Source organism: Pseudovibrio sp. W64, from assembly GCF_001623145.1.
Classification (GTDB): domain Bacteria; phylum Pseudomonadota; class Alphaproteobacteria; order Rhizobiales; family Stappiaceae; genus Pseudovibrio.
Genome location: NZ_LMCI01000038.1, coordinates 425779 through 656464 on the forward strand (window position 1 = coordinate 425779; position 230686 = coordinate 656464).

A 230686-nucleotide genomic window follows, 5' to 3' on the forward strand; every position below is an offset into this window, starting at 1 on the left:
CGACTTGATACGGACCTGACTGTGCTTCGCTCTTTGATTGCTGTCATTGAGGAGGGTAGTTTTTCCGCTGCAGCAGAAAAAGTGGGGCGGACGCAATCGGCGATCAGTCTGCAAATTGCCAAGCTGGAAGAGCGGTTGGATGTGAAACTATTTGAGCGTACGAGCCGTTCTCTTTCCCAAACCAGCGAGGGTGAGATTTTTATCGGCTATGCTCGAAAGATTTTGGAGTTGGCCGATGAGGCTGTGTTGAGCGTTTCTGCGCCCAAGGAGCAAAGCATGCTGCGCGTCGGGTTTGCAGAGTATCTGGTACCGCAGCACCTACATATTCATCTGGCCCGCTTCAAACGAGCACACCCCACTTGTGATCTCAACTTGATCCTCGGTGGCGGGGCTGATTTGTTGTGTCTTTTAGATGCTGGGGAGCTGGATGTGGTATTCGCCGGACCAGAGGCCTCTGGCGGCAAGCAGTTATGGCAGGAGCCGCTGGTTTGGTGCGGGCAGCTGCCTGCAGCTGATAAACCACTGGAACTGATCTTGATGCAGGAACCATGCAGCTATCGCGCTATAGCAATCTCTGCCATGGAAGCCATGGCCTCAGACTGGAAGATCTCAATCACTGCGAACTCCATTCAGGCTGTACAGTCCGCCATAAAAGCAGGGCTTGGAGTTTCCATTCTACCGGCCTCTGCATTGCTGGAGGACATTCCCGTGATTGAGAGCGCCCTACCTGGGCTGCCAGTAACTAGCGTCTTAAGTTATTTGTCCGCACAGGAAGAAAATCCACTGGCGCAGCGCTTCATTGATTACTTGCTGTGCTACTTGGAAAAAACAGGAGCCTTACAAGCCACTTAGTTCCATTTATGTGCGGTAATGGAATGGGGAATTTAGTTTTTAAAGCGTAGCAAGATATCACCCCAGTAGGCGCCCTTTTCTGGGAGGATGTGGCTGCGAAGGAGGTTTTTTGCTTCTTGAATGTTGTTGCTTTGCAGGGCCTGGAGGATACTCACGTGCTGTTCATAGGAACGTAACATATGCTGCTCGTTGCTACCCAGATAATTTCTGGCGGTTGCCATCCGCGTAGAAATCAGTGCGTAGGCTTCAACGAAGTAAGCGTTATCGCAAAAATCAATCAGTACCTGGTGAAACTCATTGTCCAGTCCCAGGTATTCAAGCGTGCCGTTGCGTTCCATGCACACACTCATCTTATCCAGTATGTACCGAATGCTCTGGCACAACGCTTTGCAGTTCTTTTCGAAGGAAAGCTGCATAGCCTGAGATTCAATATAGTATCGAAACTCGAGCAGTTCATTGAACTCAGTCTGAGAAAGACTGAAAACGAAGGTGCCACTTTGAGGTTTGATCTGAACGAGACCTTCGCTTTGAAGCCGTTTTACGGCATCACGTATCGGAGCTTTTGTTGCTTCCAGTCGCTTGGCCAGAACAGTTTCAGATAGCTTGCTCCCCATTGGCAACGTGCCATTGATGATCATTTCACGAATGCGTTTGTAAACAACATCTTTGAGCAAATCTTGTGCCATCAGAATCTCAGAAAATGGATCAAAAAAAGAGTGAAGGAAAATACGTATCACCTTCCATCACTCAATTTGCCTTATAATACAATTTGTTATTTTGGCAAAGTTTCCTGTCATCCGTCCTTAATTGAGTAAGGAAGGCAAGAACATCGTCACCTGCGGCAAGTAGGTCACTACCATCAACATCACAAACATCGATAAGAGGAATGGTAAGATTGCCTTAACAAGGCTTTCAAGGGAGACCTCTGCTACGCCAGTTGCAACGAATAGGTTTGCACCCAAAGGCGGCGTACAGAACCCAATTGCAAGATTTACTGTCATGATCACACCAAAATGGACCGGATCTACGCCTAAATTCTGAACAATCGGCAGTAGGATCGGCGTAAAAATGATGATCGACGCAATTGTTTCCATGAACATGCCAACGATCAAAAGCATGATGTTGATGAGTAGCAGAACAATGATCGGATTATCAGAGAGCTGAATAATCATGTCTGCGACTTCCACTGGGATACGTTCCAGCGTGAGCAAACGCCCGAAGGATGCGGCCATAACCACCATGACCAAAACCGTTGCAGATGTCAGACCTGAGTTCAGGAAGACAGAGCCAAGCTCACGGAATTTCAAATCCCGATAAACAATCAGACTAACAAACAGAGCATAGACCACAGCAACGCCGGCTGCTTCAGTCGGCGTAAAGACCCCTCCATATATTCCACCTAGGATGATTACCGGGATAATCAGAGCCCACAGGGAATGCTGGCGCCATCCGGATCGCTTAATGTTCACATCCTTTGTTGCCCGGTCGAGCTGCGAACCTTCATGCGTATTGGGAGTGAAATTTTTGGAGATGATACATCGTGCCACCAGCATGTAACCCAAACCAAAAAGAATTCCCGGAACAATACCTGCAAGGAAGAGTTTCCCGATCGATTGGTTTGCCGTGACACCATAAATGATCAGCGGAATACTTGGGGGGATCATGACGCCGGTGATACCGGCGGCCGCAGTAATTGCTGCGGAGAAGGATCGACGGTACCCGAGGCGCTCCATCTCCGGAATCATGTTAGAGCCGATTGCAGCAACGGTTGCCGGTGAAGAGCCTGAGATAGCAGCAAAAAACATGCTCGCTAAGACATTCACATAGGCCAGACCTGCTTTAAAATGCCCAACCAAAGTATAGGCGGCGCCTACGATGCGCGCGGACAATCCACCGCGTTGCATGACTTCACCTGCCAAAACAAACAGTGGAATGGCAACCAGGGGAAAAGAGTTGCCACCCATGACGGTACTTTTTGCCAGCAGCGTAATGTTCGGCGTATGCGGCAGATATTCGAGGACCACAAGAGATGCGAAGCCGAGGCAAATTGCAACTGGTGCGCCAAGGAAAACCAGCAAAATGAAGGTGCCGAAGAGGGTAAAGGAAACCATTGTCAGTTGCCCCCTGTATTGGAATGAAGTGGAACGGTGGCCTCGGAAGGGCCTTTAAGTGCAATCAGATCCACAATCACGTTCTGAACGAGGCGTAGAGAGCTCAACAAAGCGCCAATTGGCAAGGATGCGTAAAGCCATTGCATACCAACCCGCACATCGGAAAGTGGCCAGTAGAGCACGATGGATGATTGCCTAGTGATGATAGGGCTTGAGACTTGCTTCCAGCCGTATAGAAACAGCTTAACCATGCACCACAGGACTAGCAGATTTGTGATGATGCCAATTATTGCTTTAGCGTTTGGTGGCAGACCATTGATAAGCGCAGTTACACAAATATGACGGCGTGTTTTGAAACCGTAGCTCACCCCCACCCAGATAAACCAAATGAAGCACCACCTGACAAACTCTTCGCTCCACGGCAACGAGCTTGCGAAGATGTAGCGCATAATGACCTGTACAAAGACCCAGAGCACAATATTAAACAACAGGAAGTTTATTAGATAAGCCTCTGCATTCTTCTCGATAAACCTTAGTGATGACATAACCCACCCCTTATCACCCGGCAGGTGGGACCTGCCGGGTCAGCTGTTTATGTTTATTTTTTGAGAGCTTGAATGAGTTTGGCATCGACCAACTCGAAGTATTTGTCGCGAATTGGGGCAGTCACTTTCTGGAACGCGCCAATTTCTGCATCATTCAAACGAGTCACATTTACACCAGCAGCTTCAATCGCTTTTAGTTGGTCCAGCTCTTCGGAGGCGATCACATCCTGTTGGTAGTCGATTGCACGTTTCAAAGCAGAATCGACAAGTTTCCGGTTCTTTTCAGAGAGGTTGTTGTAAAAATCCATGTTGGCCAGAACCATATGTGTTGAGTATACGTGGCCGGACAGTGTCAGGAACTTCTGAACCTCATAAAAGCGTGAAGAATAGATATGCCCAAGAGGGTTTTCCTGCGCATCAACAACACCTTGCTGCAGAGCGGAATAAACCTCATTGAATGACATTGGCGTTGGATTTGCACCCATGGCAGCAAAGGCATCCATATGGGCTTCAACCTGCATAGTACGCAGTTTTACACCTTCAAGGTCTGCAGGTTTTTCTATTGGACCGACATTGCTTGTAATGTTGCGGATGCCATTTTCCATCCAGCCCAGACCCTTGATGCCGAAATCTTCAACGCGGTTAAGCAGCATATCGCCAAACTCGCCGTAAAGAGCATCAAGCGCGTCTGCTCGATTGGCAAAGGTATAAGGGAGACCTGGAATAGAGAAAGCCGGATCCCAACCAGCCATCACTTCAACAACAGGTGCAGTCATATCAATGACACCAGACTGCACTGACTCGGTCAGTTCTCGGTCCCCCCCGATCTGACCATTTGGGAAAATGTCTACCCGTACTTCACCGTCAGATTCAGTTTCGATGATTTCTTTGAATTTAACCCATGCTTTATGCATGTGGTAGGTGTCAGCCGCTCCATGCCCCACTTGAATTGTCGTTTCTGCATTAGCCATCCCAGCGAAAGAGACGGAACACGCTAAAGCAACAAACATTGCTGTCTTCTTCAAAAACATAACAACACTCCCGATTAACATTTCAGTTATGCTATCTATATTTTTCTGAAATCTCAGGTATTCAAGCGTAAATTTACGTATCATGATATTATCCACAGCGAATACGCGGCGTAAATTACAAATTTGCCTGTGTGTTATATTTTTCACTTGCCAATTTTTTAATCTCGATCTTTCTTATATCTCATAACTAACATGTCACTTTTGGGGCAGATAATGAAAAAGATCGTGGTCATTGAGCCAGGTTACCTGAGCTATGAAGAAGAAGAGACGGTACTTCAGCAATACAACGCGAAGATTGTCGCACTACCGATTGGAACTGACCGATCTAAAATCGAGACTGAAATCATAGATGCAGATGCTGTCCTGGTACGCGAAGCACAGGTTGATGCTGAGTTAATTTCACTCATGAAGCGCTGTCAGATCGTTGTTCGTTATGGGGTTGGTGTAGATAACATTGACCTGAAAGCAGCAAAGGACAAAGGGATCTACGTCGCCAACGTGCCCGATTACGGGTCCGAAGACGTTGCCGAGCATGCCGTCTCACTCATGCTTTCCGCTACACGTAGAATTCCGAGCCGCGATCAAGATGTACGCTCCGGAAGATGGGGGGTTGGCCAGGCTGAACCAATGGTCCGCATGGCTGGGAAAACACTCGGCATCGTGGGGTTTGGTCGTATTGCCCGATGTTTTGCGCAAAAGACTGAAGGCCTTGGTTTCTCACGTACTCTAGTAGCCGATCCTGCATTGTCTGTCGAAGCGGCTCTGGAAGCGGGCGTAGATCTCGTCAGCCTCCAGACGCTTTGCGCAGAAGCAGACTTCATCTCACTCCATGCTCCCCTGAACGCCAAAACCAGACACATGATTGATGCTGAGGTTTTGGGCAAAATGAAGCCAAATGCGGTGCTTGTAAACACAGGCCGCGGTGGGTTGGTTGATGAAGATGCTCTTCACGATGCCTTGAAGAACAAGAAGATTTTCGCTGCGGCCATTGACGTTTTCGAGCAAGAGCCCGTGCGCAAGGACCATCCTCTGCTCACCTTGCCAAACACCATCTGCACAGATCACACCGCTTGGTTCACTGAAGAATCCGTCGTCGAGCTCCAACATAAAGCAGCTGTTGAAGTGCTGCGTGTGTTCGACGGAGAGCAACCCAAGAACTGGGTCAACTCGTAAGTTCCTCCAAACTGAAGGCTAGTTCCATGTACAGCAAAGATATTATCGAAGGCTACCGTGCCATTTTCTCCACCGCATCCATCGCGGATGCATGTGATCAACTCATTGGCGAAACGATGTTCCTACCATTCAGCATTAAAAATCGTATCAACGAGAAGAAAATTGTCGGTCCGGCTGTAACCATCCTCGAAGATGTAACACAAGAGAAGCTCCCTCCTCAGCACGCTCTTGATGCAATTGATGAGTCCGAGGAAGGGTCCGTTATTGTAATCACCGGCTGCGAAGCTCTGGAAACAGTTGCAGTCTGGGGTGGTTTGATGACCGCAGGTGCCGTTGCAAACAAACATGAAGGCGCTGTTCTGAATGGTGGGTTGCGCGATATTGCAGAAATTCGCCGTGACTATGACTTCCCTGTCTACTCGAAAACTGTAACTCCAGGTACCACGCTTGGTCGCTTCAAAACTATTGATGCCAACAAACCTGTCGAGATTGGCGGCGTAACCATCAACCCAGGTGATCTGATCATTGGTGATGTTGATGGTGTTGTATGCGTTCCAAAAGACAAAGTTGAAGCTGTCCTAGAACTCTCCAAGTCCATTGATGAACGTGAACTTGAGCAAGCCAAGTTGATCATCGACTCCGGCTCTCTACGCGATGGACTGGCCAAGTACGGCCGCATCTAATTTTCTTAGATCATAGCGGTGGCTTATCAGGAGCCGTCGCATTTTGGAGTACCCTATGTCCATCGATATTGTTTCTTTTGGTGAACCTCTTCTGGAGTTTAGTCAGCTTCCGGGTCAGGACAAACCGGTTTCCTATCTCAGCGGTTATGGTGGCGACACGTCCAACTTTGCCGTTAGCGCAGCGCGCCAGGGTGCCAAAGTCGCGATGTTTGCTCATCTCGGTTCAGATGTGTTCGGTGATCAGTTTGTTGATCTCTGGAATGCGGAAGGGGTCTTTACTGACTGGATCCAACGCCACCCAACCGCGCCAACTGGCATCTACTTCATCTCACACGATGAGCGCGGCCATCACTTCACCTTTTATCGTGAAGGTTCGGCAGCCTCTCTTGTATCACCAACTGATCTGCCCGAGGATCTGATTGCCGACGCTAAACTCTTGCACACATCAGCGATCACACATGCCATCAGCAATGGCTCTTGCGATGCAGTGTTTGCGGCCATTGAACTGGCGAAAAAACACAATACGTTGGTTTCTTTTGACACCAACTTACGCCTCAAGCTCTGGACTTTGGATCGTGCAAGAGCAGTTATTCATGAAACAGCCCGCCATGTCGACTTTTGCATGCCGAGCCTTGATGAAGCGCAGCTGCTGACGGGGCTCAATGATGCAAACGAAATTGCGGACTTCTACCTAAATCTTGGTGCAAAAACCGTTGTGCTCAAGATGGGGCCAGAAGGTGCAATGGTCGCAACCACCGGTGAACGCTTCACAGCAAAAGGCCACAAGGTTGAGACTGTTGACGCGACCGGTGCTGGAGACTGTTTTTCCGGTGCATTTTTCAGTCAGATTGTTGCTGGAAAAACCCCACGTGAGGCGCTGGTTTATGCCAACTGCGCTGCAGCGCTGACCACAACAGGATACGGCGCAGTTGTGCCAATTCCTACTACGGCACAAGTCGCAGCTTTTCAAGAAAACATTTCGTAAAGCGGACTTCTAAGGAAAGGGAGAACCCATGAAGATCGTCTCAAAGCTGCTTGGTGCAGCTGTACTCTCACTTGTTGCATCTACAGCATTGGCTGGTCCAAAACTGGAAATCGTTACTGAATGGAACTCACTTCCTTACGAAGTGCAGGATACACAAGTAAGAACCACCTGGGAGAACAGTAAGCTTTTCGGCAAATCTCTGATGCAGGGCGTAAAAGTCGACAGGCAAAGCAATTTGTATGTGTCAACTGCTCGCTGGGGTGGCCCAGAGATCCCAGCAACGCTTTCTAAATTGAAAGATACCCCGGAAGGAAAAGTGCTTGTTCCATATCCTTCTGGGGAAATGAACAGCATGGATAATGCCAAGGGATTGAAAGCTGTTCTAGGCTTTGAGATTGATCGCAATAACACCATGTGGATCCTGGACCAGGGACATGTTGCAGGTCAGCCCAGTAAAGCTGGTGATGAGAAGCTTGTTCTTTGGGACATTGATAAGGACCAAGAAGTTCAACGTTATGAGTTCAGTGAAAAAGACAGTAATCGTAAATGCTCTTTCCTGAATGATCTTGCCATCGATAACGATAGCGGCTTTGCTTACATCACCGATTCAGGAATCTTCTGTCAGCCCTTGGATGGCGGCTTGATTGTCTATGACAGTAACACAAATACAGCGCGCCGGGTTCTTGCTGGTACCAAGTTCACCAATAACGAGAAGAACTTCTTCTTCAACATCAATGGTGAACCAGTACTCTCCAAAAATCCTATGCTAACAGGTGCTGACGGTATCGCCCTGTCCGGTGATAAGAAGACCCTTTACTGGACTAATCTGACCGGTAACACGCTGTATGCTATCGAGACCGCTTTGCTGCGTGATTTCAGCCGTTCTGAAGATGTGCTGCAAGCAAGTGTTCGTGTTGTGACTACTCTACCTTCCAACACTGATGGCATGACTGCCGACCGGGATGGAAACCTTTACATGACAGGCCTGACACTCAACGGACTCATGCATCGTGATGCTGAAACCGGTGACGTCACTCGTCTCGCCTATGACAAAACCATGGTTTGGCCAGATACATTGGCATGGGGACCGAATGGCGATCTTTATATCACATCCAACAATCTGCACACTTGGGTGGATGGGAATATGAACTTTGAGAACCCTGAAACCTCTAATTTCAAGATCTGGCGTTTGAAGGTCGGCAAGAAATCTTACTTGCAGCCTTAATAGGGACAAATGCCAGCAAGTTCAGGGGGAGTTTTTCTCCTGAACTTGGCCCCCCCAAAAAAAACTCTGGAATCGAAATGAACAGTAAAGTCCGTGTACTGGAAGCCTATAAAGTCGTTCCAGTCATTCAAATCTCATCACTTGAGCAAGTCAAACCTCTGGCTGAGCAACTGATTGTCAATGACCTACCCGTCGCTGAAGTAACTTTGCGAACGAAACCCGCTCTCGCATCCCTCGAAGTCTTTGCAAAAGAATTCCCAGAGCTTCTTTTGATTGCGGGCACAGTCCTGAACAGTCAGCAAGCTCGCTCTGCATCTAATGCGGGCGCTTCGATGATTGTTTCTCCAGGTTTCAATCCTCAAACCATAAGTTACTGCCTTAATAACGATTTGGATGTCATTCCTGGCGCTATGACGCCAGGTGAGATGGAACAGGCACTTGATCTTGGGCTGAAAACGCTGAAGTTTTTTCCCGCAGAAGCAGCAGGCGGTATCAAAATGCTCAAGTCAGTCTCAGCTCCTTACAAAGACCTTCGCTTTATGCCGACTGGTGGCATTCATCCCGCGAACGTCAACGATTACCTCGCACTATCTTCCGTCATCTGTTGCGGTGGTTCATGGATGGTGGATCCTAAGTTAATGGCAACTCATGATTGGCCGGAAGTTGGGCGCCTGATACGTCATGCCCGTGCTCTGACTAGCAACATAGCCGACTAGTTTCCGATAAGTTACTGGGGATCCAAAATTATGGATGTAGGGCTAACTGCCAGTATAACAGGTGCTTTCTGTTAGGCTCTCAACTATGTATTGACACAGAAATGCCAGGATAACGTCAATGCCACAGGTACTCAGATCATCATTGCCGTACATATCGGGATGGGCATATTAGCAGCAATCCCGTTTATTGGTTTTCAGCTCTGGAGCACTGTGTCCTTTGATCATGTGGTTCCTCTGCTGATGGTCAACATCCCCTATATCGGTGCACAAGTTTTACTTCTGGCAGCACTCCAGAAAAGCGGAGCCTCTATAATCTCTCCTCTGCTTACTCTAAAAATACCAATTCTAGCAGCACTCGGCTTCGTGTTGCTGGGTGATACGCTAAACCTTCAGCAATTATTTGCGGTGTTGGGCATTCTTGTTCTTGCTATTTGCCTTTCCAAAAGCGCAGGAATGATCGATTGGGTGCCTCTACTTCTGATCTCACTTGCATGCTTGGGATATGCCATCTCAGATCACTCGATCACCCAATACTCGAAATCTTTGCAGAATTTTTCCGAGTTAGATCAGGTATGGGTTACTGTCTCAATCAACTATCTGTTCTGTGGGTTGATCTGCCTCATCTCGGCACTTCCATGCAAGGTTGATCACCACCTCGTCTTCAAATGCAAATGGATTTCCGTCACTTGGTTGATGGCTGTTACACTGCTGGTTCTTGGCTTCAAAAGCAGCGGTGTGTTACAAGCCAATGTCGCACAATCCCTTCGAGGTGTTTTTGGCGTCGCCCTCGCCTACATATTCCTCCGCACAACGCCTGCTCCCTCAACTCTATCACCACCACGAAAACTATCGATTGCAGCAGGAATGATCGTCGCAGTTGCTTTATTTTTCTCTTGAAGCCAATAGAGAACCCCTAATATTGGTGCTCACAAGCGAAACGAATGGCTTCAACGGTCACGTCGCAACAAATCGATCAAAATCAACTCATGATTGAAACGTGCTCTGGCCGAGTATTCCTACAATTAAGCCGTATGTCAGCTATTGATCAGCTGCTACTTGCCAAGAATGTCTAGAAGTATGGGCCATATGTATGGACCGCCTGCATTTCGCAAGAGAGTTTTTACTTTAAATATTGAAGTCGTTACTATGTATCCAACCTGTTTATCGATACGCGGGCCGTGGCCTTGATGGTAATACGCACGTACCTACAGTCTAATTACTGAACAGGTTACTTAGAGCCATTATGGCTCTCTGACTTTGGGTGCGTTCTTTCTTCCGTTCCATGCTTATGCTCTGTCGCGAACTTTTAAGGAGGTTCTGATTAGATCAGCCTTCATGTCAGTTGTATAGTTGTCAAACTCCGTGCAATTATACATTACACTCCAGGCGATCCTTGCCTGCTTATTGGCCAGGGCGAGGGCCAGTTTTTTCTTATGCATTCGCTTGGATGCCCGTTCTAGCCAGTCTTCATAAAGGCCGATCAGGATGTCGTGCATGCGCGAAGAAATCTCATTGGCGCGATCGTCGAGAATGGCGAACAGAGAGTTTCTCAGGCTGCTGCTGCCTGTGCGCACCGCAATTCCCTGCTCTAACAGGAAGGCCCGGATCTGGTTGATGGTGGCGATGCGACGCGAGACCAATCGGGACCGGACCCGGTGCAGAGCCTGCAGATCGAGCTGATCCTGGCTCTTTTCCTGCACATAATTCAAATTGGGCCGCAGCACAGCTTCAGCAATAGCCTCAGCATCGTTGTAATCGTTCTTCTGGTCTTTGACGAAGGGCTTAGTGTATTTGGCGGCGATGATACGCGGATCGAACCCCAGTTTGCGTAATGTTCGGCTAACAAAATGCGCACTCATGCACGCCTCCATGCCCACAATACAGCGCGGCAGCTTCTCGAACGTAGCCACGAGGGACAGACGCTTGATCTTTTTCCGAAAAGCTTAGCTACCATCATCATTGAACCCACGATGTGCAATGTGTCTTTGCCAATGTCGATGCCGACGGAGAGAAGTTCTGTGGTCATGGGACTGCTCCGGTTTCATGAGAACAGGATCACTATAGAGCCTGCGCCTCGGGGGAACCGGCGGTCCACCCCATTACCGGACACTCAAATGCTTCCATCAAGGATTGTGCACAAGTTAGCTAAGTCATTATGAAATCGAACCATAATTTCGATTTCGTCTTTATCGCGGGGAGAATGAATTTTGTTTGAGTTTGAGGTGAAAAGCGAAGAAAATCTCTCTATTTAGAGTGGTAATTTACTTTCCTCCCACAGCCAGGCCGTCGAGCTGTTTCCAACAAGGCGAACCTTGAGCCAAATGAAGAACTAGACCGCGTCAGTTCGAGCTTAACGCAAAATGGCAAACAGATCAGGCAGTTTTTAAGAGCTGCTCAACACTTCTGAGCGCACTCCTTTTCTTAGTTTAGAACTGCACGAATAGTCTTGCGTTGGCGCCGTGGTCTAGGGTTTGGTCGGCGAGGAGGCCGTAGTAGTTGATGTTGAGTTGGATGTGCTCGGCCAGCCGGGATTCAAGGCCGGTTTCGATCAGGGCCACGTTGCGGGCGATTGGGACGCTGGCGACGGTGAAGGGGTTGCCGCTGTCGATGAAGCTTTGGGTGTAGTCGAGCGTATCAGCGGAAGAGTATTGCCAGGCTGCCAAGCCAACAAAGCTTGTGTCCCCATAAAGGTAGTTGGAAAGGTCAAACTCGCCGCGTGTTCCCAGCGTCAGGAAAGTGAGGGAGTTGGACTGTCCATCTGCTTTGAGTGCTGCTGCACCGCCGGTTTCATTGAAGCCGGGACCAGACAGGTAAGCATAGGCAACTCCTGCAAAAGGTTCCAGATTGCCGTAGGTGCTTTCCAACGTGTATCCAAGCTCACCAAACACCTGCACAGAACCGGCGAACTGGTCAGATGACAGTGTTTCTTCCGGGAAGAGGCTTACATCGCGATCAGTTGCAATGTTGTACCATGTACCGGCAACACCTCCGCGCAGTTTGACGTTGTCGATCGGATTGGCACTGGCGTAGCCGCCGACACTGTAGCTGTCACTGTCAGATGAGGCGTCGATGGAACTGATGTCGATGGATGTTCTGCCGAAGCCTGCAACCACACCCAGCTGCACCATGTCAAAGTAGGTCGCATCAACACCAACCAGAACGCCGCCGACGCTTCTGCCTGTGGTGCGGGCATTGCCATCGGAGAAGAATTGCCCCCAGCTGCCGTAGACCTGTCCCCACATCGCAAAGTTGCTGACCGTGCGGGAAACGGTGTTGTCATCCACGTCCGCAGCAAAAGCACTGTGGGCCTTGTAAAGGCGGTCATTCACCGCTTGTCGCAGGAAGCGGCTGTCGGCAAGAAGGATTGCACGGGTTGAAGCGTTGATCTCACCAGCGAGAGGGTCGAGAAGAGCTTTAATCTGAGCATTGTTCATGGGCGCAAGTTGTGTGAAGAGATCGCCGCTCTCATTGATAGTATCAAGCGCCAGAGTGACTGAATGTTCGTTGCGTGTATCTGCCAGGCCATTGAAGTTGTTGGAACTTCGGATGAACTGGATCGCAACGTCGTTACCGTCTCCGGGAATACCGTAGAGCACGTTTACATCAAGCATAAACATATCGTGGCTGACTGAACTGAATGTGCCTGTCGGTGGCTCTGTCCCTGGAGCGGAGAGATTGTCGATAATGACGAACTCATCGCCGATTTTGACCGGTGTTGGACCCATGACGTTGACGAGATCAAGCGCAACATCATTCAGGTCCACGCTACCACCTGCGAGGATCTGGATCTGATCCGCGTTTGCCATTCCAGATACAGGATCAGAGCCGATCTCCATTTCCAACGTGCCGCCAGTGCCAGTCGCGTCCAGACTGCCGAGCGTAATTGTACCGAAGGACGCTCCGGGTGCGATGATGCCCCCGTTAAGTGTCACACTGCCGCTGGCTGTGCCGTACCCCTCGAGCCGACCATCGGCGTTCACGGTCAGATCACCTGAAAGAGTAGAACTATCCGTTAAGGACGTACCAATCCGCATGGTGCCGCCGTTAATGGTGGAGCTGACCAGAGATTTGGTGCCGTCTGATAGTATAAGCGTACCTGCACCGTTCTTTAGGAAGGTACCTCCACCGGGAGTGGCATCTCCGGTCCAGGTGAGGGTTGCACCTGCGTTTGCCATGTCGATGGTATTATCATTGCTGTTCACTTGCAGCTTGGTCGTATCAACAGTTTCGCTGCCTGTGCCCAGATAGAAAAGAGTTCCACCATTTACGATCACGTTGCCAGACCCAATGGCCGAGGTAGAAAAGCCTTCCAGACCAAGCGTGCCGGTGTCGATTTCAATATCTGCTGTGTAGCCTGAGTTGTCGCCAAGCAGATTGACTTCACCCGGGCCGGTGAAGGTAACCTGATTTGAACCGGTCAGCCCGGACATGATGTTGATCTGGCCAACGATGTCGGTCGCTCCAACCACGTTCCCGGCGCCGGAAAACGCCAGTTCATTGATGTTGACCGTGCTGCCGCCGGTGTAGGTCAGAGTTGAGGAGTTCAGCGTGATGCCGACATTGCCGTTGCCGATGTTGGTGCCGTCATTGAAGATCAACTCGGTATCGGTTACGCCAAGATCACCGGTCCATGAACTGTTGGTGCCGGTTAGGGTGGTTGTTTGGCCACCATCGATGGACAAGTTGCCTGAGCCGGAAAGGTTGGAGGAGATCTCCAGATCGACCGTATTGTCATCAATGTCGATTGTGTTACTTGTGCCACTGGCGATAGCAATCCTTGAGAGATTGACGTCTGTGGAGCCCTGATAGAGCAGGTTACCATTGTTGAGGGTGGTTGTGCCAAGCCCAAGGCGGTCCGGGTCGGTAAACTCGATGGAACTGTTTTCCTGAACAATGAGGCCACCGGAAAAACTGTTGTCGCCCTGCAGGTTGACCGTACCGCCAGACCCAATGGTGAGAGACCCCGGTGTGCCGCCGCCATCTGTGATGTCACCAGTCAGTGTCAGGGTGCGTCCGGATTGCACATCAAGCGTACCGTCATCGTGCATCTTGAAATCGTTGGCGATGATCGCATCTGAACCAGAAATATAACTCAGATCACCACCGTAAAAGAGAACGTCACCTGTGCCGATGTTGGCTGCCGCTCCAAACTCCACAGTACCGGCTGCCAGATCCAAACCGCCGCTGAAGCTGCTGCCCGCTCCACCCAGAACCAGCGTTCCTGCTCCGAGTTTCTTCAGCAGGCCAGTACCACTGATGGTATTGCTGGCAGTGAGGGTATCACCAGAGCCCACCGTCACGGATGATGTTCCATCCAGATCAATCAGATTGGCAATCGTCGTGGTTGTTCCGGTGAAATTGAGGTTACCGTTGTCGAGTTCAATTGCACCTGTGCCCAGATCATCGGAGTCTGCAAAGCCAACTGTGCTGTTTTCCTGAACGATCAGACCGCCTGAGAACGTGTTGGTTCCTCGCAGATTGGCTGTGCCGCCGGAGCCGACGGTGAAGGAGCCCGGTGTGCCGTCACCGTCAACGATGTTGCCTGTGATTGTCAGAGTGCGCCCGGATTGCAGGTCAAGACTACTATCATCATACAGTTCAATCGTATTTGCGATTGTTGCGGAGGTTCCGGTGAAATTGAGGTTACCGTTATCGAGTGCAACTGTGCCAGTGCCCAGATCATTGGAATCTGAGAAACCGACAGTGCTGTTTTCCTGAATGACAAGGCCTGCCGAGAATGTGTTGGTCCCTTGCAGATTGACTGTACCACCAGAGCCGATGGTCAGCATGCCGGGTGAGCCGCCGCCGTCAACGATGTTGCCGGTGATTGTGAGGGTGCGGCCTGATTGCACGTCAAGGGTACCGTCATTGTGCATTTCAAAGGTATTTGAGACGGTCGCATCCGAGCCGGACACATAGCTCAGATCACCACCGTAATAGATGATGTTTCCGCTGCCGATGTTGGCAGCTGCTCCAAACTGTACAGTTCCGTCTGCCAGATCCAGCCCACCGCTGAAGCTGCTGCCCGCACCACCAAGAACCAGCGTTCCATCACCAAACTTTTTCAGCCGGCCCGACCCGCTGATATCATTGCTGACGGTGAGCGTGTCACCGGACCCAACTGTCATGGATGATATCCCGTCCAGATCAATCAGGTTACTAATCGTTGCAGTGGTTCCGTTAAAGGTGAGGTTGCCGTTGTCGAGTTCAACAGTGCCACTGCCAAGATCGTCAGAGTCCGAGAAGCCAACTGTGCTGTTTTCGTGAACGACCAGACCGGCTGAGAATGTGTTGGTGCCTTGCAGGTCAACTGTGCCGCCGGAGCCGATGGTCAGTTTGCCGGGTGAACCGCCGCCATCAACGATGTTACCTGTAATCGTCAGAGTACGACCTGATTGCACGTCAAGATTGCCGTCATTATGCATCTCAAACGTGTTTGATATGGTTGCATCCGAGCCAGAAATATAGCTTAGATCACCACCGTAATAGATGATGTTTCCGCTGCCGATGTTGGCAGCTGCTCCAAACTCTACGGTGCCGTCTGCCAGATCCAGCCCACCACTGAAGTTGCTACCCGCTCCATCAAGAACGAGCTTTCCGTTGCCCAGTTTCTTTAAGCGACCAGACCCGCTGATATCATTGCTGACAGTGAGGGTGTCGTTCGTGCCAACCTCAATTGAGGAGGTTCCATCCAGATCGATGAGGTTGTTGATTGTTGCTGTAGAGCCGGTAAATGTGAGGTGGCCGCTGTTCAGTTCAATCGCGCTGTTGCCCAGATTGGACGCGTTTGAAAACTGAACTTCTGTGCCATTAATGTCCGTTCCGCCGGTCCAGGAATTGTTGCCCGACAGAATGGTTACGCCATTGCCTTCAAACCTGACTTTGCCGTTACCAAACATATCTCCTGCAAGGGTGAGGTTGCCTGACGAGGTTGCAAAGGTTGCATCGTTTGTAGCGCCCACATTGGTGACTTCAATGTCGCCTTCTACGGTTAGGCTGCTATTTGAAACAAAAGTGCCGCCGACAAAGTCGAGCTGTGTATTTCCAACTGCATTGGTGCTTGTGAACGTGACGGTTGCACCTTCATCAAAGAACATTTTTCCTGAAAACTGGCTGTTGTTTCCAATCAGGCGAGTGGAGCCATTTTCAAAAAGGACTTCGCCAGCGCCCGAAGTGACTGAGGTTAGATCTGCGACTAGATGATCGCCTCCCGTGCTCGTGGTGTTGATCACAATTTTTGAGCCGTTCAGCATGTAAAGGTCGTCGACTTCCAGGAAACCGGTGGCAAGAGCACCAGCGCCTTCCTGTCCACCTATATTGATGGTGCCTTTACCTTCTAAAACCATGTCAGATGTGGGAGCAAAAATTTGGCCGTTATTGTAAAGGTTTATGGTGCCCTCGTTGACGCCGTTTGCAACCTCTATGAACGCGAACGAGCCTGATTGGAAAACCACCGCACTATCAAAAACATTCAATGTGCCGTTCGCGTTCACAACGCCAATCTCTACAAGTTGCCCGATGGGGACTGTGGTTCCAGCGAATACATTCAATGTTCCATCAGAACCGTTTTGGCCAATGCGTAAACCATTTGAGCCATTGATTGTGAAGGGAGGGTTGTTAATGGTACCGGTAATAACCGTCTGTGCATCTGCCCGTTCCACCTGAAGGCTGAACAGACAGGCAAACGCGAGGCCTGCAAGTGCAGTTGTTCCCAGAAGACGCTCACTATACCACATTTCAACCCTCACACATTTGCCAGTTACAGCAGTTCTGAGACAGTTGTTCAGTCGAGCACAGCCGTTACCGAAGGCTGCGCAGAGCAAAACGCAGCTTCAGTGTGAGTAATCACATTAGTAATCCGTTAAGATTTCTTCGCGCTACACAATTATGCTGTATTCGACTGAGGAGCTATGAAGTGATACGCAATACTATTCTCATGAGCTATAGATTAACTGAATCGAATATAGTCATTAATAGAGTTTTTATTTGTTAAATTAGATTTAATTGTGAACTCAATATAGGATTGGTCAAAAATACATATGAGAAGATCAATAGAGTTTCAGAAGTATTCTTCCTGCTAGCTTTCTTGTGCTGCCAAAGCCACTGGTACGGGCAAATCGATAACTGCACTCTCAATTGTCATTTCATCGAGCACGCTCAGGAAGGCGCTGGATGCTCTTTGCATCAACGGTTTGAGGCGACAAGAGGGGAGGAAGCAGCATTGGATTTCTCCACACTCGCTCTGTCGCAGGCACTCGACTACGGCAAAATCATTCTCTACCGCGCGGACAACATCTCCAACGCTGATGTCTTGTGCGAGACGGCCCAGTTTAAACCCTCCACCACGACCACGCATGGTCTCAAGAATACCGGCACGGGAGAGTTGGTTGACGAGTTTCATTACATGGCCCCGTGAGAAACCTTGCTGCAAAACGACCTGATCGATGCGCTGAAGAATGTCTGGTTGCATGGCGCATTGCATAACGAGTCGCAAAGCAAAATCGCTTGCCTGATTTAAACGCATAGTGATGCTCCAAAGATATATCGTGCGTATATCATAAAATCAGAGAGTGCTGAACACCGAAAGCGATGTGATGCTGTGCATATTTTAAGTGTATGAAATAAAACATTATTTAGTGTCAATTCAGCTCTTTCTAAGAAAAGATGCAAATAATATATGTCTTTTGTCATGTGCGATGATAAAGATATATATGAAATAGATATTATGAATCGAAAAGTTGTCACGATAGAGGGCAGGGGCTGTCTCACCAGTGTTTGGCATTGAATTAAGCTGTCAATTTCTTCCTCGTAAAGAACACTGATTGCTCTGATGTGCCACCGCCTGCTCTGAACCTTTTAAACTACGGAGACCTGTAATGTTGCCCGCCATCGTCTTGATCGCAGAAGGATTGGTTGCTCTCTGGTTCCTACTGTTTTTGACCATGATCACAAGCATCTACCTGGATGGCAGAGGATATGGCTCCGGCGTGAAACCCAAGGCAGAGCTAGCCTTCTTCAAACACATTCGTGTCTTCGTAACACTCGGCATATCAGTCGCCTGCGTTGTGACCCTGGCAGAAGCATTTGAATTGATCTGACGGAATTCGGAAGAGCCCCATGAAAATCTACGAGTACCTCCCCGCCATCTTCATCTGGGCCATAGTCCCAGCCCCCCTCTGGATCTGGCTCGGCCTGATCTGGTTTGTTTGAAAAGGGTGAGAGGAGCTCCCTCTTCACCTCAAAATCCGATCTATGAATGTCCTTTTCACCCGACTTACAGGCGGGAGTCTTGGGTAGGCTGGGAGGCAGGCGCTGGTGATGTAGAGGGTGTCCAGCTTCTTGATATCGAAGGTGGCACGGTTGAGCGTGAAGCTGGCAAGTCAATGTCGCCGATTAACGCGCCGTCCGGCAGATGGTGGTTGATGCGCTAGCCGCCTCAGATTGTAACCCAGACACCTCCGAGATGATAAAGCTCCTGAACAGCTGTAAGGAGACGATTGAGGGGAGTATTAGCGGTTAAGGAATTGATATCTATGGATCAACCTCATCCGCACATTGCACAGGCGGTCGGTGTTGCCGCACATCCACCGCGAGCTGTACAGCGCAAGTCAGAGTGCATTTGTTTGCCTACTTTTTGTGTGCTGATGACCATCTCATCAAATGGCAAAACAGCGTCAAAACCAGAAAGGCTAGCAACCGCAGACGATTGCGCATGCGCGATCCCAGCGATATTGCGCGCATGACAGGGAATTTCCACTTCCCCACCAACTGGGTCGCAAACCAAACCAAGCGTATTCATCAGACAAAGTGATGCCGCATTAAAGGCTTGTTGTGCTGTTCCTCCAAACAGATGGACCAATCCAGCTGAGATCATTGCGGCTGAAGCACCAGTCTCCACTGAGCATCCTCCCGTTTCAGCGGCAAAACTTCCGTGTTCAGCAAAAACAGCTCCCACAAGTGCTGTGACTTGAAGGGCGTCGATAATCCTTTCACGATCAACACCTTGTTGTTTCAAGGAATATAGCGTGCCCGGTATGATGCCAGAACTTCCAGCTGTTGGAGCAGCGACAACCACTCACCGATTTGCGTTTGCATCCATAACTGCGAGAGAAGCGCTAAGCGCATCCTGCAAGAATGGTGAGCCGATAATCTCCACGGGATTTGCTGCACCAACCTGCTTTGCGCTCGGTTTCAGGAACTTCATATTGGATGATTGATTGGTAAGCGCTAGGCCTGCCTGAACTGCGTCCATCATCACATCATAGCGGTCTGCAAAGGCTTTTCGTGTTTGGGGTTCAGTCAAGCCTAACCGTTTGGCTTCCAGGGACAAAGCAAGATCTGCAAGACCGTGTCCTCTGCTGGTTTGTTGGACCAAAGCCTTTGGGCTGGCAAAAAGAGGGGCCTCGTCGTGGACAGAGAATTGGACAGGTGTGCAGGACCTGACCTTCCAGCTCTGTTCTATCATGTCTTTCAACTCTGGTTGTTGAGGTGATAGTGGCGAACTGGATTTGATCTCAATAAGTTGGTAGCTATTCTTTGAACCTGCACAGACACGAGCTTGTACCTTTGCATTTGAGGGAAGCTGCTGAAGAGATGAATTGTCTCCACATTCCAGCAGAAGTATAAAATCGCTCCCAGTCGCATCAATTGCGAAAGAGTTAAAGCTATCGAGCTTGAACATCCCGCCGCCTATTGAAAGGCCTTTGAAGTGATCTTCCCGAAGTGCGCCTTCGCTGTCTTCAACCGTGACTGCAATTTCCACTCGGTTTGGATGATCGTTGGTGTCTAAATTTCTAATGTTGATCTCTAGCGTAAACGGCTTGCCGTTCATCAGATCAGATAGAGCTTGTCGATATTTAGGTGAGGTGACCTCTTCTCCCATCAAGCCTGCAGCAAAGCCTTCGTCACTGCCTCGGTTGGTATAGACTTGGGCAAATGAGCCCTCTGGATCGAACGCAATTTCAACATTCACAATTTTATCACCATCACAAAGGGAAAGTTGGCGGACAGTCTTTCCTATGAAGTATGGCGCTGCAGAGTGAGAGCTCGAGGGTCCTCTCATCACCGGACCAATTATGGAATTAAGAAGACTGATAGTGCTCATGCAAATTTCTCCGCGAAAAACAATGTGATATTTTACATGGATTACTGATGCATTGAAGGGCAGACCTGATGCTTTCCTCACCTCGCGAAAAGCGTTTCCGTGTGTGATGAGGAGAGCTCAGAGGAGCAATCTAAGCACCTTCGTTTACCTTCAAATTTATACAATAAGAAAAACTTATTGATATGTGCAGAAGATGCAATTTCACTTAATGTGTTTGGCGACCTATATTCAGTCTAGAATTTGCTGGATGCATCGTTTCGTCTCACCGCTTAAGGTAAACGCTACGTCAAAACCAGCAAGAGCCAAATTAGATAGTGGAGACAGCAATGCACGGTAACGATGTCAAGACAGCCGGTGTTTGTCCGGTGGTACATGGCGCGAATACATCGATGGATAAGCCGGTTACCCGATGGTGGCCTGATGCTTTGAATCTCGACATCCTCCATCAACATGGTGCGCGTACCAACCCGATGGACCCAGGATTCAATTATCATGATGCTGTCAAATCACTCGACTTTGAAGCGGTGAAGGCAGACGTTCATGCGCTCATGACCGACAGTCAGGACTGGTGGCCAGCGGATTGGGGCCATTATGGTGGCCTTATGATCCGCCTTTCGTGGCACACAGCTGGCTCTTATCGTCTTGCAGATGGTCGCGGTGGCGGCGGTTCCGGCAACATCCGCTTTGCTCCGCTTAACTCCTGGCCTGATAACGCAAGCCTTGATAAAGCCCGCCGTTTGCTTTGGCCTATCAAGAAAAAGTACGGTAACACTCTCTCCTGGGCTGATCTGATTATTCTCGCAGGCACTATCGCCTATGACTCCATGGGTCTGAAAACCTTTGGTTTCGGGTTTGGCCGTGAGGATATCTGGGGTCCAGAGATCGACACCTATTGGGGATCTGAGAAAGAATGGCTTGCACGCAGTGAAGAGCGCTATGACGATCTGGATGACCCTTCAACGCTCGAAAACCCGCTTGCAGCAACCCATATGGGTTTGATCTACGTGAACCCGGAAGGCGTAAATGGCGTTCCCGGTCCGCAAAAAACAGCCGATCAGATCCGCGAAACCTTTGCTCGTATGGCAATGAATGACGAGGAAACTGCTGCGCTGACGTGCGGTGGTCACACCGTTGGTAAGACCCATGGACGCGGTGCCGTCGATAACATCGGTGTCGCACCGGAAGCCGCTGGTCTTGAAGAGCAGGGATTTGGCTGGTCTAACCCCGGACAGGATGGCAAAGCAACGAATGCCTTTACTTCTGGCATTGAAGGTGCGTGGACCACACACCCAACCACATTCGATATGGGCTTTTTCGATATGCTGTTCGGCCATGAATGGGAGCAGGTAAAATCTCCTGCCGGCGCATGGCAATGGGAACCGGTGTCCATCAAGGAAGAAGACAAACCTGTTGATCCAACAGACCCGTCTGTTCGTCACAATCCGATCATGACGGATGCGGACATGGCGATGAAGGTTGACCCGATCTACAATGAGTACTGTCAGAAATTCATCGCAGATCCTGAGTACTTCAGAGATACGTTTGCGCGTGCATGGTTCAAGCTGACCCACCGCGATATGGGACCGAGAGCCAATTATCTTGGCCCGGATGTGCCGAAAGAAGACCTTATCTGGCAGGATCCTGTTCCAGCAGGCAACACCAACTATGATGTTACTGCGCTGAAAGCAAAAATTGCGGCAAGTGGTTTGAGCAATGAAGACCTGATCAAAACCGCCTGGGACAGCGCACGAACTTATCGCGGTTCTGATATGCGCGGTGGTGCCAACGGTGCTCGTATCCGCCTTGCTCCTCAAAAGGATTGGGTTGGCAATGAGCCAGACCGGCTTGCCAAAGTTCTGGCTGTGCTTGAACCAATTGCAGCGCAGGCAGGAGCCTCAGTCGCAGATGTGATCGTGCTGGCAGGCAACGTTGGTGTAGAAAATGCCATCAAGGCAGCTGGTTTCAACGTGGAAGTTCCATTTGCTTCTGGTCGCGGTGATGCAACAGATGCGATGACAGACGCGACATCCTTCTCTGTATTGGAGCCTATTTCTGATGGCTTCCGTAACTGGCAGAAGCAAGAGTACGCTGTTAGCCCGGAAGAGATGATGCTGGATCGTGCTCAGCTCCTCCGTCTCACTGGCTGGGAAATGACTGCACTTGTTGGTGGCCTGCGCGTTCTTGGTGCCAATTATGGCGGTTCAAAGCATGGTGTCTTCACGGACCGCGAAGGTCAGCTGACAACGGACTTCTTCGTCAACCTGACCGATATGGACAACAGCTGGCATCCACTCAAAGATGGCACCTATGAGATCCGCGACCGCAAATCTGGCAAGCCTAAGTGGACTGCAACCAGTGCTGACCTTGTGTTTGGCTCCAATTCAGTCCTGCGCGCTTATGCTGAAGTGTATGCTCAGGATGACAACCACGAAAAGTTCGTTCGCGACTTCGTGGCAACATGGACCAAGGTCATGAACGCCGACCGCTTCGACCTGACAGCCTAATAAATGCGACCAGTCCGGGCAGGGAACTGCCCGGGCTTCTTCTTGCAACTCCCTACAGGTGCCCTCTCCATCCCAGCTATATCCAGTTGCGCTTCTGTGTTTTTCCGGTTAAGAACCGCTTGACCTCGGGGTGCGCGTATTTGTCGTGCTGAGATGCTTTAGTGGCGAACCCGTTGAACCTGAACCGGCTAGAACCGGCGGAGGGAAGGGTACCGGTTTCACCCATCCTTGCCCTCTCGCCGCAATGGAGGATGACTTGAAACATCTGTTAATTGCTGCGGGATTACTCACTGCAACATCAGCGATGGCTGCTGAGAAGCCTCAACTGACAGTTTACACATACGACAGCTTCGTTTCTGACTGGGGCCCAGGCCCAAAAGTGGAAGAAGCGTTTGAGGCTGTATGCGAGTGTGACCTGAAACTTGTTGGCGTCGAAGATGGCGCAGCACTGCTTTCCCGCATTCGTCTTGAAGGTAAAAACTCAGATGCCGATGTGGTGCTGGGTCTGGACACCAATCTGGTAGAGACTGCCAAGAAAACTGGCCTGTTTGCACCACACTCTGTTGAAGCCCAATATACACTGCCAATGGAGTGGGCTGACGAAACCTTTGTGCCGTACGACTGGGGCTACTTTGCCTTCGTACACAAGGCTGGCGAAACCGTACCAACCAACTTCCGCGAGCTTGCGAAGAGTGATGCCAAGATCCTTATTCAGGATCCACGCTCCTCTACACCCGGCCTCGGGTTGTTGCTTTGGGTGAAAGCGGCTTACGGAGACGAAGCTGCTGATGTTTGGGCGGATCTTTCCGATAACATCGTGACGGTTACAAAAGGTTGGTCAGAAGCCTACGGTCTATTCCTTGATGGGGAAGCGGACATGGTGCTCAGTTACACCACGTCTCCGGCTTACCACCTGATTGCCGAGGAAGATAACAGCAAAACCACTGCCGCGTTTGAAGAAGGCCATTACATGCAGGTTGAAGTAGCGGCAAAGCTTGCCGGGACTGATCAGCCAGAGTTGGCAGACAAGTTCCTGAACTTCATGGTTTCAGATGCTTTCCAGACAATCATTCCAACAACCAACTGGATGTATCCAGCTGTGACACCAAAAGGTGGTTTACCTGCTGGGTTCGACACTCTGCAGGTGCCTGAAAAAGCTTTGTTCTTTAAGCCTGAAGAAGCTGCTGCTGCAAGACGTGAGGCTCTGCCGGAATGGCTAGAAGCGCTCAGCCAGTAAGTTCGCTTCCCGGTGTTGCCGCGGCATTTCTTGTCGCGGCACTCATACTTGGCACGTTGGCCGCGGTTGCCTTGCGAGCCGAAGCGGGTCACGGCTTTTCCTCTTCCGATTGGGCCGCTCTCAAGTTTACGCTCACGCAGGCCGTGCTTTCTGCTGTGATCAGTGTTGCGTTGGCAGTGCCGGTTGCGCGCGCCCTGGCGCGACGGCGGTTTCCGGGCCGCAGTTTGCTCATTGCACTGCTCGGTGCCCCCTTCATTCTACCAGTTATCGTTGCCATTCTTGGGTTACTACAGGTGTTTGGCCGTGCGGGCTGGATATCTGATGTGCTTGTTTATTTTGGTGCTTCACCCATTCGCATTTATGGCCTCCACGGTGTTGTGCTGGCTCATGTTTTCTTCAACCTTCCGCTTGCAACCCGATTGATTTTACAAGGGTGGCAAGAAATCCCTTCAGAGCGTTTTCGCCTTGCTGCACAGCTGGGGTGTGATGGAAAAGCTCTGTTTCGACTGATCGAACTCCCCATGCTCGCGCGCATTTTACCCGGTGCACTGGCTGTGATCTTTGCTATCTGCCTGACAAGCTTTGCTGTTGCTCTGACACTTGGTGGTGGGCCACGGGCGACAACCATTGAGCTGGCGATCTATCAGGCATTTACATATGACTTTGATCTTGGACGGGCCGCGCTGCTTTCTGCATTGCAACTCACGCTCACTGCTGCAGCAGCCTTTGCAGCCCTAAAGCTTTCGCGCGGTGAAGGGTTTGGTGCAGGACTGGACCGAGCGATCCGGCGCTGGGATGGTGGTGCACCTGTTGCAGACGCCTTCTGGATTTTGCTTGCAACATTCTTTTTGCTTTTGCCGCTCAGTGCCGTTGTTCTTTCAGGCCTTAGCGGTCTGTTTCTGGTGCCCTTTATTGTGTTGAAGGCGGCGCTTGTTTCCGTTGCTGTCGCTGCGGCCAGCACGGTGATCTTGTTGCTGTTCGCATTGCCTATGGCAGCAGCCGTTGCCGTTCGCCGACATAGCGTGGTTGAGCTTGTCGGAATTTTGGGGTTGGCAGCGTCTCCACTGGTGATCGGAACGGGCTTGTTTATCATCATACGCCCGTGGGCAAACCCGTCTGACCTTGCTCTTCCTGTGACGGCACTGGTCAACGCGGCGATGGCATTGCCGTTTGCACTTCGCATTCTTGTCCCTGCTGCACGAGATACGGTTTCGCGACATGGACGGTTGGCCTTGTCTCTGAATATGGAAGGTTGGGTGTTCTTCTCACGTGTCCTCATTCCACGCATGCGGCCACAGATCGGATTTGCTGCGGGGCTTGCAGCAGCACTTTCCATGGGAGACCTTGGCGTGATTGCCCTGTTTGCAGATCCGGAAATTGCAACGCTGCCTTTACAGATTTACCGCTTGATGGGGGCATACAAAATGCAGGCAGCAGCCGGCGGAGCTCTTTTACTGCTTGTGCTTTCAATGGCACTGTTCTGGATTTTAGACCGGGGAGGTCGCTGGCATGCTGAAGCTTAGCTCTTGTCTCATTGCAAATGGCCGTTTCCAATTGCAGGCCAACTTGCATGTTGAAGCTGGCAGCAGCGTTGCCGTCATTGGCCCATCTGGCGCAGGAAAATCAACCCTGCTTGAGGCTATTGCCGGGTTCCGTGAATTATCGCAAGGACGCATTTTCTGGAAGGAACAAGAGCTTACCAAGCAGGCTCCGGGAAAACGCCCAATCGCCATGCTGTTTCAGGATGGCAATCTGTTTCCGCACTTAACCGCGACTCAAAACGCAGCCCTCGGTTTGCGGCCTAACGGAAAGCTCTCAAAACCTGAGCAAGAACAAGTAGAAGCAGCCCTTGCGCGGGTCGGTCTGGCGGGGATGGGAGCACGCAAACCAGCTGAACTATCTGGTGGCCAACAAAGCCGTGTCGCGCTTGCCCGTGTATTGGTTCAGCACCGTGATCTGCTGTTACTCGATGAACCCTTCGCGGCCCTTGGTCCAGCGCTTAAAGCCGAGATGCTGGACCTGGTCGCAGACCTTGTTGCAGAAACTGGCACGACGCTTCTCATGGTCAGTCATGACCCACAAGATGCCCGCCGCATCACGAACAAAGCAATCCTCGTCGCGGACGGATCAGCGCACCCACCTGCTGAAACCCAACAACTGCTCAACAACCCACCGCAAGCATTGCGAGAGTATTTGGGGTAGGGAAGCTTATTCCAACCCCTCAACGATCATAATGTCTGCCAAAGCAGCGGTTTTGCGGTGGGTTTTGGCTTCTTGGTATTCTGGGGAGTGGTAGCAGGCCAGGGCTTGTTCCATGGTGTCGAATTCGATGACGACGTTACGGGGGTGTGTGGTGCCTTCCAGGTGCTCGGTTTTTCCGCCGCGGGCGAGGAAGCGGGCGCCGTATTTTTGGAAGGCGGCTGGAGCGGCCTGGGTGTAGTTTGTGTAGGCGTCAGCGTCCGTGACTGTGACGTGGGCAATCCAGTAGGCTTTAGGCATTATTTTTCGCTTTTGCTCAGTTCTGCAGTCAGAAGGGTCTTGGCAATATTTGCGGCTTCCGTCAGATGTAACTGAATGGCAGCTGCAGCGGCCTGAGGGTCGTTCGTTTCGATTGCGGAGTAGATTTTCTCGATCCGTTTGTAACCTGCATCATGGCGGTCACGAGTACCCAAAGTCATTGCGCGCAAACGGCTGATGCGACCATTGAGTCGCTGTACCACTTCCCATGCAACGTTCTGGCCGCTGATATCAAAAATGCACTGATAGAATAATGTTGTTGCTTCAAACAGGTCGTTTGTTTCGCCGCTGCTGTAGGCCAATTTGAGCTGAGCGAGCGCTTTACCAAGTTTTTTCTTATCCCCATCTTTGGCTAGTTCAGCGCATTTTTGTGCGGCACTGGTCTCCAAAAGCATGCGGATTTCGTAGATCTGCTGCGCGTTTTCCCAATCCAGTTTGGCAACGATCGGGCCTTTGTTTGGCAGAATTTCAACAAGGCCTTCTGCTTCAAGGTATCGGATTGTTTCCCTTACAACTGAACGGCTTACGCCAAGCTGGTCGCAAAGTGGCCGCTCGACCAAACGGTCTCCTGACTGGAAATGCCCGGCAATGATAGCAGCTCTCATTTTCTCAAGAGCCATATCGCGAAGCGTCATGGTGGGACGCTCAATTTTCAAAGGATTATTTGCAGTAGAGATCATGGCATCAATCTAGCTTGCGTTGACTTCATTCGCAAGAAGGTATTGACATTCGGTATTATGGTATACCATCTTATCACCATTGAATTTGACAGTGGAATGAACGGAAGACCAATGCCAGCAGAGATACGCAAGACACTTCTTCACGTGGAAGACACGCTGATTGAAGGTGGCAAAAAAGCAGAGACCCCATTGCGGATGATTGCGGCCGTTGCTGTGATCAAGAACCCATGGGCTGGGCAGGGCTTTGTTGAAGATCTGCGTCCGGGCATCCATGATGTTGCACCAGATGTTGGTAGCTTGCTGACGGATATGATCATCAACTTTGCAGGTTCTGGTGAAGCTGTTGAGGGTTACGGTAAAGCAGCTGTTGTTGGTGTGAACGGTGAAGTCGAGCATGCCTCTGCGCTCATTCACACCCTGCAATTTGGTAATTTTTACCGTGAAGCTGTCGGCGCCAAAACCTATCTGGCGTTCTGCAACACCCGCGCTGGTGCAAACGCTCCGATCATGATTCCGCTGATGGACAAGAATGATGGTGGTCGCCGTTCACACTATCTCACCATTCAGCTTGCTATTCCCGATGCTCCGGGCCCAGATGAAATCGTCATCGCACTGGGAGCTTCACTCTCAGGACGCCCGCACCACCGGATTGGTGATCGCTATCAGGACCTTAAGGAGCTGGGACATGACGTTGACAACCCTGCAGCTGTCACATCCTAAGGGCACTGTTTGCTACCGTGAGGTTGGTGAAGGTGAGCCGCTTGTGCTGGTCCACGGGGTTGGCATGCAGGATGCTTCCTGGGAACCGCAAATCGAGCATTTTGCGAAAACGCATCGTGTTATTGCGGTAAACATGCCGGGGCATGGAGGAAGCACTGCGCTTCCCCAAGGCTCTCAGCTGGAAGACTATGTGGCGTGGCTGCATGCAGCGATCTCAGCGCTTGGATTTGAGCAGGTCAATCTTGCCGGTCACTCCATGGGCGCACTGATCAGCGGTGGTTACGCAGCAACGTACCCGGAACGCGTAAAACGCGTTGCTTTGTTGAACGGCGTTTACCGCAGATCTCCAGAAGCTCGCAGTGCTGTGGAGGCGCGGGCTAAGGAAATCGCAGAGGGTCACATCAACATCGACGGACCTTTAAGCCGTTGGTTTAGTGAGAGCATTGCGGATCAGCAGGCGAAAGAAAAAGTCGGCAACTGGCTCCGGGAGGTTGATCCGGTTGGCTATGCAGTCACTTACAACGCATTTGCACATGGGGACGCGACCTATGCTGACAAATGGGAGGAAATCAGATGCCCGGCGCTTTTGCTGACGGGTGATGGTGATCCGAACTCCACCAAGGAAATGGCGGTGGATATGGCCAAGGCAGCGCAGGACGGCATGGTCTGCATCATTGAAGGCCATCGTCATATGGTCAATCTGACAGCACCGGAACAAGTCAACGCCGCAATGGCAAGCTGGTTAAAACAGCCAATAAGAACAAACGGATAGAAAGGGAGATCTACCCGATGACAGCGATGGACCCACGTACATTGAGGAATGCATTTGGTACATTCCTTACCGGTGTTACGGTTGTGACAGCCCATGGGCAGGATGGTGAGCCGCTCGGCTTTACGGCAAATTCCTTTTCAAGCGTTTCCCTCGATCCGCCATTGTTGCTGGTATGTCTTGCGAAAAGCTCCAGCAATTATGATGCGTTGACTGAGGCATCCGGTTTCGCCGTCAATATTTTGGCAGAAACCCAAAAGGATGTGTCCAACACCTTTGCAAGCCGTGTCGAAGACCGTTTTGCGACGGTTGACTGGAAAGTCGGTCCGAATGGCGCTCCGGTCCTTTCTGATGTAGCTGCATGGTTTGATTGCTCAATGCACAATGTGGTGGACGCGGGTGACCATGCAATTCTGATCGGTGAAGTAAAGGCTTTTGAGACCGGCGTTGCCAACGGTCTGGGTTACGCGCGCGGTGCATATTTTACTGCCACACAAGAAGTCAGCTCCATTCAGGTAGATAGTGAAACCGTTGTTAGCGCTCTCCTGGAACGAGACAAAAAAGTGCTGTTTTTTGAAGATGATGCAGGCCAACTGCGATTGCCAACGCGCAATGTCAGCAAAGGCACACCAACCAAAGAACTTACAGCATTACTGGAAGAGGTCGGTGTCCCGTCTTCTGTCGGCTTCATTTACTCCGTCTACGAAGATGAAGAGGCGAATGCCCAGCATCTGGCTTTCCATTGCTCAGCCGGTGAAGGGGCCAGCCAGTCTGGAAACTTCCTCGCGCTGACAGATGATGTGCTGGCGCGCGTGCAGGATGCTGCAACACAGAAAATGCTGGGCCGGTTTGCGAAGGAGACGCAGAAGGGCAATTTCGGCATCTATTTTGGAAATCATGAAAACGGCGAAGTGCGCAAAATCGCACTGGGAGAGTAAGCCATGAAATTTTCACTTTTCATCCATCTTGAGCGCATTTCCGCTGATGAAAGCCAGCAAAAACTCTATGACGAGTTTTTGCAGCTCTGTGAGATTGCAGACAAAGGTGGCATGCATGCGATCTGGACTGGTGAACACCATGGCATGAACTTCACCATTGCGCCGAACCCTTTCATCAACCTTGTAGATCTGGCACGGCGGACCGAAAATGTACGTCTTGGAACAGGAACTGTCATCGCGCCTTTCTGGCATCCAATCAAGCTGGCTGGCGAAGCAGCTATGGCGGATATCATTATGGATGGCCGTCTTGAGCTGGGTATTGCTCGTGGTGCCTACAGTTTTGAATATGAGCGTATGATCCCGGGTCTTGACGCTTGGGAAGCTGGCCAGCGTATGCGAGAGCTGGTGCCTGCCGTCAAGAAGCTTTGGGATGGTGATTATGCTCACGAAGGTGAGTATTGGCAGTTCCCGAAAACGACGTCTGCACCACAACCAATGCAGGATCCGCACCCGCCTGTCTGGGTTGCTGCACGTGATCCAAACTCCCATGATTTTGCGGTGGCGAACGGCTGTAATGTTCAGGTAACGCCGCTCTGGAACGGGGATGATGAAGTTGAAAGCCTCATGGAACGCTTCAACGATGCTTGTGAGAAAAGCCCATCCGTTCCACGTCCAAAGATTATGTTGCTGCGTCACACCTATGTTGGTGGTGATGAGGCGGATGTTCAGCAGGGTGCTGAGGAGGTCAACCGTTTCTACAACTACTTTGGTGCATGGTTCAAAAACGAACGCCCAATCACTCAGGGTCTTATTGAGCCGCTCAACGACGAAGATATCGCGAACCATCCATTCTACAGCGCAGAGCAGATGCGCACCAACAATGTGATCGGTACGTCTGACAAAGTCATCGAGCGCCTGAAGCACTACGAAGACCTTGGCTACGATGAATACTCATTCTGGATTGATAGCGGCATGACGTTTGAGCGCAAGAAAGCGTCTCTTGAACGCTTCATCAACGAAGTGATGCCTGCTTTCCAAAAGGATGCATGATGAAACGCTTCCAGCACTATATCGATGGTCGATTTGAAGATGGCTCAGCACAGTTTCAAAGTCTGGACCCGGCAACGGGTCAGCCTTGGGCAGAAATGCCCGAGGCGCGGACTGAGGACGTAAACCGTGCTGTTGCTGCAGCTGAGCGGGCTTTCTTTGATCCTGCCTGGAGCAGCCTGACAGCCACACAGCGCGGCAAGTTGCTTTACAAACTGGCAGATCTGGTTGAGGCGAATGCGCCTAAGCTGGCACAGTTGGAAACGCAGGACACCGGGAAAATCATCCGCGAAACATCTGCCCAGGTGGCGTATGTGGCGGATTACTATCGGTATTATGCTGGCCTGGCAGATAAGATTGAAGGAGCGCACCTTCCAATCGACAAGCAAGACATGGAAGTTTGGTTGCGCCGCGAGCCAGTTGGCGTGGTGGCTGCCATTGTTCCATGGAACAATCAGCTGTTCCTGTCCGCTGTTAAGATCGGCCCAGCACTGGCAGCCGGCTGCACGTTGATTGTGAAGGCATCTGAAGAAGGGCCTTCGCCTCTTTTGGAGTTTGCCAAGCTGATTGAAGAAGCTGGCTTCCCGAAAGGTGTGGTCAACATCATCACTGGATTTGGTGCTGAATGTGGACAGGTGCTGACATCGCATCCATCAGTGGCTCACGTTGCCTTTACTGGTGGACCGGAAACAGCAAAGCACATCGTGCGCAATTCCGCGGAAAACCTTGCCAGTACCTCGCTTGAGCTGGGCGGAAAATCTCCATTTATCGTGTTTGAAGATGCAGATATCGACAGCGCCGTAAATGCGCAGATATCCGGCATTTTTGCAGCAACAGGCCAAAGCTGTGTTGCAGGTTCTCGCCTGATCATCGCAAAGAGCATCAAGGATGAGTTTCTTGCTCGTTTGAAGGCCAAAGCTGAAGCCGTCGTCATCGGGCATCCGCAGGATATGGCGACAGAGGTCGGCCCGTTGTGCAGCCAGCGCCAGCGCGACCACATCAATGCAGTCATCAAAGCTTCTGTTGAGGCTGGTGCCAAGGTCCTGACAGGCGGCGTGGATTGCGACCGTGATGGTTTCTACTTCCCGCCAACCATTCTGGATTGCTCCGATGTGCCGAACGCTCCTTGTGTGACAACCGAGCTGTTTGGCCCAGTCCTTTCTGTTCTTACCTTTGAGACAGAGGCTGAAGCCCTGCAGATGGCGAACGACACAAAATTTGGCCTGGCTTCCGGCATCTTCACACAAAGCCTGACGCGGGCACACCGCATGATAAAGGGCATTCGCTCCGGCATCGTGTGGGTGAACACCTATCGCGCAGTTTCCCCCGTTGCTCCGTTTGGCGGACAGGGACTTTCCGGCCATGGCCGCGAAGGCGGACTGCAGGCAGCTTTGGATTACACAACAGTTAAAACAGTTTGGTTGCGCACCTCTGATGATCCGATTCCGGATCCATTCGTTATGCGCTGAGAACAGGGAGAACCCCATCCGTAGCTCCTGTTCAGCAGGGGCTGGAGATAAGCCGGCGGTGAAACCCGGCACGGACACAATGTCCGATTAATTTAGCCTGGGAGGGAACTATGGCTATCGAAAAAGAGCACATTCAGAAAGATCTGAATGTAGCCGAAACGGGGCTCTTTAAGGGTCTGCACAACGGAATGTCTATCGCAGCCAAGGCTATGGTTGCTGCCTTTGTTGTGTTCACGATTTTGAATGTTGATTATGCCGGTGAGCTGTACGGGGCGGTACGCAGCTGGGTCGAAACAGCGCTGAGCTGGTACTACATCTCCTCAGTCATGATCATCTTCTTCATTTGCATTGGCTTGATGGTCAGTCGGTTTGGCTCCATCCGTCTTGGCGATGATGATGCACGTCCGGAATTCAGCAACTTTGCATGGTTTGCAATGCTGTTTTCCGCAAGTGTATCCATTGGCATCATGTTCTTTGGTGTTGCTGAGCCGTTGTTCTACTTCGATAACTCCGCGGGCTGGGGTTATCCAAACAACCCGTTTGCGGATATGGCTGGCCACAATGAGATGAACATGGACCGTGCAGTTGATGCGGTTCGCGTGACCAACTTCCACTGGGGTCTGCATGGTTGGGCGATTTACACCATCACCGGACTTTGCCTTGCGTACTTCTCATTCCGCAAAAAGCTGCCACTGACGTTCCGTAGTGCTCTTTACCCGATCCTCGGCGAGCGCATCTACGGCCCGGCAGGTCATGCGGTTGATCTGCTTGCCGTATTTGGTACCGTGTTCGGCATCGCGACGTCCATGGGGCTTGGCGTAAACCAGATGGCACAGGGCCTGAACGTGCTGTTCGGCGTTGATCCGGGCACGCTTACTCAGATCGCTTTGGTTATCGGTATTTCCATTGTGGCGACACTGTCTGCGGTCTCTGGCATTGGCAAGGGTATTCGTATTCTTTCCGAGTGGAACATCGCTCTAACACTGCTGCTAATCCTGTTCTTTGTTGTGGCAGGTCCATCTCAGTGGCTCGCAAGCTTCTTCCTCACATCCGTTGGCGATTACATGTCCAACTTCCTGTCCATGGGCTTCTGGACCGCAAGTGAACCGGGCGATGTGAAATGGCAGGGTGGCTGGACCATGTTCTACTGGGGTTGGTGGCTTTCCTGGGCACCATTCGTGGGCATGTTCATCGCACGCATCAGCCGTGGCCGTACCATTCGTGAGTTTATGTTCGGCGCGATGCTTGTGCCAACCGTGATGGCCTTCCTCTGGATCACCATTTTTGGCGGCAATGCACTGTTCATTGAAATGAATGCACCAGGCGGTGTTGGTACTGCAGGTCTGATTGACACCGTTAACAGCTGGAACCTTGGTGGCGCGCTCTATGGCACCATTGAGCAGATGACCTCTAATGGCACAATCAGCTGGTTGATTGCAGCACTCACCACCTTCTTGCTGGCGACATGGTTTATCACGTCATCCGACTCCGGCACTTTGGTTATCACGACCATCCTGTCTATGGGCAATGCACACCCACCTAAACAGCATCGTGTGATCTGGGGTGTTGCTCAAGGTGTTGTTGCTGCGGCGCTCTTGTTGGCTGGTGGACTATCCGCTCTGCAAACTGCTGCTATTGCGGCTGCCTTGCCGATCAGTGCTCTTGTGGTTCTCATGTCATGGGGAATTGTGAAATCGCTCATGCAAGATTCAAGTGCAGTGAGAGACCCTCATGAGGAAGTCGCGCCTGACGGAACGGCTCTGGATCGCGAACTGCGAGCTTAATCCGATTTAACGGAAAATGAACGGAATGGGGGCCACATCTGGTCCCCATTCTTTTCCGGCGTGATGACTATGCCGATGTGACAACAATGAAAGACAAAGGGTGTCGCCATGGACCTGAAGCTGAACAACCCAAGCCTGTTGCAATCCGGTGCATATATCGATGGTAGCTTTGTTTCGCGCCAGAAAACCTTTGCAGTCAACAACCCCTCTACAGGTGAACTGATTGCCAATGTTGCCGATTGCTCGCGCTCTGATGTGGTCGATGCCATCACCGCCGCGAAGACTGCGCAAAAAGCATGGGGCAAACGCACAGGCAAGGACCGCGCGCAGGTTCTAAGGCGCTGGTTCGACTTGCTGGTTGAAAATGCAGATGATCTTGCAACCATACTGACCGCGGAAATGGGGAAGCCGGTTGCAGAAGCAAAAGGTGAGATCCTTTACGGTGCCAGCTTCATTGAATGGTTTTCGGAAGAAGCAAAGCGTGTGTACGGCGACACTATTCCGGGCCATCAGGAAGACAAACGCATCATGGTGATCAAGCAGCCAGTCGGGGTTGTTGGAGCGATCACACCATGGAATTTTCCAAATGCGATGATCACCCGCAAAGCTGCGCCTGCACTGGCTGCTGGCTGTGCGATGATCGTAAAACCTGCTGCTGAGACACCTCTTTCCGCGCTTGCTTTGGCATTGCTGGCAGAACAAGCTGGCATCTCAAAAGGCGTGCTGAGCATCCTTCCATCAACGGATGCCGTTGCCGTCGGTGAAGAGCTGTGCACCAACGACATTGTTCAGAAGATCAGCTTCACTGGCTCCACAAATGTTGGCCGCATTCTCATGCGCCAAAGTGCTGACCAGATTAAGAAGCTCTCCCTGGAACTGGGCGGGAATGCACCGTTTATCGTGTTCAATGATGCAGATCTGGACAAGGCCGTTGAAGGTGCACTGATTTCCAAGTTCCGCAATGCCGGCCAAACCTGCGTTTGCTCCAACCGTATCTATGTACAGGATGGTGTTTACGACGCCTTCGCCAAAAAACTTGCGGATGCTGTTCGTAACCTGAGTGTTGGTGATGGCTTCCAATCCGGTGTGACTATCGGACCGCTCATCACAGAAGCTGCCGTTCAAAAGGTGGAATCCCATATCAAGAATGCACTTGAGAAGGGTGCGAATGTTGTGTGTGGTGGTGAGCGCAGCGACAAAGGCGGCACCTTCTTTGAGCCAACCGTACTTGCCAATGTGACTGGTGAGATGGACGTGGCAAGAGAAGAAACGTTCGGTCCGCTTGCTCCACTGTTCCGCTTCAAGGAAGTTGATGAAGCCATTGCAGCAGCGAACGATACCGAGTTCGGCTTGGCCTCTTACTTCTACAGCAATGATCTCTCCACGGTCTACAAAGTGGCGGAAGAGTTGGAGTACGGCATGGTAGGCGTCAACACCGGTCTGATCTCCACTGAAGTTGCACCATTTGGAGGCGTCAAGCAATCCGGACTTGGCCGTGAAGGCTCCAAGTACGGCATCGAAGATTATGTTGAGATGAAATACATCTGCATCAGCGTTTAAGAGAGAAAACAAGAATGTCTGACCGGTTCGAAAAAGGCCTAAAACAACGCAAAGCAACCCTTGGCGCTGACTATGTAGAGGCCAACCTGGCAAAGGCGGACGACTTCAATCGTCCGTTTCAGGAAGCCATGACCGAATGGTGCTGGGGTTTCGGCTGGGGAGATGACGCTATCGATGCACCAACCCGCAGCCTGATGAATCTGGCCATGATCGGCGCACTCGGCAAAATGCACGAATGGGAACTGCACTGCAAAGGTGCATTGCGCAACGGCGTCACCAAAGAACAAATCCGCGCCGCCTGCCACATCGTCGCCATCTACGCCGGCGTCCCCGCCGGAGTAGAATGCTTCCGCAGCGCAAGAAAAGTGCTGGAAGAGGCGGGGGAGTTGTAGAGCCTCTGTTACTAAAAAGTCTTTTTGGGAGCCCTGCTGATGATATCAGCAGGGCTTTTTTGATTACGGCAAGCACTGGGCTTCAGTATTAGTCTTGACCTTCCAGTCACTGGAAGGATTAGAATGTTGGATGCTAAGTTGGGCAGTGCCAGAAGGAATAAGAAAAAGCGGTGCTGTTTTGTGGGCTTGGAGGGATTTGGTTGGGATGGTGAGTATCTCGGCGGTAGCAAAGCACCCTCAAGTCTGAATGGTGTTTGGTAAATCAGGACAGGACCGATGCGTCGTGGATACGCGGTTGTGGCTGGGCTTGCGATTGTAGCAAGTGTTTCGGCTGGGCTAGGGATCTTTATTGGAAGTTCGATGGACCGGACTTCTGCTGGATCAGGCAGTGCTGAAAGTGAAGTTCTATACTGGGTTGCGCCGATGGACCCGAGTTTCCGGCGCGATGCACCTGGAAAGTCTCCTATGGGGATGGATCTTGTTCCTGTTTATGCAGGACAGGATGCTGAGCAATCTGGGAGTTCTGTTGTGCTGTCTCCAAATGTGATTAACAGCATCGGTGTACGCACGGCCACCGCCAGCGTTGAGCCTATCTCAGAGAAAATCGAAAGTGTTGGTTTTGTTGGCTATGACGAGCATCGTTCCAGCCAGGTTCACTTACGTACTGAAGGTTGGATCAAGAAGCTCAACATCCGTGCAATTGGTGATCCCGTTGAGAAGGGAGATTTGCTTTTCACTGTCTATGCGCCAGAGGTGACAGTTGCGAGTGCTGATCTGATCCGGGCTGTGCGCCGGAATGATAAGCAAACCGAGCAGAACATCCGGATCCAACTTCAGAATTACGGTATTGATGACGCCCAGATTGATGAGATGGCTCGGGCGAATACTCCGGCTAGGGTCTTCAAGGTGTATGCTCCCCAATCCGGCGTGGTGACCACATTGGAAGCGGCGGATGGCATGTATCTACAGCCGGATTCCATAGCACTTACTTTGTCTGATATGTCTTCTGTGTGGTTGATGGTGGATGTATTTGAGCAGGACATTGCCCGCCTGAGCAAAAACAGCGATGTGCTTGCGAGCTTTGAGCATCTGCCCGGGCAAGTGCTTGAGGGTCGTATCGATTATATCTACCCGGAATTGGATGCGGTGACGCGCACTCTGCCGGTCCGTCTGCATTTTGACAACTCAGAGGGTGTTTTACGTCCGAACATGTTTGGCCGCGTAACCATCATCCCATCTGAAACGCGACGTGCATTGACAATTCCAGCCAGCGCACTGATCCGCACAGGTTCATTTGATCGGGTTATCCTGCAAACTGAGGAGGGCACGTTTCAGCCACGCATGGTGACGCCGGGCCTGACGGGGCGTTTTGGAGGAGGAAGCAGGACCGAGATCTTACAAGGGCTTGAAGCAGGGGAAGAAGTCGTAACCTCCGCTCAGTTTCTGATTGATAGTGAGAGTTCACTCTCGGCGGGCATGGCCCGCATGTCTTCTGCGCAAGACGGTCCCATCTGGGTTAATGGCACGGTGACTCATTTCGATGCTGAGACAAACTCTGTCACCATTCGACATGATGCCATTGAGGAGTTGCAGTGGCCAGCGATGGAAACGACGTTTGCGGTCCGTGCAAACCTGAAGAACCACGCATTCCAATATGATAGGCCTATTGAGTTTGCTATCTCAAAGGGGTCTGACAAGCGCTTCAGCCTTGTCGATCTGCGAGATGTCAAAGATCAAGCTTCAAAAACAGCACCTGCTGACACGGTGGGGGCCGATGAAAAATGATTGGCTCCATCATACGTGCATCCATCAGGAACCGCGTGATCGTGCTCATGGCCGCTGTGATGCTGACACTTGGTGGCATCTGGGCGCTGAAAGAAACACCGGTTGATGCAATTCCGGATCTGTCTGATGTGCAGGTCATTATCAAAACCCCTTATGACGGACAGGCCCCTCAGGTCATTGAGGATCAGGTAACCTATCCGATCGCCACAGCCATGCTGTCAGTGCCAGACGTGATCGACGTGCGGGGTTTCTCGTTTTATGGCGATTCCTACGTCTATGTGGTTTTTAAGGACGGTACGGACCTTTATTGGGCCAGAAGCCGGGTGCTGGAATACCTTGCTCAGGTTGGAGCCCAACTGCCTGAAGGCGTGACGCCTGAACTGGGTCCAGATGCGACAGGAGTTGGCTGGATTTTTCAGTACGCCCTGATTGACCGGACCGGTCAACATGATCTGGCACAGCTGCGCTCTTTACAGGACTGGTGGTTGAAGTATGAGCTTCAAACTGTCAGCGGTGTGTCGGAAGTGGCAACCATCGGCGGTATGGTCAAGCAGTATCAGGTGGTCGTTGACCCCAACAAACTACGAGCCTATGGCGTGACATTGCCTGCTCTCATGAGCACGATCCAGAACGCGAACCGTGAGACCAGCGGCAGTGTGATTGAGATGGCAGAAGCGGAGTACATGGTCCGAGCAACCGGGTACATCCAATCTATTGAGGATCTTGAGCAAATCCCGATCAAGGTGAATGAGCGTGGTGCAGCTCTCACCCTGAGTGATGTGGCAGACATCCGCCTTGGTCCGCAAATGCGCCGTGGTGTGGCTGACCTGAACGGCGAAGGCGACTCTGTTGGGGCCGTCGTCATTATGCGCTGGGGCGAAAACCCGCTGAGAACACTAGAAGGTGTGCATGCCAAGCTGGAGGAGCTGAAACCGAACCTGCCTGAAGGCGTGGAGATTGTGACCACCTATGACCGGGCTGGGGTGATTGAGCGAGCAATTGATAACCTGACCACAAAACTCTCTGAGGAGTTTCTGGTTGTGGTTCTGGTGTGTGCAGTGTTTCTTCTACACCTCAGGTCTTCGCTGGTCATCTTGATTTCGCTTCCTCTTGGCATTTTGACGGCACTGCTGGTGATGCGTCTACAAGGGGTGAATGCGAACATCATGTCCCTTGGTGGGATCGCTATCGCTATTGGAGCGATGGTTGATGCGGCCATTGTGATGATTGAGGCCATGCATCGACGGCTTGAGAAGGAACCGAATCCCGATAAGAACCGCTGGAAGATTGTCGCCGAATGCTGTTCAGAGGTTGGACCAGCTCTGTTCTATTCACTGGCGATTATTACCATCAGCTTTCTACCGGTGTTCGTGCTGGAAGCGCAGGAAGGTCGTCTGTTCAAGCCGCTTGCGTTCACTAAAACCTATGCCATGGCGGCTGCGTCTATTCTCAGCATCACGCTTGTGCCAGTGCTGATGGGATATTTCGTGCGAGGACGCATTCATCCTGAGGCCAAGAACCCGGTCAATCGATTGTGCATCGCTTTGTACCGGCCCGCGCTTGCAGGCGTTATTGCCTGGCCTAAAACAACGATCATTTTTGCGCTGGTTCTGGTTGCGTCCATTCTTGTGCCGCTGAACCGGATTGGGTCTGAGTTCATGCCGGAGTTGAAGGAAGGTGACTTTCTTTACATGCCGTCGCTGTACACCGGTGTTTCTATAGGTAAGGCGCGTGAGTTACTTCAGCAGACTGACCGTATGATCATGCAGGTGCCTGAAGTAAAGACCGTTCACGGCAAACTTGGACGCGCTGAAACAGCAACAGATCCAGCTCCACTGACCATGTTTGAAACCACCATTCAGCTGAAGCCGCAAGATCAGTGGCGTGAAGGGATGACGCTTGAGAAAATTCGGCAAGAACTGGATAAGTCAGTGCAAGTTCCCGGCCTGACTAACGTCTGGATCCAACCAATCAAGAACCGTATTGATATGCTTGCGACTGGTATGAAAACACCTGTCGGTGTCAAAGTGTCTGGACCTGACTTACAAGTCATTCAAGATATTGCAGTGAAGATTGAGGGCCTCGTGAAAGGCGTAGAGGGGACACTTTCCTCCTACGCAGAGCGCCCAAGAGGTGCGCGCTTTATCGAGATTGATATCGATCGTAATGCCGCGGCTCGCTATATGCTGAATATCAAGGATGTTCAGGATGTGGTGCAAACCGCGATTGGTGGAATGGATATCACCGAAAGCGTTGAGGGTTTGGAGCGATACCCCATCAATTTGCGCTATCCTCAAGATTGGAGAAGCAGCCCGGATCAACTTGAGAAACTCCCTGTTGTGACACCATCGGGTGCGCATATTCCGCTTGGAGCTGTCTCTGATATCAACATTGTTGACGGCCCCGGTATGATCCGCTCAGAGAATGCGCGACCAACAGGTTTTGTTTTCATTGATATCGAGGGACGAGACCTTGGCGGTTATGTCAGCGAAGCACAAGAACTGGTTGCTTCCGAAGTTAAAATCCCTGCTGGCTACTCGATCACATGGTCAGGACAGTATGAGTATATCGAGCGTGTTCAGGAACGCTTACAGTTGGTTGCGCCCGTGACATTGCTGATCATCACTCTGATGCTTTTCCTCGCATTCAACCGCGTGGGTGAAGTGGCAATCATTCTGACGTCTCTGCCAGTCGCGCTGACAGGCGGTGTTTGGTTTGTTTACGCTCTGGGGTTTGACTTGTCGGTTGCCGTACTGGTCGGCTTCATTGCCCTGGCAGGCGTGGCTGTCGAAACAGCCATCGTGATGTTGTTGTACCTGAACCTTTCCTGGGACAAGCGCGTGGCGTTTGCCAGGAAAGAACACAAGGTCCTCACCGCAAAAGATATCCTTGATGCCGTTGTCGAGGGTGCCCTGTTACGATTGCGGCCAAAAGTGATGACCGTGGCAACCATCTTTGCCGGGTTGATACCGATCATGCTGGGCAGTGCAACAGGCTCAGAGATCATGAAACGGATTGCAGCCCCAATGGTTGGCGGCATGATCACCGCAACACTGCTGACACTCTTCGTTATTCCGGCAATTTATGTGCTTTGGAAGAGAGCCCGACTATCTGCCTTGAATAAAATCACCGCAGAAGAAGCCAGTGAAAGTCTGGAGAAAACAAAGACTAAGTGATGTTTCGCTGTCATTTACCTGATGGCCAAAGTCTTTTCATTTTCCTGATGATTTTAGTCTTGACCTTCCAGTCGCTGGAACCCTTAGGGTGCCTTCAATAGACAATGAAATGGTGAAATTATGTCCCACAGTTCAACACTGAAAATGCAAGTCGAAGGCATGAATTGTGCGTCTTGCGTCGGTCGTGTCGAGAAAGCACTCAAGAGTATTTCGGGTGTGGCGAACGCCTCTGTCAATCTTGCAACAGAAAGCGTACAGGTCAATTACGATGAGACCCTCACGCCGCAAGATGTGGCCGATGCGCTTCAGAAAGCTGGCTATCCAGCGCTCACAGAAAGCATCACCTTTGGTGTTGGGAACCTGAACTGCGCGTCTTGTGTGGGACGAGCTGAAAAGGCTTTGCGAGCCGGAAATGGTGTTCTGGAAGCCAATGTTAATCTGGCAACAGAAAGTGCGACAGTGCATTACGCAGGGGGGGCGATAACACCCTCCGCGATTGCTGAACTGGTCACCTCAGCAGGGTATCCTGCTACATTGGACAAGACCGAGCCTGCGGAAGCGGCTCACCGCAAAACAGATGAAATCCGTCTGCTCAAGAGCAAGGTGTTGCTCGCTGCCGTGCTGGCACTTCCAGTTTTTCTTATCGAAATGGGAAGTCACTTCATTCCCGGCGTCCATATGCTTGTTGAGAATTCTCTTGGTTTGCAAAACAGTTATTACCTGCAGTTCGTCCTGACGACTGTTGTGCTCTTTGGACCTGGCCGACATTTCTACACCAAGGGCTTCCCGTCGCTCTTAAAAGGCGCGCCGGATATGAACTCTTTGGTCGCGCTTGGGACCTCCGCCGCTTATGTATTCTCTCTCGTTTCAACTTTTACGCCGCAGTTGCTCCCGGCGGGAACCGTAAACGTCTATTACGAGGCCGCAGCTGTAATTGTCGTCCTCATCTTGCTAGGCCGCTTTCTGGAGGCACGCGCCAAAGGCAGAACTGGCGAGGCGATCCAGAAACTCGTTGGCATGCAGGCTAAAACCGCGCGTGTTGAGCGCGATGGCGTGGCGACAGAAGTCCCGATTGAAGAGATCATTGTGGGTGATGTCATTCAGGTGCGCCCAGGTGAAAAGATCGCTGTGGATGGTGCCGTTGTCTCAGGTTCTTCCTTCGTGGATGAGAGCATGATTACAGGTGAGCCAATTCCGGTTGAAAAGGCCTCTGGTGACGATGTTGTCGGCGCAACAATCAATGGCACAGGTGCCTTAAGCGTGCGTGCAAGCAAAGTTGGCAATGATACCGTTCTCTCCCAAATCATTCAGATGGTGGAACAGGCTCAGGGTGCCAAGCTGCCAATTCAGGGATTGGTCGACAAAATCACGTCGTGGTTTGTGCCAGCCGTGATTACTATTGCGATCCTCACCGTTGCTGTGTGGTTCCTGTTTGGTCCCGATCCCGCGCTTAGTCTTGCTTTGGTCGCGGGTGTTGCTGTGCTTATCATCGCTTGCCCATGTGCCATGGGGCTTGCAACGCCAACCTCCATTATGGTTGGTACAGGTCGCGCAGCCGAACTTGGCGTCCTGTTCCGCAAAGGCGATGCGTTGCAGATGCTTCAGGAAACCAAGGTGGTTGCCTTGGACAAGACCGGCACGCTCACTGCCGGACATCCGGAACTGACAGATATTATCCTGCATGAAGGTTTTGAGGAGGAAGATGTTCTGCGATTGGTCGCAGCAGTTGAGCAAAGCTCCGAACACCCCATTGCAAAGGCGATTGTGCAGGCCGTCGAAGAGCGTGGCATTGCACTTCCAAAACCAGAGAGCTTTAACTCTCTGACCGGATTTGGCGTCAGCGCAGTTGTGCAGGGGCACGATGTTCTGGTTGGTGCAGATCGGTTGATGGACCGTGAAGGTATTGCACTGGAACAGCTTTCTGTTGATGCAACTGTACTTGCAACTAGAGGAAAAACCCCGCTTTACGTCGCTATTGATGGAAAAATTGCAGCGGTAATTGCAGTTGCTGACCCAATCAAGAAGACAACTCCAGATGCGATCAAGTCCCTTCATGAGCTTGGCTTGAAGGTTGTGATGATCACGGGTGATAACCAGAAGACAGCTAACGCCATTGCAGCCGAACTTGGCATCGACAGCGTGGTTGCCGAAGTTCTGCCTGACGGCAAAGTCCGTGCGCTGGAAGACTTGCGTAAGAACGCTTCTGGTAAACTGGCCTTCGTGGGCGATGGCATCAATGATGCGCCTGCTCTGGCAGCAGCAGATGTTGGTATTGCCATTGGAACTGGCACTGATGTGGCAATTGAAGCCGCGGATGTCGTTCTGATGGCAGGAGATCTGAACGGTGTGGTCAATGCGTTCCATATCAGCCAGCAAACCATGCGCAACATCCGCCAGAACCTGTTCTGGGCATTCAGTTACAATACACTGCTGATCCCGGTTGCTGCTGGCGTGTTATATCCATTCGGTGGCCCGCTTCTGTCTCCTGTTCTGGCAGCAGGTGCGATGGCACTTTCAAGCGTGTTTGTCTTAACCAACGCTTTGCGGTTACGCTGGATCAAAGCAACAACTGCGTATTAAGAGGGATGGAACGACGATGAATATTGGCGAAGTAGCAGAACGCTCCGGCATCCCGACCAAGACCATCCGTTATTATGAGGATATTGGGTTCCTTCATCCCAAACGGAATGAAAACGGCTATCGGATCTTTGAGGAAACGGAGCTGCACAAGCTGACATTCATCGGCCGCGCCCGTTCCCTCGGATTCAACATCGAAGAGTGCCGGGCCTTGCTGGCACTCTATGAAGACAAAGAGCGCGGTAGCTCTGACGTCAAAAAGATCGCGCAACAACACGTCAAAGAAATCGAGGCTAAAATCGTCGACCTCATCGCCATGCGCGACACACTCACCCACCTCATAACCGCCTGCGCCGGCGACCACCGCCCCGACTGCCCAATCCTTGATAATTTGAGTAACGGGAAGAGGGAACAGGGGTGATCAGGAAATCGTGACCACAGGCCTGGACATTTTCATCCAGTTCTTATGGACAGCTCAGCCTTTCTTATGACAACCTTTAGGCAGATCAATTAGTTAAAGGGTGGCATTGTGCTTCTGAATACTCCTGTTTGTGACTTTGGTTGGAAGGCACCGGATTTTACGCTTAAGGACCCTGATGGAAATAATTTCACCATGTCGGAGTGTATTGGTGAAAAGGGGCTCCTGATTGCGTTTATTTGCAACCATTGTCCTTATGTGCAGGCGATTGGAGATCGTTTGGCGGCAGATACCAGCTTGCTCATCTCTGAAGGCTTTGGGGTTTTAGCAGTGATGTCCAATGACTATCACTCGGTTTCCGCAGATGCTCCGCGCAAGATGAAAGACTTTTCGCAACTGTATGGCTTTGAATTTCCTTATCTGGTTGATGAAAACCAAACAGTAGGAAAGAGATATGGTGCAGTTTGCACGCCAGACTTCTTTGGTCTCAACAGTAAAGGTGAGCTACAATACCGTGGCCGCTTAGATGATGCAGGATTTAACGACCCAGCCGCACGCAAAACCGAGCTTTTGGATGCGATGCAGTTAATTTCAGAAACAGGTCGAGGACCTGAAGAACAAATCCCAAGCATGGGATGTTCGATCAAGTGGTCAAATTAGTTCCATAAGGTTGGTTATACGAAATTGAAATTGCAATTACCTCAGTAATATCAACGCGCTCGCGATTAAACATCAACAAATAAGTCACCTATAACTATGTTGATGTCTATCGCACTATCAGAATATTTTGTTCCAATAACTGTAGTATTCAATGCGCGATATTAAACTAACCTCCTTAGAGGAACAGCTCGAAATACATGAGCATGAAGCCAAACAACTACGAAAATGTGTACGTGAGCGACGTAATTTTTTGCGAAAATTGCGCGAATTCAATGAACTTATCAACAGCATTCAACACGATGTTGACCCTGAAGCCTTCGCAGCAGAGCACGGCCTGAGCGTTGAAACCGTGCTTGCATGGCACAAAAAAGCCGTCCAGAAGCGCGATGCGGTAGCGCTTGAACGGCGAAACAGAGAAATCAGACGGTTGGCGAATTCGGGAATGACAAACAAGGAGCTGGGGTTCCGGTTCCGGCTGCACCCTAATTCCGTAGGACGTATATTAAACCGAGCACAGCGAGAGCTAACGCCCCGTAAGATGCCAATCGTGCCCTATTGGAAGTACCGCCTTGGGATTGAGGACTAGGCCAGCCGATTTCCAGCCCAGTCCAACCAGAAGCAAACAGCTCGGACAGATTGACATTGCCCGAACCAGTCCCGACACGATCGCAAGATTTCATGCGCAGAAAACCGGGATTGGTCGGCATTTCTTCCCAGCCGCAAGGCGCGGTCAAAGTACCAGCATGTACAGCCATTATTTTTTGACCTTGGAAAGGATGAAGGCCGCACCAGCAATAACAAGCACAGTCTTAATCTGGCGCTTTCTGCGTTCTTCAGCAGCACCGGGCACCCATTCAACCAGCCAATTCGGGATGTAGTCGTAAAGCGTTCCCATTATTTCTGCCCTTCTTTGAGGTAGATTGCAGCCGCCCCGGTCAGGCCGATCAGCAGAGCATTGAACCAGTTGCCTGCGCTCAGCTCGTTTGCTGCTGCCGTCGCAATCTGCTCAGCCTGTTCAGGTTGTCCATAACCAGAGGCTAGAGACAAGCTATAAGCCACCATTCCAATTCCAGCCATAGAAGACGGCTCTGTTAGTCGTTCCCGCATTTCTCAGCTTCCTTTTCTTCTAGTTTTTCAATCTGCGTAGAGTGGCGCTCTACGATGGTTTCCAGCACCGCCATGCTTTTCGTGTTCTGGACAAGCTGAACAGCCACCCAGCCCAACAACCCAGCAGTCAGCGCATTCAGGATCATGGAAGGATCAAGGCTCAAATCAGTTTCCCCTTCTTTGCCACCAGATACAGCGCACCCGCTGCAATGAGGAGCTTGGAGGATTGGTTGAGCTTTTCAGAGGTGTATCCAACCCCGAAAATCCCGGCGACGGCCAAAGCGCCCCATGCCAGCACAGGCATTACGCAATCCCCGTATAGAACTTGTGTTTACCGATCTGTGCCGTCATGCGAGCATTTGGGCTATTTGTGATCCAGTAAGGCTGTGCAAAGTAAGAGGCGTAGTAGTGATCAGCCCCGCCTGTTACATCTGTGAGAAGCCCCTGTTCAGCAGAGCGCGCAATATCAATGCACTGATCAAAGAGTGTATTTGCCCCAGGCTGAAGGTCTTTAATCTTCGCCCGATTGGGATCACCTTCATTCCAGCACGAAAATTGGTAGCTCTGGAGACACACACGCTCAATGGTATTTGGAAAGCGCCGGGACTTAACGCGGTTCATCACCACATTCGCAACCGCTTGCTTGCCTTCCCAAGGCGAACCGCGTGCTTCACCATAAAGCGTACGCGCTAGAACGAGCACAGCGCGACTGACATTGATAACGCCAGTTGCAGACCCGGAAGGACTTGCGGGCTTATTGTTTTTCATTTCCCGACCTCCAAAAGTATCTGAAAACCAGCCCGTAACACCGCCAAGCCAGTCAAAATTGAGATCCGTGCTAGGTGTTTCACGGTTTGGATTATTGGGAACTGGGGAGCTTGGCGAAGACCCCGGCGAGGTTACAACCGCATACCCTCTGGCTTGCGCCAGATAGAGCGCCATCATGCCCCCGGCCCCAGCAAGCGTCACAAGTGCAGCAGCCTTCCCCATCACATCCCCGGCAGTTTGTCGTAAGACAGAGAAAGCGTTAGAGAGCCGCCACCTGTACCACCACGCACGGCAACGCCAGCAGGTACAAATATCGGGTATTGTGACTTCATCAGTGCTCGCTCACGAATTATGTAAAACGCATCCCCAATGATCAGCGCAAAACTCTCCACGGCATCCGCATTGACAACGATATGCCGAATAATGATCCCGTTCGGGTTTTCAGCAGCGCTAATAATGGTTTGGCCATGAGTGCCAGCTATCCAGTCTTCAATGTCGCCGCCATCAAAGCCCGTGTCCCTTGTTAGGGTTTTCTTGTATTGCCCGATCATCACACCACCTCCCAAACGCTAATCACACCATTCGGATTGCCTTGAACCCGAGCCGTCATTGCATTTGTTGCTTGCGTCTCAAAAACGGCAAGAGGTTCCAACCAAATCCCGTAATCAATGATCACCACCCCAGGACTAATATTCTGAATGCGGATTGATTTGCGATCTGCATTGGCAGGGATTGGCTTGCCTGTTTGATTGACGCTGATTTTTGTCAGCGTTCCAATCTTTGGAGCACTGGCATCAAGAACCTTTAGAGGATCAGCGTCTTCAGTCCTCACCTTGATTGCTTCAACATCCGTTTGAACCGTGACAGGTGCCCCGGCACTGAAATTCAAGCGGCTGTCATTGAGCTTCACGCCATTGGCGACAACAATTCGATAGGACAAATCCGCATTACTCGGATTTTCTAAAATGACCTTTTTGAACGACAATTCGGGATTAAGCTCAATGCCGTTTTCAACGAGCATTCGCCCACCCATAGACGGAAACTGGATGGTGAACTCGCGATCTGAAGCCATGCAGCGAACGGAGGTTCCCTCAATGTCGATTTCACGGCGACCACCAGCGGCAAGCGTTCCTGCATATTCTGAGATGTTTACGTTCATAGCTTCTTAGCCGCGACGTACGCAGCCCCCATAATTGCAACAGCGATCAAAAGGCGATTGTCGCGGCTGAGCTTGCTGGCAGCAGGGTTTTCAACCTCCCCGCTCGTTACACTGGAAACGGCATTGGCAGTTGACAGGCTGGCAACATCAAGCGACTTGGAAACCAGTTCATACGCTCCGGTGACGGCATTGATGCTTGCATCAAGGATTTCCTCCGGCACCTGATCCAGTTCGATGATTGCCCCATCACCTGCAGAAATGGCTACGCCATTGCCCTCAGAGACAACGCGGCGATCTGTGTTGTAGACCTTGGAACTAGCAGAAGTGCTAGATTTTGTTTGACCTCCCAGACACATCAGACCATGAACCTCATCAATGTTGCGACAGGCCCGAAATCCAGAGCGCTCAAAGCTCTTTCCATGGCTGGACGATCAACAGAAACCAAAATCCGATCACAGTCTTCCAACCGCGCTAGTTCGACAAAGGCGTCTTTTAGCAGCGGCAACCACTTCACGAATTTGGCTTTTGAACCGTTGAGCGCAACAACCGTCAACTCCCGGCCATTGTTGCACTCATGAATTTGATAGGCAGCTGCAAGCATGAGTTCGCCGCCATCGCGTACGGTAAAAGCGCGGCAGTCATCAAGTCTGGAGGCTGCATCAGTACACTCAGGATGGTACTTTTCAGCAGCTTCCACGAGATAGGTCACCACATCGCCAGTAACCATTTCATTTGTATTGATTTCAGGCATTACAGCTTTTTCCTCATGAAATAGAAGCCACCAACTGCAACGGCGATAACCAGCAAAACAGGCAAGCCAACAGCAGAACGAGAGCCCAATGGGTTCCATGGTGCAGGGTTCCAATTGGCATAAACTGACTGCCCGCCACCACCAGAGACCGCAGGCCCAGCATGACCGCCAGTCAAATTGAGCGGAGGAAGTGGAGGAACCGGAACCGTCATTTTTTAATCACCATGTAGGCTGCGAAGATGCCCATAGCGCCAATGGCAACCATGGGCTTCCAGTTGGTCGGAGGTGGAATGTGAAGGACACCACCTCGCTGTGGACCTCCCCCGCCAGATTGAGGAGGCTGAGAGGTGACTTGCCCTTCCAGAGAATTCCAACTCCCAACCAGATCGCCCGCACTATCAAGCAAGCCACCAGCTGTATTGCTCAGACCGGAAAAGAAACCACCCAGACTATCAAAGAAGCCGCCACCGGAAGCCGTTGGCGCGTTGGACTGTGGCGGAGGCGCACTCGCAGACCCCGTCGCAGTTGGGGTTGGGTTAAATTGAGCCCAACCCTCTGCAATCCGATCAAACGGGCTCATTAGTTAGGAGCGCCGAGATACTCAAGGATTTGCGTGAAGGAATTGGCCTTCGCCATCTCGTATTCCTGCTTGATAGGAACCGAGAAGCCATCCGCCTTTGTCAGCTTGAGGAAATGCCCGATACGTTCTGTTCGATCAAAGCGTACAGCGAATACATCATCTACCAAGCCCCCACCATGGGTGCGCAGTGTCTCATTCGCGATTGCACGTGGCAGGTCATAAGCGACGTAGCCATTGCGCTCAATCTTCACAGACTTGATGTCTCCAGCTTCTTTTTCAAAGCCGTACATTGCGTGGATGTCACCAAGGTTCGGGATTTGATCGACTGTCAGAATGCCAGTTGTCGAGACTTGAACCTGAGAGCGGGTGAACTTCTTGATCAGCAAAGGCGCATCAACGTTATCGTATTCAGCATAACACTTGATGCTCGGATTGCTCGCAGCTGCATCCAGCTCCACTTCAATTTGAAAGGAACTTGCCTTCCCCTGAAGCGACCACGCGGTTGCATCTTCTCCGTTAGGAGTACGCCGCCAAGGCTCGGAGAAATTGAGTGGAATGATGCCATTGGAAAGATTCACACCTTTAATGCTCAAAATGGCATACTGCTCTCTAGCAGACAGCTCCCACTGTGGAACGCCATTCAGCATCACCCGAATATTCTTTACAGCGTCTTGAATTGTGGAGCGTGTGGCAAGCGTGGTGCCAGCGCGGTATTCGAGAATGATTTTGTGATAACGACGATCAGTTGGCAGCGTCACCGTTGCCTTTTCGCCGGGAACCACGTTGTGAAACGGGTTCATGAGTTCTGTACGACGCATCATAGTCAGACGGCCTTTCTTGTTCTTATTGTTTTTGGTGAAAGGCCAGATTAGGCGTCGAAACCGTCAATCGCGCTTGCGACGTAGGTATTTGAGCGGAACTGGTTCATAATATAACCAGCAAGGAATACGCCGACAATGACGACCCCAACCGCTTTGATATCGCTATTACCAATCTTTGGCATGGTTTAACCCTGTTGCTTGAGGAGAGGACGAACCACCATTTCAAAAATCGCCATTGCGGCGACACTGGAAATGATTGTGATAAGCACTTGTTTTTGCATGGGTTAATTGAAGTGAGTTTCCGTAGGGTTGCAAGCCAAAAATCGCAACCCTACGTACGTACGCTCAAGACAGCTTATAACGGCCCGAGGAGGTCGTATGACCGCGCTGAATTCGACCATCTTTGAGCTTCCAGAACTTGAAATTAGGCATCTGGCTAAGCTCTTTTTTGAACTCAGGGCCGACCGTTTGACAAATCTGCTTGCGGTCAATGTCATTTGCCAGAGCAAACACAAACTGAGAGCTGCAATTGCCTCTAAAGGTTGTATGAACGAGGGCTGGACGCTGAGAAACACCGATCAGGTTAATCCCACGATGTCGCCCACGGTTTGAAAGGTTCTGGATGCCATCCATCCCAGCTGGCATGGTTCGATTGGGCATACCAGTATCAGCCTCTTCAACAACCAACGTGAACTGGCGCATATCCGCACCCGCTTCGTAAGCTTCTTGCAAAGCCCATACGAGCTTGGCGATTTTATCCATAACCGCCATGAGATCGCCCGTAGGTACGTACGCAATCTTAAAGCCCTTCTTCCATTTGGCTTTCATCGTACGTATGAGGTCTTTCATGTTGGTCACACGAACCCAACCCGGTTTACCTTTGCTGTATTCGTCCTGAACATCGAACACGATCAGCTTAACGGCCTTCAGTTCGGCAATCATCGCCTTCACGATGGTAGACTTGCCCGACCCGGAGCGCCCGCAGACAAAAACGCGCTCAGCTTGCTTGTGTTCCATGAGTTCCCCCAGCGACGTTGTCGTTTGCAGCACCCGCTGTGTTTGGCTTTTGAGAAGAGCCAGCGCGTGATTTGAGTTCAGCGTTAATCGCCAGCGCTTTTGGAACGGCAAAGGCCCCAATGGCGAGCAAGCCTTGAAGCGTTTCGTTCTCTGGCTGGATCATCCAACGCAGCAACGGCGATTTTTGCGCGATCTTGTAAAGGTAGTCCGTTGCAGCCCGCGCACTTGGTTCCTCTGGAGGTGTGATTTCCAGAGATTGGAGCGGCTGCATTCCTTTCATGAGAAACAGAATATTTGGAGCCGCCAACATGCCCTTGAAGCTCTGGTAGAACTGTTCTTCTGTCAGGAATTCAGGTGCAGCATCTATACCAGGCGATTGCTCTGGTGTTTCGCCAGAACCTTTAAGATTGTCGTTGTCAGGCGCGTATTCCGCCTGCAACGCATCAAAATCCGGTCCTGTGACGGTTTCAGGCTCATCCAAGGAGCCAGTTGCTTCCTGTAGGTTGTTTGTCATCATCATTATCCGCGTTGTTGTTATCGTTATTTGCGGTTTGAGAAGCCCGAAGTTCGCGTTCGAGGTTCTCGGAGCGAATTTCGCCCATGGTCACAACTGAGTTGCAGCCTTTGCCTTGTGGGTCATGCCCACCGTTGCAGGTGTAATAGAGTTTTTGGGCCTTGTTTTTTCGCAAGTCCACGACAGCAGAGCAAATAAAGCACTTGCCGCGCCCAACTGAGTTCTCAGCCATTATGCAGCCTCATCTTCTTTTTCTGGTTTCAGGCTTTGCATTTCCCTACGTACGTGTGACTGGTTGAGCACCTTGGTAGAGCCAGTGCCCTTTGGCGTACGTACGAAACCGGTGTATTCCGGTATTCGCGCCAGTTGCCCCGAAATTGGCCCGTAAGCTTCTGGTTTGAATTCTGGTAAATCAATCTCATGGCGTATGAGAAGGTTCTCAACCTCATCTGGACCGATCATGGCCGCGCCTAGCACCTGAGCAGTGAGCCGTTTGCGTACGACCTGTATCCAGCTATGCGGATCAAAGCGGAAAACCTCGCCACCTTCCTCAATTTCGTGCGCTTCCATTTCCTCAGCCATGGAGAGTTGCTCATCGCTGGCTTCATCTTTGAGCTGGTAGCGTTCGCGAAGACCCCGCGAATAGGTGAGATGCCGAGCACGGTGGAAGGTTTTGGCGTATTCGGCAAACAGCACAGCACTTGAGTTTGAGCCGTTGTCCGCATCATCAATCAATTGCCAAATGGAGCGGCCTTTTTCAGAGCGTTTCAGTGCACCCTTGGCTATTTCTGCCCCGCTACCCCATTTGGAAATGTATTGCCCCGCTTTTTGCGGGTTTTCTGCCTTATAGAAGTCTTGGGCTTTTAAGGAAACTTCAATGCCCTTCTTTGCCATCAGATCAGACCAACGATCAAAAATCTCGAATTTCAGTTCGTTCTGTTCTTCCTCTGACAGCTCATCCGTAAACCACAAAATGTGCAAGTGTGGGTGCCAGCCATTCACCCCGTGGGTGATTTCGAAAGCCCGGATATACCCATGAACGCCAAAGCGCTCTTTCACTCGTTTCCAGTGACCGGAGCGAATGAGCTGATCCCAAGCCCAAAGCAAGAGCTGGCGCAACTCGTTACACGTGTCATGGCTTGTATGCCTCATGGTCAGGGTGTTCATGAAAACCATGCCGTTACCTTGGCGTTCATGGGCTCTAACCAGTTCCTCAACTTCTTCAGCACGGCCATTTGAGATTTTGGAAGCGCATTCGGGGCATGTCCAGATGCTCCCGCAAGTGGAAATCCCGCGATAGCAAGTTCCCGTTTTGGTTTTGTGGACGGAAACGACCTCGGAACAACGGCGACGGCCACAATGGGAGGTTCGATGTTCGCCGCCCAGAATTTCGCCTGCCCGATTGCGGAGCCTATGGCGATAATCCTTGGCGTTCTCACACTGGAATTTCGAATTTCTGGTGGGATTGTTCGCGACTGTATCAAGTCCAGACATCATGCGGCCCTCAGTAAAGAATTTTCATAGACTTGGAGAAGCTCAGAGCGGCCCTGAGAGCACTTCGTGCGCAAATAGGCCACTGGACCCTTTTTGAAGTCACGAGCGTCAATGACCGTCTCACGCTGAAATTGGCCGTACCAGCTGAGACGCATCACAAAAGGCCGACCTTCTTCAACGAGAAGGCCGGCCAGAATGTCTGCAACGTCTGGATAGAGAAAATTACACTGTGCAACGAAAAACGGTTCGACCTCGTTGAACTGGCTGAATTCAATCGTATGCCACTGGGGAGCTATTACAGCTGCAATGAATTCCAGATCAGAAAGAGGATGCAGGACCGCCGCGCCCTGCACCCATGCCTTAAACACATCCATGGCTACAGGAGACGCGCTCAAGGCATATTCATCATCTAAGTCCGTACGACAAAAATAGCCCCAACTAGGGGCTATTAAGTGTGTGATAGGGCGAGCTTTCAAAACGAAATCTCCCCGTCATCCGCTGCAGAAAGATCCCCTTTGAGATCCCGATAGTCCTGCATGCCAATTTCAGAGAAATCGAACACACGAATAATCCGGTAGAATTCGAAGGGATGAACGCCAGACAGATAGAAATTACGATGCCCAGTCGCGCTGTTATGGCCGAACTGGTAGCTGTCGTAGATATCTGGCGCGGCCTCGTTGAACTCAAGGGCACCTTTGATCAGGTCCAAGTTCTTTTGGCTTAGCTCGTGAGAACTCGTGATTGTGCGCGTTAACATTAAGATGGGGGTGGGAATAGAGAGCTTGTAGGTAGGCATCACACGCCCTTTCCGGTAAAGAGGCGGTTGAAGCGTTTCTGCTCAGCGCTGATATGAGGGGGAAGGGTTTCAGGGGTGTCCTGCTGAGGCTCATTGCCTCTGAGGCTGTACACCAAACCATGCATGTCATGCATTTCCCTTAGGGAAGCCTCAACATAGCAGCTACGTAACATGAAAAGCTCTTCTTCGAATGTTAACCCCCGAAGGTCTAACTGCTTGAAGATATTACGCCCTTGCCAAGTTAAACGCGCCTTGTTTACGCAGAGTTCGTTCCACATAACACTTGATTGAGAGATGAAGCCAGCAAGAAGAGCCTCTTGCTCAAGGGAGAGCTCGCCTTGCACTTCTACAGGGCGGGGAACACCATTCCGATTTGTGAAATTGTAAATCATCAACAACCTACCAATCTTTAGAAGCGGCTCCCCGGATGACTGGTAGGTCCAGTTTCTTGCGTGAATTCGGGTAGTTACCGAGCCGAGGAGCCTGCGCCCTGTCTAGTTGGCTATTGAATTGCCAACTTCCAATTCCAGACATATGCGCCCAAGAATTGCAAGCCCGCGTCAGGTCGTGTTACATTCCAAATCGCGTGAATGATATATACTTGGTGGTTGCGATGAATATTAGAGAATTACTTGAGAGGGCCCGCGTCCGATCCGGCCTAAATTCCAAGCGACAAGTTGCTATTGAAGTAGGTATTGCGGCCAGCATCATGACGCAATATGAACGCGGGGTATTCATTCCGACGGACGAAATTCTATGTGATTTCTGTGCGTTAGCAGAAGTTGATCCCAAGCGCTGGTTACTTTGGGCGAGAATGCAGCGAGAACAAGGCAAGGCGCGGCAGCATTGGGAAGAGATTGCGGCGATGTATGTAAAAGAAACCAACCCACAAGCAGCGTGATAGTATAGGCGGAAAGTGAACATATATGGAACAAATAAACATGGATTTGTTTCATATGGTTGGTTCTGCGAAAATGGGTGTTTGGCTGCATTGAACTGCCTGGAACATCTGCGTTTTAAGATGTGTGGCTATTATTGAAGTGTTCGTTAGCGTGGGTTGCATGTATCGATTGATACAGCGGAGGTTGTTGTTCTGATTTATGCAAGTGGTGTGTCCATTTTTTGAAAGACAGGCCATTGCCCAGCACCAGTATTGTATCTCAGCCGATTTCTCCGATTCTTTATACACCTGTTGAGGCTGAAACCGCCGCGCAAAATGAGTCGGTTAAGCTCTATACATCTGATAAAGGCTCCTCCTTTGGTGTTGAAACGCAAGAGCAGTTTCTGAATTTCAAGGGAAACCGGGAGCAGCAACTTGAGCAGCTTCGAAAGGAGCTGCCGCAAGAGACGCTGAAATCGCCCTTACTGAATGGCACTGCTGCATTAAAAGCAGTCCCAGAAACTCTCCCTAAATCATATGACTGGGTTGGGGAGCTTGTAGTGGGAGATGCGCCAGATCTTTCGACATTAAAGCCAAATATTACTGAGAAGTTTGCAGAGGGTGAGAGCCATATCTCAACTTATACGACAGCAGATGGTCACAATCTTGTCGGCAAAATTGAAAGAACTGTCGCCGCCGGGCACCTGAAGGCTGAACTGAGTGCTTATAAGACAATTTATGAAAATGCAGGCGAGCACCCAAACCTAGGGAAAGTTTATGGGATGGCCTCGGTACCCTACGGTAGTTTGGTCAAAGAAGCCTTGGTGATGGATGAAGTTGTTGGCGATCGTGGCAGTGTCACCATGCGCAAATTGAATCAAGCGTGGAAGGCGGGGGATATCTCCAGCGCGCAATATTGGGGCAGTGTTCAATATATCGGGCAGAAACTGTTGGATGTTACCGGTCATATCAGTAAGGCTGGTTTAGTTCACAATGACATCAAACCAGACAATTATGTAGTGAGCGCAGAAACTGGTGAGCCTGTAATAATTGACCTTGGTTTACACTCCAAAGCTGGAGAGACCGCTAAAGGGTTTACCGAGGACTATAAAGCCCCTGAGGTACACCCGAGACATCCTGAAACTTCTGAAAAGAGCGATGTGTTCTCAGTTGGTGCGACCCTTCTTTCTGGCGTTGAACAAGGGCTTCGTGATCAAAACCACATGCCAAATGCTGGATTATGGCATTCAACGAAAATTAGCAGGGATGATGAAGGAAACGCAGTTAAGATCCCGGGGCTCGCGGCGGTTGAAACAGATTATTCCCGCTTTATGGACGGACTGCAAAACTCTGTTAATCAGCGACCTGATGCCGCTGAAGCAGGTTCTCTTTCTTTCATCCAGGATAGTCTGATTGAGGAAAGTGAAGCCCGGTCTGTACTGAAAGATGTGGTTTCAAATCCAAAATATGATGGCCGAGATGCGCGCTCTGAGCGGCAAGTGACCGAAAAAGACATTCGAAACTCTTTTGGTGATGTGCGTAACGTCTTGGTGCAGCGTGCAAAAAATGAATCGCAAGGTGATGCTGCATTTGCGATTATCGAGCTGGGTAAGCAATGTAAAACGGTCATCAGAGCTGAAAAACAGGGCAATGCAGACAGTTCTGTCCTTGGGAGGCTACGTGAACTGGTTTCTAAGACATATCATACACTCTCTCAGTTCTCTGCTCATCACAATACAAGTGCGCGAAAGTCTGAAGCCTATGAGGTTTCAAGGATTCTATCGCATGAAGTTTCTGAGTTTAAGCAGTTTGATCCTCAGTTGATGACTGAGCCCAAGCTAAAGAATTTGCATGAGCTGGAGCTGCTGGAGACCCGCCTTTCCGCCGTTTTGGACTTAACAATTCCTGTTGGCAAGCAGTCTAAAATGCCGCCAGACGACGTGTTGGTGAGCCTTTATTATTTGACTAGTAAACAGATTGAAGTGCGAGATGCTATTTCTCAACTGAAAGAAAGCCAGGCAAAAATAGAAGCTTATCAGCAAGCTCATAGCGAGCAGGATCTTTCTTGGTTACCTGTGGCAGAAGATGCCTTGCAAACTTTCGAGGCGACGCACCCGCGAGTTGTAAGCAGCTGGGGTCATGAAGCTGAATTGCATGCCAAAGTTAATTCAGAAAATGCCGAGAAGGCTTGGGAGAAAGTTGAACATCTGCAGCCTGAGCTGGAACGTTTGTCTGAAGACTTGAAATCTGTGCTCTCTTTGCTTGGCCCGGGTCCCTACCCGACAGATCGCTTGGGAGCTTTGAGAGAGGACTATTCTCAGAAACTGGGCACTGTCGATACGTTGCTTCGTTTAGAACGAGAGTGGGTGATCTAGCATAATACTGCAGATAAAGATTGTGTAGCAGTGGGTCACTGCCAGAAGCACATAGGTTTAAACAACAAAAGAGCCTGCGGTGGTCGCAGGCTCTTTCTTCAGCGTGGTTATTGTTTTTGTTAGCTGACTGCGATCCCGGGGAAGATGATCAGCAGGGCGACGGCTACGATCTGGATCATGATGAATGGCAGCAGTGCTCTGAAGATTTCGCCCAGACTTATATCGGGCGGAGCCACGCTCTTCAGGTAGAAGGCCGCGGGTCCAAATGGTGGCGAGAGGAAGCTAACCTGCATATTCATGGCAAAGACAACGCCGAACCAGATTGGATCGTAACCAAGCTGTGAGACGATTGGCACGAAGATCGGCATGGTAAGCAGTGCGATGCCAACCCAATCCAGGAACATACCAAGCACGAACAGGATGAGCATCATGAACAGGATCACGACGGTTGGATCGTCGGAGATACCTGTGATCAGCGCCTGAACAAAGCGGATACCACCCATCAAGTTGAACACGCCGACCAGTGCAGAGGCCCCTACTCCAATCCAGACGATCATACCGACGGTTGAAAGTGTTTGCTTGGCCGCTCCCATGATGAGCTTGACTGAAAATTCACGGCGGATGATGGTTGAGATGGTTACACCGAGCACACCGATGGCAGAAGCCTCAGTCACACTTGCGATGCCGCCATAAATGGAGCCGAGAACGAACACCACAACGAGGATCGGGAGAAACAGGCCTTTAAGGAGACGCATTTTTTCCGTGAGCGGGATCTCGCCAGCTTCCGGAATTGGAGCGACTTCTGGGTTGGAATAAGCGCGGATCAGAATATAGGCGGCGTACATGCCTGCAAGCATCAGGCCCGGGAAGAACGCTGCCGTGAAAAGGTCGCCGATGGAGACACTGGCGGTCAGGCCATAAATGATGAGTACGATGGATGGCGGGATCATTGTACCCAGAGCGCCACCTGCACAGCAGACGCCAATGGCAAGTTTGCGGTCGTAGCCAAGACGCAGCATCTGCGGCAGGGCGATCACGCCAAGCAGAACAACTTCACCACCGATGATGCCGGACATGGCTGCCAGAACAACAGCCACGAGAAGCGTCTGGATAGCGATGCCTCCGCGCAGACGCCCGCCAACGAGGCGCATGGCGTCAAACAGGTCCTTGGCTATCCCCGATCGATCCAGGATCGCGGCCATAAGCACGAACATGGGAACGGAGACGAAAACGAAGGAGTTCACGAAGCTGAAGATGCGGCTGACGATCAGCGGCACGGCGCCCGGGCCGAACCAGCCCAGTGCGAAAATGAGAGCAACAAGCAGTGTGACGAAAGCAAGAGGCATGCCCGTCAGCAGCAGCAGAAGCAATGAGCCGAACATCAGAACCGTAGCCAGCTCGATGCCCAGAGCTTTAAAATCCGGGATCAGGACGAGTAAATCGGTCATTTTTTCTTAGCGTAGTTGACGGCCAGAATTGCAAATTGCAGGCACATGAGAATAAGGATACCAAGCAGGAACAGCTTTAGCAGACCTGGTGTTGGCGGGTTCCATGCAGAGCCGGAGGTCTCCAGACGGAAATCACCGGCGGGTGTCCAGATTGCGCGTTTTACAACGAGCCAGCCTGCCCAGGAGAACAAGGCGCTGGCGAGCGCACAGGCAATGGAGATAGCAACGTTGAAGACACGCCGAAGCTCGGGAGAGAGTGCATCGTAAATCAGAACCACACGGATGTGTTTGTTCGTCGATGCGCAGTAAAGACCACCAAAAAGGAATGTTGTCGCTGTCAGGAAGATGACGGTTTCGTGGGCCCAAATGGTTGGTGAATTAAACAGATACCGCATTGCGACTTCAAAAATCAGAATTGCCGCAGACGATACGATTGCAAGTGAAAAGAGTGCGCTGAGTTTTGCTATTATGCGCCCGAACAGCCCCGCTTCAGGTATGGCTCTTTGGCCAGCGTCTTTTTCTTCGTGATCTGACATTCACCCTGCCTCCCCGCTAGGTACCGAACCGTCGGGGAACTTGACGGTCCGGTATGTTTCACGCGATTTAAATCAGCTTACTGAGCAAGCAGACCTTGCTCTTTCAGGTAAGCGGACAGTACCGCGTAAACGCGTTTTGCGTTATCAGACTTCTCAGCAACTTTCTCCCACTGAGAACGTGCAATTGCACGGAACTTAGCGCGTTCTTCTGCAGACCAGTTGTGAACGGTGATGTTTGGATCTGCAATAGCTTCTGCTACTGCAACAGCATCACGCATGGACAGCTGGGCAGTCATGTCACGTGCGAAGTCACGAACAGACATTTCCATGATAGCTTGAATGTCGGCTGGCATGCTGTCCCATGTTTCTTTGTTCATGGAAACTTCAACCAATGGCATGGAGTGGAAGCCTGGGTAAACCGGATGGCCTGCTACAGCATGCATGCCCTGCTGGTGGTTGGTTGAGAACACTGTGTAGTCTGCTGCGTCGATCACGCCTTTATCCAGCGCGGTGAACACTTCAGAACCTGGCAGGTTCACAGGTGCTGCGCCTGCAGCAGCGAATACGTTCTGTACCAGACCTTCTGGTGCGCGCATCTTCACGCCCTTCAGGTCATCAACGCCGTCCAGAGGAACCTTGGAGATGAATGCTTCAAGACCAGGAGTGGTTGCACCGATGAACTGCAGACCATATGGGTTCAGCAGTTCATTCATCAGCTGCTTGCCACCGCCGTACTCCATGAAGTTGAGCATTTCGGATGGAGAACCGTATGCTCCAACCGGGTTTGCGATCAGACCGAAGGCTGCATCTTTACCGGTGAAGTAAGAGGTGTCAGTGATGTGACCGTCAATGATGCCTGCTGCAACAGCGTCCTGAGTTTCAGTGTGCTGAACGATTGTGCCAACTGGCAGCATTTCAACATTAACGCGGTCGTTGGTAAGAACGCCAACACGTGCTGCCCAAGCCTGCTGAAGTTCAAAGTTCGGGTTACCAGCTGGGTCAGACGACTGGAAACGCAGAGAATAATCTGCTGCAAGTGCCGTTGTGGCGGTGGATGCTGCAATGACTGCTGCAGCTGCAAATTTCAAAAACTTCATACTCACAGTACCTCCCTGAAGAGTATTCGATATTGGCGGCCTTAGGCCACAGTTTCCGGCATGATCTGGCGCAAAATTTGATTGATGATGTCAGTTTTAGCACCACTCACGTCGACGTTGATGTGCAGCTCGTCCAAAGACGGAGGCTGCAAAATTTCTAACTGGCTGTCCAGCAGCTCAAGTGGCATGAAATGATCCTGCCGATTGAGCATTCTTTCGCGAATGATATCTTTTGATCCTGAAAGGAAGATAAAACAGGCATGAGGCAAATAAGTGCGGATGATGTCACGGTAAGACCGCTTAAGGGCGGAACACGCAACAACAACTGCAGGTGTTGCTTCTTGTTTGTTTAAGTCAACGATCGCTTGCGAAAGATCATTCAGCCAAGGTCGGCGCATATCATCCGTTAGCGGATGCCCCCGACCCATTGCTTCAATATTGCCTTCAGGATGAAAATCATCGGCCTCGACATAGGTCGCCGGTAAACACGTAGCCAAAGCGCGTGCCACTGAAGTTTTGCCGACGCCACAAACACCCATGACGACAAATACTGATTTTTTATAGTCTTCCACGGCCCTAATTTTCCTCCTAAGAGAATTTGATTATAAATGATTGCGCAATCATTTTGCAAGAGGTATCTGAAATATCTACAAAGGCGCTCAGGAATAGGGAGAATTTTTTGATGCCAAAACCAACGCTTGTAGATGTTGGACGAGAAGCTGGCGTTAGCGCAATCACAGTTTCCCGCGCACTTCGCTCACCGGAAAAGGTGTCTGAGGCATTGCGTGCGAAAGTTGAAATTGCTGTGAAAAAACTTGGCTATGTGCCGAACCAGTCTGCTTCTACTCTTGCGTCAAATAAGTCCAGCTCCATCGTGGTTATGGTCCCTTCCATCTCCAACAACGTGTTCACTGATGTGCTTGGCGGAATCAGCGATGCGTTGCACGGATCGCGCTTCAATATGCAGATCGGTTACACCAATTACGACTCGCAGGAAGAAGAACGCATCCTGCGATCATTCTTGAACCCTACTCCCTCCGGCGTGATCATTTCTGGTCTTGAGCAAACTGACGAAACCAGGCAAATGCTTGAGAATGCAGGCGTTCCTGTTGTACAGATTATGGACATCAGCCCGAAGCCCATCGATATGATTGTTGGTTTCTCGCATGATCAGGCCGCAGAAACGGCGACGCAACATCTGATCGATTCGGGTTACAAAAACATCGGCTTCATTGGTGCGCAGATGGACCCGCGCTCTCTGAAACGTCTGGCTGGCTTCAAAAAAGCAATCAAAGACAATGGTGAGTTACGTGAGCAGTGCATTGCGGTGACGAACGAGCCTTCCAACGTGCGGTTGGGTGCAACCCTGCTGGATAAGCTCACCTCGCAGTTTCCCGAGTGCGACGCAGTTTTTTGCAACAATGATGACTTGTCTGTGGGTGTGCTGTTTGAATGTCAGCGACGTGGCATCAAGGTTCCTGAAGAGCTTGGCATTTGCGGTTTTAATGATCTGGGCATCTCATCAGAGACCGTCCCAAGCATCACCTCAGTTACCACTCCGCTGCGAGAGATTGGTCGTCTTGCCGGTGCAATGGTGATTGGCGAGGAAGGTGCGCCTTCAACTCCGATTGTTGATTTGAGTTACACAATCTCTGCACGCGAAAGCACAAAAAGAACATAAGCCAGAGTGGTTACTCTGGCTTTTTAATCAGTGGTAGTGTTTGCAGCGGGATGTTTTGCCAAGACCCGGATTGAAGCTGTTTGTCGGGTCTATGGACTTATAGAACTCGACCAGATCCGTTTTCGCTTTATAGATGTGTCCGACATTGTGTTCCGCCGGATACTCAGCGCCGCGTGTGTCTAAAATCTCAAGCATCTCTTGCTTAAGGGCAGCTACATCCACGCCCTTTTTGACAATGTAATCCTGATGCAGCACATGGCACATGAAGTGGCCGTAATAGAGCCGGTGGATCAGCTTTTCTTCGATATGTGCAGGTAAATGCTCAAACCAGCTGCGATCATCCCGGCGCAATGCGATGTCCAGCGCGAGGATGTCTTCCGCAGCATCTTCGTGCACTGCTTTGTAGCGGATTGCTGCACCTGCCGCAGCAAAGCGGTGAAGTGCAGCCATCTTGCCCTCCTTCGCATCACAGGCGAAAAAGTCACCTGAGCGTGACGCAAAGAAGTCCTTCAGGAAAGTTCCCGCTTCATCGATGCCTTCATCGCTCATCTTTAGGATGAGATGGTGTTCATAATCTCTGCGATACTGAGACATGCGTTTTGGCAAAACATCCGGCCAAACCTTCGCAAGCACTTGCATGAAGCGGTCTGTCAGGTTCTTTGGGAGAAAGTTGACCTTGTTCAGGTAAGCATCCACCCCCCCCTTCAAAGCAAAGAAAGTCGGCAGGCGATCTGTACCGAGGTGGTTGATCATGACGACGGTGTCTTTGCCGTACTTCTCTGAGATGTCATAGGCTTCGCGGTGCATGTATTCTGCTGAAACCGGAAGGCTCTCAAAGTGTGACAGGATATGGCGGCGCAGTTCAGTCAGTTCTGCCGGATCATTGGTGCCGATGTAGAAAGTCTTTTCAGCACCCGCTTTGGGGAACGTATCCAGACGAACAGCAAATACGCCAAGCTTACCTGCGCAGCCGCTGGCCTCATAAAGACGGCGTTTATCCGCATTAAAACGCGCTGGTGTGGCAGCATCCACATCGCGAACACGGCTGTGGTATTCGCTGTCTGATGCCTTCTGGTTGGTGCCCTTCACATCCGCTGGAACGTAATTGCCACTTTCCAGATTGCTCAGAATCTCCTCAGCTGAGTTGCCAAGTTCAATACCAAGATGGTTGACGAGAACCAGTTCGCCATCCGCATTGAGCTGAGCGAATAAAGAAAGCTCGGTGTAAGACGGGCCGCGCTCGATGAGCGATCCGCCAGAGTTGTTGCAGACACCGCCAATGATGGAGGCACCAATGCAGGACGAGCCGATGACCGAGTGTGGCTGGCGGCCCAGTGGAGCCAGCATTTTCTCCAGGTCAAACAAAGTAGAGCCGGGAAAGCTGATGATTTGCTTGCCGTCATCCAGGGCCTGAATCTGAGTCATCCGGTTGGTGTTGATGAGCACCACATCGCGCTCATAGGTTCCCTTGGGCGTAGAGCCTTCCGTCAGTCCTGTGTTCGCAGCTTGCATGATGACGATCTTGTCTGCCGCAACACAGGCTTCCAGTATCTTCCATTGCTCCAACAGTGTACCGGGACGTACGACTGCAATCGCCTCCCCTTCTCCAGAGCGGAACCCTTTACGGAACCGCTCTGTCTTTTTTGGGTCGCTGAGAACGTAGCGAGTGCCAACGACTTTCTCAAACTGCTTGATCAGCTCTGCGTTGTTCATCTCGGCATCCTAATAGGCGACGGATGGCAGCCATGTGGCCAATGGAGGCAGGAAGTACACCAGCATCAGGCCCAGCAACTGCAGCAGCACGAACGGAATGATACCGCGGTAGATGTCTGTCAGTTTGATCTCGGGCGGACACACGCCCTTCAGGTAGAACAAGGCGAAGCCAACGGGCGGTGTCAGGAACGAGGTTTGCAGGGTCACAGCCACAAGGATCACAAACCAGATCAGTGCAGGCTCATCAATCACCCCATAGCCACCAATATCGAGGCCAAGGCCATTGATGATCGGACGCATCAGAGGCAGCACGATCAGTGTGATCTCAATCCAGTCCAGCACGAAGCCAAGCAAGAACACGATGAACAGGATGAACAGAACTGTTCCGTTGGCACCAAAGCCGGTGGAAGCCACCATTTCTTCAATCAGCGCATCACCGCCCATCTCACGCAGGACGTAGGAGAAGATGGTTGCGCCGAGGAAGATGGCAAAGATGTAAGCGGTGGTGTTGAAGGTGGACTTCAGCACGTTGACCAGCTTGCGGAATGTCAGCTTGCGGTAGCCGAGCGCCAGCAGAGTTGCGCCGAGTGCACCGATGCCGGAAGCTTCTGTTGGCGTGGTCAGGCCTGCGAAGATAGAGCCCAGCACGGCGAGGATCAGCAACAGGGTTGGCAGTGCCGCGATCAAAACATCCTTAATCGCGTGCCAGTCTGGTGCCTTCGCGCCTTCCGGTACTGGTGCTGCATCGCGTTTAACCAGAGCAACAACGAAGATATACACCAGATACAACATCCCAATGATGATGCCCGGGAAGACGGCTGCCATGAACAGGTCACCAACAGACAGAGCCATCTGGTCTGCCATGATCACCAGCATGATGGAAGGCGGAATGAGGATGCCCAATGTACCAGAGGCAGACACCACGCCAGCCGCAAGGGACTTGGAGTACTTCTGCTGCATCATAGATGGCAGAGACAGCACACCGAGCAGCACAACAGAGGCGCCAATGATGCCGGTGGAAGCTGCAAGGATTATGCCGATGAGCGTTACTGTGATGGCAAGACCGCCGCGCACTGTGCCGAACAGCTTCTGCATGGAGGTCATCAAACGCTCAGCCACACCGCTTTCGTCCAGCATCAGTCCCATGAAGATGAACATAGGCAGAGCGACAAGAACAGCGTTGGACATGGTCGCGTAAACACGGTTCACGGTAGCGCCCAGTGTCAGATAGTCGAGACCGGTGAAAGTGCTCTCAAGGCCAGTCCAGGCCATATGGTCGTTGTCGAACAGATAAGCCAGACCGCAATACGCAATGCCGACACCTGCCAGAACCCAGGCAACGGGGTAACCGGAAAAGAGCAGTGCGATGAAGCTCAGGAACATTGCAATGACGAGTTTCTCTTCGGTGGTCTCAACGAGGAAAGACAAGCCATACGCAACAATAGCAAAGCCAAGGAATGCGAGGAGGATCAGGCGGATGCCCTTCCCTTTCCGCTCGCTCTCACTGTCGACCCAGATTGCGTGAACGTCGTGAATAAGACGGGCGAGTGCTGCAACTCCCAGCAGAACAAAACTTAGTGGGATCACCGCTTTGAGTGCCCAACGCGCAGGCAGGCCAGTTGGGCTGGAGGAGCGTTCGCTCACACGGAAACTGTCGTAGAAATAGTCGTAGCCCTGATCCACCATGAGATAGATGAAAGGAACTAAAAGCGCAGAAATGCCGATGATTTCGATGAAGCGTTGTGTCCGTGGGCTCAGCTGCATGTGCAGCAGATCCACCCTTACGTGGCTATCTGTGACCAGCGCATAGGAAATGCCCACCATGGTCACCAGACCGTAGATGTGCCACTGAAGTTCATCAAGCTTAGGGAAATTGTAGTTAAACAGATAACGCATTGTTACCTGAGTGACGATTGCAAGGATCAGCAGCAGGTTGGCCCACATTACAACGTGGCCAACGCCTTTTACAAAGTGATCCAGTGCAACGGCTATGGGTTGTTTGTCAGTGTCTTCGTGCTCGAGAATTTCTTCAAAGAGCTCAATTGGATCTGAAGTGTCCTGAGGGTTTTTTATCATAGCATTCACTCTTGCAGGTCAGCGCCGCAACTATCTGGTCTGGAAGGCTGAGGCCAATAGTAGAAATGGGAGCGGCAAAGAAAAGCCGCTCCCAAGTTTTTATTATTTACGCGGCAGGAACGCGTTTTCTTTCCAGATTTTGTAGTTATCGCGGAACTGGTTGAGGTCAGTCAGAACCTTTGCGAAGAATGCATCGTTTGCGGCTTCTTCCTGAGCAACGTCGTTCCATGTTGAACGGAACACGTCGAGCATTTCAGGAGACCACTGCTTGATCTGAACGCCGTTGTTGTTGACGTTGTCGAGCAGAGCTTCGTGCTGGATTGCTTCACCTTCAGCAAAACTGTCGGTGACAGATGCCTTACATGCGTTCTCGATGATCGCTTTGTGAGTGTCGCTTGCTTTGTTCCAAACGTCTTTGTTGATCAGCAATTCGAAGACGGTGGCCTGCTGATGCCAACCTGGGAAGTAATTATACTTTACCAGTTTGTGGAAGCCGAGGCGTGCGTCAATGGCAGGCATGGAGAATTCGGTCGCATCAATCGCGCCTTTCTCAAGCGCCGGGAAGATTTCACCGCCTGGCAGCAGAGAAGTTGCAACGCCGAGCTTCTGCATGACTTTACCGCCAAGGCCGAAGAAGCGCATTTTCAGGCCCTTCAGGTCTTCAGGAGAGTTGATCTCCTTAGCGAACCAGCCGGATGTCTCTGGAGCGATGATCGCACATGGCATAACTTTTACGTTGTAGCCAGCCTGATCGTACATTTCCTGGTACAGGGACAGGCCGTTGCCGTAGTAAAGCCAAGCCGCATATTCACCAGCTTCTGGGCCAAAAGGAACAGCAGAGAACAGTGGAGCTGCAGGAATTTTACCAGCCCAATAGCCAGCTGTTGTGTAGCCGGAATTGATTTTGCCTGAAGAAACAGCGTCGAGGATTTCAAATGGCGGAACCAGCTTGCCCGGCTCATACACCTTCATTTTGATGGTGCCGCCAGACATCAGCTTCAGCTGGTCAGCGACACGAGGAATTGGGCTTCCCAAACCTGGCAGAGAGGTAGAGAAGGCAATTGGTGTCTTCAGCAGCAGCTTGTCGGCTGCGTTTGCGATAGGAGCTGCGAGCACAGATGCAGCTACAGAGGCGGCGAGAGCAAGGCTTAAGACAGATTTTTTCATGTTTCCTCCAAATGGCATTCGGCTGCTAAACGCGCTTTTGCGCTGTCCTCCCAAGCAGCTGACTAATGGTAAATAATATTGACCTCTGAAATAAATCAAGAAATATATTTTGCAGTTTTAGCCGTTTTTCGGGCTTGACACGCGGGTAAATACTAATGGTGTGGATGCGTAGGATTATTGGGTTTGTATACCTAAGGGATAGAAAATTCGCTGTAAAACAACGTATTAGTGCGTAATACATGCTTTGATATATCAATATTGTGGCTCTCGGCGCTCTTCCCCTTGAATTGGAAAATAAAATCGACCAATATTGGAATTGTGACCGGCAGGAAGTGTAAAATGGTGTCTGTAGATTATCTTTTTGAGCCTATCGACCACGATACAGTGGTGGATTCTGTAACTGAGCAGATTGAGGGACTCATTTTGGCCGGCGTGCTGAAAGAGGGGACTAAGCTGCCCTCTGAAAGAGATATTTCTGAGCGTATGGGTGTCTCTCGTCCGAAGGTTCGTGAAGCACTGAAGCGGCTGGAGGATTCCAACCTCATTGCTATCCGTCACGGTGAAGGATCGTTCATAGCGCCTCTTATCAGTGCAGCTATGAGCCCTGCCTTGATCAATCTGATCAGCCGCAATCAGACGGCTTTTTATGACTACCTTGAATATCGACGCGTTCAAGAGGGGTTTGCAGCTCGTCTGGCTGCTGAGCGTGCAACCAAACTGGATCTTGAGCGACTTGAGGCTATTCTCGTGAACCTGCGGGAAGCGCAGGCCAATGGTGATGATATTGCTTCAAAGAAGAATGATATCGCGTTCCATTTGGCGATTGTGGATGCAGGTCACAATGCCATGCTTATTCATATGATGTCTTCCATCTATGAACTGACGCAGAAGGGTGTCTTCTATAATCGTGAATTCTTGCGCTCTATTGATGGGACTGGGGAGCAGTTGTTAGAGCAGCACGAGGAGATCGGCAGGGCTATCTTCACGCGAAATGGCGCAAAGGCTGAAGAGGCCGCGCACCGGCACATTGACTTCGTGGAGACATCTTTCCGCCTCGGGCAGGATCAACAGCGCCGTGAGCTTATTTCCTCAAAACTCTTTGCATTGCAAAGAGGTGAAGAATAATTACCACTCTTACGTATTGGGAATAGAGAGGATCATTCGCAAGCACCGTAGCGAATGATCCATGTTATTAGTTCCTAGCGATTTTCAACCCAAGCGGTGAGATCAGCAACGTTTGGCTCAACGAACTCTGCCATTCCGCCGGAGAATTCTTTAAAAGCATCGATGTTGATGTGGTTGGTACCAACAAGGACAGATGCTCCGCTTTCCAGAGCTTTCACGATCAAATCACGAAAACCGCTGCCATTGGCCTCCTGCTCACCAAACTTGTTCAGGATGAACACGTCAAACGGCTCGTCGATCCGCTGAGTAACTTCGCCTGCAGCTTGCGCGAGGGCCGATGTGTCTAACCGGCAACCTGAAGACTCCTTGCCAAGGGATTGTGTGATGGAGATCTGCGGTCCGTCTGGGAGGACCAGAACGTCCATGTCACAGCGATGGCGATCTTCGTTGACCGTATCTGCCTGCACGATACCGCAAGTCCGTATGCCGTTTTCCCGAAGTTTCTTGGAAAGCTCTGTCAGCACCAGTTTCCCTTTTGGTAGGGTGTAAGCAATTCTCATCTGGGGTCTTCCTTGCGCTTCTGTTTTTTCAGCTATGTGAAAACTCTCATATCAAACTGTAATAATACTGGTTTGATCTACGCTAGGTTACCCCTGCGGCGAATGCGCACAATTATTATGAGGAATGTGTTTTTGCGCATTTACCGCAAGAGAGGCTAACTTGATTTCGTGCAGTTTGGGTATCTTTGAGCCTACCCTACATGAGCAAGCTCATCCCCTTGATAGCTTTGTGCTTTCGAGGTTGTCTCTTCTTCTAGAGGCGAAATTGTTTGTTTGTTTGTCAGCAAAGCCATAATGCCAGGTGACGATGTAGGGTCATATCGTGCTGTGGCATCTAACCCTCCAGTGAGCGTGATGGATTGAACCCGAATTGGCTCTACCTGTTGGTTCTGGTGGAGAAGCTGGAGTTCTTTCCCTTCAAGTAATTCATATGGCCGCTCTGAAGTTAGGTGAATCCTATCCTCCTCTATACGGCGGAGGATGATAGGTGTCTTATTGCCAGTGCTGGATTGGATGACACCTGTTGTGTTCGTGTCAATGAGAGCTGCCGCGTTTGAAAGACTATGACGAGCGAAAATTTTGTCGTAGTCATGGGAAGGATAGTGATGGCGAAGTAGGTCAAGATCTTCTCGTGTGAGCGAGTTAGCGCCTTGAATTGGTCCGTGCAAAAAGTGGTCGAGGTGTTCTGGGCGCCAACGATTGCCGTTGTAAGCGGAGGTAACGTCGCTAAGGCTTTGGAAGCTGCTGAACTCGTATTCCATGTAATATTTGAACACGTTTCGCTCGTCTGGAGCGTCTTTGTACATCGCCGCATAGTCTTGGTGCATTTCTGTGAAATTTAGATAGGCCCCCGTCGCGGTTGTGCCGTTTACATAATCAAATGCATCGATCACCTCCTCACTCAATCTGCGAAAGAGCAGGAGGGCCTCATAGAAGACCATGTGTTTTGGAGTGGAGGCCATCACAAGGTCGTGGATGCCCAGATCTTCACGGGCAACTTGAAACATGTACTTCAATAGAGCGTGGATGAGTGCGCCATCCTGTGAGCGATAATCAGGATGAATAGTTAGTGAGGACGCTTCGGCAATCCGGCGGTTCCAGCGTTGAATGTGTTTGAGTGAAAAAATCTGCTCCACGGGCAGCTCTTCAAGAGACTTTATGATGATGGTGGTGGTGCCAATGACGGTATCACCCTGCTTTGCAATGAGCGTGTAGCAGGATGGGAGGACATAAAACGGGGTGAACCGATAGCCACTCCCGTCCTCCTTCATATAGCCGACTTGAGTGTAGGACTCGTAGAGTAATCTGCAAACCTGAGAGAGTTCATCAGGTGTGTCCGCGAGCTTGAAAATAACATTCTCGGGCGGTGTGTTTTGCAGCTTTACCCTTCTTCTGTGAATGGAAAAACGACGCGCTTTTTGGGCTTCGTGGGCTGTTTCTGATTTAATTGTATTGCTCATGCTCAATAACCTTTACTTGAACAATGTTGTGCAAGTGAGAATAAAAATCGACATTACCTAAAGTGATAAATCTGAGATAACTTTATTGATTTGAATAGAGCAAAAATATTATTAACGTTAATATTATAAATAATATTGACATATACTTAGTTTGTAAAAGATAAGCTTGTTCAGGTTGTATAATAAGTTTATGTGCAATCGATAAATATTTGTGTGCGTGCGGTTTTATCATTCGCACTGATTGGAAATTTTATTAGTGGAGGAAGATGTTGACTGTTTTAGCTGCATCTCAAGCACAAGGGTCTACATCAGGCACATGTGCAGGCTTTTCATATGACGCTGCTTTTTCCCGCAACATTGGTTGGGTGACACCGGAAGAGCAGCAAACTCTTCGTGGTAAGCGTGTTGCGATCGCTGGTATGGGCGGTGTAGGCGGCATTCATGCTGTCACATTGGCTCGATTGGGAATCGGTGCGTTCAGCGTGGCTGATTTCGATCACTTCGACATCGTCAATTTTAATCGCCAGATTGGGGCCACTGTCAGCACCCTGCAAGAGCCTAAGGTTTCAGTGATGGCTGAGCAGGTGCGTAATATCAATCCGGAGGTGGATCTGCGGGCTTTTCCGGATGGTGTAACCGATGAGAACATAGATGCCTTTTTGGAAGGCGTTGATATGTTTGTCGATGGCTTCGACTTCTTTGTGCTGGGTATGCGCAGAAAGGTTTTTGCAAAGTGCCGCGAACTCGGGATTCCAGCGGTTACGGCTGCTCCGCTTGGTATGGGCACTGCTTATTTGTGTTTTACTCCGGATGGCATGAGCTTTGAGGACTATTTCCAGTTTGAAGGGGAAGATGAGTTACATCAGTACTTCAAATTTTTGTTGGGTTTGGCACCAAGCGCGTTGCATCGCCATTCACTGGTGGACACCTCTCAACTGAACCTGAAGGAGGAGCGTGGCCCATCGACTGCTGCGGGTTGCCAGTTAGCTGCTGGGGTGGTTGGAGCGCAAGCCATTAAGCTGCTGCTGGGTCGCGGGCCATTGAAGCCAGCGCCGTGGTATCATCACTTTGACGCCTATGAGGGAAAGTTCGTGACCAAGCGCCTCCCCTCCGGAAATGGCAACTTCTTCCAAAAGCTGAGACTCAAAAAGACCATGCAACAGTTTACCTAGTTTCTGCATAATTGCAGGAACATAGGTGCGTGGGAGGCTTTCCCCTACAAAGAGAGATTGTGCGATTTCGGGCAAGTCGCACAACGCTCCCACGCATCTTGGAGCCTTTAGGCAGGGTTTCACATCTTAAATTGCTTTAATATGAGTTTAATCTTCAGGTTATTGACTTTTGTCAAATAAGCAAAGGAGTGATCGTGATCTACAGTAATTGCAATTCATTCGCATTTGCGAGCTGTTCGCTTTCTATCCCGTTTCGATGGAAACTCAAAAATGATCACACGTCGTTCTTTTCTTTCGCACACTGCAGGGTTTACCGCTGCTGCATCTCTGGGTAGTACGCTGCCGTTCGTGGCACAAGCGGCAAATCCGGCGCTGGCCCTGCATGGTCCGCCAGTGGGACCATCTGTTGTGCTGTCTTACATTGCCAATAAAGGCTTGCTCTCTGACTTTACAGAGAAAGTAGACTTCTCCGTTTACAAATCACCCGATGTCCTACGTGCCGGTTTTGTCTCCGGTGACTGGAAATTGGCAGGCACTCCGTCTTACGTTGCAGCAAACCTTGCTAACAAAGGTCTGCCAGTGAAGATGCTGAACATCATGACCTGGGGCATGCTTTATGTGCTCAGCTATGATGGTTCTGTGAAATCTCCAGCGGATCTGGCCGGTGAGAAGATCGGCATGTTCTTCCGCAATGATATGCCAGATCTGGTGTTTGGCCGTGTCATGCAGCAAAACGGGCTGACTGAGGGCAAAGACTACTCCCTGCACTATGTTAGCACACCCTTTGAGGCATTGCAGCTTCTGCTTTCTGGCCGCATCAAGCATTGTGTTCTGCCAGAACCCGCTGCAACAGCAGGCATGGTCAAGGGCAAAAAGATGGGCAAGTCGATCCATCGTTCCATCGACCTGGCCAGTGAATGGGCTTCTGTGACTGGCGGCGAAGGTCGCTTCCCGATGGCTGGCATGATGGTGCATGAAGACCTTCTTAATGCCCAGCCTGAGCTGATCGAAGGCTTCCATAAAGCTTGCGTGACCGGCACTGAATGGGTGAAGGCAAACCCCAAGGAAGCGGCGACTGTTGCATCTGAAAGCATCACATTGCCAGCACCCGTGATCGCCAAGTCCATTCCGCATACACATTTAACAGCAGAGCGTGCCAAAGACATTCAGGCCGAGTTGGAGCAGTTCTACTCCATTCTGGCGGAAAAGAACCCATCCATCATTGGCGGAAAATTACCGAACGCAGACTTCTATCTGTAGCGAAGCAGGCTCGGCAGACCGCGCAAAGGTTACGGTCACCTGGTCTACTGAGCCCAACTAACAACGAGAAATACCTGATGATCCATCACATGCTATCGACGTTGCTGAGCAAACTTTGGAGTGGCTGGGGCACTCTTGCCGGGGTATTTCTCATTTTCGCGCTGTGGCAGGTTGGTTTTGAGGCCTTCGGGTCTCTGGTCTTGCCCGCTCCACTAGAAGCGTTGAGCCGGTTGTTAGATCTTGTCGCCTTGCCATCCGGGCTCGAATACATCCTGATCACTGCCAAGCGAGCCTTTGCTGGTTTTCTACTTGCGAGCGCTTTCGGTATTTTCTTCGGTCTGATAGCCGGTTGGTCCAACACACTGTCGCTGCTCTGTAAACCGTTCATCACTGTGGCCCTTGGGGTGCCGCCTATTGCATGGATCGTGCTCGCGTTGCTCTGGTTTGGTGGCGATGATGGCACGCCGATCTTTACAGTGTTCATTTCCACGATCCCGCTCATTTTTGCGGGAGCCTTGCAAGGCGTGCGGATGCGGGAGAAGGAGCTGGATGAGATGGCACAGAGTTTTCATGTGCCGCTGGTGCAACGGTTCTGGCAGGTGCAGGCACCGCAGATCGTTTCCTACCTCTTTCCAGCATGGGCAACAGCGTTGGGGTTGAGCTGGAAAGTGGTGGTGATGGCAGAGCTGCTCTCCAGCACGCGGGGCATTGGCGCCGGCCTTGCTGAAGCGCGCGTTAACATTGATACAGCATCCACCATGGCGTGGATTGTTGTGGTTGTTGGGCTGTTGCTGGTCATCGAAGGTATGTTGCTCAACCCGGTGAAAGATTATGTGGAGGGTTGGAAACATGCTGAATGATACAGCTCCCCTGCTCTCCGTCGTGCCAAGTGGTGCAGCAGATACAAAGCCATCCGTTTTGTCTGTCTCAGTGGTAGACCACCGCTATCATCCTTTGCAGCAAACACTGGCACCGAGTGCGCTGGAGCTGAAAAAAGGGGAGGTAGTCAGTATCATCGGCCCATCTGGATGCGGGAAGTCGACTTTTCTACGCATCGCAGCGGGCTTGATTGAGGCAAGTTCCGGGAAGATCTCAAGCACTGCAGATCGAACGGCGATCCTGTTTCAGGAGCACCGGTTGTTGCCATGGAAGAGTCTTCTGAACAACATCAGCTTTGGTCTTCAGGGACAAAAGCTCTCCAAGTTCCAGCGTATGAAGAAGGCACGGGCCGTCGCTTATGCCATGGGTTTCACTGAGGATGATCTGATCAAGTATCCCTCAGAGCTCTCCGGTGGCATGCGTCAGCGTGGAGCGTTGGCGCGTGCGCTTGCAGTAGAACCTGATCTGCTGTTTTTAGACGAGCCGTTTAGCGCTCTCGACATTGGCCGCCGCCGTGATCTTTACCGGCTGGTGTTGCATAAAGTTGATGAAAAACAGTGCTCTGTCCTGATGGTCACTCATGATGTGACCGAAGCATTGGCATTGAGTGACCGTGTTTTGATTATGGCGCCAGATCCGGGGCATTTTGCCAAGGAGTACGAGGTGCCATTGACCCGCTCCGAGCGTACGCGCCGAAACCTTTTAGAACTTGAAGCAAGCTTGCTGGCGGATGACCGGATTGCGCAGCTGTTTAACATGAGCAACTGGGAGCAGTTGGTATGACGGATCTTGCGCGTACATCTCAGCAACAGGCCTGGTTCTTTGATGCTCCGGTGTTCTCTGAAGGGTTCCGGGTCTTCTTTCCGCTGTCAGCACTCTATGCCGTGTTCTCCATCGTTGTGTGGGGGCTTGTGCTTGCAGATGTCCTGCCAGTGCCGCTGGACGCCGACCCTCTTCTCTTTCATCAATACGAGATGTTCTTTGGCTTCTTCACGGGCGCAATGGCGGGCTTTTTGACGACTGCTGTGCCCTCATGGTCAAACACACCAAAGATTGCGGGCACGCAATTGGCGGGTTTGGGGGCATTTTGGCTGGCAGGACGTATCGCGTTCTGGATGCTTGGTGTGCTTTCGCCGACTGTCGTGTTCGTGGTTCAGGCTTTCTTTCCCGCAGCGCTACTGATTGTTATCTTGCCCCGACTATGGCGTGCCGAGATGCGGCATCTCATGTGGCCGGTGCTTATGCTTTGCACAGCCCAGCTTGTGTGCTTTTGGGAATACTCTGAGATTGGCGTTCTCAATCAGGGACTTGCGATTGCGGAAGGTGCGTTCGTGCTGATGGTCCTCACGGCTCTTGCTCCGGTTTCCATGGTGATTGTGAATGATGCTTTGTCAACGCGAGAGGATGGCGCTGTGTTTGTTCCGCGTCCACCAATGAGGCGTGCGGCGCTGTTCTGCATCTCCGCGTTTACTCTTGCCAAGGTGTTGGGCGTTTCTGATGCTCTGCAAGGATGGCTGGCGCTGTCCTCTGCCTGTGCGGTGCTCAACATCTTGCAGGACTGGCATGTGGCAGGCTCTTTGCGAACCACCTTCGCGAAAGCGCTCTACCTGGTCTATTGGTTCTTTGGAGTTGGCTTTGCCTTGGAGGCCGGCGGGTTGCTTGGGCTGCTTTCTGCAGGTTCTTATGTTTCCGGTCAGCACATGATCTTCATCGGCGGCTTGTCTCTGGCAACCTTCATGGTTTTGACCATCGCGGGTCTGCGACATGCGGGCTATTCTTTGAAACTTCCAAAGTTACTAGGCGCCGCGATCCTGTCTCTCATAAGCGCCTGTCTGGCCCGTTCTCTCGGTCCACTGCTCTTCCCTGATCTGGATGTAATGCCACTGGCCTGGCTCCTGTTTGCACTCGCTTTCACCCTATATCTGATCCACTTCGTGCCCGTGGTTCTCCGCGAAAACTTCGTAAAATAAAGGCAACTGACTATGCTTTCTTTATCGAGATTGTTTGAACCGAAGAAAACCGATCTTTCTGAAGGTCTTGTTTCAAATGCCTTTGCACCTGAGTGCGGCGACGCAGTATCAGCTGGCAAGGGCTGCAGTATGAAAGACAGAGAATTTTGCCACGATGCGCGGTGCTATGCTCTCTCGCAAGCTTGTCATGCGGGCTGTGATCAGCACCAGTTTATTGATGCGCTCTGGGCGGAAGACAGACACTGAAGCAGTGTCTTAGCCGGCAGCCTCAAACTGCTGTATCTGGCTGAGCAAAGCTTCGGCCAGTTGTTCCTTGCTGTAAGGTTTGGCCAGTCGTGTGATCCGCTCTAGATTTTGTGTTTGTGGTTCCAGTGCTTTGGGGAAGCGACCTGAGGTGACAACCACTTTTTGGTCTGCGCAGGCTTTGATGCTGGCTTCGGCCAGATCCCAGCCGATTTTGCCATCTTCGAGCTGAACATCTGTGAAGAGAATGTCGAACTTGGTTCCGTTCTCAATGAGCACTTTAGCGGAGCCGTAGCTGTTGGCTTCGATACAAATAAGCCCCATCTCTTTCAGCATGGTTTTGGCGCGCAACAGGGTTTGTAGATCATCCTCAACCACCAGAATGCAGCGTGGCTGGTCAAACGTAATCGCGGTGTTGGGTGCCAGATCTTCCAGCGGTGCCTGCGGAATGACAAGGGTCACTGTTGTCCCCTCCTCCTTCTCGCTGGTGATGCCCATTTCCCCGCCGGATTGCTTGATAAAACCGAACACCATGCTCAACCCAAGTCCAGACCCTGCAGACGTGCGGCGGGTGGTGAAGAAAGGTTCGTAAACGCGTTCCAGCGTTTCCTGATCCATGCCGCATCCGTCATCAGTCACACTTATGGAAACACTCTCGGACCCGTTGGCCACAACCCGAACAGAAATCGTACCCGCACCTGAAATGGCGTGGGAGCTGTTGATGCAAAGGTTCAGCAGTGCGCTTTCCAGCTGGCCAGGGTCGATGCGCACATAGGTTGCTTCCTCTGGTAAATCTGTGGTCAGGATGATCCGCTCATCGATGCTCAATGAAATGATCTCGGCCACACTCTCAATGAGATAGTTGATTTCAACGACTTCTGGCTCAAGGTGCTGTTTGCGGGCAAAGGCAAGCAGGCGCTGGGTCAGATTTGTGGCCATCTCTACAGCGCTATGAATGCGTTGGATATTGCCTTTCAGATCAATGAGCTTGGAGCTTTTGCGCTCAATAATTCCGACGCTGCCAGAAATGCTGGTCAAGATGTTGTTGAAATCATGGGCCACTTCACCGGTTAGTTGCCCAAGGCTTTCGAGCTTTTGTTTTTGCTGTGCCTGTTCCTGAACAAAGCGACGGTCCGTGGCATCAGAGAATGACCAGACTGCACCGCCTTCTGGTAAGGGACTTTTGCGCACTTCGATCAGGATGCCGTCATCATCAATCAGTTCTGCAAAGCGGAAGCGTGTGCCATGTGGACGGACATTCTCATCCTTCCATCTGAACCCAGAGTTCTGAATGAGCACACGAATGTCTTTGGCTTTCTCAATCTCAGCTTCATTGATGCGAAGCGTTTCTGCCAAACGCGGGTTCCAGGCCGTCATATCATGGGCATCGTTGGTCAGAACCAGCCCTTCAGCGATGCAGTTAAAGGTGGTCTCGAACAGCTCTGTCTTGCGTTGCAACTGGCCATAAATGCGGCGCAACCGAATGGAATTGGCGCGAAAAATGCGGAAGGAATGCAACAGTCGGGTGATCTCATCATCTTGCCGCGCAGGTCGTGGGAGAACGGTGGTGTGATCTCCTTTGGCCAGACTGGACATGGCGTGAGAGATGCGATTGATGTTCTTGGTCACGTAACCAGCAATGTAATGCGCTGACATCAAAGCCAGAAGAATACTCGCGATGCCAGTGAGCAGCACAACGAGCTGTGCACTGGAGATGTAAGAGGATGTTTCCTGCCGTTGCTTGGAGATTTCTTCACCTGACAGACGAACAAACTCAGCAACCAGCTGGTTGATCATCTGTGCGCTGGATTTGATTTTGAAAAGCGCGTTGCGGGCTTCTAGTTGTCCCGCCATTGCCAGATGACGGATGGCATAAAGGCCTGCGTTGTCCTCTGCGATTGTCTTCAGTGCTGCAACGGCTTCCTGAACCTCAAGGGCAGATATGCCCTCCAGATCAGCCATTTGCAGATGATAGCGGCGACGCAGCTCGCCCAGACTGAGGAAATCAGTTACATGTGCGGCGGAAATCAAAAGGTTGGCAGCCTGACCAATCCCTTGCCAGGCCTCACGTTCCTCTGCATTCTGGTAAAACGTGGAGGAGTTCTTGACTGCAAGGCGCTCCATCTTGGAGAGGTCAACAAGCAGGGTACGAACCTGATCCTCAGACTCGCTGATTTGCTGGGCTGCGTTGACCAGAACGGCCACCTGCGAGCGCATGAGCGAAAGGTTTTGCTGCACTTGCGGTAGAAATCGACCAAGACTTCCTTGTTGTCGTGCAAGGGGAAAGTTGTCGCGATATTGCTGTTCTGCATTGCTCAGCTCAACCAGTAAACGAGAGCCTTCATTTTCGATCTGATAGACCGAAGAAAGGTTGAGGATGAAGGGAGCTGAACTCACCAGACCGGCGGATTTATTAGCCAGTTGGAGTGAGCTTGCGATTGCTTCGATAGTCTTTTGATAATGCCCAACAAGCTTCACGTTGGCTTGGTCCAGCCAGTACCATGCGATCGACCCTGCAAACAAAGTTGCAAAAGTCAGCAGCGTGATGGCTGCCAGCAAACGTGTTTTGATGGAAAGCAGAGCTTTCACGCGTTGGGGCAAAAAGGTCATGGCAGGTCTACAGCGGCTTCATCCAGTGCGAAGACATAGCCTTTGCCGCGACGGGTCTGCAAAAAGACCGGCTTGGATGGATTGGCCTCAATTTTCCGGCGCAAGCGCAGAATCAACACATCAACGGTGCGGTCCATATAGCGGGAAAGATCCCCGCCCAGATACTCCAGCAGTTCCACGCGATCAATCGGACGGTTCGGGTTCTCGATGAGAAACTCCAGCAGACGCAGCTCGGAGTTCGTCAGACTGATTTCCCGCAGGTTCCTGTCCAGCAACCGACGCTCGTCGCAAATGAAGGATAGCTCGCCAAGTGGAATAATCCCAGCGCTCGGTGTTTGCGGTGCAGGAGTGCTACCAGTAGGCTCTCGTTCTGCCGGAACATTGCGCTTGTAACGACGCAGAACCGCACGAATGCGGGCGATCAGTTCTCGCGGATTGAACGGCTTCATCAAAAAATCATCAGCACCGGTTTCCAGTCCAACGATCTTGTCTACCTCATCTCCCGTGCCCGTAAGCAGAATGATTGGAAAGTCATAGGATGTGCGCAGGCGCTGTGCGAGCATCATGCCGCTTTCACCATCCAGCTTCAGATCGATGATCGCCAGATCAAGGCTTTCCAGCTCTTTGAGCGTGATGAGTTCTTTGCTTCCGTGACACGGCAGTGCCTGGAACCCATATTCATGCAGCAGTTCCTGCAGCACATCGCGAATAGCCGGGTCGTCATCAACGACAGCTACCTTTGAGGGTGACCTATCCCAACTCTCGGTCATTTATGTAACCTTCCTCGCAACCCGTACCATGCTCCCAGACGCATACTTGGAGGTCGTTTTTGATTTTCTTCAGATTGCGGCGACAATGCACGTGAAAGTGCTTTCTCATCAATAATTCTAATATTTCATATGTAACTCATATCTGTAATAAATGTAACATTTAAAATATATATCTGCTAAATAAGAACATACTTAACGGTAAATCATAGGAACTCCTGTGATGTTTCATGTAGTTTTCTAATCAAGTTATGGGATTATGTGGGTGTACTTGTAAGTTGTTACACCTACATGCGTTTAGACTTGGGAGAAGATAATGAAAAACGCTCTTTTAGGTGGCCTTGCTGCCGTTGGCCTCCTTGCTGCACTTCCAGCTACAGCTTCTGCTGAAGAACTCAACATGGTCTGTGGTGCTGAGCAGGACTGGTGTGAGCTGATGGCACGCGGTTTTGAGGATGAAACCGGCAATGAAGTTCTGATGGTGCGCAAAAGCACTGGCGAAACACTCGCTCAGGTGCGTGCAGAAGCAAGCAACCCTAAGATTGACGTATGGTGGGGCGGTACTGGTGATCCACACCTGATCGCAGCATTTGAAGGCCTGACACAGGATCCGGGTGTTGACACCAGCGACCTGTTGGGCTGGGCATCCAACATGCACAAGATCTCAAATGGCGGCACTGTTGGCATCTACGCTGGCGCACTCGGCATTGCGTATAACGCTGAAGTTCTGGAAGAGCGCGGCCTGCCAGCTCCAGCTTGCTGGAAAGACCTCACAAACCCTGCTTACACCGGCGAAATTCAGGTTGCGAACCCAAACAGCTCCGGCACGGCTTACACTGAGCTGGCAACCTTCGTTCAGCTGTTTGGTGAAGATGAGGCCTATCGTCTGCTGACCGAAATCGGCAAGAACGTAAACCAGTACACAAAATCCGGTTCCGCACCAAGTAAAGCTGCTGCTCGCGGTGAAACCACCATCTCCATCGGCTTTATGCATGACATGGTGAAACTGGCAGGTTCCGGCTTCCCGCTGAAGATCGTTGCGCCTTGTGAAGGTACTGGTTATGAAGTTGGCGCTGTGAGCGTGATCAAAGGTGCAAAGCACCCTGAACTGGCGAAGCAGTTCGTTGAATACGCTCTGCGTCCAGACGTTCAGTCCCGCTCTATTGAAGTGAAGTCCTTCCAGGTTCCTTCCAACTCCAAAGCATCCGTTGCTCCTGAGTCTCCAGATCTGGCAAGCATCAAGCTGATCGACTACGACTTTGCGACATATGGTGAGCGTTCCACTCGTGAGCGTCTGCTGAAGCGCTGGAATGAAGAAGTTAAAAACGCTTCTCACTAAGTAAATCGAGCGTTGAAGGGCGGACTTATTCTCTGTCCGCCCTTCACCCTATATGCGTTGCATCGTATTCGCGCTTGCGCCAATACAAAACTCTCGGATCAACATCATGCGAAAGACAATTGCGCTCTGGCTCGCCGCCGGAATAGTGGGATTTTGCATATTTCCCTGGTACTCAGTAGAAAGCGGCTTTTGGTCTTTTAGCTGGTTGTTCAGCGAATTCCTTAGCGAAGACGCCGCGCCTGCCCTCTTCCAAGCTCTGCTTTATGGCCGCTGGTGGTTTGCTCCATTAGCATTGGCATTCGTCGGCATCGGTCTGTCGTTTGCTTTGCTGAAAGATGAACGCACCCGGGCAAAGGCCCTTGTTATTCTGTCTATGACAGGCCTTGCTCTGTTGTTTGCGCAGGGCTTTGCAATTGGCAGAGTCGGACCAGAGCTGTTCGTTGATACTCTCAACTTCGGCTCAGCTGCAGCAGGTCAGGTTGGCTTCGGCTCTGGGGCGATGATGACCGCCGGTGCTCTCCTCTTTATCCTCACCACCAGCATTTCAGGTCTTGGTCAGGGCCGCGGTGATGCGTTCATCGTTGGCAGCATCGGCCTCATTATTGCTCTGGTGATTACCTTCGTTTTCTATCCGGTTTCCCAGATCCTGATCCGCGCGTTTGAAGCAAGTGATGGAGGCATCGACATTGCCTTGTTCTTCACACGCTTCTTCTCCAGTGATATCTGGAGCCTTGCCTGCCTTGCTGGCGGCAAAACCTGTGGTCCAGCCTGGAACTCTGTTTTCCTCGCAGTGCTCACCGGTGCTGGTACAACCCTCCTCGGCCTTGCCTTTGCGCTGGTCGCGACCAAAACCGCGTTTCCTGCGAAAAAGCTGCTGCGCATTCTCACCATTATTCCAATCATCACTCCTCCCTTTGTGATTGGTCTGGCGCTGATCCTCATGTTCGGCCGTGCTGGTGTAGTGACAGATGTGCTGCATGATGTTTTTGACATCTCGAAAAGCCGTTGGCTCTACGGTTTCTCTGGCATTTATCTCGCGCAGCTGCTTTCCTTTACGCCGATTGCCTTCCTTGTACTCATCGGTGTGGTTGAGGGCGTCAGCCCTTCCATGGAAGAAGCCTCTCAAACCCTCAATGCATCCCAGTGGCAGACCTTCAAGAACGTCACATGGCCTCTGATGCGTCCGGGCCTGGCAAATGCCTTCTTGCTTGGCTTCATTGAAAGTATCGCCGACTTCGGTAACCCGCTTGTGTTGGGTGGCAACTTCAATGTCCTGTCTACTGAGATCTACTTCGCCATTGTCGGTGCTGTGGCTGATCCATCCAGAGCGGCTGTACTGGCTGTCGTCTTGCTCATGCTCACCCTGTCTGCCTTTGTGGCGCAGCGTTTGTGGCTCGGCAAAAAATCTTACGCGACAGTCACAGGTAAAGCTGACTCCGGCCAGCATTCGCCGCTAAACTCTGCGCTCAAGTGGACATGCTACGGCTTCGCATTGCCTTGGGCAGCATTCACAGCTGTTGTCTACTCCATGATCGTGTTCGGGAGCTTCGTAAAGCTTTGGGGCTACGACAACACCTTTACGCTTGATCACTACATCCGTGCATTCTCCGTCAGCTTCAACAATGGCATTCGCTGGACGGGTGTGGCGTGGGATAGTTACTTCACCACGCTCACTATCTCCACTATCGCGGCTCCACTCACCGCTGTTGTTGGTTTGCTCACTGCCTACCTGCTGGTGCGTCAAAAGTTTGCTGGCAAGAACCTGTTTGAGTTCAGCACAATGCTCAGCTTTGCTATTCCGGGCACTGTGATTGGTGTGGCTTACATCATGGCCTTCAACACACCACCAATCGAGCTAACCGGCACGAGCATCATCCTGATCATTGTGTTCGTATTCCGGAACATGCCTGTGGGTGTTCGTGGGGGTATCGCGGCTATGTCTCAGCTGGATAAGAGCCTTGATGAAGCTTCCATCACGCTTGGAGCAAACAGTTTTACCACTGTTCGCAAAGTGATCCTGCCTTTGATGGGGCCTGCAATCCTCGCAGCTCTGGCGTATAGCTTCGTTCGTGCCATCACGTCTGTGAGTGCGGTGATCTTCCTGGTGAGTGCGCGCCACAACATGGCAACCTCGTTCATCGTGGGCCGTGTTGAACATGGTGAGTACGGCATCGCGATTGCGTACTCCTCTGTGCTGATCATCACCATGCTCGTGGCAATCCTGCTGCTGCAGGTCGTCATTGGGCAGCGCAAGTTGCGTCGTCAGAACCGTCTGCAAACCTCAAACAAAAACAAAGAGCTGGCTTCAGCTTAATCCTAGAGTTTCTGGAGTAAATCATGTCTATTATGCAAAAAGCAGGCTCTGTACAGTTCCGGGATGTCGTCAAAAAATACGGTTCTGTCACCGCGCTGAAGCCTCTCAATCTGGAAATCCAGCAGGGTGAGCTTGTCACTCTGCTGGGCCCAAGTGGTTGCGGTAAAACCACCACTCTGCGTCTCATCGCTGGGTTGGAAGCCGCAACTGAAGGCACCATTTACATCGGCGGCAAGGACGTCACGCACCTAACGGCGACGTACCGCAACGTGTCCATGGTGTTCCAGTCCTACGCGCTCTTTCCGCATATGAGCGTGGTCGACAACGTGTCCTACGGCCTGCGTGTCAACAAGGTGCCTGCCAAAGAAGCTCAAGCCAAAGCAGAAGAAGGCTTGGCGATGGTTGGTCTGGCTGGGTACGGCGAGCGCCTGCCAAGCGAGCTTTCCGGTGGTCAGCAGCAGCGCGTGGCAGTTGCTCGAGCTGTTGTGCTGGAGCCGGAAGTGCTGCTGCTCGATGAGCCGCTTTCTAACCTTGATGCGAAACTGCGTCGTCATGTACGTGAAGAGATCCGCGAAATCCAGCAGAAGCTTGGCCTGACAGCTGTCTATGTGACGCATGATCAGGAAGAAGCGATGGCTGTTTCTGACCGCATCATCGTGATGAACAAAGCGGAGATTGCACAGTCTGGCACTCCACGCGAGCTCTACAACCAGCCGAATTCTGCATTTATTGCGGACTTTATTGGTGATGCAAACGTGGTGGATTGTGAGATTGCAGGTTTCAGTGAAGGCACAGTTTCACTGAAAGTTGGTGGGGCCTCTGTTGTTCTGCCTTACTCTGGTCCAGCGTGTCAGCACGGTAAGCTGGCGATCCGTCCAGAAGGCATCACCGTTACACAAGATGGGACCAATGGCATCGCTGCGGGCATTGCTTACGCAGCTTATCTCGGCAACCAGATCCAGTACTCCCTCAACACTGGATTTGGCAAGTTGTTCGCCATTGATCATAACCTGAGTGCAACGGTTATTCCAACAGGCGCAGAAGCCTTCATCCACCTCAAAGAAGAGGGGCTGGCCTTTTTGCCAGAAGCATAAGGGCTAGGACGGCCACCTCCATCCGAACCCTCTCTTCTAAAACAGAAGCCCGGAGATCCCCCTCTCCGGGTTTCTTTTTGTTTGGCTCATGAGAATGTGTGGGGTGCATGAAGTGTGGGTACTCGCATAAGCTGTACTTACCTGCGTTTGCTGATTAAGTTTAAGTGACACTGCAGTTTTGGGAGGTTGGCCATGGCAAAGAACATAGTGGTGTTTTCAGACGGAACCGGTCAGGAGGGCGGCGAAGGTCCGGACACGAACGTCTATAAGCTCTTCAGGATTTGCGAAAACAGAACCAAACGGCAAGTGCTGTTTTATGATCGCGGATTGGGCACGAAAGCGCACCGCTCTCGTGTTACGCGTCTACTGGGCAATGCGACCGGGCTTGGCATCAGCAAGAACCTGATGGAATGCTATCAGTTTATCTTCGAGAATTATCAGGCCAAGGATAAGATCTACCTGTTCGGCTTCAGCCGCGGCGCCACCACTGTGCGTAGCCTTGCAGGCTTCATCGAGATGTTCGGCATCCTGCCAAAATCCCGACCAGAACTGATCGCCAAAGCCTACAAGATTTACCAGATCAGTGATTGTCATGCGCGAAAAGCCAAAGCACAGGAATTTCGCGAAAAGCACCACAATATGTGGGCAGATGTTGAGTTTATCGGCGTGTGGGATACGGTCGCAGCGCTTGGCTTGCCATGGAAATCCCTTTCCGCTGCCATCAATAAGCTCCCCGGCTTCAAACATGAGTTCCATGACCTGACATTGCCTGCAGCCGTGAAGAATGCTTACCAGGCCCTATCCATTGATGATGAGCGTGAGGTGTTCCATCCTGTCCTGTGGAATGAGAGTACAGCGCCAAACCAGATCATGCAGCAGACCTGGTTTGCAGGTGTGCACACTGATATTGGCGGTGGCTATGAGGATTCCCGACTTTCAGACATCACATTCAATTGGATGCTGGAGCACGCAGAACGAAATGGATTGCGCATTCATGAAAGCAGTCGCAAAGCGCTGGTTGCTAATTTGAATCCGGATGAGACAGGCACGATCCACAATCCGCGTGAAGGCATCTTTGAGTACATCTACAAAGTGAAGCAAAGAATGTGGCCGCGGCTGGACATGAACGCACGAGAACGCGGGCAACCGCACGTTCATCCGAGTGTGCTTAAGCGGGCGAGCAATCCGGAGATCAGCTACAAACCCTGGATGATAGAAAATAACCCGATTGAGGAACCGCTGATCAAGCGGACGGCTAAGGCACTGGAAACTGAAACCTCTTAGGCAAAGAAAAAGCCGGAGCAGATGTTGCTGCCCCGGCTTGATTATTGCGAAGATCACTTGGCTTTTCGAGAGCCTTTGATCATAGGGGTGACAAGATCTTCCCGCTTCCACAAACGGTAGAAGAAGATCGCTGCCACGTGCAGAACCACCAGAATGAGCGTTGCACGGGCTAATATGCCATGCCACGCCAATGCAGTGCGGACGCTGTCTATCCCCGCCCACGAGGCCAATGGCCCAACATTGATGTAATCCTCCGGATCTGCGAACAGACCCAGTGCTGCCTGCGCTCCAATCACTCCAAGCAAAAGGAAAACGAACAGGCCGCCAAGCGGGCTATGTCCCTTCCAGTTGCTTGCCTGCCGTTTTGGCAGTTTTGCGATGTAGGAGAACAGCGTTTTGGGGCTGTAAACAAAGCTTGAGAAACGAGCTGTCTCTGAGCCAATGAAACCCCAGATCAGTCGGAATGCAATGAGGGCGAGCACTGCATAGCCAAACCAAAAATGCAGCGTCATAACGTCTGGCCCAAACTTGCCCAAACCCCACGCGGCGGCAACGCTGCCTGCGAAAAGCCAATGGAACAGGCGCAGTGGTAGGTCCCAAACAGGGGCTCCTGTTTTCTTCTGCGTTTCCAAGGAATGATCAGCGCTCGCTACCGTCATTTTTAGAAGTCCTTCGCGCGGAATTCTTTGTGGCAGCCTTTGCAGGTGCCGCCAAGTTTGCCGAGTGCTTTGCCCAATGCAGGACGACCTTCGCCAGCGACATCATTCAATGCAACAAGTGCCTGATAGAATTCTTTTCCCTTGGCCTGATAGCCAGCCATGTCTTCCCAGATCACCGGAAGGGCGCGGGTTTTGCCCGGCAGGTCGGCGTTGGATGTGCCTAGAGTGTACAGGCCAGCTGCATTGTAGCTGGCAACAGTCATCATGTTGCCAGAAGCCGCTTTTGCTTTTTCAGCACTGTACTCAACTTCGCCTTTTGCCATGGCTGCCAAAGCGCCCATATCATGCCCAAGCAGAGTAAAGTAAGCGCGGCGGGCTTCTACGACGTCGTCTTTGGTTGTGTCTGCTGCAAAAGCTGAAGTTGCAGTCATAGCGACCAGCGCAGTGATCAATAGTTTACGCATGGATTTCTCCGTGTTTGGTGATTGCCTAGTATTTGATGGGAGTGTTTTTGTTTTGATTGTTCTATCTGAAATAAATCTTCTGGCGCCGCATTGGCTGCCATTATCTATTTCTTGTCTTTGCTTGTTCTAGTTATGTATATACCCGTATAAGAATGATTTGAGCTTGCTTGAGGTTAGAATAGTTGAGCCAACTATCGCTTCAACGGGAATGTTGTAATAGTTTGTCGCAAGGTGTAACGGGCGCTTGCATGTATTCGTTTGAGAGATCATGCAGGTACAGCTTCCTCAACCAGATGCCCCTCATCCATGGTCAGAATACGATCTGCCAATTGCAGGATACGGTTGTCATGAGTGACCATCACCGTGGTGATGCCACGCTTCTCTCCCAACTCTTTGAGCAGCTTGACCACTGTTAGCCCGGTGTCCTTGTCCAGAGCAGCCGTCGGCTCATCTGCAAAGATGATATCTGGTGAGGAAACCAGTGCGCGCGCGATAGCAACGCGTTGTTTCTGTCCGCCGGAAAGATGGGCGGGCAGATAATCACTGCGATCTTCCAGGCCCAGAATGCTGAGCATATGCCGTGCAGCCTTCTCCTGCTGTGCCGCGTCAACGGTTGCCTTCACACCGTTTTGGTGAACCTGCAACCCCATCAGTACGTTTTGGGTCGCCGTCAGGCTTTCGTGCAAGTTATGTGCCTGAAAGATAAAGCCAAGGCGTCGCCGCAACATGATCTTCATTGTCTCGTCTGCACTGTGCAATTCATGCCCCAGTAAGGCGAGTTGGCCTTTCTGTACATCACGTAGGCAACCCATGAGCGTCAATAGCGTGGTTTTGCCGGACCCGGACGGACCCATCATTACGGTCAAACTGCCTTTTTCGATCTCGAAGTTAACGTCGAATATAGCTTGTTTGCGTGCTTCTCCTTCGCCAAACCAATGGTTGAGACCGGAGACGCTGATTGGAGCATGTGGTGTGTATGTCATCATCAGTGCCTCCTAGAACAGGTCGGCTGGATCAGCATGAGCCAATCGACGCGTTGCAATGGTTCCAGAAAGTGCACAGGCGGCCAACGTGCCGAGAAAAACAATAAGCGCCCGCGCCAGAGTGAGCCCCACAGGCAGACCGGATTTCAATGCCAGCATTTTGTAAATGCCCATGGCAGCAAACACCCCGGGGAAGAACCCAAGCACTGCAAGGACCATGGCTTCCTCAAAGATGATGCTGAGGAAGAACCCTTGACTAAACCCCATCGCCTTGAAGGTTGCATACTCCTTCAGGTGATCGGCCACATCTGTGCTGAGAACCTGATACACGATGACAATGCCCACCAGCACGCCAATGATAGTGCCAAATCCGAAAATGATGCCCACTGGCTTTTCTGAGGTTTGGTAGGCTTGTTCATCGGATGCTGCTTTGGCGAAACTGCGGATTTTCAAGGTATCTGTAGGCAATACCTGCTTCAGCAGTTCAACTGTCCGCTCAACAGAAGCACCTTCCTGCACCTTCAATAAGATGTGGTCTGGTGCTCCGGAACTGCGGGAGGGTGAGAGCCGCAAGACGCTCTGGTCAGACATCACCAGATTGCCATCTGCACTGAAACCAGCGCCAATCTGCAAGGTGCCGATCAGCTTAACCTGACGGTTGTTCATTTCAAACACAGCGGGTGTTTCAGGTGAAAGTGAGTTGAAGAATTCCTCTGTTCCACCACGTGTTTTGCGGTCTACCAGTGCTGTATCGGGCAAAGCCAACTGCAAAAACTGAGGACGCAGCACCGGAGCCATGAAATCAATGGCTTCGATGGGAAGCCCAACCAATTGCAAACCTGCGATCTGGTCTTTCTGCACGCGCCAGTCCACCTTGGCAATGTAAACAGGAGCTGCTGCCGCGACCTCCGGCAGGGTCAGCGCTTCCAGCATGTGCACACGAGCAACATTGCCGCCTTCGGTGAGGGATTTTGCATCAGATGCGGAAATCAGAATGTCCGCCTCAAACAGCTCATAGGGCTGCAAAGTGGAGCCAGTCAGAGCCCCCATCATGCCGAGCTGCACGAACACCAACACGTTGGCAAAAGCCACCCCAGCCAGTGCGGCGGCAAAGCGGCCTTTGTTGTGCGTCAGCTGCAACCAGCCAATGGGCAATCGTCCCAGCATCCATGTGAGAAAACGGGTCACTTGGCTGCCTCATCGTTTGCTGGCTGAAAGTATCCGAGGATTTCCAGGTTGGTGAGGTTCGCCGCCAGTTCAGATGATGTCTCGTCCAACGTCACAACAACTGTCACCACACGGGCATCCGTGTTTGCGGCGGGGTCTACGCTAATGATGTTTTGTCGTCCGACGATCAGCCCGATCTCTGTCAGCGTTCCGCGCAGTTCCTGCGTCAAAGCTTCTGCGCGTAAGATGACAGCATCGCCAATGTTCAGACGGCCAATCTGGTTCTGGTAAATCTCCATTTCCGCAGTCATTTCGCGGGTGTTGCCAAACTCAATGAGACCTGCAGAAGATGGACGCTCACCGGGTTGCACCAGCAGATCCAGCACGGTGCCATCAAACGGTGCGCGGACAACAGATTTTTCAAGGTTTACTTCAGCGGTGCGCAAAGCGATTGCAGCAGATTGTAACTTGCGTTTGGCGAGTTCCACATCCGCCTGAGAGAGATCGGCTGAACCACTGTAGCGCTGCAGAGTTGCCACCTTGCGAGCTACATCCAGTAAAGCGCTTTCGGCTTCAGCTTCTGCGCGGTCCAGTTGCGCTTGTGTAACCACTTTGCGGGCAAACAGAGACTTGGTGCGCTCCAGTTCCGCCTGTGACAGATCCGCGTTGGTTTTGGAACGGTTAAGATCGGCTTCGTTCTCCACCTGACTGGCTGTGATAGAGAGCTGGACCTGCCGGAGGGAAGCCTCAGAAACCGCTATTTCCGCCTTGGCTGCCTCAACACTGGCTTCCAGTGAAGGACGATTGTCCAACAAGGCGAGCACAGTGCCTGTCTCAACCCAATCACCGACTGAGATTGGCAACTCCGCAATGCGGGCATCCCCTGCTCCGAATGGCAAGGCTATGGTAGAAACGCCGTCCCGCGGGATCAGCTTACCAAGTGCCACCACAGCGCCAGCTTCCAGCGCTTTAATGTCTTCTTTGGTCACTGTCGTGTTGATTGGAACGGCAATTTTCTGATTGCTTCCGCCACCCGGCTCCAGCCCTGTCATCTCATAAAACAGGCGTAGGCCAGCGGGCTGGAAGTACATGCCCATGACACCACCGGTGAACATGATAGCAATGAAGACAGGGACAAGCAGAATAATCCGCTTGAATGGCAAACCCTTGCGAGCGTTACCCGAAATAGACGAAATGCCCGTGTCTTCCAAAGGCAAATCTTCGTTTGGCGCATTGTGATGGGTCACAGGACCACCTCTGCTGTGACTTGTTAATTATTACTTTCTAATATTCTAATATTAAAATCACGCAACCCAAAAATTGTACGGATTTGTAACACAGGTGGAATTTGAGTTTTGGGTGTGTTTGGTGATGCTCGAGTAACACCGGAGCTATCTGATTATTCCAACGAAAGCGAGTTTATCGAACGGTGCTAATTTCGTCGCATCCCGTCTTCAAGTTCAATTCTTCCAGTTCCGCGCAAAGTTCAACGACTGCTTCTCTTAGTTCGTCAGGGCTATCAGCGAACTCATCATCAATTTGTGCAGATAAGTTACAGCCCGTTTTCTCTTGGAACATTGTGACCGCTCGCATCAGTTGATCAAAAACATGTACAGCTGATGGGGTCAGAGGAGGCGTGATGCTAAAGGTTACTTCAATAAAGTTTTGCTCACCTGATGCGACCAACTCCGGTAGGACATATCCTATCTTACCGTCATTCGGTTCGATCCAGATTAGATAGTCAGTTTGTCCTGTCGGGTCATCCCACTGGAAGCAATCCATATCTCCCCATTTGAACCCCATTGTGTGCAATAGGTTCCATACCTCTTTGCCATCAAAAGTCTGGTTTGCATCAAGGTAGGCGGTAATGCTTACACAATCTGGTGCCAGATTGTTGATCGTCTCAACGCGTTCGAATTTTTCAAGGATATAATCTTCGCTGAGACTTGAGGACGAAAAGCCAAAGGGTAACGATGTAAGAAATGAGCTCAGTGCCTCTTGCGCTTTTAGAACGATCTCAGGGCTTGTCTCGGAGAACTCATGTGGGGACCAGCTGGCAATCAACTCTTGCCCCTCAGTTGGTGCATCTGAAGAACTTAAGTATGTTGTTATGCCCTTCGGTGTCACGACATAAAACTCCGGTGTCAGCTCTAAGCTGGGAGGGATTTCTTCGAGAGCACTTCGTAGAGCTTTACAGAGAAAAACTTCGCGGGCCTTGAAGCGAGAGATAATGTCGATATTCCAGTTTGGTTCGACATTTTGGTCTTCGAGAGGTTGACCGCTTAACTCCTGAGGCAGAGTAATTGGTGGTGGGATCAGATCTATTATACGTGGAAGTTTGGCGGTTCCAGGTATAGCTTTTTCGACTCTCTCACCAGATAAACTGGAGGGAACCTCTTCTAAATCACCTATGTTCAAATCTGAGGGTGTTTGCTGGATGTTCTTGTTCTTTGATGAAAAAAGTTTCCTTAGCAACTTCATCATTTTGGTCCAGCTTCCTTCAAAGACTGCCCAACACAAGATCAAGAAAATCTCGTTGAAAGATAGTTGGGGAGAGACTTCACAAAGTAGCTTTCTTTAGTTCAAGCTACTCTAGGCAGTATTTGCGGCATCTAATTGCGCAGTCAATATAAGATTGTAGCCAGTCAGATATCTCGGTGGCACTCAATAATCGAAACTTCGTATTGATTTTTCTGTCTTCGCTTTCTCTGAGAAGAGCGCGACTTCACCTGAACTGCCTGTTACTGCAGTTCAGGTTTTATTCGTTTCACTTAAGCTATTTCTGCCTGCGGGGTGTCCTCTTCTGCGATGCGGGTGAGGAAGGTGTCTACTTCGGCGGAGAGGTCGTTGGTGACTTGTTCCAGCAGGGCTGAGGACTGGTTGGCGGCTCCGGCTTCTGTGGTTGTCTCGTTGATTGCACCGCTGACGGAGACAACGTTGCTGGCGGCTAATGCTGTTCCGTCGGAGGCTGCCTGAACAGCTTCAGCAATTTCTGCGGTTGCCATTTGTTGTTGTTCAACGGCGTCAGAGATGGAGGATGTCAGCTCGCTGATCTCTTTTACCGCCGCCGTGATGGAGCCAATGGCTTCCACAGTGCTGCGGGTTGAACTCTGAATGTCGTTGATCTGCGCTGAGATCTCCTCGGTGGCGTGCGCTGTCTGGCTTGCCAGGGTTTTCACCTCTGTTGCTACCACAGCAAAGCCTTTGCCCGCGTCCCCTGCCCGTGCAGCCTCAATGGTTGCGTTGAGCGCCAGCAAGTTGGTTTGCTCGGCGATGTCGCGGATTAGGTTGAGAACGGTGCCAATTTGCTCAGCGGACTTGGCAAGGGCAATGACTTCATTGTCCGTGGTCTGGGCGATTTCAGAGGTAGACGTCACCAGTGTATTGGCGCGTGTGGATTGGCTGGAGATCTTTTGGATAGAAACAGACAGCTCCTCCGCTGCCGCTGCAACGGTCTCCACGTTTTGTGACGCGCTGGCAGAGGCTTCGCCTGCGCTGTTGGCCTGCTGGGTTGCCTGATTGGCCACATCGAACAAGCGCTCAGAGGAACTGCGCATTTCCATAGACTGGTTAGAAAGCATGGATACATTGCGTTCCAAAACCACGCGGAACTGCTCGACAACCTCTTCTTTTTGCTGTTGGCGAGTTTGCTCACGGGAGCGTTCGGTCTTTGCACGTTCTTCCAACTCGCGGCGGGCGATGGCGTTTTCGCGGAACACCATGACCGCATCCTGCATCTTGCCGATTTCGTCTTTGCGGGCAGCCAGATTGAGGTTCACATCAACAGCACCAGAGGCAAGCTCATCCATTTTAGAAGTGAGCGAAACGATTGGTTTGCTGAGGCTGTTAGCCAGCCAGAGAGCAAAACCAAGTCCGCCAAGACCTGCGATCAATGCAAGGCTGAGAGAAATGATGTTCAGCCGCCGTGCATCCGCATTGGCCTGTGCAAGTGCTGACTGACTGGCGGTAACGGTGGATGATACAATCGCGTTGATGGAAGCCCGAAGAGCCTGATTGTGGCGCTCGATCTTCTCTTTGGTTGGGATCATGCGGGATGGTGTAATACCCAGCAGGATAGCCGCATCTTTACTCCAGTTTTTAAAGCTGGTCTGTGCTGAGAGAACGGCCTGCCGCATTTCGTCATTGAGCGCGACCTCTAGCGTCTCCTCAATATCCATGCCCAGAGATGCGTTGATGTCTTTAAACTCACGGCGAAACTCTTCGGGCTCAATGAACGTGGTCATGGCGAGTGCTGTATCGACGACCTCTTTGGCGTGCTCAAAATCGTTGACAATGGTGAAGGAAAGGCGCTGTGCTTCCAGCGCTTTTAGCGTCACACGGCCAAGGTTTTCACGGCCTTCAGCTGCCTGCCAGACAAGGAATGCCATCAGTGCCATAGCGACGACAATGAGGCTAAGGATCGGAATGAAGATTTTACTGCGAATAGTCATGGATCCGGCCCTTAGTTTGGCAGTGTTGGCATTGGCGTTTCAGTACGCTCGGCGGTCAGCGAAACAAGGAATGCCTTGAGGTCCTGAACTTCCCGTTCAGACAGATCAAGCGGGCGCACATGCTCGGACCTGGATGGACGCTCGATGCCGCCAGCATTGTAATGGGCGATCATGGTTTCCAGATCAGGAATACTGCCATTGTGGGTGAATGGGGCGCGGTACGTCAGGTTGCGTAGGCCTGGGGTTTTGAAAGCGAATTGGGCTTTGGGGTTGTCTTCCTCATAAAGCCCGCGGCCAATGTCTTCTGTCGGCGTGCCAATGTCGTGGAACTTGTTGTCCGTAAAGTTCCAACCCGTATGGCAGACCGCACAGTCGCCTTTGCCGTTAAACAGCTCAAACCCGCGTTTGGCGGAGGCAGAAATAGCATTTCCCTCACCTTCAACCCAACGGTCAAACGGAGACCAGCCGGAAACAACTGTGCGTTCATAGGTGGCGATTGCGGTCAGCACAGTGTCACGTGTGATGCCGTCCTGTGGGAAGACGAGACCAAACCACTTGTTGTAACCGGGAATCTCGTCAAGAATCTCAACGATGGTGTCAAACTTGCCGTCCATCTCTTCCGGATTGGTGATTGGTCCGGCAGCTTGCTCTTCCAACGTTTCGGCGCGGCCATCCCAAAACATCGGAGCAACCCAGGCGGCGTTGAGGACTGTTGGAGCCTGACGGCCAAGATGAGTGTTGGCGGAACCAACGGCGGTTGGAACGGGCACTTCGTAACCGAAGGACGGGTTGTGGCAGCTGACGCAGTTGATGTTTTTATTACCAGACAAGCGAGGATCGAAGAACAGCATCTTCCCAAGCGTTGCCATCTGCGGAGAATACGGGGCGTTCTCTGGAAATGGAATTTCCAACGGTCGGCGATATTGCTCTTTCAGCGAATTGATGTCTGCAGCACTCAAGGGAGATGAGGTCAGCCCCAACACAACGGCAGCAGACACATAGCCTGCAACTCTTCCTAGAAATGACATGATGCTCTCCCCTAAGCAAATACAAGGGAGATCCCCTAGCTGAGCAAGAGTTAATGAATGCCTTATCGATTGTTTTGATTAGGCACCTTCACTGATATGTGATGTGAGTTTAGATAGCTTTCCACTGATGACTCTAAAAACTGCGGTTCTACAGTGAGTTACGAAGCATTGATTGCCTGCAAAACATGTATTGAACTGACGCGATAGTGTCTCAGGAGCGTTCTCAATATGCTCAGCGCATGCATGAAGGGGTAAGTTCTACAGCTTGACTCCGCTAAGAATCTCTTATGTCCCTCGTCAGTTGAATCCAGCTGAACCAGTGCCCCTACTTTTCAAAGCTTGTGACAAGAGTGTGCCTCGCTACTGTCCCCTCTTAACTCTTTGTTAACGAAATCGCTTGTCTGCGCTTATAAGGCATCCACTCGCAGTTCAGGTGAACCTGTTGATGTGTATCTGTTTGGCATAGTTGCACACTGCCAGACGAAAGAGACCAGTACTCGGCGTATCTCGAGAGATTTAAGTGCCTTAGTTTTTGTAGTCTGAGGGTTTAAATGAGCGGCGTCGTCACATCTTTCAGACCTGCACGGATGTTGAACACCGGCGGTCTCTATCAGTCTCTTCTTCTATCTACGGCCATCATTGTGCTGCCGAGCGTGGCAATCATGCCAGTGCGCGCGCAATCTGTGTCACCCCAACCCCAATGTTCCATCAGCGGATCAACAGTAACCTGTTCGGGCGACTTGTCGGTTGGGGTTGATATCCAGGGCGGCGCGGGTGGTGCCTACACCAATTTGATCATCGAAAACGTCACGACAAACATCACACCCTCCTTTTTTCTTCCAGGCATTTTATTTGAGTCCAACGGCGATATCACGATCAACAGTGATACAGGTGATTTTATCACCTCGACAGATGGCCGGAACGCGATTGAGGTGGACCCAGATGGTGGGGATGTCTCCCTCACGCACACCGGTGGTATTCAGACGATAAGCCAATACGCCTCTGGTGTTGAGGTGAGGGACGCTGATGCAGTAACAATCACCCATACCGGCGATATTACAACGGATGGTTATTACAGCCGAGGCATTGAAGTTGTCCTGTCTCAAGAGATTTCGATTACTCATACGGGTGATATCACCACGACTGGCAATTATTATGCTCAAGGGATCTATGCGACCACGCAAGGTGGCAGTACAGGTGCCATAACCATCACGCAGACCGGCAATGTCAACACAACGGACGGAGCAAGTACAACTTTGTTTGCACGGTCTGATGGGACGGGCGATGTCGAGATCACGCATGTTGGAGTGTTGACCACCGTTGGCAATGACTCGCGTGGTATTTTTGCTCGTGCTCGTGGTGTGGGAGCTGTTACGATTGATCAGAGTGGGACCATTACTACGGGTGGTAACGCTGCGCATGGTATCATGGTGTACTCCGAGAACACCGCGACTGTAACACACAGCGGAACGATCAACGCTAATGGTACAAACTCAGATGGGATATTGGTTGCCGACGGAAATAATCCGGCGAATAGTTTTCAGGTCAACCTGACAGACAGCACCATCGATGCACAATCGTTTGGCATTAACATTCAGACAGTCGGTGACACGACGTTTACCCTGACTGGTACCAACGCAATCTCAGGCGTTGTTGACGACATTAAAGGCGGGACTGGGGATGACACGATCAACAACTCCGGCACGCTCACGTCAACCAATGGCATCGACTTAGATGCGGGCACCAACGCGTTCAACAACCTGAGTGGCGCAAGGTTTAACTCAGGGGATGAGGTCATTCTGGGTGCAGGCAATTTACTCACCAACGCCGGTATTCTCTCTCCAGGGGGAGATGATGTTGTTCAGGAAACAGATATCACAGGTGACTTCCAAAATGATGCCAATGGGACCTATATCGTCACGTTCAATGCGGGAATGACTGCAAGCGATACATTGGATGTTTCCGGTGATGGCACGTTGAATGGCGGTGTAGTGCGAACCAGCGGAGCAACGTTTGCACCTGTTGGTACCTTTACCATTGTTGATGCGGCTGGCGGTATCACCGGAACGTTTGACAGTGTGGAAGATACCTTGTTCATTGACTGGACGTTGAACTACGGCGCAACCACGGTCACACTCAGCGCCGCAGAACTTGCCAGCAACTTCTGCGGTTTGGCTGATACGGAAAACCAACGCTCGGCAGCGTGTGTTGGCTTGGACAGCTTGCCACTTTCTGCGCCCTTGCCTCAAGCAGTGCTTGCTCTTTCCAATGGAGCTGAAGCGCGGGCGGCTTATGATGACCTTTCCGGTGAAATCTATGCCTCCATCCAAGGGGCATTGGTTGAGAACAATTACCGCCGGATGGCCTTGATCAACAACCGTATCCGCAATGCAGACGCCTCACTTGGTTCCGTGACAGCGGCGCTTGCTCCGGAAGATCCCACAGAGCCGGAAGAAGATCGCCGAAACGACTTCTGGGGCATTGGTTACGGGGCATGGTCCAACACGTTTGGAACCAGTGATACCGCGTCATTGGATAACAGTCTGGGCGGTTTGCTCTTTGGGTATGACCGGGAATTTGCCGAGGAAACGCTCGCGGGTGTTCTGGGTGGTTATGGCCGCACAAATGTAAAACAGGATGCGCGCTCCTCCAGCGGCTCCGCAACAACATGGTCCATCGGCATCTATGGAGAGACAGTGGCCAAAGACATCGGCTTTGTTCTGGCGGGTATTTACAACTGGCACTTCCTTGAAGGGTCGCGAACGGTGGACTTCTCGACCATCAACGAGCGTGAGCACAGCAGCTATAAAGGCCGTGGTTGGCAGTTTTATGCTGAAGCCAACTATGAGTTTCCTGTTATGGAGGCGTTCGCGTTTGAGCCTTTCCTTGGTGTTTCCTATATCGACGTACACACAGACGGCTTTGCGGAGAATGGCGGAACAGCGGCCTTGACGAAACAAGGCGGCAGTTTTGATAGCACCTTCACCAATCTGGGTGTGCGGGGTGCTTATAACGTCTATGACTTGTTCAACGTCAATGCAGCCCTCAGCTGGCGCCACGCCTATGGAGATGTTGATCCTTCGGCCTTGCTGGCCTTTGCGGGCAGCACTGCCTTTGGAGTGGATGGGGCACCAATCTCGCAGGATGCATTTGAGCTGGAAGTTGGCCTTGATGCCCGCGCTGCTGACAACCTTTTTGTAAATGCAGAATACAATGGCCAGTTTGGTGACAACGCGACCATTCATGTCATCGAGTTAGATTTTACGATCAAATTCTAAGCCTCGTAGATATCGAGCCCTCATAACTCGCTGAGGCCCCTCCTGCGGGATGGGCCTATAGTCCCAGATTGTTGCAAGCGTAATCTAAAAGGGGATGAGATGGCTGGTTCAACACACAACCCTGCGCAAAATGCAGAACCAGTGGCGCGGTTGGAGCCCAACGATATCTCGTGCTCTCGTGGCATGGCGATCTGGCTCAGCACCAATCAGGTCTCGCTTGCCATTTCCTCCTATCAAACAGGGCAGTTATTTCTGGTGGGTGTCAAACCCAGTGGTGGTATTCATTTTCATGCCATCGGCACGGGCCGCGCCATGGGCCTTTGGGCAGAACCGCAACGGTTGATCCTCGGTACAGCCAATCAGGTGATCCGGTTTGAGAATATTCTGGAACAAGACCAGCGTGTGGGAGACGCGGATAAGTATTATGTGCCTCGTGTAGCGCACACGACGGGTGATCTGGACATTCATGACATCGTGGCCCTGGACGATGGCAGTATCGTCTTTGCAAACACCATGTACTCCTGTCTCTCAACCTTGCATCCCATCCACTCGTTTGCCCCTTGGTGGACCCCTGATTTCATCTCCAAACACGCTGCTGAGGATCGATGCCATCTGAATGGCATTGCACTCAGGGATGGCAAACCAGCTTATGTGACCATGGTCAGTAGGGCGGACGTGATCAACGGGTGGCGGGATCGCCGGGAGGAAGGCGGCTGCCTGATCGATATTGCCAGTAATGAGGTCATTACCGAAAAGCTCTCCATGCCGCACTCACCGCGTTGGCATAAGGGTGAGCTGTGGGTGGTTAACTCAGGCACGGGCTATCTTGGCACTATTGACCTTGCCAGTGGCACGTTTCAGCCGCGTTGTTTCCTGCCGGGGTTCGCACGCGGACTGGCGTTTCACAACAATCACGCCATCGTTGGCCTTTCCCTGCCGCGTGACGGTTCATTCAAAGGCCTGCCGTTGGATGAAGAGTTGAGGAAACGTGATGCGGACCCATGGTGCGGAGTGCAGGTCATCAACCTTGCCACAGGGGATGTGGTGGAGTGGATCCGGTTTAGAGGTGTGGTGAAAGAGATGTTAGATGTGTGCACTTTGCCGGGAGTTCGATTGCCGTCCGGCGCCTCGCCGACGTCCTCAGAAATGAATAGCCTGCGCACAATCGCCAGCGTTTCAAAACAAGTGGAGACTGCGTGATCCAGCGCTGAGGAGTGAGCAGAGGTTCCCTGCTCACTCGCATTTATGATTGCTCTCAGACCTTCTGCAGAAAGTCGAAGTCGCAGCCCTTGGTCGCTGGCAGTACCGTGTTGTGATAAAGCTGCTTGTAGCCGCGGGCTGGTTCCGGGTTTGGCGAGGTGAAGGCCGCGCGGCGACGTTCCAACTCTTCTTCTGAAACCAACAGTTCGATGCTCTTGCTCTTCGCAGAAAGGCGGATACGGTCACCGTTTTGCACCAGAGCCAATGGCCCACCCAGATCAGCTTCCGGCGTTACGTGCAAAACGATGGTGCCGAACGCTGTGCCGCTCATGCGGGCATCCGAAATACGCACCATATCTTTCACACCGGCGCGGGCCAGCTTTTTCGGGATTGGCAGATATCCTGCCTCCGGCATACCGGAGGGACTGCGCGGCCCTGCGTTTTGCAACACCATCACGTCATCCGCATTGATATCCAGATCTGGATCATCGATGCGGTTGGCGAGATCTTCCAGAGACGAGAATACAACCGCCCTGCCCTCATGCTCCAGCAGTTCAGGTGTTGCGGCAGCACGTTTCAGGATCGCACCTTCTGGTGCCAGTGAGCCGCTCAGTGCAATCAGGCCTCCTTGTGGGTCAACCGGATTGTCAGCAGTGCGGATCACGTTGTGGTCAAACGGATCAGCCTTTGGTGCATCCAGACGATCCCCTAGGCTCACGCCTTCAATGTTGATTGGGCTGCGGTGCACTTTGTCTTTGATCGCGTCCAGAACACCATCCAGACCGCCAGCGGAATGGAAATCTTCCATATACCCCTGACCAACCGGCTTCAGGTCCACCACCACGGGTGTCTCATCAGAAAGCTGGTTCATGCGGTCCAGTGAAATGTCGATGCCAAGACGTCCGGCAACTGCCGTCAGGTGGATGATTGCGTTGGTGGAACCAGAAACGGCGAGTAATACGCGCAGAGCGTTCTCGACCGCTTCACGGGTCATAATCTTGTCTGGTGTCAGAGCGTTCTCTGAAAGTGCCATTTTGGCCGCGACAACACCAGTCTCCTCTGAATTACGCAGACGGTCGGCGTGCACTGCCGGGATGCCAGCTGAGCCCGGAAGGATCATGCCAAGAGTTTCAGCAATCACGGCCATGGAGCTGGCGGTGCCCATCACCGCGCAAGTGCCGGCGGTGGTCGCCAATCGGCCTTCAATCTGGTTGATCTCGGGTTCATCTACCGTGCCTGCGCGGTATTGCGCCCAGAAGCGGCGGCAGTCGGTGCAAGCGCCGAGGCGCTCGCCTTTGTGGCGACCTGTCATCATCGGGCCAGCCACTACCATGGTAGCTGGTTTGCCAGCGGAAGCTGCCCCCATCAGCAAGGCCGGAACGGTCTTGTCACATCCTCCCATCAGCACAACGGAGTCCATTGGCTGTGCGGTAATCATCTCTTCCACTGCCATGGCCATCAGGTTGCGATAGACCATGGAGGTTGGACTCAGGAACACCTCACCCAGAGACATGATCGGGAACGGCACCGGCAGTGCACCAGAGGCGAGTACACCGCGTTTGATCGCTTCCAGCATCTCGGGAAAATGTCTATGGCAGTTGTTAAACCCGCTCTCGGTGTAACAGATACCGACGATTGGCTTGTCCAGACTTGCATCCGTGTAGCCCATGGACTTGGCGAAGGAACGGCGCAAATAGCGGGCAAAGCCCTTGTCGCCATAGTTTGTCAGGCCGTTTTCCAGCCCCTGTACTTTTTTGCTCATCAGATCTCTCGGGAGATTAGCAGGTGGCGGGTGTATTTCGGAACAAGGTAATCCATGATGCCGAGCGAACCGCCCTCACGACCAAAGCCACTTTCCTTGTTGCCGCCAAACGGTGCTTCGGCTGTTGCAAGGAGCGTCTCGTTGATGCCAACCATGCCAGCTTCCAGTCGATCAGCGGTTTTGAGTGCCAAAGCGCTGTCGTAAGAAAACACGTAGGCTGCCAGACCAAACGGGGTGTTGTTGGCCCGTTCAATTACGTCTTCCACATCATCAAAGGTGGAGATCGGGGCGACCGGAGCGAAAGGCTCCTCAATCATGATCGCGGCATCGTCCGGCACGTTCATCAGAACCGTCGGCTCAAGAAAACTGCCATCGGGCAGGTTTTCCGGCTGCTTACCACCTGCCAGCAGGTCCGCACCTTTCGCGATGGCATTCTCTGTCAGGCGCAATGCATGGTCTACGGCGCGCTGGCGGATGAGTGGACCGGTGTTGACACCGTCTTCCAATCCGTCACCAACCACGAGAGATTTGGCATAGCGGGCGAACTCTTCGGCGAACTCCTTCGCGATGGAAGAGTGCACGTAGAAGCGGCTTGGAGATATGCAAACTTGACCGCAATTGCGGAACTTGGTGGCTGCCAGTTTCTGGGCCGCCGCAATCGGGTCAAAGTCCTTATGGATGACCACAGGGGCATGACCGCCCAGCTCCATGGTGACTTTTTTCATGCCATCCGCGCACTGCCGCATCACGTCTTTGCCCACGGGCACAGAGCCGGTCAGCGACACCTTGCGGATTTCTGGTGCATTGATCAGCGCTGGAGCCAGCGCGCGGCTGTCGCCTGTTAAGATAGCCAGAGCCCCCGGCATCAGGCCAGCATCCATCAGGGCCTGACCAATGGCAAAGCATGGTCCAGCTGCTTCAGAAGCAGGACGGGCAATGACAGAACACCCAGCTGCCAATGCTGCCGCAATTTTGCGGGCGGGCAGCAAGGCTGGGAAGTTCCAAGCGGAAAGCGCCAGAGATGGACCGACTGGCTGGTAGTTTACAGTCAGGCGTTCATCAGCATTGCGGCCCGGAATGGTCTGGCCGTAGATGCGCTTGGCTTCTTCTGCCTGCCATTCAAACTGGTCTGCTGCTGCCCCGGTCTCACCAATGGCCTCTGCCAATGGTTTGCCGGTTTCAAGGGACATTACATGGGCAATGTCCTGCGTCCGTTCGCGGATCAGATCAGCGGCCTTGCGCAGCACCTTGGCGCGCTCCCATGCAGGAACCGCAGCCCATTTCGGGAAGGTGTCCTTTGCCAGTTTCAAAGCGCTGGCAATATCGTCTGCACTTGCAGCGGCAATGGTGCCGATCACTTTGCTGGTGACCGGGCTATGTACATCGCGGGTTTCGCCGTTGCTGGCTGGCGCCCACTCTCCGCCGATAAGAAGCTTCGCATCTGTCATGATTAAATGCTCATTTCCAAATATTTGTCCTGAACGTCATCGCACCAGTTGCCAACGTTCCAATTGCCATAAGCGCCCATGCCACCCGCCGGATCTTCTCCGTAATAAACCGGCACGTGCACCACGCTGAGACCTTCGTGGGCTCTGGCTTTTTCCAGGGCGTCACTCAGGTCTTCCGCGCTGTTTCCGCCAGAAAGCGCAAGCACGCCATCCACAGCATTCGCCATGGCGATGTAATCGACAGCCACACCGTCATTGGTGCGGTAATCCTTGCCGTACTGAGCAAGCTGAAGGTGACTAATGGCAGCCATACGGCGGTTGTCGAAGATTAAAACGGTGCCATGCACGCCGTGCTCCACGCCGTCGATCAGCACTTGAGGGTTCATCATGAAGGAGCCGTCACCGGTAAATGCGACAGAGTATTTCCCATTGTCCGCCACGCCGCCTGCGATAAGTGCAGAAACGGCAAAGCCCATGTAGGAAGCTCCGGTTTCGGTGATGGTTTCGCCGACGCGGTCATCTTCCACCACCTGAAAGCCATTGGCCTGCACGTCGCCCGCATCAAAAAGCTTGAGGGCGCCGTGTTTTTTGCAAAAATCAGAAGCGGCTTTGATGGCTTGCGGCTGGGTGAGGACCCCTTGCCCCCACATGAGGTCACTCACCCGCCCTGCTGCATAGCGATCTGCCTTGAAGGCAGTCCATTCGCTTTTCTTTGCAGCACAGTCTTTCAGCCAGTCAGCTTTATTGGCGACACCACCTTTTGCGAGCTCAGCAAGCAGCAGTTTCACCACCTCACCAATGTCTCCGTTCAATGCCGTGGTTTGGGCGTAGTGCTGCACATCCATCGGATCGGCGTTGATGTTGATGACGTGTTTCGCCTTTGGCCAGCCCATACCGGAGCAGTCACTCTGGCACACAGCGCGCGAGCCTATGGCAACAAGAAGCTCTGCTTCCTGCATGGCGTGATTGCCGCTGATGGACCCTTTCGAGCCACCCACATGCATGTTCTGCGGATGTGCATCCGGCAGGATGCCCAGAGAGCCCGGAGATTCCACCACCACTGCACCAGAGGCTTCGGCAAGGGCGCGAAGTTCCTCAGCGAACGGACGGGAGCCGCCGCCCGCTTTGATGGCGATCTTGCTCGTGGACTTTAGAAGCTCCACCGTTTCCAGCAGGTTATGGTCTACGGCTGGAATGGTTGGCTCGTAGGTTGGAACAGTCGGCAGACTGTCCAGCCGGATATCCAGTTTTTGTGGTTGGGTGTTGAGTGGCAGGTTCAGGTAGAACGGGGCTGCCTTGAACGGATGATAGACGCAGCTGGCACCCATGCGCAGAGCATTGCGCAGCGCTTCTGGCGTGTGCAGTGTGTAGGCCTGAGACATGGCTGACGTGATCTGCTGGAACAGACCCTGCTGTGGCTTTGGCACCTGCTGCATGTTGTAGCCTTCGCCAAAGGTCGTCTCATCACCATAGATGTGATAGAGGCCAATGCCGTTGGAGGCGGCTGCTAAAGAACCCGCCATAGCCTGCAAAGCACCCGGCCCGATGGACGTGACAACCGCGCAAACCTCGCCATAAACCCAGCGCAGGGCTGTACCTGCATGGGCCATTTCTACTTCATTGCGGAACTGCCATGTGCGCACAAGGCCAGCGTCCTCATAAATGCGCAGCACTTCGCCCAGCTCGGTAGAGCCATGGCCGAAGATTGCCAGATACTTGGTGACGCCCTGACGCATCAGGCCCAGAACCAGCGCCTCGGAAAGCGTCATGGTCACTTGTTCAGCAAAATGGCCTGCAGCGATGGCAGCTTCCAGCCCGCCTTGGGCTTGAAGCCAGTTGGCGCGCTCCTGCATGCTGCCCGGAACAGATAAAGACATCTCTGTACTCCTGCCGCTTAGAAGCTGATTGTCTGGCCAGTGCGTGCAGACTCTTCTGCCGCCAGCGCAAAACTTAAGACATCGCGGCCTTGCCGTGCTGTCAGGATCGGGTCGCCGCCCTCGGTGATGGCATCAAGGTAGTGGCGTGTGGAGTTGACGAAGCTCTGCTCCCAACCCGCATAGATATCGCGGTACTCGGTGACGTTGCCTTCGCGGTAATGAATAAGCGGGGCGGGATCGCCAATGGACCCATGACCGCAGTTGATCCAGAGAACGCCTTGGGTTCCGGTGATCTCGACCCGGTCATCCTGTGCGTAGTGTTTGGTCGCGATTTCCAGCTCCGGAGAGTAAACCACCTCCAGATTGCCGATCTTGTTGCCGGGGAAGCGGAAGGACACCATGGATGGAGCATCCAGATAGATGCCTTTGAAGACTTCGGTCTGACCGATAAAGGCGTGAACGTCAGACGGCATGCCCATGAAGTGCCAGGCAAGCGCGAATTTGTGGTGTCCGTCATCAAACACCAGCGGGCCGCCGCCAGCCATGTCTTTCATCTGCCGCCATGCGTTGGCTGCAGCAGGCACTTTCCACGCGGTTTTACTCTTGCCGGGGTTGGACTTGATGCGAATGGAAATCGGGTCTCCAATCGCGCCTGCATCCACCAGCTCTTTGGCTTTCAGGACAGGGGGATGGAAGATGAAGTTTTCGAAGATCTTGAAAGGGCGGTCATAGCTTTCAGCGGCTTCAACAAGAATGTCAGCCTCTTCCATGTTCATGCACATGGGTTTTTGAAGCGAGACCATCTTACCAGCTGCGATGGCATCCAGTGCGGCTTGCAAATGCAAATGGTGTGGCAGCAGGATTTCTACCAGATCGATATCTGGGCGGGCCAGTAGCTCTCTGTAATCATCGCTGATGATCGGGTCATCAACGCCCCATGCCTCTGCCTGAGACTGGGCCTGCTTTACGTTTTGATCACACAAGGCAACAATATTGCCTTTCGGGTTCTGCTTATACTCAATGGCATGCAAATCCGAAATACGACCTGTGCCCAGAATGGCAACGCGAACCGGCTGGTTCCCCATCCTTTACTCCCTCATAAAACACATTTTCTGAACAAGCGCGCCAAGCTCCTCAAAGCGCTTGTCATCAATTCGAACTGTCGGTCCTGAAACGCCGATCGCGGCGATCATCACTCCATGCTCATCAAAAACCGGTCCCGCAACGCAGCGGATGCCGGAGGTAAATTCTTCGTCGTCAATCGCGTAGCCACGATCTCTGCTTTTGGAGATTTCGGCTGCAAGGGCGGTATGGTCCGTCAGGGTCACAGGGGTGAATTGCTTCAGCTCCTGCTCTGCCTGTGCATCACCAAACGCCAGAAAAGCCTTGCCAAGAGCGGTGCAGTGCAACGGCCCTAACGACCCGATGGGATGGTCGACCTTGAGCGGAAGTTCAGAATCGATTTTATCCACATACCAGACCTGAGAACTGGCCAGCACAGCCATGTGTGAGCATTCGCCCGTCTCGCGGGTGAGCTGCTTCAGGATAGGCTGCCACTGCTGGCGAACTGCTACAATTGCCTCAGCCGTTGGCCCAGACCCTTGAGAACCTGTCATTTTCTCGCTTGCTGCGTAACGCCTGTCAGTCCCTTGCGTAGCGTAACCGCATGCAACCAAAGTACGCAGAATATGCGTCGCATTGGACTTGTCGACACCAAGGTAACTCGCGATATCCGTAAGCCGCAGCGGTTTGGCCTGCTGGGCAAGATAGTCGAGCGTCTGAAGTCCACGGGATAGCGATTGTAAAAGGCGCAACGTCAATCTCCATTCACACACTGGAAAAGTTGAAATATGGACAACTAATTACATGAAGTTAAACATAGGGCAACAAATTTTCAGCATCTGGACTCAGAATTGACACAGGTTTTACAGGAGTGCAAGAGGCGGTATACGTATTTTTGTACAAAATATGCTTGACATTTACCGAAATGCACGGCGAAATGGGGCGTATATTCAGTTTTGTTGCACATAAGGCAACTTGTTGACGAAATGAATTTGTAAAACATATGCAAACTCTTGGGAGGGGATTGAAATATGAATAAGCGCGGAAGGCAACTTTTGCTTGCTGCGGTGCTTGCGCCCGTCATGGCGACAGCATCCATGGTTCCATCATTTGCAGCGGACGAAGTCACCATTTCTCACTACTTTACTGGTGAGCTGGGCCAGAAAGGCCTGAAGGACATTCTGGCGGGCTTTAAAGCCAAATCCGGTATCACTGTTAAAGACAGCCCAATCGGTCATGAAGACTTCAAGACTGGTATTTTAGTGCGTGCAGCGGGCAACGCACTGCCAGACGTGTTCTCTTACTGGGCCGGTGCTCGGACACAGTTCGTCATTGATGCAGGCGACCTGCGTCCAATCGACGGCATGTGGGACAAGGCTGGTCTGGACAACGTTGTCGCCAAATCGGTTGCGGACGGTGCAACCAAGTATGACGGCGAGCGTTATCTGGTGCCATTCGGTTACCACTACTCCGGTCTGTTCTTTAACAAAGCTGTTATGGAAAAGGCTGGCATCCTTGAGGCCCCAAAGACATGGGAAGAGTTCCTCGCAGCCTGTGAGAAGCTGAAGGCAAACGGCGTGACCCCTATCGCGCTTGGTTCTAAGAACCGCTGGCCTGCACAGTTCTGGTTTGACTATCTGATCCTTCGCACCGCGGGCCCTGACTACCGCGCAAAACTGATGAACGGCACAGCCTCTTATGCCGATCCTGAAGTGAAAAAGGCGATGGGTCTCTGGAAGAGCATGGTCGACAAAGGCTACTTTGTTGAAAATGCAAACGCAGACAGCTGGACTGATGCTTCTGACAAGGTTGCCCGTGGTGATGCGGCCATGACCCTGATGGGCACATGGATCACCGGATACTGGAACTCCATCGGCCTGAAGCCGGGTGAGGACTATGACTTCTACCCATTCCCGGAAGTGACAGCTGGTGTTCCAAACGCGGTTGTTGGTCCGGTGGATGGTCTGGTGATCTCTGCAAATGCGAAGAACCCTGAAGGGGCTGAGCAGCTGCTTGAGTATCTGGTGTCAGATCCGGAAGCACAGGCCAAGTGGGCCAACATTCAGGGCGCTCTTTCCGCCAACGTGAATGTTGAAAAGTCCAACTACAACGCTGTGATGCTGAAAGCGCTCGACACCATCGACGCTGCACAGACCTTTGCGTTCAACTACGACCTGTCCACGCCTCCGCCAGTGGCGGAAGTTGGGCTGTCCATGTTCGCACGCTTCATGGATGATCCATCCAAAGTGGATGCCATTCTGGATGAAACACAGGCCAGCGCAGCAAGCGCGTTTGCCGAATAATCATCACACTTAAAACAGAGCCGGTCGCAGCATGATTGCGGTCGGCTTGCCTCTATAGCTTCACGTATTTCCCACCAAGCCATGTAGGTTTGGGGGAGATAGATATGCACCACTGCGAGGCAGGCTTTTTCTGAGACGGGTATGAATCAAAGCAACACATTCTGGCGCGTTGCCCTTTTGGCGCTCCCCCTCAGCGTATTCGCGCTGATCATCATCTGGCCGCTCCTAAGCTCGTTTTATTACGGCTTTACCAACTGGAACGGTTTCAGTGACAATTATGACTTCGTTGGCTTTGAGAATTTCGGAAAGCTGTTTTCCGATCGCCTCTTCATGTCTGCGGCAATAAACACGATTATCTGGATGGCCATTGCGGTGGTGCTTCCAACAATTCTTGGACTCTCGCTGGCGCTGCTGATCGACAGCCATGTGCCCGGTGGTCCGATCTTCAAAACCATCTTTTATCTGCCAATCTGTCTTTCTGCTGTTGTGGTTGGTCAGGTCTGGGTGTGGATCTACCAGCCCGACTGGGGCTTGCTGAATTCCATCATTGAATACGTCACCAATGACCGTTTCAACTACGCCTGGCTGGCAAAACCGGACAGCGCGCTTTACTCCGTGATTGTTGCATGGTCCTGGCAGGCAACCGGTCTGTCCATGGTGATCTACCTTGCAGGTCTGACGGCTATTCCCGGTGATCTGCTGGAAGTTTGTGAGCTGGAAGGTGCCACCACTTGGCAACGCATTCGCCACGTCATCCTGCCACTGCTGACACCGGCCACCGTGGTTGTTGTGGCGCTGAGCGTGATCAATTCGCTGAAGGGCTTTGATATCCTGTACATCATGACCGGCGGCGGGCCGTTCAACAGCTCTGATACGCTGGCCATGCACATGTACAACGAGAGTTTCAAAAAGTACCTGATGGGTTATGGCAGCGCCATCTCTGTCGTGCTGTTCCTCGTCGCATTGACCATCATTCGCCTCTATTTCAAACAGCTTAAAAAGGTGGACGAAATCTATGGCTGATACGGCTAGTCTGGGCAGCGCCAGCGGTGAATATGTTGCGCCGAAGCGGTTCAATCCGTGGCCTGTTGTCATCTTCATCTGCCTGTTTACGCTGGCAATCCTGTTTCTTGCGCCAACCTTTGGCGTGTTGCTGTCCTCCGTTAAAACCACACGGGATATTGCGCTTGGCGACCTGTGGGCCATTCCAAGCAGCATGTACTGGGGCAACTATGTTGAGGTGCTGAGCAATCCGGCGGTGCATGGCTACATGCTCAACACGTTCCTCGTGGCCGCACCTGCCACGGCGTTCTCCATCGGGCTTGGCACACTGGCGGGTTATGTGTTCTCCAAGCTGCCGTTCAAAGGCAGTGATCTGGTGTTTCTGCTGGTGGTGTCCGGCATGTTCTTCCCCCCGCAGGTCATCCTGATCCCGCTGTTCCGTCTGTTCAACCTCATGGGGCTGATTGATACGCTGTGGCCGATGATCATCGTGCACACTGCGCTGGGTATTCCGATTTGCACTCTGTTGATGCGCAACTTCTTCGCCACCGTGCCCAACCCACTGCGTGAGGCGGCGATCTTGGAAGGGGCCAACGAATGGCAGGTGCTGACCAGGATCGCGCTGCCCATCAGCCTGCCAGCCATTGCAGTGCTGGCGACGCTTCAATTCACCTGGATCTGGAACGATTTCCTCTGGCCGCTGATCTTCACCCAGTCTGACGAGAAACGCACCATTATGCTGGGGCTCGTGTTCATGAAGGGCCAATACTCCGTTGCCTGGGGCATTCAGGGCGCTATGTCGCTGATCGCCAGCCTGCCAACGCTGATCGTATTCCTGTTCTTCCAGCGCTTCTTTATCAAAGGCATGACCATGGGTGCCGTGAAAGGATAATCGGGGACATTATGAGTAGTTTGTCACTGAAAAACATCAGAAAGTCATTCGGAGATCTGGAGGTCATCCATGGGGTGGACCTTGAGGTTGAAAAGGGTGAGTTCATTGTCTTCGTCGGACCATCCGGGTGCGGCAAGTCCACCATGCTGCGCATGATTTCCGGTCTGGAGGATGTGACATCCGGCCAGATCAACATTGCCGACAAAGACGTCACCCGCGCCCACCCGTCCAAGCGTGAAATAGCCATGGTGTTCCAGTCCTATGCGCTGTTCCCGCATATGACTGTCTCCGAGAACATCAGTTTCGGGTTGCGTCTTGGCAAAATGGCGAAGGATGAGGTGGCTCGCCGCGTAAGCAATGTGGCGGAGACCCTGCAGATCACTCATCTGCTGGAGCGATATCCGAGGCAGCTTTCTGGTGGTCAACGTCAGCGTGTGGCCATTGGCCGTGCGATCATCCGCAATCCGCAGGTGTTCCTGTTTGATGAGCCGCTGTCCAATCTGGATGCCGCACTGCGCGTACAGATGCGTCTGGAAATCGCTCGTCTACACAAGCGCCTGGGCGCGACAATCATTTACGTGACTCATGACCAGACCGAGGCGATGACCCTTGCGGACCGGATTGTGGTGTTCAACCACGGTGTGATTGAGCAGGTCGGGCGTCCGATTGATCTTTATGAGCGTCCGTCGAATAAGTTTGTTGCTGGCTTCCTAGGTGCGCCGTCCATGAACTTCATCGGCGCGACTGCGCAGCAGGGGGCAATCCAGCTGGATGGCTTCAACATCAATGATGCGCAAAGGGCTGAAGCGAATGGGGCGATCACGCTTGGCATTCGCCCGGAGCACATGAGCATCACCAATACTGAGGCCTGTGATTTCTCTGCGAAGGTGGAACTGGTTGAAGAGCTTGGGTCAGAGTCCCTCGCCTACCTGCAAACCAGCTTCTCCTCCGATCCAATCACCATGCGGGTGGACCATTCCATCACTGTGCGTGAAGGGGATATGCTGCCGGTTTCCGTGAACCGTGAGTTCCTGCATGTGTTTGCTGAAGGTGGGGCGTCCCTGTAAGGGCGTTTAACCACCGCCGATAATGACACCGGCGGCAAACACCAGTGAACCGCCGAGAACAACCTGAAACGTCGCCCGCAAGAGCGGCGTTTCCATGTATTTGCTCTGAATCCACGCAATCGCACAGAGCTCAACCGCCACAACGAAAAACGCGATGAACGTGGCCACCCAGAAGTCACTGAGCAGGTACGGGATGGTGTGGCCCAACCCACCGAGAGCTGTCATCACGCCGGAAGCAACGCCGCGCAAGACAGGCGAGCCTCGTCCGGAAATCTGCCCGTCATCCGAGACAGCCTCCGTAAAGCCCATGGAAATACCCGCGCCGATGGAGGCTGCAAGGCCAACGAGAAACGTGGTCCATGTGTTGCCTGTTGCAAAGGCTGTTGCGAACACGGGCGCCAGTGTGGAGACGGAGCCATCCATCAACCCTGCAAGACCCGGCTGGATCAGGGTCAGGATCAGCTTGCGGTGTGCGGTTTCTTCCTCTTGCTCTCCTGTTGAGGCCAGATGAGTTTGTGACAAGGTGCGGGCTTTGTTCTGGTGATCAGCTTCCACTGCTGCCAAGTCGCCCAGCAAGCGCCGCGTATCCGCATCCGTGCTCTTCTTTTCAGCGTTCTCGTAGAATGTGCGCGAGGCCGTCTCCATGTTCTCGGAGATATGACGGATCTGATCGAGCGTTAGCTGTGTGGAGAGCCAGAGCGGGTTTCGGGCATAGAACCCGGAGACATGTTCGCGGCGGATCAAAGGGATCGTGTCGCCGAAACGTTTTTGGTGCAGCTCGATCAGCGAAATCCGGTGCTGGTCTTCTTCATTGGCCATGTCAGCGAAGACGGCGGCAGTTCCCGGATAATCATCCTGCAATCGTTTTGCAAACCCCCGATAGATGCGAGCGTCATCTTCCTCTGACGAGATGGCAAGAGCCAGCACCTGCTGCTCGCTCAGGTCAGAAAATCGCATGCGTGACGTCAGATACAGCATCCATGAGCTTTCTAGTTTGCAATTTCGCGCAGATCCTAAGCAGATTTCATTGCAAACAGGCGGTTTCAGTTCCTCAAATAAACCGCAAATTTGAACGGGCTGACATGGCAAGCCGGGAGAATTGGGCACCCGCTCACTGATTGCGCTATCAGCGGATGTGATTGATGTTTTTGAGAAAACGTGATCGGTATTGTCGATTTAAATGCTTAGACCGCTTGCATTTGAGCAGACCGGTTTAATCAGTCTTAACTTATTATACTAAAGTCGATTCCGTGCCTTAAAATAAACGGATAGGAGGAGCACAACTTTATTAGCCAATAACAAAACTTAGTTAGCAGGAGACGTGTCATGCCTGTAAATAAGTTGAATGCTGAACAGCACGATTGGGCCAAGGCAGTCTACCAGAACATGCATTGGAACTTCCCCGAGGAAGATGGGGACGAAACCAACCGTACAGCAAGAACCTCAAACGAGCAGGTCAATGGCGTTCATGGTAATCATGACCAACGCAATGGAACTGCCGACCCGGATTTGAGCGACTATGTCGTCGTCGACACCCCACCTCCAGAACGGCCCGCTGGCGCAAAGCCAATGCCGGTCCATGCTGTCTTTGAGGAAATTGGCCTGCCGGAATCCGAAACGCTTCGTGAGCGGTTAGACCGCTTGCGCACCTTCCAGCAGAAGAAAGAGGATTTCTTAAAAGACCCTCTCGCAACAGCTTATGCTGACCCTTCAGCCGCCAAATGGGAACATCATGTGAAAGATGTTCTGGGCATGCCTCAGGAAAAAGCTGATGAGATGGTCAAGCAGCAGTTCACTCGTGATCTGAAGAAGGAACTGAGGGAAGAGTCCCGGAGTGTCACCAAGGAAATTTTTGACAGTCAGGCAGATGATCCCCGCTTCAATGAATTCCTGCAGAATGCAGCCAACTCCAATCCTAAGCAGCTGACCCCGGCCCACCGCGAAATGCTGGTGTTTATGAGCCAAAATATGGTCAAGCTTGGGAATGCACTCGTCAAAGATGTCAATGAGCTGTACCGCCAGCATGCCTTCGGCAAAGCTATGAGCGACACCATCGACAATGCGAAGGAAAATGCAGTTTCTGACAGTGAGCGACAAAAGTTGGAAGAAATTGAACAGGAAGTTGTTGAGTACCGTATGGCCGTTGCCCGGCAATTGGGCATGGCACTGAACACCACAAACGACGTCCAGTCTGCCATCAGCTTTGGTCAGACCGTGGATTCTGCCGTTGATGAACTGGCAGAGCAGAACGACCGAGCACTGAAGGCAGCCTCAGGCCTTGCAAAGATGGCGAAGAACATGGTCAACGACCATCTTGCCCAGACCAACAGCCCCCGCAAGACCATGAGTTGGGTTGCCACCCAGCCATGGGCAAAGCTGGTTGATATCGATATCACCACCAAGGGTGAGTTCTTCAACATTGAAGCGCAGCTGCGCGACAGCCCTGCGGGAAATGAAGATACCGACGGTCTGGATATCGACAGCAACACCGATCTGGCACAGCGAAATCTGTCCAAAGAAAAGCTCATGGCCAATCCTGAGCTGATCTTCAACGGCTTGCGCTCACCAAAAATGATGGAGGCCCTGACCACCAAGGTTACGGGTGAAGCCAGCAATGATGATGTGCCATTTGTCGAAAAGCCAAGTGATCTGGCAATGAACTGGGGTGAAACCCTCGCCCGCGCACAGGCAAGTGGCCGGGACATCAGTGATCAGTTGCCTGATTACATGACTTTGAAGCAGATCCGCTATCACGACATCAAGAAGGGCTTCTTCTCCAACACGGACACCGTGAAAACGGCCTGGGTTGTGGAACAGAAGCCAACCTCTGACACTGTTGCCGAGGTCAACCTGATCAACAATCTGCCACGAGCTATTGCAGGTGATCTGGGCGATCTGGCTCTCAACATGTCTGATCTGCGAGAAGACCAGTCACAAAAGAGCAGTGACATTCAGGACAAGAGAGGCCATCTGGACGAGTTCCTCAGCTCCAAGGGTGACGGCCTGTTGCAAAGCTATGGGAATGCACATGATGCGATCAGCAGCTTGCAGGACCATGCCATGAAGGAAGTCATGGCCAAGATGAGCAACGGTACGAGCATTCGCAAGATTTTGAAATGGGCGAAGGAACAACCGTGGTCAGCCATGTTCCAGGTTGAAATCACGCCGATGGAAGGTGGCAAGAAGGATCAGTACAATGTCGTTATCAAGGAAGTGGAACACGGCAAGACGGAAGCAAGCAGTGCTGTGCTGAATGAGCCTACAGATCAAGACAAGGAAAATGCCGGTAACATCGCTGACGAAGATGATCAGGCCTTTGGTGAAGATCTGCATGGTTTAAGCGGCGCTTTGAAGGCCCTGCTGAACCCATCCGTTTACAAACAGCTGATCTCCAAACCGACCGGTGAAAAGAGCGACGGAATGCAAATCGTCGAAGAACCAACCAAACTGGCACGGGATTGGGCAGATCTGATTCAGAAATCTGCGGGCCCCGGTGCAAACCTGCCGGATTATCTGGAACTTCGTCAGGTCAAATACCGCATCCGCTCCTTCCTGCCTTGGAAGAGAAACAAGCTGGAAGCCTGTTGGGTTCTGGAATTCAAGCCTACGGCTTTTAAACAAGCTGCATAAATGAGCATCATGTGCTCATAGATGACGAATGACCTTCCTTATCTAATGGCGAGGGCTCTGCGGTCTCCGCAGGGTCCGTTTTCTTATCCGGTTTGCAGGGTTATCCAAAGCGGCAGGCTGATGCAGGAGAGCAAGGTGGACTGGGCGATCAGCGTGGCCGGTTGCCGGCAGTCCGCCCCAAAGGCAGCGGCCAGAACGTGAGCAGCTGAAGCGGTGGGCAAAGCTGCGAACAGCACCAATACGGATGCCTGTTCTTTTGGAATGGCAAAGCTGTGCACCATAAACCAGGCAATGCAAGGCAAGGCCAACAGTTTGATGGAGTTCAACCCGCCCGTATAAACATCCAGCTTCATCAGTCCCTGCCAATCAAGTGTCGCTCCAATCGCCAACAATGCTAGGGGGATGGCGGCCAGAGCCAGTTGATTGAGACCTTCCGAAAGGACTGAGGGAAGCGGATATCCGCTCATGCCCACCGCAACACCGCCAAGGGCTGCTAGAAAGAATGGATTGAGCACCACCTTTCCCGCTGCCTTGCGCAGGCCAAGACCTTTGCCCATGGATAGAGCCGTTACCGCCATCAGGTTTGCCATTGGCACCGCAAAGCCAATGGCTATGGCCATGAGAGAAGCGCTGTCGGCGTCCAACGCATTGATGGCCACAAACCCGATTGCTGTATTGAACCGCCATGCTGTTTGCCAACCCGCGGCAAAATCCAAAAACTGTGTTGGACCAAATGGACGCAACATCCAGCCAAGCAGCAAGCCGACCCCTAAAATACCCCAGGTGCCCAATCCGATGATGGCTGCATCATCCAGATTGATGGGGCGAGCTGCTGCGGCGGAGAACATCAGGGCTGGAAACAGCAGCTGAAAGTTCAGTGTATCAATGCCGCGCCAGGTGGCCTGGTCCAGACGCTTGCCAAACACACCGCCCAAAGCCAGCAAACCCAAACTTGGCAGCAATGCCATTGCGATCCCCATGCGCCCTCTCCCTACTGGTTTGGCTGGTCTTTCGTGCTGCTATGTCTTAGGCTAATGACAAGATATAAAATAATAAGCTGAGCTTATAATATTCGGTGATACCTGATGACCAAGCCTGATGGCCTCAATTCTTTTGCAATGCGCTTGCCAGAACTTGCCGTGCGCGCTCTGCCTTTGCTGCAGGTGGTTGGCTCCGTCACCAAAACCGCGCATCAACTGGGGGTGAGCCAGTCTGCCGTCAGCCAGTCCATCGCAGAGCTTGAAAAGCGGCTTGGCGTAAAGGTGCTCCGTCGTGGTTCTCAACCAGTACAGCTGACGGATGAGGGCAAGCTGATCGCGCAATATGCCCTGAGCGTGCAGGCGGCGGAAGAGAACGCACTGGCCAGCATCAACGATCTGCGCCAGAACAAAGGCGGGCGCGTGCGCATCGGGTCTTCAGGCCCTTCCGCCTCCACACGGCTCCTGCCTCATGTCATGAAGCGCTTCTCACGCCACTATCCGGGCATCGCGCTGGAACTGCGTGAGGCGCAGGATCAGGAGATCATCGCAGCTTTGCGACGCGGTGAGGTGGATGTGGCCGTAGTCCCGGGACTGGATGGAGACGAGGAGTTCGAGAGTCTGCCCATTGCCTGTGACCGACTTGTCGCAATCACTGCAGATGATATGAACTTGCCGCTGCACATGAACGCTGAAGCTTTTCAAAAGCAGCCCTTCATTATGACAAAGGGGGGCAGTGAGCCGTTGGTGCGGAAATGGTTTGGCCGGTCAGATACAGACCCACGCGTGGATCACTCCATTCAGCAGATCACATCCATTCTGGCGGTCGTTCGCTCCGGCCTTGCCTGCTCTATTATTGCAGAACTGGCACTGCCTGAGGATCTGGATGGCGTGAAAGTCTTGCCGCTTGATCCCCCTGCCCCGCGTAGCCTGTTCCTTACTCGCCTGCCAACAACACCCAGCAACAGCGCGGTGACGAGATTTTGGGAATTTGCCGAGCAGGAGATCTATCGGGAGGAGTAATTTTCCTCTGCCCCTGGGGCAGTGCCGCAACTCTCTTATCTTAGTTAATCAGAATATGCTCATAAGTTACGATTCCGGGGATGAATTTTCCAAAACTGTACCGAGTGGTCGGTTGAAAACGATAATTTTCGCCCGCCAGACGCGAAATTTTCACCAAAAATTTTCGTGATGACCGTAGGTAAACTACGTAATTTGAAATTAACTGATTGAAAAACAACAGAAAAGTTTGAAATAGTTCTATTGTAGATGTATTCCATATGCATGCCGAGGATGTAAACTAAATCATAATAAAAATCATGGTGGGAGGCTAACCATGGAAACAATGACGAATATCCTAGGCGAAATCAATTCTATCGTTTGGGGCCCTGTGATGCTTATAGCCATTCTCGGGGTAGGACTTTTTCTCCAGATCGGACTCAAACTAATGCCCATCTTTAAGTTGGGCACGGGCTTTAGCCTGCTCTGGAAAGGTCGTCAAGGCGAAGGTGGTGGTGAAATCAGCCCCTTCAATGCGTTGATGACGTCTCTTTCAGCTACAATTGGAACAGGTAACATTGCAGGCGTTGCGACGGCTGTGTTCCTGGGCGGACCTGGCGCTCTCTTCTGGATGTGGATGACTGCTCTTGTGGGCATGGCAACCAAGTATGCCGAAGCTGTCCTTGCGGTGAAATACCGTGAGCGTGACAACGCTGGCAACTTTGTTGGTGGCCCGATGTACTACATCAAAAACGGTCTTGGCCGTAAGTGGTACTGGCTTGCGCCAACCTTTGCTGCATTCGGCGCTGTTGCTGCGTTCGGCATTGGTAACGGCGTACAGGCCAACAGTGTTGCGAACGTTCTGAATGAGAACTTCAGCATTCCGGCACAAGCAACGGCTGTTGTCCTGATGGCACTCACCGCTGCTGTTATTCTGGGAGGAGTAACGCGCATTGGTAACGTTGCCGGCAAGCTGGTTCCGTTCATGGCTATTGCGTACATCGCAGCTGGCCTTGTTGTTCTGATCATTAACATCGATTCCATCGGTGCTGCTGTGCAGACAGTGTTTGCTCAGGCATTCACCTCCACTGCTGCTGAAGGTGGCTTTGCTGGTGCTGCTGTTTGGGCTGCGATCCGCTTTGGTGTTGCCCGTGGCGTCTTCTCTAACGAAGCTGGTCTGGGTTCTGCGCCAATCGCTCACGCGGTTGCTGAAACCAAGAGCCCTGTTAATCAGGGTCTGATCGCAATGCTCGGCACGTTCATCGATACCATCATCGTTTGTACCATCACTGGTCTTGCGATTGTGGCATCCGGTGTGTGGACCTCTGGCTCCTCCGGTGCAGCGCTCACCTCTCTGGCATTTGAAACATCTCTGCCAGGTGTTGGTGGCTACCTGATTGCGATCTCGCTCTCGGTGTTTGCATTCACCACCATTTTGGGGTGGAGCTTCTACGGCGAGAAATGCGTTGGCTTCTTCTTTGGGCCTCGTGCGCTCAAGCCATACCGCATCCTCTGGGTGGTTGCGATCTACTTCGGCGCAACTGCGGAGCTGAGCTTCATCTGGCTGCTGGCTGATACGCTGAATGCGATGATGGCTATTCCAAACCTGATCGCGCTGGCACTTCTCAGCCCGATTGTCTTCAAGCTCACCAAGGAGTTCTTCTCCGAAGATGATGAGCCTGAGGGCGTGGAAAAAGCCCCGGCTGAATAAGAGAAAACACAGTTTTCAAAAGAATGGCCCGGTTTCATCACCGGGCCATTCTTGTATGTGCTGATGGTTGTGCTGTTAAGTAATCCGCAGCGAGACAGGTCTGCTCTCCGCATTTTATGAGAGTTTCTGTTGTGGTGATTTCGGAATGCCAATAGGATCGGAAACAGCTTTGATTACGTAGCGGCTAAGCCACAGAATTAATGTAGTGGGGCATTCATGAAAACAGCAGTGGTCTTTGACTGTGAGTTCCTGACATCCGAAGGGGCTCAACGCAGGTTCTGGTGTGCCCCGTTTGATCCCGACCCGGTCATCGCGCAGATTGGAGCCGTGAAATTATAGCTCGATGGCAGCTTTGAGTTCGTCGAAACGTTTAGGGTCCATATCAATCCAGTCGATCGCTATGGCGACAGGTACAAACTTGATCCGTTCTTCAGTAAACTCACGGGTATCACGCAAGAGACGATTGATAGTGAAGGCGTCTCATTGCAGGAGGGCAACGATCAGCTGCATGCATTTGCCGATGGCGCCACGCTTTGGTCCTGGGGCAAAGACGAGCTGAATATGATGGCGATCAGTTGTTATGTTGCTGGCATCCAGCCATCCATTCCCGCGCATCAGTTCGACAACGCCTGCAAACTGATGCTCGCAGCAGGAATGCCCTACGACGATATCAAGCGGACGCGCAGTAATGATCTGGCTGGTTACTTCGAGCTGGAACATCCCCCTTTACGAGGGCATGATGCCTTGGACGATGCTCTCTCAGTCGCCTACGTCATTCAGCATCTTCTAAGAAATGGGCGGCTTTCGCAGGTTGAGTTCGAGCGTGGTGGTGTTGAACTGGAAGGCTTGGCCTAGGTGATATGAAGGCTGAGATCCCTGCCACTGTTTGCGGCAGGGATCATATGGTCTATTGCGATATTACTTCCACCAGGCATCCGGTGAGGTGTAAGCGTTGTAGCTGTTGTTGTTCCGTTCCCATTGGTACTGAGCGGAATCGTAAGCGGACATGGATTCCAGTTTTGCGTCAGGATTGGTTTTCTGCGCGTCGAACAGGTCTTCATGGGCTTTGGTGAGCAAGTTGACGACAGGATCATTTGAAAAGAGGACGCTCTCCTTACCACCGGATAGTCGTTTATAAGCAGCCTGAGCGCTGGCTTTGCTTTCTGCCCACTCGAAGGACTTTTGCTCTTCTGCGGAGGTTTCTTCCTCCAGATACTTCAAAAGAGACAGATAGTTGTCGGCAGTCGGTCCAGCCTCGGGAGCGTCTTTCTTCAGGATCTCGTCAAGCTGCTCTTGCATCACTTGCTTTGCGGCCTCTATCTCTTCATCAGAGAAATAGCCGTTTTCATTGCTAGCGATCAGGTGGAGGGTCTCGCGGTCAAACTCCAGATCATCAAAGATGTCTTTACGAAACGCTTCGATATCATCCTTGTACTTGCTGGAGGTCGTATCAAGGTCGCCATAAAGATCGGTCAGCTTGGCACGCGCATCAACGGCAGTATCCGGGGTCGGCTTTAAGTCAGGCGTCTTTGTCTTGTCTTTCGACTCATCATCCAGCGACAAAACGCTCTGATTGGTTCGTGTGCTGATCGACGATGACCCATTGCCTATATACTTTGCAACGCTGTAGTTGGAGAAGCTGTAGGTTCCGCCGCTACTGCTGAAAAAGCTCACAATTATTGTCCTTATAAAATCAATAGTGCGATGCTAGTGCGCGAAACCTGCGTGGCGCTGTCCTTTTCAGAAATGAAAGGCGCAAAACCGCAGTTTCTGACGTTGCGGAATCTTTGTGGAAATTTTACTCTGTTTTATAAGGTGTTGGCGGTTAATCAGCGATCTCGAAGACTTCGCCTGAGTTCAGGTCCTTGATCATATCAATTGCCTCACCGCTCCAGTGATAGCTGAAATGCCGGGCCTGAAGTGGAGCTTCCACCACGTCGGGATAAAACGCGGCAATACACAAACCGCCCTCGTCCCGCACACTTGGGTAGAGAATGCCATCACCGCCCTCTTCCAGCAGCTTGCGTGCGAAGACCTGAGAGGCGCTGTAATCATCCGGGTGGAGCAGAACTTCAAAACGAGGATCAGTTACGTCAGCAAGTTTAGCCTCAACACTGCCGATCAACTCGCGCATCTGCGCAATCCAGCCCGGTGCCTCTTGCGTGGCGGCATAGAAATTTCCAGTATGATGCACAGTCTCGAACAGCGCGGTGTCAAAAGATTTGGCGGCATAAAAAGCGCCGAAGTACCCATCATGGAAACGGCCAGTCCGGTCAGGAGAGGCATGGGTGAATGGTGCCATCAGATAGGAAGACCCCGTTCCATTGACCCGCCGCTCAACGGGTACAAGATCTAGATTGCCGATGGTTTCTGCAAGGCGCGGATTGGTGCGGCTCTCTGCAGCGGCCAAAAGTTCCCAATCTGCGGGATCGGCAATGTCTTCAAACAAATCTATGGGTGGGTAGGCCGAGTTGACCAACCGATAATATTTGGGCCAGTTGACATGTGTTTCAGGAGCTTTCAGGTCCGTCTCCACCAAAGTTAATGTGGTCACCAGTTGCCTCGCTGCGCATCAAGATATCTGCGCACGCGCATTAAGTCCGTGAGTTGTCCGCCCATCATAATTTCAAGGGCAGATCTGCCGTCAAAGTCAGTGTTGGCGCGTTTCACCCAGCCATACCCGCGGTTGGTATCACTGAACAGCAGGCGAAGCGCTTTGTGAATACCAAGCAGATTGGACAGGCGCGCCGCAAGGTCCACACTGACACGGCCATAATGTCTGGTCTTCCAGCGTTGATAGGTGCGCTTGGCAATGTCTCCCAGCAGCAAAGTGGCCTGCTCATCCGTCAACTGCCAGCGCTCAAACAAGTTGATCACCGCCCGCTGCATGGCATGCACTTCTTCCTCGGTAAACTTTGGTCCACCGGGAGCCAGAGGTTGTTCAATCTTACGAAGGCTAGGCATCTTCCCTCTCATCAAACCAGCTGAATAGCGCAATGACATATGGCACCATATTATGATTTTGGCGTCAAATGTCAAGAATTTGAACCTGGGCATACGCGAAATCAGAAATATAAAAAACCTAAAGTAGCAGTTTAATGGAGTACATCCTAAAATACGCAATAACTAATATAGGCGTGGATGACCAAGCGTCCGCCTTGATGTGTGAGAGGGGTATCTATAATTATCGATAAAAATACGAATATAAAATAGTTGGGGTGGGGCCGTGACTTATAAATCTCGCAGTTTGAGCAGTGTTTCCATATTTGCGCTTGTTTCAAACATCGTCATCGCAGCACCGCTTATGGCGCAGACGGTTCATATAACTGCACCTCAGACCGCGCCCAACGATGCTGCGCTGGACACGCAAGTGATCACTGGCCCAATCGCAGAATACTCCGGGCAATTGCAGGTGAGTGTGACCGGCGGCGAGGCTATCGGGAATGATGCGAGTGCAGAAATAACCATCCGTGGCATTAAAGGCGATATTACCCAGAACAATTCTGGTGAGATTGCTGTTGAAGTCAGCGGTGGTCTTGCGGATAGCAGTGCAAACCCGAACAGCGGTGCGAATGCAGCGATCACCATTGATGGTGTTGAAGGTACGCTGGAAATAGACAATATCGGGACAATCTCGGTCAAAGGCACCAGTCAAAGTGCAACCACATCGGGCACTGGCAAAGCCAGTGTAAAAGTGAATGTGAAGGCCATTGATGGCCGGTTGATGGGCGACAACCTGGGAACGCTTTCCAGTTATGCTCAGGCAGGTTCGGCCACAGCCAACGGAAGCGGCAAGGCAGATGCGAGCGTTGAGGGCTTTGGCACCTATCTGGATGTTGAGGGAGACAACATCGGCACCATCAAGGTTGAGGGCCATGCTGGAATAGCTGTATCCGCCTCAGGCGCCGCGGATGCTGATGCCGATATCACTGGCATCGACAACGATCTTGAAGGGGCCAACAAAGGTCTGATCAGCATTCTCGCGAAAGGAGGTCAGGCTACCTCTGAAGGTGCAGGAGATGTTGATGCATATGCTCTTGCTATCGGCGTAAAAGGGGATGCGGAAGCGAATAGCGGGACTATCCTTGTTGATGCTGATAACAGAAATGGCACAGCGATCTCAGCAGGTGGAACAGCCAAAGCCGCTGCTGACGCCTATGGCATCCATGGAGATCTTCAAGGGAGTAACACGGGTCAGATTGACGTGACCTCACGTGCTGGTCGGTCAGAGACGACCGGTAGTGCTGCTTCAAATTCTCAATCACTTGCGGTGGGCGTGAAGGGTCATGTTGAAGGCAACAGTGGCTTCATTCTTGTCGATGCTGATAACGGATACACCACAGCGACCGCAGCGGATGGCGAAGCCATAACCGCTGCTGATGCCTATGGCATCCAGGGAGATCTTCAGGTTGGTAACACGGGCCGGATAAGCGTGATTTCAAGTGCTGGTCAGTCAGAGACGACCGGCAGTGCTGCTGCGAACTCCAAAACACTGGCAGTGGGTGTGAGCGGAAATATCGAAGCGAACAGCGGTCTTATTCTCGTGAATGCTGCCGGGGGGGATGCTAAGGCGACCTCTGGAAACGGAAATGCGGATGCGTCTGCTCAAGCCTCTGGTACAAAATTCAACCTGAATGACGATAATTCGGGCGAGATTGATATTCGTGCTCGTGCCGGAACCGCTTCTGGCCTCATAGCCAACGCCAATGCGTTTGCTTTTGGTCTCGAAAACAGGCTCGAAGGCGACAACTCTGGTGTAGTTCGCGTTGAAGCTTTTGCCGGAACCGCGATTAGCGATGGGACCACGGGGAATGGTGCTGATGCAATTGCCATTGCTGTTGGTGTCAATGATTACATAAACGGCAGCAACAGCGGCGATGTTATTGCATTTGGTCAGGGCGGGACAGCGACAGCCAATGGCGCTACTTCCGCCGAAGCGGGTGCAAATGTTTATGGCAACAACAATGGGCTGACTAAAGATAACTCTGGTTTGATTCGAGCTGTAGGCATTGGTGGGACGGCTGAAGCTGAGGGAAACAGCCATGCTTCAACAACGACCCGCGTTATGGGGATTTTTGGTGCACTTGGTGGGACCAACAAAGGTCGCATCTTTGCGTTAACTGATGGCGGCACTGCGACAGCTACGGGCAGCGGAAATGCGAGTGCGTCTGCTGAAGGGATTGGTGTCTACAACGGCATTCATAACACCGACCCGAATGTGACTACCGATAATTTAGGTGTCGTTGTTGCGAAGGCAACTGGCGGAACTGCAAGTTCAGTGGGTGGTAACGCTTATGGCTATGCCGACGTGTCAGGTCTTGATGGCTCACTTGGCGGTGAGAACAAAGGCTGGATCGAAGCACTAGCCCAAGGCAAAACCGCCACCACGGGAGGCGACAAAACCGCAAATGCCGAAGGTCTCGCGATCGGGATCAAGGGGGATGCGGAAGCCAACAGTGGGACGATTTTTGTACGGGCCTTTGGGGGAAAAGCAGAAAGCCCGAATGCGGTGAAAGCCAACGGCGCAGCACGTGCCTTCGGTATCGGTTATGTAAATGGCACCACACGCTATGGTGTTGAAGGTGAGTTCACCAATACAAACCTGATTGAAGTTTCTGCCACGGCTGGTACGGCCAACGGAATGCAGGATAAAGCCCTCGCCTATGGTGTTGTGCTCAACGGCGCAACGACCCTCAACAACAGCGGTTTGATTGTGACGACCGCAACTGGCGGCGCGGGGTCCCAGGCTTATCAGGTGCATGCCGGATCAAATGCGTTGACCGTAAACTCCTATGGCATCCTCTTCCGGGATGATTTGGATGAGAACTTCAGTGGGACCATTCAGGCGGATGATCCCAACAATGTGACGTTCAACAATGCCACCCTGCATGTGCACTTTTCCAACTCGACGAAGATAGATGTGGCCTATGAGATCCCTGATCTCGTTGATGGTCAGGATGTTCAGCAGTTTACTCAACTGGATGCAAGCGGTGTTGTTGGCCATGGCTGGAGTGCTGAGGCTGTTGAAAGCAGTTGGGGTACCACCAATCAAGAGGTGATCTTCAGATATGCGCCGGAAGTCTCCAGTCCCCAGCTGGTCGCGCAGCAGCAGCGTGGGGTGATTGATGCCACGCAGCGCATTGGTGAAGGGTTGTTGACCGACCTGATGTTAAAGGGAGACAGCGCCAGCGGAGAAGGTTTGCTGCTGGCCTATGACGGTAAGCCAGCATCGGATGCAGAAAAAGCTGTCGCTGATATGGCAGACCAGCCGCATCTGGCCGAGCAGTATGGTGTGTTTTATGCAGCCCCTCTTCATCTTTATCAGCAAAATCTGGATGGTGATCTGGGCTACTCTGCCAGCACCACAGGTGTGGTGACAGGTTACAACCGTGTCGTTTCGCCGGATCTGATTGTTGGAGCGAACGTCTTTTACGGTCACAGTGCACTGGATTTCAACGGTATCTATGATCAAGCCAAAGAAACGGTCGATACCTATGGCTTTGGTGTACAGGGCGCATATCGCAAAGATGCGGTGCTGCTTACCGGGCAAAGCACGTTCTATCACACCAGCAATACCTATAAGGATGGTTCAGCACAGGCGAGCGAGACCTATGACAGCCAGAACCTGTTGACCCGTGTCGCGGCCAAGTACATCTGGGAGTATGGCAACAACACCTTCATGCCGGAAGTTGGACTGAGCCATCTTTGGCACTCTCGCGGTGCATTCGGCGTCGACAATCAGGGCGTGCCGGATGTGAGCTATGACGCTATCAACAATCACCAGTTCTCAGTTGATGCCTCCCTCGGTTGGGCAGGCACATATCAGGTGCAGGAGGGTGAGCTGAAAGCCAATCTGCGTGCTGGCTTGCGTCAGATTTTGGGTGATGGCGGGTTTAAGGATGTGTTGCGTTCAGGTGCAAACGGTAAGGCGTCTGTGACCAGCGATATTGACCAGACACTGGCGCGTGCCTCTGCCTCACTGGAATACTCCAAAGGCAACTTTGGGGCTTCTGTTGGTGTGCTGGGAGAGTACGGCGAAAACACCCGAAATACAGCCTTCTTCGGGCGCGTATCCTATAAATTCTGATCAAACGGGAGTGCATACTGGAGCGGCTTGAGTGCTCCAGTATGCTTGCTGGCCAAGGGAAGCGTAGGGTGTGGAGTGTACACTCGGCCAACTCACTCAGTGTTCCGTTGTCTTTGAAAAGCGATAGGGTCAAAGGCCGATCAAGTGCTTGTTGGTTTCAAAAGCCGCGTTGATGCCTGAGATTTGACATATCTGGCCCCTCTGCGGCCTGCGCTCAGATAAAAGGGTAAGCTTGCTGCGATGAGGTATTTGCTGATACGGGCTAGCCACTTACCTGCCTTTTCTGGCGAGCCGACGCCAAAGACGGGGTTGGGTGCGTATTCCAGCACGTTTTGCTCAATGTGGTGCGCGGCATCTATGCCATACATGTCACGGACTGCTTTCAGCGCGACTTCATAGGAGCCGATGGCAGGGCCCGCGCTGTAAAACTTGCCATCAACCGCCACCTCTGTTCCGCTGGATTTTGCGCCGAGCTTGTCCAACAGCGGGGTGTGATGGAAATTGGAAGTGGCTGTTTTGCCATCCAAAATGCCAGCTGCTGCATACACCAATGTTCCTGCACAGACGGAAATCATGCCTTTTGCAGCAGGTTCCTGTCGCCGGATGAAATCCAGCAGTTCCTTGTCTTTCAGCAGCATTGGCTGTGTTGCACCCATGATGACGAAGTCGACCTGCGGGCACGTGGCAAAGGTGGTTGTTGGCACGACCTTGGGGCCAAGCAAGCATTGCACTGGAGTTTTGTCGTGAGAGACCACATGAAGCTTAGAGTTGGGGAACGCACTCAAAACGTCCACTGCCCCCAGGAAGTCTGGCAAATAACATCCTGAGGGCAGCGCCATAGCGATGGTTGGAGCATCGCCAGCTGTCAGATCCACTGGCTTTTTTGGAGTGTGAGCGGTGAACTGAGGGTGCGGGTCATATTCCAGTGTCAGCTCTGCAAACTTGGCAAAGCTGGTGCCGCGTAGCTTTTCCAGCACCATGAAGGCAGCTTCGATCATGCCTGTGGAATGGCCTGCGGTGTAAAATTTGCCATCCACCACTGCCCTGCGCTCAAACACTGGTTTGACGCCGTAGTCTGCCAGTAATTTTGCTCCCTGATCATCTGCGGTTGCAGTTTTGCCTTCCAACACATCGGCCTTGGCAAGCGCAAGAACGCCGCCGCTTGAGGCGACCACGTAGGCAACCCGTGAGCACTGATCAGTCAGAAAAGCCTGGAAGGCGGGGTCATCCTGCGCTGCTGTCGGAATGTCTGGAATGACCAGCACATCGAGTGGTGTGCGGTCTTGAAAGACACGATCCGGCACAAGGGTCAGACCATGCTGACCAGTTACTGGTTTTGTGGTCGCACCAATAATGCTGGAGCGATTGAGTGGATTGATACCCAGAACGGCCTGCATTTCGCCAAGTTCGGATTCATTGAAGCCCGGCACTGCAACATAACCAATACGATAGCGTTTCATGGGGACACTCCATTTCCTTCAGTGGGGCGAGCCCAACCAAAGATTCTCGTCATTCAATTTTGACAAGTTATATAAAAAATGTAAAAAGAGTCAAATGGTATCGATGATCAACTACAAGCCCGTGGTCGAGCTGCTCAGCCACTACGGCCTTCACAAGACAACCATGAGTGATCTGGCGGAGGCTGTCGGGGTCACACGGCAGACGCTGTACAATCGCTTCAAGACGAAAGATCATGTGCGTGACTGGGCATTGCTGGAGTTTATGTCTGAGGTGAATGACACGGCCATCGCCGTGTTGGACAACGCACCACCCGATGCTGCGCTGGACGCTATTCTGGAGGCGTTCGAGCGGTGGGGTGGTGATCATGTATCGATGGTCTGCCAGTCGCCTCATGGGGCTGACATATTGGAGGGCGGGTTACAGCTTGTCGCATCCAGAGCAGAAACACCCATCGACCGCTTTGAGAACTGCTTAGAAAAATTCATTGAAAGCAAGCAGCTCTCGCCTTCTCCTGCAGAGACGACCATGGTCCTCGTGCTGGCTGCCAAAGGTGTCTTTGTTACCTCTGCAAATGCGAAGGATTATTCCGAAAAGATGGAGGCGGTGGTCAAAGCTCTGCTGGGTGCCAGGCAGGCTGCGTAAGAGCGGCTTATTTTGCTTTGCAACGCACGCAAAACGTAAAGAACGCAAACGAACGCACAAAGGAACGCAAACTGAGCTAGCGGGACTTATGCCCGTCATGGAGCCGACAGTAAAAAACCGGCACAGAGCATAACTCCGCACCGGTTCTCATGTTCGAGGTACGCTGGAGGGTTAGCTCAAGCGCGCCAGAATTGCTTTTGCCGCAGCTTCAGAGGAAGCCGGGTTCTGGCCGGAAATCAGATTGCCATCTTCCAGAATGAAAGAACCCCAGTCAGCGCCCTTCTCATAGATCGCGCCTTTTTCCTGCAAGGCATCTTCCACCAGCAACGGCACAACATCGGTCAGCTGCACAGCGTCTTCTTCTGTGTTGGAGAAGCCGGTGACCTTCTTACCATTGACCAGCGCAGAGCCATCTGCAGCCTTAGCGTTGACCAGTGCGGCAGAGGCATGACAGACAACACCGACAGGTTTGCCAGCGGAATACAGCTGCTCGATCAGAGAGATAGAGGCTGTGTTGTCTACCAGATCCCACAGCGGACCATGGCCACCCGGGTAAAACACAGCATCAAATGCATCAGCAGAAACACCGTCTAGTTTCACGGTGTTGGCCAAAGCATCGTTTGCGGCTGCATCGGCCTTGAAGCGGTCAGTTGCGGCAGTCTGGAAATCCGGCAGGTCGCTCTTCGGGTCCAGTGGAGGCTGTCCGCCAGCAGGAGAGGCCAGAGTGATTGTCGCGCCAGCGTCTTTGAAGACGTAGTAAGGGGCCGCGAACTCTTCCAGCCAGAAGCCGGTCTTTTCGCCTGTGTTGCCCAGCTTGTCGTGGGATGTGAGGACCATAAGCACGTTCATTGTGATCTACCTTTCAGCAGGCATAGGGGGAGTAGCCACCAGTGCCGTGGCACTGGTGTTCGTGTTGTTTTTGTTCTTCTCGTTTTGAGATCAGTCGCCGATTTTTACGACGAGTTTGCCGAAGTTCTTACCTTCCAGGAGGCCCATGAAAGCTTCCGGCGCATTTTCCAAACCGTCTACCATTTGCTCGCGGTACTTCACTTTACCCTCTGCAATCCACTGCTGCATATCCGCTGCGAATTTAGGGTAAAGATTTGGGAAACTGTCAAAGATGATGAAGCCCTGCATGCGGATCTTCTTCACCAGCAAAGTGCCCATCAACAGGCCCATACGATCCGGGCCATCCGGCAGGCTCGTTGCGTTGTATTGAGAGATCAATCCACACAGCGGAATACGGGCATTTGCGTTGAGAAGCGGCAAGACCGCATCAAACACAGCACCGCCAACGTTCTCAAAATAAACGTCAATTCCGTCCGGACAGGCGGCTTTCAGGTCTTGTGCGAAGGTTGGAGAGTTGCGGTCAAGGCAGACGTCAAAACCAAGGTTATCAACGGCGTGCTTGCACTTTTCCGCACCACCCGCGATGCCAACAACGCGGCAGCCTTTGATCTTGCCGATCTGGCCGACGGTTGCGCCAACTGGGCCGGAAGCTGCTGCAACAGCAATGGTTTCACCCGGTTTCGGCTCGCCAATTTCCAATAGGCCAGCGTAGGCGGTGAAGCCCGGCATGCCCATAATACCCAGTGCCCAGGATGGCATTGCTGGCTCATTGCCAAGGTTGAAAACCATCTCGCCGTTGGAAATTGAGTAGTCTTGCCAACCACCCAGGCTCACCACCCAGTCGCCTTCGCTGAAGTTCTTCAGGTTGGATTTCACCACGACAGAAACAGTTCCGCCGACCATAGCATCGCCAATTTCAACCGGATCTGCATAGGATTTGGCATCGCTCATACGACCGCGCATATACGGGTCCAGAGACAGATAAACCGTACGCAGCAGCATCTCGCCTTCACCCGGTGCCGGGATAGCGGCTTCTTCAAGACGGAAGTTTTTGGATGTTGGAGCCCCGACAGGGCGTTCCGCCAGCACAATCTGGCGGTTCACTTCGGTATTCTGCGGCATTTCAGGTTCCTCAATTAATGTCAGTAATGCTTTGTTATTATTATATTTTATGAATTCAGCTTGGTGTAAACGCGCAGATCAACATTGCCACAAATCGCGTTGGAGTACGGGCAAAGCGTGTGTGCTGTCTGGATCACGTCATCGGCTTGCTCACGGGTCAAACCAGAGAATTCCAGGTGCAGGTCAATGTCCAGCACATATCCACCCTCTGCTTTCTCGATAACATTGCCTTCTGCACGCACTTCAATGGAGTTCAACGGGTATTCCTTGTGTCCGGAAACCATTTTTAGCGAATGCTCAAAGCAAGAGGCATAACCCACTGCGAAGAGTTCTTCCGGTGTAATGCCAGGGCCTTCAACTCCTGGAGGGGTCACTCGAATTTTAGCAGCTTCGTCGCTCAACGTCGGTTTGGCGGAGCGTCCGTTTTCTGCTGTAGTGTCAGTGTCATAGAAGACTTTCATATCTTCACCTTAGATTTTGGACTGGCGTCTGATGGACTAGGGTTCATACGGGTTGATGGCGTTATGCAGCAGGTAGCATTATTTCTGTGACCTCCAGTGCTTTCTGGAGTGGTTTCTTATCTCGTGTAACTTTTCCGATAAGGCTGGCGCCGAGCCACATCTGGTAGAGCACCTGAGCGGCCATTCTGGCTTCTAACTTGGGTGCCATAGAACCGTCTTTGATGCCGGCTTCTATGATGTCGCCTAAACGTTTTTCTACTCTGGTGGTCATCTGGGCCAACAGCTCTCTCATATCTTCAGAAATGTCTGCTATTTCCGCGCTCAGCTTTACGATCAGACAGTGCTTTGATGCATCCTCGGAGTGCTGATAGTTCTCCCAAAGGTGCCAGTACTGGAACAGCTTTTCACGCATGCTCAGAGCCTCTGTCGCAAGCAGGGCATCCAAGCTTCTCATATATTCATCTAGGTATTGTTGGACGAGTACGCAACCAAAGTGCTCTTTGGACTCGAAGTAATGATAGAATGAGCCTTTAGGAACGCCGGCGGTTTTTAACAGTACGCTCAGGCCCATGCTGGAAAAACCCTGCTCTGCTATCAACTTACGCCCGGTTTCCAAGATGTGTAGTCTTGTGGCTTCGCTTTTCTTCATCTTCATATGGTGTGTTTTAATTAAAAATAGACCGGTCGTCTAGCCCACTTCGGAATATCCCTTATGACGTCTATTCACAAGGACTTCAATGCGGGTAATTCCCTGAGTGGACCAGCGGGGATTGTTTATGATTGAGGTGAAGGCCGGGGCTGAGTTATGCCCGCAGCCCCTCTTCCATGATCGACCATGAATTGTCGAAGCGCTGTTCGAAGTCTGTCGACTCTTCAAGACGGGAAATGATCAAAGTCCCTTCGACGAGAGCGATTATAGCTTCCACCACGTCGTGCTCGTCTTTCTCTTTGATGTTACCCTGCTCTATGCCTTCCTTGACCAGATCGGAAAGCCGGGCTTTGATCTGCCCGAAGAAGCGGCGCAGAACCACCTTGGCCACGTTGTGGCGATAGAACTCAAACCAGATGGCGGTGATCACCCTGTGAGTGCGCAGGAAAATCAGCGCTGTTTTGCAGATGAAGTAAATCTGCTGCAGCTGCGTTTCCTCGTCCTTGTCATGGTCATCCAACTGAATGCGCAGGGCATCTTCATAGGTGGTGATGTATTCAGCAAGTACCTGATCTTTCGTAGGAAAGACCTGCGTTACATCCTTTACCTTCAGGCCAGCGTTAGCGGCGATATCAGCGTAAGTGGTCTCAAAGTAACCGAACTTCTCAAAGCAGGTTATAGCGGCTTCGAGAATGGAAGATTTGGAAGCAGGTACAAGGAAGTCCTCTGAATACTCGGAGTGGGACCTGTTCGTATCACTCATAATTCGCCTCTTTCCCAAATCGTCGCCTGCTACATACTCAACTCTGCAAGCAGTCTGATTAGAAACACATGATGGGACAACATTTTGCCAAGATGATGGTAAATCGCCATCTATGATTTCTGATAAATATAGATCGCTTGCTGAATTCCGCCGTTCTAATAGGGGCTTACAGGGTTCTCAAGTCGGTCTTTTACATATTACGCAACGCGCTCGAACACACTTGTCTGGAAATTCTGCTGGTTTTTCTTTGGCGTAATGTGAGTATGTGTTTGTGCGTCTGTCAGCGCAAAGACACCCGGCGCAAGCGCCTGGAGTTTCGCGGCAAGTGTGCGCGAAGAGTACCGCTGCACAGGAAGGCCGGAACATTTCTCAGGACCATCCTCAGAAAAGCTGGAGATGATTGCAGTGCCACCAACGGGAACAGCCTTAACCAGCGCGTTTATATAGGCTTTCTGGTCTTCAATCTCCGTGAGGAAATGGAAGACAGCCCGGTCATGCCAGACCTGATAGGTCTTCTCTGGTGTCCAGGTGGTAATGTCCGCGTTGATCCACTCTACATCATCCGCAACGCCGCCAAGACGCTCTTTGCCAGCGTCCAGCACGACAGATGAGATATCAAGAACGGCAAGCGGTCCATAGCCCGCAGCGTGCAGTATGCTTATCAATTTGGAAGCGCCACCGCCCACATCAATGAAGGTTTCGCCAAGTTTGAGATGCTGGGTGACAAGCTGATAAGACAGTGTTGGCTGGGTCTCATACCAGGTCAGATACTCTTCTTCGCGAGCATCATAAACCGCATTCCAGTGCGCGACTTTCTCGTTCATCTCAGGCCTCGTTTCTGCAACACGGCTCATATGGGAGTAGCCGGCTAAGAAAGCAATATATAATTTAGATAATTCTAAACTACAATCAATGGATTGTGCGAATGACCCAGCGTCCGGCTCTGGTCTGCTAGGAGTTTAAGCGATTTTGCAGTGTTCGTGCAGTTACGTTTTTACGATGCGGACAAGCCCATGTTGCCTGTTAAAGTCCTGTTCTGGTCTTTGGTTGATCCTAGTCTTTAACAATTGCGCAAAGAACCAAGGATCAGCCAATGCCTGAGAGGAAGAAGCTCGGTAATAATCTGGACAAGGTTGAAGTTCGGCCCGTGGAGTTTGAGTGTCACGGTGAAGTCTTGCACGGAGATCTCTACCTCCCGAAAAAAAGACCGCCCAATGGCAAGCTTCCCGGGGTTGTGGTCACCGGAGCTTGGACTTCAGTGAAAGAGCAGATGGCAGGTCTTTACGCCTCTGAGCTTGCCATGCGTGGCTTTGTAGCGCTGGCATTCGATTTTCGTGGCTGGGGTCTTTCTGCGCATGATGGCAAAACCAAGTATCTGGAAGACCCTGCCCGCAAGACGGATGATATCCGCGCGGCTATTGATTTCATGGGTCGATGCCCGGATGTGAATCCGGACAGGATCTGTGGATTGGGAATTTGCGCTTCAGCAGGGTACATGAGCGCTGCAACAGGTGGAAACCGGCACGTTCACTCACTGGCACTTGTTGCTCCCTGGCTTCATAATTCGGAAATTATCTCAGAGGTTTACGGCGGTGTGGAAGGCGTCAGCAGCTTGATGAAGGTGGGCCGCGATGCGCTGACCCATGAAGAGCCGCGCTACATTGTAGCCGCGAGTAAAGTTGATGACACCGCACTGATGTTTGACGTGGAGTACTACACCGAGGAAGACCGCGGTCTGATCCCGGAGTTTGACAACAAGTTCAATTTGGCCTCGTGGGAGGCATGGCTGACGTTTGATGGTGTGCACACGGCGGACAAGCAAAATCAACCAACGCTGATTGTGCATAGTGAGGCTGCCGCGATCCCCAAAGGCGCAAAGGAGTTTGCGCGACGTATGGGTGACCGGGCGACCACGTTGTGGTTTGAGGATGTCCGCCAGTTTGACTTTTATGACAAGACCCAACCCATTGACCGGGCTTTGGAAGCTGTCGCTGAACACTTCCTTTCCACGCTTTGAGCAGGATCTTCGATGAGCGACCCGTCCGACCTTGAAACAGCAAAAGACACCGCCGCCATAACCACGGTGCTGGAAGGCGTTGTGAACTGTTTTGATCGGGGGGATTATGAGAGCCTTGGCCTGCTTTATAGCGACCACGTGGAGATGGACTACAGCTCGCTGCTTGGTGGCACAGCGCATAAGAAGACGCGGGAACAACAGTTGATGGACTGGGCAGAGCTGCTGCCGGGGTTCGACCTGATGCGCCATTCTCTCAATGATTTCAATATCCGCATCGAGGAAGGCATCGCCAACGCCTCGTGCTCGGTTGCGGGGCAGCTGTATGTCGGTGACAAGGTTTGGGAGGTCGAGGGCCTCTATCAGTTCCGCCTGCATAAGCGCAGCAATCACTGGCGTATCTTCAAGCATAGTTTTGTGCTGAAGAGTGAGAATGGCAATGGTGATATATTGGAGACAGCCAAGAACAGAGCCAAAGCCCATCCACCTGCTTTCCTGAAACGACGCAAGGCGCAAGCTGCTGTCGTTAAGTTCCTCAAAGCTTTGGAAAATAAGGATATGGAGACTCTTGCCGATGTCTGGTCTGAAAGGGCAGTGCAAGATATGCCCTACTCGCCTGATGGCTTTCCAGATGTGGTGGAAGGCAAGGCCAACCTGATCAAGCACTACAGCGCGTGGCCGGAAAATGCTGGAGAAGCGGATTTCACCTCCAACCTGAAATTCTACCCAATGATGTCGCCTGAATGGCTCTTTGCGGAGTTTACGGGTGAGGTCGAGATTCTGACCACAGGACGGGAATACAACCAGATTTATGGCGGCTTGTTCCACGTGCCTCATGGTAAAATTCAGTATTATCGCGAGTACTTTAACCCAGAACCCTTCCGCTTTGCCTACGACTTGGATGAGGGAAGAGACCCGGATCACTTTCTCATTGGCGAGCCTTGATGATAATATGAAAATGAATTACTTATTTAATTGCAGTGAATGTTGGTGTGAACTGATCAGAGGTGCCAGATGGCCAGACGTGCGTTGATTACCGGTGGTAACAGGGGCATTGGGTATGCCATCGCAAAAGGACTGAAAAAAGAAGGCCTTGACGTCATTATAGGCTCGCGCAATGCGGAAGCAGGCGCGGAAGCTGCCAAGCAGCTTGACTGCGGGCATGTGCATCTGGATGTTGCGGACTTGCGCTCCATCGAACAGGCCTTTGATGATATTGGGACTATTGATGTTTTGGTGAACAACGCAGGTGTTCTCTATGAAGAGCCGATGCTGGAAAACCCTGCACAGTTTGAGCAAAGCATGCAAGTGATGGTGCATGGTCCGTATCACCTGATCCGACGTGCGGCTCCAGCTATGATCGACAGGCAATACGGGCGCATTGTGAACATGAGCTCCAACTGGGGGTCTTTCACTGAAGGGCTGGCTGGCCCCGGCGCTTATGGCGTGGCGAAAGCAGCGCTCAATGCCCTAACCCTTGCGCTTTCACGCGAACTGCCGTCTTGCGTGAAGATCAACTCCATGTGCCCAGGATGGGTCGCAACCCGAATGGGCGGTGAAACTGCGCCACGGACACCAGAGCAAGGTGCCGAAACCGGAATATGGCTCGCCACACTGTCAGAAGCCGGACCAAATGGCGGATTCTTCAGCGACCATCACCCGATGGGGTGGTAGAAAACTGCATTTGCGAAAGAGCTACCCTACTCCGCAGGCATAAGCTTCTTTGCCTCTGTCTCTCCTTGTTTGGACATAAGCTGTTCAAAGTATTGGATAGTTTTGACCAAACCCTCGCGCAGCTCTGTGGTTGGGCACCAGCCCAGATAATCCCGGGCGCGGGTGATGTCAGGTTTGCGCTGGAGCGGATCATCCTGAGGTAGAGGCTCCCTGATGATCCGGGACTTGGACCCGGTTAGCTCCAGCACAAGCTCTGCAAGTTGCTTGATGGTGAATTCCTTGGGGTTGCCGATGTTGACCGGCATGGAAATGTGATCCGGTGCATTCATCAGTTTGATCATCCCGTCCACCAGATCATCCCGGTAACAGAAAGACCGCGTTTGCATGCCATCGCCATACAGAGTGATCGGCTTGTTTGTCAGCGCTTGCATGATGAAGTTGGAAACCACACGCCCGTCATTGGGGTGCATACGCGGGCCATAGGTGTTGAAAATCCGCATGACCCTGATGTTGATGTTGTTCTGGCGGTAGTAGTCGTAAAACAGCGTCTCTGCGCAGCGTTTTCCCTCATCATAACAAGAGCGTACGCCAATGGGGTTGACGTTGCCCCAATACTCTTCCGGCTGCGGGTGGACCTGCGGATCACCGTAGATCTCAGAGGTGGAGGCCTGCAGGATCTTGGCTTTAACCCGCTTTGCCAGCCCCAGCATGTTGATGGCACCAAGCACGCTGGTCTTGGTGGTCTGCACAGGGTCAAACTGATAGTGAACGGGAGAAGCCGGACAGGCGAGATTGTAGATTTCATCCACCTCAACAAACAGCGGCTGGCACACATCGTGTCGTAACAGCTCAAACCGTTTGTGATCCAGCAAATGTTCCACATTCATGCGGGTGCCGGTGAAGAAGTTATCGAGGCACAGCACTTCATGCCCTGCCTCCAAAAGGGTCTCACTGAGATAGGAGCCCAGAAAGCCTGAACCTCCTGTCACAAGAATTCTGCGCCGATCATCAAGTGAGAACATGAGGCCAATCCGCAATACCGCCAAAGATTGGAAAAGCCTATCAGGCTGCCTTCGGACGTAAATATTGAAAAACCTCTCCCGATAATTGGGTCCTGATAAATTATAGTATTTTCAATGGGATGATGCCCTACACGTGTTTGTTGAGCAAAATTCAAATAAATGTGCTGGTTGAAGGCTTGCTCACAGCACCATGGCTGTTAGCATTACCAGTAGATCTCCTCACGCCTCGCGCGGCTTCTCTGTTCCCCAAATTTGAGAGGTTCACGCCAACAGCTTGTTGCAGGGCCCTAATGTCTTCCTCCCTTTCAGCTAGTGCGACCAGCGCTGGTATTCTTTCTGCTTTTGTTGGGTTCGCCAGTTCATTTGCCATTGTGTTGCATGGATTGAGCGGGGTTGGCGCAAGTGCAGAACAAGCAACCTCTGGCCTTATGGCACTTGCCATCGCCATGGGGATTTGCGGTATCGGCTTCAGCTTGTGGAAGCGTGTGCCCATTTCCGTCGCCTGGTCCACACCCAGTGCCGCGTTGTTGGCGACCTCCGGTCTTCCAGAGGGCGGATTTGCAGCCGCTGTCGGTGCCTTTGTGTTTGCTGGGTTGCTTGTGGTCATAACTGGGCTTTGGAAGCCTCTGGGCCGCATTGTTGGCCTGATCCCGGTTACTCTGGCCCAAGCCATGCTGGCAGGCGTCATCCTGCCACTGTGTCTTGTACCCTTTGAAGCGGTGGCCGAGATCCCTGCCCTCGCTTTGCCTGTTGTGCTGGCATGGTTTGTTGCGGGGCAGATTAACAAGTTACTGGCCGTTCCAGCTGCTTTGTTGGCCTTCCTTGTTGTGCTTTATTTCCATGCAGATACCTCAAGCCTTACCTCGCTGAAGCTGGTGCAAGCTCCCGTGTTTGTCATACCGGAGTTCTCACTCTCTGCTTTGATTGGGATTGGCATACCGATCTATATCGTCACAATGGCGTCCCAGAATATTCCGGGTGTCTCGATCCTTCGTTCCTTTGGGTATCAGCCCGTTCCCGGGCCGCTTTTCAGCTGGACAGGTGTTGGTTCCGTCCTCAGTGCACCATTTGGCGGGCACGGGATCAGCCTTGCTGCCATCACTGCTGCCATATGTGCCAATGAGGATGCTCACAAAGACCCTGCAAAGCGGTATTGGGCCGCAGTGATTGCGGGAGTTGTCTATATCATCTTCGGCATCTTCTCTGCCGGGTTTGTCGGTGTGGTTGAACTGGCACCGCGCATTTTGATTGGCGGTGTTGCCGGACTGGCGTTGATTGGAACACTCACCGTCTCGGTTCAGAGCATGCTGAAAGACGCGCCAAGTCGTGAGCCTGCCATTCTGACCTTCCTGATCACTGCGTCCGGTCTGTCCTTCTTTGGCATTGGGGCAGCATTCTGGGGGCTTCTGGTCGGTATGGGGCTTAAGTTCTGGATGGACTGGAAGCAGAAGGGCTCGCCGAGTGAACAGGTTACAGACAAAGCCTAGGACTACTCAGGGAACTTATCAAACTTCGTGACGTCTTCCAGATGATCATCCCAATTTGCCTTGCTGGCCATGAAGATGTGCGCGGTCGGCTGGGTATCGACAGGTGTGTCCAGTGACCCGGCAGGCACAACGAGGAAGTTGTTTTCTCGGTCATGTGTCGGCACTGGAGAGCCGCATTCTTCGCAAAAGCTTCTGCGGTGCTGGGTGGACGGCACATTATAGGACTTTATGGAATCCTCTCCACTGGTACAGGCGAAGTCTGCATCAAAGGAAAAGAGATTGGAGCCGTGAACGGAGCCGGTTCCTTTGCGGCAATAGCTGCAGTGGCAGAAATAGAACTTCTTAAAGGTGGCTTGAATCTGAAATTGAACGGTCCCGCACAGGCAGGAGCCTTTATGAGTTTCGCGCATAATGATGGCCTTGAAGGGCAGATATAATTGGTTGGAGCGGCAATGTGGCAGCGTCGGTCTTCAAATGCAAAACATAAAAAAACGGCAGGGCATTTGCCCCGCCGTCTGTTGTATCCAGGATACAAATTCTTTTAGGCTTTTGCTTCCAACGCACGACGTTCCGCGATGCGTTTGCGTTCTGCAATAGGGTCAGGGATCGGCACCGCATTGATCAGCTCTTTGGTGTAAGGGCTCTGCGGATTGTGGATCACGTCATGGGCTTCGCCGATCTCAGCGATGTCACCAAACTCAAGAACCATGATGCGGTTACTGATGTGCTTCACCACGCTCAGATCGTGTGCAATGAACAGCAGGGACAGGCCGAGCTCTTTCTGCAGGTCCATCAGCAAGTTCACCACCTGTGCCTGAACAGATACGTCAAGCGCGGAAACAGGCTCGTCGCAGATGATCAGCTTAGGATTGGTGATCAGCGCACGCGCGATACCGATACGCTGACACTGCCCGCCAGAGAACTCGTGCGGATAGCGGTTGATCATCCGTGCGGACAGACCAACTTTCTCCATGAGCTCACGCACTTGCTTCTTCACTTCATCCTTGGATGTGTTCGGATAATGCGTTTTCAGCGGTTCCGCGATGATCTGGCCAGCAGTCAGGCGCGGGTTAAGCGATGCGAGAGGATCCTGAAAGATCATCTGGATTTCCTTGCGGGTCGCCAGAAGGTCTTTCTCGTTCATCTTCATCAGGTCGCGGCCCTGCCAGAACACTTCGCCGCCCTGAGATGGGATCATACGAATGATCGCACGGGCAAGAGTGGACTTCCCACAGCCGGATTCACCCACGATGCCAAGGGTTTCGCCTTCTGCCAGATCAAAGGAAACACCTTTAACGGCCCGCAGAATGTCTGGCTGATGCCAAGGCAAAGCATTTTGCTTTTTGATCTTGAATTCCACCCGCATGTCGCGAACGGATAAGATTGGCTCTTTCGTGCTCAAAATCAGCCCTCCGCCATTTGGGTTTCAAAGCTGCGATCCAGCGTAACCAAACGTTCTTCGTCCTGATCCAGACGTGGAACAGCGCTCAGCAGACCTTGCGTGTATGGATGGCTCGGCTTGCCGAAGATATCGACGGTAGAGCCCTGCTCCATCACTTCACCCTTGTACATCACCATGGTGCGCTCACAGGAGCCAGCCACGATGCCGAGGTTATGGGTGATGAGAACAATCGCCATGTGGAACTCTTCCTGAAGTTCCACCAGCAGATCCATGATGCGTGCCTGAACGGTCACATCCAGTGCGGTTGTCGGCTCATCTGCAATCAGCAGCTTTGGACGACACAGCAAAGACATTGCAATCATCACACGCTGACGCATGCCGCCGGAGAACTCATGCGGGTAAAGATGAATGCGGTTTTTTGCATTCGGGATCTTCACCGCTTCGAGCATCCGCACACATTCTGCAATCGCATCTTTCTTCTTCATGCGCTTGCCGTCTGGCGAGTTGTAAATGAGCGTCTCAGCCATTTGGTCCGAGATGCGCAAATACGGGTTTAGGGAGGTCATTGGGTCCTGAAAGATCATCGCGATCTCATTGGAGCGAAGCTTGTTCATTCCCTCATGAGAAAGCCCGATGATCTCCTGACCTTGATACTTAATCGATCCGGAAACCTGCGCATTATGAGGCAGAAGCCCCATGGTCGCGAAGGCCGTCTGGCTTTTACCAGAGCCGGATTCTCCCACGATCGCGAGGGTCTCGCCCTTGTCGATCTGCAGGTTTACGTTTCTTACGGCTTCTACCACTCCGTCTGGAGTGTTGTAGGTGATCCGTAGATTTTGGATATCCAAGAGTGCCACGATTTCACCTCCTACCGGTCTTTAGGGTCAAGCGCATCGCGCAGACCGTCGCCGATAAAGAAAAAGCTGAACAGAGTGATGATGAAGAAGAACATTGGGAATGCCAGCTGCCACAACGTGCCATACTGCATTGTTCCAGCGCCTTCAGCAATCAACGCACCCCAGCTGGTGTTAGGCTCCTGAACACCCAGACCAAGGAACGAAATAAAGCTCTCGGTCAGGATCATCTGCGGGACCAGAAGGGTTGAGTACACGACCACAACACCCAGAAGGTTCGGCACGATGTGACGAAGGATGATCGTAATCGGCTTTACGCCAGTCGCGATTGCAGCCTCAACAAACTCTTTGTTCTTCAGCGTCAGCGTCTGTCCACGTGCGATACGAGACATATCGAGCCAGGAGATCAAACCGATACCCACGAAGAGCATGAAGATTGAACGCCCGAACACCACCAGCAGCAGGATCAGAACAAACATGTAAGGAATGGACTGCAGAATATCGACGATACGCATCATCACGTTGTCGACTTTGCCGCCAGAGTAACCAGCGATCGCGCCGTACAATGTGCCAACGATAACAGCGATCAAGGCGCCGACGATGCCGACCATTAGCGAGATCTGAGTTCCCTGAATGACACGAGCGAACAGATCCCGACCAAGTTCATCGGCCCCAAAATAGTGACCGTTCTCGAGGTTTGGTGCGCCGAGCTCTGCGATCTGACCCAGAATACCCCAATCGATCTCTTCGTTGGACCAAACTGCGATCATGTGACCGAGGGTTGAGAACAGGAATACACCGCACAAAAGGATCAGGCTGACCACTGCAGCCTTGTTTTTGAAAAAGCGGCGACGGGCATCTGCGAACAGAGAACGCCCTACGACTTCTTCTTGAGCAGCCAGATTGTCTGCCAACTGCTCCATTTTTTGAACATCTACCATCATGTGCTCAGCCCTCAATATCTAATCTTCGGGTCGACCCATGCGTACAGGATGTCGACAATGAGATTGAAGAGAATGGTGAGACCACCGATGAGGATCGTGATGCCCATCATCACAGCGTAATCTCGGTTGAGTGCTGAGTTCACATAGAACTGGCCGATACCACCGGTTGAGAAGTACATGTCAATGATAACGGAACCTGTGATCATGGAGACGAACGCAGGGCCGAGATAAGACATGACTGGCAGCAAAGCAGGCTTAAGCGCGTGCTTGAAGATGATAACTCTATACGGCAGGCCTTTAGCCATGGCTGTGCGGATAAAGTTGGTATGCAACACTTCCAGCATGGAGGACCGCGTCAAACGTGCAACGGATGCCATGTAGCTGGTAGAAAGTGCGATCACCGGCAAGATCAGGTGGTTCCACTGTCCGTCGTTCCAGCCGCCACCAGGCAACCAGCCCAGCCACAACGTGAACACCAGAACAAGGATTGGTGCCATAACAAAGTTAGGCAGCACTTGTGCACCGATAGAAACACCAACGGCAAAGTAATCAAGCCAGCTGTTCTGTTTGAGCGCTGCTGCGATACCTAGCGCGCCTCCAACAATGACTGCGACTGCAAACGACAGGAAGCCGTAGGTCAGTGTGACTGGAAAACCATGTGCGATGATGTCATTTACGCTTCGGTCCTTGTACTTAAAGGATGGGCCGAAGTCGAATTCTGTAATGATTCCACCAATATAGTTGACGATTTGAACATATATTGGATTATTCAGGCCATACTTGGCCTCAATGTTGGCAAGAACCGCAGGAGGGAGCGGACGCTCGGATGTGAATGGGCCACCGGGTGCCGCATGCATGAGCAAGAATGAGATTATTATGAGCAGCAGCAATGTAGGAATTGCGATAGCCACTCTTCGTAGGATGTAGCTGAGCATTGTTATTAGTGTCTCGTATGAAGAACGGGTGATTCAGCAACAAAAAGATGCAAAAACACCGGCGTCTGGGACACCGGTGCTCTTGATTGCTGGATTACTTCGCAACCTTGTAGAGGTTTTTAGCGTACCAGTTCTGCTCAGCGTTTTTGATCGGCCAGTTTTTCAACTGTGCGTTCATCATGTAAACGTTGGTGTAGTGGTAGATCGGAATGACTGGCATTTCTGCAGACATGATCTCTTCAATACGAGTGTAGTTTGGCTGTGGGTTTGCAGTTGATTTTGCGCCTGACAGCAGCTCATCAACTTCAGCGTTCACAAACTTACCGTCATTGTAACCGGATTCTGAATCCATCAGATCAAGGAAGGTAGATGCTTCGTTGTAATCGCCACACCATGCACCACGAGCAAGCTCAAAGTTCTGGTTGCCACGCTCGTTCAGGAATGTCTTCCATTCCATGTTGTTCATGTTGACTTTAACGCCAAGCTTCTGCTTCCACATCTGGGTCATCGCAATAGCGATTTTCTTGTGGCCTTCAGAAGTGTTGTAAACGAGGTCAAACTCAAGCGGGTTGTCTTTGGTGAAGCCAGCAGCTTCAAGCAGTTCTTTCGCTTTTGCATCACGCTCTTGCTGGGACCAACCAGCGAAGTCCACTTTTGGAACTTCAAAGCCAGCTGTTACAGCAGGAGTGAAGGTGTAAGCTGGGAACTGGCCGCCCTGAAGAACTGCGTCGGTGATGACGCGGCGGTCAAGAGCGTATGCCAGTGCCTTGCGAACACGAACATCTTTAAACTCTTCCGGACCGGAATCAGACAGGTTGAAGGTGTAGTAGTAAGAGCAGAGACGTGGGAAAACCACAGCCTGATCTGGATACTCTTTCTTCAAACGTGGGAACTGACCTGCAGGAACTTCGGTGCGGTCGGTTTCGCCAGCAAGGTAACGGGTCAGAGCGATGTTTTCATCGTTGATTACAAGGGTTTCAACCTTGTCGATGATTGTGCTCTCGTTGTCCCAGTAGTTGGTGTTACGCTCCATAATAGCAGTTTCCTGCGGAACGTGCTTTACCAGCTTATAAGCGCCGTTAGAAACGATGTTTTCTGGCTTAGTCCACTCAGCTCCATGTGCTTCGATTGCCCATTTAGGAGATGGGAAGGTACTGGAGTGTGTGGTCATTGCAGTGAAGTAAGGCAGTGGCTTTGTCAGCTTTACTTCAAGAGTGTGATCGTCAATAGCTTTGATGCCGAGTTCTTCAGGCTTCATGTCGCCTTTAACGATGGCGTCTGCATTCTCAACGGACATCAACTCAGCATACCACTGGTATGGAGATGCGAGTTCCGGGCTCGCCAAACGGCGCCATGCATATACGAAATCACCTGCAGTTACAGGCTTGCCATCAGACCACTTAGCATTGTCGCGAAGCTTGAACGTGTAAGTCAGGTTGTCGTCAGAAACAGTGTGGCTCAGAGCAACACCTGGTACCAGGTTGCCAAGGTTGTCCTGGCTGTAAAGACCTTCAAACAAGTTACGTGAGATCTCGGAGCCGGATACGTCTTCGTTGACCTGTGGGTCAAAAGAAGAGTGCTCGTCGAGAATACGGTATGTGAAAGTCTGGTCGTCAGCGAGTTTCTCGCCTGTTTCTGGATGAACACCCGCAGCAAATGCAGAGGTAGATAGCAATGCGGTGCCGACTACGCTCGCCAAAAGAGAGCTTTTGCTGAATTTCATCTAGGAATCTCCTCACTACATCGGTCGCCTGTTCCCCAACAGCGCCGACTTGGATACATTTCTCAATAGGATCTAGAGTTCACCTCAATTGAAGGGCAAACTCAAAAAATTGCATATTTTCCTGAGAGCAACGCAAAATAGAAATTATTTCGCCTGTTAGCAGCTCCCCACGAGTGGCTTTATGCTCAGTTCCCCTCGCTGCTGGCAGATACGCATATCCCGGTACGCACTCTAACGTAGTTTTTCTCTTATTCAATTGTATTCTTCGCAAGAAATGCCCGCTGCATCATATCCTGGGGGAAATGTAGCTAGATCGTTTGGCTAGGAACCTTGCACAATCCTAGGCTTTGTAAGCTTTTTAAGTAGTTTTGCGTCCAATAAAATTTCCAAGAAAAAACATCTGAATCATTCGCAGACACTATTAACCAAAATTGAGAGTAATTAGTTAGGTATTCATAACCCATACTCTTTGCCGGGCAGAGTCTTCGGGTGGGGCATATGGAAGATATTCAGAGACTTCAGAGGTCGGCGGAACCTGAATTACAACTGCCGCTTATATTAGATCTTGATCACACGCTGATACGGACGGATTGCTTTTTTGAAGCACTCATTCTGTTCCTCAAATCAAACCCTTTGAACTTATTCGTTGTTTTTAATTGGCTCTTTCGCGGACGCGCCTATGTAAAACAGCAACTGGCCATTCGCGTAGATTTAAAAATCGATAATTTGCCGCTGAACGAAGATGTTGTTGCCTATGCTCGTGCAGAAGCTGGTAAAGGACGTGACGTTCATATGGCGACTGCCGCTGATGAAGTTCTGGCTATCGCAGTTGCCAGTCGGCTCGGTTTTGTTAATGAAGTTCACGCCAGCAACGGCAAGATCAATCTGAAATCAGGCAACAAAGCGAGCTATCTGGAACAAAGGTTTCCGGATGGTTTTGCGTATGCTGGTGATAGTATTTCCGATCTGCCTGTCTTTAAAAGCGCTGTCCGCTCCTTAATCGTCCACCCTTCCGACAATTTATCTCAAAAAGCGATGCGATGTGGTGAGGTCGAAAAGACCTTTGCAAGACCTGATGGTCTTTTTCGGCCTCTCCTGAAGAGTTTACGCCTCCACCAGTGGGCAAAGAACACGCTGCTCTTTGTGCCTCTTATTTTGGGTGGTCAGGCTTTGAACCCTGAAGCATGGGCGAGTGCAATGCTGGGCTTTGTGGCTCTCGGCGTTCTTGCAAGCTCCACTTATTTGTTGAATGACCTTTGGGATCTTGAAGCAGATCGTCAGCATTGGAGCAAGAAGGCAAGGCCGTTGGCATCGGGCAAGCTGAAGATCGCCCATGCTATGTTGGCCATCCCTTTGGGGTTTGCTCTGAGCTTTGCCATCGCGGCGGCATTAGGCCCCTTTGTCGTGTTGGGTCTTTTCGCCTACTTAGTAACAACAGTTGCCTACTCCTTCTATCTGAAGCGGGTACCTTTGCTCGACACGGCTGTGCTGGCGGTGCTGTTCACAATGCGTCTTGGGGTTGGTGTGACGCTGGTTGACGTGCCGCCCTCCCCCTGGCTCTTTGTCTTCTCCATGTATTTGTTCCTCTCGCTGTCTTTGGCAAAACGCCATACGGAGCTTGGTCGCCATGTGGAGGCTGGCACAAATGGGGAGATGTCCGGGCGCGGGTATCGAAACAGAGATTTGCCGATGCTCCTTGCCCTCGGCTCGGCAAGTGGATTGGCAGCAACGCTGGTTATGGTGCTCTACCTGACCAATGAAGCGTTCAACGCAAACTTTTATTCTGCAGCTGTACTTTTGTGGGGCATGCCACCCATTCTGTTTCTTTGGCTTGGTCGTGTCTGGCTGAAATGCCAGAGACTGGAATTGAATGATGATCCTGTGGTCTTCGCGTTAAAGGATAAGCAGAGCCTCGTGCTTGGCGGTATGCTGGCCATTCTGTTCTTGTTTGCCTGGTTCGGAGGTTATTTGATCTGATGGTTGCCGATCGCCTTGCTGCGCTGAAATCTTCTTATGACACCAGCCCAGAGTTCAGGCAGATCATCCGCTTTTTGTTAGCTGGTGGTCTTGCTGCTTTTGTAAACTGGCTGTTGCGGATTGCACTGTCTGTGTTCATGCCGTTCTGGCTGGCGGTGTTGCTGGCTTATTTCATTGGAATGAGTGTTGGATACACCCTCTATAAGCATTTTGTGTTTGTAGGGGCGCAGAAACCCGAAAGCATCAAACGACAGGTACTGATCTTTCTTGGGGTGAACCTGTTCTCTGCTCTCATCGTGCTTGGGCTGTCTGTTGGTTTAAATGCAATGCTCATGACAACCCTTCCGCTCTTTATCGCGCAAGCACTCGCACATGGTGTCGCCATCGCTGTTGGAGCGGTGACGAACTATATGGGTCATAAGGTGATCACTTTCCGCAAATCCCGATAGAACCTGGCTCAACCGTTTGCCGCAAAAGCAAGCGCTTGCATGGCGACGTTGAGAAACAGGGCTTGCACCACAAGCATCGCGAAGATCCCAATGTTGTCTTGTCGCACGGTGCGCACAACGAAGAGCATCATGAGCGGGAGCCAGTCCAGCACGTAGCGTTGCACGGAATACTGAGAAAAGCCGTTGGAGTGGTAGAAGAGTGTCACTCCTGCGATGAGAGCGATTGTCAGCCCTGCAAAAAGGTATTCCCGGTTCCATTTGGCGAGGAAGAAGTAAAGCAGGAACGGGGCGCCGATGAAAAGCGCTATGCCCTTGTCGCCAAAGCCGCTGATCTGTGTCAGATACTTGCCTGAAAACTCTATATCCGGCCCTTGCACAAAGAAGTGGATCAGGTTGAAGAGCAGATAATCCCGATGGAACAAGCCCAGCTCTTGAACACGATCCTCAATCCATGACGCAGATGGATCACCCAGAGCATCCCATTCTGGCGGGAAGATGTACGCATACCCAGTTTGCATAGGATCGCCGAAGCGGGCGTAATTGTAAGCAAAGTAGATGCCTATTGCGATTGCAGGAAAGACTGCGAGTTTGAGCAGGCGCCCAATACTCTCAGCATTGATTGCAAAGATGGTCCTGTCCGGTGGCGTCATCAGAACAAAAAAGAACGGCATGTAAAGAATGCTCATCTGCCGGGTGAGGAATGCGAGGCCGATAAACAATCCCACAAGCCAAGCATTTCTCTTGATGAGCGCTGACCAGAGTGCCAGTGACGTCAACATTGCAGCAACGGCTTGTGCAAAGAACCAGACACCATCAGCGCGGAGCACGGTGTATTGCAGCGGTGTTGCAAAAAGAAACGCTGCGACAAGCAATAGAGCCAGTCGGTAGTCCGTCTGGTAGTTGCGCGTAATTTGCCACCACACCAGTCCGGTAATGAAAAAGCAAATCAGCCCCAGAGCAATAAAGTGATGAAACCCTACACCAAACAGCGCCACAAATGGCAGAGCGATCAAGGCTGGTACGGGGGGGAATATGACAAAGATCTTGTCTTCGAAAAGCGCACAGTCCAGATCAAAGCAGCGCGAAGCCTCAAAGCGGCCTTGCAAAAAAGCCTCTGCAAGTAAGGCGTAAGAATTGGTTTCTGGCTGCTCCCCAATCATGCGAAAAATAATGACTGCCAGAAGAATGGAAACCAAACCAGCAAGAATTGTTGTGAGGAGTGCGCCTCTAAAACGGTCAATCGAAATCATAATGCCCCCAAATATGGGAGAGTAATAACATCAAGAATCCTAGTGTCTTCTTAAAGGCGCATAAGAGGACCCAAATTGGTGCGAAGTTCTGGCAAAAGGAACCGCACTAAAAACATTCTCAGTGCTAACTCCTCAAGGAACGTCATTGATTACAATTCATCTCATTTCTTGATTTCACGTTTGTTGCCTGATAGGTGAAAGATGTTGCTCCCACAGACTATGCCGCAATCGCGGTAGATCCATGGTGTTGGGTTTTTAAAAATAAACCTTCAAAACTGCCAGGATTGAAACAGGAATATCCAGATGTCGGACTCTCCGAAAACCGCAGGTGCGAGCCTGGGAACGGTTGAATTTGTTGCCCTCATGGCTACGTTGACCAGCTTGACTGCGCTTTCGATTGACGCCGTGCTGCCGGCATTTTCAGTCATCGGCAAAGATTTGAATGTCGGAAATTCCAACAACGTCCAGCTCATCATTTCTGCGCTGTTTCTTGGATTAAGCTTGGGTCAGTTTGTTTTTGGTCCCGTCTCTGATCGCTTTGGCAGAAAGCCGGCGGTTTATGCAGGGTCTGTTGTTTTCGCAATTGGTGCTGTGCTTGCAGCCACGGCGACATCACTGCCTATGATGATATTCGGGCGTCTGCTTCAAGGTGTCGGAGCCAGCGCTCACCGTACGGTCGTTATGGCGATTGTTCGCGACAAGTATGTCGGCGCGGAGATGGCGCGTATCCTGTCGTTTGTAACAGCAGTGTTTATTATTGTGCCCACATTAGCGCCGTTGATTGGTCAAGGCATCCTGTTTGCTGCGGGATGGCGGGCGATCTTTGTCATCATGCTGATTATGGCGTCTGTTGGCTGCATCTGGCTGGCAATGCGTCAGCCGGAAACACTGAAACCGGAAAATCGCCGGGTAATCACGCCCAGAGTGCTTTGGGAAGGTCTTGAAGAAGTCGTAAGCCATAAGGCGACGCTGTATTATACCGCGGCTTCAGGCTTTGTTTTTGGTACGATGATGACGTATCTGAGCACTGCTCAGCCGATGTTTGCAGATATTTTCAACGTCCACGAAACATTCCCGCTCTATTTCTCCGGAATTGCCGTTGTGTTTGGCATGGCGTCCATCGTCAATGGCCGTATTGTCAGACGTATCGGCTTGCAGAACATGTGCCGTGCTGCGCTGACAATTCAGATTGTCACCAGCCTCAGCTTTGCGATGTATCTGCTCCTCATTGATACCACGCCTGATCTGTGGTTGTTCATGACCTATCTTTCGCTGGCGTTCTTTTGTCAGCCGATGTTGAACGGAAATCTGAACGCCATGTCCATGGAGCCTCTCGGGCATATCGCTGGCCTGGCTGCAACGTTGGTTGGCGCGACCACCACGTTTATTGCGCTCATCCTCTCTGTGATTGTTGGCCGTTTCTACGATCAGACCTTGCTGCCCTTGTCCTTTGCGTTCTGCGTTTTTGGCGGAATCGCACTTGTGCTGGTGGTTATTGGCGCAAGGGTGCAGAAAGCAGAAAAGATCGCGTTGTCAAACACGACCTCAGCTGAAGTCAGCGCCTAAGCGCTGCTAAGATGTTCGGAAGATAGGGACTACTGCTTCTTCGGAAGGGTCCTGACCCAGGAGACAGACGGCATTTCTACGCCCGCACCGGGGTACCAGTCATCGCGAACGTCCTCGTGGCCTTCCTTCGTGCACACGATTTGCGCGTCTTTGTATTCCTTTGGAATGACGAGTTGGCCGGGGCTTTTCACGTGCAGGTTTTCAGCAAACCCATCCAAGATGCATTGCGCGCCAGATGGCTTGGTTTCGATAGAAACAACATATGCATCAGAGGGAGGGTTTGACGGATCGGGTCCAAAAACATTGGATTGGCATCCGGTGAGGAGCATTGCAGATGCAATGAAAGCTCCGAGGGAAGCCCCTTTAAAACTGAGGGGGCTGAACTGACCGGCGTCTGATGCTTTGGCGAACCGCACGCGAATCTCCTGAGAAACTGGATTTCGCTTGGAAGCTACGCCTATTCATAGAGAAGGGTGAATCCCTCAATTCACCCCCACTAATATTGCAGGTCAGCGATGCCTTCGCCTGCTATTTGTCTGACCACACAGCAAGCTCGTTGTTGTTCGGGTCAAGAAAATGGAACCGGCGCCCACCCGGGAAGGTGAAGATCTCTCGGCAGATCTTTGCGCCGTTCTTCACCAGCATGTCCTGCAGTGCTTCCAAATCTTCGGCATAAAGCACAACAAGCGCCGCACCGCTTGCGGTGGAGGACGACAGGTCTGCCTTGAAGAAACCGCCATTGAAGTCACCATCATTGAAGGCAGCGTAGTCAGGGCCGTAGTCCTCGAAAGTCCAACCGAGTGCATTGGTGTAAAATGTCTTTACGGCTTCCAGATCACCAGCTGGCAACTCGATGTAATTGATTTTTCCAGATTTCATAATTTCAAATCCCTAGGGAAAACAGGGGGCTCTTTCCAAAAGGCCTCCCGCAAATCTCCAATATTGCAACAAAACTAGTTTGGTGAGATAGATAACTCAGTCCTATCGTTATGGTTGCAAGCAAGATATTCAAATGAAGATTTTTGGTTTTCCCCTTCGTACAATTGCAACTCTTGCTCTGGGAGTTGTTGCTTTTCTTGGTGCGACGCCGGGCTTTGCTCAATCAGCCCCCAAAGGCGATGCGGCTGTTGCCAGCAGTCCCAAGGTCACCACGCAGCAACACGGAGACTGGATGCTGGAGTGCTATGACCCCGCCGTGAATGACATGAGCTGCCAGATTAAGCAGCGTGTGGTTCATAATGAAAGTGGTCAGAATATTCTGCTGATGACACTCACCTACAGTCCGAAAGAAAAGAGCGATATGGTGCAATATGTATTGCCGCTCGACTTTCTTTTGGCTCCGGGTGTTGGCGTGAACATCGGTGATTTTCAGGCGGTTGCACGGGTCAATCGCTGTATGGCGCAAGGCTGTGTGATTGAAGGCAAAACCGAAGAGGCCTTCATCAATGCGATGAAAGCTGCAAAAGATCAAGGACGGTTTGTGATGATGTCCAGAGCAGGCAAAAAGGTTGGTATCAACTTTTCAGCCACCGGTTTTACAAAAGCCTACAACGAGATGCGAGCGCAGAACTCAAAGTAAGCTGCTGATCACTGCGCAGCAATGCAGTTCCATTCACTACGAAGACCCAAAACAGCTGTAGCGCCGGCAACGGTGCAATGTGAGACTTCAGTGTTGGCAAGATGCAGCTTTGAAGCCGGGTTTGGATCTGCAAGATAGGCAAGGCCAATTGCTGCTGTAAGAGCAAGCGCGGATGCGGCAACTGAGAACACCACTCCAATGCTCTGCTTGGGGTTTGATGAGGGTTGCATAGAGGTCGTCATGTGAGGTTTCTGTTCTTTCAAATCCAGGATTTTATGGCGGTGACACGCCATCAGTCTTTTCTGCAATGTAGAACAGCTCTGCAAACCACATGTGAGCAAGATCCCCTAGTTTACAGCGGTTATTCAAGGGATTCACACTGTTTTTTGTGATTATGTGTGACGTGAAATCCTCTGTTCTCCCATAAGTTGAAGTGCCCTTGCTGTATTACACCTCTCGCCCTCTTGGAAGCTGCGTAATTTTTCTCTAATCCGTTTCCTAGTGTTTTATGTGTTGGGAGGCACGGTCCCATGGCGAAGTCCAGTAGCAATCCATTGATAACCGGCAGTGGTCTTTGGCAGCATTCGCCTGAGCGTGTGTTGTTTGAAAATCTCTCCTTCGGGCTTAATGCAGGCGACCGGATTGGGCTGGTAGGCCACAACGGATGCGGTAAGTCGACGTTTCTCAACATCCTTGCTGGTCGCGGTGAGCCTAGCGAGGGCAGCATCTCGGTCTCCCGTGCTGCTGTCGTTTCCTGTGTTGAGCAGCATCTTCCCAAACAACTGATGGAACTAACGCTGGCTGAGGCTGTTCGTGAGGCGTTGCCAAAGGATAAGCGCGACTGGATGGACTGGAAGGTGGATGTGATGCTGCCGGAAATGGGGTTCGAGCCTCACCAGTCCACAGTGCTTTGTAAGGATCTCAGCGGTGGTCAGATGACACGCCTCATGCTGGCACGTGCTTTGATGATTGAGCCGAATTTGTTGTTGCTGGATGAGCCAAGCAACCACTTGGACCTGCCAACAATCATGTGGCTCGAAAGCTTCCTGAAATCGTGGAAGGGCAGCTTTCTAATGATCTCACATGACGCAACATTGCTCGATTCCGTCACCAATCGCACATGGATTCTTCAGGATCGCAAACTAAATGCCTTTGACCTGCCCTGCACGAAGGCCCTGGCAGAACATGAAGTTTTGACCCAAGCACGTATCGCACGACGAGACTCTGAGGAAAAAGAGATCAAGCGCGTTGAGGCCAGTGCCAAACGCCTCGCGGATTGGGGGCGAACGTTCGACAACGAGGACCTGTCACGCAAAGCCAAGTCCATGGAAAAGATGGTTGACCGCATGAAGGACGACCAGACTGATGCCGTCGAGGCTTATCCATGGAACCTTTCCATTGCCGGAGAGCAAATTCAGGCCGACCGGCTGGTTCAGTTGAACGACCTGACCGTGACGCCGCCTGTGGCGGATGTGTTCCTATACAACGTCGATGACATTGCTGTGCGGCCCGGTGACCGGATTGCGGTTATGGGCGCGAACGGGACGGGTAAATCCAGCCTGTTGCGCTGCTGCTGGGAGAAGCGGGCGAGCGATGCAGGCGACGTGCGAGTCCATCCGCGATGCCGGATTGCGTTTTATGATCAGACACTTCAACAGCTTCCAGGGGAAGCTAATCTGGTTGAGGGGATGGTGTCAGTCGGAGAGGCTCTTGGGGTGGATCTGCGAGTTCCTGATTGCGAGAAGACCATTATTGCGGCTGGTTTCAAATACAATCAGTTGGCGCAGAAAGTCTCTCAATTGAGCGGCGGTGAGCGCGCGCGTCTGTTGCTTGTCTCTCTGTCTCAGGTGCAGGCCAATCTGATGATGCTTGATGAGCCGACCAACCATCTGGATCTTTACGGGCGTAATGAGCTTTCAAACCAACTTCAGTCGTTTAACGGTTCATTCTTGTTGGTCTCGCATGACAGGCATCTGGTGGAAGCGACGTGTAACCGGTTCTGGGTCGTGCAAAATGGGCGTCTGCAGGAAGTCAATGATGCGAATGCCGCGTATGCGTTGATCGCAGAAGTTCAGGTGAAAGCCGTCAAAGCTGCTGCCATTGAGCAGTCTGCTGTTGAGACGACAATTGAGGATACGACGCCTGAAACAGATCATTCCGGTGAAGATGAACTGCTAGAGCGGTTGATTGAGTTGGAAACGCTGATGGAAGCGGATCTGGCACGGCGGCCTAACCGGCAGTCCCCTCACCTGCAAGTGCAATGGAAAGATGAGATTGCTCAAATTCACGAGCAGCTTGAGTTGAACGGCTAAGCTGGGTCTTCCTCCAGATCAGCAAGAGCCGCACGGAGTTGTGCCTGATGCGTCTCCTTCAGCACGTCGAAAGCTTCTTTTCCATACATGCCCTTGAGTGTGGTCTGTGAGATAGCAAAATGTTGGATTGAACCTATGTGCTGGTAAATCCAACAAAAGAGCTCAGCATCTGAGGCTTTTGACCATCGCTTCGTCTTGTGAGCCAGCGCGCCCAGAGCATCCAGAAATGGTTTCATTGGCCAGTTTTCGGAGGTGGTCTGGGCATCCAGCAGAGCTCGGGCGACCAGCTGCGTGTCCTCCACATTGCAAAGCGCATCCTCTGAGAGCTGGAGGAAGAATGTGCGTAACTTGGTTTCTGGCGTAGTCCCCTCGACGTTTTCGATTGAGCGCAGCAGCCGATCAGAAAGCGCGCTCAGCACCTCCTCATAAAGCCTAGCCTTTGAGCTGAAGAAATGAAGCAGTGCCTGTTTGGTCACGCCGAGCCTGTCTGCAATGCCTGCGAGGCTTGCAGCGTGATAGCCCTTCTGTGCGAAGACCGCGCTTGCTGTTGTGATGTAACGTGTTCTGGGGCTTTCTGCGTGCTGATCCAAATCCTGCTCCCTTTCCATCTGTATAGGATAAACTTGACAACTTACCAAGTGGTAAGTTTATACTTACCGATCGGTAAGTGGAGGATTTACCATGACACGGGATGAAGAAATTAGCTTGATTGCGGAGTTGCTTGGTTTGGATGCCAGAAATGAAAAGTTTCTGGATGAGAAAGTCACGCACTCCCCGGTGACGCGTTACAACTGTTCTGATCGCTTTGCTCAGGAAATGACCGCTTTGTTTCGCAGCAAGCCTGTCGCCGCTGCGCAATCAGCAGAACTGTCAGAAGCAAACGCTTTCCTTAGTCGATCCGTTTCCGGACGGCCTGTTCTTCTGACCAGAGATGCCAAGGGCAAAGCTCATGCGTTCCTCAACGTGTGCCGCCACCGTGGTGCTAAGCTGGTGAGAGAGGGAACTGGCTGTAAACAAAGGTTTTCCTGCCCGTACCATGCATGGACATGGTCCAACCAAGGCGACTTGGTAGCGGTGCCGCAGGAGCAGCAAGGCTTTCCGGATCTGGATCGCTCTCAATATGGCCTGAAGGAACTTCCAGTTCTGGAAGCCCATGGTTTTATTTGGATTATCGCTGATCCGAATGCCACAAATGTGCAGGAAATCCAGCAGAGCCTCGCTCCGCTCTCCGATGACCTGTCTTGGCTGAAGCTTGCAGATCACCGGATTGCGGTTGAAGAAACCTTCGAAATTGCTGCCAATTGGAAGACGCTGATTGAAGGTGGGATCGAAGCCTATCATTTCCGCGTAGCCCATCGCAAAACAATTGGCCCGTACTTTCCGGAGAACCTGTCCAGCTATCAGATGTTGGGAGGGAACATGCGGTCCGTGTTACCGCGCATCACTCTGTTTGAACTGAGAGATAAACCTCAGGAAGAATGGAGACTTCGTGAGCACGCCAACATCATCTATTCTGTCTTGCCGGGAACACAGCTGCTTGTTCAGCAAGACCATATCGTTTGGGTGCATTGTGAACCGCTGGCCGTTGACCGTACGCGGGTTCGCTTGGCGACACTGGTCCCAAATTCCATGCCGCAAACTGATGAAATGCAGAAGCATTGGGTCCGCAATCAGGCGATCACCTCAACGACCCTCATTGAAGATTTTGAGTTGGGCGAAGAGATTCAGCAAGGGTTTGCCTCCGGCGCCAACACGCATCTGACATTCGGTCGTTTTGAGGGGGCACTTGATCGCTTTAATCAAGTCCTTGAAGAGGCAATGAAAGTGACGGAAGAGGCATAAATTGCAAAGTGCAGACAAAAGAAAAGCCCGTTGAATGAACAGCGGGCTTTTCGCAAAATTCAGAAGCAAAAGGCTTAGCCAACGAATGCGCGCTCAACCACGAATGTGGATGGGGCTGCGTTGGAACCTTCTTCAAGGCCATGCTTTTCAAGGATCGCCTTGGTGTCGTTGATCATTTCCATAGAACCACAGATCATGCCGCGGTCAATCGCAGAATCAAGCTTTGGCACGCCAAGGTCTTCAAAGAGCTTGCCGTTTTCGATCAGAGTGGTGATGCGTTCCTGACAAGGATATGGCTCACGGGTCGCTGCTGTGTGCAGGCGCAGTTTACCAGCGGCAAATTCACCAACGAGTGGATCGTTCTTCACTTCCTCAACCAATTCCTTCGCGTAGGTGAGTTCATTCACTTCGCGGCAAGTCTGGGTCAGAATAACTTCCTCAAACTTCTCATAGGTTTCTGGATCGCGGATCAAGGATGCGAACGGTGCAACGCCTGTACCGGTAGAGAACATGTAAAGACGACGACCTGGGATCAGGGCGTCATTTACGAGCGTGCCGGTCGGCTTCTTACGCATAAGAACGGTGTCGCCTGGCTGAATCTTCTGCAGATGTTCAGTCAGCGGACCGTCCTGAACTTTAATGGAGAAGAACTCCAGCTCTTCATCCCAGGATGGGCTTGCAATGGAGTATGCGCGGAAAACCGGCTTCTCAGCATTTGGCAGGCCGATCATGACAAACTCGCCAGAGCGGAAACGGAAAGAGCTTGGGCGCGTGATGCGGAATTTAAACAGGCGGTCAGTGTAGTGTTTAACGGACACTACTTTTTCAGCAAATACGTTTGCTGGAATAGGAAATTCGGTCTTGGCTTCCTGATCAAGCACAGGAGCTGGGGCCAACGCTGCGTCGGTCATTTGCAATCCTTAGATTGTTTTGATTAGGCCATAGCCCGATACTTGGCCAGTTGTTGCCTCCGCTTTATCCGAGCCAAGGTCCGAAAAGCAACCGTTTTATAAGTAAAATTTCAGAAATTTGCTCGTGAAAGTGACTAAGTCACCGTCGGGGCTCAAAGAACTGTCAGTTTCTGAAAGAAAGCGTGTAAGATGAGTTGGTAAGTGAATGCAGCAATAGGTGGAACTACTCAAAGCAAGCCGCCAGTAATGATTGCCTCGGTTTGCTCATGAATCACCTCAACTCGCCTGCTTAAAGGTCAAAATAGCAAGATATGTTCACTCTCCCTGTGTTGTAAGGGTGGAAATGACAACAGACAGAGGAAGCAGGGCGTGAAAGCGGAGCAGAACAAGGCAGCCTATGAGAAGCGAATGCTGCGTGTTCTTGAATACATCTATAAAAATCTGGATGGTGATCTTAGCCTTGATGCATTGGCTGATGTTGCCTGCATGTCGCGCTTTCACTGGCATCGTGTTTTCCAGAGTATGCGCGGTGAAACGCTGGCGAGCTCAATCCGCCGCATCCGGTTGAATAGAGCCGCGTTAGATCTTGTTCAAACAAAACAAGCTGTTACCGAGATTGCGGAGAGATATGGCTACCCGAGTGCACAGAGTTTTTCTCGTGCGTTTAAGGGAGAGTATGGCGTTGCGCCCGGTCAGTTCCGTGAGGATAAAAGCGTTGCTCCTGCGGTTGCCTCGGAAAAAAACGGTATCTTCTCAATGCATCCGGTGGAAATCAGAGATGTGCCTGAAAAGACATTGCAGGTCCTTTATCATCACGGTCCCTACTCTGACATGGGTATAGTTTTCAGTAAGTTAGCTGCGATGCTGTCTTCTCGTGGTGTGATCCGTAAATGTGGGCCGTTTGTTGGCATTTATTATGATGATCCTTCAATCGTTCCACCAAATGAATTACGCTCTCGTGTGGGGGCTGTTGTTCCGCCGCAGTTTGAAAATACTGAGGGACTTGAAGCACATAGCATTCCAGAAGGTCGCTGTGCCGTGCTGCGCCATCAGGGGCCGTATGCAGGTTTGCAGGCGGCTTTCTGTTACCTTTATGGTGTGTGGCTGCCGAACTCGGGTGAAGAGGCCGCGGACCATCCGTGTTATGAGGTGTTTTGGAACAGCCCAACCAACACAGCTCCTGAAGATCTCGTTGTCGAGATCTATTTACCGCTGCAATAACAATCTCTTAGAGAAGCACAAGCTTGCCCTCAATTCTGCAGGATGTTGTTCTCTTCCTGGGTTTCCTGCTTCTCATTGATGTTGCCATCCTTGTTGATTTCCTTGATGCAAGCCTCCTGATCAGCGGCGGACATGTTGGTGAAACCAAAATTCGGCGGATACCCCAGTGGATCAGCGCCAGCGCCGCCGGTGCGGTATTTTTCTGCGATGTCGGGACAATCAGAGACCGGGCTCACGATATCGGGGTATTCTGACTTTAAGGGATTGGCGTTTTCGTTTGCGACAGGATCATCCGCAAAGTTGTTGATTTGCGCGAGGCCGTAACCTGCTGAAAAAACGAGGAAACTCAGTGCAAGAAGGGTTGTTTTTGCTTTTGTCTGCATACCAGTTGCTCCCACCACTTGGAGAAAAGAAGGTCGCAGCCATTAAACAGGAAACCCGCAAAGGTTGTGTGAGCGCTTATGTTTTAATTGCGTTTAATTGGGTAATACACCGCTCTTAAGTTGCCGGCGGCTCGCTTTACAAGCGATTAACCTATGCGTAAGGTTTGGGTTCGCTCTGGAGGTTTTGACCTTTCACCGCGAATGGGGGGACGTCATGTTGAAGAAGATTGGCTGGGGTGTTCTGGCCGTTGTGCTGTTGCTTGCGGCGGGGGCTTTTTACTTCCGGCAAGACATTGCCGAGATCCGTGCCGTGATGGCTTATGCGGATGCATTCAAACCTGAGAACATCGATCAGAAATTCAGGTCGCTTTACAAAGAGTATTCCAGTACCTCTGTAAAAGCGCCAGATGAGACCTATGAGTTGCCGCGGGCGCATCAGGCATCACCGATGCCAGCGACCTTTATGTATAAGGGCGAAGCAGCCTCTACAGCAGATTACATTCTGGATTCTCACACCACCGGCCTTGCCATCATGCACAATGGTAAGCTGATCCATGAGTATTATGATCGCGGGAACACCGCTGAGACCCATGCCATTCAGATGTCCGTGTCCAAATCCATGGCCTCCATCCTTGTTGGGGTGGCGCTGGATGAAGGGCATATCGAGAGTGTGGAAGATCAGGTCGTCAAGTATGTGCCGGAGCTCAAGGGTACGGCTTATGACGGTGTTCGTCTGAAGGACGTGCTGGAAATGTCGTCGGGTGTCCGCTGGAATGAGAACTACGCCGATCTGAATTCAGACATCGTCCAGTCTGTCGTCGCAATCCTGCTGGGTTCTCAGGATGAGTTCACCAAGGATGTGCCGCGTGAACTGGAGCCAGGCACCTACAATCGCTATTCCTCCATTGATACACACGTTGTGGGCTGGGTGCTGCGTGGGGCGACCGGCAAACCTTACAAAGAGTGGTTCAACGAGAAGCTCTGGTCCAGGATTGGCGCTGAATCCTCTGCTGAAATCATGGTGGATCAGGAAGGTGAACCGGTTGTCTTTGGCGGGGTGAACATTCGCCTGCGTGATATGCTACGGGTTGGGATGGTGCTGGAGCGTGGTGGTTTGAACCACAAAGGCGAGCGCATCGTGTCGGAAGAGTGGATCAACACATCGGTCACGCCGGATGAGCCGCGCTTGATGCCCGGTTACAACAATCCGCAGAGCCCCTCACCGCTTGGCTATAAGTACCAGTGGTGGCTGCCGCTGGAATCCGATCAAGGTGATTTCACCGCAATCGGTATTCACGGCCAGTTCCTCTACATCAACCCGGCTCGAAATGTGGTGATCGCCAAAACCTCGACCTATCCTTCTTATCAACGCGATAAGGAGATGGTGAAGATGAAGTCGATCGCGCTGTTTCAGGCCATCGCCCGTCATTTGAGCGACGTGCCGAACTCTTAAAACGCATTCTGATTGATAAGAATTCGCTCCATAGAAAAAGCCGGCTCAGGGAGAGAGCCGGCTTCTGCAAAAACTCGGTTGCTCTGCGTTATGCAGGCTGGCCTGTTGCTGCAAGCAGAACTTCGCGGATGTTGACGTTCTGTGGCTGCTGGTAAACGAACAGCACAGTGTCAGCTACGTTCTGTGGGTCCAGCACGCCGCCCATTTCTTTCTTCCACTGCTCGTAACCATCAATGATGTCCTGAGAGGTGGTGTGAGACAGCAATTCAGTCTGCACAGCGCCTGGAGCAATGGTCATGACGCGCACGTTGTCTGCTGCCACTTCTTCACGCAGGTTTTCGCTGATGGCGTGAACGGCAAACTTGGTGCCGCAGTAAGCTGCGTGTGCCGGGAATGTTTTGCGGCCTGCAATGGAGCTGACGTTGATGATGGAGCCGCCCTTGCGCGCTTTCATGCCTGGCAGAACTGCGTGGATGCCATTGAGAACACCCTTCACATTCAGGTCGATCATGCGGTCCCATTCAGTTGGATCCTGAACGGACAGATCACCCAGCAGCATGCAGCCAGCATTGTTGACGAGTGCGTCTGCAGGGCCGAATTTCTCTTCTGCTTCCTTTACAGCTGCAATCAGCTGCTCACGGCTGGTGACGTCAACGCCGCGGCACAGTGTGTTTGGAAGACTCAGAGCTTCCATCTGCTCAACCCGGCGAGCAAGCAGAAGAAGTGGATGCCCAGCTGCGCTGAAAGACTTCGCAATCGCTGCACCAATGCCGGAACTTGCGCCAGTGATAATGATAAGTGGCTTTGTCATTTTGTTTTCCTGCCTAGTTAGCTTTTCTTGAGCAAGATGAACTTGCGTTGTGTTGAGGCGATTGTACAAAAATGATCACGCTGATAAATATGGGTAATCCGAAATGATTGTTAGGCTGAAATGAACAATATCTACTGGAATGGCCTTCGCTCGTTTCTGGCTGTGGCAGAACATGGCAGTTTTACCTTAGCCTCTGATGAAACGGGTCTTTCAAAAGCAAGTTTAAGCCAACAGGTGAGCCAGTTGGAGGAGCAGCTGGATGTGCAGCTGTTGTTTAGAACCACCCGCAAACTGCGCCTGACTGAAATTGGTGAGCGTTACTATGAAATGTGCCGCACCGGCGTGAAGCAGATTGAAGATGCATCTGATTTGGCATCGCAGGCGACGGACAGCCTGACGGGCCCCATTCGTATGAACGCTGTGGGCGGATTGATTGGGGAGGAGCTGATTGCACCGCTGGTGATTGAGTATCAGCACGCCAATCCGGGGATTGAGGTGAAACTGGATTTTTCCAGCATCCGGGAAGACTTGCTGGAGACCGACTACGATCTTGTGTTGCGGATGGGAGATTTAGAAGATAGCACCCTGATTGCCCGCAAGCTATATACCATCACAACACGCTATGTGGCGTCCCCGTCCTTTGTGGTAGCTCATTCCAAAATCCGCCACCCTTCTGATCTCAAAGGCCTTCCTTTCATTTCCGGCAGTGTGCAGGAATGGATTTTCACGCGCGGACAAGAGCGCATTGTGGTGCAGGCGGAAAAAGGATTCCAGATCTCCAATGGCCGCGTCATGTGTCAGGCAGCAGCTGCGGGCTTGGGTGTTGCACGCCTTGCCGATGTTTACACCGATGCACTCATCAAACGCGGCGAGCTGACGGAAATGCTGTCCGGCTGGAAGCAGACAACACCGCTTTGGCTGGTGAGCCCGCCAACACGGCACCAACTGCACCGGGTGCGGGAATTGATGAATTACCTCACAGCCAACTTCAAAACCCGCTATGAGGCGGTGCTGGGTTAGCGGCGGTAGGTGCCAACAAAGCCATCTGGCACAACCGCGCCTGCGGGGCTGGAGTTGGGAACGTTCACGCCAACCGGAATGAAAACACGCTGGATGATGATCTTGTCACCATCTGGCGGTGGTGGGCCGGGGAGTGCAGCGCCTTGCGTGGTTTTGTAGCCTTTCAACTCGCAAATGAGATTTCTGCTCTCAAATCCGGCAGGAACAACCATTGGGCCGGGCGTGTGCTTTACAAAGATGGATGAGCGATACCCTTCCAGAAAACAGAAGGCACCATCAGGCGTGGTGTTGACCGTAATCAGCGTTGCCCCCGGTGGAATCTCGATGGAGGGTGAATAGGCCTGTGGCAGGCGCTCTTCATCAGAAACGCACCCTGCCAGGAGGGGAAGAGTGATTGCGAGAGTGCTTAAGGGGAGCTTGATTTGCAAGTCGTGGGCCTCTTCAGGACGATCTGCAAAAGGTAACGGGCACATGAAAAGGATGACACCCATAAGAATTGCTGAGGTTGTTTTGCTGATAGCCTCAAAAATGGTGAGGAGTGGTGGTGACCTCTCCGAAAGACAAGGAGTTATCCAACTCTGGATCCACTGAAGATTTTGCAAGCAGACCCGCCGTAACTCTCGATAATACTCGCAAGGACCAGACTGTTTTATGCGGGATGAGCGACTGTGACTTTCCTGAGAAAGCTTCAGCTTAAAGCCTGCGAAGTTTAGATGCCGAGTAAGGTTTGAATGGAAGTTTCTGGCTGTGCAGCATGATGCACGGCGTTCGAAATATCAGATAGAGTGTTCAAAATGCACACGAACTTTGTAAGGCGGATTAGGAATGCTCGGTTTTTTTATGAACCAGAGGATTGTATTTCGGTGCATGCAAGTGTGCTGTTTCCTGTCCTCTGTCTTTGCGGGTGAAGATAATCTGGAGCTTACATGGTGAAATCAGTAGTTTAGGTCGTGGATAGGTGGCGCTTTGCCGAAGTATATTTTTTTTGATTATTGAAGCGGGTTAAGGAATACATCTTGTTGGCATGTTGATAGTCAGACGGGTAATTTCTTCATTTTCTCAGTTTAATTTTATTCTCGAATTGAACTTGGTTCACGCATTAATGATGGAAGTTGCGCATAAAACACTAAGGAAAATTCGACAGGTTTTGTACTCTTGCATCCACGAAATTAGGAAGTATCTATGAGAGAGTGAACCGAAAGGTGCACAAGGATACTTTGAGCCCATATAGCCGTTTTGCGCAGATTAACGGAACGAGAATGACAAAATTAGGTGAAGCCACGCTGAAGCTGTTGGAAAATAGCACAGTACGAAAAGGTCTTGCTGAACTCCGCGTGGGGATCGAAAAAGAAGCTCTGCGTGTTGGCAGAGATGGCTTTATGTCATTGCGTGATCACCCGGAATCTCTGGGTAAAACGCTAACGCACAAATTTATCACGACAGACTTTTCTGAGGCTCAGGTGGAGTTCATCACACCTGCTGTGCATTCTGTTGCAGAGAGCCTGGATTTTCTGAAAGAACTGCAGGCTTTTGCAGCGCGTAAGACGGATGATGGCGAGTATTTGTGGAATGCGTCCATGCCGCCGGAAATTGCCGGTGATGAGACGATCCGCATCGCGGAGTATGGAAACTCGAATGCGGCGCAGATCAAAACGCTGTACCGCAAGGGACTGGCGCATCGCTATGGCAAGCGTATGCAGACAATCTCCGGAATCCACTACAACTTCTCCATCTCCGATGGCCTTTGGCACGAGTTCCATGAGCAGTGTACCTCCGGCGGAAGCCTTCAGGACTTCCGCAGTGCAGGGTATCTCGGCCTGATCCGTAACCTGCAGCGTCATGGCTGGCTGGTGCTTTACCTGTTTGGGGCTTCTCCTGCCGTAGATAAAAGCTATCTGGCATCCCCGCATCCAACCCTGTCCATGCTGGGTGATGACACTTATTTCGGCGAATATGCAACATCTCTGCGCATGAGCGATCTGGGTTACACCAGCGTCGTGCAGAGTGAGCTGGACATTCACTACAACTCTCTTTGCGATTACATTGAAGGCCTGCGCGGCGCTCTTGCAACGTCTGTGCGCCAGTACGAGCAAATTGGTGTGGCGGAAGAAGGCGATTACAAGCAGATCAACACGCACCAGCTACAGCTTGAAAACGAGCTGTATGGCTCTGCGCGGCCTAAGCGAAACACCAAGGAAGGCGAGCGCCCGATTGCTGCGCTGTGTCGCCGTGGTGTAGAATACATTGAGCTGCGCTCTCTCGACATCAATCCGCTCAACCCGATCGGGATTTGTGAGCAGCAGGCGCACTTCCTCAATGCCTTCCTGACCCATATGACCCTTGCTCCGTCTCCATGTATCTCCTCTGGAGAACAGCAGGCGCTCAACGATCAGCAGCGCATGGTTGCCTGGCAGGGTCGTCTGCCAAACCTGATGCTACCAGCCTATGGCGATGGTGGTATGGAACTGCGTGAAGCAGGCCATCAGGTTCTTGATGATATGCGTCTGACAGCTCAGATCATGGATGAAGTGTACGGCGGTACAGGCCATACAGACGCTGTGAACGCGCAAGCGGCCAAGCTGGACAATCCTGAGCTCACACCATCTGCTCAAATTCTCAAGGGCGTGAAGCAGAAGGGCACTTACACCGGCTTTATCGCTGATCTTTCCAAGAACCAGTCTGATCACCTGAAAGCGATGCCGCTGTCTGGTGAGCGTCTGAAGTTCCAGGACGCAATGGTGTCTCAGTCCCGCGCCGCTTATGAGCAGGTTGAAACGCAGGCGAGTAACCACAGCTTCGATCATTTCCTGGATTCGCAGAACAAAACGGAAGTTTTGCCGCCAGAATGTCTGGATGGCCAGTAAAGCCTGACCCTGAACACGGAAGGCAAGGCTTGCTCCAAATCCTGCCCTACACATCTGACGACCACGACGTGCTCGCTGCGCTCTATGAGAGTGTGGCGAGCCGTACGTTTGCCTATGACTACACCAGCCTCGTAGATGCCAGCCAGTTTCAAAGCCTTGTTGAGGGGGAGGATGTCTGGGTCTTGAAGTATGCAGGAGAGCGTATCGGCTTCATTGGCTACTTCACGCCAGAGCACTTCCTGCATTCGCTGTACATAGACTACGCCCACCACAAACGCGGGTTCGGGCGACAGGCACTGCAGTTTTTGCTGGAAAATTATGACTGCAGGCACGAGTTGAAAGTACACCGCATCAATCAGCCTGCGTTGAAGTTTTACAGCGCGCTTGGATACGAGGATATCACTGCACAGGCTGATGCTCATCAAACCTGGCAGCGTTTGCGCTCTCCAGAGGCAATTCTGGATCACTCACCGGCTATTGCGGTGGGAGAACAAGTCTCTCACCGACAATAAGTTCAATATATCAAGTCATTAGAGCACGTCGCGTTCATTAACATTCACGCGTCGCGCTCTAATATCTTTGGTGGAGCGAATTCTTGTCGTCTGATTGAAACCAATCAAACGGAACACGCTCTAAGATGGCATGCAAAGAGCAGGTAGACGATCAACATGTGCTTTGATCGTTTGCTCGGCCAGTTCACCGTCCCCAGTGCGCACAGCATTGATCAGCTGAGTGTGATCATCCTGAACGCCTTCTGAAATAAACCCGGCACGGCGCATTGCAGCGCGGTAGCGGGTGCACTGGTCATGAAGCATATGCAGGAACCGGCTTGCCCAACTGGAGCCTGCTCCCTCAACCAACGTCATATGAAACACGCGGTTGGCTTCTTCCCATTCATTCCAGAAATCACGCCGTGAAGCTTGCCATGTCCGCTCAATTTCCTGCAGAGCATGGTAGGCATCCAGCACGCTTTCGCGCCACTGAGCGTCGCCCTTTTCAACGGCAGTTCTCACCGTTGCGCTTTCAAGAAGGCGGCGCTGATCAATAATATCCTGAAACTCTTTTTGCGAAAGTTCTGGAATATAAAATCCCTTATGAGATTGCGTGGCAACCAGTCCTTGAGACACCAGACGGGAAAGTGCTTCGCGTACAGGTGTAGGCCCAACATCAAATGTGCTGCACATCTCGCGAATGCGCAATTTACTGCCCGGCTCAAGCTGGCCAGACAAAATTGCCGCCCGCAGGTGCGCGTAGGCCCTGTCAATGAGAGAGGCGGATGACGGGACGTTTTGTGCAGTGACCGATGTTACGGCTCTTTCTAAGGTATCCTCTATTTTCAAAGTTATCTGCCTTACAATTATTATCTATGCAATTTGGCGTTTCTTTTCGTCGGTATGGAAACTAGGTCATTTGTTTTGTTATCCGGCCAAGTTAAATTGCAAATATGAATTGGCCTTCTTATTACATCAATTGTAAAACAATATCTGAACTATAAAAGCAATGAAATTGCGTAGGAATGACATAACTTTCCAATAAAACGAGAGTGTTTTATGGAAAATAACGTCGAATTATCGATTATTTTTAAAAAAATGTGTAAATACGGTCTTATTCATTGAGCATATGAATCAGACTTACTTAGAGTTCGATGAACAGAAATAGAGTTTATTCGCTATTTTAATAAAATAATCTCAACTATACTCTACCGGCTCACTTCTTCGCGTATAAACGGCAGAAACTATTAGCAACGCTCAAAGTGGAAATCACTTATAGATCGCAAAATATCTCCCCCCCAATACGCGATGAATTGATCAGCTTATCTCTGGTGTTTCAGAAAACTTATCCCCCCTGTCTCACGCAGTGTTATTGCTCAGTGAGGAAGCGTGAGAATCAGGAGCTGGATGATTGAGTCGGAGCGAGCTGACGCATGAATATGTTTCTGGAGAAATGGATCGGTTGTTTTGTCGATTTTATGCACGCCTCGTTTTTGAGTTTTTGAAACTGCATAACTGATTGAAAATAATAGATATTATGCCTCTCAGAGAGGCGATGATCATAAGTGTTAATGAGGATTAACCAAAAAGGGATTGAACTGAACTACAGGTTGGTTACCCTTTCGACGCAAACACGGGCCATATGGGCGCACTTTCCGTTTGTAGATGACTAGAACCGTTTGAGGGCTAAGCGAAGTGGAATACGGCAACAACACTCTTTTGCGTGAGGAAACTCCGTCTGAGAAGATCTCCCGTTATTCGCAGCTCCTTTCTGGCCAGCTGCACCGGTTAAGACAAGAACTTTATCCGCCTGAAGCGCATAAATTGCTGCGCTCGTTCTCTTCTGTCGATGTCGCCCGTCTTATCGGTGTTTCTGAAAGCACCATTCGCCAGCTGGATCTGGACGGAGAAGGCCCGACGCCGACCCGTCTTGCCAATGGCCGCCGCAGTTACACGTTGCAGCAGATCAACGCAATCCGTGAAGTGCTTGCCGCCCGTAAAAAAGGCGATGAAGCCGTTAACATCCTGCCGCGCCGTCGCGACGGTGAAAAGCTGCAGGTGATTGCGTGCGCCAACTTTAAAGGCGGCTCCGCAAAGACAACCACCAGCACGCATCTTGCCCATTATCTGGCTCTGCGCGGCTACCGTGTGCTCGCGATTGATCTTGATCCGCAAGCCTCGCTTTCTGCGATGTTTGGTGTGCAGCCTGAGTTTGATGTTGAGCCAAACTGCACCTTGTTTGGTGCTCTGCGTTATGATGAAGGCCGCCGGACACTGGGTGACGTGATCCGCCCGACCTATTTTGACAATCTGGATCTGGTTCCGGCCAACCTTGAGCTGGCTGAGTTCGAACACATCGTTCCAACTGCGATCGCTTCTGGTGCGTCTACTGGCGAAAACATCTTCTTCCGCCGCATCCGCAACGTTCTGAACGAAGTTGATGATCGCTACGATGTTGTTGTGATCGATTGTCCGCCACAGCTTGGCTTCCTCACTCTGGGCGCGCTGTTTGCATCCACCGGATTGCTCATCACGCTGCACCCGCAGATGCTGGACCTTGCAAGCTGTAACCAGTTCCTCGGCATGAGTTCTGACCTGATGGCCGTGATTGAGAACAATGGCGGCGAAATGAATCTGGATTGGATGCGGTTCCTCGTGACCCGTCACAATCCGAATGACAGCCCGCAAACCCGTGTGGTTGGCTTGTTACGTGCCCTCTTTGGCGAGGATGTGCTGACATCGCCAGCTTTAGAATCCACCGCGGTTGCCAATGCGGGCCTTGAAAAGAAATCGCTTTACGAACTGGAACCGGGCGCCATTGGCCGCGAAACGCTTAAGCGTGCGCTTGAATCCATGGATTCGGTAAACCGTGAAATTGAAGATCTTCTCCGCAGCTCTTGGGGTCGAACACTATGAACAAAGCTAAGGACCGGAAAAACGCATTAGACACGCTGTTTTCAGGCGGCGGTATGGCAGGCATGGTTGCAGATGCAACAGCGCCGCGCCCCCGTTTGTCGTCCGGTGCTATTGGCGCAGCCGAGATCAACCTGATCAAGGACGAACGCGACAAACTGCGTGAAGAGTTGAAAACGCTGAACACGCAAATGGCGACCTCCGACAATGTGGTGGAGCTGAACCCGGAACAGGTTCAACCCTCCTTTGTTGCGGACCGTATGGAAGTTGCGTTTGATCCGGCATTTGAGGCGCTCAAAGAGTCTATTGCCGAGACCGGACAGCAAGTGCCAATTCTGGTGCGTCCTGCGCCAGATGAAGATGGCATCTACCAGATTGCTTATGGTCACCGTCGTTGGAAAGCCTGCCGCGCTTTGGGCAAGCCCGTCCGCGGTGTCATCAAGCCGCTCTCTGATGAAGAATTGTTGGTGGCTCAAGGCCAGGAAAATCACGAACGGAAAGACCTGAGTTTCATTGAAACCTGCCTGTTTGTTTTCCGCCTTGCGCAAGATTATCCGCAGACGCTCATTGTCAAAGCCATTGGCAAAGACAAGTCTCTCGTTTCCAAACTCCGCAAGCTGGCGGCAACCATGCCTGAGGAGTTTTTGCGTGTGATTGGGCCTGCCCCAAAAATCGGACGGCCACGTTGGGAAGAGATGGCAAGTTTCTTCCACGAGGGCCAACTGGCGCCAAACCACGAAAAAGCGATTGTCTCGCTGTTTGCACTGGATTCATTCACAGAGCTGCACAGCGATGAGAGGTTTAGCGAAGTGTTGCAGCTGCTGCAGGAAACGCCAAGCGAGATGGAGGCAGGTTCTGCGTCCTCTTCTGGTGAGATTGCTGTTGCAGCACATACCCGCGCCGCCAAATCTTCTGAATGGCTTGGAAACAAGCATGTGCTCGTCAAGCACACTGGCAAAGCGACCGTCTTCTCCGTTGATAGCAAAACGCAGAGTGACTTTGGCTCCTTCTTGCTGAAAGAGCTGCCGGGCCTGATTGCCAAATTTGAAGACACGAAGGGGGAGGATGCCTGATGGTGTAACCCCTGAATGACGAAAGGCCCTGCTGACGGCAATCAGCAAGGCCCCAAAATCGTCGCCCAAGAGAGTGAAGAGCACTCGTCGAGGACCATCTTTAGCACGATCATCCTACGACGAACGCGCGGTGCGAATCAAGTCAGCAATGCTTTCTTGAAACCCTTTGTGGCGCATTTTTGCTTTTTCGGGCGCTCAATCCCCAATCTTACTTGGATAACACCTTGGGTCTTCCCTCGGTGAATGGGTTAGCTATGCAAAGCACCGGTGTTGCGTCCTTTCGCAAAATGACACCCGGCATGTTGGAAAGCCAGCGACTGGCAATGGCGAATGACATCGTCAAAACAACAAAAGCCGAGGTGGCGATCACGTTAAAAAAGGCGGCCCCTGCTCTGGGGATCGATGGTACCGCCTACCATATTCTCGATATTCTGATCGGCCTGACACGGGCAGATGACTGGAAACAGGACCGCCGTCCGCTGGTCGCGATCTCCAATGACAAGTTGGCTGAATACGTGTGCCGCTCCACGCGCACCGTGATCCGTGCACTTAAGCGACTGGTTGAGGTGGGCATACTGGCATACCGCGACAGTTCAACAGGCCGTCGTTTTATCTACCGCAATGGTGCAAGTGGTGAGATTGACCGTGGATATGGTTTTGACTTTTCGCCAGCACGCCAGCGGATTGATGAGATCAAACGGATTGGGGAAGAGTTTCAGGCACGGGTGCGGGCAGAGCAGGAAGCAAAGCGGACTGTTAATCGGCTGTCTCGCGCAATCGTTGACGCTTGTCGGACCGGCCAAAGTGAAGGCGTGGATTGTACCGTGTTCCTGGAAGAACTCTCTGCCATTATGGAAACGCAAATGCTGCTTCTTGAGCGGGCAGACAAGGTCTCAAAACTCTATGAACTGGTTGTGAAAGAGCTTGCGGAAGACAAAACTAGCGACGAGCAAACTGCCTCAGATATCAATGAATATGCCAAAATGTCAGGCGACCATGACATGGATGTCACCCCTTATAATATTACAACCCATCGAACTCATATAAATGGTAAAATACGGCAGCCATCTAACGATGGCTACTCAAATACCAACTCCGCTTCTAACGAAGCTTCGAAGATTGCTCTTGAAAAAGACCAATCAAGCAGATTCTCTGCCAAATCCAACGCTCCAGCTCAATTGCAATCTCGGCAATCTGGTCAGTTAGATAACGGTTTAAGTGAGCATTTATCTGCTATTTCCATTGGTTTGATTGATAGTGCAACAACGGAAACCCAGGAAATGCTGGGCATGCAGTTTTCAAGCTGGTTCGAGCTTGCGCAGTCTGGCGAGCAGCTTCGTTTGGCGATTGGCCTTTCCGAAGATGGCTGGAAACAAGCGGTTGTGACACTGGGCGAAAAAATGGCTGCGGCGGTTCTGGTGGTGACGGTTGAAAAAACCCTGCGCGATCCTGAAGGCATTTCGCGACCGGCGGGTTACTTCCGCGCCTGTGTTGACCGCGCCAAGGACGGAAAACTCGCCCTGCACAAGTCGCTTTATGGGCTGGCTCTGGGGTAAGGATCTGCAATGCCGGTTTCTTGCGGATGGGGTAGATGGATCCGCAAGTGTGGTGTTGGTGTGCGCGCTTACTGACTGGGCGAGAAACAGGAGATTAACGCGAGTTCATATCGATCTGAACCATTCGAGTGCTTCTTGCTCGGTGGCGAGAATGAAGGGCTCTTTACCGTCCAAATAGGAATCCCATGTAACGGTATCCGCTGATGTTAGCATCGCCTTTAAATTGGAATATTCAGCCGCCTTGCTTGGATGAGCGATCAGGTAGTCACGAAATGCAAGGTGCCGCTCAATGTAGGGCGATCCTGTTTCATAGACATGTAGATGATGTGTTCGTTTCCCCGACCCATCCATCTTTCGAAAATACCGTCTGCCATCAATACCATACGCACCCATGATCTCATATCCGAGACCTTCGAATACGTTGCTCTTTGTATCGAGCGCATGCACATCAGATACAACGCCTAATAAGTCAATGATTGGTTTGGCAAGGATACCCTCCACTGAGGTGCTGCCAATATGATGAAGTTCAATGTCAGTTCTGCCTAGCCCCTCCTTGATCAAAGAAGCCTCATGGCAGAAGTCATTTTTCCATTTGGGGTCATAGGGAACTACGTAATCAACCATGCTTTTGAGCTTCAGTTTTTGAGAGGCCGTTTGCCACGCCGTTGTTCAACTCACGCAATTGCTGGACTTTAGTAAACTCATTTCCGGTTTTCTCAGTTATCCATTCCGCAGTTTGCTTCGCTTGAGTGATGCCGTGAGGTGTAAGTGTCGAATTTGTCCAACCTCCCACAACACCTTTCAGCATGTGCTCACTTTCACCGTGTCTCAGAAGAATGAGTTCGTTCAACATTCAATACCACCAGAGTTCCGGCACTTCCATGAATAGAGAATGTAGAGTGTCAGGAGCTCAAAACTTCGCTGGCGTCCTCATTCTGCTGTGTCGGTAACTCGATCCGAAGATGTGGGCTTGCTTTGCGTGTTACGAACTCGGCATGGAGATATTCAAGAACGCGGCGCTGGCCGGGAAAGCTGAAGAGCTCCATGGCATCATCAAACGAAAACCATTGATAGGCATCGTGTTCTTCGTTGATGGTGATTGGCGTTTCGCTGGAAACAAAGCTCACGAACACTGGCAGTTTTTGGATGATGTTTTTTTCCGGAACATAAAATTCTTCACACAGATCAGCAGACCAGAGTTCGGTGAGGACCAAACCGGTTTCCTCTTTCACCTCTCGTAATGCTGCTTCCCAGCCGGTCTCGTTTGGTTCAACCTTGCCTGCGACCTGACACCAGGCCCCGAGCAAAGTATCAGCGCGGCGCATAAGCAAGACCTGCGGCTCCTCTGCATTCAGGTCGAGAAGAAAAATGGAAACGCCGTTGCTGAGAACGGGAATATTGTTGGGGGTCATAAGTTGCTCATAAAATAACTGGTGCAATAGACCATGAGCATACTCAGAGAAGAACGAAAAACCAAGAGAGACGAACGGCAGGAGATCACTCCCCTGCCCTCACGCTTAAGTTTTGGAATGGGCTGTTGAAGCCGGGACCTGATCGTCTTTAGAGAACTGACCGCGAGTCCGGTTGGCATAAGAAACCAGCACTAACATCACCGGCACCTCAACCAGTACACCAACGATGGTTGCCAAAGCTGCTCCGGAGGTGACGCCGAACAGACTAATTGCAACAGCGACGGCCAACTCAAAGAAGTTCGACGCACCGATCATCGCGCCGGGCGCTGCAACATTGTGCGGCTGGCGCCACTTCCGCATCCAGAAATACGTGACGAAGAAAATCAGGACAGTTTGGATGAGAAGCGGAATCGCGATGAGAACGATGTCTGCTGGTGATGAAATAATGTTGTCGGCCTGAAGACCAAACAGCAAGAACACCGTGCCCACCAGGCCTGCAATCGAGAATGGTTTCATCCCTGCACTGAATGAAGAAAGGTGTTCTTTGTCTTTGAGGCCGAGGCGGGTCAACCACCCTGCCCCCAGTGGCAATGCAACGAACAGTGCGGTTGAAACCAGCAGTACATCCCATGGGACAATGATGTTTGAGACATCCAGCAAAAACGCAGCGATCGGTGCGAAAGCGAAGATCATAATCAAGTCATTGGTCGCAACCTGCGCGACCGTATAACTGGCATTGCCCTTTGTTAGATAAGACCAGACAAACACCATCGCGGTGCAAGGAGCAACGCCAAGCAAGATCATGCCTGCGATGTATTGATCCGCCAGATCTGCTGGAATGAACGGCGCAAAGATATGGCGCATGAACAGCACGGCCAGAGCTGCCATGGTGAAGGGTTTCACCAGCCAGTTCATAGCTAGTGTTACGATGAGTCCCTTAGGTTTCACAAAGCAATTGCGAACCTCGGTGAACTCGACCTGCACCATCATTGGATAGATCATAAGCCAGATCAGAACCGCGATGACCAGATTGATCCCGCCGACCTGCAAGTCACCGATGATCTGAAAAAGGCCAGGTTGAAGGAGGCCGGCCCCTACCCCCAGTGCCATTGCAAGACCTACCCAGACTGAGAGGTAGCGTTCAAAATTTCCCATGATTTCTCCTGCCTATCGTCGATAGACGATGAATTTCGACAAATTTTAGAGCTTGAAGCTGCTCTCAAAGAGGAAGTTGAAGTTCTTCAACTCAGACCGATTGACTGAATAACAAATGCGCGGGCGCTGTACTTCCGCCAGTATGAAGCCTGCATCCTTTAAGATCCGAAGATGCTCGGATACAGTGGATTGCGCCAGACCGATAGAGTTCACGAGATCACCACCGACGCAGCCGGGTTGAGCAGCCATAATCTTCAGTAAGCGGACACGCGCTGGATGTGCCAGGGCTTTGGCCTGGACGGCGAGCTTTTCTTCTTCTGCTTCATTCAAAGAGGCAGGTGCAAATTCCGTAACGCAGGTGTTTTCTGTCATCGTTGATTCCGTATATCGTCGATACACGATATACTCCTCTCCTCATTCACTGGCAAGGCCTTTCTGTGTTGACAGCTGTCAACTTTTTTGAAGCTGAGTTGACAGCTGAAACTCCCCTCCCCTGCTCAGACTATCGTGCTGCGGAGTGATACTCTGGGTTGGGCTGCATGCCTGTTGCAGAGGCCATGCGGTTGGACATGGAGAAAAAGGCCGCGACTTCGCAAATGTCCCAGATATCTTCTTCCGAGAAGCCAACATCCCGAAGGCCTTGCCGGTCACCCTCAACAATCTCAGAGGACGTCTTCGCAATCTTTGTAGAAAAGTCGAGCATCACGCGCTGCTTGTCAGTCAAATCGGCATAGCGATAGTTCATCACCATAGCTTCACCCAGTTCCGGCTTGTTGGAATACTCCCGAACAGCAGCGCCATGGGCAACCTGACAATACCAGCAGGAATTGATCGACGAAACGGTGACAGCAATCATCTCTCGTTCCAGCTTAGAAATGCCGGAATCCCCGAGCATGAGCTCATTGTACATCTGAGAAAACGCCCTGAGCTTCTCTGGTCGGTGTGCAAAGGCAATCAGCACGTTTGGGATCAACCCGAGTTTGCTCTGACATTTCCCAAAAAGCTCCTGAATATCATCAGGTAATGGATCCGGCAGGCTAAGCTTCAAGGCAGTCGGATGCGTAAGGCTTGTGCTCTCTATTTTCTGAAAATCGGTTGTAGTCATTATATGGTCCCTCCTCCATTTCAGCAGCTTAACTGTGATTGAAGGAACTGTCCTCACTACAAAAGGAGAGCAAAGAAAAGCCCGCCTTTGGGAAGAGGCGGGCTTAGTTGGAAGGCTTGCTTGGGATTTAAGCGTGGGCGGAGAGCTTACGCTCTTTTCGTTTATTGGTGACGTGCACATATCTGTAGAGCTCTAGGAGTAGAAGCGGTGTGAAATGCACTAGTGCTGGCCCAAATTTGTAGTCTACCAGGACCCAATGGGCGAACACGAGGACTGCTGCTGCGTAAGCAAGTTTCTGAAGGTTCTTCCATCTGGACCCGAGCTGAGCGATGAACCAATCATTGCTGGTGACTGTGAGCGGAATGAAAATGAGAGAAGCCAGCCATCCAGTCCAGATCCCGATTTTGACGAGGTCTTGCAGGATAGGGCCAAGAGATCCCTTATCCAGCAGGTAGATAGCAACGTGCAGAGCTGAATAGCAGGCTGCAGCTACGCCAATATACCGCCGCCGTGCCATCAGCCAACGTACCCAATGTTGACCGTTTGTCAGGAACATCAGCGGCGTGATCATGAGGCTTATGATCAGAAAACGAGCGGCAAACTCTCCAGTTGGAAGGAGAAGGTGCTCCACCTTGTCGCTTTCACGGAGAAGCTCTCCGATGATAGCGAGCCCCGGGAGCGCAAGGATAGACCAGAAGGTAAATGGTGAGTTCCAAATTGCTCGAAGGTAAAACATGGTCGCCCGGATGAGTTTGCACTGAGTTATAAGGTGCACACTGCTGATTTCGCGGTGTTGGGGTACGTGGGAAGTCAGCAGTGTGCGGCCGATTGCGACTGCGGAGTTCGCGTTCAACCTTGTCCAAACACTGGATCAGCTCTGACTTTTCCGCAAGAAATCAGATGTAACAAAATGTCGTGGAACTTGGTTGGATTAGAGATCTAGCTGCTTCGTGGTGTCGGTTAAGTTATGGCCCAACATATTGGAGGCATTAGATAATTTATGAGGCGCCGACAATGGCCTGCAAACTGTCCTTTTCTGCATGTGTTTAGCGAAAGGCTTCCTCTATTACACTTTAACAAGAGTTGCGTTGTTTTTGATGCAAACGTGGTTGCAAACAGCAGGAACAGCTGGGGCCTCTGAAAAGAAACCCGCCGAAAATCTGCGACAGACTGTTGAGTGAGTTGTGTGCTGCGAATGTTGGCTTGGATAGAATGAGAGGAAAACTGGGCCTCAAAGCATCGGATTGATACTCGGTTTTATCGGCTTTGAGCGAGATGTGCAGGTTTTTGACCTACCAAAAACGGACGGGTCTTCAGAGCTGTGTACGTGTGAGTTGCCAACTGACAACATTGCTCTGGAAGGAAAATCGGCACTCAGGTTGCCCGAGCAGAGTGCCGATGTTGAGGGGAAGTTACAGGTTCAAACGCAGAACCTGAGAACGTTTCTGGAACTCTTCCTCATCGATTTCACCAGTCGCAAAACGTCTGCTGAGTATGTCCAGAGCTTCTGAGGTTTGGGACTTTGGCTCTTCAGGTTCAACCTTGCGAGCGCTGTTTGAACCTCCGAAATAACCGTAGGACCGGGCGATTAAAAAGCCGATGATGAGCAAGAGAATTAGAGTGATTGGGAATGGGAAAAAGTGAAATCCATGCATTCCTGCTTAATGAAACATGGTGGTCTCCTTGGGATATTTATTAGACATCACTAGAATGGGGAGTACCGGCACAGCTTTCAAATTACATTTGTAATCAACTGTCTCAACCGCTTGACCTGCGGAATACGGTTACACTTTTATAAAAGTGGACAGCTGTCAACTTTTCTAATTGGCAAGAGATTTCGAATTTACGTCGAAACTATCCATGGAATGAAACAGGATGGAAGGCGTGGTTCAGGTAGCATACTGACAGGAAAAAGAGGTGCCAGAATGGTCAAAAAACTCCCAGAAAGTTCGGAGAACATCCTCGGTTTTGAGGTGGATGGAAAGGTCGATCTTAACGAAGAAATGGAGCTGATTTCGCAGGTTGAGAACGTCCTCGACAAACATGCAAATGTCAGTGTGCTGGTGATTTTGAACGATCAAGCGAAGTGGGGCATTGATGCTGGCTACGAAGATTTGAAGTGGGCGATGACCCACATCAAGAGCTTTCATCGCATTGCAATTGTCTCTGATCGGAAGATTTGGGAGTGGCTCGTCGCGATTGATAGTCCGTTTGCAGCCATGCTTGGAATAGGTGAAGAGCACTTCGATATGGCAAATCTCGACAAGGCCTGGGAATGGGTCAGAGAATAATTAGAGCCCTTCGGGAGGTGAGAATAGAGCGTTGATAGAGACCTATCGCGGTGTAGTTTACCCCTACCAGTTGGACCATATGGGACACATGAATGTTCAGTGGTACACCGAGAAATTCGATGAGGCCAACTGGCATCTGTTCTCACAAGCCGGGCTAAGCGCTACCTATTTTCGAGAGTACAACAGGGGTATGGCTGCCGTTCAGCAAACCACTAAATACCATTCCGAAGCGCTGGCGGGAGACTTGCTTGTGTGTCGATCCGGGGTGACGGACATTCATGAAAAAACGCTCTATATCCTCCATGAAATGCATAATGCCGAAACGCAAAAATTGATTGCGACCACTGAACTGATATGCGCGCATCTGGATAGGGAAGCCCGTCATGCGTGCCCGTTTCCGCCAGATGTGCGGGCGGCGGCTTCAGCGCTTCTCATCGAGGCTTAGTAAGTCCTCCATCGCGTTTCAGGAAGGCTACTCTGGTCCTAAATCGCGTTCTAGGTCGCAGGCAATTCGCCAAACTCCCATGGTCAAACAGACAAACCATGGAGTTATCAAATGGCAGCAAAGCACAGCACCAAAGCCCTTATTGCGATTGGCGTAATAGCGATTGCGGCTTACGCGACATTCTCATCAGGCATGGAAACCTCTGAGACACTCAGCCCTGAAGGGGTGCATTCAATCGAGATCTCAGGAAGCAATCTGGGTCTGCGCATCGTCGGAGGCAATAGCATTTCAAGCGACATCAAGCTTGATACAAGCGATGCAAGAGGTTGCTCTCTAACCGCTACAACATCCAAGAATGAAGACGGTCTTATGACCATTAAGTTTGAAAGACGCGGGTCCTGGAGGCTTGGTTGGTGCGATCCGGCGGCGACGCTCAGGCTGCCGAGTTCGATGAACATCAGCGTTAAGATGGACAGATTGGCAGGTGACTTTGTGGGGCGGTTTAAGGACTTCGCGATCACCTCAGAGAAGTCTGTCATCTATTTCGACGGGAGTGTTTCGCGCTTCGATTTGGTTGGAGAGATGGCTGCGGTCTATCTGAAATTTGATGCAGATGTTCCAAAGGAAAACATCCGCATCAATGTTGAGAAACTCGTGTCCAGCATCAATTTGGCGAAGGGGTGGAAGCACGCCACGAGCATTCTGCTAGAGATCTTTTAGGCCGTCTCCACACTCTGCGCGGTCCGGCTCTCCTTCCGCCATACACTCGGGCTCTTGCCTGTGACACGTTGGAACTCGCGATTGAAGTTGGACTTCGTTGTAAAGCCAACATCGTAAATGATCGTGGTGATGGGCTTGTCCGTTGTCTCTAACAGAAGACAGGCTTCAGCCACTCGGAACCCATTGGTGTATTGCGGCAGGTTGATCTCACGCACTGTGTTGACAGCTGTCGAAATTTGGCGCGCCGGGACACGGAGTTTGCGAGCCAACCTATCGAGGGAGAGGTTTTCATCCCGGTACAGATGCTCGTTCTGCATGAGTTGATCGAGAGCTTCGACCAGCACAATCTGTTCCTCGGAGGCTGATGCGGTCGTTGTTTCAGGTTCTGGCAACTGTGGTGTAGCCGCAGGTTTGCGAGTAAACAGAACAGCGATTGTGACCAGTGCAAGCAGCATGAAGAGGTTTGCAGTGCCAACGATGGTAGCTGCATTGGTCCCCTTGTTCACGGCAAAGTCCGCTGCTACGACGAGATCAACAAGTGCGGAAGTTGAGAAAATAGCGCCTGCGATCAGCTGGGTCTGGCGTGCCGGGAGCATTTGATCGATGGGCAGATGACTGGCCCATTCCCACTGCCTGGTCGTTGCAGACCGGAAGAACAACAGTCCGTAGCCGAGATAGACAACAACACTTGTAAGATCAACCAGCACCGGAGCGTTGAAGCCGGGTGCCAGAGTGAGAGAGCTAAGAGTTGCAGCTGTCGCACCAATCGTCCAGCCAACAGCTTTCTTCGAAAGGCGATCAGTGAGTTGAAGGAATGAGAGCCAGGTCGCGGGTGGCAATAACAACGCTAGTCCTATGAGCGACCAGAGGGGGAGCCCACCCATCCCCCATTTGATACCGAGTAGGACAGATTGAATTGCATAAAGGCTGATAGTCGCTACGAGCAGCGACGGTATTTTTCGTCCATACCCGACCATGAGGCGCAACAGGATGAAACACAAAAACAGGGCAGTAAAAAAGGGAAGGGGTAAGCTCGGCAACGCGCCAACTCCAATTGCAGACAATGCTCTATATCTAGTCTGTCTGCGTGGCGAGTAAAAGAGCGTGTTGCACTTCTTTTAGCGGCAGAGCTTTCTGGCAACATTCAGCACGAACATCCAGAGGATAGCTTGAGCCCAGACGATGCCGATCAAGTCCCAGCTGATAGCGGGAACAAGGAAGCCGGATCGACAGATGGCAACTGCGAGCAATTGTGTGGTGATAATTGCCATCAGCAATTTAGCCGAAGGGTGTGGCGCCTGCCAGAACCAGTGATCATGCCGGCAGACAAACAACAGCAAATGCCCGGCGACAACCAGCTGCAGGAACATGACGCTCTGCAACTCCGCAGCGGGTACATCCAGCCAATGCCACGCTGCCATCATCAGGGCGAAGTTCTCGACAACTGAAATGAGCCCAAGCACCGTTGCTGTGCGCAGCATGTTTCCAAGCTGCCACTCCATTGGGGCTGGTGCAGCCTCTGTGTTGTCGTAGGCGATGGTGATGATTGGGATATCGTCCAACAATGCCAGCATCACAATCATGATGGCGGTCAGGGGCACCTCTTCCAACAGCAACACACTGGCTGAGACGAACACCATCAGGTTGATCGTCATGGCCACGCGGTAGTCAACGTAGCTGATCATTCGCGCGAAGATTTTTCGTGCCTCTATCACTGCATCCGTGATGACGGATAGACCGGGCAACGTCAGGATCAGATCAGCGGCAGATCGGGCGGCGTCTGTTGCACCTGAAACGGCAATCCCCACATCTGCCTGCTTCAATGCCGGGGCATCGTTCACGCCGTCACCTGTCATGGCGACGTAATCTCCGGACTGTTGAAGCGCTTTGACGATACCGTATTTGTGCTCGGGAAAGACGCGGGCGAAGCCATCTGCGTTGACGATCTCCTCGCGGATGTTGGCTGGCAGGTTGTCCATGTCCTTTGCCTCAGAGAACACCTGACTGGCGCTTTCAAGCGAGGTGCCCAGCCCCAGCTGTCCGGCAATCTCTCTGCCGATGGCAATATCATCACCTGTCACCATCTTCACGGTGATTCCGGCATTCTGGGTTTCTTCAATCACAGCTTTGGAATCGTCGCGAGGTGGATCAAAAAGAGAGAGGATCCCAAGCAGGCGTAACTCGTGGTTTTCGTTGGTCTTGGCGATACCGAGTGTGCGCAAGCCTTTGACGGCAAACTCGTGCACGGCACTGCTGGCAGCGGCCTTCTCCTCCGGTGCATTTGCGCAAAGATCAATGACCACTTGCGGTGCACCTTTGATGACCTTGAACGCTCCGCTTGGACCAGAGACGCCCGCTTCCGTTCGTTTGCTTACGGGATCAAACGGCGTGAATGTGTTTTGCTTGTAAAGCTCCAGTACACCCCGCTCAGCCTTGCTGACAATCAGGTGATCAATGACGTCTTTTTCTATTGTACTGGATGCAAGGGCCGCCATGACGACGAGCTCTTTTTCACTCTTCGCGTCAAACAGAACTGGCTCGCCAAGCGTGAGTTCGTTTTTGGTGAGCGTTCCAGTTTTGTCGGAGCACAGCACATTCACCCCTGCCAGCTCTTCAATCGCCTGAAGGTGCGAAACGATGGCTTTCTTTCTGGAAAGTGTGAGTGCACCCAGAGCCATGGTGACAGATAGAACTGCGGGCATCGCAACCGGGATTGAGGCGATCACCAGCACAAGCACCAGTTCAATGATGCCCAGAATGCTCTGCTGCAAATAAAGCTGTTTGACGATGATGAGCGCAGCAAGCAAGGCTGTGCCAAGAATGAGAAATTTGCCAATGCCCAGAACGCTTTTCTGGAAATGAGAAATGTTGCCCGCGGACTGAACCAGCTTTGCCGTGTTACCAAAGAATGTGTTGCCACCCGTCGCAGTCACAAGTGCCTGCATGGTGCCCTGTTTAATGATTGAACCGGAATACGCCACATCACCGATCTGCTTATCGACCGGGAGAGACTCGCCCGTCAGGGCTGCCTGGTCGACCGCAAGGTATGGCCCTCGTTCCAAGATGCAGTCTGCCGGGATGATGTCTCCGTTTTCCAGATTGATGATGTCACCGGGAACGATTTCCTCTGCTGGAATGTCAGCCCACTTCCCGTCTCGTTTCACACGGGCTTTGAGTGCCATGGATGATTTTAGTGCCGCCAGCGCGTCAGCTGCTTTGCTGCTTTGAACAAACTCGATGCCAGAGTTGAGGATCAGCATAAACAGGATGATCGTGAAGTCGGCCCAGTGCTCGATGATGGCTGACAGGATCGCCGCAATTTCGATGAGCCACGGGATAGGCCCCCAGAATGTTAAAAGCAGCTGAGCCAGTTTGCTGGTCTTCTTTTCTTCCAGCGCATTGGGGCCATATTGCTTCAGCCGGTTGGATGCGGTTGATCCCGTCAGTCCTTCCGGTGAGCTTTCCAGGCGTTTGAATTCATCAGCTAAGCTGGGCTTATCCTGTTCAGCCATCCGGTCTTTCCATGGATTGAGCACTCATCATGGGAATATCTTCGCTGTTGCATGTAAACGGATGATGAGAACAAGGAGAGCTTCCATGAACCGTGGTTTCCTGATTGCGAAGCGTCTTGCTCAAATTATTCAGGTTTGCTGAGAGGGGAGGGGACTTGCGCCTAGCGTTGTGGTTGCGCTCACTGTGTTTCCGTAACATACTCACGGGTATGTTTTGATTTGGGAGGGAAATCATGCGTGCTGTTGTCTGCTCAGAATACGGACCACCAGAGGCTCTGCGTGTGGAAGACGTTGAACGTAAAGAGCCGAAAAAAGGGCAAGTGCGGATCGCGGTGGAAGCTGCGGGCGTCAACTTCCCTGATACGCTGGTGATTGCGGGAAAATATCAGATCAAGCCGCCAATGCCATTTGTGCCAGGTGGTGAGGTTGCTGGCAGAATTGAGGTGGTGGGTGAGGGCGTCACTCAGTTTGCGCCGGGTGATCCGGTGATGGCGCTTCTGCTGCAACAAGGTGGCTATGCAGAAGAAGTTGTGGTTGATGCGTCTGCTGTCATGAAGCGGCCTGAAGCTATGTCTGCTCATGTTGCTGCTGGCTTTACGATGACCTATGGCACGTCCATGCATGCCTTGAAGCAACGTGCACAATTGCAACCAGGAGAAACACTGCTGGTGTTGGGCGCTGGCGGTGGTGTTGGGCTCACGGCTGTCGAGCTGGGCAAAGTCATGGGTGCCAAGGTGATTGCTGCGGCCAGCTCTGCCGAAAAACTGGAAGCTGCGCGAAAAGCAGGTGCGGATGAGCTGATCAACTACTCCACGCAGGACCTGAGAGAGCGTCTTAAGGAGATCACGGGCAAGGCTGGCGTTGATGTTGTGTACGATCCGGTTGGCGGAGAGCTTTTCGAACAGGCACTCCGCTCAACAGCCTGGAATGGTCGCGCATTGGTTGTAGGCTTTGCTGCTGGCGATATCCCATCAATCCCCACCAACCTGCCTCTGCTAAAGGGCTGTGCTGTTATGGGCGTGTTCTGGGGGGCGTTCCGCATGAGGGAGCCGGATAAGGACCTTAATAACTTCTCAGAGCTGTTTAAATGGTTCCAGGAAGGCAAAATCAACCCGACTGTTAGTAAGAGCTATTCTCTGGAGGAAGCTCCTCAGGCGCTTCGAGACCTCATGGAGCGACGTGTGGTAGGCAAGGTTGTTCTGGAAACCGGGAGGGAATGAAGATGCAACCCAGATTTGCAGGTCAGGCAGCCCTGATTACGGGCGCAGGCAGCGGCATTGGCCGCGCAACCGCGATCCGACTGGCGGAAGAAGGGGCCGCGATCGCTCTGGTGGACCTGAATGAGGACGGCCTTGATGAAACCGCAGGGCTGTTGCCAGAAGGTTGCCGTGCGCGGGTCTATGTCGTTGATGTTGCGAATGAAGAAGCGGTTGAGAGCTGCGTGGATGCCGTTGAGAACACCTTTGGCGGTATAAGCGTTCTTTGCAACAATGCCGGGGTCATCTGCGAAGGTTCCTGGGGCGGCAGCCATGAGGACTTTAGCGACTGGCTCAAAGTTTATGAGGTGAATGTACTCGGCGCAATGTTATTTACCAAGTACACCCGCGAGCAACTCAAGGCTTCAGGCCGCGGTTCTATTGTGAATACTGCATCCGTTGCTGGAATCAGAGCCGGTGCTGGCGGGAATGCCTACAGTGCTTCCAAAGCTGCGCTCATCAATTTTACAAAAACATCTGCCTGCGATTTTGGCGAGCACGGCGTGCGTGTGAATGCGGTTTGTCCGGGGCTTATTGAGACCGGCATGACAAAACCTGTGTTTGATCACGCCCGCAGTGTTGGCAAAGAAGACAGGCTCGGCTCAAGAGCGGAACTGCGTCGGCATGGTGATCCTGCTGAAGTTGCAGCAACAATCGCTTTCCTTGCCAGCCGCGATGCCAGCTTCATCACCGGCCAGGCCCTCGCTGTTGATGGCGGAAACACATCCTCCCTCAACATGCCGGGTATGAAGATCTGAGATGGTTTTGGTTAGCCAAAAATGGAAAGAGCCAGTCTGCAACACCGGGCAATGCTGTTGCGGACTGGCTCTCGCTGATCCAAAGGGGTGGACCAGATGGCTTCAATTATGAAGTTACTTTAGAAATAATCACAAGTAGAATTACGGATTATACAGTTAAAGACCCCGTGTTTTTAGCAGAAAGTCTATATGGTGAGCACTGTCACCCAGCATCTCTGTTAACACCCGGTCGTGTTTCATGAACAATCCGACGTCAACTTCGTCGGTCATACCGATTCCACCATGCATCTGCACCGCTTCTTCTGTTGCCACGCGAGAAACTTTAGCAACCTTGGCTTTGGCTGCTCGGGAAAGAGACTCTGCCTTATCGGAGGTTGTATCTATTGCGCGTAACGCGAAAGAGACGAGTGAAGCTGTTTGTTCAATCTGGCAATAAAGGTCGGCCATTCTGTGTTGAAGTGCCTGAAACATGCCGATTGGAACACCAAATTGTTTTCTTTCATTCAGGTATGCCGTTGTGCGCTCTGCAACTTCTCTTGCAACTCCAAGTTGTTCTGACGCTGCAATCGCACGACCTGAGCGGAGCGTGGCTTCCAGAACGGTCGTGCCCTTATCAAGCGGACACAGCAAATCCTTGCCATCCAGATGCAAATTGCTGATCTGAATGTTTGCGGCATTGCGGCTGTCCAGCATAGCGTTGCGCTCTACCTCAACTTCCGCCGCGCTTGGATCTACCAGAAAAAGCCCAGTGTCTTCGCCGGTTTTTGCAACAACAATCAGCCGGTCGGCGTTGTAACCATCAAACACCGCACGTTTTCTGGCGTTGAGAATGAAGCCGTTGCCGTCCGGTTCTGCCGTGGCTTTGATGCGGGATGGGTTGTGCTTTGCTCCCTCGTCGATTGCCAGTGCAATAACAGCTTCACCAGCGGCAATCTTTGGTCCCCACTCACTCAGATGATCCCCACCAGACTGGCGCAGTGCAATTGCACTCAAAACAGCGGTGGAGAGGAACGGAGAGGCCGTCAGGTTGCGGCCCATTTCCTCAGCCACAAGGCCCGCAGCGCGGTGGCCAAAGTCGTATCCGCCTGCGTCTTCTGGCAGCAACATGCCAAACCAGCCCATGTCGGCCAGTGTTTTGTGAAGCTCCTGATTGAAGCCAAGCGCCTCTTTCTGGTCGCGCAGATCACGCAGTGCCTGCACGGAGGCGTTTTCTGCCATAAAGCCAGAGGCGGAGTCCTTCAGAAGGGTTTCTTCAGAGCTGAAAAGTTCCATGTTTTCTCTCCTTAACCCAATGATGGCAGGCGTAGCACTGCTTTTGAAATGATGGAAAGCATGATCTCCGAGGTGCCGCCTTCAATGCTGTTGCCTTTAGAGCGCAGCCAAGAAGCAGACTGATTGCCGATGCCGTTGTTCTCTTCCGGCCCAGACAAGGCTTCGAGCCCTCCAGCCTGTACAACGAGGCTCTGGCGGCGTTTGTTCAGTTCTGTGCCGAGATACTTCAGCTCTGCAGAACGGGCGCCCAGCTGGTTACCTGCGCGGTGGAAGTCTTTTGCGGCAGCAAGGTGTGCGGTCAGTGCCATTTCATCAATCAGGAACTCCCCGATATCAGCACGAAGGAGCGGATCATCCAATCGGCCTGTCTCATCCAGCCCGATTGAGTGGATCGCAGTCTCATAAAGGCCAGCGGAACCGCCAAAAATCGCATCCAGATTGCTGACCATTTCGCGTTCATGGGTCAGCAGATACTTGGCGATTGTCCAGCCGTTGCCGCGCTCATCAACCACATTCTCCATAGGCACCTTCACGTCATCGAAGAAGGTTTCGCAGAACGGAGAACTGCCGGAAATCAAGCGGATCGGCTTGGTGGAAACGCCCTTACTGGTCATATCAAACAGCAGGAACGAGATGCCTTTGTGTTTCTTCGCATCCGGTTCGGTGCGCACCAGAGCAAAGATCCAGTCAGCTTGATCCGCATAGGAGGTCCAGATCTTCTGGCCGGAGACGAGGAAGTGGTCGCCCATATCCACGCCTTTGGTTTGGACTGATGCCAGATCGGAGCCGGATCCGGGCTCTGAGTAGCCCTGACACCAGCGAATTTCACCGCGGGCAATCTGGGGCAGGTGCTGCAGCTTTTGCTCGTGAGAGCCGTATTTCAGCAGAGCGGGACCAAGCATCCAGATGCCAAAGCTTTCCAGTGGAGACATGGCGTTAATACGCGTCATCTCCTCTTTGAGGATCTTGACTTCGTCACCGTTCAGGCCGCCGCCGCCGTACTCTTTCGGCCAGCTTGGCACGGTCCAGCCACGCTCGGCCATGCGCTCCAGCCATTGCTGTTGTGCTTCGGACTTAAAGGTCCAGTTGCGGCCACCCCAGCAGATGTCGCTCTCTGTGGTGACTGTCTTGCGCATGTCTTGCGGGCAGTTCTCTTCCAACCAAGCCCTTGTTTCCATGCGGAAGTCATCAAGTGATGTCATTGCGTTCTCCCTGTTTTGGAGTGCAGATGCAAAGGATAAGGAGAGCGGTGGCTCTCCTGCCTTATCAGATCTTTTCCTGAGTGTGTTTGCGCAGCTCAGAGCGGCCAATGAAGTTGCGGTGCACGGCATCCGGGCCATCCGCAAAGCGCAAGGTGCGCAGGTTCATCCAGTTGGTTGCCAGTGGGGTATCCTGAGAGATGCCCTGACCGCCAAACATCTGCATGGCTTCATCCGTCACCTTGAGCGCCATGCGCGGGGCGACCACCTTGATCTGGCTGATCCAGAATGCTGCTTCGCGGGCGGAGGCATTGTCCATCATCCATGCAGCTTTCAGGCAGAGGAGGCGGGCCTGCTCAATCTCCATGCGGCATTCTGCGATGATGTCGAAGTTGGCGCCCAGTTTGTAAAGCTGCTTACCAAAGGCTTCACGGTTGATGGAGCGCTTACACATCAGCTCAAGCGCTTGTTCCGCTTGTCCAATTGCTCGCATGCAATGGTGGATACGACCCGGTCCAAGGCGGCCTTGTGCCACTTCAAAACCGCGCCCTTCTTCCAGAAGCAGATTCTCGACAGGGACACGTACATCCTCAAACCGCAAGTGCAAGTGTCCGTGAGGGGCGTGGTCATGGCCAAACACCTGCATCGGGCGCAGCTTGGTGATGCCCGGTGTGTTGGCGTCTACCACGATCATGGAATGCTGCTGATGCTTGGTGCCGTCTGTCGGGGTGTGAACCATGGTGATGTAGACCGCACAGCGCGGGTCGCCAGCGCCAGAAGACCACCACTTCTCGCCGTTCAGCACGTAATGGTCTCCATCTCGCACGCAGGACATGCGGATGTTGGTGGCGTCGGATGAGCCGTGGTCTGGCTCAGTCATCAGGTAGGCTGAGCGAATCTTGCCTTCCAGCATGCGCTTCAGCCAGGTTTCTTTCATCGCCTCGGAGCCATAGCGCTCAAACACCTCCATGTTGCCGGTGTCAGGGGCGTTGCAGTTGAATACTTCTGGTGCGAGCGGAGATTTGCCCATCTCTTCAGCCAGATAGGCGTATTCAACGGTGCTGAGGCCGTAGCCGCGCTTGGAGTCTGTCAGCCAGAAATTCCAAAGGCCTTTGGCGCGTGCGCTGGCCTTGAGACTTTCCAGAATTTCTGTTTGCCGCGGAGTATGTTGCCAGCGGTCTCCCACTGGAATTTCATCATGAAATTCATCCTCGAGGGGCATGATTTCATCGCGAACCATGCTGCGCACTTGTTCCATGAGTGGCGCTACACGCTGGCTTACTCCAAGGTCCATAGCTGGACGTTCGGCTAATAAAGTGTCGCTCATGATTGACCCTCCCAAGACATCTGAGCTCTTTTATCTTTACAGACCCGTGGGGAAATTCCACTTATTATCAGAGGGATAGGTGATCATGAGCTCACACACAAAATCAAAATCCCAGGCCGGAGAGACAAAAGAAACGAGCTAAAAATTTTGCTTTACAACTGTTGATATACGGAAACATACTACTGAGTATGTTGTCAACTGCGCGCGAAGATGAGCACGCTTGACCATTGGTTTAAGGTGGCCTCCTCAAAACGTGGGCGGCGGTATCTGAATGAAGAAACGCCTGAATCAAGTCGCGTGAGATGCAGTGGCAGATCGAAGAACACTATGGGAGGTAGGGTGTCTTCATGGGATATCTTGAGGAACTGTTTGGTGTCGCTGGCAAAACGGCGCTGGTAACAGGTGGTGGAACCGGCATTGGCCGCATGGTTGCCATTGCACTGGCAGAAGGTGGCGCACGCGTCTTCATCTGCTCGCGCAAGCTGGATGTGGTTGAGAAGACAGCACAAGAGATCAATGCGAACCTGAAAGCCAACAACCCGGCTGCTGCCGGATCTGTTGAAGCGTTTCAGGGAGATGTTGGCTCTGAAGAGGGCGTGTTGGCTCTTGCTGAAGCTGTACGTGAGCGCAGCCCAAAGCTTGATATTCTGGTCAACAATGCTGGCATCACCTGGGGTGAGCCACTGGGCACCTTCCCATATTTTGCGTGGAAGAAGGTGATGGATGTCAACGTGGCAGGCCTGTTCCACCTAACCCAGACTTTGTTGCCAGAGCTGAAAGCTAGCGGACGCCCGGATGACCCGGCACGTGTCATCAATCTTGGTTCGGTGATGGGGTCCACGCCGATTGGGGATGGAGCTTACTCTTACTCAGCCTCCAAGGCCGCAGTGCACCAGCTAACGCGTATCCTCGCAAAGGAGCTGGCGAAAGAACACATTACATTCAACGGTTTCGCGCCGGGACCGTTCCAATCCAACATGACAGCGTTTGCAACAGGCACGGACGAAAAAGCAGCGCATGTGGGTAAAGGTGTGCCACTTGGCCGGATCGGACACCCTGATGATATCGCAGGCGCAACGCTCTTCCTTTGTGGCAAAGGCGGGTCTTATGTCACGGGGGAAGTGATCCCGCTGGATGGTGGCATTCATATCGCCACAGGCACCAATTTGTTTGGACAGTGAGGGGCTTATGGAACTGACCATAGAAGAACTTGAGGCCCGGGTTGGCCAGCAGATCGGCTTGTCTGACTGGGTGGAGGTGGATCAGTATATGATCTCCACCTTTGGCAAACTGACCTTTGATGAACAGTTTATCCATATGGATCCTGAGCGCGCCGCTGCTGAAACCCCGTTTGGCGGTACCATCGCCCATGGGTTTCTCACGCTCTCGCTCGCCAGCAAATTCGCCATAGAAACCCTGCCGGATGTGAAGGGGCGGACCATGGGCATCAACTATGGTTTCAATAAAATCCGCTTTTTACATCCCGTTGCCAGTGGTAAGCGCATTCGGGGACGTTTCACTCTGGATAATCTGACCCGCAAGGGAGATGGTCAGATCCTTCAGGAGTTTGGTCTTTCAATTGAGATTGAGGGTGTCGAAAGCCCTGCGTTGGTCGCAGAATGGCTGACAATGACGTTTTTTGAGGAGGTAGCTGCATGACGCAGGACACGATAAATTTTGCCGGTCAGGTAGCGATTGTTACGGGCGCAGGCGGTGGGCTTGGTCGTCTTTACGCGCTGGACCTTGCTGCGCGCGGCGCTGCGGTGGTGGTGAATGATCTGGGCGGTTCTGTTGATGGCTCCGGTTCGTCCGCAACCGCTGCTGAAACGGTTGTTGAGGAGATCAAAGCAGCAGGCGGCAAAGCAATCGCCAATGCTGCGGATGTGACGGATGAGACTGCTGTCAACGCTATGGTTGCGGCCACCATTGAAGGATTCGGGCGCGTTGATATTCTCATCAACAACGCTGGCATCTTGCGCGATAAGTCCTTTGCCAAGATGGAAATGTCCAACTGGAACAAAGTGGTAGACGTGCACCTCAATGGCGCAGCACTCTGCACCAAGGCCGTCTGGAATGTGATGAAAGAGCAGGGCTATGGCCGCATCATCATGACTACATCTCCATCCGGCATCTATGGCAACTTTGGGCAGGCGAACTATGGCGCTGCGAAAGCGGGCCTGTGGGGCATGATGAATACGCTTGGCCTTGAAGGGGCAAAGAGCAACATTCACATCAACTGCATCGCACCTTCTGCTGGCACACGCATGACAGAAACCATCATGGATGCTGGCACGCTGAAGATGCTTGCGCCAGAGAACATCACGCCTGCAGTGGTGTTTTTATGCTCTCAGGATGCGCCAACCCGTAAGGTGCTTGTGGCCGCTGCTGGCACTTACACACTGGCCGAAATGGTTGAAACACAAGGCATTCATCTGGCTGAGGATGACCGTACACCAGAGGCTATCGCTGCCAACTGGGGCCGGATTGCTGACCGCACAGATGCGGAGCCGGTGAACAGCGCCATGGAAGGTGTCGCCAAGCTGGTAAAGGCAATGGCCAACGCCTGAACCTAAAAGCCGATAAGGAGCCTGACTGTTCACGGGACGAAGGAACCGTCAGGCAACCGGATGTTTCATGGAAGGAGGGGAGCCCATGACGAACGCCTTGCATAAATTAGAGAAACCAGCGCTACAGGCTTATCTGAAGCAGCACATACCGGAGTTTGGTGAGCTTCTGGAGATTGAGAAATTTCCGGGCGGCCAATCCAACCCAACTTACAAGCTGGTGACCTCTGATAAGACCTATGTCATGCGAGCTAAACCTCCGGGAACCTTGCTGAAATCCGCCCATATGGTGGATCGCGAGTATCAGGTGATGACGGCTCTGGCGGGCAGTGATGTGCCTGTGCCCAAGACCTATCATTTGTCTGCGGAGGCTTCTCCAATTGGCACAATGTTCTTTGTGATGGAGTATGTTGAAGGGCGGATTTTCTGGGATCCAGCGCTGCCAGAGTGCTCCAATGAAGAGCGTATGGCGATCTTTGCGGAGATGAACCGCGTGTTGGCCGCGCTGCACGATGTCTCTCCCAATGCCGTTGGTCTGATGGACTATGGCAAGCCCGGCAACTACTTTGAGCGGCAGACCGGACGCTGGATCAAACAGTACAAGGCTTCAGAAACCGTCACAATTCCAGCCATGAACCGGCTGATGGAGTGGCTGGAAGCGAACATGGTGGAAGATGATGGTTCGACTTCGCTGGTGCACGGGGATTACCGGCTCGATAACCTGATCTTCCATCCCACAGAGCCACGGATTGTGGCTGTGCTGGATTGGGAGCTTTCTACGCTTGGCCATCCGCTGGCGGACCTTGCCTATCAATGCATGCAGTGGCGTTTGCCGTCTTTCAAAGGTTTGCGCGGTTTGGCAGGGCTGGATCGTGTGGCGCTCGGTATTCCGCTTGAAGAGGAGTACGTACGCCAGTACTGTATGCGTCGCGGGCTTAGCGAGATTGAGAACTGGGAGTTCTATCTCGCGTTCTCCATGTTCCGATTAGCCGCAATTATTCAAGGGGTTGTAGCACGTGCTGAAGCAGGCAACGCCTCCAACCCGCAAGCCGCAGAAATGATGCGAAAAGCTGTCCCTCTCATCGCCGCTATGGCGTGTGAGGTGGTTGGCGAACTGGTGGAGTAACGAGAGTGAACAAGCGATCCGGGCGTTGTATGTGCGGGGCGGTGTCCTACAAAATTGAGGGCGACCCGGTGGTTACGGCTCAATGTCATTGTGAGGAATGCCGCCGGGTGAGTGGGACCGGCCATACGGTTGGTGCCATGTTCCGGGCGGATCAGGTGAATATCTCCGGCGAGCTGGGCGAGTATCTTTACACCTCTGCCAACGGCTCAAAAGTCACCAAAGCCTTCTGCCCAGGCTGCGGAAGTCCGATCTATGGCCGCAACACCAACGCGCCTGACCACATAACGTTGCCGCTCGGTTCCATGGACAACGCGGATGATCTGGAAATTGAGGTCGTCATCTTTGACCGCGACAAACCGCATTGGGATGCCCTGCCAGAAACAGCAGCGATCTTCGAAACCCAGCCAGACTGGAAGCCAGAGAAGGTGTGAGATGTGTTAATCATCTGGAGTGTTCCAGACAATCAGTTGGTCATGGAATTTTTTTGGAAATTCAACTACTTGAGCATGATCAACCACCGTGAATGAAAGGCTGTTTATATGCTGAAGGTATTTCTTCAGGTCTGACCCTTGCCAAGTTGCTCCATTTAGTTCTGCACCTTCCAAGTTTGCACCAAAAAGATAGCTGTTATTCAGGTTTGCTCGAGTTAGGCGAGTAGCTAAGTTTGCGAGAAAGAGCTGCGAGTTATCAAAGTTTACAGCAATTAACTGTGCCCCTTCAAAGTTGGCCCACCTAAAATTCACGTTTTGAAAATTAGAACCTGAAAGATCCGTGCCTTTGAGATTGACACCTTTCAAGTCGGGTTCCCAATCTTTCTCTAGCAAAATGTTATCTGAAGTACGCAAAGTGCTAAAGGCAATTGCTGCTTCTGCAATGTCACTTGGTGCTTGATCGTGATATTGTCGATAGCATGCATTATCTGAAAAAGGTTCTAGTTTTCCATTTTCAATCAAATTTCTTTCACTTTGCTCCTGATCAGCACTTCTATCTCTAATAAAGGAGCACAGTAATTTCTGAATGGGAAGGTAATGATGTTGGGGGTCGGACTGAGCCAGTTCGGTTAGAGCATATATGCCAGCTTCACGCACAGAGAGCTGCCTGTCTCCTAGCATAGCTGCTGCTTTTTGAAATCGGTCAGTGTTCTGTCCTCGTTCAGCAAGATCTGCTTGTCTTGTTGCTGTTTGTGTCCTGTCCCAAGCAAGATAAAGACCTGCTAGGCCTAAAGCCATCAAGCCAATATTACGCAAGATGACGCTAAATGCTGGGTTACTTCCGCCCCAGAACTCTAATCTTAAGAGTTTGGAAGTTTCGAAATCAGTAAGGTTCACTGCAATCACTCCAACTAACGTTGTTAGCAATGAACTAATGGACAAAATAAGAGCAATGTTCCAAGTATGGTCTTGATCGCGTTGGTTTTTATTACGCACGTTGAACCTGTTTACTTATCTACTTCATCTCGGATGAGCCTACGCCAAATCTTGTGAGATTTGCAATCTATAGTCGTGAGGTAAGATTGGTTAAATGAGGTCTCACTCAAGAGTTAGATACTCAAGTTGCGACTTAACCGCTTAAAACAACAATGCCCACCTAAATCGGGTTAGGCAGCATGTTACGCAGGGGTTTGTGTCAGAGCTGCAGGGGCTGAGTACTTCGAGATCTCGACAAAACGGCGAGAGAGCTGGTGCTCAGGGGCTGCGAAAAACTCTTGTGTTTCCTTGTGTTCTACGATCCTGCCACCATCCATCACCGCGATGTCATCGGCCAGTTTTGCCAGCGTTTGCAGGTCGTGTGAGATGATCAGGAGGCCCATATTCATCTCTGCCCGCACCTTGCGCAGCAGGCAAGTTATTTGCTCCTGCGTCACCAGATCCAGCGCGGAGAGCGGCTCATCCAACACAAGAAACCGCGGTTTAACCGCCAAAGCGCGTGCCAGTGCAACACGTTGGCACTGGCCGCCGGAAAGCTGATGTGGTCGTTTGACTGCGCAAGTTGCATTCAACCCAACCCTATCTAACAGGTCTCGTGCCTGTCGTCGGCGTTCAGCCTTGGGCAACTTATGGATGGCTTTGAGCGGCTCGCAGATTAGGTCCAGCGCACTCAAGAAAGGGCTCAAAGCTGCCAATGGGTCCTGCCACATGTAGTGGATGATATCTCCGGTTTTGCTGAGGTCGGGGAAGAAAATCTGGTCGTTGTGAAACAGCGTCTCATGCGGTGTGGGGATGATCCCCGTCATAGCCTTGGCAAGCGTTGACTTTCCGCAGCCGGAGCGGCCTACAAGGCCGGTTGTGCGGGAGGGATGCAGGGTCAGGTTGACTTGTGAAAGCACCTGATTGGAGCCGTAGGCGATGGAGAGGTGTCTTGCTTGCATGGTCATAGCTGAAGTCTTTCCATAGCGCCTGTAATTTCTGCGGTCGCGCGGTGGCAATCCGGAGCGATTGGCTGGTTCAGATCGCAGGCGTCAACGAGTTGGCCAGCATCCATCACCAGCACGGAGGTGCAGGTTTGGCGAACGATGCGCAGGTCGTGGCTGACGAACAGCAATGCGGAGCCTGTCTCCTGCTGTACCACGTTGAGCGCCTCTAGCGTTTCATGTTCGGTGATGACATCAAGACCGGTAGTTGGTTCATCGGCTATCAGGACAGTTGGCTTTAAAATCAATGCCATAGCCATCATAACCCGCTGCTTCATGCCGCCGCTCAGGGCATTGGGGTATTGCTTCAGGCAGTGCAGAGGCAGTGAGACGGCCTCCAATGCCTGATTGATGGTCTGCTGAGCGTCTTGCCCAAACAAAGAGACGTTACCTGCAGTTTCAAGCAGCTGCGTTGCGATGGTCAGGCTGGGGTGTAAGGCACTGCCGGGGCTTTGGAAAATGCAGAAGATGCCTGTGCCTCTGATCCTCTGTTTCTCAGCAAACGGCATTGCGAGAAGGTCTTGGCCCTGAAAATGGATGGACCCGCTTGAAGCAGTCAGCGGGGCACGCAAAGCACCCGTAATCGCGTGACAGGTCAATGACTTACCACAACCGGATTTGCCGATCAGACCCAAACGTTGGCCAGCGGAAAGGCTGAAACTTACGCCTTCCACCAGCGGCTCGTTGTTCTGCGCACTGTTGGAAATGGTGAGGTTATGCACCTGAAGAAGGGGGATTTCTACCATCTGTAGGGTTTCCTCTTGTCCAGCTGAAAGCGGATGCCTTCACCTACCAGGTTGAAGCTGAGAACGGCGAGGATGATGACGATGCCCGGAGCCAGCACCACGCTTGGGCGCTCTGCGAAGAAAGGCCGTGCTTCGTTGAGCATGGCGCCCCACTCCGCAGCAGGTGGCTGAGCGCCAAGGCCGAGGAAGCTGAGAGAGGATAGCACCAGCAGATGGCCCGCCATTTCAAGGGAAAGAACCACTAGCAGCGGGGGTAAGATTTGCGGCAGAATGTGCCGCCCGATGATGCTGAGCGGCTTTTGTCCGCATTGGCGGGAGGCCAAAACGTACTCTTTGGAAGCTGCTTCCAGCGTTAATGTACGGACCAAACGGGCGAGGCTGGGCCACCAGGCCAGGGCGACACCGATGACGGCGGAGGTGAGGGAGGCGCCCAGATAGCCGATGATGGCAAGGGCGAACACCAGCATGGGAAACGCGAGGAAGATATCCGCAATCCGCATCAAAACCGCATCAACCCAGCCTTTGCAGAGGGCGGAGAGCAGGCCAACAGGCAGTGCGATGGCGAGGATAAGTCCGGCTGTTGTCAGCGCTGTGCCAAGGGAGAGTGCGGTTCCTGCCATCAGGCGGGAGAGGATACACCGGCCCAGATGGTCCGTTCCGAGCGGGTAAGTCAGACTGGGTGCGCTGAGACGGTGCAGCAGGTCAATCTGGTTGGGTGGGTTGGGGGCGAAAGCTTCGCCGCCGAGTGCGAGAGTGATGAAGAAGCACAGGAAGAACCCTCCCAACAAAAATGTGGTTCTGCCTCTGAGGAGCTGTGTTGCCCGCGAGAGGGGGATAGATTTTGCACTATCAACGTATGCCATGGTCATCCTCCTTGAGGTGAGGCATGAGCCAATGGTTCGTCAGGTCCGCCGCAAAGTTCGCCAAAAAGAACACCAGCCCCATAAACAGCAGATACGCCTGCAGGATCGCAAAGTCCCGCTCCGCGATGGCTTGCAGGGCCAGCTGTCCCAGACCGGGCAGGTTGAAGATATTCTCGATAATCACAGACCCACCCAGCAGGGAACCGAAAGAGATGGCCCAGTTGGTGATGAGTGGCGGCAGAATGGACTTCAGCACGTGGCGGCCCAAAATAGCGCGACGTGACAGGCCTTTAGTGATGGCCAGACGGATGTAATCTTCGCTCATCACAGCGATAATCCGTTCCCTCACAAGGCGGCTCATCACCGCTGCGTTGCCGAGCGTCAACGTGATCACGGGCAAGATCAAATCCTGCGCATTGCCGAATTGCAGCAGTTTGAACCACCCCAGACCCAGTGCGAACACCGCCAGCAGAAACAGTGCCAGCCAGAAGGAGGGCACGGAGACCAGAAACATGGTCAGCACATAGAGGCTGGTAGAGACCGATGTGCGCTGTGATACAGCGGTTACGGTGCCAAGCACCAGCGACAAGGCCAGCGAGCTGACAAAGGCTAGAACGGACAGCGTTGCCGTGATGGGCAAGTGCTCTTTAAACAGCTCCAGCACAGGACGGCCTGACGCGATGGACGTGCCCAGATCCAGCCGGAACAGGTCCAGCAGCCAGATAAAGTAGCGCTGGATCAGTGGCTTATCCAAGCCATACTCCACCCGCAGCGCCTCCACCTGCTCCGCAGTGAACGACACGCCGAGGCGACGCAGCTCCATCTCAATAGGATCGCCGGGGGTGAGGCCGATGATTAAAAAACCAATCAGGGTCATGCCAAACAGAGTTGGAATTCCCGAAAGCGTGCGCTTGAAAACAAACTGCTTCATGTGCTGATCTTTCGTGAAAAGGCAGCACAGATCATGGTGTTGCAATGACCTGTGCTGCGCATCTCTTATTTGGTTTGGGTAACCTGACCGTAATCGATCCAGTCAGCATGCTCGAACATCGGGACGTTCAGGCCCGGACGGGACAGGTTGAAGTTTGGCACCATCAGGATTGGAATAGCAGCCAGTTTGGTCTGCACGATTTCGCGGTGCGCTTCACGAACAAGTTCAATGACTTCCTCGCGGCTCTGCGCCTGACGGGCATTGTCGAGGATGGTGTCCAGCTTGCCACCCGGTGCGGTGTACTGGTAGCCCCACGGGGTTTTGGAGTGGAACAGGTTGTACAGCAGGTAGGTTGGGTCTGCGTTGTTATTGGAGGCAAACTCCATGTACAGATCCGCTTCGCCGGTTGCCAGATAGGTGTCGTCGTAAACGCCTGAATCATCAACCTGAACCAGCTCAATGTCGATGCCGATGCCGCGGAACATCTGCTCCAGCAGCTCTGGCATTGGGCGCACGCTGGAAACGTTCGGGTAAGCGGCTACAAGGCGCAGTTTCAGCGGCTTGCCGTCTTTGCTGCGCATGCCATCGCTGCCTTTGGTCCAGCCAGCTTCATCCAGCAGGGCTTCTGCCTTCTGGGTGTTGTAGTCAAAGCCGTCCACGTGCTTGTCACCAAGGCCAAACATCCAGTCTGGCAAAATGCCTTTTGCAACAACACCTTTGCCGTTGAACAGGACTTGCGCCAGCTGCTCGCGGTTGATGGCATAAGCCAGCGCCTCGCGCACGCGTTTGTCCTTCAGCGTGTCGTATGGTGCCTTGCCGTGCAGGTTGGTCAGCAGGGCCACATAACGGATCGGGCGGGATTCGTGCACCACCACAGAGCCGTCTTTTGGCAAGCTTAGCAGCATCTGTGGGGTGACTTCAGCAACGATGTCGACCTCTTTGTTCTGCAGTGCCAGCAAACGCACCTGATCATCCGCGATGAAGTGGTAGGTGATGTTTTCAACCTTCGGCGCATCCCCCCAGTAATCCGCATTGCGTTTCATGCTGATAGACTGTTTTGGCTTGTAACTGTCCAGCAGGTAAGGACCTGTACCAACTGGGTTTTCTGCACGATCACCGTTGATGGAGAACAGGGAGGCCCCACGGTGGGTCATGTTTTCAATGACAAGGGAGGAATTGATTTCGGACTTGAACGTGAAGGTGTAAGGCCCGGTCTGATCAAAGCTTTCCTGATCAATCTGCAGGAAGTCAGAGCGGCCCTGATCGTACAGCTTCAGTGCGTCGATTGCGGCTTTGGCGTCAAATGTCTGACCGTCGTGGAACTTGATGCCCTCGCGCAGTTTGATGCTGTAGATGCCGTCTTTGTAGTCCCAAGTCTCAAACAACACGCCTTGCGGAATGAAGTTTTCGTCTGGTTTAACAGCCGTTTCAACGATCTGTCCGGCTGGTCGGCGGGTGGTGAAGTTGAACTTCTTCGGGTCTACGCTGTAGCGGTCTTTTTTCACCGCAATGCGCAGCTGTTGAATGTCTTCCGCCTGTGCCGCTGGCACGCCGGAAATCAGAGCAGGAAGAGACGCTGCGAGCACACCGCTGACGCCAAGTAGTTGTTTGAATTTATTCATTTCAATTCCAATCATTATCTGTAATCGAGCGAAAATCAGACAAAGACAGGAGGTGCCCGCGGAGCATGGCTTCGCCGCGGAATTGCGTAGTGTCCCACCTCGTTGAGGGCGAAGGTATGCTGTGGTCTTGAGGTTTCAATAGCGAAGCTGCCCAAGGAGGCAGGGGCTGGTGACTTCAGCATGGCAAGGGAGAAAAGGCAGAACGCGTTATTCTGTACGTCCTTTTGCTCGTCGTCTTCATCAGAGGTTTCTATGAAGATCTGCTGTAAGCCCTGCGAGGTGCAAATGGTGATCTCAAAACCATCCGCGCCCGCACGCGGCATCATGCCGGGCGGCGCAACAAGCTGCAGGATCACAAACCAGGTTGCGAGCCAGCAGGCCAGTACGGTTGATGGTTTCAAAGCCAAGTGAATGCACCTTGCACTTGATGAGCAATCAGAGCCAACCTCAGACATTGCCGAGATTGAGGGATGAGCTTTACGCGAGGCTGTGCCCTGCGGCGTCCGTTGCATGCAAATGTGGTGTAGGTTTTCTGGCAAGCAGCCTGCAGAAAACCTGTCATTGCCATGGGTTTGCATGACGGAACAGGAATGTCCTTTGAGAAAATAGCCCTTTTATGTCAGCAAATTAGCCACAATAAGAAAGGCTGGGACAAACCAATTTATGCTCAGACGGGAGGTGCTCTGGGTGCAGCGATGCGCACTGTCGTTTCAGCAAGCGCAACGCTTGTTGGCAGTGAAACTACATCGATAGGAAGGGAGGATCCGCCGAATTCTGTGTGAGGAGAAGAGCTGAGGGCCTTTGCAACAACAGTGCCGAAGGCGCAGTTGTCGTAAGCTTCCTGTTCTTCTGCTTGCTGGAGTTCATTGCCCTGCTCGTCAAGAAGGACAGTTCGCATGCCTTGCGCGGTGCAGATGACAATCTCAAAGCCGTCCTCACCTCCGGACACCATCATGCCGGGAGGCGCAACAAGCTGCATCAACACAAACAGTGCAGCAAATACAGTCGCTTTGGCTTTTGTCAGTTTCACAGCAAACTCGAGTGACGCTAAGTACATTTCCGCCTTAGGCCACTACAAAAACCAAGTCAATGACTTTTACTTATATGCACTGCGACTCTATGAAAATATTTTAACAAGTTCTGTCAGGTATTTAGCTCGTAGAGTTATTTTAAAACTCCGAACAACATCATGATTTCATGGCGTTGTTGCACGCTTGTGGGGTGCTGAGGATTGCTGCTGGATGAAGAATGCTCAGGTGAGCGTTAAACTGCCGCGGCTTGATAAGCTTGGGTTGCATTGAGCAGCAGTGCAGATGGATCAGAGGCGGTTTCAGGATATTCCTGAACCTGCAACAGAGATTGTAACCCACTGACTTCGCTTGCTTCTTGCTCTTCCTCGCTGCCGCCAAGGTTCTTCTCGCGCAGCTCGGTATAGGCCTGCGCCAGATTCGTCTGGGCTTGTGCTGCAACGGCCTGATCCTGACCGGATGGCTGAGCGGGCGCGAGTGCTGCGGCGATTACCGTATTCAGCTTGGCAATGCTGGCTTCCGGATCACCGGAAATGGGTGCGGAGTCGATTGAGACTTCGCCGCCAATGGCATAGCTGTGACCATCCGGGCCGCGAGTCTCGGTATAACTCGGCGCTCCGGCGTAGGCACCGCCTGTTGCTGCATGGGCTTGCTCGTGCGCGCGAACTTCCGCATCACGTGTCTTAAGTTCTTGAACCTGCTCCTGTTCTCCATCGGAAAGCTGTCCGTTTTCATTCTTGGACTTTTCAGAGGAAGAGGAGGCCGCTACCGGGTTGGCAGAAAGGTCGCTTCTGATGGTGACGGAGTCTTTTGGAACCGCATGTTCAACGGAAAAAGACGTGGATTCCTGCTGGTTTACGCGTGCGGGTTGAGCTGCGTTGTAAGACGCAGAGCGAGCCAGTCCGGTAAATGAGGATCCAATTCCATCTATCATAGGTTGAACTTATACTAGGGACTGGTGCTTCAGGTAAAGGAATTTCTGATACACAATTTCGTTAGGTATGCTAGGGTTTTGCTTCGGTTGGGGACTGTAAACCTGTGTATTTACAGCGCATTCCTGAAATGTGCCTGCTGGTTTTCGGGTAGGACTGGGCGCAAGAAAGATGCTTTAAAGCAGTTTATCGGATTCAGATTGCAAGTAAACTGCGTTAAAGGGAAGGCAGCGGGAGCCTTTAGGGGAATACGGGAATGATCGAAGATTTGAGCCGGTCTCAGCAGGAGATATTGGACGCTGCTGCAGAGTGCTTCATGAGGATGGGGCCGGATGTGGCTTCCATTGATGATATTGCCGGTCTGCTTGGATCTACAAAGGGGCGTGTTTACCACCATTTCCGCTCCAAGGGTGAGCTGCTTTATGCCGTCCGCCTGCGCTCTGTTTCCCTGCTTATGGAACGGGTTAGCCCCATTGCAGCGCAACACATCCCCCCTGTCGAGAAGCTGCGCGCCATGTCCATTGCCCATGTGCTGCGCATCCTCAAGTTCCTGAGCTATCACCGTGTTGTCAGCGAAGACACTCGCATGTTTTTTCGTGGCGCGGCCAAGCCTCATGAAACACAGATGATTGAGCAAATCATCGAAATGCGCCGTGCCTATGAGAATCTGTATCGCGGTGTGCTGACGGAAGGCATTGAGGCTGGTGTGTTTGCAAAGCAATCAGTCTCCATCACCCTGCACTCCATCATCATCCTGATGAACGGCCCTTGCTTCTGGTACTCACCGCGCGCCGAGCAGACCGACAAGGATCTGGAAGAAATCGCCCGCAGCGTTTCTGACCTGGTGCTGCGCGCCGTGGTGGCTGATCCAGCGCTGCTGGAAGAGACTTAATCCCCGCGCTAAACGGGGATATCTCGTTTGCGTTGAAATGTGCGTTGCTTTGCGCGATTTAGCGTTTTTCTGCGTTGCTATGTTTTTACGGGTCAGGCCGGTTAGGCGCTTCAGTCTGCGTGCAGACGATCCAGCAAAGGGCATTGCAGATTGTCGCTGGCGCAGTTGCCCATGAGCTCTTCGAGCGCTTTTTCCAACTGTCGAAGGCTTTCGATTTTTTCCCGAACAGACTCCAAATGCGCTTTGCTCATGTCATGGGCGATTTTGCAGTTCTCGTCTTGCTGCTCACCGAGGCTGAGAAGCGCTTGTGCATCCTTGATGGTGAATCCCAGATCCCGGCAGCGTTTGATGAAGCGTAACTGTCCGATCTCCTTCTCGGAGTAGGCGCGCCGTCCGTTATCCCCGCGGGCAGGCTTGATAACTATGCCTTCGCGCTCGTAATAACGGATCGTTTCAATAGCAACGCCACTGCGCTTAGACGCTTCGCCAATCGCGAACATGTGATCACTCCTGCCTTGATCCTGTAGTTACTACAGCATTTATAAGCATGCGGCAAAACCATCACAACTGCGATGACGAATGGATTTGCCGATGAAGACCTTTTTAAAAATGAACCATGCAGGCTCCTTTGCCTCTCTGGGAGTCGCCACCTGCTGCGTGCTCCCCATTGCTTTGATGCTTGCGGGCCTTGGTGGCGGTTGGTTAGCCGTTTTTGGCAAAATTGCCGCGGCAAGCTATTTTGTGCTGACTGCGTCCTCTTTGCTGCTGCTGACCGCGTGGGGCATTGCTCTCTATCGTGGTGCACTAGGCCAACTGCAGTGGCACTTGCTGGTGAGTACACTCGTGACGGCGCTGGCATGGGCAATCGTTTTGAACGAGACCGCAATCAACGACCACCTGATCAGCCTGATGTGACGCCATGACAAAAACAGTTATCCTTGAAAGCACAGTAACTTGCCCGGAATGCGGGCACAGCGAAACTGAAACCATGCCAACAAACGCCTGCCAGTGGTTTTATGACTGCAAAGCCTGCGGAACCTTGCTGAAGCCTCTCCCCGGCGATTGCTGCGTCTACTGCTCCTACGGCACAGTCCCATGCCCCCCAATCCAGCAAGACAAAAGCTGCTGTGGGTAGGGCATGGTTTTGCAATACATTGATGAGTTGGCATTTGCCGGCGCAATTGAAACGGTCCAGCCGTCGCGCTCCATGATTGGCACGTTTCTGACTGGAGGACAGGCTAGCCCTCAACTCGATCCTTCTTGTAGGTTTTTGTAACCGGGAACTTGGGCAGCCAGGTTTCGCGGCGGGTGGTCCAGAGCTCATAGGTTGGGGTCATCTGGTTGGGTTCGTCCAGAGCGCCCAGATGGACCTCAACTTCGCCCTCGCTGGTTGAATAGACGGAAGACCCGCATTTGGGGCAGAAGAAGCGGCCCTGATAGGCGTTCACCTCGCCCTCAACACTGACCTTCTCCTCAGGATAGACCGCCGAGGCATGGAAAACGGCGCCGTGGTGTTTACGGCAATCGAGACAGTGGCACACTCCAACCCTGTCCGGCTCACCTGTCGCCACAAGGCGAACTGCGCCGCACAAACATCCACCCGTGACCCGTTCCATCTCGATTCTCCCCCGTTATCCGGCGGGCAGGGTACTGTGAAAATGGCCTAAGACCAACTACCCCCGCACCATCATCCATCTCACAATGAAGGCGGCTACGATCATTTCCAGCCAGGCCAGTGGCAAGGCGGTCAGGACGATTTGGGTGGTGGCCAGGTTCATGTTCCAAAGGCCAAGCCAGAGGATGACGAAGATTGTTGCCCAGATTACGCTGCCTGCGTAAAGCGCGTTGCGGATGGTTGGGCCGAACCGTTCCAGCAGCACCCAGCTGAGGCCGGTTGCTGCGAGCACCAGCACTGTGTCCCACACGCCCCAGATCATAAACACCGGCAGGTTCATGGGGGCTACGTCCTGAATTTGCGGAAGTGAGCTGCGCATCAATGGCATGACGAAGGCGAAATAGCGAAAGACCTCGGAAGCATTGATCCAAAGCAGGTTTAGCAGCAGGGCGAGCCAGAAGGCTCCTTTGAGATTTGGGGGAGCGATAGCAGTCATGGGGCCGAAATCCGTGTTCTGATGGTTTCCAAAAATTGTCTGGTGCTGGCGCGCAGAAAATCACCGTCTTGGGTGAGGCGGGAGGTGGACCAGAGGCCGTTGGTGAACACCACCAGCACTCCCGCAAGCAATTCCAGCTCTTCAGCGCTCAGCTGGTGCGGTGCAGGCGTTTCGTTGCGCAACGCATTGAGAAAACCCAGCTTGAGGCGGGCGTTGTGTTCTTCCACCTTGGCCAGAACGTCCGTGTCGTGCGGTGCAACCTCGGTTGCTGAGTTGGCGACAAAGCACCCCGGGCCCGGAAGGCCGGTTTCCTCCGCCCGGCTGATCTGCGCTTCAAAATAGGTTGCGACTTGCTCCAGCGTTGCATCAGGCTGCTCTACCTGAGTGAACGCCGGTGAGACAACGAGGTCCTGATAGCGTTGGAAACACGCGAGGAACATCTGCTTTTTGCCGCCGAATGCGCCGTAAATGGCGTGACGGGTGGCCCCTGTTGATTTCACAAGGTCATCTAGGGAGGAGGCATGGAAGCCGTTCTCCCAAAAATGCTCCAGTGCGCGGTCGGTCAGGTTCTGTGTGGTTATGTTGGCTTTTCTTGGCATGACTCAGTTGATAGCAGAATGATCGTTCTGAATCAAATCAATTCCACAGGAGACGGTGATACTGGCAAGCAAGCAGACGATCACTCAGCCTTCATCCCACCTATGAGAAGCACTAGGCCAACAAGAACGACTTGATGGATTTGGAATGGTGGCTTTGAAGAAGATGATAGTTTGGACCGCAGCGGCGTTGTTGGTGCTGGTGCTGACCGGGTGTGGCTCGATTGAAGATGACTACGAGATTGCACGGTTTGAGGCCGTGGATGGAGAACTGGTGATGAATGGAGTCATCAGCTCGTCCACGCCGATTGATTTGCGGGCGGCTTTGGATGAGAACCCGAATATCAAACGCATCGTTATGGTGGATGTGCCGGGGTCCGACGATGATTACGCCAATCTGGAGGCGGGCCGCATTGTTCATGAACGCGGGCTGACCACGGTTATTCCGTCAAACGGTATTATCGCGTCTGGTGGGACGGACTTCTTCCTTGCAGGTAAAAAGCGAGTTGTGGTGAAGGGCGCGCGCATTGGTGTGCATTCCTGGAGTGCTGAGGATTACAACGCGCTGGACTTGTCTAAAACGCATGAGGAGCACGAGAAGTATCTCAAGTACTACAAAAACATCGGCATCGATCCGCTGTTCTACTGGTACACACTGGAAGCTGCACCGCCAGAAGATGTGCATTGGATGACCGACAGCGAGATGAAGCGCTACAAGGTCGGCACCCAATACGCCTCCCGTCCATAAGGGCCTTTAGCGACACAAACATACATCACGGGTCACGTAACAGTGGTCCGTGATACTTCCGCTCTTGCATCCCTCTCAAACGCTTTTTAAGGATACTCTTATGAGCTTAGGGAGCCTGTGATGACTGGGACCGATCTTCAAACCAAAGGCATGCTGTGTGATCCGGGTGATCACTTCATCGGTATCTATGAAGTGGAGCGCAAATACGCTGTTGCCGATCTTGAAGTGATCCGCAGTCAGCTGGAAGCGCGTGGAGCCGTGCCCTTCACCCTTGGCAATACCGAGCAAGACATCTTTTATGACCTTGCAGACAGACGCCTTGCCAACAACAACCAGCAACACGTGCTGCGTGTCATGCGCCCGTCAGGCCGGGCACTCTGGATCAGCAAAGGGCCGGGGCCGGACAAATGTATCTCCATGGATATGGCAGATGCAGATCAGACGAACGCCATGATCCTGTCTTTGGGGTTTGAGGAGGTCGAGCGGCTGGAAAAGAAGCGCGACATCTACTTTCTCGGCAAGTTCCACGTCACGCTGGATGAGGTTCCTGACCTTGGCCGTTTTGTTGAACTGGCTATCATGACAGATGACGCTGACATGCTATCTCAGCACGAGCAGGAGATCGGCGAACTGGCCGACAGCTTCAACCTCTCCTCAAACGCCCTGCAAACCCAATCCTACCGCGCCATGCAGCAGGCTTTGAAAAAGGCCTGAACACATTTCAGGATTTACTGATTTAGCTTTAAAACACACCCATTTGCGGGGTGTGTACTGTGGGCCTGTGCGCATCCATTTGAAAACTATGGTGTTCATACCTGTAAGTAATTGTGCCCGTTTTTCTATTCTTGAAGGCCGAAAATATTCGCAAGGGTAATACTGGGGTTAAGTTTCGCTGTTTAGTTGATACTAAAATTATGCACTAGGTATAAATGCATAATGAATTTATTTTTGGAATAGTTATGAGTGGAATATTTAATGCAATCAGAGTGGACCTATATACGTGACGGTCATTTCAGAAAGTACTTTGACGCATCTGCTCCACTCTACGTAAACAACGAAAACGTCTCTGCTATAATTAGCAATATTGAATACAATCAAGAGCTTCAGGTTCGGATTGCCAAAATACTTCCAAAACGGGATTTTAGCGCCTGTTATACTTCATTTAGAAACGAAGCCTGCACGATATCCGGAAATTTTCTTTTACAAGGCTCGTTGGTTGCAACAGTCTCCGGGGTTGGGCAATTTAGTCTGAGTGCAGATCGGGCTAATTTTGTCAGATACGGCCCCTCTACCACCAAATTTCAGATTGCGCGCGGCACCGACCTGCAGTTGCTCTCCTATTCAATTTCAGAGGAGTTCCTCGCACGGGCTCTTGAAGACGATATTCCTGCTACGTTCCTTCCGTTTCTGAAGCGAAGCGAGCCGGAGTTTAATCTGTTGGAGTTTCGCCCGACACCAGAGATGCGGCGGCTTGTGCGGTCTGTGATCAGCAGCCCGCTGGTTGGGACCATGCGGAACCTGTTTATTGAAGGCGCCGTGCTGCAATTGCTGGCACTGAAAGCCAACTTTCTCAGCAATCAGGTGTCTGCTGGCGGAATGCTTAACGAGTACGAAGTGGCGAGTGTGCAGCGGGCCTACAAGCTGCTGATGGGCAGCCTCAGCACGCCGCTGTCTTTGAGTGATCTGGCGTACAAAGTGAACCTTGGCGAGAAGCGCCTGAACAGCGGTTTCAAGAAGATTTTCGGAGGGACGGTTTTTGAGGTCTACCGCAATGAGCGGCTGGAGATTGCACGCAAAACGATTGAGCAGAGCGATGCCTCGCTCTCTAAAATCGCGCAGCATATTGGCTATCGCCACTACAACAATTTCATAAGCGCGTTCACGCGGCAGTTTGGGGTGTCTCCTGCAAAATACCGGAGGCATTCGCGGGATAATAAAAACACGGAATAGGTCATTAATTTAAAAAATACGGGGTGAGGCGGAATGTCGGAATTGAATATTATCAGAGAGGACGAAACCTCTTTTCATCAGGAATTAGAAGGCCTTCAACTTGCATCCTGCCAATTGAAGAACCTCGTGGAAGCTCTGAACATCGTTTTGACAAGCCGGCTGGAGCACACACGGGAATACGACATGCTGCTCACTATCAATCACGCAATTATGGGACACAATGAGGACCTGCAGGATCGCAGTCTACGGGTTCTCGCCCTGCTGCAACAGTCAGGTGACCCTACCTACGTAGATTGAGGGTGATTGCAGCACCACACCCCTGTGCCGGGTGATGCGGAGAGGGAGTTCAACGGGTCAATTAACTGGCATCAGATCAGACCTGCCCGTTGGCACCCCGTCTCTGTCTGTTCAGGAATAGCATGTAGAAAAAGGATCGAGGCTATGCCCCAAGACAACCCTCGGCAACAGCAGCAACTGGTTGAACCGGGAAGCATTCGTGTTCCCGGGCTGACGGTGAGAGAAAATCCGCGTATCAACCGCATTCAGTTTGTGTTTGATGAGCAACCCAGCGAGGAGATCTGCCGGATTTTAAAGAGCAATGCGTTCCGCTGGTCGCGTCATGAGGATGCCTGGCAGCGGCAACTCAGCCTGACCAGCCGCAAAATCGCAGTAAAAGCCCTGCTGGAGATCAAAGCCCTGGCAATATCTGCCAAGCGGGTACAATAAGGAAAACCGCACGCCTTTCCTTTGACGCCTGCTCTCCTGTTTTCGCCTGGCATACGTGCATGGCGCAGAATCTTGACATTGGTGCATTCGCACCGCCATCATTCTTCAAGTTTTAGCTATTTGAGGTGGTTTGCCTTTATTTGCGGGCAATGAAACTGCTTTAAGCCGTTGGTCCTGCGTGTTCGTCTCAGGCATTTTCTTGGGCCAGCTCGTAATGTGCACCAAAGCATTGGGGTGAAGATGATTGAGATTCCAACACTTCTCGAAGCGCGGTCTGTTCAATCTAAGCGATTGACCACGCGGGTGCTGTTCTCTGGCCCTGAAGACGGTGTGCCGATCTTCTTTATTCATGGCAGTCTTTCTGCTGCCACGTGGTTTGAAGAAACTATGCAGCGCTTGCCCGAGTTTTTTCGTGCCATTGCACCAGATTTGCGCGGGTATGCAGGCGCTGACCCTGCCGCCGTGGTGGATGCAACCCGTGGCACCAAGGATTTTTCCGATGACCTTGCCGCGCTGATGGACGAGCTGGGGATTGAGGCTGCGCATTTGGTTGGCCACTCGCTCGGCGGTGGAGTGCTTTGGCAGTTTCTTGCCGATTATCCGCAGCGGGTGCTATCGCTCACGCAAGTCAGCCCGTCCTCTCCCTTTGGCTTTGGGTGCTGCAAAGCGGATGGATCGCCGTGTTTTGAAGACGGGGCAGGCAGCGGGGCGGCGGCGGTGAATCCTGAGTTTGTAAAGCTGCTTATGGGCAAAGACAGCAGTACGGGGAGCGATTTTTCCCCGCTCAACATCCTCAATACGTTTGTCTGGAAGCCGCCCTTCCAACCCAAGCGGCTAGGCGATTACATGGCAACCGTGTTTGCGCAGCATACCGGCGACAAATCCTATCCGGGGGATGTGGTGCCCTCGCCCAATTGGCCGGGTATCGCTCCGGGCCGTTATGGCAGCACCAATGCACTTGTACCCACCCGTCAGGCAAACCCTCTGGGGTTCTGTGATGTTGAGGCCAAACCGCCTGTGCTTTGGGTGCATGGCGCGGATGATCTTGTCGTCTCTGATGCCTCCATGTTTGATCTGGGCTCATTAGGCAAACTCGGCTTCCTCCCCAGTTGGCCCGGCGAAGAGGTCTTCCCACCCCAACCGATGGTCACCCAAACCTCCGAAGCGCTGGATCGCTATGAGGCAAATGGTGGAAGCGTTGAGCGGTATGTGGTCAGGAACTGCGGCCACACCGCCTACATCGAAAAGCCGGAGGAGTTCGACGCGGTGTTCCATGCTTTCCTGATGAAACATGTGAGTGTGACTGAGGCGAGTTGAGGGTGTGAGCTGAAGCGGTGCTCAAGACTAGTAGATCTCGCCCATTAAATTAAACCAGTGATAATAAGCTAGATAAATCATGATGTTGTCGGTTTGTTCCGGTCAGCATACGCTCTCCTATACCACCCCTTTGTGAAGCAGCAGCACGCGCCAGTCCGTGCAATCGGAGAGGTTAGGCACTCCGACAGAAGCAAAGCCTGGTCAAAGGAGGTGGTGGTTAGGTGAGATTTGAATTGAGGTTCAAAGTAAAAAGAGCCCGAAGACGACTGGCAGTCTACTTTCGGGCCCTCTTTAGGGTAACCTAACGAAAGGAGCGGGGAGTTAGCGCTTCCCGTTCCACTTGCCTAATATAACGCGTCTTCCTTAAGCCTTCAAGAAATCTGAGGGGCAGTAGGCCCCCTGAATGCTGAGAGGTCGTTGTGCTGCCACCGTGACTTTAGCTCCCTATAAAGGCAGAGATGCTCAGTATGTATGCAGGCGATACTCTCAGCTTTGATGCAGGTGAGGCCAATACTAGGGGGAGTGTTATGTGGGTTGGAAATGGTGAGTTTGATAGCTACGGGTATTTGGAAACCGCGTTTATCAAAGGACAGATGGACGGAGAGCTGAAGCCGGATATGTGCTATCGGATTTTTGATAGGGGCGGTACAAGCACTTCTCAGCAGTTTCATTTTGTGCCCGTTGATATGAACGGAAATGAGTTGGGGCCTTCTGTCCTCAATACTGCTGGGAATATTGTTTATTCCATTTGGGAGAAGGGGCATCTTTCGCAAGACTGCAACATTAGCAATCTGTTCATGGCGTGAGTTTTGAAAGTGGGCCTACAGTCCCTCTACAAACTCCTCAAATTCAGGGCGTTCCTGCCAGGAGCCGTCGGGCCAGAGGGCTTTCATGGCTTTCACGATGGGATCGCTCCAACCTTGCTTGCCTTGGGATTGTGCCGCCAGCAGTTCGTCGCTGATCATGCCGGGGCGGGTGCGCCCAATGACCTCGATCAGAGCTTTGGCCTGTGCCAGATCCTTCGTCACCTTTGTCGCTGTATGCGCGCGCTTTTGTGAGATGATGAGCTTGTGCACGGCATAGCGTTCTGGTCGTGGCACATACACCGGAATGCCCGCCCCGAAGGGCAGGGCGGCAGGTGTGGACTCGTCAATCAACCAAGCCAGATATTGCAGGCTCATGGCTCCCGCATCCAGCCCCTGCAGCTCCAGCGGTTGCTTTTCGCCGCGCTTGCGGGTTGGGGTCAGCAAGTCCACCACAAACCCGATGCGAGAGCGGAAACGCGATGGCTTCGCGCGTCCATCCAGCTCCGGAATAGGCTCAAAACTCGGGTCGGCGTCTTTCAGGATCGAGAGCATATCGATGCCCTCATCTGCCTTGATGGCCAATGAGGCGGCTACGAGATCTGCGTCATCCGTCGCCAACTGTGTGGATGGCAACGTACACCCCAACAGCAGCGGGTAGCACTGATAAGCCAGCGTCCCCACCAGAATGGCGCCATTGCGGAACAGGCCATGATAGGCCATGGCATCCAGTACACGGCCCGCATAACTGTGTGTCGACAGCACACCGACTTTATTGAGTACGCTCAAGTCCTTGCGCCGCGCTCGCGCCCGCTCGCTGGCATATTTGATTTGCTCAACCTTCGCCTGTGTTTCCGGCTGCAACGCTGGCCCCACATACAGGCTCTTGCGCCCGGCTCCGACTGGCATCTTGACGAAAATGTTCTCCACATTCCCCTTCGCCTGCTGATAAACCGAGCCCCGCAAAGCCCTGCTGTCATCATGCGTTTTCTGAATATAATCGGCGGCGAGATTCTGATAGGCGAGAGGAAGATCTGTCATATAGGCAGTATAGACAGTTTGTTCCTAAAGTGTCTATACCATTATATAGTTCCTGGTGTGTCGAGGCTGGACCTAATGAAAACGATTTTCCTAAGTAGTGAATTGCATGACTTACTATAATTCATGTGAATTATGCATGCATTATGATAGAATACTTGCAGCTTTGATCGCGTTATTTTTTTTGAAATAGATTCCGTTGTCAGGTTTGCTGCAGACTTTCGATGAAAGTGCATGATGCTCTTCTGCAGACTCGGATTTACCGAGATGTCCCATTATTTCCAGAGAGGGACAGAAACATGAATTCTGTTGATTTAAATACTAGCAGTGTTCAGCTGTTCGAAACACAAAACGCTGTAGAGCGACCTAGTTCGACTCTGGCCTATTTTGAAGCAGATGAAAGCTTCAAGAGCTTTCGGGTCGACGCCGCCAAAGGTACTTTCGAACCTGCTCCCCTGGATGAAGAATCCGCAAGTAAGATCTACGCTGAGATTTTTGAAAAAGACTGGTCAGAAGTGACGCCCAAGCTTAAGGCATTGGAGATCACTACAAAAGTTGCTCCGCTTATGGGTGAGTTCTCTTTGATGAGAGCATACGCGCAGGCCGCACACAGCACTGGGAACTATTCACTTCTTGCTGATCAGCTTCCCAAGTTTCAGGAAAATGTTCAGGCAATCCTTGCGGATGGCATCGAGATTAATCCTGACAACCCGTACCTTCAGAATGACGATATTCGCGAGAAACTGGAGAGCATACTTCCGGGCAGCACGGATGGTGAGCCGAACGATCAGACAAACACACTGAGCTGGGTTCTGAATGGGGATGCTGCGAGCGAAGCAGGCATGGCAGGGATCAACGTTCTCACCTTTGATTTCTCAGAAATGTTGGCAGGTGATACTGCCGACGTGGCTGTAAGCGTTCTGGCAGAGGCATTCATCAATTGGAACGCTGCGTTTGAGGATGTTTACGACAGTATCGGTTCTGCTCGTGATGCTCAGATTGAGCTGCTGTCCCAGCCAGAAGGCCCTGTTGATGCTGAAGTTGCGGCGGAAATTAACAAGGACATGAATTTAGATCTGGCGCGCGAGAAAGCACAGCATGTTCAGACTGAGCTCGCCAAACAGGTCTTCTCATTGGTCAATGCGACATCTCCAAGCGCTCTGGCGTCCTTCAGCTTGTAAAATATTGGAGAAGCTGCGCCTGCTGCTTGCGCAGCTCTGAAGATCTGGATGCTCAGAATTGGTATAGACACTTTGATTTGAGAATGTCTATACCGATAGCCACATAACCAATCTTCCCAAATCCCCCCAATGCTGTGAGTGTAGAAACAACCTATACTTGCAATATTGGATCCTCTCCCCAAATATTGTTTAGGTCGGGAAGAGGGGAGGAGCTATTGGAAAATGAAGGCGGAAAGAAGAGGCCTAGTAAAACACTTGTGGTTACAGGCATACTTGGCTGGCTTCTTGTCATTTGAGAGTTTCTGTATTTTCTCACACGCATTCCCATCCTCATAATACTGGGAACAGGTGCAGCCTTCTTTGCCCTCGAAAAGGTCTTAGATGTCGTGCTTGGGCGTATCTTTAGAAGAAAGCCCAAGCAATAAATCCCCCGTAAACGCTCTGCCAAATAGAGACCCACACTCCACCTTTGAATGGCTGACGGGGCTTGGCAAGTTCTGTTAGGCTTCTCCTGAATTTCAGGGGAGGGGTTTATGGCGGTTGGTTTTGAGGTTGAGGGGACGACGGCGGTTATTACGCTGGATAGACCTGAACGGCGCAATGCGGTGGATGGGGAGACGGCGCAGCTGCTGGTGGATGCCTTTACTCGTTTTGATGAGGACGACAGCCTCTCCGTTGCCGTGTTCACCGGGTCTCAAGGCACGTTCTGCGCTGGGGCTGACCTTAAAGCCATTTCAGAAGGCAAGCTTAATACCCTGCAAGAGGAAGGCGATTTCGCGCCGATGGGCCCGTCTCGAATGCGGCTATCAAAGCCAGTGATTGCGGCGATTGAGGGCCATGCAGTGGCTGGCGGGTTGGAGCTGGCGCTTTGGGCGGATATGCGCGTTGCCGGAAAATCTGCGGTGTTTGGCGTCTATTGCCGGCGGTTTGGCGTGCCACTGATTGATATGGGTACCATCCGCCTGCCGCGTTTGATCGGCCAATCCCGCGCCGCAGATATGATCCTGACAGGACGCAGTGTGAGCGGCGAGGAAGCCGTGGCTTTTGGCCTCGTCAATCGCCTGGTGGAAGACGGGGAGGCTCTCACCAGGGCGAAGGAATTGGCGGCGCATATGGCGCAATTTCCGCAAATGTGCATGCGCAGTGACCGGCTTTCCATGTTTGAACAGTGGGACATGACAGAAGCAGAAGCGATCAGGAACGAGATGCGGCGCGGCCTTTCGGTAATCTCCAGCGGAGAGACCGTTTCCGGCGCAACGGCTTTCAGCCACGGCAAGGGACGCCACGGGGTAGGTGTAGAAAGCTGACGAGCACATTGATTGCGACTGGGTAAACGCAGGCTGCACAATTTTGCGGGCCTCGCTAAGACTGCCTACACCTAAACTCCAATAAACATTACTTAGCGGAAGGCATTTTTCTTCGCATGATATATTGTATCTCTCAGGACCGATTGTCGGAGGAATGCCGTGCCTGCCCAACCCCAAAACCCCGCTGGAAATCAGGAAAACCTGCCGCCAGAGCAAGAGCAATGGCTGGATGCTGTGGAACGGGCATTGAATGTCCGGCTGGGTGAGATCCCTCCGCAAGGTGACAATGCCGTTGAAGACATGATTGTTGATGGGCCTGAGGAAGAGCGCGGCGAGTTTATGGCCATCGTTGAGGATGAAGAGCAGGAAAACATCGAGGAAGGCATTGAGCAACGGCCCACGCACGATCAGCAAGGCCGCATTATCGAAGAGCAAGGCGAGTTTTTGGCGCTTGGAGATGATGAGGACGAACGCGACATTGAGCGGGGTGTTGAGCAGCGCGGTGTAGACTTGCGGCAACCGGAAATCCCGTTTGAGGCCCCGCCGCCTTACGATCCTCCGCCACCTTATGAAGCGGGCGAACAGGAGGATATGGATGACGAGGAATTTGAGGAACTGGAACGGCCCGAGCATCGCGAGTTGCACCAGCATGATCCGCAGCCAGGAGAGGGCGAGCAGCCACCGGAACGCCGGGTTTACAACGAGATGCCGCAGGCAGGTAGCCCTATCCGCCTGAACCGGAAAAATGATGGCACCATGGTTATTGATCGACGCTCTGTTCCAGCCACGATTAAAGCCAAACGGGAACGCAGTTTAGGTCGGCGTGATAAGGTGACTTATGAACCTACTGAACATTCGATGAATGTAGAAGGTCTGCTCACACCGCCCAATAAGGTTGGCAACGAGCGGCTGCAAAGTGTGTTCGCGAGTGGCGCGACAGGATACCTGCAAAAGTTCCCGGATATTGAAGATTCCGCTATCAAACGATGCCATGCGATGGAAGAGGCAAATGGTTCATTGCAGTTTGTTGGTGCCGATCAGATTGTGCATGAGACCAAAATCTTGACCGCTCTCTCTCATTTTAAAGATGCGAAGGGGGCAGAGAATATCATCGAATATCGAGGCTCTGGCATTTCGCAGTTTGGTGATCCGTTCCTGATCATGGAAGAAATGAATGGCGGCACACTTGCAAATCGTATCCCTGATGATCGCGGTCTGGAAGAGCCGCAACTGAATGATTTTGCAAAGGGCGTTCTCTCTGGCATGGCGTTTTTGCAAAATCGGAACATCATTCATCAGGACCTGAAGGCTGATAACATTCTGTTTCGCGAAAATGACAGCACTGTGCCGGTTATCAGTGATTTTGATACAGCCTCAGCACATGAGGGCATTGCCTCTGACCACGAAAATGGCCGGGACTTTGGCTATAGGAGAGGTGGTTCTCCCGATATTCAACCGCCGGAAGTATACGATGAAAATGGCCAGATGACCGGCAAGATCGACTCCTGGAATGGCGGAGTTCTGATGTTACAAGCGGCAATCGGTAATGAGGGGCGACAAGCTTTCCTCGATGAGACCGCAGAGTTTCGTGCACAAGACGGACGCAGAGATCAGGGGCTTTATGATGCCTTTCTTGAGCCGCGCATCGCAAATGTACCGCCAAACATTCAGGCCGTGATCAAAGGACTTCTGAAGATCGATCTGAATGAGCGAATGACCGCTGAGCAAGCATTGGCGCTGATTGAAGATCAGCCAGAGGATGAGCAGCAGTAGCTGCAATTCTCATTATTTTGGTAGGGCCGCCTATACGCTGTTTTGGCTGTTTGCTTTTCAGTGCATAGGCGAACAACGATACTTCCCGATACTGCAGGCTGAAACGAGGAGATCTCGAGTGGTTCGCAAGGCTGGTGACGTTTTCCGAGGTGACAATGGCTGACTACGACACGTGGATGAGAGCTGTCGCCAGAGTCCTGAGCATTGATCTGCCGCCAGCACAAGCTGCAGCGGGCCCTGCAAACGCACGTGAAACGCCTCCGGACAACAGCCCCATCAAGGTGCAAACCAAACCAGACGGAACCATGGTCATTGAGCCGGATTCCGTGCCCTCAGCCTTTCAATATGGCAACACAAATGGCGGCAAACAGCCCTATGGCAACATGTTTGGCATTTCTGAAGAGCATGCCATGGATGTGACAGGTAAGGTCAGTCCTCCTGTAACGGGCGGTGCGGCCAATGCGGAAAATGTGCTGTCTTATGATGCGTCTGGCGTGGTGCAGGATTATCCGTACATGGAAGATGCTGTGATCAAGCGGCCAAACGCGTATTCCGCCGGACCGGATTCCCCGCCAACCTTTGTCGGGGCAGAGCTGCTGGTGCACGAAGCCAAGATCCTCACCGCACTTGGTGAGTTTGATCAGGCGCCCGGCAGTGAGAATATTTTGAAGCTGAAAGGCGCAGGCCTGACGGAGTTCGGGGAGCCATTCGCCATCCGTGAAAAACTGAAGGGTGGGTCGCTGGATGACCGCCTCCCAGAAGATAAAGGCATGGATGAAGAGCCGCTCAACGACTTCGCCGGGGGCCTTCTGGCCGGAGTTTCGTTTTTGCAAAAGCGGAACATCTTCCATCAGGATCTGAACATTGACACCATTCAGTTTCGTGAGGAAGACAGCACAGAACCGGTGATCACCAGCTTTGACTATGCAACGGCGCATGAGGGTGTTGCTGCCGATTGTGAGGATGGCCAGCATTTTGAAATGGAGATTGGTGGTACGCCAAACAACCAGCCGCCTGAACGGTTTGTTGATGGGGCCGAGCTGTCTTCTAAGGTGGATTCCTGGGCAGGTGGTCTTGTGCTTGTTGCGGCAGCTGCTGGCAAAAATGCGCAGCAGGAGCTGATTGATGAACTTCAGGAATTCCGCAGTGGCAGCAGCAATGATCAATCTTTACTGGATGAAAAGCTGGAAGCGCGGTTGGATGGCACACCGGACAACATCAAGGGCGCGATTAAAGGCCTGCTGAAACTATCTCCGGAAGAGCGCTTGTCAGCTGAAGAGGCTTTGGGTGTTGTCGGCGAACGCGCAGAATAAGGCTGAAGTGAAAATTTATTCCTGAATGCAGCTGCTAGTGCAGGCTCGTTAGATTATTCTTCTGCTAAAGGCCCTGATTGCGCTAAACGCTTTTATGCACTATGCCAAGAATATACGCATTTTTGGGGGCGTTTCGGGAGGAAACCATGACAACCGCTGCTGCCAATTGGATCGATCGATTCCAAGGCCTTTCTAAGCTGGAAAATCACATCAGGGACATTCTGGTTAATCGTAGCACCATTGTCTCTGTGCCTGCCGACACCATCATCTTTGGCCCCGGTAAAGCCCCGGAAAATCTTCTGCTTTTGCTTTCGGGTTCCGTGCGTGTACAGCAGCTTTCTGAGGGTGGACGCGAGATTATTCTTTACCGTGTGCATGCAGGCGAAAGCTGCGTACTGACGACGGCCTGTCTGCTAGCTTATGAGGATTACTCAGCAGAGGGCATCGCGGAGACAGACACGCAGGCGGTCGCTATTCCGCGCATGGTGTTTGATGATCTCATTGCGCAATCCGAAACCTTCCGCCGCTTTGTGTTCTCCGCCTACTCCAAGCGCATCACGGATCTGTTTTTGGTGATCGAAGAGATCGCGTTCCAACGCATGGATATCCGTCTTGCGCAAAAACTGCTGGAACTTGCTGGTAGCAGCAAGCAAGTGGCCACCACGCACCAGCAAATGGCAGCAGAACTGGGCACGGCGCGCGAGGTCATCTCCCGCCAGCTGCGCGAGTTCCAGCGCCGTGACTGGATCACCCAATCCCGCGGAACCATCGAGATTGTTGACCGCGCCGGGCTGGAAGTTCTGGCGAAAGCCTAGAGCGTATTCCCGAAAAGCGGTTCTGATTTTCGGATAAGAACACGCGCAAAAGTACAGATTCAGAGTTTAAGAGAAACCCTCGGGTCGCGAGCCATCCATTTTTGAACTTCATGATGCTCGCGGTCATAATCATGATCCGCCCGCGCCTTGCTGGGCTCAATGTGGTTGGTGTTTGTGGGGGAGGCGAAGAAGTCAAAGCCGTAGATGTTGATATGTTTGTAGCCGCCCAGCTCTTCCAGCAGGCCCAATAGGCGGAAACCGGTGCTCGGCTTCTTCTCTGTACGCGCTTGATACCCTCTCAACTCTGCGGGTTTCATCAGGTAGACAACATCGTTATGTCTGGCGAGCCAATGGGGCAGAGAGAAACTACGTTCAGCCGGTGTCCAGATAACTCGCCGCGCCTGCTCGCCGTACACAAAGCTTTTGGGAATATCGAGGCTTGTTGCCACCCATGAGAGCTTCTGCCCATGGCTTTTGGTGTGCGGAATTGTGCCGCGATTCAGCCGGATCACGATGTCATGGCCGTCAATTTCAGGTCCATACTCTTTGTTGCTGAGGGACTGCGCGTTGCCAACGACGGCGATGCGCTTGCCAGCAATGTCGTTCTGCAACTCGTGTTTTGGCACGTACCCCTTAAACATCTTTATCCGCAACATACGCAGAATGTGTTTGCGCTTTGCCACCGAGTTGGCGCGCCTGCGCTGTCGGTAAACCTGTCTCAGGTTCTGTCGCGCTTCAGCAGAGGCGTCCCACGTGACATAAAATTGCTGGTCGTTGTTGGTGCTGCGCAAAACCTCAACATACGGGAAGTGCTGCGAGAGTTTCTCCTGCCACCAAGGGGCTGAATGCACGGTGCAGTGCGCGTTGGAGCCGTCCGCCAACAAGGCTGTCGCGTAAAGTGTTGGGATATGGAAGATAACATTGTCTGATCTGGCCCGAATGTCCGCCAAAACGTCGTCTAATTCATCCTCCGGCACGTGCTCCAGTACATCCGTGTTCAGCACAAGATCGAAACGCCCATCAGGCATGTCGTTGTATTCTGGAATGCAAGGATCGTAGCGGTGTGAGGTGCACTGCAGATTCGCGGCAAGCTCTTCAATCAATGAGCTTTTTCCGCAGCCGTAATCCAGAATTCTTGCAGGCTTCACGTCTTGTGCCAGCGGCAGGATAACGTCCATCAGGTAGGATGAGGAAGTGCCGTACCCGGGGTTTGATTTGTGAAGCTGAGTGTAAAAATCTTTGTTTGCTACGGAGACTTCGGTCAACTGGAACCCCAACTGCTTTCTGGCGCACGCCTCGGGCAATCGAATCTTCCGGCTGTGCCCTTCAACGCCATGCTAGCCAGAAATTGGATCTCTGAAACCTATGGATTGTTCTGGGATGGCCAGCTGGCATTATGACCTTTGGGCATTTCGCATTGATTTTTAAGGCGCTTCGAAGAAAAGACGGGTTTGGAGCGGAGTTTGGTGACTTCGTCACTGAAGCCTTTGCGAAGACTCGTTATCCGTTAGGCCACGTACCTGGAGGACGAGACTATGATGGCTAACGTTGGAACTATTGATCGCATTCTTCGTTTTATTGTTGGTGTTGTGCTGATTGCACTGCCGTTGTCTACCAACATTTCTTTGTTTATGCAGCCACTTTTCTTTTATGGCGCAATCATTGTTGGCATTGTAATGCTGCTGGTTTCCGCCGTGCGGATTTGCCCATTCTACTCCATTTTTGGAATTAAAACCTGCCGCGTTTAAGCATGTTTCCGGAGATCACAAACTGATTTCCGACAAAAAAATATAATAAGAAATGCTTAGGCGGCTGTGCAGGCGGTCGAACACGAAAACAAACAAGTGCACGTACCATCGACCGCCACTGCGCACGCGTTAACTTATTGAGGAAGTTATGACGAACTACCCCGTGAACATGGCTGTCGAGCCTGAAGTCAGGGCCTTTTTTGACCCCGGCACCAATACAATTAGCTATGTGGTGAAGGATCCTGCCTCATCTTCTGTTGCCATCGTCGATTCCGTTATGGATATCAACTATGCAGCGGGCCGCATCACCTATGACAATGCGGACGAAATCATCAAATACGTGCAGGACAATGGCCTGACGGTTGAGTGGCTGATTGAGACCCATGTTCATGCCGACCACCTCTCTGCTGCTCCGTATATTCAGGAGAAGCTGGGCGGCAAGATCGGCATTGGTGAGAACATCACCGTGGTTCAGGACACATTCGGCAAGGTGTTCAACGAAGGAACTGAATTCCAGCGCGACGGAAGCCAGTTTGACAAGCTGTTCAAGGACGGGGACAGCTATCAGATCGGCACCATGACTGCGTTTGCCATTCACACACCGGGTCATACTCCCGCTTGCATGGTTCACGTTGTAGGCAATGCGACGTTTGCGGGCGATACCCTGTTTATGCCGGATGGCGGCTCTGCTCGTGCGGACTTCCCGGGCGGGGATGCTGCAACGCTTTATGACAGCATTCAGAAAGTACTGTCGTTGCCTGACGAGATGCGCCTGTTCATGTGCCACGACTACGGCCCGAATGGCCGCGACATTGAGTGGGAGACCTCAGTGGGTGCGGAGAAAGAACACAACATCCACGTTGGTAAAGGCCACTCCCGCGAAGATTTCATCAAATTCCGCACCGAGCGTGATGCGCAGCTGGACGTACCAAAGCTGATCATTCCGTCTTTGCAGGTGAACATGCGTGCAGGTGCAGTGCCGACCGATGAGGACGGCGTTCCAATGCTCAAAGTGCCAGTCAACGCACTTTGATCTGATGATGTGAGGAGGGGAAACATCATGGATATTAAGAGTATCAGCTCATCACTTTCTGTCTGTCCGCAGATTACTGCGCAAGACGTTCAGAAAATCGCGGACCTGGGCTTTCGCAGTATTGTTTGCAACCGTCCGGACGGGGAAGGTGCAGACCAACCGGTGTTTGACGAGATTGAAGCGGCTGCGAAAAAGCTGGGTCTGGAAACACGCTATCTGCCGGTTATTTCCGGTAAGGTGTCTGACGAAGACGCCGAGGCCTTTGGCAAGGCCATGAACGAAATTCCGCGCCCTGTTCTGGCTTACTGCCGCACTGGCACGCGCTGTGCCACGCTGTGGTCTCTCAGCCAGGCTGAGACTTTGACCGTGGCCGACATTCTGGCAGCCACCAAATCCGCTGGCTATGACATGGCAGGCGTCGTGCGCCGCATTGCCAATGGTGGCAGAACACCAACAGACCGTGCAGATGCCTCGTTTGATGTGGTGATTGTTGGCGGCGGTGCTGCTGGTATCGCTGTCGCTGCGAGTTTGAAATCCCGAAAGAGCGATCTTGAGATCGCTGTCATTGATCCTGCTGATATTCATTACTATCAGCCGGGTTGGACCATGGTTGGCGGTGGCATCTTCAATGCCTCCCAGACCGCCAAAACCATGGGCTCGCTGATACCGCGAGGCGTGCACTGGCTTAAATCCGCGGTGGCTGCGTTTGAACCGCAAGACAATGCGGTCATTCTGGATGGCTGCCGTGTCGTTAAATATGACCGCCTTGTGGTGTGCCCCGGTCTGAAGCTGGACTGGCACAAGGTGGAAGGGCTGGTCTCCACGCTTGGCAAGCACGGCGTAACCTCCAACTATCGTTACGATCTGGCACCTTACACTTGGCAACTGGTGAGCAACATGAAGGAGGGCCGTGCGCTCTTCACTCAGCCACCGATGCCAATTAAATGCGCCGGAGCACCGCAAAAAGCGCTTTATCTTTCCGGTGATTACTGGCGCAAGCAAGGCGTGCTGAAGAACATCGACATTCAGTTCCACAATGCGGGCGGCGTGCTGTTTGGTGTGAAGGAGTATGTACCTGCGCTGGAGAAGTACATCGACCTGTACAACGCAGACCTCAACTTCTTCAACAATCTGGTCGCCATTGATGGTCCTGCAAAGAAGGCCTGGTTTGACGTGGCCAAGCCGGACACGCCAGTTGAGCGGGTAGAAGTTGATTTCGACATGATCCACGTGTGCCCACCGCAATCAGCACCGGACTTCATCCGCGTCTCGCCACTGGCGGATGCCGCCGGATGGGTGGATGTGGATCAGGTAACGTTGCGCCACAAAACGCACAGCAACATCTGGTCGCTGGGTGATGTGATGAACGCACCCAATGCAAAAACAGCTGCCGCAGCTCGCATGCAAGCGCCAATCGTTGCTGAAAACCTTGTTGCAGACATCGAAGGTCGCTCACAACCAGCGATGTACAACGGCTATGGCTCCTGCCCGCTCACCGTAGAGCGCGGCAAAATCGTATTGGCTGAGTTCGGGTATGGCGGAACCTTGCTGCCAAGCTTCCCCACATGGCTGCTGGATGGCACCAAGCCAACCCGCGCGGCGTGGATCCTGAAAGAGCAGATTCTGCCTCCGGTTTACTGGTGGGCAATGCTGCGCGGCAAGGAATGGATGATCAAGCCTGAGAAGGTTAGCGCAAGCTAAAATAAGCATTGCGGCCTTTGCTGAATTACTATCATGTGTCCGGGGGAGCTGCTTCCCCGGATTAATCTATGCACTTTGAAGGCAGACCCATGTTCTCCTCGGCCTTTCGGCGATATTTGCCCGTTTTAACTTGGGGCAGAAACTATAATAAAGACAGTTTTTCTAATGACATGATTGCAGCGGTGATTGTGACGATCATGCTGATCCCGCAGTCTCTTGCTTATGCTTTGCTTGCTGGCCTGCCGCCGGAAGCCGGGCTTTATGCGTCAATTCTTCCGATTATTTTGTACGCCATCTTCGGCACCAGCCGTGCGCTGGCCGTGGGGCCCGTTGCTGTTGTTTCGCTCATGACTGCAGCCGCGATTGGCCAGATCGCAGATAGCGGCACGGCGGGTTATGCCATTGCTGCGCTGACACTTGCCATGCTGTCCGGCGGTATTTTGTTGCTGATGGGCGTGTTCAAGCTCGGTTTTCTCGCCAACTTCCTCTCCCACCCTGTGATTGCCGGTTTCATCACGGCCTCAGGTGTTTTGATCGCCAGCAGCCAGCTCAAGCATATTCTGGGTGTGGATGCGAAAGGGCATACGCTGGTGGAGATTGTCTTTTCTATCTGGGAGCATCTGGGAGAAGCCAATCTGGCGACAATCCTGATTGGTGTTTCGGCCACTTTGTTCCTATTCTGGGTGCGCAAGGGCATGAAACCGATGCTGCTGAACATGGGCCTGAAGCCACGCCTTGCAGATGTTTTGACCAAGGCTGGACCGGTCGCTGCCGTGGTGGTGACGACAGCTGTGGCGTGGATCTTCAGTTTAGATCAAGCCGGAGTAAAGATTGTCGGTGCTGTGCCGCAAAGCCTGCCGCCGCTCAGCATGCCAAGCTTCTCCAGTGAGCTGATCGGCGCACTGTTTATACCTGCGCTGCTGATCTCCATTATTGGTTTTGTGGAGTCCGTTTCCGTGGCGCAAACGCTGGCAGCCAAAAAGCGTCAGCGTATCGATCCTGATCAGGAGCTGATTGGTCTGGGTGCTGCCAATCTTGGAGCAGCCTTCACAGGTGGTTATCCTGTAACGGGTGGGTTTGCCCGTTCCGTGGTCAACTTTGATGCGGGTGCTGAAACGCCTGCTGCTGGTGCTTATACGGCGGTTGGTCTGGCGATTGCTGCTGTTTCCCTCACACCGCTCATCTTCTTCCTGCCCAAGGCCACATTGGCTGCAACCATCATTGTGGCTGTGTTGTCTCTGGTGGATTTCAGCATTCTTAAGCACAGCTGGAGCTACTCCAAGTCTGATTTCTCAGCCGTGGCTGCCACCATTTTGCTGACCCTCGGCTTTGGTGTTGAGACAGGTGTTTCTGCAGGCGTGATCCTCTCCATTGGGCTTTACCTCTACAAAACCTCCCGGCCTCACATTGCAGAGGTTGGGCTGGTGCCGGGGACCGAGCATTTCCGCAATATCAACCGGCATGAAGTGCTGACAACGCCAGAACTGCTGACCATCCGCATTGATGAAAGCCTCTACTTCGCCAACGCGCGTTTTCTGGAAGATTACATCTACGACCGTGCGGTGGATGATGAATGCCTCAAGCATGTGGTGCTGCAATGTTCTGCGGTGAATGAGGTGGATCTGAGTGCTCTGGAATCTCTGGAAGCCATCAATCACCGGTTACAAGACGCAGGCATCACGCTGCACCTTTCAGAGGTGAAAGGCCCGGTAATGGACCGCCTGCAACGCTCGCACTTCCTTGATGAGCTGACGGGCAAAGTGTTCCTCTCTCAATATCAGGCCCAAGAGGAGCTCGCCTCCGTCTGCACCCGCCAAACCGCTCAGGCGCCTGCCTGATTCACCCCCCTTATCAGGCAGAGCTAAGAGACCCCGTGGATCCCCTCCACGGGGTTTTTATGTTCGGGGGTGTAGTTAGCAACGAGATGATCCAGCTCTCCTACTTGCCGCCATTCATCAGCTCACAGGCATTCGCAGGAGCAGCGTGCCTGTGGACCAAAAGCCAACTATGCACTAACGTTCAAGTCGAACCACTCAAGCGGCGCAGGGCAATTGAGTATAATCATACACTTAAAGCATACCAGCTCTCTCTTGGTAACGAGGCTAGGGATGGTGCGCCTTTTTCGGAGAAATTCCATTGTCCGACATTGCCGGGGCCACATTCAAAGCACCTGAAGTTGCGGGTCTTTACCCGTGCCGCCCTCCTTACGCTCACCAAATTTACGAGTGCATCATTGATCGGTCTTCCGCAACACACCGTCTATTGGATCTGGGTTGCGGCGAGGGCAAAATTGCCAGACCAATGACGCAAGTCTTTGATCAGGTTTGCGCCGTAGACCCTTCCGCTAATATGATAAAATTGGGTCGGTCCTTGGAAAACGGTAGGACAGACAACCTTGAGTGGGTGAAAGCGACAGCCGAAAGGGCGCCTTTGGCGGGTAAGTTTGACACAGTCACCTTTGCGTCAAGCATCCACTGGATGGAACCAAGCAGGCTGTTCCCTAAACTTGCAAAGCACTTAAGTGAAAATCATATTCTTGCAATCATTCAGGGCGATGCAGCGTTTCAGCCGCCGTGGCATGATGAGTGGCAACAATTTTTGGCAAAATGGGTGTCTACAATCACAGGTGAAGAGGTAAACTCTAACAAATGGCGGGCGACCCAAACCAAACATTTGGACTATATCAATATCCTTGAAACCAAAGAGTATGTTTCGCAGCCTTTCCGGCAAACCGTTGAGGACTTTATCTTGTGCCAGCATTCGCGCGATACTTTCGCGCTGGTAAAGCTGGGCGCGCGCCGCCAAGACTTTCACAATGAACTTAAAGCCCTTTTGCAGCCTCATGCTAATCGCGAGGGTCAACTGACATTTCAAGTCAAAACCCATTTGACAATCGCTAGGATTAAGTGAGCTTCGCTCCTCCCAATGCAAAGGTCATCCCAAAAACCTAGCTGAGCCTGAGCATCCTCGCCAATGATCAGGCTGCTCGTTTTAATAGATTCCCGTGAATGGGAATTAATGCAGAAAAGGCGAGAGGGTCAACATTACGCCAACTGATGCTTAGGGGCAGTCCGAGAGAAATAGCGGGTGTTGGGTGTTGGGGCAGGAGTAGTAAGCTAGTGGCTTACTCCAGACTTTCGCTCCGTTCATGGGCATCAATTGCAATGGCACACGATGAAAAATCACAGCTTCAAAAGGGAGCCGCAGGCTGGTTTTTGCTGGCAACGCTTGGGGTTTCCTATGTGATCTCAGGCAGCTTTGCCGGGTGGAACTACGGGTTCGCGGTGACGAACTGGTTCGGCATGGTCATCGCAGTGGCATTGATGGGGCTGATGTATTTCTGCCTTGTTCTGTGCCTTGCAGAGATGTCTGCCGCATTGCCGAGTGCCGCTGGGGGATACCGGATCTCACGGAAGGTGATGGGAGATACAGGCGGCTTTGCGACGGCGCTTTCGGTTTTGCTGGAATATTCCATTGCGCCAGCCGCGATTGTGATCTTCATTGGACAGTATCTTGAAGCGCTTTGGGGTATCAATGGCCCCTTGGTGTATGCGGTGTTTTACGTGGTCTTCATCGGTGTGCACCTGCTCGGCGCTGGTGAAGCCCTGCGTTTTATGCTGGTTGTGACTGCTTTTGCTGTGCTGGCGATTGTGGTGACATTGGTGGCGCTGGTGCCGCATTTCAGCTTTGCCAATCTGGCGGCCTCTGCTCATTTCAGCTCTGATCAGCAAACCCTGCTGGCATTCGATGAAGTTTCAGTCTGGGCAGCCCTTCCGTTTGCCATGTGGCTGTTTCTGGCGGTGGAAGGTGTGCCTCTTGCAGCGGAGGAGGCCAAGAACCCTGCGGTTGATCTGCCGCGCGGTATCATTGGGGCCATGTTGTTTCTGCTGGCCAATGGGCTGCTTATTGTTGTGTTTATTCCCGGTGTTGCGACCGCTGTGGAAGTGGGAGATTACGGCGCGCCACTGGTAGATGCGCTTGATCATGTGTTCGGCGAAGACTCCGTTCTGGCCGCAATCGTCAATCTGATCGGGCTTACAGGACTGATTGCTTCGTTCTTCTCTATCATTTTTGGATACAGCCGCCTGGTCTTTGCCATGTCGAGGGAAGGATATTTGCCCCGGTTCATGTCCGCGATCAGCTCACGAAAAGTGCCACACTGGGCACTGATTATTCCCGGTGTGATTGGATTCCTCTGCTCGCTGACGGGCAAAGGAGAGTTAATGATCAACATTGCAGTGATCGGCGCGACGCTCTCCTACGCGCTGCAAAGTGTGAGCTATATTTTGCTGAAGCGAGATTATGCCGAGTTGCACCGGCCTTATCGTGCGCCGGGTGGGCAAAAAACGGCGTATATAACGCTCGCTCTCTCGCTTTTGGCACTTACTTCGTGCTTTGCGTATGATCTTGTGGCTGCGTTGATTGCTTTGGTCCTCATGGGGCTGGGTGTTGGCTATTATGTTTTGTTGGGTCGAAGAAGGGCTTAAGACTCTCACCTCAGCCTAACGCTGGCTTTTCGCCATAGAGCTTGATGGCCTTCACTTTACCTGAGAGTTCGGTGACTGCCTTGTCCAGCATCGCATCTGTTGAAAGCCCAAGTTGTCTGGCCAGTTCATCCAATGCAACGGGCAGCTCGTCTTTGATGAGCTGTTTCAGAACGGCGTCCTCATAAGTCATCCGATCCAGAACGGTCAGCGCAGTGAGACCGCTGTTTCCTGCGTATTCCAAATAAGCTGCTTCTGAGACTGCGCCAGAAATACAGGCTGACAGAAGATCCTGATGCATATACAGCCAGTCCGGTAAGTCCTCCGCCAGCATGTCTGAGATGACAAGTTTGCCGCCCGGCTTGAGCACGCGGTTGATCTCAGAAAACACAGCAGCTTTATCGGCAGACAGATTGATAACGCAGTTTGAGATGACCCAGTCCATGGACTGATCCGGGAATGGCAGATGCTCAATAACGCCTTGATGGAGTTCAATATTTCGGAGGCCATGCTGCACGCAATTGCGTTTGGCCAGCGTGATCATATCCTCACTGACATCAATGCCTATGACTTTACCCGATGGACCTGTCTTCTCTGCGGCAAGGATAAGATCCAGTCCCGCGCCGGACCCAAGATCGAGCACCGTCTCCCCTTCTTTGATCTGCGAGAAAGCCAGCGGATTACCACAGCCGAAACTGGACCCAAGCAAGTGCTCCGGTATCTCTTGCGCATCATAATCAGGAGCCAGTGCTTGCTGGAAGGTGTTCCTGCCCTTCACGTCCGCAAGCTTTCCGGAATAAAAGGCCGCGATGTTTGAGAGGTGTTCTGATTTCTTCACGTGGTCTGTCAACGACATCACCCTGCTGCTGCGCGTTATGGCTCTGTGTAATCCTAGTTTACGCTGTACAGCAGGGGCAAACTTCATGGTCTGACAGACAAAACAAAGCGTTAAGCGATGGCTGCTTTTCACGCGAGTTATCGGGAAGCCTCATGAGATTGCGAGACCTGATACCCAAAGATGAAGCTAGGTGTTTTGTGCGGGAGATGATCCGGGGACGCGCAGTGTTTGCGAGCTTGTTAGGCTGCTGTCAGCCACTTCCTTGCAAAGCAGCAGCGCGTGTCAGTCCGCGCAATCGGAGAGAGTTAGGCACTCCGATCGTAGCAAGGCCTGGTAAGGAGGTGGTATGTTGGATGAACCTTGCGATTAAGCTTAAGTTTAAGCTGCGCATGACAAGAGCCCGGAATCGACTGACCATCTTCTTCCGAGCTCTTATTAAAGTCATCTAGCGACGGGAATGGGGGGCGAGAGCCTCCCGTTCCTATCTTCCTCAATATAGACCCCAAAGCTTAAAGCTTCAACCATGGGTCTTGGCAGGGCAAATCAGCCGGTTGTCTCATCTGGCAGCAAGACTGCCATGCGTTTGGTGAACTCTTCCCAGTTGCGGGTGAAGCCGATCAGAGAGTAGTTCAGCGCCAGCTTTTTGCGGTCATTGGTCTTGGTGACTACAATGGACATGGCCTTGCCGCGTTTGAGGAAGTTGACGATGGTCTTGTTGGCGTTAAACGCCGCCTCGCACCCGTCTGGCTGACAGGTGATCAGCTTGGCGTCGAACAAGGCATCATCATCAATGCCAATCTGGATACCGCTGGGGATGTGGATCCCGAGCGGCAGCTTGATAATAGCTGCATACACATCTGCTTCGAGTTTGCGAAACATGATGGAATTTACCAGCGCACCGTTCTCAAGCCGGATTTCAGCGTAGACCTGACACAGGTCACTGCTGCATTTGACTGACCAATCCTCTTCATTGGAAGGCTCAGTGGTGCTGTACGCATTTACACCCTGAAAGAAAAAGAGCATTGCCGCTGTCAGCAGGATCCAGATTGGTTTCATGATCTACATCCTTGTTAGAAGGAGAAGCCCAGGCCAGCACCAGCAGTGACGTTGTTGCTGAAGTCTGTGGCTACAGAAGCTGTAACAGCCATGTTCTCGGTTGGCAGGAACGCCACTTTCAGAGCAGATGCAGCTTTGCCTTTGAAGTGTCCAAAACCACCGGAAACGGAGATACCGTTTTTGCCACCCTGAAGGACCGGCGCATTGGCAATCGCCACCGCCATCGCCACACCGCTGCGCAGCTCGTCAACATCCTGTTCCAGTGAGACGATGCTGGAGGTGTTGGAAGAGATGTTTGCGGCGTTTGTGGAGATATTGGCGGTATTGGTCGCAATATTCTGCTTGTTGGTATCGATACGATGGGAGTTTGAACTGATGAACGCCCGATTAATGTGAATATTGCGTGCGTTCGAACCGATGAATGCGCGATTAGATTGGATACCGCGTGCGTTTGAACCAATGAAGGCACGATTAGTTTGGATGTTTCTCTTGTTACCTACGATGTCTCTAGCGTTGGCGTAGATCCGACTAGTGTTGTTAGATATGCGACGATTGGTGTGACCAATATCAGATTTGATACGTGAAATGTCGCTATCGTTACTGGTGATGCGTTTTGCTTGAGCATTCAGTGCGCTCTGATCTGCCTTATTATTGATCTTTGTTGCGAGCGTACCGCTTAAATCTGATTCATCAATATCACTTATGGTTGCAGTGATATCTGTTGCTCTACCAGATTGACCAGGATGGAACTCAGTTCTTTCAGCATCTGTTCCTGCATCTACGGTAATTGTTTTGTCATTCGTTGTCACAGTGCCATCAGAAACATCGATTTTTGCAGCTTGAGCGGTGCTCATGCCGGCAACGAGGGCCACGATTGCAGCAGAAAGCTTCAAAGCGTTCATCTTTTTATGTCCTTTCAGAGGGGCGAAGCTTGTATGTGCTTTGCCCGGTCTAAAGTTTTCAGCTGCAACGTCATGCACGTACACCTGAATTGAGGACGAGTTTATTAGTTCCGCAAAAACAATGGATTGAAGATGGGGTGTGTTCTAATACGCTCGATTTTTAAGGAGCATATGGCCCCCAGTTTTTATCGGAGTGTTAAAAAGCACTGGTATAAGGCTGGAGACCTTCCCTAAGGAAATTAGGAGTAACCCTAGGGTGAAAATATTTAAAAAATTTCAGGCAAGACTTGCAATGGTTAATATTTGTAAACTCTCGCAAAATTGCGGGAATTGAGGTGACTCTGAGGCATTTTTCAGAAATTTTCCTCATGAGTATATTTCATATAATTTTAATTGATAAAATTATGGAATAAATGTGGACAAGAAAAAACCCCGTGGTTTCAAACCGCGGGGTTCTTTTGTCTGAGCATGTGATGGGTCTTAGAACTCGCCGCGCGCACTTGCAAACACGCTTTGAGTTCTAAAGTCTTTGCTTGAGTGAATTCGCGAGATTTGACCGTAACCAATCAAGCAAGCTTCACTCTTAGTGACCCTCTTTCAACAGGCTCAGATCAGGTAGCTTGTGCGCGATGCCTTTGTGGCAGTCGATACAGGTCTTCTCACCACTCACGAGGAACTTCTCGTGCTGCTCGGAAGCTCTCACACTCTGACGCGTAAAGTCCATGGACTCTTCACTGTGACAGTTACGGCATTCAAGAGAGTCGTTGGCTTTAAAGCGAGCCCATTCATGGCTTGCCAGCTCAAGACGCTTGTCCTCGAATTTCTCCGGTGTGCTGATTGTGCCGAAGATCTTGCCGTAAACTTCCTTGGATGCCTGAATCTTACGGGCAACCTTAGAGGTCCAGTTGTGAGGTACGTGACAATCAGGACAAGTCGCACGCACACCAGACCGGTTGGTATAGTGAATGGTGGTCTTAAGTTCCTGATAGACAGTGTTTTCCATCTCGTGGCACCCAATGCAGAATTCTTCTGTGTTGGTGACTTCCAGGGCGGTGTTGAAACCACCCCAGAAGATGATGCCAGCGACAAACCCGCCAAGTGTCAAGAAGCCAAGGCTGTAATGGACACTAGGTTTGCGGATAACCTGCCAGAACCGTTTGATAGCTGAAAACATACGGTGTGCTCCTACTTGTCGGTCTTACCTTCGAGCACGTCATCAACGTCAACGAAGGTGTTCTCAACCAGTGGCTTGGCTTCAGTCTGAGGCACGTGACACTGGGTGCAGAAGAAGCGACGAGGGGAAACAGACGCCAGGAACTGATTATCACGGTTCATAAAGTGCGTGATGGAGATCATCGGTGCCTGAGACTTTTCAATTGCCGTCCGGCTGTGACAAGTCATGCATTTGTTCAGGCGCTTGTCGATCTGGTAGCCGTCGATCTTGTGAGGGATCAATGGTGGCTGCTCAGGGTAGTTACGCACCTGACGTTCGTCAGAGTTCACGACTTTTGGGATCCGCGGTGCGGCATCCTGAGTCAGGATGTCCGCGTTGCGCATTTCGGAGATGGTGTCAGCAGCAAATGAGCTTGCTCCACCAAAGGCAGACACAGCGATAAAGCTGGCTACAAGGAGTTTCAGAAGTTTCATGGCGTACCTCACACGGCTACGATCTTGACCGCGCACTTCTTATAGTCGGTCTGTTTTGAAAGAGGATCTGTTGCATCCAGTGTCACCTTGTTGATGAGCTGGCTTGCATCAAAGAACGGTACGAACACGAGGCCTTTTGGCGGCTTGTTACGGCCACGGGTCTCGATGCGTGTTGTGATTTCACCGCGACGGGAAACAACGCGCACTTCAGAACCACGACGCAGGCCCTTCGCTTTTGCATCATCTGGATGCATGTAGCACAGAGCATCTGGAACAGCTTTGTACAGCTCAGGAACGCGCTGGGTCATGGAACCAGTGTGCCAGTGTTCAATCACACGGCCTGTGCAGAGCCAGAAATCATACTCTTCATCTGGGCTTTCTGCTGGCGGCTCGTAAGGAAGCGCGAAGATGCGTGCCTTGCCGTCTTTATGACCGTAGAACTCGTAGCCCTTGCCTTCGCCTACGTATGGGTCAGCCCCTTCGCGGAAGCGCCACTGGGTTTCTTTGCCATTCACAACAGGCCAACGCAGGCCACGTTCTTCGTGGTAACGCTCGAACGGTGCCAGATCGTGACCATGGTCACGGCCAAAGGCTGCGTATTCTTCGAACAGACCTTTTTGAATGTAGAAGCCGAAGTCGTTGGACTCGTCGTTCTTGTACTCATCGCTGGTTTCAGAAAGCGGGAACTTGTCGACGTTGCCGTTTGCGAAGAGGATGTCAAACAGAGTTTTGCCGCGTACTTCTGGTTGCTTTGCGATCAGTTCTTCAGGCCATACTTCTTCAACTTTGAAGCGCTTGGAGAACTCAACGGTCTGCCAAAGGTCAGACTTTGCGTCGCCTGGAGCAGAAACCAGCTGGTGCCAGAACTGAGTACGACGTTCCGCGTTACCGTAAGCACCTTCTTTTTCTACCCACATCGCGGTTGGCAGAATAAGGTCAGCAGCCATTGCGGATACTGTTGGGTACGGATCGGAAACAACGATGAAGTTCTCTGGATTTCTCCAGCCTGGGTAAATCTCTTCAACAACGTTAGGACCAGCCTGCATGTTGTTGGTGACCTGGGTCCAGTAGAAGTTCAGCTTGCCGTCTTTGAGCATGCGGGACTGCTGAACAGCATGGTAACCTGGTTTCGCAGGAATTGTGCCGTCTGGAAGTTTCCAGATTTTCTCTGCAATTTTCCGGTGCTCAGGGTTTTTCACAACCATGTCTGCTGGCAGACGGTGGGAGAACGTACCAACTTCACGAGCTGTACCACAAGCGGATGGCTGACCGGTCAGTGAGAACGGACCACACCCTGGCTTGGAGATTTTGCCGGTGAGTAGGTGGATGTTGTAGAACATCTGGTTGACCCAAACGCCGCGGGTATGCTGGTTCGCACCCATGGTCCAGAGAGACATAACCTTTTTGTCTGGATCAGCGTAAAGCTTTGCCAGTTCCAGCAGACGGTTTGCAGGAACACCAGACATCTTCTCAGCGTATTCGAGAGTGTATGGCTTAACGAACTCTGCATACTCTTCGAAGCTGATTTCTTTAGAACCACCAGCTTTATCAGCGTTCTTAGCTGCTTGCTGCAGTGGGTGCTCAGGGCGCAGGCCGTAACCGATGTCCTGATTGCCAAGGCGGAAGTTGGTGTGCTTGCTAACGAAGTCCATGTCCACGGCTTCGTTCTCGATGATGTAGTTTGCGATGAAGTTCGCAATCACAAGATCGGTCTGTGGAGTGAAGACCATTGGGATGTCAGCAAGGTCAAAGCTGCGGTGCTGGTATGTAGAAAGAACAGCAACTTTTACATCTGGGTTAGACAGACGGCGATCAGCGATACGGGTCCACAGAACCGGGTGCATCTCAGCCATGTTGGAACCCCAGAGCACGAATGCGTCTGCGTTCTCAAAATCGTCATAACAACCCATTGGCTCATCGATGCCGAAGGTCCGCATGAATGCGCCTACAGCAGAAGCCATGCAGTGACGTGCGTTCGGGTCAATGGTGTTAGAGCGGAAGCCAGCTTTCCAAAGCTTAGAAGCTGCGTAGCCTTCCCAAACAGTCCACTGGCCTGAGCCGAACATGCCAACCGCGTAAGGGCCGTTCTTCTTCATGGCTTCTTTTGCTTTAACAGCCATGATGTCGAAAGCTTCGTCCCAGGATACTGGCTCGAATTCGCCTTCTTTGTCGTACTTGCCGTCGGTTTTACGCAGCAGTGGCTGCTCAAGACGGTCCTTGCCGTACATGATCTTGGAAAGGAAGTAACCTTTCACACAGTTCAGGCCCTTGTTAACCGGGCTCTGAGCATCACCATGTGTTGCAACAACGCGGTCATTCTTGGTCGCAACCATGATGGAACAACCGGTACCGCAGAAGCGGCAAGCAGCTTTAGACCATTTCAGGTCTGTTTTGCTTGCATCCGTTACAATGTTTGCTGCTTGCGCCGGAAGGCTTGCCCCGGCTGCGGCAGTTGCCGCTGCAACAGCCTGCGCCTTAATGACAGCGCGTCTTGTTAGTTTAATCATGAGCAAGTCCCCTCGGGTTGCATGTCACCCTGATCAGAAATCACAATTGAATTGAGGTCGGTGGTGTCGGTTTGGTGGAAGATGAGCGAAGCAGTAACAACGCCATCTAACTGCTGCATGTCACTCAAAGCGTTCGCGAGGTCGCGTTCGCTCGGTGTTTCCAGCGTCACAATTATCTTTGTAGAGTCAGATACTTCTGTAATTTCAGCAGAAGGTATCTGTTCAATCGCAGCGCATATCTGCTCTCGCTTGGCAGGGTCGGCCTGAAGCAGCACACTTGAAATGTGCCAGACACCGGCTTCTTCTTCGCGCTCTACGGTTGTTGCATTACGCATTTGCTAAACTTTCTCGGCTCTGGTCGTTCATGGCGATCGCATCTACGGGGCAGGAAATGAGACAAGCTCCGCAGCCGTTGCATTGGTCTGCATCCAGTTGAATCTTTCCTGTAGGTGCGACACGCATATCGAACCGGAGGGCTCTTGGGTCACAGCTGTCGGTGCAGGTCTGGCAGGAAACGCCCTTTCCTAGCAGACATGCCCCTTGCTGAATTTCTGCTGTGAGCCTCCAGGGTGCCGCAGTCAGATCAAACAGATCTTCCTCTGGGCACGCTTTTGCGCACTCTTCGCAGAACGTGCATTCTCCAACGCCGGTTTTGAGGTAAGGCCGATTATCCGCGCTGAACAAAATGGCTTCCGGGCAGGCTTTGACGCATTCAAAGCAGCCGGTGCATTTGTCTTCAATCCGCTGTTCCGTTGTCCAAGGCGGACGAACTGGAGACACCACCTCTGGGGTAGCGCTTAAGCGGGTAAAGAATGCTCTGCGGGATAAGTTGGCCACGACTACCTCTTAGAAGGACGGTGGGCCAAACAGGATCTGCGACATCCAGATAAGGAAGCCGTATCCGCCAACAGCTGCAGTCATCAGAACTGGCGCAAGAACAACTGCCAGAAACAGGAATGCGACTCTCTCGCGGCCTTTGCTCACTGCTGGAGTGGTGGTCTGGGTATTTTGGCTTAAGCCAGCCATGTGCGTACTCCGTACTAACAGCCGCCTCTTGCAGCTATTTGATTGGAGCAGACACCGTAACGTTATACGTGCCCGCTCGTACGCGCAGGAACCTAGAGTAAATGTAAAAAGCACAAATTGAGTGCAATCAATTCCGGATTAGTAGATTTTTTCTCTTTGATATTCCGCAATATATAAGTGCATGCTGCATTTCTAATATATAATCTATATTAGAATACTCAAATATTACAAAATTCAATACTTAAGTGATTTCTTATATATATTTAGTGCTGGAATTCTGCGGATTCACAGTGGGTTAACTAGCAGATTTCGCTAGGGCAGTCCTCAACAAAAAACGGCCTCCGCAAGGGGAGGCCGTGTCGTAAGGTCCGTTTAGGCCTTTTCTAGAGGAAAACCCTCAGGTTTTGTATCTTTGTCATTCTCTGGGGATTTTTCTGAAATCGCGTGTTTTTCCTCTGCTTCCAGGGCCTCTTTTCGCTCCATTTGCGCATATTCCAATGCCTTATCGCGTTTGCCGAAGAGAAAGACGCGAATATCTTCTGCAATTGCGACCAGTACTGGAATCAGGATTAAAGTAATAAGTGTCCCGAAAATCTCTCCGTATGCCAGAGAGACGGCTGCTGGTATCAGGTACATGGCCTGCTCGGAAGTTTCGCTCATGAGCGGCATCAAACCGGCGACCGTGGTTGCCGTTGTCACGAAGATCGCCTGGAAGCGATCCACGCCGCTGCGCTCCGTTGCCTCAATATGCTCTACACCGTCCTCCCTCAGGTGAAGGTAGTGCGTGACCATGACGAGAGAGTCATTAACGATCACGCCGATCAAAGCCAGCAAGCCGAAGATCGACATCATGCTGAACGGGATGCCCATGATGGCATGGCCGAGGATTGCCCCTACCACTCCAAACGGAACCACGGACATGATGATCAGCGGCTTGAAGTAGGACTTCAGCGGGATCGCCAATAGAACAAAGATGAGGAAACAGGTGATGAGAAGGGCGCGGTTCATATTGCCCTTAACTTCACCCATTTCCTCCAGATCGCCACCCTGCTTGATTTTAACACC

220 protein-coding genes, 2 pseudogenes and 1 riboswitch (1 of these 223 cut by a window edge) are annotated in these 230686 nt (G+C 52.0%); of the genes and pseudogenes, 100 read left to right on the forward strand and 122 right to left on the reverse strand.

Annotated elements, in window-relative coordinates; translation table 11 throughout:
- The coding region (locus PsW64_RS18515; RefSeq protein ID WP_193757823.1) for a LysR family transcriptional regulator at positions 1-852 on the forward strand (852 nt) is incomplete at its 5' end.
- A gap of 32 nt (positions 853-884) precedes the next feature.
- Here the strand turns inward: PsW64_RS18515 and PsW64_RS18520 are convergent.
- From PsW64_RS18520 to PsW64_RS18535, 4 genes are all read right to left on the reverse strand, one after another.
- Entirely contained in the window at positions 885-1538 is a 654-nt protein-coding gene (locus tag PsW64_RS18520; protein WP_063288113.1) for a GntR family transcriptional regulator, read from the reverse strand.
- A 117-nt stretch (positions 1539-1655) separates the two neighbouring features.
- Positions 1656-2963 carry a TRAP transporter large permease gene (locus PsW64_RS18525; protein ID WP_063304521.1) on the reverse strand — a complete coding sequence of 436 codons (1308 nt, stop codon included), beginning with the start codon at positions 2961-2963 and terminating at the stop codon, positions 1656-1658.
- Between the two features lie 2 nt (positions 2964-2965).
- Entirely contained in the window at positions 2966-3508 is a 543-nt protein-coding gene (locus PsW64_RS18530; protein WP_082831160.1) for a TRAP transporter small permease, read from the reverse strand.
- A 53-nt stretch (positions 3509-3561) separates the two neighbouring features.
- Positions 3562-4539 (reverse strand): TRAP transporter substrate-binding protein, encoded by a 978-nt coding sequence (locus PsW64_RS18535; RefSeq protein ID WP_208980874.1) that lies wholly within the window; start codon positions 4537-4539, stop codon positions 3562-3564.
- 213 nt (positions 4540-4752) lie between these two features.
- On the opposite strand from PsW64_RS18535, the gene PsW64_RS18540 reads away from it, so the two are divergent.
- The 6 genes from PsW64_RS18540 (at position 4753) to PsW64_RS18565 (ending at position 10218) form a co-directional block, all read left to right on the forward strand.
- Positions 4753-5712 (forward strand): C-terminal binding protein, encoded by a 960-nt coding sequence (locus PsW64_RS18540; protein WP_063304522.1) that lies wholly within the window; start codon positions 4753-4755, stop codon positions 5710-5712.
- A gap of 26 nt (positions 5713-5738) precedes the next feature.
- Positions 5739-6395, forward strand: coding sequence for an RraA family protein (locus PsW64_RS18545; RefSeq protein WP_063288110.1), 657 nt, complete (start codon positions 5739-5741; stop codon positions 6393-6395).
- A gap of 55 nt (positions 6396-6450) precedes the next feature.
- Positions 6451-7380 carry a sugar kinase gene (locus PsW64_RS18550; RefSeq protein WP_063304523.1) on the forward strand — a complete coding sequence of 310 codons (930 nt, stop codon included), beginning with the start codon at positions 6451-6453 and terminating at the stop codon, positions 7378-7380.
- Positions 7381-7408: 28 nt separating this feature from the next.
- Positions 7409-8605 (forward strand): L-dopachrome tautomerase-related protein, encoded by a 1197-nt coding sequence (locus PsW64_RS18555; protein ID WP_063304524.1) that lies wholly within the window; start codon positions 7409-7411, stop codon positions 8603-8605.
- Positions 8606-8682: 77 nt separating this feature from the next.
- On the forward strand, positions 8683-9321 hold the full coding sequence (locus PsW64_RS18560; protein WP_063304525.1) for a bifunctional 4-hydroxy-2-oxoglutarate aldolase/2-dehydro-3-deoxy-phosphogluconate aldolase: 639 nt from the start codon (positions 8683-8685) through the stop codon (positions 9319-9321).
- A 90-nt stretch (positions 9322-9411) separates the two neighbouring features.
- Complete coding sequence (locus PsW64_RS18565) at positions 9412-10218, forward strand: hypothetical protein (protein WP_153042392.1); 807 nt, start codon at positions 9412-9414, stop codon at positions 10216-10218.
- A 560-nt stretch (positions 10219-10778) separates the two neighbouring features.
- Here PsW64_RS18565 and PsW64_RS18570 read toward each other — a convergent pair.
- The 3 genes and pseudogenes from PsW64_RS18570 to PsW64_RS18580 form a co-directional block, all read right to left on the reverse strand.
- A pseudogene (locus PsW64_RS18570) lies at positions 10779-11347 on the reverse strand (IS110 family transposase); the annotation flags it as partial.
- 400 nt (positions 11348-11747) lie between these two features.
- Positions 11748-17057 carry an autotransporter domain-containing protein gene (locus PsW64_RS18575; RefSeq protein ID WP_063304527.1) on the reverse strand — a complete coding sequence of 1770 codons (5310 nt, stop codon included), beginning with the start codon at positions 17055-17057 and terminating at the stop codon, positions 11748-11750.
- Between the two features lie 341 nt (positions 17058-17398).
- On the reverse strand, positions 17399-17845 hold the full coding sequence (locus PsW64_RS18580) for an RrF2 family transcriptional regulator (RefSeq protein ID WP_082831161.1): 447 nt from the start codon (positions 17843-17845) through the stop codon (positions 17399-17401).
- A 352-nt stretch (positions 17846-18197) separates the two neighbouring features.
- Between PsW64_RS18580 and PsW64_RS18585 the strand changes: the two genes are divergently transcribed.
- Positions 18198-18419: a hypothetical protein gene (locus PsW64_RS18585; protein WP_063287743.1), complete on the forward strand. Its 222-nt coding sequence runs from the start codon at positions 18198-18200 to the stop codon at positions 18417-18419.
- 446 nt (positions 18420-18865) lie between these two features.
- Here PsW64_RS18585 and PsW64_RS28000 read toward each other — a convergent pair whose 3' ends face one another.
- Positions 18866-19396, reverse strand: a complete 531-nt coding sequence (locus PsW64_RS28000; protein ID WP_208980875.1) for an L-serine ammonia-lyase, iron-sulfur-dependent, subunit beta — start codon at positions 19394-19396, stop codon at positions 18866-18868.
- A complete protein-coding gene (locus tag PsW64_RS18590; protein ID WP_208980876.1) occupies positions 19397-20425 on the reverse strand; it encodes a hypothetical protein in 1029 nt (342 codons plus the stop codon).
- A 326-nt stretch (positions 20426-20751) separates the two neighbouring features.
- Here PsW64_RS18590 and katG point away from each other — a divergent pair, with 326 nt between their 5' ends.
- From katG to PsW64_RS18610, 4 genes are all read left to right on the forward strand, one after another.
- A complete protein-coding gene (katG, locus tag PsW64_RS18595; RefSeq protein WP_063304528.1) occupies positions 20752-22929 on the forward strand; it encodes a catalase/peroxidase HPI in 2178 nt (725 codons plus the stop codon).
- Positions 22930-23045: 116 nt separating this feature from the next.
- Positions 23046-23152, forward strand: a riboswitch (TPP riboswitch).
- Between the two features lie 21 nt (positions 23153-23173).
- On the forward strand, positions 23174-24166 hold the full coding sequence (thiB, locus tag PsW64_RS18600; protein ID WP_208980877.1) for a thiamine ABC transporter substrate binding subunit: 993 nt from the start codon (positions 23174-23176) through the stop codon (positions 24164-24166).
- A complete protein-coding gene (locus PsW64_RS18605) occupies positions 24142-25689 on the forward strand; it encodes a thiamine/thiamine pyrophosphate ABC transporter permease ThiP (protein ID WP_063304976.1) in 1548 nt (515 codons plus the stop codon). The genes thiB and PsW64_RS18605 overlap by 25 nt, the downstream gene beginning before the upstream one ends.
- Complete coding sequence (locus tag PsW64_RS18610) at positions 25676-26368, forward strand: thiamine ABC transporter ATP-binding protein (RefSeq protein WP_063304529.1); 693 nt, start codon at positions 25676-25678, stop codon at positions 26366-26368. The genes PsW64_RS18605 and PsW64_RS18610 overlap by 14 nt, the downstream gene beginning before the upstream one ends.
- A gap of 6 nt (positions 26369-26374) precedes the next feature.
- Here the strand turns inward: PsW64_RS18610 and PsW64_RS18615 are convergent, their stop codons facing one another.
- Together PsW64_RS18615 and PsW64_RS18620 are read right to left on the reverse strand one after the other, a co-directional pair.
- Positions 26375-26665 carry a DUF1330 domain-containing protein gene (locus PsW64_RS18615; protein ID WP_063292219.1) on the reverse strand — a complete coding sequence of 97 codons (291 nt, stop codon included), beginning with the start codon at positions 26663-26665 and terminating at the stop codon, positions 26375-26377.
- Positions 26665-27363 carry a GntR family transcriptional regulator gene (locus tag PsW64_RS18620; RefSeq protein WP_063292218.1) on the reverse strand — a complete coding sequence of 233 codons (699 nt, stop codon included), beginning with the start codon at positions 27361-27363 and terminating at the stop codon, positions 26665-26667. The genes PsW64_RS18615 and PsW64_RS18620 overlap by 1 nt, the downstream gene beginning before the upstream one ends.
- A gap of 111 nt (positions 27364-27474) precedes the next feature.
- Between PsW64_RS18620 and PsW64_RS18625 the strand changes: the two genes are divergently transcribed.
- The 14 genes from PsW64_RS18625 to PsW64_RS18690 all read left to right on the forward strand — a co-directional run bounded on the left by PsW64_RS18625 (position 27475) and on the right by PsW64_RS18690 (position 45244).
- On the forward strand, positions 27475-28083 hold the full coding sequence (locus PsW64_RS18625; protein ID WP_057464621.1) for an amino acid synthesis family protein: 609 nt from the start codon (positions 27475-27477) through the stop codon (positions 28081-28083).
- Positions 28049-28855 (forward strand): alpha/beta fold hydrolase, encoded by an 807-nt coding sequence (locus tag PsW64_RS18630; protein ID WP_063287747.1) that lies wholly within the window; start codon positions 28049-28051, stop codon positions 28853-28855. The genes PsW64_RS18625 and PsW64_RS18630 overlap by 35 nt, the downstream gene beginning before the upstream one ends.
- A 17-nt stretch (positions 28856-28872) precedes the next feature.
- A complete protein-coding gene (locus PsW64_RS18635; RefSeq protein ID WP_063304530.1) occupies positions 28873-29790 on the forward strand; it encodes a flavin reductase family protein in 918 nt (305 codons plus the stop codon).
- A gap of 3 nt (positions 29791-29793) precedes the next feature.
- Complete coding sequence (locus PsW64_RS18640) at positions 29794-30840, forward strand: LLM class flavin-dependent oxidoreductase (protein WP_063292216.1); 1047 nt, start codon at positions 29794-29796, stop codon at positions 30838-30840.
- A complete protein-coding gene (locus tag PsW64_RS18645) occupies positions 30840-32306 on the forward strand; it encodes an aldehyde dehydrogenase (protein ID WP_063292243.1) in 1467 nt (488 codons plus the stop codon). The genes PsW64_RS18640 and PsW64_RS18645 overlap by 1 nt, the downstream gene beginning before the upstream one ends.
- A 110-nt stretch (positions 32307-32416) precedes the next feature.
- Positions 32417-34090 (forward strand): BCCT family transporter, encoded by a 1674-nt coding sequence (locus PsW64_RS18650; protein ID WP_063287751.1) that lies wholly within the window; start codon positions 32417-32419, stop codon positions 34088-34090.
- A 108-nt stretch (positions 34091-34198) separates the two neighbouring features.
- Positions 34199-35650: an NAD-dependent succinate-semialdehyde dehydrogenase gene (locus PsW64_RS18655; protein WP_063304531.1), complete on the forward strand. Its 1452-nt coding sequence runs from the start codon at positions 34199-34201 to the stop codon at positions 35648-35650.
- Positions 35651-35664: 14 nt separating this feature from the next.
- Positions 35665-36042, forward strand: a complete 378-nt coding sequence (locus PsW64_RS18660) for a carboxymuconolactone decarboxylase family protein (RefSeq protein ID WP_063295772.1) — start codon at positions 35665-35667, stop codon at positions 36040-36042.
- 276 nt (positions 36043-36318) lie between these two features.
- Positions 36319-37827 (forward strand): efflux RND transporter periplasmic adaptor subunit, encoded by a 1509-nt coding sequence (locus PsW64_RS18665; RefSeq protein WP_063304532.1) that lies wholly within the window; start codon positions 36319-36321, stop codon positions 37825-37827.
- A complete protein-coding gene (locus PsW64_RS18670; protein ID WP_063304533.1) occupies positions 37824-41003 on the forward strand; it encodes an efflux RND transporter permease subunit in 3180 nt (1059 codons plus the stop codon). Before PsW64_RS18665 ends, PsW64_RS18670 begins: the two co-directional genes overlap by 4 nt.
- Before the next feature lie 120 nt (positions 41004-41123).
- Positions 41124-43583, forward strand: coding sequence for a heavy metal translocating P-type ATPase (locus PsW64_RS18675; RefSeq protein WP_208980878.1), 2460 nt, complete (start codon positions 41124-41126; stop codon positions 43581-43583).
- A gap of 16 nt (positions 43584-43599) precedes the next feature.
- Positions 43600-44001, forward strand: a complete 402-nt coding sequence (gene cueR, locus PsW64_RS18680; protein WP_063304534.1) for a Cu(I)-responsive transcriptional regulator — start codon at positions 43600-43602, stop codon at positions 43999-44001.
- 108 nt (positions 44002-44109) lie between these two features.
- A complete protein-coding gene (locus PsW64_RS18685) occupies positions 44110-44658 on the forward strand; it encodes a thioredoxin family protein (protein WP_063304535.1) in 549 nt (182 codons plus the stop codon).
- Positions 44659-44809: 151 nt separating this feature from the next.
- Positions 44810-45244, forward strand: a complete 435-nt coding sequence (locus PsW64_RS18690; protein WP_063304536.1) for a hypothetical protein — start codon at positions 44810-44812, stop codon at positions 45242-45244.
- 168 nt (positions 45245-45412) lie between these two features.
- Here the strand turns inward: PsW64_RS18690 and PsW64_RS27650 are convergent, their stop codons facing one another.
- The 20 genes from PsW64_RS27650 to PsW64_RS18780 all read right to left on the reverse strand — a co-directional run bounded on the left by PsW64_RS27650 (position 45413) and on the right by PsW64_RS18780 (position 54057).
- Entirely contained in the window at positions 45413-45553 is a 141-nt protein-coding gene (locus PsW64_RS27650) for a hypothetical protein (protein WP_193757824.1), read from the reverse strand.
- Positions 45553-45765, reverse strand: coding sequence for a hypothetical protein (locus PsW64_RS18695; RefSeq protein ID WP_153042393.1), 213 nt, complete (start codon positions 45763-45765; stop codon positions 45553-45555). Before PsW64_RS18695 ends, PsW64_RS27650 begins: the two co-directional genes overlap by 1 nt.
- Positions 45750-45929 carry a hypothetical protein gene (locus PsW64_RS18700; RefSeq protein ID WP_063304538.1) on the reverse strand — a complete coding sequence of 60 codons (180 nt, stop codon included), beginning with the start codon at positions 45927-45929 and terminating at the stop codon, positions 45750-45752. Before PsW64_RS18700 ends, PsW64_RS18695 begins: the two co-directional genes overlap by 16 nt.
- Complete coding sequence (locus tag PsW64_RS27655) at positions 45926-46069, reverse strand: hypothetical protein (protein WP_193757825.1); 144 nt, start codon at positions 46067-46069, stop codon at positions 45926-45928. The genes PsW64_RS18700 and PsW64_RS27655 overlap by 4 nt, the downstream gene beginning before the upstream one ends.
- A complete protein-coding gene (locus tag PsW64_RS18705; protein ID WP_063304539.1) occupies positions 46069-46755 on the reverse strand; it encodes a cell wall hydrolase in 687 nt (228 codons plus the stop codon). Before PsW64_RS18705 ends, PsW64_RS27655 begins: the two co-directional genes overlap by 1 nt.
- Positions 46755-47084 carry a hypothetical protein gene (locus tag PsW64_RS18710; RefSeq protein ID WP_063304540.1) on the reverse strand — a complete coding sequence of 110 codons (330 nt, stop codon included), beginning with the start codon at positions 47082-47084 and terminating at the stop codon, positions 46755-46757. The genes PsW64_RS18705 and PsW64_RS18710 overlap by 1 nt, the downstream gene beginning before the upstream one ends.
- The gene (locus PsW64_RS18715) at positions 47084-47692 is read right to left on the reverse strand and encodes a hypothetical protein (protein WP_063304541.1); all 609 of its coding nucleotides are present in this window, start codon (positions 47690-47692) and stop codon (positions 47084-47086) included. The genes PsW64_RS18710 and PsW64_RS18715 overlap by 1 nt, the downstream gene beginning before the upstream one ends.
- Entirely contained in the window at positions 47689-48048 is a 360-nt protein-coding gene (locus tag PsW64_RS18720) for a hypothetical protein (protein ID WP_063304542.1), read from the reverse strand. The genes PsW64_RS18715 and PsW64_RS18720 overlap by 4 nt, the downstream gene beginning before the upstream one ends.
- On the reverse strand, positions 48048-48443 hold the full coding sequence (locus PsW64_RS18725) for a hypothetical protein (protein WP_063304543.1): 396 nt from the start codon (positions 48441-48443) through the stop codon (positions 48048-48050). The genes PsW64_RS18720 and PsW64_RS18725 overlap by 1 nt, the downstream gene beginning before the upstream one ends.
- Complete coding sequence (locus PsW64_RS18730) at positions 48443-48655, reverse strand: hypothetical protein (RefSeq protein ID WP_063304544.1); 213 nt, start codon at positions 48653-48655, stop codon at positions 48443-48445. The genes PsW64_RS18725 and PsW64_RS18730 overlap by 1 nt, the downstream gene beginning before the upstream one ends.
- Positions 48652-49023: a hypothetical protein gene (locus PsW64_RS18735; RefSeq protein WP_063304545.1), complete on the reverse strand. Its 372-nt coding sequence runs from the start codon at positions 49021-49023 to the stop codon at positions 48652-48654. Before PsW64_RS18735 ends, PsW64_RS18730 begins: the two co-directional genes overlap by 4 nt.
- On the reverse strand, positions 49023-49844 hold the full coding sequence (locus PsW64_RS18740; protein WP_063304546.1) for a major capsid protein P2: 822 nt from the start codon (positions 49842-49844) through the stop codon (positions 49023-49025). The genes PsW64_RS18735 and PsW64_RS18740 overlap by 1 nt, the downstream gene beginning before the upstream one ends.
- 47 nt (positions 49845-49891) lie before the next feature.
- Positions 49892-50026, reverse strand: a complete 135-nt coding sequence (locus tag PsW64_RS28350; protein WP_275078092.1) for a hypothetical protein — start codon at positions 50024-50026, stop codon at positions 49892-49894.
- A gap of 163 nt (positions 50027-50189) precedes the next feature.
- Positions 50190-50894 carry a helicase HerA domain-containing protein gene (locus PsW64_RS18745; RefSeq protein WP_193757826.1) on the reverse strand — a complete coding sequence of 235 codons (705 nt, stop codon included), beginning with the start codon at positions 50892-50894 and terminating at the stop codon, positions 50190-50192.
- Positions 50842-51375, reverse strand: coding sequence for a hypothetical protein (locus PsW64_RS27660; RefSeq protein ID WP_193757827.1), 534 nt, complete (start codon positions 51373-51375; stop codon positions 50842-50844). The genes PsW64_RS18745 and PsW64_RS27660 overlap by 53 nt, the downstream gene beginning before the upstream one ends.
- On the reverse strand, positions 51335-51607 hold the full coding sequence (locus tag PsW64_RS18755; RefSeq protein ID WP_063304549.1) for a hypothetical protein: 273 nt from the start codon (positions 51605-51607) through the stop codon (positions 51335-51337). Before PsW64_RS18755 ends, PsW64_RS27660 begins: the two co-directional genes overlap by 41 nt.
- Positions 51607-52869 (reverse strand): protein rep, encoded by a 1263-nt coding sequence (locus tag PsW64_RS18760; protein WP_153042395.1) that lies wholly within the window; start codon positions 52867-52869, stop codon positions 51607-51609. Before PsW64_RS18760 ends, PsW64_RS18755 begins: the two co-directional genes overlap by 1 nt.
- Positions 52869-53264: a hypothetical protein gene (locus PsW64_RS18770; protein ID WP_153042396.1), complete on the reverse strand. Its 396-nt coding sequence runs from the start codon at positions 53262-53264 to the stop codon at positions 52869-52871. Before PsW64_RS18770 ends, PsW64_RS18760 begins: the two co-directional genes overlap by 1 nt.
- 77 nt (positions 53265-53341) lie before the next feature.
- A complete protein-coding gene (locus PsW64_RS18775; RefSeq protein ID WP_063304553.1) occupies positions 53342-53665 on the reverse strand; it encodes a hypothetical protein in 324 nt (107 codons plus the stop codon).
- On the reverse strand, positions 53665-54057 hold the full coding sequence (locus PsW64_RS18780; protein ID WP_063304554.1) for a hypothetical protein: 393 nt from the start codon (positions 54055-54057) through the stop codon (positions 53665-53667). The genes PsW64_RS18775 and PsW64_RS18780 overlap by 1 nt, the downstream gene beginning before the upstream one ends.
- Positions 54058-54278: 221 nt before the next feature.
- Here PsW64_RS18780 and PsW64_RS18785 point away from each other — a divergent pair, with 221 nt between their 5' ends.
- On the forward strand, positions 54279-54566 hold the full coding sequence (locus tag PsW64_RS18785) for a helix-turn-helix domain-containing protein (RefSeq protein WP_153042397.1): 288 nt from the start codon (positions 54279-54281) through the stop codon (positions 54564-54566).
- 236 nt (positions 54567-54802) lie between these two features.
- A complete protein-coding gene (locus PsW64_RS18790) occupies positions 54803-56920 on the forward strand; it encodes a protein kinase domain-containing protein (protein WP_063304556.1) in 2118 nt (705 codons plus the stop codon).
- Positions 56921-57039: 119 nt separating this feature from the next.
- Here PsW64_RS18790 and PsW64_RS18795 read toward each other — a convergent pair whose 3' ends face one another.
- From PsW64_RS18795 to PsW64_RS18810, 4 genes are all read right to left on the reverse strand, one after another.
- Positions 57040-58368 (reverse strand): TRAP transporter large permease, encoded by a 1329-nt coding sequence (locus tag PsW64_RS18795; RefSeq protein WP_063304557.1) that lies wholly within the window; start codon positions 58366-58368, stop codon positions 57040-57042.
- Complete coding sequence (locus PsW64_RS18800) at positions 58365-58904, reverse strand: TRAP transporter small permease subunit (RefSeq protein ID WP_063287755.1); 540 nt, start codon at positions 58902-58904, stop codon at positions 58365-58367. The genes PsW64_RS18795 and PsW64_RS18800 overlap by 4 nt, the downstream gene beginning before the upstream one ends.
- Positions 58905-58981: 77 nt before the next feature.
- Positions 58982-60001 (reverse strand): TRAP transporter substrate-binding protein, encoded by a 1020-nt coding sequence (locus tag PsW64_RS18805; RefSeq protein ID WP_063304558.1) that lies wholly within the window; start codon positions 59999-60001, stop codon positions 58982-58984.
- A gap of 41 nt (positions 60002-60042) precedes the next feature.
- Entirely contained in the window at positions 60043-60573 is a 531-nt protein-coding gene (locus PsW64_RS18810) for a gluconokinase (RefSeq protein WP_057462462.1), read from the reverse strand.
- Between the two features lie 110 nt (positions 60574-60683).
- Between PsW64_RS18810 and PsW64_RS18815 the strand changes: the two genes are divergently transcribed.
- Positions 60684-61682, forward strand: a complete 999-nt coding sequence (locus PsW64_RS18815; protein WP_063304559.1) for a LacI family DNA-binding transcriptional regulator — start codon at positions 60684-60686, stop codon at positions 61680-61682.
- A gap of 27 nt (positions 61683-61709) precedes the next feature.
- Here the strand turns inward: PsW64_RS18815 and dld are convergent, their stop codons facing one another.
- The 3 genes from dld to PsW64_RS18830 all read right to left on the reverse strand — a co-directional run bounded on the left by dld (position 61710) and on the right by PsW64_RS18830 (position 66638).
- Positions 61710-63395 carry a D-lactate dehydrogenase gene (dld, locus tag PsW64_RS18820; RefSeq protein WP_063304560.1) on the reverse strand — a complete coding sequence of 562 codons (1686 nt, stop codon included), beginning with the start codon at positions 63393-63395 and terminating at the stop codon, positions 61710-61712.
- A 9-nt stretch (positions 63396-63404) separates the two neighbouring features.
- A complete protein-coding gene (locus PsW64_RS18825) occupies positions 63405-65471 on the reverse strand; it encodes a TRAP transporter large permease subunit (RefSeq protein WP_063304561.1) in 2067 nt (688 codons plus the stop codon).
- Between the two features lie 102 nt (positions 65472-65573).
- Entirely contained in the window at positions 65574-66638 is a 1065-nt protein-coding gene (locus tag PsW64_RS18830; RefSeq protein ID WP_057462476.1) for a TRAP transporter substrate-binding protein, read from the reverse strand.
- Positions 66639-66977: 339 nt separating this feature from the next.
- On the opposite strand from PsW64_RS18830, the gene PsW64_RS18835 reads away from it, so the two are divergent.
- Positions 66978-67763 carry a FadR/GntR family transcriptional regulator gene (locus tag PsW64_RS18835; RefSeq protein WP_057462458.1) on the forward strand — a complete coding sequence of 262 codons (786 nt, stop codon included), beginning with the start codon at positions 66978-66980 and terminating at the stop codon, positions 67761-67763.
- A 74-nt stretch (positions 67764-67837) separates the two neighbouring features.
- Here PsW64_RS18835 and PsW64_RS18840 read toward each other — a convergent pair whose 3' ends face one another.
- Positions 67838-68323, reverse strand: a complete 486-nt coding sequence (locus PsW64_RS18840; protein WP_063304562.1) for a DUF2478 domain-containing protein — start codon at positions 68321-68323, stop codon at positions 67838-67840.
- Positions 68324-68514: 191 nt separating this feature from the next.
- A complete protein-coding gene (locus PsW64_RS18845; protein WP_063304563.1) occupies positions 68515-69783 on the reverse strand; it encodes an N-acyl amino acid synthase FeeM domain-containing protein in 1269 nt (422 codons plus the stop codon).
- Positions 69784-70049: 266 nt separating this feature from the next.
- Between PsW64_RS18845 and PsW64_RS18850 the strand changes: the two genes are divergently transcribed.
- The 5 genes from PsW64_RS18850 to PsW64_RS18870 all read left to right on the forward strand — a co-directional run bounded on the left by PsW64_RS18850 (position 70050) and on the right by PsW64_RS18870 (position 75064).
- Entirely contained in the window at positions 70050-70955 is a 906-nt protein-coding gene (locus PsW64_RS18850) for a ThiF family adenylyltransferase (protein WP_063304564.1), read from the forward strand.
- A gap of 270 nt (positions 70956-71225) precedes the next feature.
- Positions 71226-72215, forward strand: coding sequence for an ABC transporter substrate-binding protein (locus PsW64_RS18855; protein WP_063304565.1), 990 nt, complete (start codon positions 71226-71228; stop codon positions 72213-72215).
- A gap of 77 nt (positions 72216-72292) precedes the next feature.
- Positions 72293-73075, forward strand: coding sequence for an ABC transporter permease (locus tag PsW64_RS18860; RefSeq protein WP_063304978.1), 783 nt, complete (start codon positions 72293-72295; stop codon positions 73073-73075).
- Positions 73065-73877 carry an ABC transporter ATP-binding protein gene (locus tag PsW64_RS18865; protein ID WP_063304566.1) on the forward strand — a complete coding sequence of 271 codons (813 nt, stop codon included), beginning with the start codon at positions 73065-73067 and terminating at the stop codon, positions 73875-73877. Before PsW64_RS18860 ends, PsW64_RS18865 begins: the two co-directional genes overlap by 11 nt.
- The gene (locus PsW64_RS18870; protein ID WP_063304567.1) at positions 73874-75064 is read left to right on the forward strand and encodes an NnrS family protein; all 1191 of its coding nucleotides are present in this window, start codon (positions 73874-73876) and stop codon (positions 75062-75064) included. The genes PsW64_RS18865 and PsW64_RS18870 overlap by 4 nt, the downstream gene beginning before the upstream one ends.
- A 255-nt stretch (positions 75065-75319) precedes the next feature.
- Here PsW64_RS18870 and PsW64_RS18875 read toward each other — a convergent pair whose 3' ends face one another.
- Both PsW64_RS18875 and PsW64_RS18880 read right to left on the reverse strand, forming a co-directional pair.
- Positions 75320-77917 carry an ATP-binding protein gene (locus PsW64_RS18875; RefSeq protein ID WP_063304568.1) on the reverse strand — a complete coding sequence of 866 codons (2598 nt, stop codon included), beginning with the start codon at positions 77915-77917 and terminating at the stop codon, positions 75320-75322.
- Positions 77914-78687, reverse strand: coding sequence for a response regulator (locus tag PsW64_RS18880; RefSeq protein WP_063304569.1), 774 nt, complete (start codon positions 78685-78687; stop codon positions 77914-77916). The genes PsW64_RS18875 and PsW64_RS18880 overlap by 4 nt, the downstream gene beginning before the upstream one ends.
- 313 nt (positions 78688-79000) lie before the next feature.
- On the opposite strand from PsW64_RS18880, the gene PsW64_RS18885 reads away from it, so the two are divergent.
- From PsW64_RS18885 to PsW64_RS18900, 4 genes are all read left to right on the forward strand, one after another.
- Complete coding sequence (locus PsW64_RS18885) at positions 79001-80023, forward strand: ABC transporter substrate-binding protein (protein WP_057462451.1); 1023 nt, start codon at positions 79001-79003, stop codon at positions 80021-80023.
- A 106-nt stretch (positions 80024-80129) separates the two neighbouring features.
- Positions 80130-82337: an ABC transporter permease gene (locus PsW64_RS18890; protein WP_063304979.1), complete on the forward strand. Its 2208-nt coding sequence runs from the start codon at positions 80130-80132 to the stop codon at positions 82335-82337.
- Between the two features lie 23 nt (positions 82338-82360).
- Positions 82361-83431 carry an ABC transporter ATP-binding protein gene (locus PsW64_RS18895; protein WP_063304570.1) on the forward strand — a complete coding sequence of 357 codons (1071 nt, stop codon included), beginning with the start codon at positions 82361-82363 and terminating at the stop codon, positions 83429-83431.
- Positions 83432-83623: 192 nt separating this feature from the next.
- Entirely contained in the window at positions 83624-84715 is a 1092-nt protein-coding gene (locus PsW64_RS18900) for a DUF2235 domain-containing protein (protein WP_063299862.1), read from the forward strand.
- Positions 84716-84768: 53 nt separating this feature from the next.
- Here the strand turns inward: PsW64_RS18900 and PsW64_RS18905 are convergent, their stop codons facing one another.
- From PsW64_RS18905 to PsW64_RS18940, 8 genes are all read right to left on the reverse strand, one after another.
- Positions 84769-85374: a cytochrome b/b6 domain-containing protein gene (locus PsW64_RS18905; RefSeq protein WP_063304571.1), complete on the reverse strand. Its 606-nt coding sequence runs from the start codon at positions 85372-85374 to the stop codon at positions 84769-84771.
- Between the two features lie 2 nt (positions 85375-85376).
- Positions 85377-85838, reverse strand: a complete 462-nt coding sequence (locus PsW64_RS18910; protein WP_063304572.1) for a c-type cytochrome — start codon at positions 85836-85838, stop codon at positions 85377-85379.
- Between the two features lie 266 nt (positions 85839-86104).
- Positions 86105-86824, reverse strand: a complete 720-nt coding sequence (locus tag PsW64_RS18915; protein WP_244277301.1) for an ATP-binding cassette domain-containing protein — start codon at positions 86822-86824, stop codon at positions 86105-86107.
- Between the two features lie 9 nt (positions 86825-86833).
- Positions 86834-88009, reverse strand: coding sequence for an FtsX-like permease family protein (locus tag PsW64_RS18920; protein WP_063304573.1), 1176 nt, complete (start codon positions 88007-88009; stop codon positions 86834-86836).
- Positions 88006-89235: an HlyD family efflux transporter periplasmic adaptor subunit gene (locus PsW64_RS18925; protein WP_063304574.1), complete on the reverse strand. Its 1230-nt coding sequence runs from the start codon at positions 89233-89235 to the stop codon at positions 88006-88008. The genes PsW64_RS18920 and PsW64_RS18925 overlap by 4 nt, the downstream gene beginning before the upstream one ends.
- A 172-nt stretch (positions 89236-89407) precedes the next feature.
- Positions 89408-90472 carry a cell division protein ZipA C-terminal FtsZ-binding domain-containing protein gene (locus PsW64_RS18930; RefSeq protein ID WP_063304575.1) on the reverse strand — a complete coding sequence of 355 codons (1065 nt, stop codon included), beginning with the start codon at positions 90470-90472 and terminating at the stop codon, positions 89408-89410.
- 287 nt (positions 90473-90759) lie between these two features.
- Entirely contained in the window at positions 90760-92439 is a 1680-nt protein-coding gene (locus PsW64_RS18935) for a methyl-accepting chemotaxis protein (protein WP_063304576.1), read from the reverse strand.
- A gap of 11 nt (positions 92440-92450) precedes the next feature.
- Positions 92451-93467, reverse strand: coding sequence for a cytochrome-c peroxidase (locus PsW64_RS18940; protein ID WP_063304577.1), 1017 nt, complete (start codon positions 93465-93467; stop codon positions 92451-92453).
- A 551-nt stretch (positions 93468-94018) separates the two neighbouring features.
- Here PsW64_RS18940 and PsW64_RS18945 point away from each other — a divergent pair.
- Entirely contained in the window at positions 94019-96745 is a 2727-nt protein-coding gene (locus PsW64_RS18945) for an autotransporter family protein (protein ID WP_208980879.1), read from the forward strand.
- Between the two features lie 99 nt (positions 96746-96844).
- Positions 96845-97945, forward strand: coding sequence for a TIGR03032 family protein (locus tag PsW64_RS18950; protein ID WP_063304578.1), 1101 nt, complete (start codon positions 96845-96847; stop codon positions 97943-97945).
- A 55-nt stretch (positions 97946-98000) separates the two neighbouring features.
- Here the strand turns inward: PsW64_RS18950 and PsW64_RS18955 are convergent, their stop codons facing one another.
- The 5 genes from PsW64_RS18955 to PsW64_RS18975 are packed head-to-tail and all read right to left on the reverse strand — an operon-like array spanning position 98001 to position 104846.
- Positions 98001-99707 (reverse strand): dihydroxy-acid dehydratase, encoded by a 1707-nt coding sequence (locus tag PsW64_RS18955; RefSeq protein ID WP_063304579.1) that lies wholly within the window; start codon positions 99705-99707, stop codon positions 98001-98003.
- Positions 99707-101155, reverse strand: a complete 1449-nt coding sequence (locus PsW64_RS18960; protein ID WP_063304580.1) for an NAD-dependent succinate-semialdehyde dehydrogenase — start codon at positions 101153-101155, stop codon at positions 99707-99709. Before PsW64_RS18960 ends, PsW64_RS18955 begins: the two co-directional genes overlap by 1 nt.
- 2 nt (positions 101156-101157) lie before the next feature.
- Positions 101158-103032, reverse strand: a complete 1875-nt coding sequence (locus PsW64_RS18965; RefSeq protein ID WP_063304581.1) for a thiamine pyrophosphate-binding protein — start codon at positions 103030-103032, stop codon at positions 101158-101160.
- A 17-nt stretch (positions 103033-103049) separates the two neighbouring features.
- A complete protein-coding gene (locus tag PsW64_RS18970) occupies positions 103050-104117 on the reverse strand; it encodes a Gfo/Idh/MocA family protein (protein WP_063304582.1) in 1068 nt (355 codons plus the stop codon).
- A 3-nt stretch (positions 104118-104120) separates the two neighbouring features.
- Positions 104121-104846 carry an IclR family transcriptional regulator gene (locus PsW64_RS18975; RefSeq protein WP_057462437.1) on the reverse strand — a complete coding sequence of 242 codons (726 nt, stop codon included), beginning with the start codon at positions 104844-104846 and terminating at the stop codon, positions 104121-104123.
- Between the two features lie 279 nt (positions 104847-105125).
- On the opposite strand from PsW64_RS18975, the gene PsW64_RS18980 reads away from it, so the two are divergent.
- The 4 genes from PsW64_RS18980 (at position 105126) to PsW64_RS18995 (ending at position 109358) form a co-directional block, all read left to right on the forward strand.
- Positions 105126-106397, forward strand: coding sequence for an ABC transporter substrate-binding protein (locus PsW64_RS18980; RefSeq protein ID WP_063304583.1), 1272 nt, complete (start codon positions 105126-105128; stop codon positions 106395-106397).
- A gap of 141 nt (positions 106398-106538) precedes the next feature.
- Positions 106539-107420 (forward strand): carbohydrate ABC transporter permease, encoded by an 882-nt coding sequence (locus PsW64_RS18985; RefSeq protein ID WP_057462435.1) that lies wholly within the window; start codon positions 106539-106541, stop codon positions 107418-107420.
- Positions 107413-108291: a carbohydrate ABC transporter permease gene (locus PsW64_RS18990; protein WP_063287787.1), complete on the forward strand. Its 879-nt coding sequence runs from the start codon at positions 107413-107415 to the stop codon at positions 108289-108291. Before PsW64_RS18985 ends, PsW64_RS18990 begins: the two co-directional genes overlap by 8 nt.
- Before the next feature lie 11 nt (positions 108292-108302).
- Positions 108303-109358 carry an ABC transporter ATP-binding protein gene (locus tag PsW64_RS18995; RefSeq protein ID WP_063304584.1) on the forward strand — a complete coding sequence of 352 codons (1056 nt, stop codon included), beginning with the start codon at positions 108303-108305 and terminating at the stop codon, positions 109356-109358.
- A 6-nt stretch (positions 109359-109364) separates the two neighbouring features.
- On the opposite strand, the gene mbfA is transcribed toward PsW64_RS18995, so the two are convergent.
- On the reverse strand, positions 109365-110315 hold the full coding sequence (gene mbfA, locus PsW64_RS19000; RefSeq protein ID WP_244277303.1) for an iron exporter MbfA: 951 nt from the start codon (positions 110313-110315) through the stop codon (positions 109365-109367).
- Positions 110316-110684: 369 nt separating this feature from the next.
- Between mbfA and PsW64_RS19005 the strand changes: the two genes are divergently transcribed.
- Positions 110685-112988 (forward strand): hypothetical protein, encoded by a 2304-nt coding sequence (locus PsW64_RS19005; protein ID WP_063304586.1) that lies wholly within the window; start codon positions 110685-110687, stop codon positions 112986-112988.
- 83 nt (positions 112989-113071) lie between these two features.
- Here the strand turns inward: PsW64_RS19005 and PsW64_RS19010 are convergent, their stop codons facing one another.
- The gene (locus tag PsW64_RS19010; RefSeq protein ID WP_063304587.1) at positions 113072-113968 is read right to left on the reverse strand and encodes an AEC family transporter; all 897 of its coding nucleotides are present in this window, start codon (positions 113966-113968) and stop codon (positions 113072-113074) included.
- A 105-nt stretch (positions 113969-114073) separates the two neighbouring features.
- Here PsW64_RS19010 and PsW64_RS19015 point away from each other — a divergent pair, with 105 nt between their 5' ends.
- The 3 genes and pseudogenes from PsW64_RS19015 (at position 114074) to PsW64_RS19025 (ending at position 117530) form a co-directional block, all read left to right on the forward strand.
- Positions 114074-114988 (forward strand): LysR family transcriptional regulator, encoded by a 915-nt coding sequence (locus PsW64_RS19015; RefSeq protein ID WP_063304588.1) that lies wholly within the window; start codon positions 114074-114076, stop codon positions 114986-114988.
- A gap of 370 nt (positions 114989-115358) precedes the next feature.
- Positions 115359-116675, forward strand: a complete 1317-nt coding sequence (locus PsW64_RS19020; RefSeq protein ID WP_244271742.1) for an alanine/glycine:cation symporter family protein — start codon at positions 115359-115361, stop codon at positions 116673-116675.
- Positions 116676-116891: 216 nt separating this feature from the next.
- Positions 116892-117530: pseudogene (locus PsW64_RS19025) on the forward strand (3'-5' exonuclease).
- Between the two features lie 63 nt (positions 117531-117593).
- Here PsW64_RS19025 and PsW64_RS19030 read toward each other — a convergent pair.
- The 3 genes from PsW64_RS19030 to PsW64_RS19040 form a co-directional block, all read right to left on the reverse strand.
- Positions 117594-118349 carry a hypothetical protein gene (locus PsW64_RS19030; RefSeq protein WP_208980880.1) on the reverse strand — a complete coding sequence of 252 codons (756 nt, stop codon included), beginning with the start codon at positions 118347-118349 and terminating at the stop codon, positions 117594-117596.
- 151 nt (positions 118350-118500) lie between these two features.
- Positions 118501-119229, reverse strand: a complete 729-nt coding sequence (locus PsW64_RS19035) for an RES family NAD+ phosphorylase (RefSeq protein WP_244277305.1) — start codon at positions 119227-119229, stop codon at positions 118501-118503.
- Entirely contained in the window at positions 119226-119564 is a 339-nt protein-coding gene (locus PsW64_RS19040; protein ID WP_082831182.1) for an MbcA/ParS/Xre antitoxin family protein, read from the reverse strand. Before PsW64_RS19040 ends, PsW64_RS19035 begins: the two co-directional genes overlap by 4 nt.
- Before the next feature lie 337 nt (positions 119565-119901).
- Here PsW64_RS19040 and PsW64_RS19045 point away from each other — a divergent pair, with 337 nt between their 5' ends.
- Positions 119902-123762, forward strand: a complete 3861-nt coding sequence (locus tag PsW64_RS19045) for an autotransporter domain-containing protein (RefSeq protein ID WP_208980881.1) — start codon at positions 119902-119904, stop codon at positions 123760-123762.
- Between the two features lie 140 nt (positions 123763-123902).
- Here the strand turns inward: PsW64_RS19045 and PsW64_RS19050 are convergent, their stop codons facing one another.
- Positions 123903-125222, reverse strand: a complete 1320-nt coding sequence (locus PsW64_RS19050) for a DJ-1/PfpI family protein (protein WP_063304590.1) — start codon at positions 125220-125222, stop codon at positions 123903-123905.
- Between the two features lie 94 nt (positions 125223-125316).
- Here PsW64_RS19050 and PsW64_RS19055 point away from each other — a divergent pair, with 94 nt between their 5' ends.
- Positions 125317-125865 (forward strand): TetR/AcrR family transcriptional regulator, encoded by a 549-nt coding sequence (locus tag PsW64_RS19055; RefSeq protein ID WP_208980882.1) that lies wholly within the window; start codon positions 125317-125319, stop codon positions 125863-125865.
- A gap of 171 nt (positions 125866-126036) precedes the next feature.
- On the opposite strand, the gene PsW64_RS19060 is transcribed toward PsW64_RS19055, so the two are convergent.
- The 6 genes from PsW64_RS19060 to PsW64_RS19085 form a co-directional block, all read right to left on the reverse strand.
- Complete coding sequence (locus PsW64_RS19060; RefSeq protein ID WP_063287799.1) at positions 126037-126714, reverse strand: type 1 glutamine amidotransferase domain-containing protein; 678 nt, start codon at positions 126712-126714, stop codon at positions 126037-126039.
- A 90-nt stretch (positions 126715-126804) separates the two neighbouring features.
- Entirely contained in the window at positions 126805-127836 is a 1032-nt protein-coding gene (locus PsW64_RS19065; RefSeq protein WP_063304592.1) for an NADP-dependent oxidoreductase, read from the reverse strand.
- 47 nt (positions 127837-127883) lie between these two features.
- Positions 127884-128297 carry an Ohr family peroxiredoxin gene (locus PsW64_RS19070; RefSeq protein ID WP_082596691.1) on the reverse strand — a complete coding sequence of 138 codons (414 nt, stop codon included), beginning with the start codon at positions 128295-128297 and terminating at the stop codon, positions 127884-127886.
- Between the two features lie 61 nt (positions 128298-128358).
- On the reverse strand, positions 128359-128952 hold the full coding sequence (locus tag PsW64_RS19075) for a TetR/AcrR family transcriptional regulator (protein ID WP_057462421.1): 594 nt from the start codon (positions 128950-128952) through the stop codon (positions 128359-128361).
- A gap of 148 nt (positions 128953-129100) precedes the next feature.
- Positions 129101-129709, reverse strand: a complete 609-nt coding sequence (locus PsW64_RS19080; RefSeq protein ID WP_057462420.1) for a TetR/AcrR family transcriptional regulator — start codon at positions 129707-129709, stop codon at positions 129101-129103.
- A gap of 197 nt (positions 129710-129906) precedes the next feature.
- A complete protein-coding gene (locus PsW64_RS19085) occupies positions 129907-130533 on the reverse strand; it encodes a class I SAM-dependent methyltransferase (RefSeq protein ID WP_063304593.1) in 627 nt (208 codons plus the stop codon).
- A 269-nt stretch (positions 130534-130802) separates the two neighbouring features.
- Between PsW64_RS19085 and PsW64_RS19090 the strand changes: the two genes are divergently transcribed.
- The 3 genes from PsW64_RS19090 (at position 130803) to PsW64_RS19100 (ending at position 133397) form a co-directional block, all read left to right on the forward strand.
- A complete protein-coding gene (locus PsW64_RS19090; protein WP_063304594.1) occupies positions 130803-131726 on the forward strand; it encodes an alpha/beta hydrolase in 924 nt (307 codons plus the stop codon).
- 12 nt (positions 131727-131738) lie between these two features.
- A complete protein-coding gene (locus tag PsW64_RS19095; protein ID WP_063304595.1) occupies positions 131739-132668 on the forward strand; it encodes a nuclear transport factor 2 family protein in 930 nt (309 codons plus the stop codon).
- 69 nt (positions 132669-132737) lie between these two features.
- Positions 132738-133397: an SDR family NAD(P)-dependent oxidoreductase gene (locus PsW64_RS19100; protein WP_063304596.1), complete on the forward strand. Its 660-nt coding sequence runs from the start codon at positions 132738-132740 to the stop codon at positions 133395-133397.
- A 26-nt stretch (positions 133398-133423) separates the two neighbouring features.
- Here PsW64_RS19100 and PsW64_RS19105 read toward each other — a convergent pair whose 3' ends face one another.
- Complete coding sequence (locus PsW64_RS19105; RefSeq protein ID WP_063304597.1) at positions 133424-134419, reverse strand: UDP-glucuronic acid decarboxylase family protein; 996 nt, start codon at positions 134417-134419, stop codon at positions 133424-133426.
- A gap of 290 nt (positions 134420-134709) precedes the next feature.
- Between PsW64_RS19105 and PsW64_RS19110 the strand changes: the two genes are divergently transcribed.
- Positions 134710-135906, forward strand: a complete 1197-nt coding sequence (locus PsW64_RS19110) for a benzoate/H(+) symporter BenE family transporter (protein WP_063293032.1) — start codon at positions 134710-134712, stop codon at positions 135904-135906.
- A 2-nt stretch (positions 135907-135908) separates the two neighbouring features.
- On the opposite strand, the gene PsW64_RS19115 is transcribed toward PsW64_RS19110, so the two are convergent.
- The 6 genes from PsW64_RS19115 to PsW64_RS19140 all read right to left on the reverse strand — a co-directional run bounded on the left by PsW64_RS19115 (position 135909) and on the right by PsW64_RS19140 (position 141764).
- Positions 135909-136316 carry a GFA family protein gene (locus PsW64_RS19115; RefSeq protein WP_057463857.1) on the reverse strand — a complete coding sequence of 136 codons (408 nt, stop codon included), beginning with the start codon at positions 136314-136316 and terminating at the stop codon, positions 135909-135911.
- A 131-nt stretch (positions 136317-136447) separates the two neighbouring features.
- A complete protein-coding gene (locus tag PsW64_RS19120) occupies positions 136448-137308 on the reverse strand; it encodes an ATP-binding cassette domain-containing protein (RefSeq protein ID WP_057463858.1) in 861 nt (286 codons plus the stop codon).
- Positions 137309-137310: 2 nt separating this feature from the next.
- Complete coding sequence (locus PsW64_RS19125; RefSeq protein WP_063293031.1) at positions 137311-138165, reverse strand: ATP-binding cassette domain-containing protein; 855 nt, start codon at positions 138163-138165, stop codon at positions 137311-137313.
- 11 nt (positions 138166-138176) lie between these two features.
- Positions 138177-139106, reverse strand: coding sequence for an ABC transporter permease subunit (locus PsW64_RS19130; protein ID WP_193757828.1), 930 nt, complete (start codon positions 139104-139106; stop codon positions 138177-138179).
- 11 nt (positions 139107-139117) lie between these two features.
- Positions 139118-140041, reverse strand: a complete 924-nt coding sequence (gene oppB, locus PsW64_RS19135; protein ID WP_057463860.1) for an oligopeptide ABC transporter permease OppB — start codon at positions 140039-140041, stop codon at positions 139118-139120.
- A 94-nt stretch (positions 140042-140135) separates the two neighbouring features.
- Positions 140136-141764, reverse strand: coding sequence for a peptide ABC transporter substrate-binding protein (locus tag PsW64_RS19140; protein WP_063304598.1), 1629 nt, complete (start codon positions 141762-141764; stop codon positions 140136-140138).
- Between the two features lie 498 nt (positions 141765-142262).
- On the opposite strand from PsW64_RS19140, the gene PsW64_RS19145 reads away from it, so the two are divergent.
- A complete protein-coding gene (locus PsW64_RS19145; RefSeq protein WP_082831162.1) occupies positions 142263-143741 on the forward strand; it encodes a UbiA family prenyltransferase in 1479 nt (492 codons plus the stop codon).
- Complete coding sequence (locus PsW64_RS19150; RefSeq protein WP_063304599.1) at positions 143741-144190, forward strand: GtrA family protein; 450 nt, start codon at positions 143741-143743, stop codon at positions 144188-144190. Before PsW64_RS19145 ends, PsW64_RS19150 begins: the two co-directional genes overlap by 1 nt.
- Positions 144191-144198: 8 nt before the next feature.
- Here PsW64_RS19150 and PsW64_RS19155 read toward each other — a convergent pair whose 3' ends face one another.
- On the reverse strand, positions 144199-145440 hold the full coding sequence (locus PsW64_RS19155; RefSeq protein ID WP_063304600.1) for a glycosyltransferase family 39 protein: 1242 nt from the start codon (positions 145438-145440) through the stop codon (positions 144199-144201).
- A 303-nt stretch (positions 145441-145743) separates the two neighbouring features.
- On the opposite strand from PsW64_RS19155, the gene PsW64_RS19160 reads away from it, so the two are divergent.
- The gene (locus PsW64_RS19160; protein WP_063304601.1) at positions 145744-147006 is read left to right on the forward strand and encodes a multidrug effflux MFS transporter; all 1263 of its coding nucleotides are present in this window, start codon (positions 145744-145746) and stop codon (positions 147004-147006) included.
- A 29-nt stretch (positions 147007-147035) separates the two neighbouring features.
- Here PsW64_RS19160 and PsW64_RS19165 read toward each other — a convergent pair whose 3' ends face one another.
- On the reverse strand, positions 147036-147422 hold the full coding sequence (locus tag PsW64_RS19165) for a hypothetical protein (RefSeq protein ID WP_063304602.1): 387 nt from the start codon (positions 147420-147422) through the stop codon (positions 147036-147038).
- Between the two features lie 112 nt (positions 147423-147534).
- The gene (locus PsW64_RS19170; protein WP_063304603.1) at positions 147535-147888 is read right to left on the reverse strand and encodes a VOC family protein; all 354 of its coding nucleotides are present in this window, start codon (positions 147886-147888) and stop codon (positions 147535-147537) included.
- A 130-nt stretch (positions 147889-148018) separates the two neighbouring features.
- On the opposite strand from PsW64_RS19170, the gene PsW64_RS19175 reads away from it, so the two are divergent.
- A complete protein-coding gene (locus PsW64_RS19175) occupies positions 148019-148585 on the forward strand; it encodes an invasion associated locus B family protein (protein WP_063304604.1) in 567 nt (188 codons plus the stop codon).
- An 8-nt stretch (positions 148586-148593) separates the two neighbouring features.
- On the opposite strand, the gene PsW64_RS19180 is transcribed toward PsW64_RS19175, so the two are convergent.
- A complete protein-coding gene (locus tag PsW64_RS19180) occupies positions 148594-148827 on the reverse strand; it encodes a hypothetical protein (protein WP_063304985.1) in 234 nt (77 codons plus the stop codon).
- A gap of 288 nt (positions 148828-149115) precedes the next feature.
- Between PsW64_RS19180 and PsW64_RS19185 the strand changes: the two genes are divergently transcribed.
- Positions 149116-150897, forward strand: a complete 1782-nt coding sequence (locus PsW64_RS19185; RefSeq protein ID WP_063304605.1) for an ABC-F family ATP-binding cassette domain-containing protein — start codon at positions 149116-149118, stop codon at positions 150895-150897.
- Here the strand turns inward: PsW64_RS19185 and PsW64_RS19190 are convergent.
- Entirely contained in the window at positions 150894-151487 is a 594-nt protein-coding gene (locus PsW64_RS19190; RefSeq protein ID WP_063304986.1) for a TetR/AcrR family transcriptional regulator, read from the reverse strand. The two genes, PsW64_RS19185 and PsW64_RS19190, sit on opposite strands and share 4 nt — an antisense overlap.
- A gap of 91 nt (positions 151488-151578) precedes the next feature.
- On the opposite strand from PsW64_RS19190, the gene PsW64_RS19195 reads away from it, so the two are divergent.
- Complete coding sequence (locus PsW64_RS19195) at positions 151579-152739, forward strand: aromatic ring-hydroxylating oxygenase subunit alpha (protein WP_063304606.1); 1161 nt, start codon at positions 151579-151581, stop codon at positions 152737-152739.
- 74 nt (positions 152740-152813) lie between these two features.
- Here PsW64_RS19195 and PsW64_RS19200 read toward each other — a convergent pair whose 3' ends face one another.
- The gene (locus PsW64_RS19200; RefSeq protein WP_063287820.1) at positions 152814-153650 is read right to left on the reverse strand and encodes a ferredoxin--NADP reductase; all 837 of its coding nucleotides are present in this window, start codon (positions 153648-153650) and stop codon (positions 152814-152816) included.
- 369 nt (positions 153651-154019) lie between these two features.
- On the opposite strand from PsW64_RS19200, the gene PsW64_RS19205 reads away from it, so the two are divergent.
- Positions 154020-154871 (forward strand): AraC family transcriptional regulator, encoded by an 852-nt coding sequence (locus tag PsW64_RS19205; RefSeq protein WP_063304607.1) that lies wholly within the window; start codon positions 154020-154022, stop codon positions 154869-154871.
- Between the two features lie 29 nt (positions 154872-154900).
- Here the strand turns inward: PsW64_RS19205 and PsW64_RS19210 are convergent, their stop codons facing one another.
- Complete coding sequence (locus PsW64_RS19210) at positions 154901-155254, reverse strand: hypothetical protein (protein ID WP_063304608.1); 354 nt, start codon at positions 155252-155254, stop codon at positions 154901-154903.
- Positions 155255-155468: 214 nt separating this feature from the next.
- Here PsW64_RS19210 and PsW64_RS19215 point away from each other — a divergent pair, with 214 nt between their 5' ends.
- On the forward strand, positions 155469-156707 hold the full coding sequence (locus PsW64_RS19215) for a serine hydrolase domain-containing protein (protein WP_063304609.1): 1239 nt from the start codon (positions 155469-155471) through the stop codon (positions 156705-156707).
- Positions 156708-156795: 88 nt separating this feature from the next.
- Here the strand turns inward: PsW64_RS19215 and PsW64_RS19220 are convergent, their stop codons facing one another.
- Positions 156796-157518, reverse strand: a complete 723-nt coding sequence (locus tag PsW64_RS19220; protein WP_063304610.1) for an SDR family oxidoreductase — start codon at positions 157516-157518, stop codon at positions 156796-156798.
- A gap of 120 nt (positions 157519-157638) precedes the next feature.
- On the opposite strand from PsW64_RS19220, the gene PsW64_RS19225 reads away from it, so the two are divergent.
- Positions 157639-158538: a LysR family transcriptional regulator gene (locus tag PsW64_RS19225; protein WP_063304611.1), complete on the forward strand. Its 900-nt coding sequence runs from the start codon at positions 157639-157641 to the stop codon at positions 158536-158538.
- Here PsW64_RS19225 and PsW64_RS19230 read toward each other — a convergent pair.
- Positions 158535-159011, reverse strand: a complete 477-nt coding sequence (locus tag PsW64_RS19230) for a hypothetical protein (protein WP_153042398.1) — start codon at positions 159009-159011, stop codon at positions 158535-158537. The genes PsW64_RS19225 and PsW64_RS19230 overlap by 4 nt on opposite strands.
- 786 nt (positions 159012-159797) lie before the next feature.
- Here PsW64_RS19230 and gshA point away from each other — a divergent pair.
- Entirely contained in the window at positions 159798-161402 is a 1605-nt protein-coding gene (gene gshA, locus PsW64_RS19235) for a glutamate--cysteine ligase (protein WP_063304613.1), read from the forward strand.
- Positions 161384-161914 carry a GNAT family N-acetyltransferase gene (locus tag PsW64_RS19240; protein WP_082831163.1) on the forward strand — a complete coding sequence of 177 codons (531 nt, stop codon included), beginning with the start codon at positions 161384-161386 and terminating at the stop codon, positions 161912-161914. Before gshA ends, PsW64_RS19240 begins: the two co-directional genes overlap by 19 nt.
- A gap of 120 nt (positions 161915-162034) precedes the next feature.
- On the opposite strand, the gene PsW64_RS19245 is transcribed toward PsW64_RS19240, so the two are convergent.
- Positions 162035-162742: a GntR family transcriptional regulator gene (locus PsW64_RS19245; RefSeq protein ID WP_208989126.1), complete on the reverse strand. Its 708-nt coding sequence runs from the start codon at positions 162740-162742 to the stop codon at positions 162035-162037.
- Positions 162743-163588: 846 nt separating this feature from the next.
- Here PsW64_RS19245 and repA point away from each other — a divergent pair.
- The 3 genes from repA (at position 163589) to repC (ending at position 167435) form a co-directional block, all read left to right on the forward strand.
- Positions 163589-164809, forward strand: coding sequence for a plasmid partitioning protein RepA (gene repA / locus PsW64_RS19250; protein WP_063287827.1), 1221 nt, complete (start codon positions 163589-163591; stop codon positions 164807-164809).
- Positions 164806-165879, forward strand: a complete 1074-nt coding sequence (gene repB / locus PsW64_RS19255) for a plasmid partitioning protein RepB (RefSeq protein WP_063304614.1) — start codon at positions 164806-164808, stop codon at positions 165877-165879. The genes repA and repB overlap by 4 nt, the downstream gene beginning before the upstream one ends.
- A gap of 254 nt (positions 165880-166133) precedes the next feature.
- Positions 166134-167435, forward strand: a complete 1302-nt coding sequence (repC, locus tag PsW64_RS19260) for a plasmid replication protein RepC (RefSeq protein WP_063304615.1) — start codon at positions 166134-166136, stop codon at positions 167433-167435.
- Positions 167436-167540: 105 nt separating this feature from the next.
- Here the strand turns inward: repC and PsW64_RS19265 are convergent, their stop codons facing one another.
- The 8 genes from PsW64_RS19265 to PsW64_RS19300 form a co-directional block, all read right to left on the reverse strand.
- Entirely contained in the window at positions 167541-168059 is a 519-nt protein-coding gene (locus tag PsW64_RS19265; RefSeq protein ID WP_063304616.1) for a GrpB family protein, read from the reverse strand.
- Positions 168052-168288, reverse strand: coding sequence for a phosphoglycerate mutase family protein (locus PsW64_RS19270; protein ID WP_063304617.1), 237 nt, complete (start codon positions 168286-168288; stop codon positions 168052-168054). The genes PsW64_RS19265 and PsW64_RS19270 overlap by 8 nt, the downstream gene beginning before the upstream one ends.
- Before the next feature lie 49 nt (positions 168289-168337).
- Positions 168338-168847: an NUDIX hydrolase gene (locus PsW64_RS19275; protein ID WP_063304618.1), complete on the reverse strand. Its 510-nt coding sequence runs from the start codon at positions 168845-168847 to the stop codon at positions 168338-168340.
- A gap of 105 nt (positions 168848-168952) precedes the next feature.
- Positions 168953-170002 carry an ACR3 family arsenite efflux transporter gene (gene arsB / locus PsW64_RS19280; protein WP_063304619.1) on the reverse strand — a complete coding sequence of 350 codons (1050 nt, stop codon included), beginning with the start codon at positions 170000-170002 and terminating at the stop codon, positions 168953-168955.
- A gap of 45 nt (positions 170003-170047) precedes the next feature.
- Positions 170048-170374, reverse strand: a complete 327-nt coding sequence (locus tag PsW64_RS19285; protein ID WP_063293012.1) for an ArsR/SmtB family transcription factor — start codon at positions 170372-170374, stop codon at positions 170048-170050.
- 130 nt (positions 170375-170504) lie between these two features.
- Positions 170505-171107: a peroxidase-related enzyme gene (locus tag PsW64_RS19290; protein WP_063304620.1), complete on the reverse strand. Its 603-nt coding sequence runs from the start codon at positions 171105-171107 to the stop codon at positions 170505-170507.
- A 127-nt stretch (positions 171108-171234) separates the two neighbouring features.
- Positions 171235-171843, reverse strand: coding sequence for a sulfite oxidase heme-binding subunit YedZ (locus PsW64_RS19295; protein WP_063304988.1), 609 nt, complete (start codon positions 171841-171843; stop codon positions 171235-171237).
- A 676-nt stretch (positions 171844-172519) separates the two neighbouring features.
- Positions 172520-172762, reverse strand: coding sequence for an SHOCT domain-containing protein (locus tag PsW64_RS19300; protein WP_063304621.1), 243 nt, complete (start codon positions 172760-172762; stop codon positions 172520-172522).
- Positions 172763-173032: 270 nt separating this feature from the next.
- Here PsW64_RS19300 and PsW64_RS19305 point away from each other — a divergent pair, with 270 nt between their 5' ends.
- From PsW64_RS19305 to PsW64_RS19315, 3 genes are all read left to right on the forward strand, one after another.
- Positions 173033-173398: an STAS/SEC14 domain-containing protein gene (locus PsW64_RS19305; RefSeq protein ID WP_063304622.1), complete on the forward strand. Its 366-nt coding sequence runs from the start codon at positions 173033-173035 to the stop codon at positions 173396-173398.
- Between the two features lie 70 nt (positions 173399-173468).
- Positions 173469-173843 carry an acyl-CoA thioesterase gene (locus tag PsW64_RS19310; protein ID WP_342633536.1) on the forward strand — a complete coding sequence of 125 codons (375 nt, stop codon included), beginning with the start codon at positions 173469-173471 and terminating at the stop codon, positions 173841-173843.
- A gap of 111 nt (positions 173844-173954) precedes the next feature.
- Positions 173955-174563 (forward strand): hypothetical protein, encoded by a 609-nt coding sequence (locus PsW64_RS19315; RefSeq protein WP_063304624.1) that lies wholly within the window; start codon positions 173955-173957, stop codon positions 174561-174563.
- Here the strand turns inward: PsW64_RS19315 and PsW64_RS19320 are convergent.
- Positions 174560-175603: a helix-turn-helix domain-containing protein gene (locus PsW64_RS19320; RefSeq protein WP_063304989.1), complete on the reverse strand. Its 1044-nt coding sequence runs from the start codon at positions 175601-175603 to the stop codon at positions 174560-174562. The genes PsW64_RS19315 and PsW64_RS19320 overlap by 4 nt on opposite strands.
- 78 nt (positions 175604-175681) lie before the next feature.
- Positions 175682-178075 carry a plasma-membrane proton-efflux P-type ATPase gene (locus PsW64_RS19325; protein WP_063304625.1) on the reverse strand — a complete coding sequence of 798 codons (2394 nt, stop codon included), beginning with the start codon at positions 178073-178075 and terminating at the stop codon, positions 175682-175684.
- 233 nt (positions 178076-178308) lie between these two features.
- Between PsW64_RS19325 and PsW64_RS19330 the strand changes: the two genes are divergently transcribed.
- Both PsW64_RS19330 and PsW64_RS19335 read left to right on the forward strand, forming a co-directional pair.
- Positions 178309-179295 (forward strand): NADPH:quinone oxidoreductase family protein, encoded by a 987-nt coding sequence (locus tag PsW64_RS19330; protein ID WP_063293005.1) that lies wholly within the window; start codon positions 178309-178311, stop codon positions 179293-179295.
- 2 nt (positions 179296-179297) lie between these two features.
- Positions 179298-180089 (forward strand): SDR family NAD(P)-dependent oxidoreductase, encoded by a 792-nt coding sequence (locus PsW64_RS19335; RefSeq protein ID WP_063293004.1) that lies wholly within the window; start codon positions 179298-179300, stop codon positions 180087-180089.
- A gap of 156 nt (positions 180090-180245) precedes the next feature.
- Here PsW64_RS19335 and PsW64_RS19340 read toward each other — a convergent pair whose 3' ends face one another.
- From PsW64_RS19340 to PsW64_RS19350, 3 genes are all read right to left on the reverse strand, one after another.
- On the reverse strand, positions 180246-181361 hold the full coding sequence (locus PsW64_RS19340) for an acyl-CoA dehydrogenase family protein (RefSeq protein ID WP_063304626.1): 1116 nt from the start codon (positions 181359-181361) through the stop codon (positions 180246-180248).
- 11 nt (positions 181362-181372) lie between these two features.
- Positions 181373-182563 (reverse strand): acyl-CoA dehydrogenase family protein, encoded by a 1191-nt coding sequence (locus PsW64_RS19345; RefSeq protein ID WP_063293002.1) that lies wholly within the window; start codon positions 182561-182563, stop codon positions 181373-181375.
- A 64-nt stretch (positions 182564-182627) separates the two neighbouring features.
- Positions 182628-183887 carry an acyl-CoA dehydrogenase family protein gene (locus PsW64_RS19350; RefSeq protein ID WP_244271740.1) on the reverse strand — a complete coding sequence of 420 codons (1260 nt, stop codon included), beginning with the start codon at positions 183885-183887 and terminating at the stop codon, positions 182628-182630.
- 347 nt (positions 183888-184234) lie between these two features.
- Here PsW64_RS19350 and PsW64_RS19355 point away from each other — a divergent pair, with 347 nt between their 5' ends.
- The 5 genes from PsW64_RS19355 to PsW64_RS19375 all read left to right on the forward strand — a co-directional run bounded on the left by PsW64_RS19355 (position 184235) and on the right by PsW64_RS19375 (position 188008).
- Complete coding sequence (locus PsW64_RS19355; RefSeq protein WP_063304627.1) at positions 184235-185068, forward strand: SDR family oxidoreductase; 834 nt, start codon at positions 184235-184237, stop codon at positions 185066-185068.
- A 7-nt stretch (positions 185069-185075) separates the two neighbouring features.
- On the forward strand, positions 185076-185546 hold the full coding sequence (locus PsW64_RS19360) for a MaoC family dehydratase (protein ID WP_063304628.1): 471 nt from the start codon (positions 185076-185078) through the stop codon (positions 185544-185546).
- Complete coding sequence (locus PsW64_RS19365) at positions 185543-186454, forward strand: SDR family NAD(P)-dependent oxidoreductase (protein ID WP_063304629.1); 912 nt, start codon at positions 185543-185545, stop codon at positions 186452-186454. The genes PsW64_RS19360 and PsW64_RS19365 overlap by 4 nt, the downstream gene beginning before the upstream one ends.
- 85 nt (positions 186455-186539) lie before the next feature.
- Entirely contained in the window at positions 186540-187577 is a 1038-nt protein-coding gene (locus tag PsW64_RS19370) for a phosphotransferase (RefSeq protein ID WP_063304630.1), read from the forward strand.
- Between the two features lie 5 nt (positions 187578-187582).
- The gene (locus tag PsW64_RS19375) at positions 187583-188008 is read left to right on the forward strand and encodes a GFA family protein (RefSeq protein WP_208980885.1); all 426 of its coding nucleotides are present in this window, start codon (positions 187583-187585) and stop codon (positions 188006-188008) included.
- Positions 188009-188014: 6 nt separating this feature from the next.
- Here PsW64_RS19375 and PsW64_RS19380 read toward each other — a convergent pair whose 3' ends face one another.
- The 9 genes from PsW64_RS19380 to PsW64_RS19420 all read right to left on the reverse strand — a co-directional run bounded on the left by PsW64_RS19380 (position 188015) and on the right by PsW64_RS19420 (position 196111).
- A complete protein-coding gene (locus PsW64_RS19380; protein ID WP_063304631.1) occupies positions 188015-189004 on the reverse strand; it encodes a pentapeptide repeat-containing protein in 990 nt (329 codons plus the stop codon).
- 182 nt (positions 189005-189186) lie between these two features.
- The gene (locus PsW64_RS19385; protein WP_063304632.1) at positions 189187-189951 is read right to left on the reverse strand and encodes an ABC transporter ATP-binding protein; all 765 of its coding nucleotides are present in this window, start codon (positions 189949-189951) and stop codon (positions 189187-189189) included.
- Positions 189948-190733, reverse strand: a complete 786-nt coding sequence (locus PsW64_RS19390) for an ABC transporter ATP-binding protein (protein ID WP_063304633.1) — start codon at positions 190731-190733, stop codon at positions 189948-189950. Before PsW64_RS19390 ends, PsW64_RS19385 begins: the two co-directional genes overlap by 4 nt.
- Positions 190727-191596, reverse strand: coding sequence for an ABC transporter permease (locus PsW64_RS19395; protein ID WP_063304634.1), 870 nt, complete (start codon positions 191594-191596; stop codon positions 190727-190729). The genes PsW64_RS19390 and PsW64_RS19395 overlap by 7 nt, the downstream gene beginning before the upstream one ends.
- Positions 191583-192527, reverse strand: coding sequence for an ABC transporter permease (locus tag PsW64_RS19400; RefSeq protein ID WP_063304635.1), 945 nt, complete (start codon positions 192525-192527; stop codon positions 191583-191585). Before PsW64_RS19400 ends, PsW64_RS19395 begins: the two co-directional genes overlap by 14 nt.
- Before the next feature lie 65 nt (positions 192528-192592).
- The gene (locus PsW64_RS19405; protein WP_063304991.1) at positions 192593-194149 is read right to left on the reverse strand and encodes an ABC transporter substrate-binding protein; all 1557 of its coding nucleotides are present in this window, start codon (positions 194147-194149) and stop codon (positions 192593-192595) included.
- A 35-nt stretch (positions 194150-194184) separates the two neighbouring features.
- Positions 194185-194556, reverse strand: a complete 372-nt coding sequence (locus PsW64_RS19410) for a DUF2946 family protein (RefSeq protein WP_153041480.1) — start codon at positions 194554-194556, stop codon at positions 194185-194187.
- Positions 194557-194816: 260 nt separating this feature from the next.
- The gene (locus PsW64_RS19415; protein ID WP_063304992.1) at positions 194817-195179 is read right to left on the reverse strand and encodes a DUF2946 family protein; all 363 of its coding nucleotides are present in this window, start codon (positions 195177-195179) and stop codon (positions 194817-194819) included.
- 233 nt (positions 195180-195412) lie between these two features.
- Positions 195413-196111 carry a putative metalloprotease CJM1_0395 family protein gene (locus PsW64_RS19420; protein ID WP_063304637.1) on the reverse strand — a complete coding sequence of 233 codons (699 nt, stop codon included), beginning with the start codon at positions 196109-196111 and terminating at the stop codon, positions 195413-195415.
- A gap of 254 nt (positions 196112-196365) precedes the next feature.
- On the opposite strand from PsW64_RS19420, the gene PsW64_RS19425 reads away from it, so the two are divergent.
- Positions 196366-197001: a TetR/AcrR family transcriptional regulator gene (locus tag PsW64_RS19425; protein WP_063287854.1), complete on the forward strand. Its 636-nt coding sequence runs from the start codon at positions 196366-196368 to the stop codon at positions 196999-197001.
- Positions 197002-197111: 110 nt separating this feature from the next.
- Here the strand turns inward: PsW64_RS19425 and PsW64_RS19430 are convergent, their stop codons facing one another.
- A complete protein-coding gene (locus PsW64_RS19430; protein ID WP_063304638.1) occupies positions 197112-197501 on the reverse strand; it encodes a MerR family transcriptional regulator in 390 nt (129 codons plus the stop codon).
- Positions 197502-197592: 91 nt separating this feature from the next.
- Between PsW64_RS19430 and PsW64_RS19435 the strand changes: the two genes are divergently transcribed.
- Both PsW64_RS19435 and PsW64_RS28250 read left to right on the forward strand, forming a co-directional pair.
- Positions 197593-197916 carry a hypothetical protein gene (locus PsW64_RS19435; protein WP_063299948.1) on the forward strand — a complete coding sequence of 108 codons (324 nt, stop codon included), beginning with the start codon at positions 197593-197595 and terminating at the stop codon, positions 197914-197916.
- Between the two features lie 4 nt (positions 197917-197920).
- A complete protein-coding gene (locus PsW64_RS28250; protein WP_082831165.1) occupies positions 197921-198136 on the forward strand; it encodes a GDCCVxC domain-containing (seleno)protein in 216 nt (71 codons plus the stop codon).
- Between the two features lie 103 nt (positions 198137-198239).
- On the opposite strand, the gene PsW64_RS19440 is transcribed toward PsW64_RS28250, so the two are convergent.
- Genes PsW64_RS19440 through PsW64_RS19450 form a run of 3 tightly spaced genes read right to left on the reverse strand, consistent with a single transcriptional unit; the run spans position 198240 to position 199711 of the window.
- Positions 198240-198617, reverse strand: a complete 378-nt coding sequence (locus tag PsW64_RS19440) for a GFA family protein (RefSeq protein WP_063304639.1) — start codon at positions 198615-198617, stop codon at positions 198240-198242.
- 57 nt (positions 198618-198674) lie between these two features.
- The gene (locus PsW64_RS19445) at positions 198675-199112 is read right to left on the reverse strand and encodes a hypothetical protein (protein ID WP_063304640.1); all 438 of its coding nucleotides are present in this window, start codon (positions 199110-199112) and stop codon (positions 198675-198677) included.
- Positions 199109-199711: a TetR/AcrR family transcriptional regulator gene (locus PsW64_RS19450; RefSeq protein WP_063292987.1), complete on the reverse strand. Its 603-nt coding sequence runs from the start codon at positions 199709-199711 to the stop codon at positions 199109-199111. Before PsW64_RS19450 ends, PsW64_RS19445 begins: the two co-directional genes overlap by 4 nt.
- 163 nt (positions 199712-199874) lie before the next feature.
- Between PsW64_RS19450 and PsW64_RS19455 the strand changes: the two genes are divergently transcribed.
- From PsW64_RS19455 to PsW64_RS19485, 7 genes are all read left to right on the forward strand, one after another.
- Positions 199875-200456, forward strand: a complete 582-nt coding sequence (locus PsW64_RS19455; RefSeq protein WP_244277336.1) for a COG3904 family protein — start codon at positions 199875-199877, stop codon at positions 200454-200456.
- Positions 200457-200576: 120 nt separating this feature from the next.
- Positions 200577-201170, forward strand: a complete 594-nt coding sequence (gene cyaB, locus PsW64_RS19460) for a class IV adenylate cyclase (protein ID WP_063304642.1) — start codon at positions 200577-200579, stop codon at positions 201168-201170.
- 498 nt (positions 201171-201668) lie between these two features.
- Entirely contained in the window at positions 201669-202406 is a 738-nt protein-coding gene (locus PsW64_RS19465; protein ID WP_208980887.1) for an AraC family transcriptional regulator, read from the forward strand.
- Between the two features lie 33 nt (positions 202407-202439).
- On the forward strand, positions 202440-202703 hold the full coding sequence (locus PsW64_RS19470) for a hypothetical protein (protein WP_063304643.1): 264 nt from the start codon (positions 202440-202442) through the stop codon (positions 202701-202703).
- A gap of 144 nt (positions 202704-202847) precedes the next feature.
- On the forward strand, positions 202848-203132 hold the full coding sequence (locus PsW64_RS19475) for a hypothetical protein (RefSeq protein WP_063287864.1): 285 nt from the start codon (positions 202848-202850) through the stop codon (positions 203130-203132).
- 240 nt (positions 203133-203372) lie between these two features.
- A complete protein-coding gene (locus PsW64_RS19480; RefSeq protein ID WP_063304644.1) occupies positions 203373-204449 on the forward strand; it encodes an alpha/beta hydrolase in 1077 nt (358 codons plus the stop codon).
- A 527-nt stretch (positions 204450-204976) separates the two neighbouring features.
- A complete protein-coding gene (locus tag PsW64_RS19485) occupies positions 204977-205255 on the forward strand; it encodes a hypothetical protein (protein WP_153042399.1) in 279 nt (92 codons plus the stop codon).
- 15 nt (positions 205256-205270) lie between these two features.
- On the opposite strand, the gene PsW64_RS19490 is transcribed toward PsW64_RS19485, so the two are convergent.
- A complete protein-coding gene (locus PsW64_RS19490; protein WP_063304646.1) occupies positions 205271-206293 on the reverse strand; it encodes a GSU2403 family nucleotidyltransferase fold protein in 1023 nt (340 codons plus the stop codon).
- Between the two features lie 296 nt (positions 206294-206589).
- On the opposite strand from PsW64_RS19490, the gene PsW64_RS19495 reads away from it, so the two are divergent.
- From PsW64_RS19495 to PsW64_RS19515, 5 genes are all read left to right on the forward strand, one after another.
- The gene (locus PsW64_RS19495) at positions 206590-207471 is read left to right on the forward strand and encodes a hypothetical protein (RefSeq protein ID WP_063304647.1); all 882 of its coding nucleotides are present in this window, start codon (positions 206590-206592) and stop codon (positions 207469-207471) included.
- Positions 207472-208004: 533 nt separating this feature from the next.
- A complete protein-coding gene (locus PsW64_RS19500; RefSeq protein ID WP_063292980.1) occupies positions 208005-208778 on the forward strand; it encodes a crotonase/enoyl-CoA hydratase family protein in 774 nt (257 codons plus the stop codon).
- Between the two features lie 159 nt (positions 208779-208937).
- Positions 208938-210551: a protein kinase domain-containing protein gene (locus PsW64_RS19505; protein WP_063292979.1), complete on the forward strand. Its 1614-nt coding sequence runs from the start codon at positions 208938-208940 to the stop codon at positions 210549-210551.
- Positions 210552-210706: 155 nt separating this feature from the next.
- Positions 210707-211864: a protein kinase domain-containing protein gene (locus PsW64_RS19510; RefSeq protein ID WP_063304648.1), complete on the forward strand. Its 1158-nt coding sequence runs from the start codon at positions 210707-210709 to the stop codon at positions 211862-211864.
- A gap of 146 nt (positions 211865-212010) precedes the next feature.
- On the forward strand, positions 212011-212679 hold the full coding sequence (locus PsW64_RS19515; RefSeq protein ID WP_063287872.1) for a Crp/Fnr family transcriptional regulator: 669 nt from the start codon (positions 212011-212013) through the stop codon (positions 212677-212679).
- Positions 212680-212738: 59 nt separating this feature from the next.
- On the opposite strand, the gene PsW64_RS19520 is transcribed toward PsW64_RS19515, so the two are convergent.
- Positions 212739-213983 carry a glycosyltransferase family 29 protein gene (locus PsW64_RS19520; RefSeq protein WP_063304649.1) on the reverse strand — a complete coding sequence of 415 codons (1245 nt, stop codon included), beginning with the start codon at positions 213981-213983 and terminating at the stop codon, positions 212739-212741.
- Between the two features lie 231 nt (positions 213984-214214).
- Between PsW64_RS19520 and PsW64_RS19525 the strand changes: the two genes are divergently transcribed.
- The 6 genes from PsW64_RS19525 to eat all read left to right on the forward strand — a co-directional run bounded on the left by PsW64_RS19525 (position 214215) and on the right by eat (position 221648).
- Positions 214215-214427: a YgaP family membrane protein gene (locus tag PsW64_RS19525; RefSeq protein ID WP_057462118.1), complete on the forward strand. Its 213-nt coding sequence runs from the start codon at positions 214215-214217 to the stop codon at positions 214425-214427.
- Positions 214428-214575: 148 nt separating this feature from the next.
- Complete coding sequence (locus tag PsW64_RS19530) at positions 214576-215460, forward strand: MBL fold metallo-hydrolase (protein WP_063295905.1); 885 nt, start codon at positions 214576-214578, stop codon at positions 215458-215460.
- 27 nt (positions 215461-215487) lie between these two features.
- Positions 215488-217161: a bifunctional protein tyrosine phosphatase family protein/NAD(P)/FAD-dependent oxidoreductase gene (locus tag PsW64_RS19535; protein WP_063304650.1), complete on the forward strand. Its 1674-nt coding sequence runs from the start codon at positions 215488-215490 to the stop codon at positions 217159-217161.
- A gap of 89 nt (positions 217162-217250) precedes the next feature.
- The gene (locus tag PsW64_RS19540) at positions 217251-218999 is read left to right on the forward strand and encodes a SulP family inorganic anion transporter (RefSeq protein WP_063304651.1); all 1749 of its coding nucleotides are present in this window, start codon (positions 217251-217253) and stop codon (positions 218997-218999) included.
- 298 nt (positions 219000-219297) lie between these two features.
- Positions 219298-220071: a class I SAM-dependent methyltransferase gene (locus PsW64_RS19550; protein ID WP_193757829.1), complete on the forward strand. Its 774-nt coding sequence runs from the start codon at positions 219298-219300 to the stop codon at positions 220069-220071.
- A gap of 209 nt (positions 220072-220280) precedes the next feature.
- Positions 220281-221648 carry an ethanolamine permease gene (gene eat, locus PsW64_RS19555; protein ID WP_208980888.1) on the forward strand — a complete coding sequence of 456 codons (1368 nt, stop codon included), beginning with the start codon at positions 220281-220283 and terminating at the stop codon, positions 221646-221648.
- A gap of 10 nt (positions 221649-221658) precedes the next feature.
- On the opposite strand, the gene PsW64_RS19560 is transcribed toward eat, so the two are convergent.
- From PsW64_RS19560 to PsW64_RS19610, 10 genes are all read right to left on the reverse strand, one after another.
- Entirely contained in the window at positions 221659-222501 is an 843-nt protein-coding gene (locus tag PsW64_RS19560; RefSeq protein WP_208980889.1) for a methyltransferase domain-containing protein, read from the reverse strand.
- A gap of 525 nt (positions 222502-223026) precedes the next feature.
- The gene (locus PsW64_RS19570) at positions 223027-223539 is read right to left on the reverse strand and encodes an invasion associated locus B family protein (protein WP_082596641.1); all 513 of its coding nucleotides are present in this window, start codon (positions 223537-223539) and stop codon (positions 223027-223029) included.
- A gap of 14 nt (positions 223540-223553) precedes the next feature.
- Positions 223554-224441, reverse strand: coding sequence for a YadA C-terminal domain-containing protein (locus PsW64_RS19575; protein ID WP_063287989.1), 888 nt, complete (start codon positions 224439-224441; stop codon positions 223554-223556).
- A 583-nt stretch (positions 224442-225024) separates the two neighbouring features.
- Positions 225025-225615, reverse strand: coding sequence for a cytochrome c3 family protein (locus tag PsW64_RS19580; RefSeq protein WP_057462110.1), 591 nt, complete (start codon positions 225613-225615; stop codon positions 225025-225027).
- An 11-nt stretch (positions 225616-225626) separates the two neighbouring features.
- Entirely contained in the window at positions 225627-226088 is a 462-nt protein-coding gene (locus PsW64_RS19585) for a nitrate reductase cytochrome c-type subunit (protein ID WP_063287880.1), read from the reverse strand.
- Positions 226089-226096: 8 nt separating this feature from the next.
- Positions 226097-228595, reverse strand: a complete 2499-nt coding sequence (napA, locus tag PsW64_RS19590; RefSeq protein WP_063304656.1) for a nitrate reductase catalytic subunit NapA — start codon at positions 228593-228595, stop codon at positions 226097-226099.
- Positions 228592-228930, reverse strand: a complete 339-nt coding sequence (locus PsW64_RS19595; RefSeq protein ID WP_063299381.1) for a chaperone NapD — start codon at positions 228928-228930, stop codon at positions 228592-228594. Before PsW64_RS19595 ends, napA begins: the two co-directional genes overlap by 4 nt.
- The gene (gene napF / locus PsW64_RS19600; RefSeq protein WP_063304657.1) at positions 228923-229432 is read right to left on the reverse strand and encodes a ferredoxin-type protein NapF; all 510 of its coding nucleotides are present in this window, start codon (positions 229430-229432) and stop codon (positions 228923-228925) included. The genes PsW64_RS19595 and napF overlap by 8 nt, the downstream gene beginning before the upstream one ends.
- Positions 229433-229441: 9 nt before the next feature.
- Complete coding sequence (gene napE, locus PsW64_RS19605) at positions 229442-229621, reverse strand: periplasmic nitrate reductase, NapE protein (RefSeq protein ID WP_057462105.1); 180 nt, start codon at positions 229619-229621, stop codon at positions 229442-229444.
- Positions 229622-229993: 372 nt separating this feature from the next.
- A protein-coding gene (locus tag PsW64_RS19610; protein WP_063304658.1) for an efflux RND transporter permease subunit crosses the window boundary here: on the reverse strand, positions 229994-230686 show its end. The gene runs 2538 nt beyond the window's last position; only the last 693 of its 3231 coding nucleotides appear in the window; the start codon falls outside the window, past its right edge; its stop codon occupies positions 229994-229996.

Coding starts and splice junctions, on each gene's coding strand:
- PsW64_RS18805 (WP_063304558.1), bottom strand. CDS start 60,001: ATGAAGTTTTTGAAATTTGCAGCTGCAGCAGTCATTGCAGCATCCACC.
- PsW64_RS19105 (WP_063304597.1), bottom strand. CDS start 134,419: ATGTTCTCACTTGATGATCGGCGCAGAATTCTTGTGACAGGAGGTTCA.
- PsW64_RS19225 (WP_063304611.1), top strand. CDS start 157,639: ATGAACAATATCTACTGGAATGGCCTTCGCTCGTTTCTGGCTGTGGCA.
- PsW64_RS19350 (WP_244271740.1), bottom strand. CDS start 183,887: ATGAGCGACACTTTATTAGCCGAACGTCCAGCTATGGACCTTGGAGTA.
- PsW64_RS19390 (WP_063304633.1), bottom strand. CDS start 190,733: ATGGTAGAAATCCCCCTTCTTCAGGTGCATAACCTCACCATTTCCAAC.
- PsW64_RS18655 (WP_063304531.1), top strand. CDS start 34,199: ATGGACCTGAAGCTGAACAACCCAAGCCTGTTGCAATCCGGTGCATAT.
- PsW64_RS18705 (WP_063304539.1), bottom strand. CDS start 46,755: ATGGGGAAGGCTGCTGCACTTGTGACGCTTGCTGGGGCCGGGGGCATG.
- PsW64_RS18725 (WP_063304543.1), bottom strand. CDS start 48,443: ATGCCTGAAATCAATACAAATGAAATGGTTACTGGCGATGTGGTGACC.
- PsW64_RS19420 (WP_063304637.1), bottom strand. CDS start 196,111: ATGATAGATGGAATTGGATCCTCATTTACCGGACTGGCTCGCTCTGCG.
- PsW64_RS19560 (WP_208980889.1), bottom strand. CDS start 222,501: ATGTCGTTGACAGACCACGTGAAGAAATCAGAACACCTCTCAAACATC.
- napA (WP_063304656.1), bottom strand. CDS start 228,595: ATGATTAAACTAACAAGACGCGCTGTCATTAAGGCGCAGGCTGTTGCA.
- thiB (WP_208980877.1), top strand. CDS start 23,174: ATGGAGGATGACTTGAAACATCTGTTAATTGCTGCGGGATTACTCACT.
- PsW64_RS18935 (WP_063304576.1), bottom strand. CDS start 92,439: ATGACTATTCGCAGTAAAATCTTCATTCCGATCCTTAGCCTCATTGTC.
- PsW64_RS27660 (WP_193757827.1), bottom strand. CDS start 51,375: ATGACAAACAACCTACAGGAAGCAACTGGCTCCTTGGATGAGCCTGAA.
- PsW64_RS18870 (WP_063304567.1), top strand. CDS start 73,874: ATGACGGATCTTGCGCGTACATCTCAGCAACAGGCCTGGTTCTTTGAT.
- PsW64_RS19405 (WP_063304991.1), bottom strand. CDS start 194,149: ATGAATAAATTCAAACAACTACTTGGCGTCAGCGGTGTGCTCGCAGCG.
- PsW64_RS19425 (WP_063287854.1), top strand. CDS start 196,366: ATGATCGAAGATTTGAGCCGGTCTCAGCAGGAGATATTGGACGCTGCT.
- PsW64_RS19455 (WP_244277336.1), top strand. CDS start 199,875: ATGATAGTTTGGACCGCAGCGGCGTTGTTGGTGCTGGTGCTGACCGGG.
- PsW64_RS18735 (WP_063304545.1), bottom strand. CDS start 49,023: ATGAGCCCGTTTGATCGGATTGCAGAGGGTTGGGCTCAATTTAACCCA.
- PsW64_RS18670 (WP_063304533.1), top strand. CDS start 37,824: ATGATTGGCTCCATCATACGTGCATCCATCAGGAACCGCGTGATCGTG.
- PsW64_RS18875 (WP_063304568.1), bottom strand. CDS start 77,917: ATGACCTTTTTGCCCCAACGCGTGAAAGCTCTGCTTTCCATCAAAACA.
- PsW64_RS19075 (WP_057462421.1), bottom strand. CDS start 128,952: ATGAAGATGAAGAAAAGCGAAGCCACAAGACTACACATCTTGGAAACC.
- PsW64_RS18885 (WP_057462451.1), top strand. CDS start 79,001: ATGAAAAACGCTCTTTTAGGTGGCCTTGCTGCCGTTGGCCTCCTTGCT.
- cueR (WP_063304534.1), top strand. CDS start 43,600: ATGAATATTGGCGAAGTAGCAGAACGCTCCGGCATCCCGACCAAGACC.
- PsW64_RS19330 (WP_063293005.1), top strand. CDS start 178,309: ATGCGTGCTGTTGTCTGCTCAGAATACGGACCACCAGAGGCTCTGCGT.
- PsW64_RS18710 (WP_063304540.1), bottom strand. CDS start 47,084: ATGATCGGGCAATACAAGAAAACCCTAACAAGGGACACGGGCTTTGAT.
- PsW64_RS18550 (WP_063304523.1), top strand. CDS start 6,451: ATGTCCATCGATATTGTTTCTTTTGGTGAACCTCTTCTGGAGTTTAGT.
- PsW64_RS18585 (WP_063287743.1), top strand. CDS start 18,198: ATGTTGCCCGCCATCGTCTTGATCGCAGAAGGATTGGTTGCTCTCTGG.
- PsW64_RS19150 (WP_063304599.1), top strand. CDS start 143,741: ATGGTTGCCGATCGCCTTGCTGCGCTGAAATCTTCTTATGACACCAGC.
- PsW64_RS19295 (WP_063304988.1), bottom strand. CDS start 171,843: ATGTTTTACCTTCGAGCAATTTGGAACTCACCATTTACCTTCTGGTCT.
- PsW64_RS19485 (WP_153042399.1), top strand. CDS start 204,977: ATGTGGGTTGGAAATGGTGAGTTTGATAGCTACGGGTATTTGGAAACC.
- PsW64_RS19535 (WP_063304650.1), top strand. CDS start 215,488: ATGGATATTAAGAGTATCAGCTCATCACTTTCTGTCTGTCCGCAGATT.
- PsW64_RS18775 (WP_063304553.1), bottom strand. CDS start 53,665: ATGCCTACCTACAAGCTCTCTATTCCCACCCCCATCTTAATGTTAACG.
- PsW64_RS19095 (WP_063304595.1), top strand. CDS start 131,739: ATGAGCGACCCGTCCGACCTTGAAACAGCAAAAGACACCGCCGCCATA.
- PsW64_RS18850 (WP_063304564.1), top strand. CDS start 70,050: ATGTTGACTGTTTTAGCTGCATCTCAAGCACAAGGGTCTACATCAGGC.
- PsW64_RS18755 (WP_063304549.1), bottom strand. CDS start 51,607: ATGGCTGAGAACTCAGTTGGGCGCGGCAAGTGCTTTATTTGCTCTGCT.
- PsW64_RS18560 (WP_063304525.1), top strand. CDS start 8,683: ATGAACAGTAAAGTCCGTGTACTGGAAGCCTATAAAGTCGTTCCAGTC.
- PsW64_RS18970 (WP_063304582.1), bottom strand. CDS start 104,117: ATGGGGAACCAGCCGGTTCGCGTTGCCATTCTGGGCACAGGTCGTATT.
- PsW64_RS18995 (WP_063304584.1), top strand. CDS start 108,303: ATGAGTAGTTTGTCACTGAAAAACATCAGAAAGTCATTCGGAGATCTG.
- PsW64_RS19185 (WP_063304605.1), top strand. CDS start 149,116: ATGGCGAAGTCCAGTAGCAATCCATTGATAACCGGCAGTGGTCTTTGG.
- PsW64_RS18650 (WP_063287751.1), top strand. CDS start 32,417: ATGGCTATCGAAAAAGAGCACATTCAGAAAGATCTGAATGTAGCCGAA.
- PsW64_RS19130 (WP_193757828.1), bottom strand. CDS start 139,106: ATGATGGTAGATGTTCAAAAAATGGAGCAGTTGGCAGACAATCTGGCT.
- dld (WP_063304560.1), bottom strand. CDS start 63,395: ATGAACAACGCAGAGCTGATCAAGCAGTTTGAGAAAGTCGTTGGCACT.
- PsW64_RS19315 (WP_063304624.1), top strand. CDS start 173,955: ATGGCAGCAAAGCACAGCACCAAAGCCCTTATTGCGATTGGCGTAATA.
- PsW64_RS19230 (WP_153042398.1), bottom strand. CDS start 159,011: ATGTGCCCGTTACCTTTTGCAGATCGTCCTGAAGAGGCCCACGACTTG.
- PsW64_RS18520 (WP_063288113.1), bottom strand. CDS start 1,538: ATGGCACAAGATTTGCTCAAAGATGTTGTTTACAAACGCATTCGTGAA.
- PsW64_RS27655 (WP_193757825.1), bottom strand. CDS start 46,069: ATGCCTGTGCTGGCATGGGGCGCTTTGGCCGTCGCCGGGATTTTCGGG.
- PsW64_RS19335 (WP_063293004.1), top strand. CDS start 179,298: ATGCAACCCAGATTTGCAGGTCAGGCAGCCCTGATTACGGGCGCAGGC.
- PsW64_RS19155 (WP_063304600.1), bottom strand. CDS start 145,440: ATGATTTCGATTGACCGTTTTAGAGGCGCACTCCTCACAACAATTCTT.
- PsW64_RS18675 (WP_208980878.1), top strand. CDS start 41,124: ATGTCCCACAGTTCAACACTGAAAATGCAAGTCGAAGGCATGAATTGT.
- PsW64_RS18635 (WP_063304530.1), top strand. CDS start 28,873: ATGACAGCGATGGACCCACGTACATTGAGGAATGCATTTGGTACATTC.
- PsW64_RS18990 (WP_063287787.1), top strand. CDS start 107,413: ATGGCTGATACGGCTAGTCTGGGCAGCGCCAGCGGTGAATATGTTGCG.
- PsW64_RS19290 (WP_063304620.1), bottom strand. CDS start 171,107: ATGACTACAACCGATTTTCAGAAAATAGAGAGCACAAGCCTTACGCAT.
- PsW64_RS19345 (WP_063293002.1), bottom strand. CDS start 182,563: ATGACATCACTTGATGACTTCCGCATGGAAACAAGGGCTTGGTTGGAA.
- PsW64_RS19070 (WP_082596691.1), bottom strand. CDS start 128,297: ATGAAAGTCTTCTATGACACTGACACTACAGCAGAAAACGGACGCTCC.
- oppB (WP_057463860.1), bottom strand. CDS start 140,041: ATGCTCAGCTACATCCTACGAAGAGTGGCTATCGCAATTCCTACATTG.
- PsW64_RS18615 (WP_063292219.1), bottom strand. CDS start 26,665: ATGCCTAAAGCCTACTGGATTGCCCACGTCACAGTCACGGACGCTGAC.
- PsW64_RS28250 (WP_082831165.1), top strand. CDS start 197,921: ATGACAAAAACAGTTATCCTTGAAAGCACAGTAACTTGCCCGGAATGC.
- PsW64_RS19360 (WP_063304628.1), top strand. CDS start 185,076: ATGGAACTGACCATAGAAGAACTTGAGGCCCGGGTTGGCCAGCAGATC.
- PsW64_RS19275 (WP_063304618.1), bottom strand. CDS start 168,847: ATGACCCCCAACAATATTCCCGTTCTCAGCAACGGCGTTTCCATTTTT.
- PsW64_RS19060 (WP_063287799.1), bottom strand. CDS start 126,714: ATGAACGTGCTTATGGTCCTCACATCCCACGACAAGCTGGGCAACACA.
- PsW64_RS19340 (WP_063304626.1), bottom strand. CDS start 181,361: ATGGAACTTTTCAGCTCTGAAGAAACCCTTCTGAAGGACTCCGCCTCT.
- PsW64_RS19470 (WP_063304643.1), top strand. CDS start 202,440: ATGTCGGAATTGAATATTATCAGAGAGGACGAAACCTCTTTTCATCAG.
- PsW64_RS19525 (WP_057462118.1), top strand. CDS start 214,215: ATGATGGCTAACGTTGGAACTATTGATCGCATTCTTCGTTTTATTGTT.
- PsW64_RS19110 (WP_063293032.1), top strand. CDS start 134,710: ATGTCTTCCTCCCTTTCAGCTAGTGCGACCAGCGCTGGTATTCTTTCT.
- PsW64_RS19010 (WP_063304587.1), bottom strand. CDS start 113,968: ATGGGGATCGCAATGGCATTGCTGCCAAGTTTGGGTTTGCTGGCTTTG.
- PsW64_RS18730 (WP_063304544.1), bottom strand. CDS start 48,655: ATGACGGTTCCGGTTCCTCCACTTCCTCCGCTCAATTTGACTGGCGGT.
- PsW64_RS19180 (WP_063304985.1), bottom strand. CDS start 148,827: ATGACGACCTCTATGCAACCCTCATCAAACCCCAAGCAGAGCATTGGA.
- arsB (WP_063304619.1), bottom strand. CDS start 170,002: ATGGGAAATTTTGAACGCTACCTCTCAGTCTGGGTAGGTCTTGCAATG.
- mbfA (WP_244277303.1), bottom strand. CDS start 110,315: ATGCGATTTTCTGACCTGAGCGAGCAGCAGGTGCTGGCTCTTGCCATC.
- PsW64_RS19055 (WP_208980882.1), top strand. CDS start 125,317: ATGGTATCGATGATCAACTACAAGCCCGTGGTCGAGCTGCTCAGCCAC.
- katG (WP_063304528.1), top strand. CDS start 20,752: ATGCACGGTAACGATGTCAAGACAGCCGGTGTTTGTCCGGTGGTACAT.
- PsW64_RS19050 (WP_063304590.1), bottom strand. CDS start 125,222: ATGAAACGCTATCGTATTGGTTATGTTGCAGTGCCGGGCTTCAATGAA.
- PsW64_RS18780 (WP_063304554.1), bottom strand. CDS start 54,057: ATGATTTACAATTTCACAAATCGGAATGGTGTTCCCCGCCCTGTAGAA.
- PsW64_RS19440 (WP_063304639.1), bottom strand. CDS start 198,617: ATGGAACGGGTCACGGGTGGATGTTTGTGCGGCGCAGTTCGCCTTGTG.
- PsW64_RS19100 (WP_063304596.1), top strand. CDS start 132,738: ATGGCCAGACGTGCGTTGATTACCGGTGGTAACAGGGGCATTGGGTAT.
- PsW64_RS19540 (WP_063304651.1), top strand. CDS start 217,251: ATGTTCTCCTCGGCCTTTCGGCGATATTTGCCCGTTTTAACTTGGGGC.
- PsW64_RS19445 (WP_063304640.1), bottom strand. CDS start 199,112: ATGACTGCTATCGCTCCCCCAAATCTCAAAGGAGCCTTCTGGCTCGCC.
- PsW64_RS18645 (WP_063292243.1), top strand. CDS start 30,840: ATGAAACGCTTCCAGCACTATATCGATGGTCGATTTGAAGATGGCTCA.
- PsW64_RS18630 (WP_063287747.1), top strand. CDS start 28,049: ATGACGTTGACAACCCTGCAGCTGTCACATCCTAAGGGCACTGTTTGC.
- PsW64_RS18845 (WP_063304563.1), bottom strand. CDS start 69,783: ATGAGCAATACAATTAAATCAGAAACAGCCCACGAAGCCCAAAAAGCG.
- PsW64_RS19395 (WP_063304634.1), bottom strand. CDS start 191,596: ATGGCATACGTTGATAGTGCAAAATCTATCCCCCTCTCGCGGGCAACA.
- PsW64_RS19370 (WP_063304630.1), top strand. CDS start 186,540: ATGACGAACGCCTTGCATAAATTAGAGAAACCAGCGCTACAGGCTTAT.
- PsW64_RS19570 (WP_082596641.1), bottom strand. CDS start 223,539: ATGAAACCAATCTGGATCCTGCTGACAGCGGCAATGCTCTTTTTCTTT.
- PsW64_RS18535 (WP_208980874.1), bottom strand. CDS start 4,539: ATGTTTTTGAAGAAGACAGCAATGTTTGTTGCTTTAGCGTGTTCCGTC.
- PsW64_RS18540 (WP_063304522.1), top strand. CDS start 4,753: ATGAAAAAGATCGTGGTCATTGAGCCAGGTTACCTGAGCTATGAAGAA.
- PsW64_RS19530 (WP_063295905.1), top strand. CDS start 214,576: ATGACGAACTACCCCGTGAACATGGCTGTCGAGCCTGAAGTCAGGGCC.
- PsW64_RS18795 (WP_063304557.1), bottom strand. CDS start 58,368: ATGACCGATTTACTCGTCCTGATCCCGGATTTTAAAGCTCTGGGCATC.
- PsW64_RS18895 (WP_063304570.1), top strand. CDS start 82,361: ATGTCTATTATGCAAAAAGCAGGCTCTGTACAGTTCCGGGATGTCGTC.
- PsW64_RS18815 (WP_063304559.1), top strand. CDS start 60,684: ATGCCAAAACCAACGCTTGTAGATGTTGGACGAGAAGCTGGCGTTAGC.
- PsW64_RS19005 (WP_063304586.1), top strand. CDS start 110,685: ATGCCTGTAAATAAGTTGAATGCTGAACAGCACGATTGGGCCAAGGCA.
- PsW64_RS18900 (WP_063299862.1), top strand. CDS start 83,624: ATGGCAAAGAACATAGTGGTGTTTTCAGACGGAACCGGTCAGGAGGGC.
- PsW64_RS19475 (WP_063287864.1), top strand. CDS start 202,848: ATGCCCCAAGACAACCCTCGGCAACAGCAGCAACTGGTTGAACCGGGA.
- PsW64_RS18740 (WP_063304546.1), bottom strand. CDS start 49,844: ATGATGCGTCGTACAGAACTCATGAACCCGTTTCACAACGTGGTTCCC.
- napE (WP_057462105.1), bottom strand. CDS start 229,621: ATGGCTGGCTTAAGCCAAAATACCCAGACCACCACTCCAGCAGTGAGC.
- PsW64_RS28350 (WP_275078092.1), bottom strand. CDS start 50,026: ATGCCAAAGATTGGTAATAGCGATATCAAAGCGGTTGGGGTCGTCATT.
- PsW64_RS18575 (WP_063304527.1), bottom strand. CDS start 17,057: ATGTGGTATAGTGAGCGTCTTCTGGGAACAACTGCACTTGCAGGCCTC.
- PsW64_RS19595 (WP_063299381.1), bottom strand. CDS start 228,930: ATGCGTAATGCAACAACCGTAGAGCGCGAAGAAGAAGCCGGTGTCTGG.
- PsW64_RS18640 (WP_063292216.1), top strand. CDS start 29,794: ATGAAATTTTCACTTTTCATCCATCTTGAGCGCATTTCCGCTGATGAA.
- PsW64_RS19575 (WP_063287989.1), bottom strand. CDS start 224,441: ATGAACGCTTTGAAGCTTTCTGCTGCAATCGTGGCCCTCGTTGCCGGC.
- PsW64_RS19305 (WP_063304622.1), top strand. CDS start 173,033: ATGGTCAAAAAACTCCCAGAAAGTTCGGAGAACATCCTCGGTTTTGAG.
- PsW64_RS19400 (WP_063304635.1), bottom strand. CDS start 192,527: ATGAAGCAGTTTGTTTTCAAGCGCACGCTTTCGGGAATTCCAACTCTG.
- PsW64_RS18825 (WP_063304561.1), bottom strand. CDS start 65,471: ATGATAAAAAACCCTCAGGACACTTCAGATCCAATTGAGCTCTTTGAA.
- PsW64_RS18800 (WP_063287755.1), bottom strand. CDS start 58,904: ATGTCAGATCACGAAGAAAAAGACGCTGGCCAAAGAGCCATACCTGAA.
- PsW64_RS18860 (WP_063304978.1), top strand. CDS start 72,293: ATGATCCATCACATGCTATCGACGTTGCTGAGCAAACTTTGGAGTGGC.
- PsW64_RS19270 (WP_063304617.1), bottom strand. CDS start 168,288: ATGTTGAACGAACTCATTCTTCTGAGACACGGTGAAAGTGAGCACATG.
- PsW64_RS18610 (WP_063304529.1), top strand. CDS start 25,676: ATGCTGAAGCTTAGCTCTTGTCTCATTGCAAATGGCCGTTTCCAATTG.
- PsW64_RS19200 (WP_063287820.1), bottom strand. CDS start 153,650: ATGACCGACGCAGCGTTGGCCCCAGCTCCTGTGCTTGATCAGGAAGCC.
- PsW64_RS18590 (WP_208980876.1), bottom strand. CDS start 20,425: ATGAGCACTATCAGTCTTCTTAATTCCATAATTGGTCCGGTGATGAGA.
- PsW64_RS18620 (WP_063292218.1), bottom strand. CDS start 27,363: ATGATCTCTACTGCAAATAATCCTTTGAAAATTGAGCGTCCCACCATG.
- PsW64_RS19195 (WP_063304606.1), top strand. CDS start 151,579: ATGACACGGGATGAAGAAATTAGCTTGATTGCGGAGTTGCTTGGTTTG.
- PsW64_RS19500 (WP_063292980.1), top strand. CDS start 208,005: ATGGCGGTTGGTTTTGAGGTTGAGGGGACGACGGCGGTTATTACGCTG.
- PsW64_RS19085 (WP_063304593.1), bottom strand. CDS start 130,533: ATGAACGAGAAAGTCGCGCACTGGAATGCGGTTTATGATGCTCGCGAA.
- PsW64_RS18890 (WP_063304979.1), top strand. CDS start 80,130: ATGCGAAAGACAATTGCGCTCTGGCTCGCCGCCGGAATAGTGGGATTT.
- repC (WP_063304615.1), top strand. CDS start 166,134: ATGCAAAGCACCGGTGTTGCGTCCTTTCGCAAAATGACACCCGGCATG.
- PsW64_RS19480 (WP_063304644.1), top strand. CDS start 203,373: ATGATTGAGATTCCAACACTTCTCGAAGCGCGGTCTGTTCAATCTAAG.
- PsW64_RS18980 (WP_063304583.1), top strand. CDS start 105,126: ATGAATAAGCGCGGAAGGCAACTTTTGCTTGCTGCGGTGCTTGCGCCC.
- PsW64_RS18945 (WP_208980879.1), top strand. CDS start 94,019: ATGAGCGGCGTCGTCACATCTTTCAGACCTGCACGGATGTTGAACACC.
- PsW64_RS18930 (WP_063304575.1), bottom strand. CDS start 90,472: ATGATGAAGTTGCTAAGGAAACTTTTTTCATCAAAGAACAAGAACATC.
- PsW64_RS19515 (WP_063287872.1), top strand. CDS start 212,011: ATGACAACCGCTGCTGCCAATTGGATCGATCGATTCCAAGGCCTTTCT.
- PsW64_RS18905 (WP_063304571.1), bottom strand. CDS start 85,374: ATGACGGTAGCGAGCGCTGATCATTCCTTGGAAACGCAGAAGAAAACA.
- PsW64_RS19160 (WP_063304601.1), top strand. CDS start 145,744: ATGTCGGACTCTCCGAAAACCGCAGGTGCGAGCCTGGGAACGGTTGAA.
- PsW64_RS18525 (WP_063304521.1), bottom strand. CDS start 2,963: ATGGTTTCCTTTACCCTCTTCGGCACCTTCATTTTGCTGGTTTTCCTT.
- PsW64_RS27650 (WP_193757824.1), bottom strand. CDS start 45,553: ATGGGAACGCTTTACGACTACATCCCGAATTGGCTGGTTGAATGGGTG.
- PsW64_RS18855 (WP_063304565.1), top strand. CDS start 71,226: ATGATCACACGTCGTTCTTTTCTTTCGCACACTGCAGGGTTTACCGCT.
- PsW64_RS19265 (WP_063304616.1), bottom strand. CDS start 168,059: ATGGTTGATTACGTAGTTCCCTATGACCCCAAATGGAAAAATGACTTC.
- PsW64_RS18580 (WP_082831161.1), bottom strand. CDS start 17,845: ATGCGTTTAAATCAGGCAAGCGATTTTGCTTTGCGACTCGTTATGCAA.
- PsW64_RS18940 (WP_063304577.1), bottom strand. CDS start 93,467: ATGTCATTTCTAGGAAGAGTTGCAGGCTATGTGTCTGCTGCCGTTGTG.
- PsW64_RS18830 (WP_057462476.1), bottom strand. CDS start 66,638: ATGAAAAAATCTGTCTTAAGCCTTGCTCTCGCCGCCTCTGTAGCTGCA.
- PsW64_RS18880 (WP_063304569.1), bottom strand. CDS start 78,687: ATGACCGAGAGTTGGGATAGGTCACCCTCAAAGGTAGCTGTCGTTGAT.
- PsW64_RS19080 (WP_057462420.1), bottom strand. CDS start 129,709: ATGAGTGATACGAACAGGTCCCACTCCGAGTATTCAGAGGACTTCCTT.
- PsW64_RS18955 (WP_063304579.1), bottom strand. CDS start 99,707: ATGAGCAAAAAAGTACAGGGGCTGGAAAACGGCCTGACAAACTATGGC.
- PsW64_RS19510 (WP_063304648.1), top strand. CDS start 210,707: ATGGCTGACTACGACACGTGGATGAGAGCTGTCGCCAGAGTCCTGAGC.
- PsW64_RS18545 (WP_063288110.1), top strand. CDS start 5,739: ATGTACAGCAAAGATATTATCGAAGGCTACCGTGCCATTTTCTCCACC.
- PsW64_RS18950 (WP_063304578.1), top strand. CDS start 96,845: ATGGCTGGTTCAACACACAACCCTGCGCAAAATGCAGAACCAGTGGCG.
- PsW64_RS18910 (WP_063304572.1), bottom strand. CDS start 85,838: ATGCGTAAACTATTGATCACTGCGCTGGTCGCTATGACTGCAACTTCA.
- PsW64_RS18695 (WP_153042393.1), bottom strand. CDS start 45,765: ATGCGGGAACGACTAACAGAGCCGTCTTCTATGGCTGGAATTGGAATG.
- PsW64_RS18985 (WP_057462435.1), top strand. CDS start 106,539: ATGAATCAAAGCAACACATTCTGGCGCGTTGCCCTTTTGGCGCTCCCC.
- PsW64_RS19240 (WP_082831163.1), top strand. CDS start 161,384: ATGTCTGGATGGCCAGTAAAGCCTGACCCTGAACACGGAAGGCAAGGC.
- PsW64_RS19020 (WP_244271742.1), top strand. CDS start 115,359: ATGCTTATAGCCATTCTCGGGGTAGGACTTTTTCTCCAGATCGGACTC.
- PsW64_RS18760 (WP_153042395.1), bottom strand. CDS start 52,869: ATGTCTGGACTTGATACAGTCGCGAACAATCCCACCAGAAATTCGAAA.
- PsW64_RS19450 (WP_063292987.1), bottom strand. CDS start 199,711: ATGCCAAGAAAAGCCAACATAACCACACAGAACCTGACCGACCGCGCA.
- PsW64_RS18665 (WP_063304532.1), top strand. CDS start 36,319: ATGCGTCGTGGATACGCGGTTGTGGCTGGGCTTGCGATTGTAGCAAGT.
- PsW64_RS18960 (WP_063304580.1), bottom strand. CDS start 101,155: ATGACAGATGCGAAGCTTCTTATCGGCGGAGAGTGGGCGCCAGCCAGC.
- PsW64_RS19215 (WP_063304609.1), top strand. CDS start 155,469: ATGTTGAAGAAGATTGGCTGGGGTGTTCTGGCCGTTGTGCTGTTGCTT.
- PsW64_RS18835 (WP_057462458.1), top strand. CDS start 66,978: ATGGTGTCTGTAGATTATCTTTTTGAGCCTATCGACCACGATACAGTG.
- PsW64_RS18605 (WP_063304976.1), top strand. CDS start 24,142: ATGGCTAGAAGCGCTCAGCCAGTAAGTTCGCTTCCCGGTGTTGCCGCG.
- PsW64_RS19090 (WP_063304594.1), top strand. CDS start 130,803: ATGCCTGAGAGGAAGAAGCTCGGTAATAATCTGGACAAGGTTGAAGTT.
- PsW64_RS18715 (WP_063304541.1), bottom strand. CDS start 47,692: ATGAACGTAAACATCTCAGAATATGCAGGAACGCTTGCCGCTGGTGGT.
- PsW64_RS18555 (WP_063304524.1), top strand. CDS start 7,409: ATGAAGATCGTCTCAAAGCTGCTTGGTGCAGCTGTACTCTCACTTGTT.
- PsW64_RS19140 (WP_063304598.1), bottom strand. CDS start 141,764: ATGAAATTCAGCAAAAGCTCTCTTTTGGCGAGCGTAGTCGGCACCGCA.
- PsW64_RS19495 (WP_063304647.1), top strand. CDS start 206,590: ATGAATTCTGTTGATTTAAATACTAGCAGTGTTCAGCTGTTCGAAACA.
- PsW64_RS19580 (WP_057462110.1), bottom strand. CDS start 225,615: ATGTTTTCAGCTATCAAACGGTTCTGGCAGGTTATCCGCAAACCTAGT.
- gshA (WP_063304613.1), top strand. CDS start 159,798: ATGACAAAATTAGGTGAAGCCACGCTGAAGCTGTTGGAAAATAGCACA.
- PsW64_RS18915 (WP_244277301.1), bottom strand. CDS start 86,824: ATGATGACATACACACCACATGCTCCAATCAGCGTCTCCGGTCTCAAC.
- PsW64_RS18720 (WP_063304542.1), bottom strand. CDS start 48,048: ATGTGTCTGGGAGGTCAAACAAAATCTAGCACTTCTGCTAGTTCCAAG.
- PsW64_RS18785 (WP_153042397.1), top strand. CDS start 54,279: ATGAATATTAGAGAATTACTTGAGAGGGCCCGCGTCCGATCCGGCCTA.
- PsW64_RS19040 (WP_082831182.1), bottom strand. CDS start 119,564: ATGCAGCGGGCGGTGATCAACTTGTTTGAGCGCTGGCAGTTGACGGAT.
- PsW64_RS18625 (WP_057464621.1), top strand. CDS start 27,475: ATGCCAGCAGAGATACGCAAGACACTTCTTCACGTGGAAGACACGCTG.
- PsW64_RS19490 (WP_063304646.1), bottom strand. CDS start 206,293: ATGACAGATCTTCCTCTCGCCTATCAGAATCTCGCCGCCGATTATATT.
- PsW64_RS19435 (WP_063299948.1), top strand. CDS start 197,593: ATGAAGACCTTTTTAAAAATGAACCATGCAGGCTCCTTTGCCTCTCTG.
- PsW64_RS19325 (WP_063304625.1), bottom strand. CDS start 178,075: ATGGCTGAACAGGATAAGCCCAGCTTAGCTGATGAATTCAAACGCCTG.
- PsW64_RS19015 (WP_063304588.1), top strand. CDS start 114,074: ATGACCAAGCCTGATGGCCTCAATTCTTTTGCAATGCGCTTGCCAGAA.
- PsW64_RS19210 (WP_063304608.1), bottom strand. CDS start 155,254: ATGCAGACAAAAGCAAAAACAACCCTTCTTGCACTGAGTTTCCTCGTT.
- PsW64_RS19115 (WP_057463857.1), bottom strand. CDS start 136,316: ATGCGCGAAACTCATAAAGGCTCCTGCCTGTGCGGGACCGTTCAATTT.
- PsW64_RS19285 (WP_063293012.1), bottom strand. CDS start 170,374: ATGACAGAAAACACCTGCGTTACGGAATTTGCACCTGCCTCTTTGAAT.
- PsW64_RS19365 (WP_063304629.1), top strand. CDS start 185,543: ATGACGCAGGACACGATAAATTTTGCCGGTCAGGTAGCGATTGTTACG.
- PsW64_RS19065 (WP_063304592.1), bottom strand. CDS start 127,836: ATGCCGCAGAATACCGAAGTGAACCGCCAGATTGTGCTGGCGGAACGC.
- PsW64_RS18690 (WP_063304536.1), top strand. CDS start 44,810: ATGCGCGATATTAAACTAACCTCCTTAGAGGAACAGCTCGAAATACAT.
- PsW64_RS19175 (WP_063304604.1), top strand. CDS start 148,019: ATGAAGATTTTTGGTTTTCCCCTTCGTACAATTGCAACTCTTGCTCTG.
- PsW64_RS19355 (WP_063304627.1), top strand. CDS start 184,235: ATGGGATATCTTGAGGAACTGTTTGGTGTCGCTGGCAAAACGGCGCTG.
- PsW64_RS18530 (WP_082831160.1), bottom strand. CDS start 3,508: ATGTCATCACTAAGGTTTATCGAGAAGAATGCAGAGGCTTATCTAATA.
- PsW64_RS19300 (WP_063304621.1), bottom strand. CDS start 172,762: ATGCATGGATTTCACTTTTTCCCATTCCCAATCACTCTAATTCTCTTG.
- PsW64_RS18840 (WP_063304562.1), bottom strand. CDS start 68,323: ATGAGAATTGCTTACACCCTACCAAAAGGGAAACTGGTGCTGACAGAG.
- PsW64_RS18660 (WP_063295772.1), top strand. CDS start 35,665: ATGTCTGACCGGTTCGAAAAAGGCCTAAAACAACGCAAAGCAACCCTT.
- PsW64_RS19145 (WP_082831162.1), top strand. CDS start 142,263: ATGGAAGATATTCAGAGACTTCAGAGGTCGGCGGAACCTGAATTACAA.
- PsW64_RS18965 (WP_063304581.1), bottom strand. CDS start 103,032: ATGTCTTTATCTGTTCCGGGCAGCATGCAGGAGCGCGCCAACTGGCTT.
- PsW64_RS19585 (WP_063287880.1), bottom strand. CDS start 226,088: ATGAAACTTCTGAAACTCCTTGTAGCCAGCTTTATCGCTGTGTCTGCC.
- PsW64_RS19385 (WP_063304632.1), bottom strand. CDS start 189,951: ATGACCATGCAAGCAAGACACCTCTCCATCGCCTACGGCTCCAATCAG.
- repB (WP_063304614.1), top strand. CDS start 164,806: ATGAACAAAGCTAAGGACCGGAAAAACGCATTAGACACGCTGTTTTCA.
- PsW64_RS19220 (WP_063304610.1), bottom strand. CDS start 157,518: ATGACAAAGCCACTTATCATTATCACTGGCGCAAGTTCCGGCATTGGT.
- cyaB (WP_063304642.1), top strand. CDS start 200,577: ATGACTGGGACCGATCTTCAAACCAAAGGCATGCTGTGTGATCCGGGT.
- PsW64_RS19430 (WP_063304638.1), bottom strand. CDS start 197,501: ATGTTCGCGATTGGCGAAGCGTCTAAGCGCAGTGGCGTTGCTATTGAA.
- PsW64_RS18865 (WP_063304566.1), top strand. CDS start 73,065: ATGCTGAATGATACAGCTCCCCTGCTCTCCGTCGTGCCAAGTGGTGCA.